The organism is Rugosimonospora africana (assembly GCF_016862975.1).
GTDB lineage: Bacteria > Actinomycetota > Actinomycetes > Mycobacteriales > Micromonosporaceae > Rugosimonospora > Rugosimonospora africana.
Genome location: NZ_BONZ01000027.1, coordinates 1 through 230686, shown reverse-complemented (window position 1 = coordinate 230686; position 230686 = coordinate 1). Strand labels below are relative to the sequence as shown.

190 protein-coding genes and 4 pseudogenes (1 of these 194 cut by a window edge) are annotated in these 230686 nt (G+C 71.3%); 92 read left to right on the top strand and 102 right to left on the bottom strand.

Annotated elements, in window-relative coordinates; all coding sequences use genetic code 11:
- The 6 genes from Raf01_RS14565 to Raf01_RS14540 all read left to right on the top strand — a co-directional run.
- Positions 1-1092 carry the 3' portion of a cellulose binding domain-containing protein gene (locus Raf01_RS14565; protein WP_203918374.1) on the top strand. 1038 nt of this gene lie to the left of the window's left edge, so only the last 1092 of its 2130 coding nucleotides appear in the window; its start codon lies beyond the left edge, outside the window; its stop codon occupies positions 1090-1092.
- A 318-nt stretch (positions 1093-1410) separates the two neighbouring features.
- On the top strand, positions 1411-3327 hold the full coding sequence (locus tag Raf01_RS14560) for a pectate lyase-like domain-containing protein (protein WP_239133608.1): 1917 nt from the start codon (positions 1411-1413) through the stop codon (positions 3325-3327).
- A 184-nt stretch (positions 3328-3511) separates the two neighbouring features.
- A complete protein-coding gene (locus tag Raf01_RS14555; RefSeq protein ID WP_203918373.1) occupies positions 3512-4915 on the top strand; it encodes an MBOAT family O-acyltransferase in 1404 nt (467 codons plus the stop codon).
- A 70-nt stretch (positions 4916-4985) separates the two neighbouring features.
- A complete protein-coding gene (locus Raf01_RS14550) occupies positions 4986-6233 on the top strand; it encodes an alginate O-acetyltransferase AlgX-related protein (RefSeq protein WP_203918372.1) in 1248 nt (415 codons plus the stop codon).
- Between the two features lie 36 nt (positions 6234-6269).
- Positions 6270-8240 (top strand): hypothetical protein, encoded by a 1971-nt coding sequence (locus Raf01_RS14545; protein ID WP_203918371.1) that lies wholly within the window; start codon positions 6270-6272, stop codon positions 8238-8240.
- A gap of 61 nt (positions 8241-8301) precedes the next feature.
- Positions 8302-9345: an alpha/beta hydrolase gene (locus Raf01_RS14540; RefSeq protein ID WP_203918370.1), complete on the top strand. Its 1044-nt coding sequence runs from the start codon at positions 8302-8304 to the stop codon at positions 9343-9345.
- 115 nt (positions 9346-9460) lie between these two features.
- On the opposite strand, the gene Raf01_RS14535 is transcribed toward Raf01_RS14540, so the two are convergent.
- Both Raf01_RS14535 and Raf01_RS14530 read right to left on the bottom strand, forming a co-directional pair.
- Entirely contained in the window at positions 9461-10285 is an 825-nt protein-coding gene (locus Raf01_RS14535) for a class I SAM-dependent methyltransferase (RefSeq protein WP_203918369.1), read from the bottom strand.
- A gap of 18 nt (positions 10286-10303) precedes the next feature.
- Positions 10304-11350: an ABC transporter substrate-binding protein gene (locus Raf01_RS14530; RefSeq protein ID WP_203918368.1), complete on the bottom strand. Its 1047-nt coding sequence runs from the start codon at positions 11348-11350 to the stop codon at positions 10304-10306.
- 337 nt (positions 11351-11687) lie between these two features.
- On the opposite strand from Raf01_RS14530, the gene Raf01_RS14525 reads away from it, so the two are divergent.
- Together Raf01_RS14525 and Raf01_RS14520 are read left to right on the top strand one after the other, a co-directional pair.
- Entirely contained in the window at positions 11688-13268 is a 1581-nt protein-coding gene (locus tag Raf01_RS14525; protein ID WP_203918367.1) for a UbiD family decarboxylase, read from the top strand.
- Positions 13269-13314: 46 nt separating this feature from the next.
- Positions 13315-14100 carry an ABC transporter permease gene (locus Raf01_RS14520; RefSeq protein WP_203918366.1) on the top strand — a complete coding sequence of 262 codons (786 nt, stop codon included), beginning with the start codon at positions 13315-13317 and terminating at the stop codon, positions 14098-14100.
- 77 nt (positions 14101-14177) lie between these two features.
- Here Raf01_RS14520 and Raf01_RS14515 read toward each other — a convergent pair whose 3' ends face one another.
- Together Raf01_RS14515 and Raf01_RS14510 are read right to left on the bottom strand one after the other, a co-directional pair.
- Entirely contained in the window at positions 14178-16217 is a 2040-nt protein-coding gene (locus tag Raf01_RS14515) for a S9 family peptidase (RefSeq protein ID WP_203918365.1), read from the bottom strand.
- A gap of 93 nt (positions 16218-16310) precedes the next feature.
- Positions 16311-17177: a DUF1028 domain-containing protein gene (locus Raf01_RS14510; RefSeq protein ID WP_203918364.1), complete on the bottom strand. Its 867-nt coding sequence runs from the start codon at positions 17175-17177 to the stop codon at positions 16311-16313.
- Between the two features lie 214 nt (positions 17178-17391).
- Here Raf01_RS14510 and Raf01_RS14505 point away from each other — a divergent pair, with 214 nt between their 5' ends.
- Positions 17392-19026, top strand: coding sequence for an alpha/beta hydrolase (locus Raf01_RS14505; protein ID WP_239133607.1), 1635 nt, complete (start codon positions 17392-17394; stop codon positions 19024-19026).
- 72 nt (positions 19027-19098) lie between these two features.
- Here Raf01_RS14505 and Raf01_RS14500 read toward each other — a convergent pair whose 3' ends face one another.
- Genes Raf01_RS14500 through Raf01_RS14490 form a run of 3 tightly spaced genes read right to left on the bottom strand, consistent with a single transcriptional unit; the run spans position 19099 to position 23005 of the window.
- The gene (locus Raf01_RS14500; RefSeq protein WP_203918363.1) at positions 19099-21684 is read right to left on the bottom strand and encodes an FtsX-like permease family protein; all 2586 of its coding nucleotides are present in this window, start codon (positions 21682-21684) and stop codon (positions 19099-19101) included.
- Positions 21681-22403, bottom strand: a complete 723-nt coding sequence (locus tag Raf01_RS14495) for an ABC transporter ATP-binding protein (protein ID WP_203918466.1) — start codon at positions 22401-22403, stop codon at positions 21681-21683. The genes Raf01_RS14500 and Raf01_RS14495 overlap by 4 nt, the downstream gene beginning before the upstream one ends.
- An 8-nt stretch (positions 22404-22411) precedes the next feature.
- Positions 22412-23005, bottom strand: coding sequence for a PadR family transcriptional regulator (locus tag Raf01_RS14490; protein ID WP_203918362.1), 594 nt, complete (start codon positions 23003-23005; stop codon positions 22412-22414).
- 265 nt (positions 23006-23270) lie between these two features.
- Here Raf01_RS14490 and Raf01_RS14485 point away from each other — a divergent pair, with 265 nt between their 5' ends.
- Positions 23271-25325, top strand: a complete 2055-nt coding sequence (locus Raf01_RS14485; RefSeq protein WP_203918361.1) for an AfsR/SARP family transcriptional regulator — start codon at positions 23271-23273, stop codon at positions 25323-25325.
- Between the two features lie 75 nt (positions 25326-25400).
- Here Raf01_RS14485 and Raf01_RS14480 read toward each other — a convergent pair whose 3' ends face one another.
- The 3 genes from Raf01_RS14480 to Raf01_RS14470 all read right to left on the bottom strand — a co-directional run bounded on the left by Raf01_RS14480 (position 25401) and on the right by Raf01_RS14470 (position 28917).
- Positions 25401-27110 carry an ABC transporter family substrate-binding protein gene (locus tag Raf01_RS14480; protein ID WP_203918360.1) on the bottom strand — a complete coding sequence of 570 codons (1710 nt, stop codon included), beginning with the start codon at positions 27108-27110 and terminating at the stop codon, positions 25401-25403.
- Positions 27111-27367: 257 nt separating this feature from the next.
- Complete coding sequence (locus Raf01_RS14475; RefSeq protein WP_203918359.1) at positions 27368-28315, bottom strand: methyltransferase; 948 nt, start codon at positions 28313-28315, stop codon at positions 27368-27370.
- Positions 28316-28503: 188 nt separating this feature from the next.
- A complete protein-coding gene (locus tag Raf01_RS14470) occupies positions 28504-28917 on the bottom strand; it encodes a PPOX class F420-dependent oxidoreductase (protein WP_239133606.1) in 414 nt (137 codons plus the stop codon).
- 102 nt (positions 28918-29019) lie between these two features.
- Here Raf01_RS14470 and Raf01_RS14465 point away from each other — a divergent pair, with 102 nt between their 5' ends.
- On the top strand, positions 29020-29847 hold the full coding sequence (locus Raf01_RS14465) for an SAM-dependent methyltransferase (protein ID WP_239133605.1): 828 nt from the start codon (positions 29020-29022) through the stop codon (positions 29845-29847).
- A gap of 50 nt (positions 29848-29897) precedes the next feature.
- On the opposite strand, the gene Raf01_RS14460 is transcribed toward Raf01_RS14465, so the two are convergent.
- Positions 29898-30491: a maleylpyruvate isomerase N-terminal domain-containing protein gene (locus Raf01_RS14460; protein ID WP_203918356.1), complete on the bottom strand. Its 594-nt coding sequence runs from the start codon at positions 30489-30491 to the stop codon at positions 29898-29900.
- A gap of 155 nt (positions 30492-30646) precedes the next feature.
- On the opposite strand from Raf01_RS14460, the gene Raf01_RS14455 reads away from it, so the two are divergent.
- From Raf01_RS14455 to Raf01_RS14440, 4 genes are all read left to right on the top strand, one after another.
- Entirely contained in the window at positions 30647-31363 is a 717-nt protein-coding gene (locus Raf01_RS14455) for a class I SAM-dependent methyltransferase (RefSeq protein ID WP_203918355.1), read from the top strand.
- A 434-nt stretch (positions 31364-31797) separates the two neighbouring features.
- Positions 31798-32748 carry a hypothetical protein gene (locus Raf01_RS14450; RefSeq protein ID WP_203918354.1) on the top strand — a complete coding sequence of 317 codons (951 nt, stop codon included), beginning with the start codon at positions 31798-31800 and terminating at the stop codon, positions 32746-32748.
- Between the two features lie 625 nt (positions 32749-33373).
- On the top strand, positions 33374-34624 hold the full coding sequence (locus tag Raf01_RS14445) for a low temperature requirement protein A (RefSeq protein WP_308442650.1): 1251 nt from the start codon (positions 33374-33376) through the stop codon (positions 34622-34624).
- Between the two features lie 2051 nt (positions 34625-36675).
- Positions 36676-37320: a hypothetical protein gene (locus tag Raf01_RS14440; protein WP_203918352.1), complete on the top strand. Its 645-nt coding sequence runs from the start codon at positions 36676-36678 to the stop codon at positions 37318-37320.
- 158 nt (positions 37321-37478) lie between these two features.
- Here the strand turns inward: Raf01_RS14440 and Raf01_RS14435 are convergent, their stop codons facing one another.
- Complete coding sequence (locus tag Raf01_RS14435) at positions 37479-37877, bottom strand: hypothetical protein (protein ID WP_203918351.1); 399 nt, start codon at positions 37875-37877, stop codon at positions 37479-37481.
- A 650-nt stretch (positions 37878-38527) separates the two neighbouring features.
- Here Raf01_RS14435 and Raf01_RS14430 point away from each other — a divergent pair.
- Positions 38528-38917: a hypothetical protein gene (locus tag Raf01_RS14430; RefSeq protein WP_203918350.1), complete on the top strand. Its 390-nt coding sequence runs from the start codon at positions 38528-38530 to the stop codon at positions 38915-38917.
- Between the two features lie 264 nt (positions 38918-39181).
- On the opposite strand, the gene Raf01_RS14425 is transcribed toward Raf01_RS14430, so the two are convergent.
- Both Raf01_RS14425 and Raf01_RS14420 read right to left on the bottom strand, forming a co-directional pair.
- Positions 39182-39901, bottom strand: a complete 720-nt coding sequence (locus Raf01_RS14425) for a creatininase family protein (RefSeq protein WP_203918349.1) — start codon at positions 39899-39901, stop codon at positions 39182-39184.
- Between the two features lie 11 nt (positions 39902-39912).
- Entirely contained in the window at positions 39913-41103 is a 1191-nt protein-coding gene (locus Raf01_RS14420; RefSeq protein ID WP_203918348.1) for a helix-turn-helix domain-containing protein, read from the bottom strand.
- A 214-nt stretch (positions 41104-41317) separates the two neighbouring features.
- On the opposite strand from Raf01_RS14420, the gene Raf01_RS14415 reads away from it, so the two are divergent.
- The 15 genes from Raf01_RS14415 to Raf01_RS14350 all read left to right on the top strand — a co-directional run bounded on the left by Raf01_RS14415 (position 41318) and on the right by Raf01_RS14350 (position 51572).
- Entirely contained in the window at positions 41318-41647 is a 330-nt protein-coding gene (locus tag Raf01_RS14415; protein WP_203918347.1) for a hypothetical protein, read from the top strand.
- Between the two features lie 251 nt (positions 41648-41898).
- Positions 41899-42855: a hypothetical protein gene (locus tag Raf01_RS14410; RefSeq protein WP_203918346.1), complete on the top strand. Its 957-nt coding sequence runs from the start codon at positions 41899-41901 to the stop codon at positions 42853-42855.
- 163 nt (positions 42856-43018) lie between these two features.
- Positions 43019-43819 (top strand): FtsK/SpoIIIE domain-containing protein, encoded by an 801-nt coding sequence (locus Raf01_RS14405; RefSeq protein ID WP_203918465.1) that lies wholly within the window; start codon positions 43019-43021, stop codon positions 43817-43819.
- A gap of 98 nt (positions 43820-43917) precedes the next feature.
- Positions 43918-44337: a DUF6197 family protein gene (locus Raf01_RS14400; protein WP_203918345.1), complete on the top strand. Its 420-nt coding sequence runs from the start codon at positions 43918-43920 to the stop codon at positions 44335-44337.
- Positions 44334-44825: a DUF6197 family protein gene (locus Raf01_RS14395; RefSeq protein ID WP_203918344.1), complete on the top strand. Its 492-nt coding sequence runs from the start codon at positions 44334-44336 to the stop codon at positions 44823-44825. The genes Raf01_RS14400 and Raf01_RS14395 overlap by 4 nt, the downstream gene beginning before the upstream one ends.
- Positions 44822-45121 (top strand): hypothetical protein, encoded by a 300-nt coding sequence (locus Raf01_RS14390; protein ID WP_203918343.1) that lies wholly within the window; start codon positions 44822-44824, stop codon positions 45119-45121. The genes Raf01_RS14395 and Raf01_RS14390 overlap by 4 nt, the downstream gene beginning before the upstream one ends.
- A 226-nt stretch (positions 45122-45347) precedes the next feature.
- Positions 45348-45755: an RRQRL motif-containing zinc-binding protein gene (locus tag Raf01_RS14385; RefSeq protein ID WP_203918342.1), complete on the top strand. Its 408-nt coding sequence runs from the start codon at positions 45348-45350 to the stop codon at positions 45753-45755.
- Positions 45752-46159, top strand: a complete 408-nt coding sequence (locus tag Raf01_RS14380; RefSeq protein ID WP_203918341.1) for a hypothetical protein — start codon at positions 45752-45754, stop codon at positions 46157-46159. Before Raf01_RS14385 ends, Raf01_RS14380 begins: the two co-directional genes overlap by 4 nt.
- On the top strand, positions 46156-46677 hold the full coding sequence (locus Raf01_RS14375) for a hypothetical protein (protein ID WP_203918340.1): 522 nt from the start codon (positions 46156-46158) through the stop codon (positions 46675-46677). The genes Raf01_RS14380 and Raf01_RS14375 overlap by 4 nt, the downstream gene beginning before the upstream one ends.
- Positions 46668-46964 (top strand): hypothetical protein, encoded by a 297-nt coding sequence (locus tag Raf01_RS14370; RefSeq protein ID WP_203918339.1) that lies wholly within the window; start codon positions 46668-46670, stop codon positions 46962-46964. The genes Raf01_RS14375 and Raf01_RS14370 overlap by 10 nt, the downstream gene beginning before the upstream one ends.
- Positions 46965-47166: 202 nt before the next feature.
- Positions 47167-47991, top strand: coding sequence for a hypothetical protein (locus Raf01_RS14365; RefSeq protein WP_203918338.1), 825 nt, complete (start codon positions 47167-47169; stop codon positions 47989-47991).
- Positions 47988-48281: a hypothetical protein gene (locus Raf01_RS49540; protein ID WP_239133604.1), complete on the top strand. Its 294-nt coding sequence runs from the start codon at positions 47988-47990 to the stop codon at positions 48279-48281. Before Raf01_RS14365 ends, Raf01_RS49540 begins: the two co-directional genes overlap by 4 nt.
- Complete coding sequence (locus tag Raf01_RS14360) at positions 48278-50095, top strand: replication initiator (protein WP_203918337.1); 1818 nt, start codon at positions 48278-48280, stop codon at positions 50093-50095. Before Raf01_RS49540 ends, Raf01_RS14360 begins: the two co-directional genes overlap by 4 nt.
- Positions 50096-50113: 18 nt before the next feature.
- Positions 50114-50329 (top strand): helix-turn-helix domain-containing protein, encoded by a 216-nt coding sequence (locus Raf01_RS14355; protein ID WP_203918336.1) that lies wholly within the window; start codon positions 50114-50116, stop codon positions 50327-50329.
- A 16-nt stretch (positions 50330-50345) separates the two neighbouring features.
- Positions 50346-51572, top strand: a complete 1227-nt coding sequence (locus Raf01_RS14350) for a tyrosine-type recombinase/integrase (RefSeq protein ID WP_203918335.1) — start codon at positions 50346-50348, stop codon at positions 51570-51572.
- Between the two features lie 38 nt (positions 51573-51610).
- On the opposite strand, the gene metH is transcribed toward Raf01_RS14350, so the two are convergent.
- Positions 51611-55219 carry a methionine synthase gene (gene metH / locus Raf01_RS14345; RefSeq protein WP_203918334.1) on the bottom strand — a complete coding sequence of 1203 codons (3609 nt, stop codon included), beginning with the start codon at positions 55217-55219 and terminating at the stop codon, positions 51611-51613.
- A 451-nt stretch (positions 55220-55670) separates the two neighbouring features.
- Here metH and Raf01_RS14340 point away from each other — a divergent pair, with 451 nt between their 5' ends.
- Positions 55671-56543 (top strand): PAC2 family protein, encoded by an 873-nt coding sequence (locus Raf01_RS14340; RefSeq protein ID WP_203918333.1) that lies wholly within the window; start codon positions 55671-55673, stop codon positions 56541-56543.
- A 191-nt stretch (positions 56544-56734) separates the two neighbouring features.
- The gene (locus Raf01_RS14335) at positions 56735-57529 is read left to right on the top strand and encodes a GntR family transcriptional regulator (RefSeq protein ID WP_203918332.1); all 795 of its coding nucleotides are present in this window, start codon (positions 56735-56737) and stop codon (positions 57527-57529) included.
- A 170-nt stretch (positions 57530-57699) separates the two neighbouring features.
- On the opposite strand, the gene Raf01_RS14330 is transcribed toward Raf01_RS14335, so the two are convergent.
- The 7 genes from Raf01_RS14330 to Raf01_RS14300 form a co-directional block, all read right to left on the bottom strand.
- The gene (locus tag Raf01_RS14330; protein ID WP_203918331.1) at positions 57700-58881 is read right to left on the bottom strand and encodes a hypothetical protein; all 1182 of its coding nucleotides are present in this window, start codon (positions 58879-58881) and stop codon (positions 57700-57702) included.
- 204 nt (positions 58882-59085) lie between these two features.
- Complete coding sequence (gene mshC / locus Raf01_RS14325) at positions 59086-60342, bottom strand: cysteine--1-D-myo-inosityl 2-amino-2-deoxy-alpha-D-glucopyranoside ligase (protein WP_203918464.1); 1257 nt, start codon at positions 60340-60342, stop codon at positions 59086-59088.
- A 183-nt stretch (positions 60343-60525) separates the two neighbouring features.
- Positions 60526-61329 carry an SCO1664 family protein gene (locus Raf01_RS14320; RefSeq protein ID WP_203918330.1) on the bottom strand — a complete coding sequence of 268 codons (804 nt, stop codon included), beginning with the start codon at positions 61327-61329 and terminating at the stop codon, positions 60526-60528.
- Positions 61330-61340: 11 nt separating this feature from the next.
- Entirely contained in the window at positions 61341-61889 is a 549-nt protein-coding gene (locus Raf01_RS14315) for a DUF3090 domain-containing protein (protein ID WP_203918329.1), read from the bottom strand.
- A gap of 52 nt (positions 61890-61941) precedes the next feature.
- Positions 61942-62646, bottom strand: a complete 705-nt coding sequence (locus Raf01_RS14310; protein WP_203918328.1) for an MSMEG_4193 family putative phosphomutase — start codon at positions 62644-62646, stop codon at positions 61942-61944.
- A gap of 66 nt (positions 62647-62712) precedes the next feature.
- The gene (locus Raf01_RS14305) at positions 62713-63540 is read right to left on the bottom strand and encodes an undecaprenyl-diphosphate phosphatase (RefSeq protein ID WP_203918327.1); all 828 of its coding nucleotides are present in this window, start codon (positions 63538-63540) and stop codon (positions 62713-62715) included.
- A complete protein-coding gene (locus Raf01_RS14300; protein WP_203918326.1) occupies positions 63540-64592 on the bottom strand; it encodes an LLM class F420-dependent oxidoreductase in 1053 nt (350 codons plus the stop codon). The genes Raf01_RS14305 and Raf01_RS14300 overlap by 1 nt, the downstream gene beginning before the upstream one ends.
- Positions 64593-64873: 281 nt before the next feature.
- Here Raf01_RS14300 and Raf01_RS14295 point away from each other — a divergent pair, with 281 nt between their 5' ends.
- Complete coding sequence (locus tag Raf01_RS14295) at positions 64874-65845, top strand: aldo/keto reductase (protein ID WP_203918325.1); 972 nt, start codon at positions 64874-64876, stop codon at positions 65843-65845.
- 33 nt (positions 65846-65878) lie between these two features.
- Positions 65879-66070, top strand: a complete 192-nt coding sequence (locus Raf01_RS14290) for a DUF5703 family protein (protein ID WP_203918324.1) — start codon at positions 65879-65881, stop codon at positions 66068-66070.
- A 99-nt stretch (positions 66071-66169) separates the two neighbouring features.
- Here the strand turns inward: Raf01_RS14290 and Raf01_RS14285 are convergent, their stop codons facing one another.
- Entirely contained in the window at positions 66170-66835 is a 666-nt protein-coding gene (locus Raf01_RS14285; RefSeq protein ID WP_203918323.1) for a hypothetical protein, read from the bottom strand.
- 32 nt (positions 66836-66867) lie between these two features.
- Entirely contained in the window at positions 66868-68202 is a 1335-nt protein-coding gene (locus Raf01_RS14280) for a M20/M25/M40 family metallo-hydrolase (RefSeq protein ID WP_203918322.1), read from the bottom strand.
- Between the two features lie 185 nt (positions 68203-68387).
- Between Raf01_RS14280 and Raf01_RS14275 the strand changes: the two genes are divergently transcribed.
- Both Raf01_RS14275 and Raf01_RS14270 read left to right on the top strand, forming a co-directional pair.
- A complete protein-coding gene (locus Raf01_RS14275) occupies positions 68388-68996 on the top strand; it encodes a hemerythrin domain-containing protein (RefSeq protein ID WP_203918321.1) in 609 nt (202 codons plus the stop codon).
- Between the two features lie 178 nt (positions 68997-69174).
- Positions 69175-69585 (top strand): annotated as a pseudogene (locus Raf01_RS14270) (ChaB family protein); the annotation flags it as partial.
- 267 nt (positions 69586-69852) lie between these two features.
- On the opposite strand, the gene Raf01_RS14265 reads toward Raf01_RS14270, so the two are convergent.
- The 3 genes from Raf01_RS14265 to xylA all read right to left on the bottom strand — a co-directional run bounded on the left by Raf01_RS14265 (position 69853) and on the right by xylA (position 73710).
- Positions 69853-70662: a SigB/SigF/SigG family RNA polymerase sigma factor gene (locus Raf01_RS14265; protein ID WP_239133622.1), complete on the bottom strand. Its 810-nt coding sequence runs from the start codon at positions 70660-70662 to the stop codon at positions 69853-69855.
- Between the two features lie 446 nt (positions 70663-71108).
- A complete protein-coding gene (gene xylB / locus Raf01_RS14260; protein WP_239133603.1) occupies positions 71109-72518 on the bottom strand; it encodes a xylulokinase in 1410 nt (469 codons plus the stop codon).
- A 7-nt stretch (positions 72519-72525) separates the two neighbouring features.
- The gene (xylA, locus tag Raf01_RS14255) at positions 72526-73710 is read right to left on the bottom strand and encodes a xylose isomerase (protein ID WP_203918319.1); all 1185 of its coding nucleotides are present in this window, start codon (positions 73708-73710) and stop codon (positions 72526-72528) included.
- Between the two features lie 64 nt (positions 73711-73774).
- On the opposite strand from xylA, the gene Raf01_RS14250 reads away from it, so the two are divergent.
- The gene (locus Raf01_RS14250) at positions 73775-74962 is read left to right on the top strand and encodes an ROK family transcriptional regulator (RefSeq protein WP_203918318.1); all 1188 of its coding nucleotides are present in this window, start codon (positions 73775-73777) and stop codon (positions 74960-74962) included.
- Between the two features lie 3 nt (positions 74963-74965).
- Here the strand turns inward: Raf01_RS14250 and Raf01_RS14245 are convergent, their stop codons facing one another.
- Positions 74966-76600 (bottom strand): RecQ family ATP-dependent DNA helicase, encoded by a 1635-nt coding sequence (locus Raf01_RS14245; protein ID WP_275412984.1) that lies wholly within the window; start codon positions 76598-76600, stop codon positions 74966-74968.
- 92 nt (positions 76601-76692) lie between these two features.
- Here Raf01_RS14245 and Raf01_RS14240 point away from each other — a divergent pair, with 92 nt between their 5' ends.
- The gene (locus Raf01_RS14240; RefSeq protein WP_203918317.1) at positions 76693-77565 is read left to right on the top strand and encodes an LLM class F420-dependent oxidoreductase; all 873 of its coding nucleotides are present in this window, start codon (positions 76693-76695) and stop codon (positions 77563-77565) included.
- Between the two features lie 77 nt (positions 77566-77642).
- Here Raf01_RS14240 and fabG read toward each other — a convergent pair whose 3' ends face one another.
- The 3 genes from fabG to Raf01_RS14225 form a co-directional block, all read right to left on the bottom strand.
- On the bottom strand, positions 77643-78395 hold the full coding sequence (gene fabG / locus Raf01_RS14235) for a 3-oxoacyl-ACP reductase FabG (RefSeq protein WP_203918460.1): 753 nt from the start codon (positions 78393-78395) through the stop codon (positions 77643-77645).
- Between the two features lie 99 nt (positions 78396-78494).
- Positions 78495-79295 (bottom strand): SDR family oxidoreductase, encoded by an 801-nt coding sequence (locus tag Raf01_RS14230; protein ID WP_203918316.1) that lies wholly within the window; start codon positions 79293-79295, stop codon positions 78495-78497.
- A gap of 25 nt (positions 79296-79320) precedes the next feature.
- On the bottom strand, positions 79321-80322 hold the full coding sequence (locus tag Raf01_RS14225; RefSeq protein WP_203918315.1) for a Gfo/Idh/MocA family protein: 1002 nt from the start codon (positions 80320-80322) through the stop codon (positions 79321-79323).
- 329 nt (positions 80323-80651) lie between these two features.
- Here Raf01_RS14225 and Raf01_RS14220 point away from each other — a divergent pair, with 329 nt between their 5' ends.
- Positions 80652-82109, top strand: a complete 1458-nt coding sequence (locus Raf01_RS14220) for an outer membrane protein assembly factor BamB family protein (RefSeq protein WP_203918314.1) — start codon at positions 80652-80654, stop codon at positions 82107-82109.
- A 67-nt stretch (positions 82110-82176) separates the two neighbouring features.
- On the opposite strand, the gene Raf01_RS14215 is transcribed toward Raf01_RS14220, so the two are convergent.
- On the bottom strand, positions 82177-83331 hold the full coding sequence (locus Raf01_RS14215) for an NAD-dependent epimerase/dehydratase family protein (RefSeq protein WP_203918313.1): 1155 nt from the start codon (positions 83329-83331) through the stop codon (positions 82177-82179).
- A gap of 196 nt (positions 83332-83527) precedes the next feature.
- Here Raf01_RS14215 and Raf01_RS14210 point away from each other — a divergent pair, with 196 nt between their 5' ends.
- On the top strand, positions 83528-83989 hold the full coding sequence (locus Raf01_RS14210; protein ID WP_203918312.1) for a GtrA family protein: 462 nt from the start codon (positions 83528-83530) through the stop codon (positions 83987-83989).
- Here Raf01_RS14210 and Raf01_RS14205 read toward each other — a convergent pair.
- From Raf01_RS14205 to Raf01_RS14145, 13 genes are all read right to left on the bottom strand, one after another.
- The gene (locus Raf01_RS14205; RefSeq protein ID WP_203918311.1) at positions 83899-86115 is read right to left on the bottom strand and encodes a glycosyltransferase family 2 protein; all 2217 of its coding nucleotides are present in this window, start codon (positions 86113-86115) and stop codon (positions 83899-83901) included. The genes Raf01_RS14210 and Raf01_RS14205 overlap by 91 nt on opposite strands.
- Positions 86112-87044: an NAD-dependent epimerase/dehydratase family protein gene (locus Raf01_RS14200; protein WP_239133602.1), complete on the bottom strand. Its 933-nt coding sequence runs from the start codon at positions 87042-87044 to the stop codon at positions 86112-86114. Before Raf01_RS14200 ends, Raf01_RS14205 begins: the two co-directional genes overlap by 4 nt.
- A gap of 213 nt (positions 87045-87257) precedes the next feature.
- Positions 87258-88100 carry an IclR family transcriptional regulator gene (locus Raf01_RS14195; protein WP_203918310.1) on the bottom strand — a complete coding sequence of 281 codons (843 nt, stop codon included), beginning with the start codon at positions 88098-88100 and terminating at the stop codon, positions 87258-87260.
- Entirely contained in the window at positions 88093-89613 is a 1521-nt protein-coding gene (locus Raf01_RS14190; RefSeq protein WP_239133601.1) for an aldehyde dehydrogenase (NADP(+)), read from the bottom strand. Before Raf01_RS14190 ends, Raf01_RS14195 begins: the two co-directional genes overlap by 8 nt.
- 43 nt (positions 89614-89656) lie before the next feature.
- Entirely contained in the window at positions 89657-90835 is a 1179-nt protein-coding gene (locus tag Raf01_RS14185) for a hypothetical protein (protein ID WP_203918309.1), read from the bottom strand.
- Positions 90835-92118 carry a glucarate dehydratase family protein gene (locus tag Raf01_RS14180; RefSeq protein WP_203918308.1) on the bottom strand — a complete coding sequence of 428 codons (1284 nt, stop codon included), beginning with the start codon at positions 92116-92118 and terminating at the stop codon, positions 90835-90837. The genes Raf01_RS14185 and Raf01_RS14180 overlap by 1 nt, the downstream gene beginning before the upstream one ends.
- Positions 92118-93062, bottom strand: a complete 945-nt coding sequence (locus Raf01_RS14175) for a 5-dehydro-4-deoxyglucarate dehydratase (protein ID WP_203918307.1) — start codon at positions 93060-93062, stop codon at positions 92118-92120. The genes Raf01_RS14180 and Raf01_RS14175 overlap by 1 nt, the downstream gene beginning before the upstream one ends.
- 10 nt (positions 93063-93072) lie before the next feature.
- On the bottom strand, positions 93073-93963 hold the full coding sequence (locus tag Raf01_RS14170; protein ID WP_239133600.1) for a carbohydrate ABC transporter permease: 891 nt from the start codon (positions 93961-93963) through the stop codon (positions 93073-93075).
- The gene (locus Raf01_RS14165; protein ID WP_239133599.1) at positions 93960-94901 is read right to left on the bottom strand and encodes a carbohydrate ABC transporter permease; all 942 of its coding nucleotides are present in this window, start codon (positions 94899-94901) and stop codon (positions 93960-93962) included. The genes Raf01_RS14170 and Raf01_RS14165 overlap by 4 nt, the downstream gene beginning before the upstream one ends.
- Positions 94902-94989: 88 nt before the next feature.
- Entirely contained in the window at positions 94990-96324 is a 1335-nt protein-coding gene (locus Raf01_RS14160; RefSeq protein WP_203918305.1) for a sugar ABC transporter substrate-binding protein, read from the bottom strand.
- 210 nt (positions 96325-96534) lie between these two features.
- Positions 96535-97344 carry a GNAT family N-acetyltransferase gene (locus Raf01_RS14155; RefSeq protein WP_203918304.1) on the bottom strand — a complete coding sequence of 270 codons (810 nt, stop codon included), beginning with the start codon at positions 97342-97344 and terminating at the stop codon, positions 96535-96537.
- A 253-nt stretch (positions 97345-97597) separates the two neighbouring features.
- Positions 97598-100351, bottom strand: coding sequence for an ATP-binding protein (locus tag Raf01_RS14150; protein ID WP_239133598.1), 2754 nt, complete (start codon positions 100349-100351; stop codon positions 97598-97600).
- Complete coding sequence (locus tag Raf01_RS14145; protein ID WP_239133597.1) at positions 100318-100575, bottom strand: hypothetical protein; 258 nt, start codon at positions 100573-100575, stop codon at positions 100318-100320. The genes Raf01_RS14150 and Raf01_RS14145 overlap by 34 nt, the downstream gene beginning before the upstream one ends.
- Before the next feature lie 213 nt (positions 100576-100788).
- Between Raf01_RS14145 and Raf01_RS14140 the strand changes: the two genes are divergently transcribed.
- The gene (locus Raf01_RS14140; RefSeq protein WP_203918303.1) at positions 100789-102117 is read left to right on the top strand and encodes an MFS transporter; all 1329 of its coding nucleotides are present in this window, start codon (positions 100789-100791) and stop codon (positions 102115-102117) included.
- Positions 102118-102190: 73 nt separating this feature from the next.
- Here Raf01_RS14140 and Raf01_RS14135 read toward each other — a convergent pair whose 3' ends face one another.
- Positions 102191-103150 (bottom strand): anti-sigma factor RsbA family regulatory protein, encoded by a 960-nt coding sequence (locus Raf01_RS14135; protein WP_203918302.1) that lies wholly within the window; start codon positions 103148-103150, stop codon positions 102191-102193.
- A 118-nt stretch (positions 103151-103268) separates the two neighbouring features.
- The gene (locus Raf01_RS14130; RefSeq protein ID WP_203918301.1) at positions 103269-105389 is read right to left on the bottom strand and encodes a GAF and ANTAR domain-containing protein; all 2121 of its coding nucleotides are present in this window, start codon (positions 105387-105389) and stop codon (positions 103269-103271) included.
- Between the two features lie 236 nt (positions 105390-105625).
- Between Raf01_RS14130 and Raf01_RS14125 the strand changes: the two genes are divergently transcribed.
- Positions 105626-108988 carry a penicillin acylase family protein gene (locus tag Raf01_RS14125; protein ID WP_239133596.1) on the top strand — a complete coding sequence of 1121 codons (3363 nt, stop codon included), beginning with the start codon at positions 105626-105628 and terminating at the stop codon, positions 108986-108988.
- An 87-nt stretch (positions 108989-109075) separates the two neighbouring features.
- On the opposite strand, the gene Raf01_RS14120 is transcribed toward Raf01_RS14125, so the two are convergent.
- Both Raf01_RS14120 and Raf01_RS14115 read right to left on the bottom strand, forming a co-directional pair.
- Complete coding sequence (locus tag Raf01_RS14120; RefSeq protein ID WP_203918300.1) at positions 109076-110194, bottom strand: SPFH domain-containing protein; 1119 nt, start codon at positions 110192-110194, stop codon at positions 109076-109078.
- Positions 110195-110205: 11 nt separating this feature from the next.
- Positions 110206-110418, bottom strand: coding sequence for an NfeD C-terminal domain-containing protein (locus Raf01_RS14115; RefSeq protein WP_203918299.1), 213 nt, complete (start codon positions 110416-110418; stop codon positions 110206-110208).
- A 161-nt stretch (positions 110419-110579) separates the two neighbouring features.
- Between Raf01_RS14115 and Raf01_RS14110 the strand changes: the two genes are divergently transcribed.
- Positions 110580-111152, top strand: coding sequence for a TIGR03086 family metal-binding protein (locus Raf01_RS14110; RefSeq protein ID WP_203918298.1), 573 nt, complete (start codon positions 110580-110582; stop codon positions 111150-111152).
- Between the two features lie 462 nt (positions 111153-111614).
- Here Raf01_RS14110 and Raf01_RS14105 read toward each other — a convergent pair whose 3' ends face one another.
- Complete coding sequence (locus tag Raf01_RS14105; RefSeq protein ID WP_203918297.1) at positions 111615-112436, bottom strand: RNA methyltransferase; 822 nt, start codon at positions 112434-112436, stop codon at positions 111615-111617.
- Positions 112437-112651: 215 nt separating this feature from the next.
- Here Raf01_RS14105 and Raf01_RS14100 point away from each other — a divergent pair, with 215 nt between their 5' ends.
- The 5 genes from Raf01_RS14100 (at position 112652) to Raf01_RS14080 (ending at position 120665) form a co-directional block, all read left to right on the top strand.
- Positions 112652-113503 carry a DUF4397 domain-containing protein gene (locus tag Raf01_RS14100; protein WP_239133595.1) on the top strand — a complete coding sequence of 284 codons (852 nt, stop codon included), beginning with the start codon at positions 112652-112654 and terminating at the stop codon, positions 113501-113503.
- A gap of 5 nt (positions 113504-113508) precedes the next feature.
- Positions 113509-114360, top strand: coding sequence for a class F sortase (locus tag Raf01_RS14095; protein ID WP_239133594.1), 852 nt, complete (start codon positions 113509-113511; stop codon positions 114358-114360).
- 20 nt (positions 114361-114380) lie between these two features.
- Positions 114381-116171 carry a serine/threonine-protein kinase gene (locus Raf01_RS49535; RefSeq protein WP_239133593.1) on the top strand — a complete coding sequence of 597 codons (1791 nt, stop codon included), beginning with the start codon at positions 114381-114383 and terminating at the stop codon, positions 116169-116171.
- 97 nt (positions 116172-116268) lie between these two features.
- Positions 116269-116724 (top strand): MarR family winged helix-turn-helix transcriptional regulator, encoded by a 456-nt coding sequence (locus Raf01_RS14085; RefSeq protein ID WP_203918295.1) that lies wholly within the window; start codon positions 116269-116271, stop codon positions 116722-116724.
- A gap of 122 nt (positions 116725-116846) precedes the next feature.
- Positions 116847-120665, top strand: coding sequence for an ABC transporter ATP-binding protein (locus Raf01_RS14080; protein WP_203918294.1), 3819 nt, complete (start codon positions 116847-116849; stop codon positions 120663-120665).
- 103 nt (positions 120666-120768) lie between these two features.
- Here Raf01_RS14080 and Raf01_RS14075 read toward each other — a convergent pair whose 3' ends face one another.
- From Raf01_RS14075 to Raf01_RS14065, 3 genes are all read right to left on the bottom strand, one after another.
- Positions 120769-121149 carry a PIN domain-containing protein gene (locus Raf01_RS14075; RefSeq protein WP_203918293.1) on the bottom strand — a complete coding sequence of 127 codons (381 nt, stop codon included), beginning with the start codon at positions 121147-121149 and terminating at the stop codon, positions 120769-120771.
- Between the two features lie 168 nt (positions 121150-121317).
- The gene (locus Raf01_RS14070) at positions 121318-123117 is read right to left on the bottom strand and encodes a glycoside hydrolase family 15 protein (RefSeq protein WP_203918292.1); all 1800 of its coding nucleotides are present in this window, start codon (positions 123115-123117) and stop codon (positions 121318-121320) included.
- Positions 123114-124175, bottom strand: coding sequence for a glucose 1-dehydrogenase (locus tag Raf01_RS14065; protein WP_203918291.1), 1062 nt, complete (start codon positions 124173-124175; stop codon positions 123114-123116). Before Raf01_RS14065 ends, Raf01_RS14070 begins: the two co-directional genes overlap by 4 nt.
- 135 nt (positions 124176-124310) lie before the next feature.
- Here Raf01_RS14065 and Raf01_RS14060 point away from each other — a divergent pair, with 135 nt between their 5' ends.
- The 5 genes and pseudogenes from Raf01_RS14060 to Raf01_RS14040 form a co-directional block, all read left to right on the top strand.
- Positions 124311-125165 (top strand): NAD(+)/NADH kinase, encoded by an 855-nt coding sequence (locus Raf01_RS14060; protein WP_239133621.1) that lies wholly within the window; start codon positions 124311-124313, stop codon positions 125163-125165.
- A 120-nt stretch (positions 125166-125285) separates the two neighbouring features.
- Positions 125286-126155: an MEDS and STAS domain-containing protein gene (locus Raf01_RS14055; RefSeq protein ID WP_203918290.1), complete on the top strand. Its 870-nt coding sequence runs from the start codon at positions 125286-125288 to the stop codon at positions 126153-126155.
- Entirely contained in the window at positions 126145-126585 is a 441-nt protein-coding gene (locus Raf01_RS14050) for an ATP-binding protein (RefSeq protein WP_203918289.1), read from the top strand. Before Raf01_RS14055 ends, Raf01_RS14050 begins: the two co-directional genes overlap by 11 nt.
- Before the next feature lie 131 nt (positions 126586-126716).
- Complete coding sequence (locus tag Raf01_RS14045) at positions 126717-126842, top strand: Clp protease N-terminal domain-containing protein (RefSeq protein ID WP_239133592.1); 126 nt, start codon at positions 126717-126719, stop codon at positions 126840-126842.
- 64 nt (positions 126843-126906) lie between these two features.
- Positions 126907-127791 (top strand): annotated as a pseudogene (locus Raf01_RS14040) (proteasome assembly chaperone family protein); the annotation flags it as partial.
- 318 nt (positions 127792-128109) lie between these two features.
- On the opposite strand, the gene Raf01_RS14035 reads toward Raf01_RS14040, so the two are convergent.
- Genes Raf01_RS14035 through Raf01_RS14025 form a run of 3 tightly spaced genes read right to left on the bottom strand, consistent with a single transcriptional unit; the run spans position 128110 to position 130732 of the window.
- Positions 128110-129000: a metal ABC transporter permease gene (locus tag Raf01_RS14035; RefSeq protein WP_239133620.1), complete on the bottom strand. Its 891-nt coding sequence runs from the start codon at positions 128998-129000 to the stop codon at positions 128110-128112.
- 5 nt (positions 129001-129005) lie between these two features.
- Entirely contained in the window at positions 129006-129887 is an 882-nt protein-coding gene (locus Raf01_RS14030; protein ID WP_203918286.1) for a metal ABC transporter permease, read from the bottom strand.
- Positions 129884-130732 (bottom strand): metal ABC transporter ATP-binding protein, encoded by an 849-nt coding sequence (locus Raf01_RS14025; RefSeq protein ID WP_239133591.1) that lies wholly within the window; start codon positions 130730-130732, stop codon positions 129884-129886. The genes Raf01_RS14030 and Raf01_RS14025 overlap by 4 nt, the downstream gene beginning before the upstream one ends.
- 404 nt (positions 130733-131136) lie before the next feature.
- Here Raf01_RS14025 and Raf01_RS14020 point away from each other — a divergent pair, with 404 nt between their 5' ends.
- The gene (locus Raf01_RS14020; protein ID WP_203918284.1) at positions 131137-131970 is read left to right on the top strand and encodes an alpha/beta fold hydrolase; all 834 of its coding nucleotides are present in this window, start codon (positions 131137-131139) and stop codon (positions 131968-131970) included.
- 130 nt (positions 131971-132100) lie between these two features.
- On the opposite strand, the gene Raf01_RS14015 is transcribed toward Raf01_RS14020, so the two are convergent.
- Positions 132101-134965 carry a cellulose binding domain-containing protein gene (locus Raf01_RS14015; RefSeq protein WP_275412983.1) on the bottom strand — a complete coding sequence of 955 codons (2865 nt, stop codon included), beginning with the start codon at positions 134963-134965 and terminating at the stop codon, positions 132101-132103.
- Between the two features lie 275 nt (positions 134966-135240).
- On the opposite strand from Raf01_RS14015, the gene polX reads away from it, so the two are divergent.
- Complete coding sequence (polX, locus tag Raf01_RS14010) at positions 135241-136968, top strand: DNA polymerase/3'-5' exonuclease PolX (RefSeq protein WP_203918283.1); 1728 nt, start codon at positions 135241-135243, stop codon at positions 136966-136968.
- 56 nt (positions 136969-137024) lie between these two features.
- Here the strand turns inward: polX and Raf01_RS14005 are convergent, their stop codons facing one another.
- On the bottom strand, positions 137025-137432 hold the full coding sequence (locus Raf01_RS14005; protein WP_203918282.1) for a Fur family transcriptional regulator: 408 nt from the start codon (positions 137430-137432) through the stop codon (positions 137025-137027).
- A 148-nt stretch (positions 137433-137580) separates the two neighbouring features.
- On the opposite strand from Raf01_RS14005, the gene Raf01_RS14000 reads away from it, so the two are divergent.
- The 4 genes from Raf01_RS14000 (at position 137581) to Raf01_RS13985 (ending at position 141614) form a co-directional block, all read left to right on the top strand.
- The gene (locus Raf01_RS14000) at positions 137581-139146 is read left to right on the top strand and encodes an MFS transporter (RefSeq protein WP_203918281.1); all 1566 of its coding nucleotides are present in this window, start codon (positions 137581-137583) and stop codon (positions 139144-139146) included.
- Positions 139136-139780 (top strand): acyl-CoA-like ligand-binding transcription factor, encoded by a 645-nt coding sequence (locus tag Raf01_RS13995; protein WP_239133590.1) that lies wholly within the window; start codon positions 139136-139138, stop codon positions 139778-139780. The genes Raf01_RS14000 and Raf01_RS13995 overlap by 11 nt, the downstream gene beginning before the upstream one ends.
- Before the next feature lie 95 nt (positions 139781-139875).
- Positions 139876-140157 carry a hypothetical protein gene (locus Raf01_RS13990; protein ID WP_203918280.1) on the top strand — a complete coding sequence of 94 codons (282 nt, stop codon included), beginning with the start codon at positions 139876-139878 and terminating at the stop codon, positions 140155-140157.
- Positions 140158-140270: 113 nt separating this feature from the next.
- Positions 140271-141614, top strand: a complete 1344-nt coding sequence (locus Raf01_RS13985; RefSeq protein ID WP_373319528.1) for a cupin domain-containing protein — start codon at positions 140271-140273, stop codon at positions 141612-141614.
- Here the strand turns inward: Raf01_RS13985 and Raf01_RS50525 are convergent.
- Positions 141606-144905 carry an ATP-binding protein gene (locus Raf01_RS50525; RefSeq protein ID WP_203918279.1) on the bottom strand — a complete coding sequence of 1100 codons (3300 nt, stop codon included), beginning with the start codon at positions 144903-144905 and terminating at the stop codon, positions 141606-141608. The genes Raf01_RS13985 and Raf01_RS50525 overlap by 9 nt on opposite strands.
- A 23-nt stretch (positions 144906-144928) precedes the next feature.
- Here Raf01_RS50525 and Raf01_RS13975 point away from each other — a divergent pair, with 23 nt between their 5' ends.
- A complete protein-coding gene (locus tag Raf01_RS13975) occupies positions 144929-145090 on the top strand; it encodes a hypothetical protein (RefSeq protein ID WP_203918278.1) in 162 nt (53 codons plus the stop codon).
- 151 nt (positions 145091-145241) lie between these two features.
- Here Raf01_RS13975 and Raf01_RS13970 read toward each other — a convergent pair whose 3' ends face one another.
- Together Raf01_RS13970 and Raf01_RS13965 are read right to left on the bottom strand one after the other, a co-directional pair.
- Complete coding sequence (locus Raf01_RS13970; RefSeq protein ID WP_203918277.1) at positions 145242-145457, bottom strand: DUF397 domain-containing protein; 216 nt, start codon at positions 145455-145457, stop codon at positions 145242-145244.
- Between the two features lie 35 nt (positions 145458-145492).
- The gene (locus Raf01_RS13965) at positions 145493-146386 is read right to left on the bottom strand and encodes a helix-turn-helix domain-containing protein (RefSeq protein WP_203918276.1); all 894 of its coding nucleotides are present in this window, start codon (positions 146384-146386) and stop codon (positions 145493-145495) included.
- A 392-nt stretch (positions 146387-146778) separates the two neighbouring features.
- Here Raf01_RS13965 and Raf01_RS13960 point away from each other — a divergent pair, with 392 nt between their 5' ends.
- Both Raf01_RS13960 and Raf01_RS13955 read left to right on the top strand, forming a co-directional pair.
- Positions 146779-147243 carry a DUF6232 family protein gene (locus tag Raf01_RS13960; RefSeq protein ID WP_203918275.1) on the top strand — a complete coding sequence of 155 codons (465 nt, stop codon included), beginning with the start codon at positions 146779-146781 and terminating at the stop codon, positions 147241-147243.
- Positions 147244-147300: 57 nt separating this feature from the next.
- Positions 147301-147963 (top strand): GNAT family N-acetyltransferase, encoded by a 663-nt coding sequence (locus Raf01_RS13955; protein WP_203918274.1) that lies wholly within the window; start codon positions 147301-147303, stop codon positions 147961-147963.
- A 54-nt stretch (positions 147964-148017) separates the two neighbouring features.
- Here the strand turns inward: Raf01_RS13955 and Raf01_RS13950 are convergent, their stop codons facing one another.
- The 9 genes and pseudogenes from Raf01_RS13950 to hpnC all read right to left on the bottom strand — a co-directional run bounded on the left by Raf01_RS13950 (position 148018) and on the right by hpnC (position 158431).
- On the bottom strand, positions 148018-149877 hold the full coding sequence (locus tag Raf01_RS13950; protein WP_203918273.1) for a 1-deoxy-D-xylulose-5-phosphate synthase: 1860 nt from the start codon (positions 149875-149877) through the stop codon (positions 148018-148020).
- A 4-nt stretch (positions 149878-149881) separates the two neighbouring features.
- Entirely contained in the window at positions 149882-150880 is a 999-nt protein-coding gene (gene hpnH / locus Raf01_RS13945) for an adenosyl-hopene transferase HpnH (RefSeq protein ID WP_275412987.1), read from the bottom strand.
- Positions 150881-150889: 9 nt separating this feature from the next.
- Positions 150890-151840, bottom strand: a complete 951-nt coding sequence (gene ispH, locus Raf01_RS51240; RefSeq protein WP_444544546.1) for a 4-hydroxy-3-methylbut-2-enyl diphosphate reductase — start codon at positions 151838-151840, stop codon at positions 150890-150892.
- 87 nt (positions 151841-151927) lie between these two features.
- Positions 151928-152374 (bottom strand): annotated as a pseudogene (locus Raf01_RS51235) (phosphorylase family protein); the annotation flags it as partial.
- Positions 152371-154287, bottom strand: a complete 1917-nt coding sequence (gene shc / locus Raf01_RS13935; protein WP_203918270.1) for a squalene--hopene cyclase — start codon at positions 154285-154287, stop codon at positions 152371-152373. The pseudogene Raf01_RS51235 and the gene shc, both read right to left, overlap by 4 nt.
- A gap of 10 nt (positions 154288-154297) precedes the next feature.
- Entirely contained in the window at positions 154298-155299 is a 1002-nt protein-coding gene (locus Raf01_RS13930) for a polyprenyl synthetase family protein (RefSeq protein ID WP_203918269.1), read from the bottom strand.
- Positions 155296-156696: a hydroxysqualene dehydroxylase HpnE gene (hpnE, locus tag Raf01_RS13925; RefSeq protein ID WP_203918268.1), complete on the bottom strand. Its 1401-nt coding sequence runs from the start codon at positions 156694-156696 to the stop codon at positions 155296-155298. The genes Raf01_RS13930 and hpnE overlap by 4 nt, the downstream gene beginning before the upstream one ends.
- Positions 156693-157553, bottom strand: a complete 861-nt coding sequence (hpnD, locus tag Raf01_RS13920) for a presqualene diphosphate synthase HpnD (protein WP_203918267.1) — start codon at positions 157551-157553, stop codon at positions 156693-156695. The genes hpnE and hpnD overlap by 4 nt, the downstream gene beginning before the upstream one ends.
- Complete coding sequence (hpnC, locus tag Raf01_RS13915) at positions 157550-158431, bottom strand: squalene synthase HpnC (RefSeq protein ID WP_203918266.1); 882 nt, start codon at positions 158429-158431, stop codon at positions 157550-157552. Before hpnC ends, hpnD begins: the two co-directional genes overlap by 4 nt.
- A gap of 179 nt (positions 158432-158610) precedes the next feature.
- Here hpnC and Raf01_RS13910 point away from each other — a divergent pair, with 179 nt between their 5' ends.
- Positions 158611-159861, top strand: a complete 1251-nt coding sequence (locus tag Raf01_RS13910) for a PucR family transcriptional regulator (protein ID WP_203918265.1) — start codon at positions 158611-158613, stop codon at positions 159859-159861.
- Between the two features lie 30 nt (positions 159862-159891).
- Here the strand turns inward: Raf01_RS13910 and Raf01_RS13905 are convergent, their stop codons facing one another.
- The 4 genes from Raf01_RS13905 to Raf01_RS13890 form a co-directional block, all read right to left on the bottom strand.
- The gene (locus Raf01_RS13905) at positions 159892-161982 is read right to left on the bottom strand and encodes a bifunctional phosphatase PAP2/O-acyltransferase family protein (RefSeq protein WP_203918264.1); all 2091 of its coding nucleotides are present in this window, start codon (positions 161980-161982) and stop codon (positions 159892-159894) included.
- A 136-nt stretch (positions 161983-162118) separates the two neighbouring features.
- Positions 162119-162817 (bottom strand): DUF3159 domain-containing protein, encoded by a 699-nt coding sequence (locus Raf01_RS13900; RefSeq protein ID WP_203918263.1) that lies wholly within the window; start codon positions 162815-162817, stop codon positions 162119-162121.
- A gap of 31 nt (positions 162818-162848) precedes the next feature.
- A complete protein-coding gene (locus Raf01_RS13895; protein WP_203918262.1) occupies positions 162849-163850 on the bottom strand; it encodes a DMT family transporter in 1002 nt (333 codons plus the stop codon).
- A gap of 44 nt (positions 163851-163894) precedes the next feature.
- Positions 163895-164653, bottom strand: coding sequence for an SDR family NAD(P)-dependent oxidoreductase (locus Raf01_RS13890; RefSeq protein WP_203918261.1), 759 nt, complete (start codon positions 164651-164653; stop codon positions 163895-163897).
- A gap of 438 nt (positions 164654-165091) precedes the next feature.
- Here Raf01_RS13890 and Raf01_RS13885 point away from each other — a divergent pair, with 438 nt between their 5' ends.
- Both Raf01_RS13885 and Raf01_RS13880 read left to right on the top strand, forming a co-directional pair.
- The gene (locus Raf01_RS13885) at positions 165092-166045 is read left to right on the top strand and encodes a PrsW family glutamic-type intramembrane protease (protein ID WP_203918260.1); all 954 of its coding nucleotides are present in this window, start codon (positions 165092-165094) and stop codon (positions 166043-166045) included.
- A gap of 31 nt (positions 166046-166076) precedes the next feature.
- Positions 166077-166604 carry a GNAT family N-acetyltransferase gene (locus Raf01_RS13880; RefSeq protein WP_203918259.1) on the top strand — a complete coding sequence of 176 codons (528 nt, stop codon included), beginning with the start codon at positions 166077-166079 and terminating at the stop codon, positions 166602-166604.
- Here Raf01_RS13880 and Raf01_RS13875 read toward each other — a convergent pair.
- The 4 genes from Raf01_RS13875 to Raf01_RS13860 form a co-directional block, all read right to left on the bottom strand.
- A complete protein-coding gene (locus Raf01_RS13875) occupies positions 166594-166806 on the bottom strand; it encodes a hypothetical protein (RefSeq protein ID WP_203918258.1) in 213 nt (70 codons plus the stop codon). The two genes, Raf01_RS13880 and Raf01_RS13875, sit on opposite strands and share 11 nt — an antisense overlap.
- A gap of 70 nt (positions 166807-166876) precedes the next feature.
- Positions 166877-169537 (bottom strand): ATP-dependent Clp protease ATP-binding subunit, encoded by a 2661-nt coding sequence (locus Raf01_RS13870; protein ID WP_203918257.1) that lies wholly within the window; start codon positions 169535-169537, stop codon positions 166877-166879.
- Positions 169538-169789: 252 nt separating this feature from the next.
- Positions 169790-170692 carry an LLM class F420-dependent oxidoreductase gene (locus tag Raf01_RS13865; RefSeq protein ID WP_239133587.1) on the bottom strand — a complete coding sequence of 301 codons (903 nt, stop codon included), beginning with the start codon at positions 170690-170692 and terminating at the stop codon, positions 169790-169792.
- Between the two features lie 207 nt (positions 170693-170899).
- On the bottom strand, positions 170900-171931 hold the full coding sequence (locus Raf01_RS13860) for an ROK family protein (protein WP_203918256.1): 1032 nt from the start codon (positions 171929-171931) through the stop codon (positions 170900-170902).
- Positions 171932-172049: 118 nt separating this feature from the next.
- On the opposite strand from Raf01_RS13860, the gene Raf01_RS13855 reads away from it, so the two are divergent.
- Positions 172050-173453 carry an acyl-CoA synthetase gene (locus Raf01_RS13855; protein ID WP_203918255.1) on the top strand — a complete coding sequence of 468 codons (1404 nt, stop codon included), beginning with the start codon at positions 172050-172052 and terminating at the stop codon, positions 173451-173453.
- Between the two features lie 81 nt (positions 173454-173534).
- Here the strand turns inward: Raf01_RS13855 and Raf01_RS13850 are convergent, their stop codons facing one another.
- The 4 genes from Raf01_RS13850 to Raf01_RS13835 all read right to left on the bottom strand — a co-directional run bounded on the left by Raf01_RS13850 (position 173535) and on the right by Raf01_RS13835 (position 178354).
- Complete coding sequence (locus Raf01_RS13850; RefSeq protein WP_203918254.1) at positions 173535-175373, bottom strand: glycoside hydrolase family 6 protein; 1839 nt, start codon at positions 175371-175373, stop codon at positions 173535-173537.
- Between the two features lie 363 nt (positions 175374-175736).
- A complete protein-coding gene (locus Raf01_RS13845) occupies positions 175737-176924 on the bottom strand; it encodes a WD40/YVTN/BNR-like repeat-containing protein (protein WP_203918253.1) in 1188 nt (395 codons plus the stop codon).
- Positions 176917-177438 carry a sigma-70 family RNA polymerase sigma factor gene (locus tag Raf01_RS13840; RefSeq protein ID WP_203918252.1) on the bottom strand — a complete coding sequence of 174 codons (522 nt, stop codon included), beginning with the start codon at positions 177436-177438 and terminating at the stop codon, positions 176917-176919. Before Raf01_RS13840 ends, Raf01_RS13845 begins: the two co-directional genes overlap by 8 nt.
- Before the next feature lie 46 nt (positions 177439-177484).
- Positions 177485-178354, bottom strand: a complete 870-nt coding sequence (locus Raf01_RS13835) for a metallophosphoesterase family protein (protein WP_203918251.1) — start codon at positions 178352-178354, stop codon at positions 177485-177487.
- 294 nt (positions 178355-178648) lie between these two features.
- Between Raf01_RS13835 and Raf01_RS13830 the strand changes: the two genes are divergently transcribed.
- The 3 genes from Raf01_RS13830 to Raf01_RS13820 all read left to right on the top strand — a co-directional run bounded on the left by Raf01_RS13830 (position 178649) and on the right by Raf01_RS13820 (position 182228).
- Complete coding sequence (locus Raf01_RS13830; RefSeq protein ID WP_203918250.1) at positions 178649-180739, top strand: hypothetical protein; 2091 nt, start codon at positions 178649-178651, stop codon at positions 180737-180739.
- A 326-nt stretch (positions 180740-181065) separates the two neighbouring features.
- On the top strand, positions 181066-181833 hold the full coding sequence (locus Raf01_RS13825) for an alpha/beta fold hydrolase (RefSeq protein WP_203918249.1): 768 nt from the start codon (positions 181066-181068) through the stop codon (positions 181831-181833).
- The gene (locus Raf01_RS13820) at positions 181830-182228 is read left to right on the top strand and encodes a GntR family transcriptional regulator (RefSeq protein WP_203918248.1); all 399 of its coding nucleotides are present in this window, start codon (positions 181830-181832) and stop codon (positions 182226-182228) included. Before Raf01_RS13825 ends, Raf01_RS13820 begins: the two co-directional genes overlap by 4 nt.
- Here the strand turns inward: Raf01_RS13820 and Raf01_RS13815 are convergent.
- The 3 genes from Raf01_RS13815 to Raf01_RS13805 form a co-directional block, all read right to left on the bottom strand.
- Positions 182221-183693: a DUF8189 domain-containing protein gene (locus tag Raf01_RS13815; protein ID WP_203918247.1), complete on the bottom strand. Its 1473-nt coding sequence runs from the start codon at positions 183691-183693 to the stop codon at positions 182221-182223. The genes Raf01_RS13820 and Raf01_RS13815 overlap by 8 nt on opposite strands.
- Before the next feature lie 310 nt (positions 183694-184003).
- Positions 184004-185344: a hypothetical protein gene (locus tag Raf01_RS13810; protein WP_203918246.1), complete on the bottom strand. Its 1341-nt coding sequence runs from the start codon at positions 185342-185344 to the stop codon at positions 184004-184006.
- Positions 185328-185825 carry a SigE family RNA polymerase sigma factor gene (locus tag Raf01_RS13805; protein ID WP_203918245.1) on the bottom strand — a complete coding sequence of 166 codons (498 nt, stop codon included), beginning with the start codon at positions 185823-185825 and terminating at the stop codon, positions 185328-185330. Before Raf01_RS13805 ends, Raf01_RS13810 begins: the two co-directional genes overlap by 17 nt.
- A gap of 77 nt (positions 185826-185902) precedes the next feature.
- Here Raf01_RS13805 and Raf01_RS13800 point away from each other — a divergent pair, with 77 nt between their 5' ends.
- Positions 185903-186865, top strand: coding sequence for a quinone oxidoreductase family protein (locus Raf01_RS13800; protein WP_203918244.1), 963 nt, complete (start codon positions 185903-185905; stop codon positions 186863-186865).
- A 23-nt stretch (positions 186866-186888) separates the two neighbouring features.
- On the opposite strand, the gene Raf01_RS13795 is transcribed toward Raf01_RS13800, so the two are convergent.
- The gene (locus tag Raf01_RS13795) at positions 186889-187686 is read right to left on the bottom strand and encodes an IclR family transcriptional regulator (protein ID WP_203918243.1); all 798 of its coding nucleotides are present in this window, start codon (positions 187684-187686) and stop codon (positions 186889-186891) included.
- Between the two features lie 293 nt (positions 187687-187979).
- Between Raf01_RS13795 and Raf01_RS13790 the strand changes: the two genes are divergently transcribed.
- The 14 genes from Raf01_RS13790 (at position 187980) to Raf01_RS13725 (ending at position 203540) form a co-directional block, all read left to right on the top strand.
- Positions 187980-189440 carry a benzaldehyde dehydrogenase gene (locus Raf01_RS13790; protein ID WP_203918242.1) on the top strand — a complete coding sequence of 487 codons (1461 nt, stop codon included), beginning with the start codon at positions 187980-187982 and terminating at the stop codon, positions 189438-189440.
- Between the two features lie 35 nt (positions 189441-189475).
- Positions 189476-190789: an ABC transporter substrate-binding protein gene (locus tag Raf01_RS13785; RefSeq protein ID WP_203918241.1), complete on the top strand. Its 1314-nt coding sequence runs from the start codon at positions 189476-189478 to the stop codon at positions 190787-190789.
- A 5-nt stretch (positions 190790-190794) separates the two neighbouring features.
- Positions 190795-191607 carry an ABC transporter ATP-binding protein gene (locus tag Raf01_RS13780; protein ID WP_203918240.1) on the top strand — a complete coding sequence of 271 codons (813 nt, stop codon included), beginning with the start codon at positions 190795-190797 and terminating at the stop codon, positions 191605-191607.
- Positions 191604-192545, top strand: coding sequence for an ABC transporter ATP-binding protein (locus Raf01_RS13775; protein ID WP_203918239.1), 942 nt, complete (start codon positions 191604-191606; stop codon positions 192543-192545). The genes Raf01_RS13780 and Raf01_RS13775 overlap by 4 nt, the downstream gene beginning before the upstream one ends.
- The gene (locus Raf01_RS13770; RefSeq protein ID WP_203918238.1) at positions 192546-193412 is read left to right on the top strand and encodes a branched-chain amino acid ABC transporter permease; all 867 of its coding nucleotides are present in this window, start codon (positions 192546-192548) and stop codon (positions 193410-193412) included.
- Entirely contained in the window at positions 193412-194461 is a 1050-nt protein-coding gene (locus Raf01_RS13765) for a branched-chain amino acid ABC transporter permease (protein ID WP_203918237.1), read from the top strand. The genes Raf01_RS13770 and Raf01_RS13765 overlap by 1 nt, the downstream gene beginning before the upstream one ends.
- Before the next feature lie 3 nt (positions 194462-194464).
- Complete coding sequence (locus tag Raf01_RS13760; protein WP_203918236.1) at positions 194465-195670, top strand: 4-hydroxybenzoate 3-monooxygenase; 1206 nt, start codon at positions 194465-194467, stop codon at positions 195668-195670.
- Positions 195671-195832: 162 nt separating this feature from the next.
- Positions 195833-197329 (top strand): alkaline phosphatase family protein, encoded by a 1497-nt coding sequence (locus tag Raf01_RS13755; RefSeq protein WP_203918235.1) that lies wholly within the window; start codon positions 195833-195835, stop codon positions 197327-197329.
- Positions 197330-197413: 84 nt separating this feature from the next.
- On the top strand, positions 197414-197866 hold the full coding sequence (locus Raf01_RS13750) for a MaoC family dehydratase (RefSeq protein WP_203918234.1): 453 nt from the start codon (positions 197414-197416) through the stop codon (positions 197864-197866).
- A gap of 350 nt (positions 197867-198216) precedes the next feature.
- A complete protein-coding gene (locus Raf01_RS13745) occupies positions 198217-199386 on the top strand; it encodes a glycoside hydrolase family 12 protein (RefSeq protein ID WP_203918233.1) in 1170 nt (389 codons plus the stop codon).
- Between the two features lie 259 nt (positions 199387-199645).
- Positions 199646-200506 (top strand): sterol desaturase family protein, encoded by an 861-nt coding sequence (locus tag Raf01_RS13740; RefSeq protein ID WP_203918232.1) that lies wholly within the window; start codon positions 199646-199648, stop codon positions 200504-200506.
- Between the two features lie 24 nt (positions 200507-200530).
- Entirely contained in the window at positions 200531-201412 is an 882-nt protein-coding gene (locus tag Raf01_RS13735; protein WP_203918231.1) for an LLM class flavin-dependent oxidoreductase, read from the top strand.
- 130 nt (positions 201413-201542) lie between these two features.
- Entirely contained in the window at positions 201543-201692 is a 150-nt protein-coding gene (locus Raf01_RS13730) for a hypothetical protein (protein ID WP_203918230.1), read from the top strand.
- Between the two features lie 243 nt (positions 201693-201935).
- Positions 201936-203540: a flavin monoamine oxidase family protein gene (locus tag Raf01_RS13725; protein WP_203918229.1), complete on the top strand. Its 1605-nt coding sequence runs from the start codon at positions 201936-201938 to the stop codon at positions 203538-203540.
- 15 nt (positions 203541-203555) lie between these two features.
- Here Raf01_RS13725 and Raf01_RS13720 read toward each other — a convergent pair whose 3' ends face one another.
- From Raf01_RS13720 to Raf01_RS13705, 4 genes are read right to left on the bottom strand one after another with little or no spacing between them, the layout of a single operon-like run.
- A complete protein-coding gene (locus Raf01_RS13720; protein ID WP_203918228.1) occupies positions 203556-203813 on the bottom strand; it encodes a UBP-type zinc finger domain-containing protein in 258 nt (85 codons plus the stop codon).
- Positions 203810-205390 carry a Na+/H+ antiporter gene (locus tag Raf01_RS13715; RefSeq protein ID WP_203918227.1) on the bottom strand — a complete coding sequence of 527 codons (1581 nt, stop codon included), beginning with the start codon at positions 205388-205390 and terminating at the stop codon, positions 203810-203812. The genes Raf01_RS13720 and Raf01_RS13715 overlap by 4 nt, the downstream gene beginning before the upstream one ends.
- Before the next feature lie 47 nt (positions 205391-205437).
- A complete protein-coding gene (locus Raf01_RS13710) occupies positions 205438-206874 on the bottom strand; it encodes an ATP-binding protein (protein ID WP_203918226.1) in 1437 nt (478 codons plus the stop codon).
- A gap of 30 nt (positions 206875-206904) precedes the next feature.
- A complete protein-coding gene (locus Raf01_RS13705; RefSeq protein ID WP_203918225.1) occupies positions 206905-208563 on the bottom strand; it encodes an NAD(P)/FAD-dependent oxidoreductase in 1659 nt (552 codons plus the stop codon).
- Between the two features lie 305 nt (positions 208564-208868).
- Between Raf01_RS13705 and Raf01_RS13700 the strand changes: the two genes are divergently transcribed.
- The 4 genes from Raf01_RS13700 (at position 208869) to Raf01_RS13685 (ending at position 212944) form a co-directional block, all read left to right on the top strand.
- Entirely contained in the window at positions 208869-209666 is a 798-nt protein-coding gene (locus Raf01_RS13700; RefSeq protein WP_203918224.1) for a 3-hydroxybutyrate dehydrogenase, read from the top strand.
- Positions 209667-209824: 158 nt separating this feature from the next.
- Positions 209825-211726 (top strand): helix-turn-helix domain-containing protein, encoded by a 1902-nt coding sequence (locus Raf01_RS13695; RefSeq protein WP_203918447.1) that lies wholly within the window; start codon positions 209825-209827, stop codon positions 211724-211726.
- 24 nt (positions 211727-211750) lie between these two features.
- Positions 211751-212497, top strand: coding sequence for a leucine-rich repeat domain-containing protein (locus tag Raf01_RS13690; protein ID WP_203918223.1), 747 nt, complete (start codon positions 211751-211753; stop codon positions 212495-212497).
- A 48-nt stretch (positions 212498-212545) separates the two neighbouring features.
- Positions 212546-212944 carry a PPOX class F420-dependent oxidoreductase gene (locus Raf01_RS13685; RefSeq protein ID WP_203918222.1) on the top strand — a complete coding sequence of 133 codons (399 nt, stop codon included), beginning with the start codon at positions 212546-212548 and terminating at the stop codon, positions 212942-212944.
- A 12-nt stretch (positions 212945-212956) separates the two neighbouring features.
- Here Raf01_RS13685 and Raf01_RS13680 read toward each other — a convergent pair whose 3' ends face one another.
- The 6 genes from Raf01_RS13680 to Raf01_RS13655 form a co-directional block, all read right to left on the bottom strand.
- On the bottom strand, positions 212957-214141 hold the full coding sequence (locus Raf01_RS13680; RefSeq protein WP_373319526.1) for a branched-chain amino acid ABC transporter permease: 1185 nt from the start codon (positions 214139-214141) through the stop codon (positions 212957-212959).
- Entirely contained in the window at positions 214138-215013 is an 876-nt protein-coding gene (locus Raf01_RS13675) for a branched-chain amino acid ABC transporter permease (RefSeq protein WP_203918221.1), read from the bottom strand. Before Raf01_RS13675 ends, Raf01_RS13680 begins: the two co-directional genes overlap by 4 nt.
- Positions 215013-215762 carry an ABC transporter ATP-binding protein gene (locus tag Raf01_RS13670; protein WP_203918220.1) on the bottom strand — a complete coding sequence of 250 codons (750 nt, stop codon included), beginning with the start codon at positions 215760-215762 and terminating at the stop codon, positions 215013-215015. The genes Raf01_RS13675 and Raf01_RS13670 overlap by 1 nt, the downstream gene beginning before the upstream one ends.
- The gene (locus Raf01_RS13665) at positions 215762-216502 is read right to left on the bottom strand and encodes an ABC transporter ATP-binding protein (protein WP_203918445.1); all 741 of its coding nucleotides are present in this window, start codon (positions 216500-216502) and stop codon (positions 215762-215764) included. Before Raf01_RS13665 ends, Raf01_RS13670 begins: the two co-directional genes overlap by 1 nt.
- A 69-nt stretch (positions 216503-216571) precedes the next feature.
- Entirely contained in the window at positions 216572-217792 is a 1221-nt protein-coding gene (locus tag Raf01_RS13660) for a substrate-binding domain-containing protein (protein WP_203918219.1), read from the bottom strand.
- A gap of 111 nt (positions 217793-217903) precedes the next feature.
- Positions 217904-218764: an alpha/beta hydrolase gene (locus Raf01_RS13655; RefSeq protein WP_239133586.1), complete on the bottom strand. Its 861-nt coding sequence runs from the start codon at positions 218762-218764 to the stop codon at positions 217904-217906.
- A gap of 288 nt (positions 218765-219052) precedes the next feature.
- Between Raf01_RS13655 and Raf01_RS13650 the strand changes: the two genes are divergently transcribed.
- Positions 219053-220312: an extracellular catalytic domain type 1 short-chain-length polyhydroxyalkanoate depolymerase gene (locus Raf01_RS13650; protein WP_203918218.1), complete on the top strand. Its 1260-nt coding sequence runs from the start codon at positions 219053-219055 to the stop codon at positions 220310-220312.
- Between the two features lie 167 nt (positions 220313-220479).
- On the opposite strand, the gene Raf01_RS13645 is transcribed toward Raf01_RS13650, so the two are convergent.
- The 6 genes and pseudogenes from Raf01_RS13645 to Raf01_RS13625 all read right to left on the bottom strand — a co-directional run bounded on the left by Raf01_RS13645 (position 220480) and on the right by Raf01_RS13625 (position 228921).
- Complete coding sequence (locus Raf01_RS13645; protein ID WP_239133585.1) at positions 220480-222834, bottom strand: heavy metal translocating P-type ATPase; 2355 nt, start codon at positions 222832-222834, stop codon at positions 220480-220482.
- Between the two features lie 224 nt (positions 222835-223058).
- The gene (locus tag Raf01_RS49520) at positions 223059-223637 is read right to left on the bottom strand and encodes a dienelactone hydrolase family protein (protein WP_373319527.1); all 579 of its coding nucleotides are present in this window, start codon (positions 223635-223637) and stop codon (positions 223059-223061) included.
- Positions 223638-223760: 123 nt separating this feature from the next.
- A pseudogene (locus tag Raf01_RS49515) lies at positions 223761-224381 on the bottom strand (phosphoribosyltransferase); the annotation flags it as partial.
- A gap of 40 nt (positions 224382-224421) precedes the next feature.
- Positions 224422-224766, bottom strand: a complete 345-nt coding sequence (locus Raf01_RS13635) for a PASTA domain-containing protein (protein ID WP_203918216.1) — start codon at positions 224764-224766, stop codon at positions 224422-224424.
- Positions 224767-224995: 229 nt separating this feature from the next.
- Positions 224996-226024 (bottom strand): extracellular catalytic domain type 2 short-chain-length polyhydroxyalkanoate depolymerase, encoded by a 1029-nt coding sequence (locus Raf01_RS13630; protein WP_203918215.1) that lies wholly within the window; start codon positions 226022-226024, stop codon positions 224996-224998.
- Positions 226025-226230: 206 nt separating this feature from the next.
- Positions 226231-228921 carry an NEW3 domain-containing protein gene (locus tag Raf01_RS13625; RefSeq protein WP_203918214.1) on the bottom strand — a complete coding sequence of 897 codons (2691 nt, stop codon included), beginning with the start codon at positions 228919-228921 and terminating at the stop codon, positions 226231-226233.
- Between the two features lie 358 nt (positions 228922-229279).
- On the opposite strand from Raf01_RS13625, the gene Raf01_RS13620 reads away from it, so the two are divergent.
- Together Raf01_RS13620 and Raf01_RS13615 are read left to right on the top strand one after the other, a co-directional pair.
- Positions 229280-229717: an SCP2 sterol-binding domain-containing protein gene (locus Raf01_RS13620; RefSeq protein WP_203918213.1), complete on the top strand. Its 438-nt coding sequence runs from the start codon at positions 229280-229282 to the stop codon at positions 229715-229717.
- The coding region (locus Raf01_RS13615) for a glycogen debranching N-terminal domain-containing protein (RefSeq protein ID WP_275412982.1) at positions 229714-230686 on the top strand (973 nt) is incomplete at its 3' end. The genes Raf01_RS13620 and Raf01_RS13615, both read left to right, overlap by 4 nt.

Genomic DNA, 230686 nt, shown 5'->3' with positions numbered 1-230686 from the left:
TGGTGGGATGTGCACAACGGGATCGGCAATGTGTCCACTGTGGAGGGACAGACCGACTACGGCGACTTCGGCCTGCTGTCGAGCGCGACGTGTGCGGCCGACGGGACGACCTGTGAGCCGCCGATGAACACGCCGTTCGCGCCGTACTATGCGCTGTCGATGCTCGGTACCTTCGCACATCCGGGCGACCAGCTGATCCGGGCCGGTACCGACCAGCCTCTGGTGAGCGCGCACGCGGCCCGCCGCCGCAACGGCGACCTGGCGGTGCTGCTGGTGAACAAGGATCCGGCCAACTCGTACCCGGTGGCCATCGACTACGCCGGCTACACGCCATCGGGCGCCGCCCCGACCGTCTACTCGTTCACCAACGGAGCCACCGCGATCGCGAGCGCCCAGACCGGCACCGCGACCGCGCAGACCCTGCCGCCGTACTCGCTGACCCTGCTCGTTCTGCACCCCTCGGCGGTGCGCGCCGGCGCACCGGGCGCGCCCGGCATCCCGGTGGCCGGTGCGGTCAGCGACCGGACCGCCACCATCACCTGGCCGGCCGCCACGGCCGGCGGCCACCCGATCGCCAAGTACGAGGTGTACCGCCAGAACGGCACCACCAGCGAGGAGTTGGGCGAGACGTCCGGTACGTCGCTGACGGTGTACAACCTCAACCCGGGCACCCGGTACACCGTCAACGTGCTGACCCGGGACACCTCCGGCGCGGTGTCATGGGCGTCGCCGCCGCTGACCTTCGCCACCGGTACCCCGGCCACCAGCACCTGTGCGGTGCACTACGTCGACACCGGCGACTGGGGAAGCGGCTACGTGGCCAGCGTCGACATCACGAACACGGGAACCATCCCGATCAACGGCTGGACGCTCACCTTCTCCTGGCCGACCAGCCTGCAGAGCATGAACGGCGGCTGGAACGGGACGTGGACGCAGACCGGCACCACGGTCACCGTGACCAGTGCCGGTGGGACACCGAACCTGGCGGCCGGCGGCGGCACCACGAACGTGGGCTTCGTGGCCGGGTACACCGGGCCGAACGTGCCGCCCGGCGTGTTCACGCTCAACGGGACGGTCTGCACCAGCAGCTGACCCGCACCGACGACCGAGCCAGCCCGACGCGGGCGCCCGCCGAGGTGGGCGCCCGCGCCTGCACGCCCACAGGGGTCGGCCGACGGGGATGGGCGAGATCGGCCAGACGGGGGTAGGCCCTGTCCTGCCGATCATCTGCCGGCCTGCGGCGGGCCCAGGCGTCGACCAGATCGACAGGACAGGGCCTAGCGCGAAGCGGGGTCGACGGGGTACAAACACATCGACCCCTTCCTTTACGGCTTGACACAAGTCGGCGCCACGGAGAGAGCGCTCTCCGTGGCGCGGACGTCTCGCCACCGTCCCCGATAGGTAGGTCGCATGAGAACGCTCCACGACAGAGACGACGCGGGCAACGACGACACAGACAGAGACGGCACAGCCAGTGCGGGCACAGCCAGCGCGGGCACCGGCCACGGCGTCAGCCGGCGGCGCCTGATCGCGTTCGCCGCCTCCGCGGCCTCCGTGACCGCGGCGGGGCTCGCGGCCGTGCCCGGCATCGCCAACGCCGCACCCGGCACCGCACGAGCCGTCCCCGACCATTCCGGCCCCGGGCACTCCGGCTCGAACCACAGCCACGAGCCGGACTTCGGGCCGAACGTCTTCGTGTACGACCCGACCACCCCTTCCGCGCAGATCCAGGCGAAGTTCGACGAGCTGTTCGCGCAGCAGGCGGGCAACGAGATGGGTACCGCACGGTACGCGGTGCTGTTCAAGCCCGGCACATACACGGTCAACGCGAACCTCGGCTACTACACCACGGTCGCCGGGCTGGGCCAGTCACCGGACGACGTCGACATCCACGGCGCGGTACGGGTCGTCGGCCAGCCCGACCCGACCTCGGCGGCCGGCATCTCGGCACTCATCAACTTCTGGCGCTCGGCGGAGAACCTGTCCGTGACCCCGGACGGCGGCCTGGACCAGTGGGCCGTGTCGCAGGCGTCGCCGCTGCGCCGGGTACACATCCGCGGGATCCTGCTGCTGGAGCCCGGCAACGGCGGCTTCTCCAGCGGCGGGTACATCGCCGACTCGAAAGTCGACGGGCTGGTCATCAACGGCTCCCAGCAGCAGTGGCTCACGCGGGACAGCGAGTTCGGCGGCGGGTGGAGCAACGGCGTCTGGAACCAGGTGTTCTCCGGCGTGACCGGCGCACCGGGCGAAAGCTTCCCGAACCCCACCTACACCACATTGCCCACCAGCCCGGTCACCCGGGAGAAGCCCTTCCTGTACCTCGACTCCGCCGGCCGGTACCGGGTGTTCCTGCCCGAGCTGCGCCACGACAGCGCGGGTACCACGTGGTCCGCCGGGCCGGCACGGGGCTCCTCGCTGTCCATCGACGACTTCTACATCGCCAAGCCGACCGACAGCGCACTGAAGATCAACTTGGCTCTCGCGCTCGGCAGGCACCTGCTGCTCACCCCGGGCGTGTACCACTTGGAGGCGCCGCTGCTGGTGACCCACAAGAACACCGTCGTACTGGGCCTCGGCATGCCCAGCCTCACCCCCGACCGGGGCACCGCCGCGCTGCGGGTCGCGGACGTCGACGGGGTACGCGTCGCCGGTGTGCTCATCGACGCCGGGGCGCGCGTCTCCGACACACTCGTGGAGATCGGTACCGGCCCCGGCCACCGGCGACACTCGCACAACCCAATTTCGGTGCAGGACGTGTTCTTCCGCATCGGCGGCCCGTGGCTCGGCCGGGCGAAGACGAGCCTCGCCGTCAACAGCGACGACACGATCATCGACAACATCTGGGTCTGGCGCGCCGACCACGGCAACGGAGTCGGCTGGACCCAGAACACCTCGGACACCGGTGCCGTCATCAACGGCGACAACGTCACCGCGTACGGCCTGTTCGTCGAGCACCACCAGAAGTACCAGACCGTCTGGAACGGCGAGCACGGCCGGACCATCTTCTACCAGAGTGAGATGCCCTACGACCCGCCGAGCCAGCAGGCGTGGACCAGCCCGACCGGCAACGGGTGGGCGTCCTACAAGGTGGGTTCGAAGGTGAAGACCCACGAGGCGTGGGGCCTGGGTGTGTATTGCTTCTTCAACCAGGGCGTCGACATCCGGGCCGATCGGGCGATCGAGGTACCGACGCGCTCCGGTGTCCGCTTCCACAACCTGATCTCGGTGTTCCTCAGCGGCAGCGGTGGCATCGAGCGCACCATCGACGACGCGGGTACCGCGACCGTCGGCTCGTTCGGTACGAGCACCGTGGTCAGCTACCCCTGATCCGCGACAGGCTCACCGGCCCCGGGATGTCCAGAACCGGCTGTGTCCAGAATGGACGAGTCCAGAATGGACATCCCGGGCCTTCCGCGCCGCCGCCACGCCGCGAACGCGAGCCGGCCACGCGACCGGCGCCGCCCCGAACACGCGCCCGTGTCTTCGCCCTGGGCTGGTCCGTTGAGTCGTTGTGTCGTTCGCCTCGCCGACCTTCCTCTGGTTCTTCCTTCCGGCGGTCCTCGGCCTCTACTGGCTGCTGCCCGGGCGCTGCCGTAACGGGCTGATCGCGTCGGCGAGCCTCGTCTTCTACATCTGGGGTGCCGGGTCGTTCGTCCTGCTGCTCGCCGCCTCGATCCTGTGCAACTACCTCGCCGGACTGGCACTCGCGCGTGACCGCCGGCGCAGGACCGTGCTGGTCGCCGCGATCGTGGCGCAGTTGGCCGTCCTCGCGGTGTGGAAGTACGTCGCGTTCGCGAGCGCGCAGTTGCACCACGTCTTCGCGCAGGTACCGGCGCTGCGCATCGCGCTGCCGATCGGCATCTCGTTCTTCACCTTCCACGGGCTGAGCTACCTCATCGACGTGTACCGGGGCAGCCGCGCCCCGCAGCGCAGTCCGGTGGCGTTCGCCATGTACATCGCGATGTTCCCGCAACTCATCTCCGGCCCGATCGTCCGGTACCACGAGATAGCCGACCAGCTCGCGCAGACCTCACGCAACAAGGTGGACGACCTGGCGGCCGGGTTTCCGCGCTTCGCGCTGGGGCTGGCGAAGAAGGTACTCATCGCCGACTCCATCGCGCCGATCGCCGACGCCGTCTTCGGCGCCGACCCGGCAACCCTGGACTGGCGTACCGCGTGGATCGGCGCGCTGGCGTACACGGTGCAGATCTACTTCGACTTCTCCGGGTACTCGGACATGGCCATCGGTCTGGGGCGCATGCTCGGCCTCCAGTTGCCGGAGAACTTCGACCGGCCGTACTCCGCGGTGTCCATCACCGACTTCTGGCGGCGGTGGCACATGTCGCTGTCCCGGTGGTTCCGGGACTACCTCTACATCCCGCTCGGCGGCAACCAGGGGTCGGCCGGGCGCACGTACCGCAACCTGGTCATCGTGTTCGTGCTGTGCGGGATCTGGCACGGCGCCAACTGGACGTTCCTCGCCTGGGGGCTGTACCACGGCGTCCTGCTCATCGTCGAACGGGTCACCGGACTGGCCCGGCTGGCCCCGGACCGGTACGTGGTGGCCCGCCGGGCCGGGGCGCTGCTGTTCGTCGTCGTCGGTTGGGTGTTCTTCCGGGCCGGCACGGTCGGCCAGGCCGTCGGCATGCTGCACGCGATGGCCGTACCGCGGCTGACCGCCACCTCCACCCTGCTGGTCGACGCCGACATCGGCCGTCAGGCGGCCGTCATGCTGTGCGCCGGGCTCGCGGTCGTGCTGCTGCCCCGGCACTTCGCGATGGGGCGCCTGCTCAGCTCCGGTACCGGCCGGCTCGCCCTGACCGCCAGGTACGCGTGCAGCGTGCTGGCTATCGGCTACGTGTCGGTACTGGTCGCCGCCGGCACCTTCAGCCCCTTCCTCTACTACCAGTTCTAGCGAATACCACCAGTTCCAGCGACCACCAGTCCCCAGCGGCGCCCACCCGATTCGAAGGGTTCATCGACACATGACGGTGACGGAGAAGACCCACCAGCCGCGGCAGGCGCAGCGTGCCGGACCGTCCGGGCGCCACCCGGCCCGGCGCCAGATCCTGCGCCACCGCCGCCGGGTTCGGCCCAGTGCGGTGCTCGCCGCCGCGCTGGCCGTGCTGTTCTTCTTCGGCCCCGCCTTCGCCCGGCTCGCCGGGGTGCAGCCGACCCGGATCGAGAACCGGCCGCTGCGGCCCTTTCCGTCCGCCGCGAAGGGCTGGCAGTTCCTGCCCGGGCTGGACGGCTGGGCGGTGGACCACCTGCCGTTGCGCGACGTCGCGGTACGCGCGAACGGCTGGGTCTCCGAACACGTGTTCCGCGAACTGTCCACCCGGGACTCCGGCTCCCAGGCCGTGCTCGCCGGTCGCGACGGGTGGCTGTTCTACCGGGAGGACATGGAGCGCAGGTGCGCGCCGGCCCAGCCGCTGCAGGCCACCCTCGGGCAGCTGGACCGGCTGGGCCGGCTGATCACCGGCCTGGGTCGCGAGTTCGTGGTGACCGTACCGCCGGACAAGAGCACCATCGAGACGGCGATGCTGCCCCGGGATTACCCGTCGCGGGCGTGCGCCGAGGCGGCTGGACGGGCGTTCTGGGACCAGATCGGCGCCGCTCCCCCGGCCGGGTACCTCGACCTGAACGCCCCGATCGCGTCGGTCGCGAAGCAGCAGGGGCACGCGTACTACACCACCGACACCCACTGGGCCCCGGCCGCCACGGCGGCCTACGCCCGCACCCTGATGTCCCGCCTCGACCCGGCCGTGCTCGACTCGACGACGTTCACCACGAGCGGCTCGCAGATCAAGACCACCGATCTGACCAAGATGATCGGGATGCCGAAGACCGAGCGGGCGCCCGCCGTGCAGGTCCGCCGCGACGGCGTCACCGTGCATCGGGTGAGCCAGCCCCGGCAGGGGTACCCGGCGGGGCACAGCACCGCCACCACGACCGGTGCGCCACTGGACCGGACGCCGACGCTGATCCTCGGCGACTCCTTCACCGAGGAGTCGATGGCCGTGCTGGCGCCGTTCTTCACCGACCTGACGTTCGTGCACTGGGACCTGGCGCTGGCCGATCCGGCCGCGACCGCGCGGCTGATCCTCGGCGCGCGGACCGTCGTCGTGGAAGCCGTCCAGCGCGAGTTCGAGGGCGGCGCCGTGCCGCTCCTGGTCGCTCCGATGCTCGACGCGCTCGCCGCCCACCTGCCCGCGCCGACGGCGCATCCCTGATCGCAGTAGAAAGCACCGCACCGAGAGGCACCGCCCGTGACCAGCACCGTGACCTCCCAGAAGACCCAGCGGCTGACCGTGACCCGGTCGCCCACCTCCCGCCACCGCCGGTCCGAGCGCCGCTTGCGGCCCGAAGTGCTGCTCGCGCTCGTCGCCGGCGGGTGGGCGGTGGCCACCGCGGCGCACCTGCTCGGCGCCGACCTCCTGCTTCCCCCGCTCGTCCTGATCGTCACGGCGAGCCTGCTGCGTGCCGGGCGCACCCTGCTCGACCGGCTGATGCTGGCGCTGTTCCTGTTGCTGGGGACCGCCTGCGGGGCCGGACTGCTGCTGTCGGTCTGGCCGTGGGGGCTGGCGCCGGTGCCGGTCGCCGGTGTGGCGCTGACCGTGCTCGCCGTGCTCGGCACGGTGTCAGGCCGGCGGCCGGCACTGCCCCGCCCGGCGATCGCCGACGTCGTCACCGTGGCCGCGACCGCCGCCGTCGCGGCCTACCTGGCCATGCCGTACCTGCGGGCCAACCTCGCCGGCCGGATCGCGCTGGCGATGGCCGGTGAGGACCTGACCCGGCACGTCACCGTGTTCGACGGCATCCGTCAGGTCGGCGGGTACCTGTTCCTGCACGACGGGCAGGCCCGCCGGTACGTGTACTCCGGCATGATCCGGTACCCGCAGGGTTTCCACTTCGTCAGCGCCCTGCTCGACGGGTACCTGCCGCATCACGACTCGTCCGGGGTCACCGCGTTCAATCACCTGATCGGCTTCCACGTCGCCGGGTACGCCCTGATGACGCTGTCGATCCTGTGGGGTGCCCGGTGGATCGGCGGCCGGCTGCTGGCGACCGCGTGGCGTTGGCTTCCGGTTGTCGTGCTGCTGTCGGCGCTGTGCGTGAAGGGTGAGCTGACGGCCGACTTCGTCGACGGGTACCCGAGCGAGATCGCCGGTCTGGCGTTGGTGGCCGGGCTGATCGCGGTGCTGGCCCGGCCGGTCGCCGGGAGACGTACCCAGTTGCTGCTGGTGGGCAGCCTGCTGGTCGCGCTCGGGTTCACGTACTACCTGTTCCTGCCCGGCATGGGGCTGGCCGCCGTGGTGTGGCTGGTGCTGCGCCGGCGCCGTCTGCCGCATCCCGCCTTCACCGCGGCCGTCGCCCTCTCGACCGGCGTGCTCGCCCTGCTGCCGCTGAGCCTCGGCGTGCTGGGCGGCGGCCAGACCGAGTCGTTGAAGACCGCGGCCGCGTTCCACAACAGCCGGGCGGCGCTCATCGCGCTGGCCCTGCTGGTCGCCGCGGGGGTGTTCGGCCCGACCGGGCGCTGCCCGGTGGTGTGGCGCCTGTACCGCTGGTCGGCCGTGAGCCTGCTGGGTTACGTGCTCCTGCTCGGCGCCTACCAGAAGGTGACCACCGGCCACACCGGGTACTACTTCGAGAAGTCGTTGCACGGCGCACAGGTGGTGCTGTTGGTCGGCCTCGGTTCGCTCGTCACGCTGCTGCCCGCGCCGGTGCGTCGCGCCCACCGGTCCCGGCTCGCCATGGCCCTGCCCTCCCTGCTGGTGGCCGCCGCGATCGGGGCCGGGCTCGGGCTGGTTCGCGGCGACTCGCCGTACCGGCCGATAGCCGGCAGCGCCGACGGCAACTGGGGCACGGCGTGGCAGTCCCACCGGCTGGCGCCGACCCGCCTGGGGGTGATGGCCGCCGACCTCGTCGCGAGGTACCGGGAGCACCCGGGCTCCGGAGTCACCCTGCTGCTGGGCGACGACGCGTACGCCAACTACTCGGTGTCGCTGTTCGCCGCCGCGCTGGAACGCAACGCCGGCACCCCGATCTCCCGCGGGTTCTACATCGGCCACCTGCCCGGAGCGTCGAACGAGGCGGTACGCGCGATGATCCTGCGCATCGGCGTACCCATCGTTGCCGTGGTCACCAGCCCCCGGATCGCCACGCTGATCCGGGACCTGCAGCGCACCAACCCGCGACAGCACATCGAGCTGATCGACCTGTCCGGCGCCAAGGCGTGACCCGGCGGGCCGCTGGCATCTCCGCTCTCGACATCTCCACTGCTGGCATATAGTCGGCCGCATGGTCGAGGAACCGCCCGGGGAGCCGGCGCCGCCCGGGTATCCGCCGGAGCTGGCCGCGCTGACCGCGACCGGACCGGACGCCTACCTGACCGTCCACTATGGACCTGATCCGAACCAGTTCGGCGAACTGTGGCCGGCCGCGCGCGACGGCGACTGGTCTGGGTCGCGGCGCGGTGCCAGACGCGCCGAGCCAGACCGGTCGAATCACCCGGCACCGGTGGTGGTGCTCGTCCACGGTGGATACTGGCGCGACCGGTACCGGCTTGACCTGATGCACGCGATGGCCGCCGACCTCGCCTCGCGCGGGTTCGCGGTGTGGAACGTCGAATACCGGCGGGTCGGTTCGCCGGGCGGCGGCTGGCCCGGCACGTTCCTCGACGTGGCAGCGGCGTTCGACGCGCTGGCCGACCTGGCCGGACGGCACCGGCTGGACCTGAGCCGGATCGCCGCCGTGGGGCACTCGGCCGGCGGGCACCTCGCGCTCTGGGCCTGCGGCCGGCACCGGCTGGCGGGCAGCGCCGCTCTCAACGGCACCGCTCTCAACGGCATTGCTCCCGACGGCACCGCTCTCAACGGCATTGCTCTCAACGGCACCGCTATCGACAGCACCGCTCTCGACGCGGACGCCCGATCCACAACGAAAGCACTGCCCGCAACGGAAACACCGCCCGCAATGGGAGCACCGCCCCGCGTCGCGCCGGTTCTGGCCGTGTCGCTCGCCGGCGTCGCCGACCTGTGCCTGGCGGCCGAGTTGGGGTTGAGCGACGGCGCCGTACGGGGACTGCTCGGCGGCGGGCCCGAGGAGATCCCGGCCGTGTACGACGTCGCCTGCCCGGTACACCTGTTGCCGTTGGGAGTACCGCAGGTGGTGCTGCACGGTACCGGCGACCTCGACGTACCGCTGGAATTGAGCACCCGGTACGCGCAACGGGCCGGCGCCGAATGCGACCTGGTCGTGCTGCCCGGCGCGGACCACATCGCGCTCATCGATCCGACCAGCACCGCCTGGCCCAGCGTGCTGAACGCGCTCGCGCGCCTGTAGCACTGCTGTCCGGGCTGCTGTTGCGGCTGGAGGGTGCCCGCCTGCCGCAACGGCCGGCGCCGGCCGGCCGACCGCGTGGTCGACCGGCCGGCGAGGCCCTACAACGAACCCGGCTTCAGCGGACGGGCTTGGTGCCGCCGGTGGAATACAACAGGTGGCTGGAGAGCACGAGTCGCGGGTCATCCAGCAGCGCGATGATTCCCTGCAACTCATCCTCCGACGCCCCGGCGGCCAGCAGCACCGAGTAGGTCTGCCAGACGCTCGCCGCGACCATCCGGCCGCCGGCGCCACCGCCGATCCAGGACTGCCCGGACATGACGGTGTGGACGTCGGTGAGACCCTCGGCCACCATCCTTCCGTGAACCCGTCGGGCCCACGTCCGGTCGGTGCCGCGGCCGGCGAACACTTCCCGGCCCATGAAGTCCTGGAACCGGTTGAAGCGGTCCCTGTCCTCCGGGGTCGGCGCGTCCATCACCACGTCGGTGCGGGACGCGTCCCAGTCCTCGACCAGCAGCACGCCACCGGGCTTGAGGACCTCGTCGGAGACCAGCCAGTGCAACACGGCCTCGCGCTGCGGGATGTGCTGCAGCGTCAGCCGGGTGTGCACGAAGTCGGCCGGTCCCTGTGGTACGGGTTCGAACTGAGTGACGTCACGTTGCAACGACGTCAGGCGGTCGTGCTGGGGAATGCGTTCCGGACGAAGGTCGATGGCGATGACCTGGCCCTGAGGCCCCACCTGGTCGGCCAGCCACAGCGCGAAACTGCCGTGGCCGGCCCCCACCTCCAGACACGTCTTTCCTTCCAGGCTCCCACCGAGCAGCTCCAGCGTTCGGCTCCTGCTGCCCGGGTCGAGCAGGGCGGCAAGAGACTCGTGGTGCTGGTTCGCGTATTCGCCGAGGTTGTTCAGCGCGTAGCGCGAGTTTTCAGTCGTGGCCCGCATCGACGGCGAGTTCCCTTCTCAGCCCTGGGCGGTACTGGCCTTGGGAACGAGATCGAACGCGACCATCTTGCTCGGGTCGAAGGTGTTGGCGAACAGACCGGCGCCCTGCAGGATGGCGATGCCACGAGCGACCTTCGTCTCGTCCATCGTGCCGATCTCGTCGCCGGTGCCGCAGTACGGCTTCGACAACCTGACCTCGGCCGCCGCCGCCGCGGCAGGCTGCGGCGCCTGCACGGCCTTCTGCAGCACGGCGGCGGTGCCGTCCGGGTCGTCGAGCGACGCGGCGAGGCTCTTGTTGTACGCCCGGTTGAACCGCTTGATCAGGTCGGGGTTCGAGCTGACCAGCTTGTTCGAGGCGACCAGCACGTTGCCGTACAGGTCACCGAGGTACTTGCTGTACGGCAGCACGTTCACCTTGTCGGAGCTGCCCAGCGCGGTCTGAACGGCGGGCTGACCGACCACGAACTGGCCGATGCCGACCGTCGCCTTGCTCGCCAGGAGGCCCGGCAGCAGCTGCGGGTTCTGCGCGGGGACGAACTGCACCTGCTTGATCTGGGCGTCGGTCAGGCCGGCCAGCCGCGCGTACGCCGGGAACAGCGTCTGCGGCACCGCGCCGGCCTGCACACCGACCTTTTTGCCGATCAGGTCGGCCGGGCCGCTGACGTTGCTGCTCTGCCGGGTCATGATGGCCACGGTGGTGCGCTGGTTGATGGCATCGACAATCTTGAAATTCGTGTCGGTGTTCTTGCCGTAGTCGACGATCGCGCCCGAGTAGTCGATGGCGGCGAACTGCGCCCTGCCGCTCTCGATGAGCGCGAGGTTCGCGGCACCGGCCTTGCCCGGCTCGACCGTCAGGTCGATGCCCTCGGCCTTGAAGAAGCCCTTGTCCACGCCGTACCACGCGTAGGCTTCACGACCGAACGAACCGAGTCCGGTGACGTAGGTGACTTTGTCGAGGCCCTTCTTCCCACCGCCAGCGGCATCATCCGACTTCGATGAGCTGCTGCAGCCGGCTATCAACCCAAGGACCAGGAATCCTGTTGCGATTGTGCGCAGACGTCTCACGACGTGTTGTCCCTTCAGGGGAGGGGTCTGGGGTTTTTCGGAGCACAGTGTAGGGTGATGGCATTCGCCGCTCAACACGCTGGGTGCCCGCTTCTCTACAGATGTCCGGACCCGCATAGGCGTACGGCTGATGACCTGGCATAAAGCGATTCCACTTCATCGTATGGACCGTCACGAGTGTCCCAGCGTGACCGCGAGCGATACAAAGCGATGTGTGCGGTGGCCGAACGCTTTGCTGAAAGGCATGCCCACAGAGGGGACCCGCGCGATCGCGCGGTGTCACGGATGGCAAGATCCGGATAGCCTTGTGCGGTCCTGACGCGAACCGGGAGTGAAGATGGACGTCATCGACGAACAGCAAACACGGCCACAACACAACCTCGACCTCGACCGATTCCGTCTTCGCGCCTTCATCGAAGGTCTGATCGGTACCGATGAGCTGCAGGTTCTCGACGAACGCATCGACCTCGCTGACGTTGCCGAGGTGTTCGAGGGCAACCCGAAGGCGGTCCTGCTGCGGCAGGTCGGCCCCGAGGGCGCCGAGTTGGTCGGTGGCGCCGCCGGCAGCCGGGCGCGACTGGCCCGCGCGTTCGGGGTCACCCCGGGCGGGTTGCTGCCGGACGTGTTGCGGCGGCTGCGTAACACGCCGGAAATCGTTGAGGTGAGCCGCGACGAGGCACCGGTGCAGCAGACCGTACTGACCGGCGACGACGTCGACGTCACCGCGTTGCCGGTGCATCTGCAGCATGGCATGGACGGTGCGCCGTACATCTCGGCCTCGGTGGACTACGTGGTCGACCCGAAGTCCGGCTGGACCAACGTGGGCATGCGCCGGCTGATGCTGCGCGGCCGCCAGGAGACCGGTGTCGACCTGGTCTCCCCCAGCGACCTGCGCGCCATCTACCAGGCCAGCGTCGCCGAGGGTAAGCCGCTGCCGGTCGCGTTCGTCGTCGGCTCGCACCCGATCGACCAGGTCGCCGCGACGATGCGCCTGCCGGTCAACGAACTCGGCCTGGTCGCCGCGCTGCGCGACGCTCCGCTGCCGGTCGTCAAGTGCGTCACCAACGACATCCGGGTCCCGGCCGACGCCGAGTTCGTGCTGGAGGGGTACCTCGACGAGAACGGCTACGCCGAATCCGAGGGGCCGTACGGTGAATTCCTCGGGTACTACGGCGAAGTCAAGCGCAACCCGGTGTTCCACCTGACCGCCATCACGCACCGCCGCGACGCCCTGTTCCAGACCGCGACGATCAGCGGGCGGAGCATGGAATACACCGACAGCGCGGCACTGTGCGCGCTACGCACCGAGGTCATGGTGTGGCGGGCGCTGGAGACCGCGGTGCGCGAGCCGCTCGCGATCTGCGCCACGGCATCCAGCGGCGGCATGTTCAACGTACGCATCGCGCTGCGCCAACGGGTGCCCGGGGAGGCGCGCAACGCCATCATGGCCGCGTTCGGCTGCCTGGCCAACGTCAAGAACGTGTTCGTCGTCGACCCCGACATCGACGTGTTCTCCGACCAGCAGATGGACTGGGCGATGGCCACCCGGTTCCAGGCCGACCGCGACCTCATCGTCGACTCCCAGCTGCGCGCGCTGCCGCTGGACCCGTCGCTGGCCCCGGGCACCCGGATCGGCGCCAAGGCCGGCTACGACCTGACCTGGCCGTTCGGTTCCGACCAGCGGCTGGAGACGACGGTGCCCGAGCCGCCCCGGTACGAGGGTGCGCGCTTCGCGTCGGTGCGCGACGCGCTGGCCGACGGTCCGAAGTACTTCGCCGAACTGATGGCGGCGATGGGCAGCCGGGACGGTCGCGAGATCGTCCGCGAGCTGGACGCGCTGCGCGCCGAACCCGGTCTGGTCAGGGACGGAGCGGGCCGGCACGCTCTCGCCCCCACGAGCGCGGCCGAACCGCAGTAGCCTATCGCCGCATACCGTCGTCGCATCGGGAGATGTACCCATGCTCATGAAGACCAACGCAGTCCAGCGGGAGCGCGGTCTCCTCTACAAGGTGGGGCTTCCGGTCATCGGGCCGGTGGTCTTCATCGCGCTGTGGTGGCTGCTCATCATCGTCTTCCATATCCGGGCGTTCTTCCTGCCCGCGCCGCCGAACATCGTCTCGGCGTTCCTCGACAACGTGTCGATGCTGATGTCGGCGACCTGGGTCACGCTGGAGGAGACGCTCGCCGGTTTCCTCATCGCGACCGTGGCCGGGCTGCTGGTGGCGCTCGCCCTGACCACGTCGGAGGTGACCCGGCGGGCGGCCATGCCGGTGCTGGTCGTCATCAACGCCGTGCCGAAGGTGGCGGTGGCGCCGCTGCTGGTCATCTGGATGGGGTTCGACAAGACGCCGAAGATCGTCATGGCGACCCTCATCTGCTTCTTCCCCATCATCCTGTCCTCGATGGCCGGACTCACCGCGGTCCCGGCCGACCTGAGCGAGCTGGCCCGGTCGCTGTCCGCGGGCCACTGGAAGACCTTCGCCAAGGTGCGCTTCCCCGGCGCGCTGCCGCAGGTGTTCGTGGGGTTGAAGATCGCCGCGCCGCTCGCGGTCATCGGCACCGTGGTCGCCGAGATCGCGAACTCGACCGAGGGGCTGGGGTACGTCATGGTCAGCGAGGCGCCGCAGGGCGAGACGTCGGTGGAGTTCGCCGCCGTCGCCCTGCTGACGATCCTGACCCTGGCGCTGTACTACGCGCTCGTCGGCCTGGAGCGGGCGCTGCTGCCGTGGGCGCGGGAGACCAAATCCTAGGACCAGTCGCCATCGACGGGGGCCTGCACCACTTCGGTGGTACAGGCCCCCGTCGTTCCCGGTGCTTGCCGGCGCGGTCAGCCGCGGACGTGCCGGTCGACGAAATCGAGCACGGTCTCGTACCAGATCTGGGCGTTGCCCGGCGACAGGATCCAGTGGTTCTCGTCGGTGAACTGGAGGAACCGGTGCGGCAACTCGTCCGGCTCGCCGTCGAACCGGCTGACCAGGTCCCACCACAGCCGCAGCGCCTCGCTCACCGGTACCCGGTAGTCGCGGTTGCCGTGCACGACGAGCATCGGCGTACGGATCGAGTCGACGAAGTTGTTCGGCGAGTTCTCCGCGTACCAGTCCGGGTGCTCGGCCGGCGTACCGAACAGTCCGCTCTTCCAGTCCGCCGCGTCGGTCGTGGTGTGTTGCTGGTCCAGCGCCCACAGCCCGGCGTGGGTGACGATGGCACCGAAGCGGTCCGTGTGCCCGGCCACCCAGTTCGTCATGTACCCGCCGAACGAGCCGCCCAGGCACGCGGTGCGGTCCGCGTCCAGCTCCGGTCGCTTGAGCACGTCGTCGAGCAGCGCCTCGATGTCCGACCACACCAGGCCCGCCCGGTGCGGCCAGGCGCGGGCCAGCCACTGCGGCCCGTACCCGGTGGACAGCGCCGGGTCGGGCATCAGCACCGCGTACCCGCGGGCCACCGCCGTCCACGGGCACCACCGCCAGCTCCACGAGTTCGTCGACGCGAACGGACCGCCGTGGATCCACACCTGCACGGGTGCGGCCGACTCCGCCGAGACACCGTGCGGTACGCACAGCCAGCCGCGCACCGTCTGGCCGTCCGGAGCCACGGCCGTGACGTCCGTCAGCGTGCCGGGCAACGCGGGCGCGGCGTCCGGGGCCGGCAGCTCGACCGGGGTTCCGTCGCCGCGCAGCCGGACCGGGTGCGGCGGCCGGTCGATGGTGGTGCGCAGCGCGTACACGGTCTCGCCGGTGCGGTCCACGCAGACGCTGAGGTATGCGGCGTCGTCGGCGAGAGTGCGTACCTTCCAGCCGTCCACCGTCACGGCGAGCACCGCACCCCGCCCGTGCAGGTCGCCGGAGACGACCAGCGTGCTGCCGTCGCCCGACCAGGCCAGCTCGGCGGGGTACACGTCGCCGACCGGTACCTCGACCGGAGCGGCGGCCGAATCGACCTCGTGCACGACCAGCGCGTACGTCATCGGGGTGTCGAAGTCGCCGATGCTCTCCTTCACCGAGGCGACCAGGCGGCCGTCCGGCGAGATGGTCGGCGCGGAGTACAGGTACCCCTCGTCCGCGGCGAGCGTCCGCACCGCGCCCGAATCCACATCGATCAGCGCCAGCTGCCGATCCCGCTGGGCGCCGCGGATGCGCACCCGCCAGGTGACGGCGGCGAGGCGCCCGTCGGCGCTCAGCGAGACGCCGGCCTCGACCAGCTCCTTGCGGGCGCCACCGGCGAGCGCGCGCAGCCCGTCGCTGTCCCGGCCGCCGTCTCCGTCGCTTTCCCCGCCGACGGCGGGCCCGCTTGGAGCAACCGACTCGTCGAGGGCGAACAGGCACGGCCAGGCATCGCCCAGCTCGTGGTCCCAGAACCGGATGGGGTACCCGTCGTGCAGGATGTGGTTCAGCTTGCGGTCGGCGCGGTCCCGGCGCGCCTCGCGGTCGGCCTCCGTGTCCGTCACGCCGGCCAGCCGGCTGCCGCGCAGCAGCACGGTGCCCGACTCGCGCGCGACCAGCGGGGAGGACACGCCGCCCGGCGCCCGCGCCACGACCCTCGCCTCGCCGAAGGTGGGCAGCTCCCACAGTGCGGGCTCGTCGTCCTCGCCGTCGGAGTCCGGGCGTCCGGACACGAACAGCAACGACCCGTCCGGGCGGAACGCGGGCTGGTTCTCGCCCTTCTCGGACCAGGTGAGCCGGGTCGGCTCGCGTTGACCGTCGGGGTCGATCTGCCACAGCGCAGGCACATATCGCGCACCCTTCGCATCCGGCTCCTGACGCACGGCGATCAGACGTGAGCCGTCGGGGCTGAGTGCGAGGGAGGTGAGGCGGCCGAGGGCGGTGAACCGGGCGGGACTGAACTGGGCGGGATCGAATACGTCTGTCACGTGGATCAACTTACCGGCGCCGCCAAGCGGTCGATCTTGACCGGATTCGTCGGGTTCAGCCGCCGATGGTCGCCCCCTCGCTCAGCCCGGGGCTCACTCGTTGCCTCGCAGCTGCCGCAGGACGAGCGGGTCGATTCTGCCCGGTACCAGGCGCTCCTCCAGGTTCTCGACCCCGGCCCAGGCGCGCAGGGCGGCGTCCAGGTGCGGCTGCGTGGACAGGTCCGGCCGCGAGGACAGGTCGGGCTGCGCGTACCCGAGCCCGGCCAGCCGGTCGGCCACCTCGACCGCCAGCGGTCCGGCCAACTCCAGCAGCGTGTCCGGGTCCGGCCGGCCGAAGTACAGCCGGTGCAGCTCCCGCAGGCGGGACAGCTCCACGACCGGGTCGGTGTGGTCGTCCACGCGCAGGTCGACCGCGACGTCACCGGTACCGCCGTACCCCCGGTCGCGCTCGACCACCAGCAGCGCCGCGCTCTGCCGCCCGCGCCGGTCCCCACCGGTCCGGTCGCCGGCCAGCAGGGCGGCCAGCAGCCGGTCCGCCAGCTCGGCGTCCGGGTCGCCGGCGAGCCAGGCGCGTTCCATCTCCGCCACCACCTGCTCGCCGGCCAGGATGTTGCCCTGGATCGCGTACCCGTCGCCGGCCCGGCCACCGGCCCAGTCCATGCACTCCGCGCCGGTGAAGGTCGCTCCGGCACCGTCGCGGCCGACGACGCCCAGTTGCCGCTGCGTGCGTCCCGGGTCGGCCGCGGTCAGGCCGGCCACCACGCCGGCCGCGTCCACCCCGGTACGCAGCAGCGCCAGGCCCTGCGGCCGGTAGGCGAGGTTGGCGTACGACTGCGTGGCGAGCGCCCCGACGTCGGCCTCGGCCGCCGGTACCGCGCTGCCAACCCCAAGGAACTTGCTGGCCACGGCGACTCCGTGCGCCCGTCCGTCCGCCGAGCGCGCCACGATCGAGAAAGTCATGCGGCCGCCAGCGGCGTCGAGGCACGAGACGTCGCGGTCAAGCGGACCGCTGTCAAGGAAGTCATGCGCAGCAGGGTACGGCAGCCACCCTCCCATGATCGGCCGGAAACCCTTGACCTTGTGCCCGTTGTCCCGCGAAGCGCCTGACCAGGCCCGATACGCATGTCAATGTGTATCCCTATCAGTCCCATCGCGTCGTCGAAGCGGAGGTCACGTGAAGGGAAGACTGATCGTCGTGGCCGGTACGGTCACGGTCACGCTCATCGCGATGGCACCCGCCGCCTGGGCCGGCGCTACCTCGGCCGGCACTGCCGGACCGCGCCCGTCGGCGGCCGGATCCCACCAACTCACCCCGCAGATCGCCTGGGGCACCTGTGCCAGCGCCAGCCTGCGTGACGCCGGGGCGCAGTGCGGGTACGTGGCGGTGCCACTGGACTACGGGCACCCGAACGGTACGACCATCAAGCTGGCTGTCTCGCGCATCCCGCACAAGACACCGGACGCGCAATACCAGGGCCTCATGCTGGTCAACCCGGGTGGCCCCGGAGCATCCGGGTTGGGCCTGTCGCGGCTCGGCCAGTTCGTGCCCGGGCAGGCCGGCGACGCCTACGACTGGATCGGCTTCGACCCGCGCGGCGTCGGCTCCAGCATCCCGTCCCTCTCCTGCGACCCGGACTACTTCAGCCCCGACCGGCCGGACTACGCGCCGACCAACCAGACTCTGGAGAAGACCTGGCTGGCCCGCTCGAAGTCGTACGCGACCGCGTGCGGCAGGAACGCGGGTGCGCTGCTGGCGCACATGACCACGGTCGACTGGGCGAAGGACATGGACAACATCCGTGCCGCCCTCGGTCAACAGCAGATCAACTACTACGGATTCTCGTACGGCACCTATCTCGGACAGGTCTACGCGACCCTCTTTCCCCAACGGGTACGCCGGATGGTGCTGGACAGCAACGTCGACCCGCGCGACGTCTGGTACCAGGCCAACCTGAACCAGGACGTGGCGTTCCAGAAGAACATCGAGATCTGGTTCGGCTGGCTGGCCAGGTACGACAGCGTCTATCACCTGGGTTCGACCGAGGCCGCGGTGGAGAAGCTGTGGTACAGCGAGAAGAACCAGTTGCGCGCCCACCCGGCCGCCGGCACCGTCGGGCCCGACGAGTGGACCGACATCTTCCTGCTCGCCGGCTACTACCAGTCCACCTGGCTGGACCTCGCCGACGCGTTCGCCGGCTGGGTGCACGACGCCGACTCGGCCACGCTCGTCGACTGGTACAACGACGCCGACGGGCCGGGCGACGACAACACGTTCGCCGTCTACAACGCGGTGCAGTGCACCGATGTGCAGTGGCCGCGCAGCTGGAACCAGTGGCGCCGGGACAACTGGGCCACGTACCGGGTCGCTCCGTTCGAGACCTGGGGCAACGCCTGGTTCAACGCACCCTGCCTGTACTGGCCGGCCAAGGCGGACAAGCCGGTGAAGGTGGACGGCCGGAAGGTCGGGGGCATCCTGCTCATCGACGAGACGCTGGACGCGGCGACGCCATACGAGGGCAGCCTCGAGGTGCGGCGGCTGTTCCCGCACGCCAGCCTGATCGCCGAGCCGGGCGGTACCAGCCACGCGAACACGCTCGCCGGCAACGCCTGCGTCGACGACCAGATCGCGGCGTACCTGGCCAGCGGTACCCTGCCCGGCCGCAGACACGGCGACGGGCCGGACACGCTGTGCGCGCCGTTGCCCGAGCCGGTACCCGCCGCGGCGGCGGCGAGGGCCGCGCCATCCACTGCCGCGCCGCAGATCGGTCCCTCGGCGCTGCACCAGGTGCTTCCGGCGGTACGCCGCTGAGTGTGCCCGGGCCACCTCCGCTGGCGACGGCGGAGGTGGCCGTGGGGGTGTCCGGCCAGCACGCGGGACCCGTCACACCAGGCGACGGACCAGCACGACCTTCGAGTGAGTCAGCGCGCCGGTGACCAGCACCGCCAGCACCGGAGCGCCGAGCACGGTCGCGGCCAGCGGCCACCACGGCAGGTGCCAGGTCAGGTCCGGGCGGAACGCGACGAGTCCGGCCGCGGGCACGATCCCTCCGGCGAGCCCGAGCACCGCGCCGGTCCCGACGATCAGCCCGGCCTGGGCCGCGGCCGTGCCGCGACGCAGCCGTGGGCCCGCCCCGACCGCCGCGAGGGTCGACAGGTCGTCGCGCATCTCCGCGGTGGCCAGCCCCACCGCCACTCCGCCCGATGCGAGGGTGACCAGGCCGCTGACGATGGCGAGCAGGTACACCACCGGATCGGTCGCGCGGTGTCGCTCCGGGTCGACGCCCACCAGCGGCACGACCGGCGTGGTGGGTGCGCGCGGTCCGGCACGCAGTTGGACGGCACGCAGTTGGGCTCCGAGCACCGTGGTGGTGGCGGCCGCGAGTTCGGCGCGGGTCGGCGGGCGTACCGTGTCGAACACCACCCCACCGGCGCGTACCGGCAGGCCCAGCCGCGCCGCGGTCGGCGCCGAGATGACCACGCCGGGCAGGTCACCGTACGAGTCCGGTACCGGCGCGAGCACCGCCGGCACGGTGAGCGTCTTCCCGTCCGGGGTGGACAGGACGACCGTGCCGCGGTCGACGAACTCGGGATAGAACACGACCGCGCCACCGCCGCCGATCGTGTCCACAATGGACTGACCTGGTTCCCGGCCGGTGACCGCGCGGATCAGCGTGGCGCCGCCGATCGCGACGGTGGCCGGCCGGTCCGGCGGCGGTCGGTCCGGTGCGGCGGCGGCCAGCGTCGCCGGCGTGAGCCGCGCGGTGGCGGCGGCGGTGTCAACGGGTACCACCGAACGGGTCGGCAACTGCCGCGCGAGGCCGCGCAGTTCGTCTGGAGCCAGCGCAGCGGCGGCGACTTCGGGTAGCACGACCTGCCCGACCCGGGCGACCGGACGGCTCGCGGTCAGGTCGCTGCCCGCCGAGTAGTACAGGGTCAGCGCGACGCTGCCCGCGACACCGGCGGTCACCGCCGCGACCGCCGCCGCCGTACGCAGCCGGTGCCGGGCGGCGTGGCGCAGCGCCAGGCGGCCGGCCAGCGGCAGGACGGCGGCGACGCGGCCGGTGGCCCCGACCGCGGCCGGTGCCACCGCGGCGAGGCCGAACAGCACCAGGCCGGCCCCGACCGTGGCCACCCGGACGTCGTCGACGGTCGGTCCGGACGCGTACGCCGCGATCCCCACGCCGGCGCCGACACTGACCACTCCGAACAGCAGCCAGCGCCGGCTGCCCCGGGCGGCTGCGACTTCGCGGCTGGCCAGCCCGGCCCGGATCGGCCGGCGCGCCACGCTCCGGGCCGGCCCCCACGCGGCGGCCAGCCCGAGCAGCACCGCGAGCGCGAGGATCCCCGCCAGCCGCGCCACGGGCACGCCGGCCCCGGTCTCGGTGCCGACATCGACCCTGGCTCCCGCATGGACACCGGCCCCGGCCAACGGATGGTCGACGATGCGCTCCACCAGACCCCGGCTCGACCAGAACGCGAGGAGCCCCGACCCGGTACCGAGAATGCCGGCGCACGCCCCGAGCAGCACGCCGTTGGCCAGCACGACGCGGGCCAGCTGCCGCCGGCTCGCGCCCACCGCCCCGACCATGGCCAGCTCCCGCCGCTGCCGCGTCGCACCGACCGCGAACGCCGCACCGACGAGCAGCCCCATCTCGGCGGCGGCGAACCCGACGACGAGACTCACGCCCGCCGTGCGGACGGCTCGCTCCGACCCGGTGGGCACCGGACGGGCCTGGTATCCGAGACCGTTCACCTCGGGCGGCTCCCAGTGCGCCACGGACGGCGGCAGGTCGACCAACAGGCTGCGCCGCGCGCCCGGCGACAGCGGGTACCCGGTCGGCACGATCAGCAGCCGTTGCCCGAGCCGCTGCGCGCTGTCGACGAGCCCGACCACGGTGAGCGCGCGCCCCGGCATGCCGGCCGACATCCGGTCGCCGACGCGCACACCCTCGGCGGCCGCGAGCGAGCGGCTCACGGCCACCTCACCGCCACCGCGCGGCGCGCGCCCGGCACGGATCACGTACGCGCCCGCCAGCACCGGATCGCTCACATCGACCGCGTCGTACCGCTGGCTCTCATAGCCGCCCGTGGCAGTGCGCACGATGGTGTCGCCGTCCAGCCGCGGTACCGTCCGGCTGCCCGCCGGCAGCGCCGCCACTGCCTGTGTCAGCCCGTCCCCTTGAAGGACGAGGTCGGCGCGCCCCATGACCCAGCTCGCCTCCCGTTCGGGCGAGGCGTACGTGGCGGCCCAGACCAGAGTGAGTACCGAGCCGGCGAACACCGGAACCATCAACAGCAACACGATCAGCGCGCTGCGTACCCGGTGCCGCACGGCGCTACGGCGAGCCAGGCGCAGCGCCACCCGCCACGAGCCGACCGTCTCCCGTGCCGCCACCGGGGCCCGTGCGGTCACCAGAGCCCGCGCCGTCGCCAGAGCCCGCGCCGTCACAGTCTCCCGCGCCGTCACCGGGGCTCCCCGAGCAGTTGCTCGGGACGCGGCCGTGCGCCCGTCGAGTCCCTGATCCGGCCGTCTCGCAGGAACACGATCCGGTCGGCCCACCCCGCGTACCGGCTCTCGTGCGTGACCAGGATGCCGGCCGCGCCCGCGTCCACCCGGGCGCGCAGCACCTCCAGTACCGTCTGCCCGGTCGCCGAGTCCAGCGCGCCGGTCGGCTCGTCCGCCAGCACCAGCCGCCGCCTCCCGATCAGCGCCCGGGCGACCGCGACCCGCTGCTGCTGCCCGCCGGACAGCTGATCGGGGAACCGGCCCGCCTCGCCGGACAGCCCGACCTCAGCCAGTGCGGCCAGCGCCTCCCGCCGAGCCGTACGCACTCCGGCGCCGGCCAGCTCGCGCGGCAGCGCCACATTCTCCGCCGCGGTCAGCCCGGAGACGAGGTTGAAGTCCTGGAACACATACCCGATGTGGTCCCGGCGCAGCCTGGCCAGGCCGGTCGCGGACAGGCCGTCGAGCGCGTGGCCTTCGACCCACACCCGTCCGGTGGTCGGGGCGTCGAGCCCGCCGGCGATGGCCAACAGGGTCGACTTGCCGGAACCCGAGGGCCCCATCACCGCCACCAGTTCGCCCGGGCCCACCTCCAGCGTCACGCCGTCCAGCGCCCGTACCGTGGTCGTCCCCGACCGGTACGTCCGGCCGACCCCGTCGAACCGCAGCACCGTCCCGGTCACCGCCGCAGTCACCGGGCCGGCCCTGCCGCATCCCGGGCCGCCCCGGCCCTGGGCCGGCGTCGCAGTACCGCCGGCGGCAACGCCTTGCCGCCGCGACGCAGCACCGTCGTTTCCACGTGGTCCAGCCAGCGCAGCTCGCCCTCCAGCGCGAAGATGACGTTGTCGAGCAGCAGCATCCCGGCCATGTCGTCGGCCGCGTCGGCGTCCCGCCGCAGACCGGTGCAGTCCCGCAGCAGCCGCATCGACTCGGTCCGCTGGCGCTGCACCACGTCGGGCACGTCCACGCCCTCGGTGGTCGCGGCCATCAGCAGCTTGATGGCCAGCTCGTTGCGCGGCCGGTCGATCTCGGCGACCGGCGTGTCGAACCAGGCGGTCAGGGCGGCGCGACCGGCCTCGGTCATCGCATAGACCGTGCGTCCCTCGTCGTTGGCCCCGGCCCCGGCGACGAGGCCGTCGCGCTCCAGCCGCTCCAACGTCGTGTAGACCTGGCCGACGTTCAGCGGCCAGGTGCCGCCGGTACGCGCCTCGAATTCGGTGCGCAGCTGATAGCCGTACTTCGGCCCGTCGGCGAACAACGCCAGCAACCCCAGCCGAACCGACATCCGATCCTCCGCCTCCCCGTGGTACTTACCCAGTAAGTAGTTACGGAGTATGTAGGTCGGCCGCCGGCCCGTCAACCATGCCGGCGGTCGTGTCGGCGGTGGTGCCGCCGGTCGTGCCGGCGGTCGTGCCGGCGGTCGTGCCGGCGACCCCCACCGGGCGTGCCGGCAATCACGAAACGAACACGGGTGCAGCTTGGCGCCGACGCCGGAGGTCTGTCTGGGTGGATACGGATGGTTCTATGCGGGGAACGGGTGCGGGAAAAGGATGCGGAAAGCGCTGGTGGTGGACGGCAACGGGTTACGGGTGGGCATCCTCGGGCCGCTGGAGGTGAGCCGGGACGGTGAGCCCGTCGTCCTGGCCGGGGAGAAGCTCGCCGTGGTCCTCGCCGTCCTCGCCTCGGCCGCCGGCCGGCCGGTCGGCGGGGGTGCGCTGGCCGACCGCGTCTGGCCCGATCGGCTGCCCGAACGGGTACGGGGCAGCCTCCAGACACTCATCATGCGGCTGCGCCGGGCGCTCGGGCCGGGAGCGATCGCGACCGTCGGCGACGGGTACCGGCTCGACGTCGAACCGGACCACGTCGACCTGCTGCGGTTCCGCCGCCTGGTCGGCGAGGCGGTCGCGGCCGACCATCCCGGTACCGCCCGCGAACTGCTCGGCGAGGCACTGGGACTGTGGCGGGGCGACCCGCTGACCGGCGTCCGCTCGCCGAGCCTCGACCGCGACGAGATCCCGGGGCTGATCGAAGAGCGGCTGGCCGCCCTGCACCGCAGGGTCGAACTCGACCTGGCAGCCGGTCGGCACGACGCCGTCACCGCGGAACTGCGCGAGCTGACCGGCCGGTACCCGCTGCGGGAGTCGCTGTGGCGGCAGCTCATCGTCGCGCTGATCGCGGCCGGCCGGCCCGCGGAGGCGATCCAGGCGTACCACGCGGTCCGCACCCGGTTGGCTGACGAGCTGGGCATCGACCCATCGGCCGCCCTGCAGAGCCTGTACCGCGGCCTGCTGCACGGCGATGACGACAGCGCGGGCCCCGGCAGCCCGGCTAGGGCTGACGCGCCCAGCCCCGACCGTTCCGGCGCCGACGTTGCCTGCATCGACACTGACGGCGCTGACATTGGTGGCACTGACGCGTCCGGCGCTGACATGGGAAGTACCGACGCTTCCGCCCGTGCCGGCGCCGACTCGCGGCGGCTGCTCGGGCGCCACCGGGAGGTCGACGCCCTGGATCGCTGGCTGGCCAGTGCCACCGCCGACGGTTCGATGCCCACCGTCGCCGCGCTCGTCGGGCCGGCCGGGATCGGCAAGACCGCGCTCGCGCTGTGCTGGGCCGACCGGCAACACGACCGGTTTCCCGACGGCCGGTTGCACCTCGACCTGCGCGGCTACGGGCCGCACGCGCCGCTCGCCCCGGAGCGGGCGCTGGAAAGCCTGCTACACGAACTGCGGGTACCGGCCGAAGACATCCCGCCCGGGCTCGACGAGCGGGCCAGCCTGCTGCGTACCGCCATCGGTGCGCGCCGGATGGTGGTACTGCTGGACAACGCGCGCGACGCCGCACAGGTACGCCCGCTGTTGCCCGGCCCCGGTTGCCTGGTCGTGGTGACCAGTCGCAGCCAGCTGCGCGGCCTGGTCGCCTACGACGGCGCGTACCGGGTCGCCCTCGGCCGCATCCGCGTCCCGGACGCCCGCGCCCTGCTCGACGCGACCGCCGAGGCGGGCCCGCACCGGTACGACAACGACGACATCGCGAAGGTCGTGGACCGGTGCGCCGGACTGCCTCTGGCGCTGCGGATCGTCGCGGAACGCCTGGCGCGCAACGGATGCGACCTGAGTGCCATCGTCGCCGAACTGGACGGCCCGGACGGCCGGCTCGACGCGTTGCGCACCGGCGACGACGACCTGACCGACATGCGAACCGTACTGTCCTGGTCGTACCGCGCGCTCGATCCGGACGCCGCCCGGGCCTTCCGGCTGGCCGGCGCGCAGCCGGGAGCCGACCTCGACCCGGCCGCCGCGGCGATCCTGCTGGGCCTCACGCGTCCGGAAACCGGTGCGATCCTCGACCGTCTGGTCGGCGCGCACCTGCTCGAACGCCAGCCCACCGGCCGGTACCGGATGCCCGGGCTCCTGCGCGCGTACGCCGCCGAGCTGTCCCGGGCGGTGGACGAGGACCGAATGGCGATCCGGGCCTTGCTCGACTGGTACGTGGGCGATCCGGCGGGTACCCGCCCGCGCGCGCATCCGGCCGGGGCGCCGGCGTCGTACGCGCTGCCGGCCGGCCGCCTGCCCGGGGGGCGCGAGGCCGCCCGTTACCCGTGAGGCCGTCGGTACGCACGCGTGGCGCCAACCGTCCAGCTGACGGTTGGCGCCACGGTTCCGTGCCTGCCGACTGGGTCAGGACACGCGCTCTCCCCACTCCTGTACGTTGTACGGCGGCCCGACGCTGGTGGCGTTGTCCCGGATGTTCGCCATGTTCGAGTACACCGCGAGGAACGTGGGCTTCTCGAACAGCGGCAGGACGTACGCGTCGTTGGACATGATCTGATCGGCCTGGTTGAGGTCTTCGGTCGCCTTCTTCGGATCGGTCTGGCTGGCCGCGTCCTTGAGCAGGGCGTCGCTCTGCGCGTTCGTCCAGTGACCGTAGTTGCTGTCACTGGTGCTGCCCCACAGTTGCCAGGCGCCGGAGAAGTTGAACGGGGTACCGATCCAGGCGAACAGCAACAGGTCGTAGTCGCCCGAGTGCAGGGTGCCGGACAGGTCGCCGAGCTGCGTCGGCGTGACCTTGATGCCCAGTGCGCCGAGTTCGCTCTGGATCAGTTCGCAGGTCTGCTGGCGCAGCGTGTTCCCCTGCGTGAACGAGCACCGCAGCGCCACGTCCTTGCCCGTCGGCGTCTTCAGCGCGGTACCCACACCGGTGTAGCCGGCGCCGGTCAGGTATGCCTTGGCCTTGGCCAGGTCGCCGCTGCCCTGTCCGGTCGAGCTGACCACGTCCTGGTACCCCGGCTGGCCCGGCACGAAGTTGTGACTGTTCAACGGTTCGGCGTTCGGTACGAACTGGCCGATCGTCTTGGCGATGACGTCCTTGCGGTTCACCGCGGTGAAGATGGCCTGGCGCAACTTGAGGTCCCCGAGCAGCGGGTTCTGCAGGTTCAGGTCCAGGTGCTCCCAGGTCAGCCCCTTGCCCAGGTAGCTCTGCACGCCACTGATCTGCCTGACCTGCTGGACGATGTCGGCGGTGGGCTGCGGGTAGATGCCCTGCACCTCGTTGTTCTGCAGGGCCGGGACTTCCTGGTTCTGGTCGGTGATGATGCGGAACACCAGCTTGTCCAGGCTCGGCTTGGTCTGGCCGTACCACTTCGGGTTGGGCGTTTCGGTGATCGAGACGTCCTTCGCGTACCCGGTGATGACGTACGGGCCGGCCGAGTAGTTCGGCGTGTTCTGGCCGAACCACTCGTACGAGGCGGCCAGGTCGCCGTGCTGTGCCGCGATGTGCGCCGGGTACAGGTTGGAGAACAGCGCCTTCCAGTCCGCGTACGGCGTCGAGAACACCACGGTCGCGGTCTTGCCCCCGTCGGACGGGGTGATCGACTTGATCTGGTCGAACCCGCTCGAGTTCGCCGTCGAGCACGCCTTGCAGTGCACGCCGTCCGACGTCTGCCACTGGTAGATGAAATCGTCGGCGGTGACCGGCTGGCCGTCGTTCCACACCGCATCCGGCTTAATCTTGTAGACGATTGTCTGTGGTTTGTCGCTGGTCTGCTCCGCCGAGACCATCAGGTCGGTGTTCAGCGTGACCGAGTAGTCCGGGCTGACGTTCCACACGTTGGGCAGCACGCCGTCGAGCACCTCGACGAAGTCGAAGGAGTTGCCCTCCGAACTGTTCACGTTCCAGTTGCTGATCGTCTTCTCGATCGTGTACGTGAAGATGCCGCCCGGCTTGGTCTTCCCACTGTTGCAGGTGGTCGGCTTGCTCGCGCAGTCCGCGAGACTTCCCTGGTTTCCGCCGCCGCTGACGGGCGCGCCCGATCCGCCGCACGCCGTCAGTACGAGCAACGCACCCGCGACCAGTGGTATCAGGCCGGTCGAGGCCCTGGGGATTCGCATCGTCTCCTCCACCCCGCCGTCGCGAGGAAATCACATCGGTGGAAGTCACATCGGTGGCCGTGTCGTGCCACTTCGGCCCGGCGCTCCGCGTCCCGCCCGCAGGTGCGGGCGTCTGGCCATCGTGCGCCGCGGCACTGTCACGGCTCTGCCCGCGCTCTGCTCCCGCCCTGCTACCGCGCTGTCGGCACGCTGCCAGCCCGTTGCGCGGGCGACGACCGGGTCGAGGTCACCCTGCGCACCGGCGACGGCCGGAGAACCTATCGCTGCCGGCGGCCGACCACGATCCAGGCGTGCAGATCGTCGTCGTTCTCCACGGCGGCGGCGAGACCGGTTCCGGTGAGCGCGCCCACCGCCGCGTCCGCCTGGTCCTCGCCAATCTCCATCAGCACCTGTCCGCCGGGAACGAGCCAGTCGCCGGCCCGTTGCGCCACCCGGCGCAGCACGTCCAGGCCATCGAACCCGCCGTCCAGAGTCACCCGCGGCTCGTGATCCCGAGCCTCGCGCGGCATCAGACCCACCGCGTCCGTGGGCACGTACGGCACGTTGGCCACCACCACGTCGACGTGGCCGCGCAGGCGATCCGGCAGGGGAGCGTACAGGTCGCCCTCGTACACCTGCCCGCCGATCGGAGTGAGGTTGCGCCGCGCGCACCGTACGGCGGCCGGCTCGATGTCCACCGCGTACAACGCCGCGTTCGGCACCAGCGCGGCGACCGCCATGCCGACGGCACCCGATCCGCACGCCAGATCCACCACCACTGGTCGCGCCGCCGCGGTTGGATCCGCCGCCGCTGGTCCCGCCGCTGGTCCCGCCGCCGCTGGCCCCGTCACCGACCCCGGCGCCGAGGCGGCTTGGGCCGCGGCCCGGCGCACGAGCAGTCCGGTTCGCTGGCGCGGCACGAAAACCCCCGGATCGACGGCGACACGCAGCCCGCAGAACTCGACCCAGCCGACAATGTGTTCGAGTGGCAGCCCGGCGACCCGTTGGGCGACCATGTCCCGCAGCGCCGCCGGCGTATCCGCCGCCTCAATGAGCAACCGCGCCTCGTCCTCGGCGAACACGCATCCGGCCGCGCGCAGCGTGCCGACGACGGCCCCCCAGTCAGCCGCCGGAGCCGAGCCGGACGCCGGGCTGGGCCCGGAGGCCGGGACGGAACCGGACTCGGGGGTGGAACTGGACTCGGGAATCGAGCTGTACTGCGACATGGACAACCCTTCGGAGCGCGGTGAGCGCCCGCGGTTGCCGTGGCCCGGTGGGGATCAGGAGATCCGCCGACCCGTGCGGTGGGAACGCTCGCCATCGATGGCAATGACGCCGAAAATCGGTCCCACCTCCTTCCGGGCAGCGACGGCCAGACCGAAACGGTACCGCATCGTCCGGGTGCCGGTGATGCTCAGCCGGTCGGGCTGACCTTGTCCACCTCGATCGTGAGCAGCAGGCGCTTCTTGTCCCGGCCGCCGTACCACGGGTAGGGCCGACCCAGGTACCGCTGGGACAGTTCCTCGATGTGCTCCGTCGCCCCGTCAGCGGTCACGTCGACGACTCGGCCCCGTACCCAGTAATAGCGGGACGGATTGGCCGGGTCCGAGACGGTCAGCGCCACCCGCGGGTCCCGCTCGACGTTCTTGATCTTCTGGAAGCCCTCGACGCTGTTGATCAGGACGTGCTTGCCGTCCGTATCCACCCAGGTCTGTGTGACCTGGGGCGAGCCGTCGGCCATCAGCGTGGCCAGGTGACATGGGCTCGGCTGGCGCAGCAGGGCAAGCAGTCCCTCGGGCAGGTCCACGGTCGAGTCGTCTCCCGTCACACGAGCGTCGTGATGATCGTGGGCCATGCTAGGGCAGTCGACTGCGGGTCCACTACGATTTTCGTGGATGCGGCCGTATCGGTCACGACGAGGAGGACCCCCGTGGTCAGCGACATCCCCGCCCCGCCCGGTGTCGACATCACCCGACCCAGCGTCGCCCGCGTCTATGACTACATGCTCGGCGGCAAAGACAACTTCGCCGTCGACCGGCAGGCGGCCGAGGCGGCCCTGCGGATAACACCCGACGGGCCCGAGGCCGCCCGCGCCAATCGTGCCTTCCTCGGCCGCGTCGTCCACCACCTGGTGGCCGAAGCCGGGATCCGCCAGTTCCTCGACATCGGATCCGGCTTGCCGACACAGGGAAACGTGCACCAGATCGCCCAGAGGGTCGCCGCCGACGCCCACGTCGTCTACGTGGACAGCGATCCGATGGTGCTGGCGCACGGCCGAGCGCTGCTCGCGGACAACCGCACGACCGCCGTCGCGAACGCCGACGTACGGCAGCCCCGGAGCATTCTCGACCACCCCGACGTCCACGGGCTCATCGACTTCGACCAGCCGGTCGGGCTTCTGCTGCTGGGCATCCTGCACCACCTGGCCGACGACGAGAAGCCGGGCGACATCGCCGCGAGCCTGTACGCCGGGCTCGCCCCCGGCAGCTACGTCGCGATCTCGCACTTCCACGATCCGGGAGAGGCGCATCCGGAGGAGTCGCGGAGTGCGCGCGAGGTCGAACGGATTTTCAATCAGACCATGGGTACCGGACGGTGGCGTACCCACGACGAAATCCTGGCATACTTCGCCGGCCTGGAGCTGGTCGAGCCCGGCATCGTGCCGATGGCCGAGTGGCGGCCGGAGCCGGGCACGGCGCCCGGCCCGAGGAACAGCATCCACCACACGCTGATCGGCGGCCTGGCCCGCAAGCCGTAGCGGCCCGGGCCGGTCGTCAATCGCCCGGCCCCTTCACTCCCCCGACGTCTTCACTCACCCAGCGGCGCGGCATACCACCGCCAGCGCTCACGCCGAGGACGGCCGGGCAGCTCGGTCCGGCCCGTCGCCCACCGCAGCGCCTCCCACGGATCGGTGGTCGCCAGAGCCGCCGCCTCGTCCGGGAACAGCCGGGCGAGCACCCGGCCGCACAACTCCCGCGGCGCGTCCAACGTCAGGCCCAAGCCCTCCGCGATGTCCTCGCCGTGCAGCAACGTTTCCACGCACCCCATCGCGGCGAAGCCTTCCGCGTCCGCCATGCCCATCGGGTGCCATGCCCGCACGTCCGGCGGCGTCGTGCGGACCACCGTGGCGAGGATCCGGACGGTCGCGCCGACGAACTCCAGTACCTCCGCGGCCGAGGCGCCCTTCTCGCCGCTGGTCGCGAACCGCACGTACCGCCCATCGGGCCGGGCCACCAGCTGCATCGTGTACGACATCAGAACGTCCGCGACGTGCTCACCCGTGTGCCAGCAGTCCCACTCCAGCGTGCCCGCCGGCACGGACCAGTCCCGATCGGTGGCCGGCTCCAGCGTGGCGACGACGCTGGCCAGCGCCGAGTCGAGGTCGTCGGCGGTGACGGTCATGCTCTCCCCCATGGTGTCCGTACCGACTGTGTCCGTGCCGACTGTGTCGGTGTCGCATCGCACGCGTGCTGCGTTGTCGGTAGGGTCGGTGTCGGCAGGTGACAATACCAGCGGACGGCCTCACCTGCCGTTTCTCGTCAACCGGAAGGCCACGGGTGTCCCAGTATTCCGATTTCGCCCGAGCGCCCAACATAGCCAACAACCCGGACACGTACGAGAAGGAAAACCAGGCCATCGACCCGTCCGGGGAACTCTGGCACGCGTTGCGTGACACAGCCGACTGGAGCGGCCGGACGGTGCTCGACCTGGGCTGCGGTACCGGATTCTGGCTGCCCCGCTACGCCGAACTCGCGGCCGAGGTCATCGGCGTCGAGCCCGATGACGCTCTCCGGGCTCTCGCGTCGGAGCGCATGGCGGGTTCGCCGGTACGGGTACTGGCCGGGTCGGCCGAGCACCTCCCGATGCCCGACGCCTCGGTCGACGTCATCCACGCCCGGTTCGCGTACTTCTTCCCGCCGGAGTGCGAAGCCGGCCTGGCCGAAGCCCTTCGCGTCCTGCGTCCCGGAGGCGCACTCGTCGTCATCGACAACGACCTGCGGCACGGCGAGATCGCCGAACTGCTCCGGCGGTCGGCCTGGGCCGAACCTCAGGGCACGGCCGGCGTGACCGACGAGTGGTGGCAGCGCCGCGGCGCCCGACGCCGGGAGGTGATGTCGGCGTGGGCGTGCCCCGAACCCGCCGAACTGGAACAGATCCTGCGGATCGAATTTCCGGCTGACATCGTCGACGACTGGCTCGGCAAGCATCCCGACCAGTCCTCGCTGAGTTACGGGTATGTACTGTTCGCGATCGGCCAGCACCTGGGATCGTGAGGCCGCGTCGTCGTCGGGCTTCCGGGGCGCGGGCCGGATTCGCGCGCAGTCGCCCGGTCAGCTCGCCGCCAGGACCCGTTCCAGCGTGGCGTAGCCTGCCGGTTCCCAGGTCGGCTTGCCTCCGGCAGACCGAGCCTGCCGTTCACCGGCATGCGCGGGCACGCGAGCACCGGCGAACGTAGCAAACCGAAGGTGCGCCACGGCGGATCGCGCTCACCCGGTGGTCGTGTACCTGACACCCACCCCCCGGGGCCCCTTCGCCACACCCCGCTTGAGCTGCGGTTCCCCGCAGGCTCTCGATCGAATCCGACCTCCCTCGACGATCTTCGAAGATTTTCTCGCGATTTCCGTGAAACACCACGGCGCCCTCGTGGGTGTCTTCTCCGTGACCGCCGAAGCGGTCGCGCTCACACCTACGGGGAGAGGAAATTCCTATGCGAGCGTTGCGAACGGGTCGACGTCTGCGCCAGGCGGCGGTCATCGTCGCCGCCGCGACCGGGATGGTCGTGGCGGGTGCCGGAGCCGCGCATGCGGCGACCGCACAGCTGGACAGGCACGTGGTCCCGGTCAACAACGACCACCTCTCGGTCACGTCCGGGCCGCTGGTTCTGTCGTACGACGGCACCCACTACTTCGGTGACATGCGGCTCTCGGTGACCAACGACAACCCCACCGCGGTGTCCGACGCCAACCTCAGCATCAACGTACCGGCCGGTCTGGTCGTCACCACCCTGTCCGGTGCCTCCGGGTGTGTCGGAAGCGCTCCGGTGAGCTGCGGTGTGGACACCCTGCAGCCCGGCACCACGACCGTGACCGTCAGCTTCGGCTCGTTCGCGGCACCGGCGGGCCGGGCCCGCGTCACGGCCGACGGCTCGGCGACCGTGACCCGGCTGGCGAACACCGCGCACCCGTCGGCGCGGGAGAAGACGAGGTTCCACGGCGTGCTGGCCTCGACGTCGGGTTCGGTGAGCCACCCGGTGGCCTACCAGCCGGCCGCGGTCAACGACCTGGGGTTGTCGGCCGGCACCGCGTCGGTCACCCGTCAGGACGACGGCTCCTACACGGTGCGGGTACCGGTGACCGCGCTGGACAAGAACGACGCCGCCAACCAGACGGCGTGGATTGAGCCGAGCACCACCCTGCCGAACGCGACTTTCACGGGCACCGACCCCGCCGCGCCGTGCACCATCGTCTGCTCAGTGCCGGGGTCGCCGAGTTGGATGTCGTCCGGCGAGTCCCGGTCCGTAGCCGTCCTGTACACCGTGCCCGCCGGTACAGCACCGGGTGTGTACGAGGTGACGGTCTACGGCGTCTTCAACTTCGACGAGGATGACGCGACGCCCGCGGACAACACCGTCACGGTGAGCGTGACGATTCCCGAGTGATCGAGCGATGTCGCGGGGCCGGGCGGTTACCGCCCGGCCCCGCTTGCGCTCTGCTCCCGGCCGAGGCACTGAGTTCAGGCGGACCGCTGCGGTCGCCCAGAGTCTGGTTCCGTGTCGTCGGCCGCTGTACTGCCCTGCTGTACGGCTGGTACGGAAGGAGCCGCCTTCGGCGGGCGTAACCTTCGCATGATCCACACCTTGACTCTCGTCCAGCCGTGCAGCTCCACCCAGAAGTTGACGAGCACGCAAGTCGGGATCCACCAGATAAGGCCGGACGCCCAGGTGTCGTTATTCAAGAAGTGGAGCGAGGCCGCCATGAAGACGCCAGCGAGAACGCTGCGGACAAGCAACTTCACACGACCAGCGCGCCGCATACCCGCCTCCTTCGTAGCGTCTGACCAGGAATGTACACAGCGACCGCCAACCGTCAGGCAGCGCAAACGGGGAGCGCGATCGACATGCGTTCCGCAGCACTCTGCCAAGTGTGGGTGAAGTCGACCCTGACAGAGCGGCGGTCTCTGGCGGCGTTGGAAATTCAGGCAGGTGTGTCGGTGGCTGAGGGGCGCCGAACGGTTCGACGTCTCCCCGCAGGCCGTGCGTCGCTCGGTGCGCTGCTGGCATCGGGATGGTTAAGGGCCTGAATCCCGATGAGCTGGGATGTTGGGCGAAGAAAATAGGGCCTATGAGGCACATCTTCCGACCCAGGCCGCCGGTGCCGACCAAGCCAACCCACCGAGCCACCCCGTACGAGGTGTTCTTCGACCTCGTGTTCGTGTTCGCCTTCATTCGGGTGGGGACGCTCATGGCACAGGCGCCGACGCCGCGCGGGCTGGCGCACGGCCTGGTGCTGCTGTTGCTGCTGTGGTGGCCGTTCACCAACTACGCCTGGCTGGCCAACCAGGTCCGCGCGGACGTTGGCTTGGTCCGGGCCGGAAACGCCGCTGTGATGGCCGCAATTTTTGTGGCGGCAATTGTCCTGCCTGGCGCGTGGCGGCACGGCACCCAGTCACTGACTGCCGCACTGACCCTGGCCCTCGTCTACATTCTGGTCCGGGCCATATATCTGGCCCTCCTCTGGCACATATCGGCCGATAATCCACAGCTACGCGCTTCGATGCGCTTGCGGGTCATACCGGTCTCGATGGGCTGGCCTGCGCTGCTACTGGGCGCGGTGCTCGGAGGCGAAACGCAGACGCTGTTGTGGGTCGCAGCGTTCCTCATCGACGGCGTCGGCGGCCTGCTCATCGCGGTGTTCGCCGGACACGCGCGGTTGCCCAGCACGAGCCATTTCGCCGAGCGGCACGGCCTGATCGTAATCATTGCGCTGGGTGAGTCGCTGGTCTCGGTCGGCGTCGGCGCCGGATCAGCGATCACCCACTGGCCGGTCCTGATCGCTGCGCTGCTCGCCCTCACCGCGGCCCTGGCAATGTGGTGGCTGTACTTCGAAAACGCCGCCGCCCCCGCCGGACAAGCCCTGGCCCGGATCCCCGTTGCGGACCGGACCCGAACCGGCGCCATCGCCTACAGCGTGGCTCATTTCCCGCTCATCGCCGGGATCATCTACCTAGCCCTCGGCATCGAGGTGGTCCTCCGCCACCTGGCCCACCACACCGCCGGAGCCCCGCTGGACTGGACCTCGACCGCAGCTCTGTTCGGCGGTCCGGCCCTCTATCTCATCGGCCGGGCACTGTTCCTTCGACTCACCGTTCGGCACACCCCACCCGCGCAGATCCTTGCGGCCGGCATCATCCTCGCGCTGCTGCCCGCCGCCCGACACCTTCCCGCCATCGCCGCCCTCGCCCTCATCGCCACCATGTTGATCGCCCTCGTCTGCTACGAACGGATGACGTGGCAGCCAACCGCCGCGGCAAGATGACCACCCCCGCTTTGCCGACCTGGCTCCGCGGGTCGAGCAGATTCTGCGGCTGGCCGAGGGGCAGGCCACTGCCATTCGCTCGGAGGCGCAGCGCGAGGCAGGGCGGATCGTGGCCGACGCCCGGGCTGGGGCGCAAGCGATCATCGAGAAGGCCCGGGAGCAGGCGCCATAGACCCCCGGGCCCGGATTACCCGATCGGCAGTTCGCGCCACTCTCCGCCCCGGCACATCCCCCGCTACTTGGCGTTGCACTGGTTCCAGCTAGATCACGAGTCGGAAGAATGCCTCGATCCTGGTCGCCACCAGGGGATATCGACAGTGGTTGGTGGTGGCTGCTGGTGGTCATCGGTCGACGTTTGACGGCCTGTGGACGGCCTGATCATGATGATGCTGTAGCTGTGATCGATGGACTAGCGGCAACGCGGTCGCTGCCTGTCGGATGCGAAATCCATTGGTTAGTAGCAACGGCTGAAGGTCCGCCACGGCCCATGGGGTTGCTGCAGTTTGCTGTTGGCACAGCATTCGTCGACGGACCGGCTCACAACAGGGTAGCGACGCCCGCGACCGCGCTAACGAGGGCCGCCAGCAGCATGAGCCCGTCGTACAAAGGTCGTCCCGGTGGCGTAGGTTGGGTCGCTGGCGACGTCTGCTGCGCTCGGGAACTAGCCGCGCGGACCCGTGGTCCACGGTTTCCAATCGCCGGGGCTTCGCGTCGAACCAGTCCGCCACTCAGCGCCGCGAACACCCGCCGTAATCGCTGCCAAAGATGGTCTGAACAGCCGATAAGCCAACCCCATCGCGACTTCGTGCAAGCGGTCCGCCTGGTGGTGATCTCACGGCAACGAAAGGGAAAGACGAAGATTAGATATGGAACGCCCAAGCTGAAGATGGTGAACAAGCCGGCCCGCAATCGATGCGCGGCAAAGAAGACAGCCGCGACGACCAGGAGGATGACGGCACCGGCAAGTCGATCCCGGCTTGTGATCTTGTCGGTAGACACGACAGCCCCTATCCCGCCGTTACCCAACGTGATGGCGTTTCGCGTTTCGGTAGTCACCGTAGCGGCGGCCATCAGTTGCGCTCGGTCTCGTGTCGGTAACTTGACGGTCTTGATTGCACGTCAGACGGGGTTGCTGGGGTCGATCGCGGTGCGATTCGAGGATTCCGGTAGCTGCGCCCGGATGCCGTACACCTATACGAAATCGGTCGCAATCCGCACGCGATACATCTATCGGTCAGCGACTCGGTCGCGTTGGTCTGCGATCCTGCGATGTATGGCCTTCATTTCGAGTCCTAGCCTCGCAGCAACCGCTGGTTCTTCCTCATGGCTGACCCCCGGTCTCTCGATCTCGATCTGCGCGTTGCTTTTCACCGTTGCATCGTTCTGGTGGATGAACGTCCGACGCGGCAAGCTGCGAAGCGCAAGGCCGCATTCCTTTGCCGCCTCATTTACGCAGCATGGTCTCCTAATCAACGTGCCGTTAGTGCTACACAATGATGGAGCCCCGCCGATCGTTATCCAGGATCTTCGTATGCGGCTCGATAAGAGGTTTGAAGTATCCCGACAATACCTGGAAGGGCAACCCGCTGCTGCCGACTCAGAGAGCGTCCAACCACCGGCTCCGGAGAGTCCGGAAGTATTGCCGATACAACTTTCGTGGCGTGCAACACGTCCTGCCGTGCAGCCCGAGCCAGGATCGCGGCCCCTGGCCGCACTCTTTCCTGTTTCGGGACGTACTGCTGTGCTTACATTTATTGAGTTCGGTCGGGACAGCCCGAAATCTTTGCCCCGGGGAGGCCCTTACATTGCGACGATTGAAGTGAAGCTGGCACACAAGCGATCCTGGTCGTCCCTCCTAACGTTCGATCTACACACCGAACTCGTCCATACACCGACTCACTACATTGCTTATAGCAACGATCCCGGCTGGCAACCGTGACCGCCGTGTCACGCGCTCGTCGTTGGTCCCGCATCGCCTCAACACTTCCCCTGGAGACTCCGTGACGCGTTGGTGGGAGATCACAATACCTGTAGCGGGAACGCTATCGGGGGTGTTGATCACGTCTTGGGTGCAGACGCGAAGCAGTGACCGACAACGGCGATATGACCGTGCGCTGCGGTTCTACGAAGACAAAAAAGATGTTTACGTGCGCTACCCGGTACTTGTGTCTGAGATTCGGAATATAGTGGCGCCCATCTTGCGCCGGACAAATGAAATAAATGCAAGGCAGACCGAGCTGCTTGCTGTCGAAAACCGGCGTCTAGCTATTATGGAGACAAATATCGCCGCTCTTGAGCGCATAAATGAAGACATAGCAATTCAGACCGATAAACTGCGAGACCAGTTGGGCCATTTGCCGGATGAGGCTTCCATTACGGTTGATGCGGCTGCGTGGCAGGTCCTTGACGAGACCAACGCTGCATTGAACGATGGTCGGTCGGAACTCGCCACCTTAAGCGACGAAGTCGGCGATGGTCTGGATGAAATTTGGTCTCAATGGCTCAGTGCAGCGCCGCTGTTCGCTGAACTCGATCGTGCGAATAATGTGATCGCCTTGTACTCGTCTCCTGAGGTAGTAGCAGCGGCCGACAAATTACGGTCAACTATGGGAAGCGCTCCAATCGCTGACTATATGCAGGCGGTAGAGGCATTTCGTGTAGCGGCACGAAGGGATTTGCAAACAGGAACATGGTGATTGGTCGTGGGACTTCTTAGTCAGTTAGGTCGAGCCATTCTCGGCACCTGCCTCTTTGTCATCCGCGCTGGTTATCACGAGGGTGGTCGTTGGTCCGAAATGGCCGCCCTTCGGTTGCAAGGCAAGATCGTCTCCAAAACGTCTCCAAGAGGCGCCCTTCACCAGGGAAACAGGCCACCGGGTGCAAAACGAATGGTGAACACAAAGAACCAGATAGCGAGCACAAGTAGGATGGCAAGCAGAAAGAAATTGTTGATTGCCCCGCGAACGCGAATCTTCTCTACGGCCGGAATAAGTAGAGGAACAACCCCTATCATGGTCCCAGTATCTGCGACCCAGGTTGCCGTGTGGTCAAGAGATCTACCATATACCACACTCATGAGCGTTACGCCCAGGCTTGCGAATGCGCCAATGAGTCCAAGCTGCATGCTTAGAGAATGGTCATTCGCGCTGCGTGTTTCATCGCTTTGGCGGGGCAGCAACTTAGCTTCAACGACGAGAGCGACCAGCAGGGTGGCATCGACTTGCGCAACAGTCGCGGCAGCGTCAGGGGTCACGAGGGTAGGGTATGGCCCCGCCGCCACTGTCAAACATGCCGCTGTCAATCGATCATTGACAATCAAACGTCTATCGCCGCCCCGTACGCCGTCGACCCGCACCCTGTGGAGCGGGCCGGTTCTGGGGCCGCCACTACCCGCGCACCGTAACCGGTCGTGCCACGCTGGCGGCCCCGGGTTCGGCCTGCTCGGCTCGCCCGGGTCGACGGTGGGCGGGGCGAGCTGCGCAACCACTCACGGACCGCGACGCGCGTACGGGGTTTCCGGCCCCGGTGCCCGAGCGCCCCCGCCGGAGGCACCGCCCTTGACCCGCGAACCGCAACCCGCCCGGCGGCGCGGCGTGGCTGCCACGCCGCGCGCCCAGACCCCGCCCGGCCGGCTGCCGGCGCCCCACATCATCAAAGCTCCGTGCTGTCGACTGGCGGCCCGGGGCTTTCTGCATAACGCGCCAGCCGGCGGGGACGCCCGCGAGCCGTCGGCCGTCGCAGCGACAGCGGAGCGGCCGCGGCTCGCCCCCGCTGGAGGCTGGCGCGAGCGGCCCGTATCGGGCCGCTTTAAAGTCGTACAGAAACTTTGCGCACGATCACGCCGGTGTGCCGGCCGGGCGCCTCCCTGGGGCTGGCGTTGCACCGGGTTGCCACGCTGTCGACGTGGCGGAATTGAAAGGCCCGAGCGGCTTGCGGAAGTTCGCCCGCGACGTCGGCGTGAACGTCCTGGCCAACCTCTGCGCGGCGGCAGTCATCTATCTTGCCGCAGTGGCCGGCGGTTACCTCTCCAGGAACCCAAGAACGGAGTTCGCGGCTGTCGGGGTCCTCTTTGTCGCGGGGGTCATACCTCTCAGCCTGCTGATCTCGAACGTCACCCGCGCTGCGGACCGGCGCTTGGACAAATGGGTTTCGAGGATTCGACCACAGTTGTCAGATTTCGACCGCGCGCAACTGGTTGCGCAACTGGGCGCGTGGGCTGGAGTCGGCCTCGTGGTGGTGCCCTACGCCGCGCTAACGGCGGCGGTGTTAGCGCTTCTTCAGGTGGCCCGATAGAACATGCGTGCTAATCTCAGGCCATGGTCGAACCGGGCGGCCTGGTCCTCTGGCACAACCCGAAGACTGGTCGACAGGAGTGGAAGAACTTGATGCCCGAGCAGTGTCGCAGCGGGCACGCCTTGGTGCGTGACGTGATCCACCTGAGCTGGCGGGGTTGCATGTGCCGGCCGGCTGGGGTTGGTGGCCACACGCTCGTGATCTGCATGACGTGCGGCGACACACAGCTCCTGCCGACGTGCCTCACCCCTCTGTGAGGTCGGCTCAGCCGGCGTCCTGAAGTAAGACATCGAGAGTGTCCTTGAACGAGGCTGCGAAGCTTGCCAACGCCGCCGCCCCCTTGGCTGCCGAGCCGAGTGAGGGCCGTCCGATGACACCTGACGTGGTGTAGGCACTCATTCCGAGGCTGAGCAGGTGCGGACGGTCGTCGGCGAGCCAATCGGCCGTCTCATTACCCGGCCGCACGACATCTGGGCATACATGCAGCAAGATCGACGTCTCCGCTTCTCCTGCGTGCATGTCCTCGTGAACGGTCGTTTCCATGCCCGCGTCTGTCCTGGCCTTGATCCAGTCGGCTGTCTGTGGAAACAGTGCCATCCGTGGGCCGCCCACGGAGGCTTCCTGGACCACATTGGACAGAACATAGTTACCGCCGTGCCCGTTGATGACGACCAGGCGGTCAACGTCGCTGTGCGACAGTGACGCTGCAATATCGTTGATCACGAGGTGCAGCGTCCGGGCGCTGATGCTTACCGTGCCTGGCCATCCTGCGTGTTCGTGCGAGCATGCAATCGTGATCGGTGGTAGCAGCGCTACCGGATACGACTTCGCGATCTCCCGAGCGATTGCGCTCGCGACGAGAGTGTCGGTCGACAACGGCAAGTACTCGCCGTGCTGCTCGTAGCTGCCTACCGGCAGCAGGGCCACACGGGTATCCAGCGAGGCGACTTCGGCTGACGTCGCCACCGAGATCAGGTGGTCCAACGTGTCTCTCCTCACCCTGCGATGAGCTCCCGGATCTGACCGTTCAGATCCGATACTCCCTCATCACGGCGCCACGGCGTCAGTCGGGTTCGTAGCCGAAGAAGTTCATCCACTGACCGACTAGACATCGCGATCTTGACTACGGACACTGCGCGGCGACCGGTCGCACACGCTCGTTCGATGTCGCCGCGACCGACGTAGGCCGTAGTCAGCCGCGCAAGACACAGTCCTTGATCACGCCGAAGCCCATCACTCGGCCAACCAGCCAGGCTCCGCTCGTAGACCGGGATCGCGGCATCGTACATGTCCATAAGGTTCCAGCAGGTCGCTGCTTCCATCTCGATGTAGGAGGGGTTGCAGTAAGACGCCAGGTCGTCATCATCGATGCGCGCACGGTGAATCTCCCGGTCAGATGCCTCGATGCTGCGCATGCAGTCTGACGACTGACGCAGCGTGGCATGCGCACGTGCTCGTTGACTGAGAATCAGAGCACGGATGCGCGCCGGCAGCTTCTCCCCGTGGCGCAACGCCGCCTCCGTCAGGCCGATGGCCCGCTCGGGCCGCCCTTGGTCGATGGCGATATTGGCCTTTCGCATCAAGACGTAAGCTGCCTTGTAGGCGTCGTCCGCTTCGAGGGCGAAATCCATTGCACGATCCGAAAACGACATCGCTTTGTCAGAGTCGCCCGAGTCTTGATAGAGCCACCCAGTGAACTCGTTATACTGACAGGCAAGATGTGTCAACTCTGCTTTGACAGTGTTTCGCGCCGAAGGCAATAGGTGGTCGAGAAGTGTCGCCTGCGCCTTCACGACCTCTACGAGATGATGCGGACCAAGCAGGTTGTCTGCGCGGATATGTTCGGCGAACACGTTGCGGAAGTAGTTGACGGTGTCGGTACTGATGGCGGGGACGACTCGGCGCGTGCCGGTGCGTTGGGCATCCTGTCGGCTGATGAAACCAAGCTCGTCCGGACTCAGGCCGTAGACCTTGCACAGAAGACGCTGGTACATCGCTTCGGCAGGTTGGCCGTTCTCCCAACGAGACAGCATCGTCTTCAAGCTGGCTGCACTCGCGATCGGTGTACCGTCTCGTGCCGCCTGCTGCTGAACCGCTCGAATCACCTGCGCCTGCTTCCACCCTCGGTCAATGCGCGCCGCCTGGAGCGGAGTTGTCGGCGTAATCTCAGAACTTCCGAAGCTCACGTGCTGACTCCCTATACCAATGCAGGAACCGCATTGCCAGTGTGACGCACACGAATGCGGTTGTCACCGGTTAACAGCATCGAGTTGCCTTGAGTTAACCGACGTCGTCTGACGCCTTCTACCTCTGGCGAGGTGTCATGGATATGCGAGTCAAACAGCTCGCGACACCGAGCCAGCGTCCACAAGGGATGCGCTCATCAACAGGAGGAACGTAGTGAAGATCTACGTGGACACCGCAGGTAAGCAGCTCACGGCGTCGAAGGACCCGGAGCCGAAGAACGACCAGCATGGAAAGCAGCGCAACGAGAAGGACACCGGGCGTCCTCTGTGGTCGACCCAGGTCTTCGTGATGGACGAGACCGGCGGCGAGGTGATCGCGGTGACGACGGCGGGAGAGAAGCCGTCCGTTCGCCAGGGTCAGCTCGTGCAGCCCGTTCAGTTGGAGGCCGTGCCGTGGTCGATGGAGCAGAACGGCAAGGCGCGTAGCGGCGTCTCGTTCCGCGCTGCGGAGATCAAAGCGGTTGAGGTTCGTACGGCTAAGTAGTCCCACCCCGGCGTCATCGGGTTGTGTCACCTAGCCACCGTGTCCGTGGCTTCATCTCCTTAGCGGGCAACCTGTTCCGCTACCGGTCAATGTTCGGCTGCGCGCATGCGGTCCTGACCGTTGTTGACCACCGAGACGGGTGGTCGAACCTCCAGGGTATGGCGCGGGGTCGGTACCGATCTGCGAAATCTGCCGACCTCGCCGCCCTACCTGGACCCATCCCATCAATCCCCTTGCCGGGAGGACGAGTCATGCCCAAGTTTAGCGGACGCGGCAACCGACGCGGCTTCAGCCGTTCGGGCGGCACGGTCACCGTGCTGGAAACCCGCGTACACCGCTCCTCGGCCCGCAACGCGCGGGTCGCGTTCATCCTCACCACGATCGTGATCGCCCTGTTGACGATGACGATCGCGTCGGACTACATGAACCCGGTCCTGGCCCTGCTGCTGGCCGCCGGGCTCGGCCCGATCGTGGGCGCCCTGGTCTGGGTCGTCGTTCGGATCTGGCCCGTGCTGCGGGTCCTGTGGTGGTGGACACCGGAAATCACCTCTGCCCTGGCCCTGGTCTACGGCTGGTTGTGGTTCGCTGACGCGACAGACTTGGTCGTACGGCTGATCGTGGTAGCGGCTCTGGGTGGGTCGTTCGCGATCCCACCGGTACGCCGCCGCGTGTGGGCTGTGGTGCTGTGCCTGTTCGTCAGGCATCGGCTGCGGGTGTGCTTCGCCCAGTTCATCATCGCCAACCAGTCCGGCACTCTGCCGTTCATCCTGATGGCCCGTCCCACCCCGGTGGGTGAGCGGGTCTGGATCTACCTTCGGCCCGGCCTGGACCTGACCTACCTCCAGGCCAGCGCCGAGAAGATCGCGGTCGCGTGCAGCGCCGCGCAGACCGTCATCGAACGCGTTAACCCGAGCAATGCCGCGTTCCTGCGGGTGGACATCAAGCGCCGTGAGGTGCTGACCGCCACCGTCAAGCCCGGCCTGACTGACCTGGTGGGCGCCGACGGTACCCCGATCGACGACACCACGGCTGTCATCGCGCCCAGCGCGCTGGACCTGCCCGACGTGGCAGACCCGGCCGTCAAGGCGGCCAAGCCGGCCACCACCCGGACCGTTCCGCCGGCACGCCCGGCACCCGGCCCGGTCTTCCAACCCACCTCGGTCACCTCGGCAGACGGCGAAGACGTCTCCGACCTGATCGACTTCTAACCCGTGGCCGGTGCGGCACCCGCCCTTTCCGGGGTTCCGCACCGTTCACGCCCCCTTCAAGGAGGCGCACACCGTGAAGCGCACCACCACGGCACCACCCGTGGGGGAGGTGCCTACCGCATTCGGCATCTCGACCGCCCCGGACGGGGTTCCGGTCGCGCCGATGCTGTCCATGTTCGACCCGATGTTCATCGGGATCGACGAGTTCGGCCAGGCCGTCACCCTCGACCTGGTCTTCCACAACATCCTCGTGGGCGGCGAACCCGGCGGCGGAAAGTCGGGGCTGCTCAACACCATCACCGCCTACGCGGCCATGGCGGACAACACCCGCCTCGTCCTCTTTGACGGCAAGCTCGTCGAGCTGGGGCCGTGGATGGACATCGCTGACGAGTTCGTCGGCCCCGACCTGGAACACGCCCTGTCGGTACTGCGCCGGCTCCAGGTCGTCATCAACAACCGGTACGCCTGGCTACGCGCCCAACGCCGGCGCAAGCTGGACCGCCAGGACCGCATGTCGGTCATCCTCGTCGTCCTCGACGAGCTGGCGCTGTACTCCGCCACCTACGGCACCAAGGACCAGCGCGAGGAGTTCGACCGGCTGCTACGTGATGTGGTAGCCCGTGGCCGCGCTTGCGGCGTTCCGGTCGTTGCCGCGACTCAGCGGCCGTCGGTCGACATCATCCCGACCAGCCTGCGGGATCTGTTCGGCTACCGGGCGGCGTTTCGCTGCACCACGATCAACTCATCTGACATCGTGCTCGGCCGCGACTGGGCATCCCAGGGCTACTCGGCCAGCGACATCGACCCAGAAAACCGGGGCATGGCGTACCTGTTGGCCGAGACCGGTGTCCCGCGACGGATCAAAGCCGCGTACCTCAACGACGCGGAGATCTACCAGATCGCGGACTACATGGCCTGGATCCGCCGCACCAACACCACCGCTCTGAGCGGCACAGCGGCCTAACCACACCTCACCACGGCAAGAACCCGGGGCCGGCCCATGGCCTGGCAGCTAACAGCCGACCCCGAACCCATCCACCACCCACGAAAGGACGTGGACAAGTGCACCGTACCCAAAAACCGGTTGGCCTGGCTATTGCCGAGCCGACACCCGCTGACATCCTGCGCCGCGCAGCCCGTCTCCTTGGCCTGTATGGCCGGACCTGGGGCCGTGAGACCGCGCAGCAGGATGGATCTATCCCGGCGGCCGCCGTTGTTGACGGCCTCCGAGCTGCGACCGTCGCACTGACCGAACCGCACTCCACCGTCGCTGTCGCCTACGACCGGGTGGTCCGCCAGCTCGCGAACACGATGTGGCGGTCGGGCCTGATCGCCGAGTGCGACTACTACGGAAGCTGGTGCCTGACCAGCAACCAAATCCTCATCAACTGGCTCACCCGCTCCATCCACAGCGTGGACCAGGTCGTCGACCTGTTCACCGCTGCCGCTGCTGAGGCCGACAACGCTGGCGGTGTCCGATGACGGACACCCTTGCAACCCCAGTCGAACCCATCCAGCCGACCCCGGCTGACACCCTCCGGCACGCCGCCCTCTATCTGCGGCGGCACGGCTGGACCCAGGGCGTCTACTACGCCCGACGCAACGTCAATGAGGTGACCGGAGAAGCCTCTCCGAACCCCACCCCATCGGTCTGCGCCCTCGGCGCTATCGCCATGGCCACCTACGGCCGGCCCGTCGATTACCCGTTCAACCCCGGCCACATCGACGCGGACGTGTTCCGCTACACCTCTGAAGTCCTTCGAGACCACCTCGAACTGCACGTGTTCGGCCCGCCGGAGCACTGGTGGGAGGACCGAGCCACTGTCGAGGACTGGAACGACCACCACGCCGTCTCCATCGACGAGATCATCGAGACCCTTGAAGCCGCCGCCCACGAGTGGGACTCCTTCAACGGTATCCCGACCGCCCCCGACACCGCGACCGAGCACACCTCGGGCGGTGCCGAATGAGCAAGAACACTGCCAACCCCAGGTTGACACCTGACCCGCGACGCAGGGTCGTGGAAAACGACGAGTTCGCCGCGTTCGCAAGGCGCATCGTCCTGGCCTACGGCCGGCGCGTCGCCGCCGGCGACATCGAAGCCCTCGCCGACCTCATCCGGCTCGGCGACGCCGTCGAAACCGCCACCCGAGAGGCCGTAATGGGCCTGCGGAAAAAGTGGGGCTACTCCTGGACCGAAATCGCTACCCGGCTGCGCATCAGCCGGCAGGGCGCACAACAGCGCTGGGGCGGTGACGACCAATGACTTTCCCCGATCCCGTTGACGTAGACCGAATTGTTTGGGCAGTCAACACCCTGAGCCGTCGTCGGGTCGACGCCGTGCTCGACGACATCCGGAAAACGTCTGGACACAACGCAGCGCGTCAGGCGCTGGCTGAGGCCACCGTCATCATCATCGGTCGTCCGAACGACTACCGGCCCCGACACCGTCGCTCGAGCAGCCGCACCATCAATCGTGCGGGGGTCACATCATGACCGCCGCCATCCATAACCCCGAGCTGGACAAGCTTATCGCCCGGGGCCTTTACCTGGAGTTCTACGACCCCAACGGGATCCGCTACGGCTTCCCGACCTTTCCCTACCGGTGCGCACCGGACGGGTATGCCACCCGCCGCCAGTTGCGCGCTGCTGGTCTACGCCCGGGTGGGCAACCCGTGGTCGCGCAAATCCTCTGGCGTCACCGCAAAAGCCAGCGGGTCGCCTACCTCTACCCCACCGCGGGCGCCAAACCCAAGCGCACCGCTACCCCCGCCCAACGGGCCGCCATCGAGCGGGCGTTGTTGGCGCGTCGTACCTGCCCGACCTGCCAGCAGGTCAAGGACTACTTCATTCCCCGCCGCTACGGCGAATGCCTCGACTGCATCGGAGGAAACCGATGACCACCAACACCACCAAGGCCGCCCCGAAGACCCGGGCCAGGAAGCCCCGCACCACCGCTACCGCGCCGGTCGTGGTGAGTTTTTCGAACAGTCTGCTGGCCTACCTCGACATCGCGTTGACCGGCCCGCTCGGCCCCGGCGGTGTTGCCCACCGCATCACGCGGTACCTCGTCACCGAGGAAAACAGCCACGGCGCGTACGTCAAGACAAGCGTGATCGGCGCCGCGTGCCAGCCGATCATTGACCGACCGGTCATCGGTACGGACGACGACACCGAGACCGCACCGGTCACCATCTGCCGAGCTGTCAGCGCCGCACTGGCGCAATCCCTCGGCGTCACCCGCTGCACCGACACCGCCTGCTACCCCGTCCAGGCCGACGAGCTGCCCGGCGGTGCCCGATGACCACACGCTACGGCTTCGGCCCCTCCAAGCTCCGTGGTCTTCTCCCGGCAGAAACATCGGCCAGCACATCCGGCGAAGCTGTCTGCCTGCTTACTGTGAAGAACGCAGGATTTCTCGTCATCGGTGAGAACGGTGACACGTGCTACTGCTGCCGTTCCCGCGAATTCCTCAACGTTCGCACCCGTGACGGTGCCCCGATAACCGTTCCTTGCCCGGTCTGCCAGACCGACCAATGGCGGCAACGGCTTGATGCCACGCGGTCGACCAATCGTTGGGCCGCTGCATCGGACCTGGAATACCCCACCATGACGGTGGCGGTACCGGGCCACAACCTGACGCTGATGACGGTCGGCGGTGACTGCCGCGTATGCCGGGCCACCGGCACCGTTCATCTCTGGTTGTCCTGGGACGGCGAGGGCTGCCCCTGGACCGAACGCTTCCCCTGCCCGGCCTGCTGGCCGAACAAGTGGGAAACCGACTGGGCCGAATGGTCCCTCGCCTTGGAGGCGTGGCTGTGATCCTTCCCCGGCTGGCCGGCTGCCCGTACTGCATAGACGGATACCAGCCGGCCGGGGTCGATCTCTACCTCGGCCCCGTCTACATGGCCTGCCAAATCTGCATCGACAACGACGCCATCGACGTGTGCGCGGACTGCGGCTGCGACTCCCTGTTCCCCGCCTTCACCTCCGCGCACCGTCTCGCCGAACACCTCGCCCGATACGGGCTCGCCCCGGTGCTGTGCCTGGGCTGCTTCGGCATCACCGACTTCCGCGCCATCGAAGACCACTCGGGAGGCACCCGATGAACCTGCAACTAGCCCGGGTCCTACCGACCCGGCTACGCCACCAATCCCGCGTCCTGGAAATCCAGTGCCCCGTGTGTGGGCAGTGGCGCAAACCGCGTCACATCCGCATCCCGGCCATGGTCTGCCGGAACTGCGAAACCACCGACAACTTCCAAACCTGGATGGCCTCGCCCCGACGCCAGCTCGTCACCGGAGGCACCCGATGAAGAAGCCCACCACCGGAGAGCCGCGACTGGCCTCCGTCGTGTCCTGGGCGGTCCTGGCCGCCTCCTTCGGCCTGTCCGCCTCAACCTGGATCGCGCTGGCCGTCATGGCCGGCTTCACCACCACACTCCACATCGGCATCCGGGACCTGGCCCTCACCGCGCATCTGGCCTGGCTCTTGCCCGTCGCGGTTGACGGGTACGTCGTGACGGCCCTGGTGCTCTGGATGGCACCGGTACCCGCCACCGTCGCCGAGTTCGCCAAGAAGAACACCTACGCCGCCGCCGGCCTCGGCGTCGTCGTGCAATCCCTCTACCACGCGCTGCACATCGGATCGCAGCCACACAGCCACCTCTGGCAAGCAGTGCTCGCCGCCGTGGTTGGCGCGTTTCCTCCCGCCGTGGCCGGCCTCGCCGTCCACATGCGCGCACTCATCCGCCGCGAAAGCCAGCACACCGCGCCGGCCCACACCAGCGGCACACCGGCACTGGTCGATACCGCAGAGGGTGACTCTGCGTCGACAAACACCAGCTGGCAAACCTCAACCCACAGTGACCCCATCCCGGTCACACCGGTACCCGTCAACCCGGCCGAACCCATCGCGGTGCCGGCCCACCTACTGCCCACGGCCCGGTTCGTGGTCACCAACTACGAATCCAGCACCGGACAGACCATCACCCCTGAAGAACTGTCCGTGCGGATGTCCATCGACCAGGACACCGCCGCGCGCATCCTCGCCACCGTCGACCCCACCCGCCACACACCGGCAACCCGGGTCAACGGCACCCACCCGCACGTCGCCGCGATCGGCGGCGCGCAGTGACTATCTACGCCGTGGCCGTGCATCACCTGATGCACACCTGCCCGGCCGACCCGACACCACACCCCGTGTCGACCACCCGAACCGTGGTCAACGTGGTACCGGGTCGTCCCTGCCAAACACCGGTCACCATCCGGTGCGGCCACACCACCGCCGTCATTCCCTGCGGGCGGCACGAACCCCCCGACCGGCAATGCGGCGCCTGCCGCACCGCCGTGACCACCACGCAGATCACCACCACGGACCTTGACCAGTACGCCCGAAACCGGGCTGGCCGTGGAGCATCCGCGTGACCGCACCACTCTCGACGCTCAGGATCACGCCCCGGGGCACCACCGCCCGGGGCGCGGTCTCGAACGCCGAGCCCACCGGCCTGCAACCCCCCGGCATCGCCGCCAGCCAGGCCCTACAACGGGCGAGTCAGCCAGGTTACTTCCAGTGGCTTGACCATGTCCGGGCCGCGTCCGGGTGCACCCGGCCGATCCGGCTGGTCGGCGACATCTACACCGCCCGCCGCACCGGCCCCGGCACCGCCGAAATCCTCGACATCCGGCACACCGACCAGTTGCCCGACACCACCATCTACAAGGCGTGCGGGAACCGCCGAGCCTCGGTATGCCCCGCCTGCGCCCGCACGTACCAGAACGACGCCTACCAGATCCTGCGGGCGTTCCTCATCGGCGGCAAAGGCGTCCCGGACACCGTCGCCCAACACCCGGCCGTGTTCGCCACCTTCACCGCCCCAGGCTTCGGTCTCGTTCACACCCGCAAGGTCAAGCAGCACACGTGCACCAACCGCAAACGCTGCGACTGCCGAGCCGAACCCTGCCGCGCACGCACCCACGGCGACACCGGCCTATGCCCGCACGGAAACCCCACCGTCTGCTTCACCCGCCACGACCGCGCAGACAAGACACTGGGCAAGCCGTTCTGCCTGGACTGCTACGACCACCCACACCAGGTCGTGTGGAACCTGTTCTCCACCCAACTGTGGCACCGCACCAAAGAGGCGATCGAACGCTACCTCCAGCAGCTCGCCAAACGACGCGGCATCCCCCGCGTCCAGGTCCTCACCTCCACCGGCAAGGTGCGCTCGGTTCCCCCGGTGCGGGTCGCGCACGGCAAAGCCGCCGAATTCCAGACACGCGGCGTCGTCCACTTCCACGCCCTCCTGCGCATCGACGGCGTCGACCCCACCGACTCAGCCGCGGCCGTCCCCCCACCGGCCGGATTCAGCTCCCTGGACCTGGAAGACGCCATCTACCACGCCGTCACCCACATCGACCTGACCACCCCGACCCACCCCGACCAGCCCGAAGGCTGGTACATCCAATGGGGCGACCCGGACAAGGGCATCGACGTCAAACACATCACCCTGGGCGGCACTCTCGACGTCACCGACGGCATGGCCGCCGGCTACCTCGCCAAGTACTCCACCAAATCCACCGAGGCCACCGGACACCGCTCCACCCGACTGACCGCCGAAACCATCAACGAGCGCGCCGACCCCGACGGCGACCACAACGCCCGCCTCATCGACGCGTGCTGGCAACTCGGTCGTCTCACCGACACCCCCGTACCCGTACCCCTGCGGCAGCGGCCCACCCCGCCACGTCGCGCGACCGCCCTCGAAGCGCCCTGGACGTGCCCGAACTGCGGCCGGCATACCCGCCTGCGGGTCTGCCCGACCTGCGAGCCCACACCGCAACCCAAGCTTGACACCAAACCGGCCAACGACGGCGACCCCAACCCCTACCTCCGACTACGCCGTTGGGCGCACATGCTCGGCTTTGGCGGCCACTTCCTCACCAAAGCCCGACGCGGCTGCCCCACCTTCACCCTGCTCCGCACCAACCGCGTCACCCACCGACGCCAACACGACGACGACCAGGCCCCCGGGCTCATCCGCACCGCCGACCACACCGACGAAGAAACCATCCTCATCGTCGGCATCTTCGACTTCGCCGGCGTCGGCTGGCACAACACCGGAGACGCACTCCTCGCCAACACCTCCGCCGCCATGGCGCGCGCCCGACACGACGCCGCCCGCGAAGAACTCACCCACGAAATCGGCTCCACCCCCGCCATCTCATCGCATGCTGCTTGACCAAGGAGGAGAGGCTCGATGAGCGAGCCAATTACTCAACTCGATTCCACACCACCCGACCTGGAAGCCCTGTGGACTGTTACTGATGTGGCCCGATATCTGCGCGTACCCGTCGAGACACTGCGGTACTGGCGCAAATGCCGAACCGGTCCTCCAGCTGTTCGGCTCGGCAAGCACCTTCGTTATGACCCCGCCGCCGTACGCGCCTGGTTCGCCAACCAGGCCGCCGCCTGACTCAGAGAGGAATCCCATGGCCCACATCGAAGACCGCTGGTACCGAACCGTCATCATCGACGACAAGGCGACTCAGGTGCCTAAGCCTGGCTGTGGCAAGGGCATGCGCTACCGGGTGCGCTACCTCGGACCGGAGGGCAAGGAGAAGTCTGAGTCGTTCCCTGACCGGCATAAGCGTCAAGCGCAAGCCTTTCTCAACAGCGTTCAGGCCGACCTGCTCAAGGGAACCTATATCGACCCGGACGCTGGCCGGCTCACCCTCAAGTCCTACGCCGACGAGTACTTCGCCGCCGCTACGTGTGACGAGTCCACCCGCGAACGCCTGGAGCGACAGTTCCGACTGCACGTCTTCCCCACCCTCGGTGGCCTGGCCCTGGCCGCGATTCAACCGGCCACCGGTCGTGCCTGGCAGCACCGCCTACAGGAGTCGGGACTGGCGGCCAGTTACCGCCGCAACCTCTTCAACGACCTGTCCATGGTTCTCAACGCCGCCGTTGATGACCGGAAGATCCTGAGCAACCCACTGGCTGTCAAGACCGTCAAGGCGCCCCGTTATGTCCCGGCCAAGGTCGTCCCTTGGTCGAGCAAACAGCGAACCGCGTTTCGGGCCGCCATTACCCCCCGGTATCGGGTCGCAGTTGACCTAGGTGCCGGCTGCGGCCTGCGGCAAGGTGAGATCTTCGCGGTCAGCCCGAACGACATCGACACCGACCGGCAAATCTTGCATGTGGTTCGGCAGATCAAAATCGTCCGAGGTCGAATGATCTTCGCTCCACCCAAAGGGGGCAAGCTCCGTGAGGTTCCCCTACCGGACTCCGTGAGCACTCGACTCGTCGAGCACGCCAAACAGTACGCACCGGTCCTGGTGACCCTGCCGTGGGCCACTCTCGATGGCGAACCGGTCACGGTGCCGCTCTACCTGTCCACCGGGCACGGTGATCCGGTCGGTCGCAGCGGCTTCAACACCAAGGTTTGGAAGCCCGCGATCCGGGCCGCCGGGATTTCGGATACCAGGCAGAACGGCATGCACGTGCTTCGACACACCTACGCCTCGGTCCTGCTGGATGCCGGAGAGAGCATCAAGGCCCTCTCGCTCTATCTCGGTCACGCCGACCCCGGCTTCACCCTCCGGGTCTACACGCATCTGATGCCGACCAGCGAGGACCGTACCCGTCGCGCCATCGATCGGGCGTTTGACGGCCCAACCAAGGCGGCACGGCCTGTACACGGCCTGGAAGCGTGATCAAAAAGCGTTCTGCCTGGTCAACGGCTCTCTCCGCGCTACTTGGCGTTGAAGTAGTTGGCCTCCGGGTGGTGTACCACCAGAGCGTCCGTCGACTGCTCCGGCTCCAGCTGGTACTCCTCCGACAGCTGTACCCCGATCCGGTCCGCACCCAGGATGTCCACCAGCTTCGCCCGGTCCTCCAGATCCGGGCAGGCCGCGTACCCGAACGCGTACCGGCAGCCCCGGTATCCCGTGCGCAGCAAGCCGTCCAGGTCCGCCGGGTCCTCGTCCACCAGCGCCCGGCCGTCCGGCAGCGTCAGCTCCGAGCGGATCCGTCGGTGCCAGTACTCCGCCAGCGCCTCGGTCAGCTGCACCGACAGGCCATGCACCTCCAGGTAGTCCCGGTACGCGTTGCCGGCGAACAGCTTCGCCGTGAACTCGCTGACCGGCTGCCCCACCGTCACCAACTGGAACGCCACCACATCCAGCCCGGCCGGGTCACCGGCGGCAGACCCGGAACGCGAGGAGACCGGCCGGGAACGGAAGAAGTCCGCCAGGCACAGCCGCCGCTCCTGGCGCTGGCGCGGGAACGTGAACCTGGCCCGTTCGGCGCGCCCGTTCTCGTCCAGTACGACCAGCGTGTTGCCCTCGGAGTAGGCCGGGAAGTACCCGTACACCACCGCGGCCTCCAGCAGTTGGTCCGCCGCCAGCCGGTCCAGCCAGTACCGGAGCCGTGGCCGCCCCTCCGTCTCCACCAGCTCCTCATAGGACGGTCCGGAACCGCCCCGCGAGCCGCGCAGCCCCCACTGCCCGAGGAACGTGGCTCGCTCGTCGAGCAACGCCGCGTACTCGGCCAACGGGATGCCCTTGACCACCCGGGTACCGAAGAACGGCGGCCGGGGAACGTCCACGTCGGCCGCGACGTCCGAGCGCACCGAGTCGTCGGCCAGGTCCGGCAGCGTCGCGTCGACCAGCGCGCGCTGCCGCTCCCGCCGTTGCCGGCGTGCCGCAAGGACCGCCTCCCGCTGCCCGTCGACCGCGACCGCGTCGCCCCGCTTGGTGGCCATGACCCGGTCCATGAGCGACAGCCCCTCGAACGCGTCCCGGGCGTAGTGGACCTGCCCCGGGTACATCGAGCGCAGGTCGTCCTCGACGTACGCCCGGGTCAGCGCCGCACCCCCGAGCAGCACCGGCCATCGCTGCGCCACGCCCCGGCTGCCCATCTCCTCGAGGTTTTCCCTCATCACGACCGTGCTCTTCACCAGCAGGCCGGACATGCCGATGGCGTCGGCGTCGTTGCGCTCGGCGGCGTCGAGGATCGCGGTCAGCGGCTGCTTGATGCCGATGTTCACGACGGTGTAGCCGTTGTTGGACAGGATGATGTCGACCAGGTTCTTGCCGATGTCGTGCACGTCGCCCTTGACCGTCGCCAGCACGATGGTGCCTTTGCCGGCCTCGTCGGTGGAGTCCAGGTGCGGTTCGAGGTACGCGACGGCTTTCTTCATCACCTCCGCGGACTGGAGGACGAAGGGCAACTGCATCTGACCCGAGCCGAACAGCTCGCCGACGGTCTTCATGCCCGCCAGCAGCGTGTCGTTGATGATCGCCAGAGCCGGACGGTCGACCAGCGCGGCGTCCAGGTCTGCCTCCAGGCCGTTCGGTTCGCCGTCGACGACGCGCCGTGCCAGCCGTTCGGCCAGCGGCAGCGCGGCCAGTTCCTCGGCCCGCGACGCGCGCGCCGAAGCGGCGTCGACGCCCTCGAACAGCTCGATGAACCGCTGCAGCGGGTCGTACCCCTCGCGGCGCCGGTCGTAGACCAGGTCCAGGGCCACCTCGCGCTGCTCGTCCGCGATGCGGGACATCGGCAGGATCTTCGAGGCGTGCACGATCGCGCTGGTCAGGCCGGCCTGCCGGCACTCGTGCAGGAACACGGAGTTGAGCACCTGGCGGGCGGCCGGATTGAGGCCGAACGACACGTTGGAGATGCCGAGGGTGAAATTCACCTGGGGGTACCGGCGGGAGATCTCCCGGATCGCCTCGATGGTCTCGATCGCGTCCCGCCGCGTCTCCTCCTGGCCCGTGCTGACCGGAAACGTCAGGCAGTCGACCAGGATGTCGGACAGTTTCATGCCCCACCGGCCGGTCAGGTCCTCGATCAGCCGGCTGGCGACCCGGACCTTCCACTCCGCGGTACGCGCCTGCCCCTCCTCGTCGATCGTCAGCGCGACGACCGCGGCGCCGTGCTCGCGCACGATCGGCATCACCCGCTGGTACCGGGAGCCCGGCCCGTCGCCGTCCTCGAAGTTGACCGAGTTGACGACGCACCGGCCGCCGAGCATGGACAGGCCGGCCTCGATCACCGCCGGCTCGGTGGAGTCCAGCATGATCGGCAGGGTGGATGCCGTGGCGAACCGGCCGGCGATCTCGCGCATGTCGGCGGTACCGTCCCGGCCGACGTAGTCGACGCACAGGTCGAGCAGGTGCGAACCGTCGCGCGCGGCGTCCCGGGCCAGTTCCACGCAGGACTGGAAGTCGCCGGCCAGCATCGCCTCCCGGAACGCCTTGGAACCGTTGGCGTTGGTCCGCTCGCCGATCATCAGCACGCTCGCGTCCTGGGCGAACGAGGTGTGGTGGTACAGGCTGGAGACTCCGGCCTCGGCCTGGGCCGCACGATCCGCCGGGGCGCGATCGGACAGGGCCTCATCGGGTACGGCGCCACCGGGCACGGCGCGATCGGCCGGCACGGCGTCCCTCACGCGCTCGGCCACCGCCCGGATGTGCGCCGGAGTGGTACCGCAGCAGCCGCCGACCAGCACGGCACCATACTCGGTGACGAACCGGTGCAGCGCCTCGGCCAGTTCGTCCGGGGTCAGGGGGTACACCGCGCCGTCCGCGGTCAGCTGGGGTAGGCCGGCGTTGGGCATCACCGACAGCGACACGCCGGAGTTGCGCGACAGGTACCGCAGGTGCTCGGTCATCTCGGCCGGACCGGTCGCGCAGTTGAGCCCGATCAGGTCCAGGCCGAGCGGTTCCAGGGCGGTCAGCGCCGCCCCGATCTCGCTGCCCAGCAGCATGGTGCCGGTGGTCTCGACGGTGACGTGGCCGATCAGCGGCACGGCACGGCCCTCGGCGGCCATCGCCCGGCGCGCGCCCAGCAGCGCGGCCTTGGCCTGGAGCAGGTCCTGACAGGTCTCCACGATGATCGCGTCGGCACCACCGGCGAGCAGGCCGGCGGCATTCTCCTGGTACGTGTCGCGCAGCACGGCGTACGGAACATGACCGAGTGTCGGCAGCTTCGTGCCGGGTCCGACCGAACCGAGTACGAAACGCGGCCGCTCCGGCGTGGACCATTCGTCCGCCGCCTGCCGGGCCAGGGCCGCACCGGCCTCGGAGAGTTCCCTGATGCGCTCCACGATGCCGTACTCGCCCAGATTTCCGAGATTGGCGCCGAACGTGTTGGTCTCTACGCAGTCCGCCCCGGCCTCCAGGTACGCGTGGTGGACGCCACGCACCACGTCCGGCCGGGTCAGGTTGAGCAGTTCGTTGCAACCCTCGTAGCCCGCGAAATCGTCAAGAGTGAGATCGGCGGCCTGGAGCATGGTGCCCATCGCGCCGTCGGCGACGAGCACCCTGCCCGCGAGCGCCGCGAGTAGGGAATCGGCCATCAATCCAGGGTAGTGGGTGGCCCCGGCCCGAGACGGTACAGGCGAACCCACGGGGCAGGTCGCGCCGCTGCTCGCGGCCTGCTCACAGCCCTGATCGCCGACCCACCGCGGCCGTGGTCACGGGTTCCGGTCACGGCGTGCCCACGCGTGCGGGCAGCGGCCCTGCGGGCGGAGCGGCGGCCGGCCCGGCGGCAAAACGACGGCAGTACGGCGGCGGCCGGGCGGCAATCCGGCGACCGTTCGGCGACGGTCCGGCGGACGCCGGGATCCTGGGCGCCGGACTTGCCGGCCAGTGGGGCAGGACACGCGGGGCCATCGGCGGACCGGCGCGGCCTTTACTGCCGACCATCCAGGTTGCCCGTAGGCTGGGAGGCGTGAACTACCGCTGTGAGCGACCCAGATGGGCCAGCATCGTCGGCCAGACCGGCGGCGGGCCCGGCGAGGAGCCGGAATGACCGAGTTCGACGGGTTGCCCGTCCTGCGAGACCCGGTGGCGATCGCCGCGTTCGAGGGCTGGAATGACGCAGCGGACTCCTCCACCGCGGCGGTCGAGCACCTGGAGCAGGTCTGGAAGGCGAAACCAGTGACCGCGCTGGACCCTGAGGAGTTCTACGACTTCCAGGTCAACCGGCCGATCGTGTCGCTCACCGACGGGGAGACCCGCAGCATCGAGTGGCCGACCACCCGATTCTCCGTGGCCAACCCGCCCGGGACGGAGCGGGACGTGCTGCTGATCCGCGGCATCGAACCGAGCATGCGCTGGCGCACCTTCTGCAACGAGATCCTCGAGTTGTGCCACAGCCTGGAGGTCAACCGGGTGGTGCTGCTCGGCGCGTTGCTGGCCGACGTGCCATACACCCGGCCGCTGCCGATCAGCGGCAGTGCCGCCAACCGTGAGATCGCCGAGCGGTTCAGCCTCACCCCCACCCGGTACGACGGACCCACCGGCATCGTCGGGGTCCTGCACGAGGCGTGCGTACGCGCCGAACTGGACGCCCTGTCCTTCTGGGTACATGTGCCGCATTACGCGAACAATCCCCCGTGCCCGAAGGCGACGCTCGCCCTGCTGCACCGGGTCGAGGATGTGCTCGACCTGCCGGTGCCGATGGCGGACCTGGCCGAGGAGTCGGCGGAGTGGGAGGAGCGCCTGCGCGCCGCTGCCGAGCAGGACGCGGAGTTGGCCGAGTACGTCCGCGAACTGGAGGAGCGGGTCGGCGACGAGGGGCTCCAGCCGCTGTCCGGTGACGAGATCGCTCAGGAGTTCGAGAAGTACCTGCGTCGCCGCGGCGGTTCATCGGGTCCGGCGGCCAGCGGAGGCTGGTAACCGGCTGGTCTGACTCGGCGCGGTCTGACTCCGCCAGAGGCGGCCAACGCTGGCCCACAGCCGCTCACCGGGCTCAACCGAAGCACCCCGGTCCAACCAACCCGGTCGTGGATGACCCGTGCCCGATTCCGGACGGCGTGTCGCACCTCATCGCCCCTATCCCGTCCTAGGAGGCTAGGTACACTCCCTCGATGGAGATCAATCCCGGTGCCGCCGAGCACCCCCACCGGCAGATCGCCGCACAGCTGCGGGCCCGGATCCGGCGCGGCGACTGGGCCGCCGGAGAGCGCCTGCCCTCCATCCCGGCCATCGCCCAGATGTACGGCGTGGCCAAGCAGACCGTGCAGCGCACCATCGACCAGCTGCGCATCGAGGGCCTGCTGATCACCAAGCCCGGCTCCGGCACCTACGTCCGCGGCACCCGGCGCCGGCTCAACCGGCTGTCCCGTGGCCGGTACGGCATCCAGCGCGGGTACCACGCCGACCTCGCCGCCCGGTACCGGCAGCAGCTCGTCGAGGTCGGCCGCTCCCCCGCGCCGGCCGAGATCGCCGACGCCTTCGGCGTGTCGGAGGGCACCGAGCTGGTGGCGCGTCGACACCTGGTACGCACGCAGGACGCCCCGGTCGAGACGGGCGCCTCCTGGCTGCTGCCCCGGGACACCGCGGGTACCGACCTGGAGCGGATGCAGGCGTTCGGCCGGCCGCTGTACCAGGAGGTCGAAGAGGTCACCGGCCGCCGGTACGCCACAGCGACCGACCAGGTCACCGCGCGCCTGCCCAGCCGCGAGGAGGCCGAGATCCTGCAGATCCGACCGGACACGCCGGTCCTGCACCTGCTGCACATCGCCTACGACCCGGAACACCGGCCGATCGAGGTGGCGGTCGCGACGTGGCCCGGACCGATGACCGCGCTCAGCGAGGAGTACCGGATCCCGGCCGCGCGGCCCGATGCCCTGGACGACGAGCCGGGCCTGACGCTGGGCTGAGGCTAGACCGGAACCGAGGCGGGACCGGAACCGAGGCCAGCCGACGCTGAGGCCAGACCGGGGCCGAGGCCACGCCGGCGCCGAGGTCCGGCCGAGGCTGGACGCCGAGACCCGACGCCGGGTGGGCGGCGAGAGGCCGCCCCACCCTGGCCGAGCGGAACAACCGCCCGTCAGAACGCCGAGTTGTCGCTGATCAGGAACGGCGAGTCGACCGGCGTACCCGCCACCGTGTAGCACGCGACCGTCTTCACCACGGTGTCCGCGCCACTGACCACCCACGGCTGAGTCAGCGCGCAGAACGTCGCCCGGCCGGCGAGCGCCGTGACCTGCACGTTGTCCGGCCGCTGCGCCAGGTACGGGAAGGTCACCAGCCACTGGCCGACGACCAGGGGCGTGACCGTGTTCGACGCGGTACCGGTGACCGAGTTGAAGTCCGTCGGCCCGGCGACCGGTCCGATGGACAGCAGGTTGCCGACGTAGCCGAAGTACTTCGGCGGGTACGCGCCGCCGTACAGCGACGCCTGGTACTGGTAGCTGAGCGTGAACTCGGTGTCGAGAGGTGAGCCTCCCCGGTCGATGCAGGACACCTTGACCTGCTGGTCGGAGGCGGTCGAGGCCCAGTTGGCGACCGCGCAGTAGGCGGGGACGCTGGCGTTGACGGCGGTGGCCTGAAGACTGCCGGCGCGAGGCGCGGGGGTGCCCAGCCCGGGCAGCTTGACCAGCCACGCCCCGGTCGCGGTGTGCGACACGCCGTTGGCCAGGCCCGAGGAGTTGTACTGGCTGTTGATCAGGCCGGAGGCCTGCGCGTCGACGTACCCGTACCGGTTGGGCACCGGCCCGGGCGACGGCGGGAGCGGGCCGGTGGAACTGGTGAACAGAACGCTGAAGCCGGAGGCATCGGGCGTTCCACCCGCCTTGTAGCAGGCGACGTACACGATCTCGTCGGCACCGGACGTGGTCCACTTTTCCGCCTGGCACCAGTGCGGGGTGTCGTTGACCGCGGTCACGTGGACCACGCCGCCCCGTGCCGCCTGGCCCGGGAAGCGCACGGCATAGTGCCCGGGCGCGACGGCGGCGACCGAGGTACCGGCCGGCCAGACGTCGGGCAGCGTCACGCTGACCGGCGTGAACAACGCGAATCCGAGGGTGTCGGGCACCGCCGCGTGCGCGGCCGGCGCCGCGACGACAACGGGCGCGGCCACGACAGCGGCGCAGACGGCGGAGACGGAGACGGCGGAGACGACGCGGGCGATGACAGCGCGGACGACGACAGCGCGGACGACGACAGCGCGGCCCGCGGTGAGACCGGCGAGCAGGCGCGATGTCCAGCGCCTTGGACGTTCATCGGGCATGGTGCCCTCCGGGTTGAGTCGGGACAGTAATCGAAGCATGTATATATATCGCTTCGATCGCTGTCGGCATCCGGTCTCAACCCGGGAACCGACCACCGACGGCTGGCGAGCACCGACCAACGAGGGCCCGTCAACAGGCGCCGGCCAACGAACGCCGGCCAACCAGGGCCGGCCAACGGGTGCCGCCGGCGACCCCGCCCGGGGTCAGACCTGCGGCTCTCCCACCAGCGGTACCCCCAGCAGAGCGTCGACCGTCGCGGCCACCAGCGCCGGCGCTTCCGGATCGTCACCGCCGCCGGCCAGCGTGGCATCGGCCCAGGCGTCCACGACAGCCAGCGCGCCCGGCGCGTCGAGGTCGTCGGCCAACCGCTCCCGTACCCCCGCGAGCACGTCGGCTCCCGACGGGCCGGACGGTGCGGCGGCGGCCTCCCGCCACCGGGCCAGCCGCTGTTCGGACACCTTGAGCAGGTCGTCGGTCCACTGCCGGTCGGCGCGGTAGTGGTCGGCGAGTAGAGCGAGCCGGACAGCCATCGGGTCCACGTGGTCGGCCCGCAGCCGCGAGACGAAGACCAGGTTTCCCTTGCTCTTGCTCATCTTCTCGCCGTCCAGCCCGATCATGCCGGCGTGCGCGTAGTGGCTGGCGAAGGGCGCGTGGCCGCTCATCGTCTCGGCGTGCGCCGCGGACATCTCGTGGTGCGGGAAGAGCAGGTCGTTGCCGCCGCCCTGGACGTCGAGCCGGTCGCCGATGAGGTTCAGCGCGATCACCGCGCACTCGATGTGCCAGCCCGGCCGGCCGGGACCCAGCGGCCCGCCGTCCCAGGACGGCTCTCCCTCCCGGGCGCCGCGCCACAGCAGCGGGTCGAGCCGGTCGCGCTTGCCGGCCCGGTCGGGGTCACCGCCCCGCTCCGCGAACAGCGTCAGCATCTCGTCCCGGGACAGGTTCGACTCGTACCCGAACCGGGGCGAGTGGGTCAGGTCGAAATACACGTCGCCGGTACCGTCGTCGAGCCGGTACGCCACGCCCTCGTCGGCCAGTTCGTTGATCCGGGCCACGATGGCCGGGATGGACTCGACCGCGCCCACGTAGTGCGCCGGCGGGATGATCCGCAGCGCCTCCATGTCCTCGCGGAACAGCGCGGTCTCCCGCATCGCCAGGACGACCCAGTCCTCGTGGTCCCGCGCGGCGCGCTCCAGGAGCGGATCGTCGACATCGGTGACGTTCTGGACGTAGGTGACCGGATGTCCGGCGTCCCGCCACATCCGGTTGATCACGTCGAACGTGATCATGGTGGCGGCGTGGCCGAGGTGGGTGGCGTCGTACGGGGTGATCCCGCACACGTACAGCCGGGCCGGCCCGGTCGGCTCGGTGGGGTGCACCCCACGACGGGCCGAATCGAATAACGAAAGCGGCCGCCCCACTCCGGGCAGCCGCGGTACCTCGGGCGCGATCCAGGACTCCATGCCCACCAGCCTACGATCTTCCATTTCGCCTGCTACGGGGAGCCGGCCAGCACGGCCCTCTCACCGGCCCGTTCGAGAGGCGGCTCACACCGGAAGCGGCCCACACCGGAGCCGGCTCACACCGGAAGCGGCCCACACCGGAGCCGGCTCACACCGGCGGCCACGGTACCCGCCGGCCAGGCTCTACACCGGCGGCCACGGTACGGCCGGCCAGTCCTCGCTCGGCGCCGGGAAACGGCCGGACGTCAGCAGGGCGTCGATGCGCGCCCCGACCTGGTCGACCTCGGTCACCGTCAGGTGCTCGGCCAAGGCGTTGCCCAGCGCGCCGAGCAGTTCCGCGCGCAGCTTGCTCAGCACCTCCACCGTGTCGTTCGGCAGCGGCTCGTCGATCCAGCCCCACAGGATCGTCCGCAGCTTGGGCTCCACATTGAAGCAGACCCCGTGGTCGACTCCGCGCACCCCTCCGTCCACTGTGGACAGAATGTGGCCGCCCTTGCGGTCGGCGTTGTTCACCACCGCGTCGAACACCGCCAACCGGGACAGGCGCGGATCGTCGGCGTGAGCCAGCACGTACGGCGTGCCGTCCTCGTCGTGCGCCCGCATGATGCGGTGCCACCCGCTCGGCAGTTCGTCGGGGGGTACGAAGCCGAGCAGCGGCTCACCGTCGGTCGGCTCGTCGATCCAGAGCTGGCACGCGCCGGGGCCTAGTGGTCCCCGCTCCCGCAGCACGGTCGGCGGTACGCAACTCCATCCGGTCGCCTGCGCCACCAGGTACGCGCTGACCTCGCGCCCGGCGAGGGTACCGTCCGGGAAGTCCCAGAGCGGACGCTCGCCGCGTATCGGCTTGTAGACGCACCGGGCGGAGACGCCGTCCAACTCGAGAATCGCCCGCAGTGTCGTGTTGGACGCCTCGGCCAGCCGACCCTCGATCTCCATCCGGCCGTTGCGTAGCAGATCCAGCGCGTCGGACTCCGACAGCGCAGTCATCGCCGGACCATCTAGCGGTGGTAGCCGTTGTTGCGCGGGCAGAGGTGCCCGTTCGGGTCGAGCGGCTGGCCGCACAGCGGGCACGGTGGCCGGCCGGCGGAGATCACGCGTCGGGCCCGATCGATGAACTCGCGGGCCGCGGCCGGCGTGAGCCGCACCCGCAGCCGATCGAGATCGGAGGACTCCTCCTCGGCTTCCTCCTCGTCCTCGTCGTTCTCGCCGGCCGCGATCGCCTCGATCACCACGGTGCTGCTGTCGACGTCGAAAGCCAGCCCGAGGGTACCGACCCGGAACTCCTCGTCGACCGGGTTGTCCAGCGGCTCGTTGTCCAGCGGCCCGACCTCAGTCTCGGGCAGGATCACGCCGAACCTGCGGTGGGCCTCCCCCAGCAGTTCGTCGAGCTTCTCGGCGAGCAGCGACACCTGGACCTTCTCGAGCCCCACGCTCACGAGCCGCCCGTCGCCCCGGGCCTGGAGGTAGAACGTCCGCTCGCCCGGCGGGCCCACGGTCCCCGCCACGAACCGCTCCGGCGGCTCGAACGCATACACCTGACGGGTCATACCTGCGACCCTATCCGGTCGCTACCGGCGCTGCCGAGCGGAGGCGTGCCGCTCACCCACCGGCGGGCCCGGCTCCCCCACCGACCACGGCGTCTGAGCTGGTCGCCCGGCGGGGACGGCGACGCTTGGGCGGGCGCAACCCGGACAGGTCGCCACCGGTGTCGTTCGCCCTGAGCAGAAAGGGGCGCAGAGGGGTGTACCGGAGGACGGTCACCGAGGCCGGATCGACCGAGATCCGCTGGAAAAGATCCAGGTGCATGCCCAGCGCGTCGGCGACTATTGCCTTGATCACATCGCCGTGGCTGCATGCGAGCCACACCGCGTCCGGTCCGCGTTCCGCCGTCACCCTTGTGTCCCAGTCCCGGATCGAGGCCACCGCCCGGGCGGACATGGCGGCCATCGACTCCCCGTTCGGGAAGGTGGCCGCGCTCGGGTGCGCCTGTACCGTACGCCACAGTGGCTGCTTGGCCAGAGTCTTGAGCTGCTGGCCCTCCCAGTCGCCGTACCGGCACTCGACCAGCCGCTCGTCGACGGCCGGCTCGACGCCCGGCAGGGCCAGTTCCAGGGTCTGCCGGCACCGGATCAGCGGGCTGGTGACCACGGCGGCCAACGGCAGGCCGGCCGCGGCCAGCCGCTGGCTCACCGCCAGGGCCTGTGCCCGGCCGGCCTCGTCCAACTCGGTCGGCTGGTGGCCGGCGAGCACGCCCCCGGCGTTGGAGGAGGTCCGGCCGTGCCGGAGCAAGATGACGGTCGCCACCGGGCAAGATTACGTGGCCGAGTCGACTTTCCACCGCACCGAGGCCGGCCCGCGGCTTGCGGTCGGTCAGGTGGCGGCCAGGACGCCGGTGCCGAGCGCCACGACCAGCGCCGCGCCCAGCAGGACCCGGTACCAGACGAACGCGACCAGCGAGTGCTTGCCGACGAAGCGCAGCAACCAGGCGATCGACGCGTACCCGACGATGAAGCTCACGATCGTGCCCACGGCCAGCGCCGGTACCCCGACCGAGGGGCCGGTCAGCGCGTCCTTGAGTTCGAAGACCCCGCCGCCGAGCAGCGCCGGGATGCCCAGGAAGAAGGACAGCCGGGTGGCCGTCACCCGGTCCAGGTCGCGCAGCAACCCGAACGAGATCGTGGCACCGGAGCGGGACACGCCCGGAAACAGCGCGGCGCTCTGCGCGATACCGATGATCAACGCGTCGCTGAACTTCGTCGACCGCTCGCCCCGGGTCTGCCGGCCGGCCCGCTCGGCGTACACCATCACCGCGCTCCACAGGATCAGCGCCAAGGCGACCACCCAGAGATTGCGCAGCGGACCGGTGATGGCGTCCTGGGCGACCAGACCGACGATCGCGATGGGCAGCGAGCCGACGATCACGTACCAGCCGAACCGGTAGTCGAAGCCGCGGTGGCGCTTGGAGAACAGGCCGAGGACGAAGCCCTTGACGATGCGGACGATGTCCTTGAAGAAGTAGATGATCGCCGCCACGATCGCGCCGACCTGGATCACCGCCGTGTAGCCGGTGACGGAGGCGTCATCGACCGGCAGGCTCAGCAGCTTCTCGGCGACCGTCAGGTGCCCGGTCGAGGAGACCGGAAGGAACTCGGTGAGCCCCTCCACCACGCCCAGCACGACGGATTTCCACAGCTCCACTAGTCTCCTACTCCCGATGCGTCGAATGCCTCGGCGATCTGCCGCAGGGTCTGCACCCCGGACTCGCGGTCGGCGACGAACAGCGACACGGACAGCGTGGTGACCCCAGAGGCGGCGAAATCACGCATCCGCTCGGCGACCCGGTCGACCGGTCCGAGCAGACTGGTCCGGTCGATGAACTCCAGCGGAACCGCGGCCGCGGCGTCCCGGTGCCGCTTGGCCAGGTAGAGGTCCTGCACCTCGCGCGCCGCGTCAGCGAAGCCCATCCGGCCGGCCAGCTGGTTGTAGAAGTTCTGCTTCCGGCTGCCCATGCCGCCCACGTACAGGGCCGCGTACCAGCGGACCAGCTCGGCGCAGGACGCCACGTCGTCGCCGATCACCACGGGTACCGTCGGGACCACGTCGAAGCCGTCCATCGTCGTGCCGGCCTTCGCCCGACCGGCGCCGACCGACGCCAGGTGCTCGGCGGCGAACTCCGGGGAGTAGAACACAGCCAGCCAGCCGTCGGCGATCTCGCCGGCCAGCTCCAGGTTCTTCGGACCGACCGCGGCCAGGTAGGTGGGGATCCGGTCGCGGAGCGGGTGGAAGCCCAACCGCAACGCCTTGCCCGGGCCGTCGGGCAGCGGGAGCTGGTAGAACTCACCGTCGTAGGAGACGTCGGTACGGGAGATCGCCATCCGCACGATGTCGACGTACTCGCGGGTGCGGGCGAGCGGGCGGCCGAACCGTACACCGTGCCAGCCTTCGGACACCTGCGGCCCGGACACGCCGAGGCCGAGCCGGAACCGGCCGCCGGACAGGGTGTCGATCGTGGCGGCGGTCATCGCGGTCATCGCCGGGGTGCGGGCCGGGATCTGCATCACCGCGGCGCCCACGTCGATCCGCTCGGTCTGGCCGGCGATCCAGGCGAGCATGCTCACCGAGTCCGAGCCGTACGCCTCGGCAGCCCACACGCAGGAGAAGCCCAGCCGGTCGGCCTCCTGGGCCAACGCGAGGTGATCGGCCGGCGTGGTCCACGCCGTCTGGTACCCGAGGCTCAGTGAGAGCCGCATGACTACCTCCCTCTCTCCCCCCGCTCCGACTCCGCCCCGCCGTCCGACGGGCCCACCGTTCGACGGGCCTGCCATCCGACGGGCCTGCCGCACCGCCCGGACGGAGTCCGGATGGCGACAAGTCGCGCCGCAGCGGACACGCCGGGCGGGTCGCACCAGGGTAGCCGGCCCAACCGGGCCCGCCGGCCGCGGCGTGCCCGGTACCGTTCCGGCACGACAAGTCGCCTGATCACGGCCGCGCTCCCGCGCTGCCGCTGGCGATCCATGTAGTTTCACATCTCATGCAGCAACGTCCGCTCGGCCGCGCCGGACTCCTGGTGTCCCGGCTCGCCCTCGGCACCATGACCTGGGGCCGGGACACCGAGGCTGATGACGCGGCGGCCCAGCTCAAGACGTTCGTCGATGCCGGCGGCAACCTGATCGACACGGCCGACGTGTACGGCGAGGGCGACGCCGAGTCGGTCATCGGGAACCTGCTGACCGGCGTGGTGAACCGCGACGACGTGCTGCTGGCCACGAAGTCCGGCCTGCGCCCGAGCCGGGAACGGCGCCGGGACACCTCCCGTGGCCACCTGCTGCGCAGCCTGGACGCGTCGCTGTCCCGGCTCGGCGTGGAATACGTCGACCTCTGGCAGGTCCACGGGTACGACCCGGAGACCCCGCTCGACGAGACGATGTCCGCCCTGGATCACGCGGTCACCACCGGCCGGGCCCGGTACGTGGGCATCTCCAACTTCTCCGGCTGGCAGACGGCCCAGGCCGCGACCTGGCAGACCGCCTGGCCCGGGCGGGCGCCGCTGGTGGCCGCCCAGGTGGAGTACTCGCTGCTGGAACGCGGCATCGAACGCGAGGTGCTGCCCGCCTGCCAGACGCTGGGGCTGGGGGTACTGCCCTGGTCCCCGCTCGGGCGCGGCGTGCTGACCGGCAAGTACCGGCACGGCCGCCCGGCCGACTCGCGGGCCGCCTCCCCGCACTTCGAACTGTTCGTCTCCCTGTACCTGGACCCGCGCTGCTCGGCGATCGTCGAGTCGGTGGTGACCGCGGCGTCGGGGCTCGGCGTCTCGCCGCTGGAGGTGGCGCTGGCCTGGGTCCGGGACCGGCCCGGGGTGGTCGCGCCGGTGCTCGGCGCCCGGTCGGTCGGGCAGTTGCTGGGAGCCCTGCAGGTGGAAGAGATCACTCTCCCGGGCGAGATCAGCCGGGCATTGGACGACGTTTCGGCGATTACCGTCGGCTACCCGGAGCGCCAGGGTTGATGCCGCCACCGCGGGCGGGGCAGTATCCAGGACATGGACTACGAATACGCGCCGCTGCGGTTACCACCGAATGTCGACCGGTTGACCGCCACGGCGCAGTTGGCGATCCAGGCGGAGTTCGCGGGCTGGGAACTGGCCCGCGTCCAGCTGTTCCGGGACGGCACGCGCAAGGTGCTGTTGCGGCGCAGGGTGAGCGCGGCGCCGCAGCCCGGGATCTCCTACTGATCCCGGGCCGGACGCCTCCGCCACAAACCGACTCCCGCGCGCTCAGGCGGAAACCTCGAGCCTGTGCTCGCCTCCGCCACAACCCGGCTCCGGCTGCGCTCAGGCGGTTTCGACGCCGTTGAGGTCGCTGTACGGGTGCTCGTCGAGCCGGCCCACCAGCCGGTCGCCCGCGTTCAGCCGGTACGGGCCGTCCCCGTCGGTCTCCTCGTAGGCGTCGAGATCCAGGGGCGCCTCGACCTCGGTCACCGTCACGATGCCGTCGAGCGGTTCCAGCTCCGGGATGTCCAGGGCGGCCAGCGACCCGTCCCCGGCCTGCAGCAACTCCAGCACCGCCTCGCTGACCGACTCCACCGGCTCCTCCGGCTCGCCGTCCGCGTGCGCGGCCGACTGCCGGGACGTCTCGGCCACCCGGATCAGGGCGGCCACGCTCGGTACCTGGTAGTCGCGGCGCTGCCGGATCGAGAGCACGTGCGGGTGCGGGTCGTCCGCGGTGTCCGCGTCCTCCTCGTCCAGCCCGGCGCCGAAGTGCCGGTCGGCCTCGTCCGGGTCGATCGCGTCCACGTCCCACGGCGTGACCTCACCGAACGCGTCGAGCAACCGCTCGTCGTACTCGTAGGAGGCGTTGTTCAGCTCGACGTAGGCACGCCAGACGCCGTCGTCGTCGATCCGGCCGTCGGCTGCCTTGACCGCCTCCAAGTGAGCCCGGGCAGCGGCGAAGACCGCCTCCAGGGCAACGGTCAGCTCGGCGTACTGGTCATCGGTCATGATCTATACCCCAAAGTCAGATGTGGGACGCGTCAGGCTTGCCGTAGGAACCGGTCGAGAACTCGCACGCCGAACTGTAGTCCCTCGATCGGCACGCGTTCGTCAATGCCATGGAACAGCGCGGCGAAGTCGAGGTCGGCGGGCAGCCGCAGTGGGCTGAAGCCGAAGCAGCGCACGCCCAACTCGACGAACGCCTTGGCGTCGGTACCCCCGGAAAGCATGTACGGCACCGGACGCGCACCCGCGTCCTCGGCCCGCAGCGCCGCGGCCATCGCGTCGACCAGCGCACCGTCGTACGTGGTCTCCAGCGGCTCCTGGTTCTGGATGAACTCGATGTCGATGTCGGAGCCGACCACTTCGCGCAGCTGACCCAGGAACTCGTCGGCGCTGCCCGGCAGCGTGCGGCAGTCGACGGTCGCGGTGGCCCGGCCCGGGATGACGTTGGCCTTGTACCCGGCCAGCAGCTGGGTGGGGTTGGCCGTGTTGCGGATGGTCGCGCCGATCAGCGTCGCGAGCGGCCCCAGCTTGCCGATCGCCGCCTCGGGGTCGTTCGGGTCCAGGGCGATGCCGAGCACCTCGGAGATCTCCTCGAGGAACGCCCGGACGGTCGGCGTCACCACGATCGGGAAGCGGTGCCGGCCGAGCCGGGCCACCGCCTCGCAGAGCGCCGTCACCGCGTTGTCGTCGTTGAGCATCGAACCGTGGCCCGGCCGACCCTTGGTGATCAGTCGCAGCCAGTTGATGCCCTTCTCCGCGGTCTGGATCAGGTACAGCCGCAGGTCGTCACTGACGCTGTAGGAGAACCCGCCGACCTCGCCGATCGCCTCGGTGCACCCGTCCAGCAGCTCGGGATGGTTGCGTACCAGGTGCCGGGCGCCGTAGTCGCTGCCGGCCTCCTCGTCGGCGGTGAAGCACAGCACCAGGTCACGGGACGGCGTCACCCCCCGGCGCCGCCAGTCGCGGGCGACCGCGAGCACCATGGCGTCGAAGTCCTTCATGTCGACCGCGCCGCGACCCCACAGGTACCCGTCGCGCACCTCGCCGGAGAACGGCCCCACCGACCACTCGCTGGCATCGGCCGGCACCACGTCCAGGTGCCCGTGCACCAGCAGGGCGCCACGGCTGGGGTCGGAGCCGGCGAACCGGGCCACCACGCTGGCCCTTCCCGGCGCCGCCTCGCGGATCTCCGGCTCCAGGCCGACTTCGGCCAGCTTCTCCGCCACGTACTCCGCGGCGACCCGCTCACCGGCGCTGGTGGCCAGGTCTCCGGTGTTGGTCGTGTCGATCCGGATCAGGTCCCGGCACAGGTCGACGACCTCGTCGACGGCCGCGACCTCTGGCCGTGGCGGGGTGGCGGCATCAGTCATAGGCCCTTCATACCAGCCGGTGGCGGCCCTGGGCCCGGCGGGCGGCACCCATGATCAGGTAATTTACCGGGCACACCGGGCGTACCGACCGATGCCGGAACCGTGCCGCCCAGCCACAGCCGCGGTCCGACCGGTCGCGACCAGCCAGAGTTTGGCGTTCGTACCGGTCGGGTAGTCACCGCGCCATGAACTCGCCACTGCCCCCGCTGCCGCCGGTCCCCGGGGTCGACGAGTCCGACGCCCTCCCCGGCGGGCGCGGCATGCTGGAGACCCTGACCGACGAGCACCGTGCCATCGAAGACCTGTACGCCCGCCTCGCCGCCGCGGTCGACGAGCGCGACATGGCGTCACTGACCAGCGTGCTGACCGCCACGCTCACCCGTCACCTGTCCGCCGAGGAGCAGTACCTGTTCCCGGCCGTCGCCGCCGCCCTGACCGACGGCGCGCACCGGGCCGAGGCCGAGGTCGAGGCGGACGTCGCCCTGTTGCACGCGCTGCGCGAGCTGGAGTCCGGCCCGGCCTCCGACCGCGGCGGCATCGACCAGGTCGGCGAATCGCTGCGCGGGCACGTCCGGCGCTGCGAAGGCGAGCTGTTCCCCGGGCTGCGGGCGACGCTGAGCGACGCCGACCTGATCCGGCTGGGCAACCGCGTGGAGATCGCCGAGGACGCGGCGCCGACCCGGCCGCATCCGGCGACGCCGACGACCCCGCCCTGGAACAAGGTGGTCGAACCGGCCGTGGGCGTCGTGGACAAGGTGCGCGACGTGTTCACCGGGCGGCATACCCGGGCCTGATCCCGGCGCACATTTGCCCGGCAGGCAGACGGCCGGCCGTCCGCGGGCTTCCATCCACCCGCGGGCGGCCGGTCGTCTGCTCGCCTCCTGCCGTCTCCCGCCGGGCGGCCGTTTGCTTCCCCGGTGGCCGGGGCAAGCCCGGAAGAGTAAGGACATCCGAGCCACGGAGGTGGGTACCGTGCCGGCACGCCAGGATCTCCCGAGCACGCTGCGTCGCTCCTCGCCGAAGGCGCAGGACACGTGGATCAAAACGCACGATTCCGCTGTCGGCGAGTACGGCGAGGGCCAGCGCGCCCATCGGGTCGCGTTCGCCGCGCTCAAGCACTCCTTCGAGAAGGTCGGGGACCACTGGGAGGAGAAGGGCCGCAAGGGCCCGAGCGACCCGCAGGCAGCCCGGTCGATTCGCGACAAGCCGGTACCCACGGCCGGTGGCGTGGACGCGAACGCCACCAAGGAACATCTGCTGGAGGTCGCCCGCCGGCTGGACATCAAGGGCCGGTCGAGCATGACGAAGGACAAGCTGGTCCAGGCGATCAAAAAGTCCAACACGCGGAAGACAGCGACCACGAGGAGCACAGCCAACGCACGGAGCACAACCAACGCGCGGAGCACAGCCAAGGCACGGAAGACAACCAACGCACGGACGACAGCGAACGCGCGGAAGACAGCCAGTACACGGAAGGCAACGAACGCGCGCACGCCCCGCGGCCGGTAGGCGCGGGTACGCGACCGCGCGGGATTGAGCGACCGCAGCGGGATCCGCCGCGGCCGATGCCACCGGCAAAGACGCGGTGGCATCGGCTCCGGCGGGTCATTCACCGGTAGCGGGCCGACGCCGGGGTCAGCCCCCAGCGATTCACTCGGCGGACAGCTCGCCGCGCAGCACCTGAAGCGACTTGGCCAACATCCGGGACACGTGCATCTGGGAGATGCCGACCCGCTCCGCGATCTGGGTCTGCGTGAGGTTGCCGAAGAACCGCAGGATGACGATCTTCTGCTCCCGCGGGCTCAGCGCCTCCAGCGCCGGACCCAGCGACGCGCGGTGCTCGGCCAGCACGAGGTCGTGGTCCTCGACGCCGAACAGGTCGCCCAGTTCGGTGCCGTCCTCGCCGTTGCCGACGAGCGTCTGCAGGGACACCGCGCTGTACGCGCGGGCACCCTCCAACCCCTCGAGAACCGCGTCCTCACCGAGGTCCAGGTACTCGGCGATGTCGGCCACACTCGGCGACCGGCCGAGCCGCTGCGACAGGGTACTGGTCGCCTCGTTGATGTCGAGCTTCAACTCCTGCAGCCGGCGGGGTACCCGGACGTCCCAGGTACGGTCCCGGAAGTGCCGCTTGATCTCGCCGACGACCGTGGGTACCGCGTACGCGGCGAAGTCGTTGCCGTACTCCGGGTTGAACCGGTCGATCGCCTTGATGAGCCCGACGGTCGCGATCTGCACCAGGTCGTCCAGCGGTTCGCCGCGACCGTTGAAGCGTTGGGCCAGATGCCTGGCCAGCGGCAGCCACGCCTGGATCGCCTGGTCACGCACTCCGGCTCGGTCCGGGCTGTCCTCGGGCGCACGCGCGAGGGTCTTGAGCAGCTCCACCGCTCGATCGTCCACAGTGGACGTCGACGTACCGTGGTCTATCTTCTCTTCGCTGCGACGGACATCGTTCGACATGACAGTCATCGCGGTCATGGTGTTTCCTTCCACACCGTCCCGCGTCGATTCCACCCCGATCGGGAAGTCCACCAGACAGGGAAGTCACCGGACAGAAACCCAAAACGACGGATGGACACGACACAGAGGTCGTCTACACGTCGGGGGCGCCCACTCCTAGAGCACCGCCGTGGCCCTTTTCGGACCGCCCGATCCGACCGGAGGAAGATCCCCATCTCGCCGTGATCAGCACAGGCAACTCGACCATACCGCCGATGCCTAGCGATCCGAAGACCGGGGCGGCGATTTTTGCGGCGATTGTGCCCGATCGGGAAATTCTCACTGACGCGTCGGAGAATTCCAGGTCGCCTTGGTGGCGCCTCGTCCCGATATGCCCGGCCGGCGAGCCGCAGTGACGTGCGACTCGCCGGCCGGGATCAGGCCAGCGGCGACGGGACCGGACCGTCTCAGGGCCGGTCGAGGACGCGCCCGGCCGCCTCGGCGTACCGCTGCCGGATCGCCGGTACCGCGTCGCCCTCGTAGACCTCCGTCGTACCCGTGGACCAGGTCGGCGGCTCGGCCGCCCCGGACAGCACCCAGGCGGCCTGCCGGGCCGCCCCGTCGGCCACGTACTCGCCCGGCTCGGGTACCAGCACCGAGACGCCGAAGACCGTCGGAGCGATCGCCCGTACCGCTGCCGACCGCGCCCCACCGCCGACGAGGATCACCCGGCGGCACTCGACGCCCTCCGCGGTCAGCGCGTCCAGCCCGTCGGCCAGCGCGCACAGCATCCCCTCCACGGCGGCGCGGGCCAGGTGGGCGGGGTTCATCGTGTCGTGCCGCAGCCCGTGCAGCGAGCCGGTGGACAGCGGCAGGTTGGGCGTGCGCTCGCCCTCCAGGTACGGCACCAGGACCAGGCCGCCGGCGCCGGCCGGCGCGCTCAACGCCAGGTTGGCGAACGTGTCGAGGTCGACGCCCAGCAGCCGGGCCGCGCTGTCCATCACCCGGCTGGCGTTGAGCGTGCACACCAGCGGCAGGAACCGGCCGGTCGCGTCGGCGAAGCCGGCCACGATCCCGGACGGGTCCGCCGACGGCTGGCCCGCCGGGGTGAACACGGTGCCGGAGGTGCCGATGGACACCACCACGTCGCCGGGCAGTGCACCGATGCCCAGCGACGCGGCGGCGTTGTCCCCCGTACCGGGGCCGAGCGCCGCGCCGCCACGCGTGCGCCCCGCCTCCTCGGCGGGTCCCAGTACCGGCGGCACCCCGGCGTCCCGCCCCAGCGCCGCCCGCAGCAGATCCGGCCGGTACCGGCCGGTGGCCGGCGACCAGTACCCGGTGCCGCTGGCGTCCCCGCGGTCGGTGCGTACCGCGGAGGGGTCTCCGCCGCCGCCCAGCCGCCAGGTGAGCCAGTCGTGCGGGAGGCACACGGTGTGCACGCGGGCGGCCGAGGACGGCTCGTGCTCGGCCAGCCAGCGCAGCTTGGTGATGGTGAACGAGGCGACCGGGACACTGCCCACGGCCTGCGCCCAGAAGTCCGGGCCGCCGAACTCGGCGACCAGTTCCCGGCCGGCCGCCGCGGAACGGGTGTCGTTCCACAGCAGGGCCGGCCGGATCACCTGGCCCGACTCGTCGAGGCAGACCATGCCGTGCTGCTGGGCGCCGACCGCGATCGCCGCGACGTCGTCCAGCCCGCCGGCACGCTGCGCCGCCTCGGTCAGCGCGCTCCACCAGGCGTCCGGGTGCACCTCGGTACCGTCGGGATGGGCGGCCCGGCCCTCGCGGACCAGGGCGCCCGTCTCGGCGTCCCGGATCACCACCTTGCACGACTGGGTCGACGAGTCGACCCCGGCGACCAGCCGCCCCGATCCACTCACCACTACCTCACCGCGCGCCGAGCAGGTGTTCGACGGCCAGCTGGTTGAGCCGCACCGCACCCAGCCCGCGGGACGCCGCCGCGTCGACGTCGAACTCCTCGAACGCCGACCGGTCGGCGAGCAGCTCGGCGTAGGACTCGCCCGGGCTCAGGGTGGGCGTGTTCAGGTCGGCGACCCGGGTCGTGGCCAGCGCCTCGGCCACCTCGGGGTCGGCCCGGAACGCCGCGGCCCGCTCCTTGAGCAGCAGGTAGGTGCTCATGTTCGCGGCCGCCGAGGCCCACACGCCCTCCATGTCCTCGGTGCGCGCCGGCTTGTAGTCGAAGTGCCGGGGGCCGTCGTAGGCCGGTACGCCGCTCGCGCCGCCCTCCAGCAGGTCGACCAGGAAGAACGCATTGAGCAGGTCACCGTGGCCGAACACCAGGTCCTGGTCGAACTTGATGCCACGCTGGCCGTTGAGGTCGATGTGGAACAGCTTGCCGTGCCACAGCGCCTGGGCGATGCCGGCGGCGAAGTTCAGCCCGGCCATCTGCTCGTGCCCGACCTCAGGGTTGAGGCCGACCATCTCGTGGTGCTCCAGGCCGGAGATGAACGCCAGGGCGTGCCCGAGAGTGGGCAGCAGGATGTCGCCGCGCGGCTCGTTGGGCTTGGGCTCGATGGCGAAGCGGATGCCGTACCCGCGGTCGATCACGTACTGGGCGAGCAGGTCGATGCCCTCCCGGTAGCGGTCCAGCGCGGCCCGGACGTCCTTGGCCGCGTCGGACTCCGAGCCCTCGCGACCGCCCCAGAACACGTAGGTCTTGGCGCCCAGGGAGGCGGCCAGGTCCAGGTTGCGCATGACCTTGCGCAGCGCGAAGCGCCGGATGTCCCGGTCGTTGCTGGTGAAGGCGCCGTCCTTGAACACCGGGTGGTTGAACAGGTTGGTGGTCGCCGTGGTGACCTGCATGCCGGTCTCGGCCAGCGCGTCCCGGAACCGCGCGATGATCTTCTCGCGGGTAGGCTCGTCGCTGCCGAACGGGATCAGGTCGTCATCGTGGAAATTGAGCCCGTAGGCGCCGAGCTCGGTCAGCCGGTGCACGGCCTCGACCGGGTCCAGCGGCGGGCGGGTCGCGTCGCCGAACGGGTCGCGGGCCGGCCAGCCCACGGTCCACAGGCCGAACGCGAAACGGTCTTCCTTGGTCGGCTTGGGTGCCATGGTTCCTCCCGACGATTTGTTTACTGGTTGAACTTATTGCGCCCAGCCGGCTAGTGTCAAGACCATGGACGGGCCGGTACGACAGCGCAGCCTCTGGCAGCACAACCTCGCCCTGGTGCTGGGCGAGGTCGGCCGTGCCGAGCCGACCTCCCGTGCCCGGATCGCGCAGGCTACCGGCCTCACCCGGGCCACCGTGTCGGCCCTCGTCGAGGTGCTGGTCCGGGGGCGGCTGGTGGACGAGGTGGGCCCGGCACCCCGAGGTGGGGCGGGCCGGCCGGCGACCGGGCTCGTGCTCTCCCCCGCCGGCCCGGCCGGGCTCGGGTTGGAGATCAACGTCGACTACCTGGCCGCCGCCGTGGTCGACCTGACCGGAGCGGTACGGCACCTGGAGGTCCGCCAGGCCGACCAGCGCGGCAGGGCACCGGACGAGGTCCTGGCCGACGTCGCCGAGCTGGCCGCCCGCGCCCGCGACGCGGTGGACCTGCCGCTGGCCGGGGCCCGGCTGGCCGTCCCGGGTCTGGTCGACGCTCGGGGGCTGGTCCGGCTGGCGCCCAACCTCGGTTGGCGCGATCTGGACGTACTGGGTCCGCTGACCTCCGCCCCACATTGGCCGGGCCTGCCGACGGAGATCGACAACGAAGCCAACCTCGCCGCCCTGGGCGAGTTGTCCACCACCGACCGGGAACGCAGTTTCCTCTACGTGTCGGGCGAGGTGGGCATCGGCGCCGGGATCGTGCTGGACGGCGGTCTGCTGCGCGGTACCCACGGGTGGAGCGGCGAGATCGGCCACGTCACCATCGCGGCCGACGGGCCGACCTGCCGGTGCGGTGCGCGCGGTTGCCTGGAGCAGTACGCCGGGCAGGAGGCGATCCTGCGCACCGCCGGGGTACCGGCCGGCGAACCGCTGCCCGCCGACCTCGCGGTACGGCGGCTCGTCGAGCTGGCCGGCGCGGCCGACCCGGCCACGGTCAGCGCGCTGGCCGCCGCCGGTACCGCGCTGGGCATCGCCGCCGCCGGCGTGGTGAACCTGCTCGACCTTGACGCCGTGGTGCTGGGCGGCAGCTTCGCACCGCTGGCCGGCTGGCTGTGCGCCGCGGTCGAGCGGGAGCTGGCCACCCGGGTACTGACAGCGGCCTGGTCGCCGGTGCCGGTCCGGGCCTGTGCCCTGGGCACCCGCGCGGCGGTGGTCGGCGCGGCCGGCGCGGTGGTCCGCGAGGTGCAGGCCGCCCCGGCGAGCTGGGTCGACGGGTAGTGCTCAGGCCGGCGCGAGCAGGCCCTGCTCCCGCACCACCGGCACGGACAGGGTCTTGTACCCGACGTCGTCGAAGAGCACGACCATCCGGTCGCCGTCGTAGCTGAGCACCATGCCCGAACCCCACTCCGGGTGGCGTACCGCGCTGTGCACCGGGTACGGCCCGGTCACCTGCGGGGCCGACGCCGCGGCGGTACCGGCCAGGCAGTTGTCGCAGTGCCCGCACGAGCCGCGCTGGTGCTCACCGAAGTACGCCAGCAGCACCCGGGTACGGCACGACGTGGTCTCGGCGAGGTGGCGCATCATGTCGGTCCGGGACCGTGCCACCCCCTGGTGGCGCTCCGCCTCGTCGCGTGCGAGTCGGGCCAGCTCCGCGGGCTCCGGCGCGTACCGTGGCGCCGCCCAGCGCCCGCGCGACCCGCGCACCGCCCCACCCACCTGTTCCAGCAGCGACAGTAGCTGAGCCAGCTTGCGCGGGCCGAGACCGGTGCGCCGCGCCGCGTCGGCCTTGGTCGCCGGCTCCTCGCGCAGCGCGGCGGCCAGCCGGCACAGGTCATCGACGTCCGGCGCGCCGCCGGTGAAGTAGCGCTGGAGCGCGACGTCCTCGCCGCGGTGCAGGAGTACTGCCTGGGCCGGCTGCCCGTCGCGTCCGGCCCGGCCGACCTCCTGCAGGTAACTGTCCGGCGAGTCGGGCAGCGCCGCGTGGATGACGAACCGGATGTTGGGCTTGTCGATCCCCATGCCGAACGCCGACGTGGCGACCATGACCGGTACCCGGTCGGCCAGGAAGTCCTCGTGCCGCCGGGTACGCTCGCCGGCCGCCATCCCGCCGTGGTACTCCCGCGCGTCGACGCCGGCACCGCGCAGCCGCTCGGTCAACTCCTCGGCGCCCCGCCGCGTCGGCACGTACACGATGCCGGGCACCGGTACCTGCTCCAGTACGCTGCACAGCCGCTGCCACCGGACCTCCTCGCTCGCGCAGTGCAGCGCGGAGAGCGTGAGGTTGGGCCGGTCCAGTCCGGCCACCACCTCGACCGGATCTCGCAGCCCGAGGCGGGCCACGATGTCCTCGCGTACCGGCGGCGACGCGGTCGCCGTCAGCGCCACCACGGGCGGCCGGCCCAGCTCCCGGATCAGGTGGCCGAGCTGAAGGTAGTCCGGCCGGAAGTCGTGTCCCCAGGCCGAGACGCAGTGCGCCTCGTCGACCGCGACCAGGGTCGGCTTGAGTGCGGCCACCTCGGCCAGCCGGTCGGGCCGGCACAGCTGCTCGGGCGTGATGAACAGGAACCGGGCCCGGCCGGTGCGTACCTCCTCCAACGCCGCCGCCTGCTGCGCCACGGTCTGCGCCGAGGCGACTCGTACCCCGTGCAGGCGGGGATCCGCACGGCTGGCCAGCGAGGCGATCTGGTCCTGCTGGAGGGCGAGCAACGGGGAGATGACCACGGTCGGGCCGGTCAGGATGGTCGTGGGCACCTGGTACACGGCCGACTTGCCGTGCCCGGTGGGCAGGACGACCAGGGCGTCGTGGCGGCGCAGCACCGCGCGCATCGCGGTCAGCTGGCCGGTACGCAGGCGGCGCCAGCCGAAGTGCCGGCGGGCGGCGCGACGCAGCCGGAGGGAGTGGGCGCGAGGCAACACGAGCAAGATCTTCCCCCGCGCGACCGCCGGCAAACGGAGACCCTGAAAGAATCGGGTGAGCGAATCCACGAGACGCAAAGGGAACCCCCGACATGCAGATCGGCCTTCAAATTCCGGACTTCACCACGCCCAACGGACCCTCGGCTCTCGGCGCCGACCTGGCCACCGTGGCGCGCGCCGCCGACGAGCAGGGCTTCGACTACATCGCCGTGATGGATCACTTCTTCCAGATCAGCGGTGTCGGCCCCGCGGACCACGAGATGCTGGAGGCGTACGCCACGTTGGGGTACCTCGCCGCGCACACCAACCGGGCACAGTTGCTCACCTTAATGACCGGCGTCCACTACCGACACCCCGGCATCCTGGCGAAGATCGTCACCACCCTCGATGTGCTCTCCGGCGGCCGGGCCTGGCTCGGCATCGGCGCGGGCTGGAACGAAGAGGAGTCGCGCGGGCTGGGCGTGCCGTTCCCGCCGACGGCGGTGCGGTTCGAGCAACTCGAGGAGGCCCTGCAGATCTGCCTCCAGATGTGGCGCGGCGACGAGTCGCCGTACCGGGGCAAGAACTTCTCGCTGGACCGGCCGTTGAACTCGCCGCAGTCGCTTCGCCGGCCGCACCCGCCCGTCATGGTCGGCGGCGGGGGCGAGAAGAAGACGCTGCGCATGGTCGCCCAGTACGGCGACGCGTGCAACCTGTTCGCCACGCCGGACGTGGAACACAAGCTCGACGTGCTGCGCGGGCACTGCGAGCGGCTCGGCCGCCCGTACGACGAGATCCTGAAGACCGTGTACTACCCGTTCAACGTCGGCCCGAACGGGGAGCGCGTCGACGAGACGCTGGCCGAGCTGCGCCGGTTGGCGGATCTGGGTTTCCAGGTGGCGATCGGCGCGGTCGCCGACGTGTGGCAGGTGACGCCCCTGGAGATCATCGGCGAGCGGATCATCCCGGCCGTCGCGACCTGGTGACCGTCGCGGTCGCGGTGACCGTCACGTGACCGGAGGTGCGGGTGCGTCTGCCGGCGCACCCGCACCTCCCGCCCGGATCAGGCCCGCGGGCCGCCGGCCACGTAGATGACCTGGCCGGACACGAACGAGGCGTCGTCGCTCACCAGGAAGGACACGGTGTTCGCGACGTCCTCGGGACGGCCGACGCGCCGCACCGGGATCTCCTCGCTCGCCCGCTTCTGCATCTCATCGAAGTCGATCCGCATGCGCGCGGCCGTCGCCGCCGTCATGTCGGTGACGATGAACCCGGGCGCCACCGCGTTCACGGTCACCCCGAACGGACCCAGCTCGATCGCGAGCGTCTTCGTGAAGCCCTGCATGCCGGCCTTCGCGGCGGCGTAGTTGGCCTGTCCCCGGTTGCCGAGCGCGGACGTGCTCGACAGGTTGACGATCCGGCCGAACTGCGCCTTCGTCATGTGCGCCTGGGCCGCCCGGCTGCACAGGAACGCGCCCCGCAGGTGGACGCTCAGCACCGTGTCCCAGTCCTCGTCGGTCATCTTGAACAGCAGGTTGTCGCGCAGGACCCCGGCGTTGTTGACCAGGACCGTCGGCGGCCCCAGTTCGTCGGCCACCCGGGCGACGGCGCCGGCCACCTGCTCGGCGTCGGAGACGTCCGCGCCCACCGCGATCGCCCGGCCTCCGGCGCCGGTGATGGCGGCCACCGTGTCGGCGCAGGAATCCTCGACGAGGTCGACGACGGCTACCGCGAGTCCGTCGCGGGCCAGCCGGGCGGCGGTGGCGGCACCGATCCCCCGGGCGGCTCCGGTGACGATCGCGACGTGCTGGGACATGGCGTTTCCTTCCTTGGGGTTGGACAGTGCCTCGGGGTAAGCCAGTGCCTCGGGGCTGGAACGGTCCTCGGGGCTGGACATTGTCGTGGGGATCGGCGCTCAGGCGGACGCCGGGGACGCGCCCCGGGCCCGGGCGCGCAACCGGCGCATCCCGGACAGCCAGCGGTCCCGGTCGGCGGCGCGGTGCTGTTCGTACGCCTGGACCTCGGGGTGCGGCAGGATGAGGAAACGGTCCGTCGCCAGGGCCTCCACCACCGCGTCGCAGACCTGCTCCGGTTCGATGACCGCCCCGGCCGCGAGCGTCGTCGACACGTTCGTGGCCCCCGCGATCATCGGTGTGTTCACCCCCTGCGGGCACAGGCAGGAGACGGTGACGCCCTGGTCGCCGTGCTGGATCGCGAGCCACTCGGCGAGCGCGACGCTGCCGTGTTTGGTCACCGAGTATGCCGCGAGATCCGCCTCGGCCAGCAGGCCGGCGGCCGACGCGGTGACCAGGAGGTGGCCGCTGCCGCGCGCCACCATCGCAGGTACCACGTGACGGGCCGCGTACAGGTGGGCCAGCACGTGTACCTGCCATGCACGCTGCCAGTCGGCGTCGGTGCCCAGGCCGGGCGACCCGATCAATCCGGCGTTGGAGCAGTACACATCGATCGGCCCGATCTCTTCGGCCACCCGCCCGGCCAGCGCGGCGACCTGGGCCTCATCGGCGACGTCGAGCCCGACACCGAGCCGGACCGGGCACTCCAACTCCTGAGCGACGGCCGCCGCACCGGCGGCGTCCAGGTCGGCGACGACCACTGCCCGAGCGCCCTCGGCGGCGAACCGGCGGGCGAGTGCCGCACCGATCCCGCTGGCTCCGCCGGTGACCACGACCACCGCATCCGACAACGTGACCGGCATCGTCGCCCCTTCCGCCATGTACTTGTCAGTAACATACCCCCTGCGGTACGCCGCCACCGTCCGCGGATTTCTGTGCGGCGGCCAGGATCGCCACCGCGTCACGGCCGGACCGCACGTCCAGCGGATCGTCGGGTACGCCCCGGGCCACGTTGCCCACCAACCGGGCCACCGCGGTCCGGAACGCGTCCACCGACGCGACCTCGGGTACCGGCAGGCTCACCGTGCCGGACTCTCCGAAGAACGTCGTGCCCTGAACGGACACGGCCGGCGGCGCGTTGACCGTGAGCGACATCGTGCTCACCGCGCCGCCGCCGCTCGCCGCGCCACCGCCGCTTGCGCCATCGCTGCCCGCTTTGCCGCTGCCCGCAGCGGCGTTGTCCGTAGCGGCGTCGCCCGGACCGGTGTGGCGCAGGATCGCGTGCACCGTGTCGTGCGGCGCGTGCACGGCGGTCACCTCGACGACCGGCCCCAGTACCGGCAGCAGGATCGACAGCGCGTGCGGCCCCACGTCCCACAGCCCGCCCCACCGGCGGCGCCACGACGAGCCGGCGTACCGGCCGCCCGGCGTGAAGATCGAGCCGAGCAGAGTGACCTGGGCGCCGGACCAGCCGCCGGTGGCCACCGTAGCGTCCAGGAACATCTCGATCTCGGGCCGGTACCGGTTGGTGACGAACACCAGCGACGCGACACCGGCCCGCCGGACGGCGTCGGCCAGACGGTCGGCCGAGGGCAGGTCGAGCGCGACGGGCTTGTCGAGGAGCAGGTGCCGCCCGGACTCGGCCGCGCGGATGGCCAGCGGGGCTTGGATGTCGGGCGGCAGGGCGACGGCGATCGCGTCGACGGCAGCGATGAGGTCGTCCGCGTCGGCGTACGGGCGCACCCGGTAGCGGCGGGCCAACGCCTCGGTCTTGGCGGGGTCGCGCCCCCACACCCCGACGAACTCGGCGTCCGGGTGGCCGTCCAGCCCGGCGCCCTGCGTCTCGGCGGCCCAATACCCGGTGCCGAACAGGCCGAAGCGAAGCGTCACCGCCCGATGATAGGAGAACGGCGCCGCCCGCCGCCCGCTGGTCGGCGCCCACGAGGGGCTGCCCCCGAGCCGCTGTCCGCGAGGCGGGGTCCGCGAGGCGCTGGTCGCCAGGCGCTGATCGCTAGGGCGCTGATCGCCAGGCGCTGCCCGGCGAGCCGCTGTCCCCCGGGCCGGGGAGGGTCGGCGTGGACGCTTTGCTCTGCTTACCCATAGGCAACACTCGAACGCCGTTTGTGTTGCGTACAGGTAAGCAGAGCAAAGGACGCCGGAGCGATCCCCTCGGGACGTGGGGCACGGACCGCGCCCGGAACGTGGTTGGATCGACGGTTATGACGACCGGCAGGGGCACAACCAGCACAGGCACGGGCACGACCAGCACGGGCACAATCGGGCGGCGCCGAGCGACCCCGGCCACGGCGATGGCCGCGGCCGTCGCGCTGGTGGCGGCCGCGGCCGGTTGCGGTAGCGAGCCGGCCGCCGGGCCGACACCGTCCGAGCAGACGATCACGACTCCGAGCGGTACCACCGCGGCCAGCCCCGGTCCGGTGGGGGACGCCGACTGGCCCACGTACCACCACGACAACGCCCGTACCGGAGTCGCACCCGGATTTCCCACCCTCGGTACGGCCAGCGTGGCCTGGACCTCCCGGCTGGACGGCGCCGTCTACGGGCAGCCGATCGTGGTCGGCGGCATGGTCTACGCGGCCACCGAGAACGACACGGTCTACGCCCTGGACCCGGCCACCGGCAAGGCGAAGTGGTCCCGGCACCTGGCGACGCCGGTCCCGCAGCACGACCTGCCCTGCGGCAACATCGATCCGCTCGGCATCACCAGCACGATGGTCTATGACCCGGCGACCGGCCTGGTCTTCGCGCTCGCCGAGAGCACCGGCGGCCACCACACCCTGTACGGCGTCGACGCGGCCACCGGCACGGTGCGGGTCGTCCGCGCCGCCGAGCCGCCGAAGGGCGACCCGATCGCGCACCAGCAGCGCAGCGCGCTGACCCTGTTGGACGGGAAGGTCTACGTCGCGTACGGCGGCCTCGCCGGCGACTGCGCGCACTACATCGGCTCGGTGGTCGCGGTGCCCACCGTCGGCAACGGGCCCGTGGCCAGCTACGCGGTGCCGACCACGCGGGAAGCGGGCATCTGGGCGCCGGGCGGTGCGGCGGTGCTGGATGGACATCTGCTGTACGCCGTCGGCAACGGCGAGTCGACCTCCGGCTACGACGGCAGCGACTCGGTGCTGGAGTTGGATCCCCAGCTCAAGCTGACCGACCGCTTCTCGCCGTCCACCTGGGCCGACGACAATGCGCACGACCTGGACCTGGGCTCCATGAGCCCGGCGGTGGTCGGCACTCATGTCCTGATCGCGGGCAAGCGAGGCACCGGTTACGTGCTGGACGGCAAGCACTTCGGAGGGATCGGCGGCGAGGTCGCGAAGACGGAGATCTGCAAGGCGTTCGGCGGCTCGGCCGTGAACGGCGACACCGTGTACGTGCCGTGCACGGACGGTACCCGGGCGGTGCGGGTGGACTCGGCCGGAAAGCCCCAGGTCCTGTGGCACACCACGGTCCCCGCACGGGGCGCACCGGTACTGGGCGGCGGCGCGGTCTGGGTGGTCGACTACGAGGACGGCCTGCTGTACCTGCTCGATCCGGCCAGCGGGGCGGTTCGGCAGAAGCTGTCCATCGGGACCGCTCCGCACTTCGCCTCGCCGACGCTGGCCGGTGAGCAGGCGTACGTGGGCACGTTGACCGGGGTGGTCGCGGTGCGCCCCAGCTGACGATCAGCCCGGGCGACGATCAACCCGGGCCACGATCAGCCCGGGTGACGGTCAGCCCGGGCGACGGTCAGTGCTCGGCGGCCGCGCGCCACCGCACGGACGGCCTCAGCGCGGCCGGGTCGGCCCGGTGCTTGTACTTGTCGGCGATGCCGTACAGCGACGTGAGCAGCGTGTCCGACAGCAGGTGCGGCTGGAGCCCGAGTTCCACCAGGCCGGTGTGGGTCACCTTGTAGTAGTGCGACTCCGCCTCGACCCGCGGGTTGACCAGGTGCTCGACGTCGACCGAGTTCGGGTGCAGGTCGGCCACGAGCTTGGCGATCTCCAGCACCGACATGGTCTCGGTCATCTGGTTGAAGACCCGGAACTCGCCCCGCTCCGCCGGGTTCTCCGCGGCGATCCGGATGCACTCCACGGTGTCCCGGATGTCGAGCAGGCCGCGGGTCTGGCCACCGTCGCCGTACACGGTCAGCGGCTGGCCGAGCGCGGCAAGGATGACGAACCGGTTGAGCACGGTACCGAACACCGCGTCGTAGTCGAACCGGGTGGCCAGCCGCTCGTCCCGGATGGTCTCGTCGGTCTGCTGGCCGTAGACGATGCCCTGGTTGAGGTCGGTGGCGCGCAGCCCCCAGATCCGGCACGCGAACTCGATGTTGTGGCTGTCGTGCACCTTCGAGAGGTGGTAGAACGAGCCGGGCCGCTTCGGGTACAGCATCCGGTCGGTACGACCGTTGTGCGTGATCTCCAGCCAGCCCTCTTCGATGTCGATGTTGGGGTAGCCGTACTCCCCCATCGTGCCGAGCTTGATCAGGTGGATGTCCGGGTTCGTCTCGGCGATCGCGTAGAGCAGGTTCAGGTTGCCGACCACGTTGTTGGTCTGCGTGTAGACGGCGTGCGCCCGGTCGATCATCGAGTACGGCGCGGCGCGCTGCTCCGCGAAGTGCACCACCGCGTCCGGGCGGAACTCGCGGATCATGCGGTAGGTGAACTCGGCGTCGGTCAGGTCGCCGACGTAGGTCTCCACGTGCTTCCCGGACGCTTCCTGCCAGGCCCGTACCCGGATCGACAGCGGCTCGATCGGTACCAGGCTCTGCACGCCGAGCTCGTGGTCGTAGGTACGCCGCACGAAGTTGTCGGCGACTCCTACCTCATGACCGCACTCGGACAGGTGCAGCGCAGTTGGCCAGCCCAGGTAGCCGTCACCACCGAGGACGAGTATCCGCATCCTCCACTCCTTCCGCCGACCACACCCCAAGGAAACCCCGGTCCAGACGGCAATTGATTTCTACCCATGATCGTACGTTTACAACCTCAACGGTTCATTGGAGTCACGTTGATGATCCCAGGGAACACCCCAGCGGGCGACGGAGGGGGGAGGGGGCCTGGCTAGGCTGAACCCGCGTCACCCGAAAGGAGATCACGTGCAGCTGGTAGCGGTTAGTCCCAGGTTGCGCCGTTTCATCCGGTTTGCCCTGGGCTCGGCGCTGGCCACGCTGGTCAGTGCGGTCGCCTTCTGGGTGATGTTTCACACCCTGCACGCCCCGCCCGAGGTGGCCAGCGTGACGGCCTTCGCTTCCGGCGCCATCGTCAACTTCGTCTCCAACCGGTACTGGGCCTGGGACCGCCGCAGCCGCAGCGGGCTGAGCCGCGACCTCGGCTCGTACGCGGTGCTCGCGATCGCCACCGCCCTGGCCGCGGCCGGGGCCACCCGGGCAACCAAGTCCTACGCTCCGCATGTCGATGCCTTCGCCGCTCATCTCGCCGTCGTCGTCGAAGCCAGCTACTTCGCCACCTACGCGGCGATGTTCCTGGTCAAGTTCGCCGTCCTCGACCGGGTCATCTTCCGTTCCCGCAGCCAGGTGGAGAAGACCACTCGGGCGTAGCGACTGCCGTACACGAGGTTGTTGCCCTTCTTCGAGCTCCCCTGGTTGCGGGGGTGCATGGTCATCGGCTGCTCCCGCACGCGGTATCCCAGGCACAACGCGCCGACCAACAACTCCGAGGACTGGTACTGGGGCTGGGTCAGCCGGACCTGACCGGTCAGCTCAGCGCGCATCGCCCGGAACCCGAACGAGGTATCCGTAATCCGCTGCCGGGTGAGCACCGAGACGATTCCGGCGAACACCTTGGTGCCCAGCCGCCGTACCTGATCCGCCGACTCGTTGCTGCCCAGTTGCCGGGAACCGGTGACGAAGTCCGCTTCGTCGGCGAGCAGGGGCTTGAGCAGCAGCGGCAGCTCGGCTATCTCGTACTGGCCGTCCGCGTCCGTGGTGACGATGAACTCGGCCCCTCCGGTTCTGGCCAGGTGGTAGCCCAGCCGCAGCGCCGCGCCCTGGCCCCGGTTGACCGGTACGTCACACACGTACGCGCCGTGTTCCCGGGCCACCGCGGCGGTCCCGTCCTTGCACCCGTCGACCACGACCAGCGGAGCGATGGACAGCCCGCAGCTCTGTTTCGGTATCGAGTCGAGCACCGCGCCGATGCCCTTCTCCTCGTTGTAGGCGGCGATCAGCATGACCACCGACGGGAACACCCGCTCCCCGTACTCCGCGGTGAAGGCCCGCTCCGCGTCGACGTCGGCCGGCTCCGGGAACTCCGGTCGCGGCGGCTCGTAGAACAGCGCGACCAGGCCGAGCACCGCGGCGATCGGGAACAGGATGTAGCCGGGCAACTGATAGCGCCAGGAGAACTGGAACAGGTCGGAGAACAGCAGCAGGACCACGCCGGTGATCAGGAACAGTGCGGCCGGCCCCCGGGTCGGCGCCCGGCGGGCCCGCCCCAGGCCGAGGGCCGCCGCGAGCGCGATCAGGATCGAGACCAGGACCACCGGCCCGGGCGTGAAGCCCACGCTCAGCTGGTACCCGCGCAGGAACCCGGCGATCGGCTTGTTGACCGTGGGCGGCCCGTCGCCGTACCGGTGCGACAGCTGGGTGATCTCCGGGATGCTGACCAGCGGCAGGAACGTCGGGAACGTCGTCTGGAACCGCCACCGCTCGGTGGTGGCGTCCGGGTTGGTGTTGGCCGGGCGGCCCCAGCCGAACAGGTTCACCGAGTCGCGCAGCACCGCACCGGCGAAGTCCAGCGGCTGGTGCTTGAGGATCCGCTTGTCGAAGTCGCGCAGGAACTCGTCCTCGGTCATCCCTGCCGGCGGCTTGACCGTGTTGGACGGCGACGCCGGGTCGTGGGCCCAGTAGTCCGGGCCGTGGCCGGGTGGCCGGGGTACCGGCGGGCACAGCGCCCGCTCGTCGTCGGGCATGCTCACGCCGGTGCAGTCGGCGAACGTGGCCACCCGCCCGTACATCGAGCCGCCGCCGACCCTGGACAGGCCGTAGACCCCGGTGCTGTGGTGGTACAGGACGGCGTACCCGGCGATCGGCAGGGCGAAGCAGCCGACCAGGATCGCGGTCAGCGCCACTCGCCAGCGCCACGCCCGCGCCGCCAGCAGCACGTAGACCACCCCGGCGATGATCAGCGGCTCCCCGGCCTGCCGCACCGGCACCGCGATCCCGAGCAGCAGGCCGGCGGCCAGCACGTGGCGCCAGTCCGGCCGGCGCGGCCAGGCGAGTACCGTCAGCGCGGCGGTCAGCAGCGCCTCGAACAGCGGGTCGGACATGATGTTGTGCTCGATCTGCACCTGGTACGCGTCGAGCAGCACCGGCGCCATGGCCAGCGCGGCGAGCCAGCGCCACGCGCCCTTGTGCACGAGCAGGGCGTAGCCGGTGATCGCGATGCCCAGCCCCATCAGGTGCTGGAGCGCGACGACCGTGGTCAGGTTGGCCACGGCCAGCACCGGCTTGAGGATCAGGATGTCGTACCCGATCGGGTCCTGCCCGGTCACGGCCAGTTGCGGCAGCGGCAGCAGGTACGAGGCGACCGAGTCGATGTAGAAGATCGCCGGCCGGACCGCGATCATGGCGAGTACCCGCAGCGCCAGCCCGAGTACCAGCAGGACCGCCAGCACCCGGTGCCGGCGGAACAACCCCGGCACCCGTGCCGCGAACCGGCTCACCGAAATTCGTCCCAGACCGTGACGAGGCCGTCCTCCAGCGACATCGCCGGGGAGTACCCGAGCGCCGCGGCCCGGTCGGTGCGCACGACGACCGCGGGCATCTCCCCCGGCTTCGCCGGGACGTGCTCGGTCCGGATCGGAGTGCCGGTCGCCTTGGCCACCGCGTCGATGATGTCCAGTACCGACACCGACCGGCCGGTACCGATGATCAGTGGGCCGACGTGAGCGCTGCGCCAGGCCACCATCAGCCCGGCCACCACGTCGCTCACGTGCACCAGGTCCCGGCGCTGCTCGCCGGTGCCGTACACCTGGATCACGCCGTCGTCGCGCACCGCCCGCATCAGCCGCGGGATCAGGCTGTCCTTGTGCGCCATGCCCGGCCCGTACACGTTGGTCAGCCGGAGCGCGCAGGTCGTCATCCCGTACCCGCCGGCGTAGCCGGACAGCAGCATCTCGCCGGCCGCCTTGGTCGCCCCGTACGGGGTCAGCGGCCGGATCGGCAACTCCTCGTGGATCGGCGTGTCGCCGACGTCGCCGGTGACCGCGTTCGTCGAGGCCAGCACGAATCGCGGCACCCCGCGCAGCCGGGCGAGCTCCAGCAGTCCGGCGGTGGCCTCCACATTCACCCGGTGGACCGCCGCCGGGTCGCGCAGCGAACCGAGCACCGAGGTGAAGGCGGCGAGGTGGACGATGCCGGTCAGGTCCGGCGTGACGGCGGCGTCGCGCACTGCGGGGTCACACAGGTCGCCGACGATCGATTCCCCGCCGGACGCGGTGGACGGGAGGAGATCGACGATGCTGACCTTGGCTCCCGCTGCGGCGAGGCCGGCGACGACGCTTCGTCCGATGAATCCGGCTCCTCCGGTGACGAGCACGTGCTCGCCGGTCAGGTCCAGATCGGGCATGGCTGTGGATGACGGTTCCGGCACGTTGTTACCGTACGCGATCGAGTTCCACGCCACCTCGGTGCCCGACTGGTCCGGGTCGCCGCGCGGCGCAGACGCGCCGAGCCGGACTGGTCGCCCGCTGGGCTATAGACAATCGGGCCGTTCGCGGCGGAATCGGGCGGTCGGCGACCGGTCTGGTCGCGGCGCGGCGTCAGACGCGTCGAGCCAGACTGGTCGAAAACGTGATCATGAACCCTACCGCAGGATCCGCTCCAGCCGGTCGCGCGCGGCGAGCAGGGCCCCCGCGATCTGCTCCTGCCGGCCCTCGGTCAACCGGGCCACCGGCACCGAGCAGCTGATCGCGTCCCGTGCCGGCCGCTGGTATCGCAGCGCGACACCGAAGCAACGCAGGCCGAGCACGTTCTCCTCGCGATCCACCGAGTACCCGCGCTCCCGCGTCGCGCGCAGGTCGGCGGCCAGCGCGTCGTGGTCGACCAGGGTGTGCGGGGTCAACGCGCTCAGCGTGACGGGCAGCATCGCGCGCACCTCGGCATCGGTGCGCTCGGCCAGCAACGCCTTGCCCAGCGACGTGGTGTGCGCCGGCAGCCTGCGCCCGACCCGGGAGATCGGGCGCAGGTAGTGCTGCGACTCGCGGGTGGCCAGGTAGACCACGTCGGTGCCGTCCAGCCGGGCCAGGTGCACGGTCTCGGTCGTGGTCTCGGCCAGCCAGTCGAGGGTGTCCTTGGCGGCGGTCAGGATGTGGTCGCCGTCGAGGTACGAGGTGCCGACCAGCAGTGCCCGCAGTCCGATGCCGTACAGGGTGCCGGTCGGGTCGGTCTCCACCCAGCCCAGATCGGTCAGCGTGCGCAGCAGCATGTACAGGCTGCTCTTCGGGTAGCCGAGGCTCTGCTGAAGTTCGGCCAGGCTGTGCAGACCCCGGTGACCGGCGAAGAACTCCAGCAGCTCGACGGTGCGCAGCGCGGACTTGACCGGCCCGGCCCCGTTGACCTCGGCCGCGATGGGCGCGGCGGTCGGGACGGGGCCGGTGGCCGGAGCAGGCTCGGCGACCGGGACGGGCGCGACGGCCGGTTCAGCCATGAAGCTGGTACCGTCCGTCGACCCGGCGCGGCAGCCCGAGCGGGTTGTCCTCGCGCAGTTCGGCGGGCAGCAGCGCGTCCGGCGCGTCCTGGTAGGCCACGGGGCGCAGGAAGCGGCGGATCGCGGTGGTGCCGACCGAGGTGTGGTGCGGGAAAGTGGTCGCCGGCCAGGGGCCGCCGTGCTGCTGTGCCCAGGTGACGGCGACACCGGTCGGGTACCCGTTGAACAGGATCCGCCCGGCGATCCCGGTGAGCCGCTGCGCGACCCGGTCGGCGAAGCTGCCCGACGCACCCTCAGAGTCTCCACTGTGGACGGTCGCGGTCAGGCTGCCCGGCACCCGGTCCAGGGCCGCGAACAGCTCGCCCTCGTCGCCGTACTCGACGACCACCACCAGCGGGCCGAAGCACTCCTCCAGCAGCACGTCGTCGAGCGCGGACGCGGACGCGACCAGGACGTGCGGCGAGATCTGGCCGGACGCGGAGAGCACCGCGCGCACACCGGGCAGCGCGACCCGTTCCGCGGCACCAGTCAGGAAGCCCTCCCGGATGCTCGGGGTGAGCATCGGTCCACCGGCGATCTGGCCGGCCGCCTCGGCCAGCGCGTCGATCAGCCGCTGCCCGTCCGCACCCGCCGGTACGAACACCAGGCCCGGCTTCGTGCAGAACTGCCCGATCCCGAGAGTGAACGAGCCGGCCAGGCCGGAAGCGATGGACTCGGCGCGCTGCGCCGCGGCCTCCGGCGTCACCACGAACGGGTTGATGCTGCCCAGCTCGCCGTAGAACGGGATGGGCTGCGGCCGGCTGGTCGCCAGGTCGTACAGCGCCCGGCCGCCGCCCACCGAACCGGTGAAACCGACCGCCTGGATCGCCGGGTGCACCACCAGCCGGGTGCCGGCCTTCCGGCCGTGCACGAGCTGCACCACGTCCTCGGGTACGGCCACCGACGCGGCCGCCCGGCGCAGCGCGGTGGCGGACAGCTCCGAGGTGTACGGGTGCCCCGAGTGCGCCTTGACCACGACCGGGCAGCCGGCCGCGATCGCGCTGGCCGTGTCGCCGCCCGGAACGCTGAACGCCAGCGGGAAGTTGCTCGCCGAGAACACGCCCACCGGGCCGACCGGTACCAGCATCCGGCGCAGGTCCGGCCGGGGCGCCGGGACCGCGTTCGGGTCCGGGTGGTCGATGGTCAGTTCGAGGTACCCGCCGTCCTCCAGCACCTCGCCGAACAGGCGCAGCTGGTACGCCGAGCGGGCCAGCTCGCCGCGCAGCCGGACCTGCCCGAGGGCGCTCTCCCGGTCGGCGGCCGCGACGATCGCGTCGCCGTCCTTCTCGATCTCGTCGGCCATCGCGCGCAGGAGCCGGGCACGCCCGGCCAGCCCGGCCGCGACCAGTGACGGCGCCACCTCGGCCGCCCGGCTCGCCGAGGCGTCCACCTCGGCGTCCGTCGCCGTGGATGCCACCGCCTCGACCTTTTCGCCGGTACGGGCGTCGATGCTCCAGACGTCCAACTCGCTCACGCCGTCACCTCGCTATCGCTTCGGTCAGTCACGTCATTCTCCCTCAGTCACGGTCAAGCGCCCGGTCCCCGGTCAGTTCCCGGATCGCGGCCAGGTCGGCGGCCCCGGCCAGCCCGGCGTGGTACAGGCGCACGCCGTGCGCGCCGGCCCGTTGCGCCGCGGCCACCTGCGCCGGCAGCTCGTCCGGCCGGCCACCCATCCCGCGCACGGCCAGCAGGCTCGCGTATACCCGACCGCCGCCGTCCAGGCTGGGCCGCACCGCCTGCGGGCCGCCCCAGCAGTTGACCACGAGACCGTCGGCCACGGTGGCCGCCCGCGCCGGGTCCAGGCCGGTGAACGCGACCGAGCGGTGCGGCTGCGGGCTGGCGTGCAGCAGCACGTCCAACTCCGGGCGCTCGGCGCGGATCCGCCCGATCACCGCGGCGCGCAGCCGGTCGGCGACGTGCTGGCGCACGTCGGCCACCGCCGCGGCGAGGCCGGCGCCGAGCAGCCCGCCGATCTGCCCGACCTCGTCGACACCGGGAGCGGCCGGCTCGGCGGCTTCCGAGAACACCGCGTCGAGCGCGGTGCGCACGTGCCCGCGCAGCGCCTCGGGGTCGATGCCGCCGGCCCGGTACGCGGCGGCACAGGCGGCGCAGAAACACAGCGACAGCAGGTACTGCGCCGCCCCGGACAGCGGCACCCCGCCCACCTTGTCGTGCGCGCTGAGGTGGTCGTAGCCGTACCACCCGCACGCCTCCAGCTCGACGCCGTCGATGCCGGGCAGCGCCGCCGCGTCGGCGGCCAGGCCGAGCAGGTACTCCCCGACGTCGTCCCGGGCCGGGCACAGCGCCCACGGGTACCGGTCGCCGTACGCGTTGACCACGTTCTGCTCGACCGGACGGGGCAGGTCGACGTGATTGCACACCACCCAGGCGTGCACCGGCACCCCGGCCGCGCGCAACGCGACCGTCGCCTCGCCGAACGGGTCGGCCGCCGCCAGCCAGTCCGCCTGCGCGGGGCGCAGCGCCGCGCCCTGCCAGTGCGCGTCGCCGACCGGGTAGTAGGCGGCGGACTGGTGAGCCACCACGACCCGGTGACGCGGGTGGCGCGGGGTCAGCGCCCGGGTGCCGTGGTAGACGGCGGCCAGTACGACGTGGTCCAGGCCCAGCCCGGCCACCAGATCGGCGGCTGCCGGGTCGCCGACCAGGTCCCAGGGGTAGAGGTACGCCGCGGTCTGCATCAGAATCGGGGCCTCGCTCCTGTCCAGTCCGGGTGGACCGCGCGCATCGGCGTGATGTCGTCCCGGCGGCGGATACCACAGCGTAGATACTGCTCGTGCAGCCGAGCCAGGCTGTCCTCGTCAAGCGTGACGCCGAGGCCGGGACCGGGCGGCACCCGCACCGCGCCGTCGCGAACCGCGATCGCGCCCGGCTCGATGACCTCCTCGACCTGCCACACCGAGTGGGTGTCGCAGGCGTACGTCAGGTTCGACGTGGCCGCGGCCAGATGGGTCATCGCAGCCAGGCTCACCCCGAGGTGCGTGTTGGAGTGCATCGACAGGCCCAGCCCGAAGGTCTCGCAGATGCCGGCCAGCTTCTGCGACGCGCGCAGGCCGCCCCAGAAGTGGTGGTCGGACAGCACGATCCGCACCGCGCCGGCGGCCACCGCGGGTGGGATGTCGTCGAACGTCGTCACGCACATGTTGGTGGCCAGCGGCAGGTCGGTACGCGCCGCGACCTGCGCCATGCCGTCGATCCCGCCGGCCGGGTCCTCCAGGTACTCCAGCACCCCGGACAGCTGCTCGGCCACCCGGTGGCTGGTCTCGACCGTCCAGTTCGCGTTCGGGTCCAGCCGCAGCGGGTGCCCGGGGAACGCGTCGCGCAGCGCCCGGATCGCCGCGATCTCCTCCTCCGGCGGGAACACGCCGCCCTTGAGCTTCAGCGAACCGAACCCGTACCGGTCGACCAGCCTGCGGGCCTGCGCCACGATCCCGTCCGGGTCCAGTGCCTCGCCGAAGGAGTCCGGCTCCGCACCCGGGTGCCCGGCCCACTTGTAGAACAGGTATGCGGAGAACGGCACCTCCTCGCGCACCGCGCCGCCCAGCAGGTCGCACACCCGCAGCCCGGTCGCCTTGCCCTGCAGGTCATACAGCGCGACCTCGAACGCGGACACGGTGGACGCGATGGCCTTCGCCACGCTCGGCGCACCGGCAAGCTCCGTCGGACTGTCCGGGGCCACCTCGCCGAGCGCCACGGCGACCCGCCGGTTCAGGCCGTTGAGGTCCCAGATGGACAGCCCGGCCAACGCCGCCGAGGCGCGGTTCAGCCGGTCCAGGGTGGGGTCGTCGCCGTACGCCTCGGACAGGCCGACCAGCCCGGCGTCCGTGCGAACCTGGAGGATCGCCCGCAGCGCGTACGACTGGTGCACACCGACCGAGTTGAGCAGCGGCGGATCCTGCACGGCGATCGGCGTGACGGTGATGTCGGTGATGGTGGCGTCGGTTCTGGTGGTGGGCGTACTCATCAGATCAGCTCCCGTCCGGCGGCGATCAGCTCGGCCAGCCGGCTCACGTGTTCGGGTTCGGGCTCGGATAGCGGTGGCCGGACCGGCCCGACGTCCACTCCCTCCAGCCGCACCCCCGCCTTGACCAGCGACACCGCGTACCCCTGCCCGGCCTGGCGCAGCTGGACGTACGGCCGCCAGAAGCCGTCCAGCAGCCGGTTCACGGTCGCTTCGTCGCCACCCCGGTACGCCCGGTAGTACGCCATCGCCAGGTCGGGCGCGAAGCAGTACACCGCCGAGGAGTACGCCGGCACGCCGACCGCCCGGTACGCCTGGGAGGTCATCTCGGCCGTCGGCATGCCGTTGAAGTACAGCAGCGCGTCCTCGCCGTGCCGCTGGCGCACCGCGCCGACGATCCGGCGCATCAGGTCCAGGTCGCCGCGGCCGTCCTTGAACCCGACAATTCGCGAGTGCGCGGCCAGGTCGGCGACCGTATCGGGGGTGAAGACCGCGTTGTCCCGCTGGTAAATGATCATGTCCAGCTCGGACGCGTCGGCCAGCCGCCGGTAGTGCTCACGCAGCCCGGCCTGGCCGCCCTCGACCAGGTACGGCGGCATGACCAGCAACCCGTCCGCTCCGGCCGCAACGGCCGCCCGGACGAACTGGGTGGCCAGGGCCGCCCCGTACCCGACCCCGGCCACCACAGGCACCCGTCCGGCCGCCTCCTCGACCGCGACCCGCACGCACTCCGCGTACTCCTCGACTCCCAGGGAGAAGAACTCCCCGGTGCCGCAGCACGCGAAGACCGCGCCCAGTGCGTCGTCGCGGGCCGACAGCCGGCTGGCCAGATGCCGCCGGTACGCGTCGAGGTCGACCCCACCGTCCGGGCCGAACGCGGTGACGGGGAAGAACAGCAGCCCGTCCAGCCGCCCGGCGAGCCGGGACGCCGAGTCGTTTATCGTCATGTTTATCCCTTCAGCCTTTCAATGAACCGCTCAGCAGGCCCCGCTCGAAGAGCCGCTGCAACCCGAGGTAGACCAGAACGCTCGGAACCATCAACACCACCGCCGCCGCCAACCGCACACCCTCCCCCTGCTCCTGACTCGCCTGAAGGCTGGTCACGATGAGCGTCAGCGTGCTCATCTTCGGCGACTGGGCGACGAGCAGTGGAAGCAGGTACTGGTCCCAGATCATCAGGAACCCGAACACCGCACAGGTACCCAGGGCGGGCAGGCACAGCGGCAAGATCACCTGGAAGAAGATGCGCAGGTCACCGGCCCCGTCGACCCGGGCGGCCTCCTCCAGCTCCACCGGGATGCGCTTCATGAACCCGGTCAGCACGTAGACCGGCAACGCCCAGCCGACCAGCGGCAGGGCCAGGCCGCCGTAGTTGTCCAGCAGGCTGATCTTGCCGAGTACCAGGTACAGCGGGATCGCGATGATCTCCTCCGGCATCATCATGGTCGCCAGGATCGCGAGCATGACCAGGCCGGCGCCGCGGAACCGCTTGCGCGCCAACGCGTACGCGGCGAACGCGCTGACCGTGACCTGCAGGGTCAGCCCGATCGCCTCGACCACGATCGAGTTGACCAGTCCCCGGCCGAGGCCGAACCGCCAGGCCGTGGTGAGGTTTCCGGCCGAGAGGCCGTGCGGCCAGAGGAACACCTGGCCCAGCTTCGGGGCGCCGCCGCTGAACGCGGTCACGATCATCGACCACAGCGGTACCACGAAGATCCCGATCACCACGAGGAACAGCACGGCTCGGACAAGCAGCCGTCCGCCCCGGTGCGAGGTCAGCCGACGCGGGGCACGCAGCCCGAGGGCGGTGGCACCGCCGGTGGCGCTGCCGGCGACGCTGCTGGTCACGATGCCTCCAGACGGTTGCGCCACCACAGCGTCAGGCTGGTCAGCAGGATCGTCGCGATCAGCAGGAGCGTCGAGATCGCCGACGCGTATCCGGTGTCGTTGGCGACCGTCGCGGCCTTGAAGGTGGTCGTCACGATCGTCTCCGTGGAGCCGCCGGGCCCGCCGCCGGTGAGCACGTTGATCTCGGTGAAGACGCGGAGCCCGCGGATGATGCCCAGGGTCAGCACGATCGTGGTGATCGGGCGCAGCGACGGGATCGTGATGTGGCGCAGCCGCTGCCAGGCACCCGCGCCGTCGATGTTCGCCGACTCGTACAACTGGCGGTCGATGCCGACCAGGCCGGCGATGAAGATCACCATGTCGTACGGGGCAGCTTTCCAGATCTGGATGAGCATCACCGTCCACAGCGACGAGTGAGGGCTGGCCAGGAACGGCTGCGCGCCGAGGCCCAGCGCGCCGAGGAAGCTGTTCACCGCCCCGTACCGGCCGGGAAACAGCAGCGCCCCCCACAGCTCGGCGATGGCCACCATCGCGGTGACCGCGGGCAGGAACACCGCGGTCCGCAGGATCCGCACGTGCCGGGCCGGACTCTCCAGCAGCAACGCCAGGGCGAAGCCCACCAGCATCGAACCGGCGACGGAGACGACCGCGTCGAGCACGGTGTGCCCGACGGCGGCGCGCAGATCGGGATCCTGGAACGCCCGGCTGAAGTTGGCCCAGCCGAGCCACTCGTTGCCCAGGTACGGCCGGACGTGGAAGAAGCTGAGGTACACGCCCCAGATCACCGGCCAGAACTTGAACACCGCGAAGAACGCGAGCGCCGGGGCGAGGAACAGCCAGGGCGAGAACCGGGAGCGGACCCGGCGGACCCGGCGCGCGGCCGGGGGTCCGCCCCGGTCGCGCGGCACCGACGCGACCGGGGCGGAGGGCGTGCTCACGCTCATCTCGCCGGCCCTGCCTCGACAGGCACACGGCTCATCCCGCGAACAGCCTCGGCGGGCGTGAGCCGGGCTTCGCCTGGGCGGCTCATCCCGCGGCCACCCCCTGGGTCTTCAGGATCGAGTTGAGCTTGTCGTTGAGCGTGTGCAGGGCCGTGGCGGGATCGCCGCACTTGGCCACGAGCGCGTTGAGCCCGTCCGAGGTCGCCTGCCGCAGCGCGGTCCAGTTGGGCATGTTGATGTCTTCGTAGTGCCCGTCGGACTGGTACACCTGCTGGGCCAGCTTCCACCGGTCGTCGCCCTGGTGCTCGGTGGCCGCGTCGACCGTCTTGTTCACCGGCAACCGGACGATGGTCGCGGTGGGCACCGCCGTCATCCCGAGCCGCTGCGCCTCCGGAGTGATCATGAACTCCGCGAGTTTCTTCGCCTCGCTCGTCTTGCCGCCGGCCATCAGGTAGATGTCCGTACCCTCGGCCAGGGTCTGCCCGTTCGCCGGACCGGCCGGCGGGGCGACCGCCACGTACTTGCCCTTGATCGCGGTGGCGTCCATCGTCGCGTACGCGTACGGACCGGTGAAGTACATCCCGGTCACGCCGGTCTGGAACGCCTTGTTGGCCTCGGTCGTGGTGTCGTTGAGCGCACTGGGCTGGACGACCTTGTTCGTGCAGAACTGGTCCTCGAACCACTGCACCGACTGTGTCGCCTGCGGTGTATCCAGGTTGGCGGCGAACTTGCCGTTGCCCGCCGGCTTGAAGTAGCTGCCGCCGGCCTCCCAGAGCAGGGACGACCAGTACCAGGAGATGTACCCGCGGGTCGTCGACCCGGGCACGTCCAGCCCGTACGTGTCGGCCTTGCCGTCACCGTCCGGGTCCTGCGTGGTGAACGCCTTGGCCACGGTCGCCACGTCCTGCCAGGTCTTCGGCGGCTGGAGCTTCAGCTTGGCCAGCCAGTCGCTGCGTACGAGCAGGATGTTGGCCTGGGCGGAGAACGGGACCGCGTAGTACTTGCCGGTCAGGTCCTTGGCCGAGTCCCAGGCCCGGTCGGTGAGCTGGTCCTGGCCGGCCACCGCACTCTTGTCGACCGGCTGGATGATCCCCTGGGTCTCGAAGTTGCCCAGTTGGGCGGCATCGTCGACGACGACGTCGGGCAGCTTGTGCGAGGTGGCCGCCGCGGACAGCTTGGTCTCGAAGTCGGTCAGCGTCATGAACGGTTTGATCTGAATGCCGGTCTTCGCGGTGAACGCGTCGAAGACCTTCTGGTACGCCTTGATCGAATCGTTGGCACCCCGGACCCAGACGTTGAGCGGACCGGTTGCCTCGGCTTTGGACTTGTCACTCGATCCGCAGCCGGAGATCGCCAGTACCGCGCACATGCCGGCCGCCGAGGCCACCAGCACGCGGTCGCGCCACGGTACTCTCACCATCGTTCCTCCGTTCAGATTTGTGAACGTAAAACATGCAAGTGAACGCCGTGACGCGAAACGTATGCCCCTGTCCGCTCAGTGGTCAAGAGTGGTCAAGAGCCCGAAACACTCCCGTTATCCGATCCGCCCGCCGATTTCGTTCACCATACTGTCCGCCGTTCCCCTATGTGAACGCGGCCGGCCGGCCCGCCCGGCCCGGCCGGCCCGCCCTCAGCGCAGCGACAGCCAGATCTTCTCGGCCGCGTCGACGAACCCGGCAGCGCGGTAGATCCGCTCCTCGCGCGGCTCGGCCTCCAGCCACACCAGCCGGACGCCGCGCCGGTGGCTCTCCTGAGCCAGATACACCGCCATGGCCCCAGCGATGCCTCGCCGCCGGTACGGTTCCCGGACGCCGACCGCCGCCAGTTCGTCGACCCCGCCGACCGGTCCGTTGCACAGGCCGCTGCCCACGGCCTCGCCGGTCGCCGCGTCCCGGGCGACGACCACCAGGCCGCCCCGCCGGACCGTCGCCCGGAGCCGGGACAGGTCGCCCTCGCCCGGGGGCTCCGGCTCGCCGTACGCGTCGTGCTGCACGCGCGCGGCGTCCAGCAGTTCGGCGTCGCGTGCGGCGAGCGTGAGGGTGACGCCCTCGGGGGCGGGCCGGTCGGGCAGGGATCCGGGCCGGCTCACCAGCACCGGTACCCGACCCTCGACCGTGAAGCCGGCGGTACGCAGGGCGGCCTCCACCCGTGGAGCGGACTGCGGCACGTACTCCAACCGCGGAATCCGTCCACGGTGGACAAACGTGTCGACCAGGGCCGCCACGTCGTCCGGCAGCGGCCGGGCGCCGTCGTCGGGTACCGCGTAGTTGCGCCCAGGGTTCGCGCTGTAGCGATCGAAGCTTGCCAGGAACGGGCCGATCCGCTCGTTCGAACGGCGGCCGAACGACGCCCGGATGTAGCCGGCCACCAGATCGGAGGCCGGCCCGGCGGCCGGCTCGGAGACCGGCCGAGCGGCCGGCAGGGACGTGAAATTGTCCATTGTAGACAGACACCTTCGTGAGAGAGGTAAAAGAGGAGCTGGGCAGCCGCCAACCACCGTGGTCGGTGGGGATCGGGCGACCGCCGGGGCGGCTCGCCTGACTGCGGGGTGGCCTCAGCCCTCTCGAAGGTGTCGTGATGCCGGTGCGACAGTTCGTCATGCAGGCGCGGCAGTGTCGTCACACCGGTGCGACAGCCAGGCTGCCGGACGCGGCACTGGCGGGCAACCGCTTTTCACTCGGCCCCGGACCAACTCAGCGCCGGACCGCGCCCTCCACCTCGGTGCGCGAGGACACGCCGAGCTTGCGCAGGATGTTGGAGACGTGCACGGCTGCGGTCTTCGGCGAGATGTAGAGCCTGCGGGCCAGCTCCGCGTTGGTGAGCCCGTCGGCGATCAGCAGCGCCACCTCGCGCTCGCGCGGCGTCAGCGCGCCGGTGCCGGTCACCGTACGCTGGCCGTCCGCCGGCTCGAGGCCGAGCCGGGCGCGCAGTGCGTCCAGTTGCTCGACCCGCCAGCCGCTCCAGTGGGCCAGCAGGGCACCCGCGTTCGTCACGTGCTCGCCGGCCGGCCCGGGCCGGTCGAGCGCGAGCAGGCAGCTGGCCGCTCCCAACTCGGCGGTCCCGCGTACCGACGGCGGCGGCACCGGCGACCCGGCCACCCGGAGGTAGCCGGCCAGCGCGGCCTCGTGCTCGCCCCGTGCCTCGGCCAGCTGGGCGTCGACCAGGATCCGGTAGTCGTCCCAGATGTCCGGGCCGAGCAGGTTGTGCGCGATCTCGGCGATCCGGGAGAGCGGCAGGCCCACGTGCAGTCCGGCGGAGACCAGGTCGTGTGCCTGCGACTGGCTGCGCCACGGTGAGTCGTTCATCGCCGCGATCAGCTCGTCGACCAGCCCGTCGGCGGTGGCCAGGTCACCACGCCGGGCGGCGAGGTGCAGCGCGATGCCCGGGACCACCAGCCCGGCGCTGCGGTCGCCGCGCGCCGCCGCGGCACGCAGCTCGGCCACGATCTCCTCGACCCGGTTCAGCTCACCGGCCTCCAGGCTCAGTCCGGCGAGGAACACCGCGTGGAACCCGCTGCGCTGGCCCCATCGCAGATATCCCCGGTCCCGCGCCTGCCCCTGCTCCAGCGCGGCCATCGCCGCGTCGAGCCGGCCCTCGCGGACCGCCAGCCGGGCACGGCCCTGGAAGTAGGCCGCCACGGCCAGCGACTCGAACCCGGCCCGCTCGGCGTCGACGCGCATCCGCTCGAGCAACTCGGCGTGCTCGGTGGACTCGGCGGTCGGTACCCCCTGGACGAGGTTGTTCAGCGCCCGCGCGGCCAGTACCCACTCGCCCAGCTTCTCCGCCTCGTCGACCAGCCCGGTCAGCATCGCCCGGCCCTCTTCCGCGGTCTCCAGGCAGTCGACGAGCACCGAGCCCTTCTCCACCAGCGCGGCCAGCCGCATGTTCGGCAGGTCCAGCCGCTCGGCCAGCTCCAGCGCGCGTTGCGACCAGGCCAGGCTCTCGTCCGGCTCACCGCGCAGCATGGTCGACTGGGCTACCGCGGTCATCGCCAGCGCCTGCTTCGGGCCGGGCGGAAGCTCGGTGATCAGCTGCTGCATCTCGTCGGTCAGCGCCCGCATCTCGTCGAGGTCGTCGGTCTCCCAGGCCAGCCGGATCATCAGGTACAGCGCGTCGGCGCGCTCGTCCGTGGTCGGCGCGCGGTCGCGCCACCGGCGGGCGTACCCGACGGCGTCGTCCAGCAGGCCGACCAGCCAGGCCGCCCGGGCCGCCGCACCCAGCAGCTCGGCGTCCTCGCCGACCTCCTCCAGCCCCATCTCGGCCAGCTGGAGCGCCTGGTACGCCGAGCCGATGGCCAGGTACAGCGCGCTGCCGCGGCGGGCCGCGACCACCATGTCGTCGTACCGGCCGGCCCGCCGGGCGTGGTACGCGACCATTGCCGGGTCGGATCCGCCGGCCGCCAGCAGTGCCTCCAGCGCCGACTCGTGCAGCCGGCGGCGCTGCCGGCCCAGCATCTGCTCGGCCAGGGCTTCCCGGACCAGCGCGTGCCGGAAGCTGAACTCGTCCTCGCCGGACTCCACCAGGACACCCCGGGTGACCAGCTCGCGCAGGACGCCGATCAGCTCGTCCTCGCCGGCTGAGGTCACGGCGGCGAGCAGGTCGAACGGCACCCGGTAGCCGAGGATGGCGGCTGCCTCGACGATCCGGCGGCTGTCCGGCCCGAGGTCGTCGACCTGCCGGCGCAGCACCTCGGCCAGGCTCCAGGGCAGCGGCCGCTCGCAGAGCGTCTCCAGGTCCTCCCCGGCATATCCGCGCAGCAGCTCCTCGAGGAAGAACGGGTTTCCGCCGGTGCGCTGGTGCAGCGCGGCGACCGTCCGGTACGGCGCCGGACGCCCGGTCGCGGCGGCCAGCAGCGCCGCGGTCTGTGCCTCGGTCAACCGCCCGAGCCGCACGTTCACCACCGCGTGCCGGCGCTCCAACCGGCCCAGCAGCGCGGCGATCGGTTGACGGTTGGTGACCTCGTCGGGCCGGTACGTGCCGATCAGCAACCGCTGGCCGGGCTGGTCGGCGAGCCGCTCGAACAGCGCGGCGCTCTCCGAGTCGGCCCAGTGCAGGTCTTCGAAGACGATCACCGCCGGCGCGTCGCCGACCAGGCCGGCGAGGATCAGCAGCCCGGCGTGCAGCCGCTCGACCGGGCTGCGGGCCGGATCGGTCAGCGCCGCCAGCGCGATGCTGTCGACCCGGTCCTCGTCGGCCGCGTCGATCGCGTCCAGCAGCACCTCATAGGGGCGGGCGAGCGAGCCGGGCTCGGCCTGCCCGGTCAGCACCACGGCTTCCGGCGGGAGGGTCGCCAGCAGCTCCTGGATGAGCCGGGTCTTACCGATGCCCGCCTCGCCCGCCACGATCGCGACGTGCGGACGGGGCGTCGTCACGAGCCGCGTCAACTGGCGCAGTTCGTGATCTCGCCCGATCATCATCGGGCTGACGCCGCCGCGTGTGGTCCGCACGGAGCAAGGTTACCGGCTGGTCGGCCGCGTACCACGGGCGTGATACCCGCGTCACTGGCGCCGCGGCGCGCCCGCCGCGAACGGCGGGCGGCGGCCAGCAGCCGGTACTCGGCGGCCTGCGTGATCAGGTCGCGCTGATGCTGCTTCTGCTGAGCGAGCAGCAGGTCCGGGTGGGTGAACATTTCGGTCTCCTTCGTCGTGCCGGTCGCTTCCGGCTTCCTCACGCCGATCTGTTTCCGGCGTGGTTCCATACTCGCGTGGTAAGGGACCGCAGCCATCGGGACCGATTACCTATCTTCGGCGGCGCGCAGTACCTAGCCGGCTCGGCCAGAGGCCAGGGGCGGACTAGGTATGCCTAGGGCCGGTCCTGGGCGAACTCGCGGACTCGGATACGCCGAGACAGGTTTAAGATTTTTGATCTCTGGAGACACGAGATCATGTCTGCTGTCGCCGCCCCTCGCGATCGGCTCGACGCCGACCAGCGCAACGCGTTTTTCGCGGCCCTGCTGGGTTGGTCGATGGACGCGTTCGACTACTTCATCGTCGTGCTGGTCTATGCCGACATCGCCAAGGACTTCGGCGTACCGCTGACCCGGATGGCGTTCCTGACCACGGCCACGCTGCTCATGCGGCCGGTGGGCGCCCTGCTGTTCGGGCTGTGGGCGGACCGGGTCGGGCGGCGCAGGCCGCTGATGGTCGACGTGACGTTCTACTCGATCGTCGGCTTCGCGTGCGCGTTCGCGCCGAACTTCACCGTGCTTCTGATCCTGCGGCTGCTCTACGGCGTGGGCATGGGCGGCGAATGGGGCCTGGGCGCTGCCCTTGCCATGGAGAAGATCCCGGCGAACCGGCGGGGGCTGTTCTCCGGGATCCTGCAGGAGGGGTACTCGATCGGGTACCTGCTCGCCTCGGTGGCGTTCCTGCTGGTGCACTCGGTCGGCGGCCTGTCCTGGCGCTGGCTGTTCGGGCTCTCCATCATCCCGGCGCTGATCAGCCTGTACGTGCGCAGCCGGGTACGCGAGTCGGAGGTGTGGGAGGCGGCCCGGCAGCGGCAGGAACGCACCCGCACCGGCATGCGGCAGGTGCTGCTCAACCCGGTGATCCTCCGCCGCTTCGTGTTCCTCGTCCTGCTGATGACGGCGTTCAACTGGATGAGTCACGGCACTCAGGACGTGTACCCGACGTTCCTCAAGGAGGGCATCGGCCTGTCCGCGACGACGGCCACCTGGATCGCGGTCATCTACAACGTTGGCGCGATCATCGGCGGTACCACCGTCGGCGCCCTGTCTCAGCGGTTCGGCCGCCGGCGCATGATCGTCATCTGTGCCGTGCTCGGGTTGCCGATCCTGCCGATCTTCGCGTACTCGACCAGCGCCGGCATGCTGTGCCTCGGCTCGTTCCTGATGCAGATCATGGTGCAGGGCGCGTGGGGCGTCATCCCGGCGCACCTGACCGAGTTGAGCCCGGACGAGATCCGGGGCTTCTATCCCGGCGTGACGTACCAACTGGGCAACTGCCTGGCCGCGTTCAACCTGCCGATCCAGCAGTCCCTGGCGGCCAGCCACGGGTACCCGTTCGCGCTGGCGGCCACCGTGATCCCGGTACTGGTCGCGGTCGCGGTACTCACCGCGCTCGGCGGCGAAGCCCGGGGCATACGGTTCGGTACCGCGCGGACCAGCGGCGTCGAACTGGCCGGCGCCGGAGGCCCGGCAGTCCCCGCGCAGCGGCCGGCGGCGCCCGCGGACGTGGACGAGACGACGGCTTGACCCGGCGCCATACGCGCGTCCGGCGCCGACGCAGGCGCCATGAAGCGCAGCCGGCGTCAGAAGGAATCCGGCGTCAGAAGCGCATGTAGAGCCTGATCGCGGTGCCGTCCGGCTGGGTGTGGATGCGGACCAGGTCGCTGACGTAGTTCACCAGCACCAGCCCCCGGCCGCGGACGCTGCCCGGGCCCGGCGGCACCCGACCGGCCAGCGGCACCACCGCCCGGCCCCGGTCGCGCACCTCGCAGGCCACGGCTCCGGCCACCGTCCAGATCCACAGCGTGCCGCCACCGGCTCCGTGCAGCACCGCGTTGCTGACCAGTTCGTTCACCGCGAGTTGGAAGTCGACCACCCGACGCTCGATCATCCCCGCGCGCCGCGCGTGGTCGGCGACCAGGTCGCGCAGGCCGGCCAGCCCGGTGCCGTCGAAGTCCACCGCGTCGGCGCTGGACGGCACGTCAGGCAGCGGCTGGTTGTACGCGCCGACCACGGTCTCCGGCCGGTAGTCGGGGCTGGACCAGCGCCGGCCCTCGCCGAGCATCACCGGGTGCGTGCGCTTCGCATCGGTCAGGACGTGCGGGGCCAGACCCGACACGTCGTACAGGCAGACGATGGCCGCCGCGCAGCCGGCGAGCGTCACGTTGACCAGCGCCTCGTGCTGCGCGCACGCCGGGTACTCCTCGTCGGTGCGGCCCGCCCAGACCGGCTCGCCGACGATCCGGACCCGCCGTCCGGCGTGCTCCTGGATGAACGCGTGCAGTATCCAGGGGATGATCCGGCCCGGGTTGCGGCCGGCCTCGGCCATGTCGACCAGGCGGAGCCCGTCCGCCGCGTCGCCCAGGGCCGCGGCCAGCAGGTCCAGGTTGGGCCCGGGCATGGCGACGAGCACGGGTTCACCGGCCGCCAGGGCGTCCCGGACAACCGGCACGATCGCGGCGACGAGTTCGTCGGTACCGCGATAGAGCAGCGCCTCGTGGGCCAGGCCCACGGGCGTGCCGACCTGGTGGTCCTCATCCCGTACGGTGTCCGCGCTCATCCCCCGGCGTCCGTCCCCCTCCGCGTCACGGTGACGATACGCCCGGCCGGCGCCGCCAACCGCGCGACCGGCCGTCACCGGTACCCTCTCCAGCCCGCCGGCCAGCCGTCCGGGCGCCTCAGGCGCCTGGGCGACCGCCCCGGTGCACCCGCCGCATGGCCGCGGCGTGCTGGTCCCGGCGGGCGGTATCGGCCCGCAGCGCGAGCTCGGTCACGTCCTGCGCGACCGCGTGCACCACGGTCAGCTCGCCGCCCGCGTCGTAGCTGGGCCGGATGAGCACCCGCAGGGTCTTGGGGCCGGTCCGGGTGCCGATCCGGAACCGGATCTCCCCCGGTTCCCGCCCGGCGACCAGCGCGCGGAGCTCCCGCTCCAGCTCCGGAAGGTCCTCCGGAACCACGTGCGCGGGGACCTCGTCCAGCGACAGCGGCCCCCGCGACGGGCTCCGGTCGAAGATCCGGTACAGGCCGGCCGACCAGCGCAGCTGCCCGGTACCCAGGTCCCACTCGCCGTACCCGAGCCTGCCCAACTCCTCGACGACGGCCACGCGGGCCAGTTCCGCCTCGGCGTCGTGCACCTGCCAGCTGGCCAGCAGTCCGTCGCCGAGCCGGGCGGCGGAGTGGCTGATCAGCACCTGCCGGGGCCGGCCGCGTACCAGGATCGTCTCGGTCTGCGCGGCCCGCTGCCACGGCGTACCGGTCAGCAACACCTGCCGGAACGCGTCGAAGACGCCGGCCATGGCCAGGGTGGGGCGCACGTCCAGGAGCCGGGCGCCGACCAGATCGGCCGGCTCCTGGTCGTAGGGCTGCCCGGACTGGGACGACGCGAAGTCGATGGTGAAGTCGGTGACCGTCCCGCTGTCGTCGCGAACCGGCGACAGCAGCAGGGTCGGGGCCGCGATGGCGTCCACCGCGGACTGCAACCAGTGGCCGGGGGCGGCCAACACATCGGCGGCCAGCCGGTCGAGCTGCCAGATCCGCTTGGCGACCGCGGCGGCCAGAGCCTCCAGGTAGGCTCGATCGGCCGGGGAGAACTCGCGCGGCTGCGCCCAGATCGGTTCCAGGCAGCCGAACGTGCGCCCGGCGTTGCGCAGCGGCAGGGCGGCCCGGGCGGCGCCGTCGCCGACCAGCAGGTACCCGTGCCTGTCCCGGGCGGTGAACCAGAGCGGCGCTCCGGTGGAGATCGCCTCGCCGAGCACGGTGGGTACCGCCGACGGGATCCGCTGCCAGTCGCTGGCCACCTGGGCCGGCAGCCCGGCGCAGCTGGCCATCCGCAGCGCCCCGTCCGGTTCGGCGACGTAGATGAGCACCGCGTCCGCCTCAAGCGACGCGACGCCCTCGGAGAGCAGCCGCTCGGCCAGCTCGCTGACGGTCTGGGCGGATTGCACGGCGGTGGACACGATCTGCAGCCGGACCCGGGCCTCGGCGGACAGGCCCGACCCGCCGACCGACGCCGCGGCGGCCGGATCGTCGGATTCCGGGGCGGCGTTGACGTACACGGTCGGCTCGAACGCGGTCGCCTCGCCCGCCGGTTCCGGCTCGGGATCGTCGAGGCCGGCGGGGACGGCGGTACCCATGATCCGGGCCGCCACCTCGACCAGCCGGCGGTTCTCGTGCTGGGACAGCCGGGAGAGGTGCTCGAACGCGGCGTCCGGCGTGCAGTCGAGGGTACCGGCGAGCAGCCCCTTGGCCTGCTCGATCAGCGCCCGGCCGCGCATCGCCCGGCGCAGTCCGGCCAACTCGGCCTCCAGCCGCTGCACCCGTGCGGCCCAGCTCAGCGCGGCGTCGCCCTCGACCGCCGACGCGGTCTCGCCCGGCGTGCCCCGACCGGCCGGGGCATTCCTGCCGGTCTGGGCGTTCCTGGCTGTCTGTGCGGTCCTGGCGGTCTGGGCGGGTCTGGCGGTCTGGGCTGGTCTGGCGGGCTGGGCGGCCCCGGCAGCCGGCCCTCTCCGGCCGCCCGCGCCGCTCTTGGCCGCCGCGCCCCTGACCGTCCCGGCGCTCTGGGCAGCCGGGGCGCTCTTCTCAGCCGCGCCGCTCTTCTCAGCCGGGGCGCTCTCGGCAGCCGAAGCGCTCCGGGCAGCCGGAGCGGCCTTGCCGGCCGGGGTGTTCTTCGCGGCCTGTGCGCCCTTCCCGGCGGGCGCGCCCGTGCCCGCCGGCATGCCACCGGCCTGCGACGCGGCGCCGGCCGCGGCCGGCGCACCGGTGTCCGCATTGTCGAGTTCGAGATCGGCTGCGCTCTCCACCGCACGACAATCGCACTTCCGGGTTTGCCGGCGCCAGTCACCTAGGTCGCGAAATGTCGGGGTCGCCCGGTGGCCGTCGACAGCTCGTCCCGTTTGCCGTCATCTGCACCATGTGAATCAAACCTCGACATTCGGCACCGTCGATCCGTGAGAACTTACCATCCGGTATGCGAACCCCATTCACATCCTGGTCGGGCGCGGCGCACGCCCCGGCCCGCCTGAAGGGAACCGCAGCCATGCCGCGTCGTCACGTCGTGCGCGCGATGAGCCTGGCGCTCTCGGCGCCCCACCGGTTCACCCGCCGCTTGCTACCAACCCGCCTGCTGGGCGCTCGCCCGGTAGGCACCCACAAACCGAGCGCCCACCCGTTGAGCGCCCACCCGTTACGCAGCCGACTGTTACGCGCCGCCGTCGCCGGGATCGCCACCGGCGCGGTGGTCCTGACCGCGCCGTTCCTGTCCGCCCGGCCGGCCTCGGCCAGCGTGCTGGTCGCGAACGACTACTGCCTGGACCAGTGCAACGACATCCTGCCGCCCGGCGAGAACGGCAACGCCACGCTCGCCGACATCCTCGCGCACCAGGCGCTGGGTACCCGGCCGGCGCACTCCGCCGACCAGCTCGACGCGTACGCCAACCTGCTGAACAGCTACACCGGCCTGACCGACGAGCAGATCGGCCAGTTCTACAACGACAGCTCGTTCGGCGTACCGGCCGGCCAGGTCGAGTCGACCGAGTCCCCGCGCTCGGACGTGACCATCGTGCGAGACAAGGCCACCGGCGTACCGCACGTCACCGGCACCACCCGGGCGGGCACCATGTACGGCGCCGGATACGCCGGTGCCGAGGACCGGCTGTTCGTCATGGACCTGCTGCGCCACGTCGGCCGCGGCACGCTGACCTCGTTCGCCGGGGGCTCACCGGGCAACCAGGCGCTGGAGCAGAGCGTCTGGCGCAACTCGCCGTACACCGAGGCGGACCTGGCGGCCCAGGTGGACACCCTGCGCGCCGAGGGCGCCCGGGGCGCCCAGCTCTACACCGACATGACCGACTACCTGGCCGGCATCAACGGGTACATCGCGCACTGCATGTCGGCCCGGCCGGTCAACTGCCCCGGCGAGTACGTGCTGACCGGTCACCTGGACGCGATCACCAACGCGGGCGGCCCGCAGCCGTTCACGCCGACCGACCTGATCGCGATCGCCGGGGTGGTCGGCGGCCTGTTCGGCGGCGGGGGCGGTGCCGAGATGCAGTCCGCGCTGGTACGGGTGGAGGCCCGGGCGAAGTACGGACCTGCGCTCGGCGACCAGGTGTGGCAGGCGTTCCGCGAGCAGAACGACCCCGAGACGGTACTCACACTCCACAATGGACAGAGTTTCCCGTACGGACAGGCGCCGGCCGGCGCGACCGGCGTCGTGCTGCCGGACCGGGGCAGCGCCTCACCGGTGCCGGTGGTGACCGACCCGTCCGGCTCGGCCGGAGGCGGGACGTCCTCGGCGTCGAACGGGACCGCGCCGGCGCCGGCGGGCGGTGTCCTGCCCGGCCTGACCATCGGCCAGACCCACCAGGGCATGTCCAACGCGGTGGTCATCTCCGCGGCCGATTCGGCGACCGGCCACCCGATCGCCGTGTTCGGTCCGCAGACCGGGTACTTCTCCCCGCAGTTGCTGATGCTGGAGGAGTTGCAGGGCCCCGGGATCAGCGCACGCGGCGCGGCGTTCGCCGGGCTGAACCTCTACGTACAGCTCGGCCGCGGGCAGGACTACGCGTGGAGCGCCACGTCGGCGGAGCAGGACATGACCGACACGTACGCGGTGCCGCTGTGCGACCCGTCCGGCGCGGCGACCCTGAACTCGAACTACTACCTCTACCACGGCCAGTGCCTGGCGATGGACCGGCTGGCGCAGTCCGACTCGTGGAAGCCGACCCTGGCCGACGAGACCCCGTCCGGCTCCTACACGCTGGTGACCTACCGGACGAAGTACGGGCTGGTGTCGTGGCGCGGGACGGTGAACGGGGTACCGACGGTGTTCGCCTCGCTGCGCTCGACCTACCGGCACGAGGCCGACTCGGCGATCGGCTTCCAGATGTTCGACGACCCGTCGGCGATGAGCGACGCCGCCGGCTTCCAGGCGGCCGCCGCCAACGTCGGGTACGCGTTCAACTGGTTCTACGTCAACTCGACCCAGAACGCCTACTACGACTCAGGACTCAACCCGGTGCGGGCGGGAAGCACCGACCCGAACCTCCCGGTCGTGGCGGACGCGGCGCACGAGTGGGCCGGCTGGAACGCGGACAGCAACACCGCCACCTACCTGCCCGCCTCGGCCCATCCCCAGTCGGTGAACCAGGACTACTACGTCAGCTGGAACAACAAGCAGGCCAAGGACTACAGCGCGGCCGACGGCAACTTCAGCTTCGGACCGGTGCAGCGCGCGAAGCTGCTCGACGACGGGGTCAAGGCGGCGCTGGCCGGCGGCCACAAGCTGAGCCGGTCGGACGCGGTCAAGGTGATGGAGGACGCGGCGAACGTCGACCTGCGGGCCAAGGAGGACCTCGGCCTGCTGCTGCGGGTACTGACCAGCCAGCCGACCAGCGATCCCGCGGTGGCCGCGCTCCAGCAGTGGTACGCGGCCGGGGCGCACCGGATCGAATCCTCGCCGGGCAGCCACACCTACCAGTACGCCGACGCGATCCGCATCTTCGACGCGTGGTGGCCGCTGCTGGTGTCCGGTGAGTTCCGGTCCGGGCTCGGCGATCCGCTCTACGGCTCGTTGGTGAACGCGATGCAGGTCAACGAGTCGCCGTCGGGCGGCCAGCAGGGCACCGCGTCCGGCGTACCGGCGTCGGCCAACGAATCCCAGCCGCACAAGGGATCCTCGTTCCAGTACGGCTGGTGGGGTTACGTGAGCAAGGACCTCCGCTCGGTACTCGGCCAGGCGGTCGCCGGCCCGCTCACCCAGACGTACTGCGGCGGCGGGAACCTCGCCACCTGCCGGGCCACCCTGCTGTCCACTGTGGACCAGGCGGCGGCGCAGCCGGCCAGCCAGGTGTACCCGGGCGACGACATCTGCTCCGCGGGCGACCAGTGGTGCGCGGACAGCATTGTCCAGTCCCCGCTGGGCGGGATCACCGACTCCCCGATCGGCTGGCAGAACCGCCCGACGTACCAGCAGGTGGTGTCGTTCCCGGCACACCGCGGCAACGCCATCGCCAACCTGGCCGCCGGGCGCCCGGCCAGCGCGTCGAGTACCCAGTTGCTGACCGGCTACACGCCGGGCAAGGCCACCGACGGCGACCCGACCAGCCGATGGTCCAGCAACTGGAGCGACAACCAGTGGATCAGCGTGGACCTGGGGTCGGCGCAGTCGGTCGGCCGGGTGATCCTGCGCTGGGAGAACGCCTATGCCACGGGATACCGCGTCGAGGTGTCCAGCGACGGCAGCACCTGGCGGACGGTCTGGTCCACGACCACCGGCAACGGCGGTACCGACAACGACACGTTCGCGGCGACCACCGCACGGTACGTCCGGATGACCGGAACCGCCCGAGGCAGCTCCTACGGCTACTCGCTGTACGAGTTCGAGGCGTACCCGCGCTGACCACGCCCTCCTGAACGGAGCGGCCCGGCGCCCGGGAACTCGGGCGCCGGGCCGCTCCGGCTGGTCGCGGTTACTTCTCCCGCACGGTTACTTCTCGACCGCCTCGCGGGGCTCGCGCGGCACGTCGGCCGGCGCGATGCCCTTCTTGACCGAGTCGAGGATCGCCATGCCCTGGCCGACCAGACCGGCCGCCATCTCGCCCAGCCCGTCGGCGCCGTTGAGGATGTTGACGTTCGCGCCGGACAGGCCGCGCGCCGCCTCCTTGACGATCTGCGGCAGCTGGTCGATGAGCATGCGGTCCAGGGCGACCCGGTTGTTCGACGCGGCCGCCTCGGCCTGGACCTTCATCTTCTCGGCGTCCGCCTGGGCCAGCACCCGGACCCGCTCGGCCTCGGCCTCGGCCGGCTTGATGACCTCGGCGACCAGTTGCTGCTGGCGCAACTGAGCCTCGCGCTGGGCCAGCTCGGTCTGCGCGTCGATGACCTCGCGCTGCGCCTGCGCCTCGGCGAGCGGACCGGCCTGCGCCGCCACCGCCTGCGCCCGGTCGACCTCGGCCTTGTACTGCGCCTGCACGATCGACGTCTGCCGGGTGTACTCGGCCTGCTTGCGCTTCGACTCCTGCTCCGCCTCGGCCGCCACCTGGTTGGCCTGCGCCTGGGCGATCTGCGCCTGGCGCTGGATGGCGGCGTTGTGCGGTGCCGCCATGGCGGCGATGTAGCCGAGCTTCATGTCGTCGATCGACTGGATCTGCAGCGAGTCGACGCTCAACCCAATCTTGGCCATCTCTTCCTTGGAGCCGTCGAGCACCTCGGTGGCCAGCTTCTGCCGCTCGGTGACGATCTCCTCGACCGTCATCGAGCCCACGATCGATCGCAGGTGGCCGGCGAAGATGCGCCCGGTGAGGATCGACATCTGGTCCTGGTCGGACAGGAAGCGCTGGGCCGCGTTGACGATGCTCTCGTCGTCGTTGCCGACCTTGAACGCGATGACCGCCCGCACGTTCAACGCGATGCCCTGCTTGGTCACGCACGCCTCGGCGACCTCGGCCTCGCACATGGCCAGGGTCAGGAAGCGGACCTTGCGGAAGACCGGCATGACGAACTTGCCATGACCGGTCACCACCCGGAACGGGGTGTTGGGGTTCCTGGACTTGCCGCCAGAGATGAGCATCGCCTGGTCGGGTGCGGGCACCCGATAACCGAACACGTTGGTTTCTCCTACTCGAGAACGTCGGAGGGAGGGGTGCCGGAGCCGGACCAGGGGACGACGCCCAGCGACCGCGCACCGCGAGATTCGACGACGAGCACCGAAGCGCCCTTGGGGATCGGCGTGGGCGACCACGCCAGGAAGGTTTCCGAGCCGCCCCGGATCTTGACCAGCACCTCGCCCGGACCGGCCGGTCCACGGGTGGCGACCGTCAGCACCCCCACGCAGCCAACGGCTGAGGCAACCCCATCCACCGGATTTGACCTCCCTCGTCGCGCCGTCGCCGATCAAGGTACTCGGGGGCCGCAATACCAGTTACGCGCCGGTAGGCCCAGCGGCTCCGCGAACCCCGGACACCCCCGGCGGCCGGAGTTACCGTGACCCCATGGACCTGGCCGCGCTCTACCAACGCAGCATCGACGGCTTCGAGGCCCGGGTCGCGCAGGTCCGGCCGGACCAGTGGGCGTCGCCCACGCCCTGCCCCGGCTGGGACGTACGGGCGCTGGTCAACCACGTGATCGGCGAGGAGCGCTGGGCGGTCCCACTGTTCGGCGGCGCCACGATCGAGGAACTCGGCGACCGGTTCTCCGGAGACCTGCTCGGCGACGACCCGCGGGCCAGCGCCGCGGACGCGGCCCGGCAGGCGCGGGCGGTGGTCACCCGTCCCGGGGTGATGCGACGCACGGTGCACCTGTCGTTCGGCGACGCCCCGGCCGAGGAGTACCTGCGCCAACTGCTCGCCGACCACGTCGTGCACTCCTGGGACCTGGCCGTGGCGATCGGAGCGGACCGGCACCTGGACCCGGACGCGGTGCACGCGGTCGCCGAGTGGTTCGCCGAACACGAGGACATGTACCGCCAGGGCGGCGCGATCGGCCCCCGGGCCGAGGTGCCGGGAAGCGCCAACGAGCAGGATCAACTGATCGGCGCGTACGGCCGCGATCCGGCGCACCACTGATGCGGTGATTTGGTGATTTGTGGCCCGGCCGGCCGGCTGCCGGGCCGGCGCCGATGTCGCCGACAGCCGCCCCGGGCCGAAGCCCGCGGTCCCGACGCGGCTTCCGTCCCTGGGCCGCGGCGGGACCGCGGGGGTCTTCGGCCGGCCCGTCATACGGTAGCCGGAGCCTGAGCGGTCCGGGGAATCCTATCCGCCAAACGGAAGGACGCGGGAGCCGGCGCGGTGGTTCGGCCGACCTATTTATTGAACACGATCACTGTGCCGAAGTACACAGAGGGGGCTAGCCGACGGCCCGTTCTTGCGGCTATGCTTCCCCTCGCTGGGCCGACGTCTTCCCCCGTGGACGCCGGCCCGCCTTAATTTTGGGCCGGCGCGCTCCGCCGGGCCGCCGGAGCGCTCGCGGCGTCCCTGCCGGGCCACCCCGGAGCCCTCGCGGCATCGCTGCCGGGCCACCCCGGAGCGCTAGCGGCGCCGCTGCCGGGCCGCCTCGTACAGCGCGATCGACCCGGCGGTCGCCGCGTTGAGCGAGCTGGCCGCGCCCGACATCGGGATGCTCATCAGGTCGTCGCACGCCTCGCGCCACGCGCCGCTCAGGCCGGTCGTCTCGTTCCCGATCACCAGCACCGTCGGCCCGGTCAGGTCCAGGTCGGCGATCGGCGTCTCGCCCCGCTCGTCCGCCCCGACCAGCCGGAGCGGCGTGCCGCTGGCGCGCATCGCCTGGGCCCAGTCCAGCACCGGGCGGTGGCTGGGCAGCCGTACGACCGGCAACGCGAACAGCGACCCGGTGCTGGCCCGGACGGCCTTCGGGTCGTACGGGTCGGTCGCGTGCCCGGTGACGATCACCGCGGACGCGCCGAACGCGTCGGCGGACCGGATCAGGGTGCCGATGTTGCCCGGGCTGCCCGGCCGGTCGAAGACCACCGCGAGCAGGTCCGGCCGCGCCGGTATCCGGGCCGGATCGTCCGGCGGGAGGCCGACGACCGCGATCAGCTCGGGCGCCCCCTCGGCCTTGTCGCCCAGCTCGGCGAGCAGCTCGGAGCGCACAGCGAACCGCTGCGCGTCGACCCGGTCGAGCAGGTCGGTGGCCCAGGCGGACAGGCCGGACCGGTCGTCGTACAGCAACGCGCGCACCGGCCAGCCGTACCGCACCGCGAGGCTGATCGGCCGTACCCCCTGGACCAGGAACTCGCCCGCCCGCTGCCGCTTGGTGCGGTTGCCGAGCAGCGCCTGCCATTGCTGGAAGCGGGCGTTGCGGGTGCCCACCCGCACGACGGTCGCGACCATGACCGCCATGATGGCACGCCGACTCCGGCGGGTCCGACGGCGCTACCCTCCGACCACCTATAGTGACGTCGGCCGATTTCGAGCCCGCCTGAGCTGCGCAAAGTTGTCAGGGACCCTCCCTGACAGAGTCGGACATTTGACCCATTCCAGGAGTGATCATGGCTAGAGTCGGCGACGCACCGCCGGCCCCGCCCCAGCCCGTGAGGAGACCGTCTTTGTCAGCATCCGTGTGGCGTCGCCGGTTAGGCATCCTTGCCCTGACGTCGTCTCTCGTGTTCGGCCTCGCCTTCGGCGCGACCCCGTCCGGCGCCGCGGGTGCCGTGGGCTACGTCCGGCTGGCGCACCTCTCGCCGGACACCCCCGACGTCGACGTGTACCTGAGCTCGGTGTCGGGCGGGTCGCCACAGGTCTTCCCCGGCGTCGGGTACGGCACGGTGTCCACGTACCTGACCGTGCCGACCGGCACGTACGCGGTGGCCATGCGCGCCGCCGGCGCCCCGGCCACCGATCCGCCGGTGCTGACCACCAACGTGACCGTGGCCGACGGCCGGGCGTACACGGTCGCCGGGGTCGGCACGCACGCGGCACTGGGCCTGAAAGTCATCGACGACGACCTGAGCCTGCCGCCGGCCGGGAAGTCGAAGGTACGCATCATCCAGGCATCGCTGCGCGCGCCCGTGCTCAACGTCTGGGAATCCGGCGGCCAGAACATCGCCGGCGACATCGCGTTCGCCACCACCACCGACTACCGCGAGGTCGCGCCGGGCGGGTGGACGATCGAGGCCCAGGGCACCGGTGGCGGTCCGGCGTGCACCCTGCACGCCCGGCTCGGTGCCGGCAACGTGTACTCGCTGATCGTGCTGGACGGCAAGAGCGGCGGCCTGACCTCGCAGCTGCGCGCCGACGCCCTGGGCGGCGGCCGGGTGCCCACCGGCGGCGTGGCCACCGGCGGAGGCGGTACCCAGCGGCACGACCCGCCGTTCCCGGCGGTCGGCCTGGCCGTGAGCGCGCTGGTCGCGGCCGGCGGTTTCGCGGTCGCCGCCCGGCGCCGTCTCGTGCGGGGTTGAGGCGCGTGGACCGGCGGGCCACCGACCGGCGGGCGAGCCGGCTCCGGGACCACCCGGTCAGCGCGGCCCTGGTCGCGGCCCTCGGCATCGCCCTGCTGGTCAGCCTGCCCGCCGGTCCGCAGACCACCGGCGCGGCGCCGGCCACCGGCCCGGACGATCGCGGGCAGTGCCCGCCCGGCGCGCGATCGAGCTCCGCCTGCGCTCCCCCGGCGCCGCACGGCGGGTGCGCGTTCCCGTCCCGCCCCGGCTCCGGCTGCGCCGCTCGCGACACCCTGCCCCGCGCGGCTGGCCCGGACGGCGCCGACCCGGCGAGCGGGCCGTCGGGCGCGCCACCGGACGACGGACCCGCCGGGCCACCGCCGACCGGCGGGGCCCGGCCCGGCGTGCTGCCGACCGCGGTCGCGGCCGGCCTGCCGGCGACCTCCGCACCGGAGCGGCTCCGCATCCCGGGCATCGGCGTCGACGCGCCGCTGGAGACGCTGCACCTGCTGCCGGACGGGTCGCTGGCCGCGCCGCGGGCGTGGGGGGACGCCGGCTGGTACGCCGACGGGACCCGGCCGGGGGACATCGGACCGGCCGTGATCGCCGGACACATCGACTCCACTCGGGGTCCGGCGGTGTTCTTTCGGCTCGACGACCTGCGCGTCGGGGCGCTGATCGAGGTCGAACGGGCAGGTCAGTGGCTATCCTTCCGGGCAGTGTCGGTCGCCGAATATCCGAAAAACGCCTTCCCGAGTGCCAAGGTGTACGGTCCGACGCCCGACGCACAGCTACGGTTGATTACCTGCGGTGGGGGGTTTGATCGAAGGCGCGGGTCCTACCGGGACAACATCGTGGTGTTCGCCGTTGGGGCGTGACTGGCGTGGGTTGGTAAGCGATGGCATCTGCGCACACCCTGGTGGCCGGTCGCTACCGCCTGCATCAGCAGCTGGGCGCCGGCGGGATGGGCATGGTCTGGCTGGCGCGCGACGAGGTGCTCGGCCGCGACGTGGCCATCAAGGAGGTCGTCCCGCCCGCCGGACTGTCCGATCTGGACCGTGCCGAACTGCGCTTCCGTACCCTGCGGGAGGCCCGTACCGCGGCCCGGCTCAACCACCCGAACGTCGTGAAGATCTACGACGTGGTGCACACCGAGGAGTGGCCGTGGATCGTGATGGAGTACGTCCCGTCCCGCTCGCTGCACGAGGTCATCGCGAGCGGTGGTCCGCTGTCCCCGACACAGGTGGCCGGCATCGGGCTGTCCGTACTGGCGGCGCTGACCGCCGCGCACCAGGCGGGCGTACTGCACCGTGACGTGAAGCCGGGCAACGTGCTGATCGGCGACGACGGGCGGGTCGTACTCACCGACTTCGGGCTGGCCACCTTCGACGACACCGAGAGCGCGGTGACCCTGCCCGGGCTGGTGCTCGGCTCGGCGCAGTACGTGGCCCCGGAGCGGGCCCGCGACGGCACCTCGACCCCGCAGTCCGACCTGTGGTCGCTGGGCGCCACGCTGTACGCCGCGGTCGAGGGCCGCTCGCCGTACGCCCGGTCCAGCACGATGGCCACGCTCACCGCCCTGGCCACCGCGCTACCCGACCCGCCGCAACGGGCCGGCACGCTCAAGCCGGTGCTGACCGGACTGCTGCGCCGCAACCCGAAGGACCGGCTGAGCCCGGCGGCGGCCCAACGCGCACTGCTGCGCGTCATGTCCCAGCCCGCTTCCGGACGGCGGCGCATCCCGGGCCAGCGCCGGGGGCGGGGGGCCGCCACGGCACCGGTCCCGTCGGGACGGCTGGACCCGGACCACACCTCGACCGGGCCGGCGGGGCCCAGATCGGCGGGGCTCGGGTCGGCGGGGATCAGATCGGCGAGGCTCGGGTCGGCGGGCATCGGATCGGCGGGACCCGCCTGGGCTGACGCGTCCGCCCTGGGCCCGGCCGGCACCGCCGGTGGGCCAACCGGCGCGCTGGTGCGCCGGCCGCCGCGGTGGGCCTGGCGGCCGGCCCACCGCCGGGGCGGGTGGCTGAGCGTCTCCGCCCTGGTGGTGGCGCTGGTCGCGCTCCTCGGCGCGCTGCTGGTCTACCGGTACGGCGACCGGTCGGCCGACCCGTCGAAGCCGCCAGTGGCCGCCCGGGCGGGCACCCCGCCGGCCGATCCGGTACTGGGTACGGCGGCCTGCGCGGCGGCCGGTTCGGGGACGCCGCTGTCCTCGACGCCCCCGCGGCCGGGCTGGGACGCGCTGCTGCCCGGTTTCGTGTGGTACCTGGACCCGAGCGGCTTCCGGATCTCGGTGCCGGTCGGCTGGTCCAGGACGTCCGGGCCGGCCGGTGTCTGCTTCCGGGAGCCGGGCAACACCCGGGTGCTGGCGGTCGAGCCGTTCACCGCCGACGGCGACCCGGTGGCGCACTGGCGGCGGGCGGAGACCGCGCTGCTGGCCTCCGGCAGGCCGGCCGGTTACACGAACCTGGGCATCACTCCGGTCCCGTACTACTTCGACGGCGCGGCCCAGTGGGAGTACACCTACCGGGGCGCCGACGGCACCACGCAGCACGGCCTGTCCCGCTGCGTGATCGTCTCCGCCGGGCACGCCTACGTCCTCGCCTGGCGGACCCGGCAGTTCGACTGGCAGCCCAACCAGGACCCGTACCGGGCGATCATCGCCAGCTTCACGCCTGCCACGGTCTGACCGCCGGCACCCCTGAACAGCACCGCGGCCCTGACGCGGAGTGATCTGGATCTCCGCGACCCGATAGTTAGACCACCTAACCGTTAGAATTTCTAACATGACTCCATCGACGCAACCGTCGCTGCGGGCCGTCCGGGTGCTCGCCCGCCTCCAGCGGATGCTGGAGTTCGCGGACGCCGGGCTGACCATCCCGCAGTACCGGATGTTGGTCGTGCTCAGCGAGGGTGGCGAGCGCTCGGCCCGGCTGGCCCAGCGGCTCGCGGTGCGCAAGCCGACGCTGACCGCGCTGGCCGACGGGTTGATCGCCGCCGGATACGCGGAACGCGCCAGCGAGCCCGGCGACCGGCGGATCGTGCGGCTCCAGCTCACCGACGCCGGCCGGGCCGCGCTCGCCCGCGCGGACGAGTCGTACCTGGCCGCACTCGCGCCGCTGCTGTCCCGGATGGCCGACCCGGACCGCCTGGTCGACGGCCTGATCGATGCCGGCGACGCGCTGGACGCCTGCCTGCCCGCCCGGGTACCGGCCCAGTCACCGGTGGAGTCCGCCCGATGACCAATGGGAATCGGCCGCTTGACCGCGACACCTCCTCCGTCGGCGCCGCTGGCGGCCACCCTGTGAACGGACAGCGGCCGCTTGACCGCGACACCTCCTCCGTCGGCGCCGCTGGCGGCCGCGTGGCAAACGGGGCCAGCTGGCTGCGCCGGCTGCTGCGGTACTGCCTGCGGTTCCGGCTGCGGGTGCTGCTGGCGTTCGGTTCGTCGGTGCTGGGCATGGCGCTGACCGCCCTGGTACCGCTGCTGCAGCGCTCTATCGTCGACAACGCGATCCTGACCCGGCGCGACGCCCTGCTTCCCCTGGCCGCGGCCCTGATCCTCGCCGCCCTGGTCAACTACGGCGCGTCCTACATCCGCCGGTACGAGGGCGGCCGGCTGTCCCTGGACGTCCAGCACGACCTGCGCAACGACATGTTCGCGGCGCTGTCCCGGCTGGACGGCGCCCGGCAGGACGAGTTGCAGACCGGCCAGCTCATCGGCCGCGCCACCTCGGACATCACGATGGTCCAGGGGCTACTCGGGATGCTACCCATCCTGCTCGGCAACCTGCTGCTGTTCGTGATCTCCCTGGTCGTCATGCTCGTCCTGTCTCCGCTGCTCACGCTCGTCGCCCTGGCGGTCGGTCCCGGGCTGTGGTGGATCGCGGTGCTGTCCCGGCGCAAGCTGTTCCCGGCCACCTGGGAGGCCCAGCAGCAGGCCGCCGAGGTGGCCGCCGTGGTCGACGACGCGGTGACCGGGGTACGGGTCGTGAAGGGCTTCGGCCAGGAGGAGCAGGAGCTGAACAAGCTGGCCGGGACCGCCCGGCGGCTGTTCGCGCTGCGGATCCGGGCCAACCGGTTCAACAGCCACTACACCCCGGCGCTGCAGGCCATCCCGGCGCTGGGCCAGGTCGGTGTCCTGGCGCTCGGCGGATACCTGGCGGTCCACGGCCAGATCACCCTCGGTACGTTCCTGGCCTTCTCCACCTACCTGGCACAGTTGGTCGCGCCCGTACGCATGCTGTCCGGCCTGCTCACCATCGGGCAGCAGGCGCGGGCCAGCGTGATCCGGGTCTTCGAGATCATCGACTCGCGGCCGGTGGTGACCGAGGCGCCGGACGCGGTCGAGCTGTCCCCCACCGAGGCGCCCGGCGTGACGTTCGACGACGTGACCTTCGGGTACGTCGCGTCACAGCCGGTGCTGCGGAACTTCACGCTGTCGGTACGCCCGGGCGAGACCGTGGCGCTGATCGGGACCGCCGGCTCCGGCAAGTCCACGGTGTCCCTGCTGCTCCAGCGCTTCTACGACGTGCAGGGCGGAGCGCTGCGGGTCGGCGACCGGGACGTCCGGTCGTTGCGGCTGGACTCGCTGCGCTCGGCCGTCGGGCTGGTGATGGAGGACAGCTTCCTGTTCTCCGAGAGCGTGCGGGCCAACGTCGGGTACGGCCGGCCGGACGCGACCACCGAGCAGATCGAGGCCGCGGCCCGGGCGGCCGAGGCGGACGGGTTCATCCGGGCGCTGCCGCACGGGTACGACACGGTCGTCGGAGAGCAGGGCCTGACCCTGTCCGGCGGCCAGCGGCAGCGGGTCTCGCTGGCCCGTGCCCTGATCACGGATCCGCGCATCCTCGTGCTCGACGACGCCACCTCGGCGGTGGACGCCCGGGTCGAGGCGGAGATCCACGCGACCCTGCACCGGGTCATGCGCGACCGCACCACCCTGCTCATCGCGCACCGCCGCTCCACTTTGGCGCTGGCCGACCGGATCGCGGTGCTCGACGCCGGTCGGGTCGTCGACGTGGGTACCCACGACGAACTGCAGGAACGCTGCCCGCTGTACCGGCTGCTGCTGTCCGGTCCCGGGGAGGACGCCGAGGGCGTGGACGCCGGGGACCTGCCGGCCGAACGTGACCCGGACGCCGGTACCGAGGAGAAGGTCGGCGGGATCACCCCGTCGCTGTGGCCGTACGACGGGGACGACGGGGGCAACGCCGGCCAGCCGGCACGCCGCGGCTCCCCGAACCCGGCCCTGGCGGCCGGACTGCCGCGCGGCGGCGGCGTGGCCCGCGCCGGGATGGGTCGCGGCGCCGGCGCCGGCGGCCCGATGGCGGGGTTCATGGCCAGCGTTCCGCCGACGCCGGAGTTGCTCGCCCAGGTCGCCGCGCTACCGCCGGCCACCGGCGAGCCGCAGGTGGACGAGTCGTCGGTGCGCGCACCCGACCCGGCGTTCGGCCTGGGCCGGCTGCTGCGCCCGGTGCTGCGGCCGCTGCTGCTCGCCCTGCTGCTCGTCGCGCTGGACGCGATAGCGAGCCTGGTGCTGCCGGTACTGACCCGGGACGGTGTGGACCGCGGCGTCCAGCACGGGCACCTCGGCGTGATCTTCACCGTCTCGCTGATCGGCCTGATCGTCGTCGGAGTCGACGTCGTGATCAACACCGGGCAGATCCGGGTCGCCGGGCGCAACGGGGAACGGCTGCTGTACAGCCTGCGCGTCAAGACGTTCAGCCACCTGCAGCGGCTCGGCCTGGACTACTACGAGCACGAGATGTCCGGCCGGATCATGACCAGGATGACCAGCGACATCGACGCGTTCTCCACGTTCCTGCAGACCGGCCTGGCGACCGCGGCGGTCAGCGTGCTGACCTTCCTGGGCATCCTGGTCGCGCTGCTGCTGATCAACCTCGAACTGGGTCTGGTGGTGCTGTCCACCCTGCCCGTGATGCTGGTCGCGACGCTGCTGTTCCGCGCCAAGTCGTCGAAGGCGTACACCGACGCCCGGGAGAAGGTCAGCATCGTCAACGCCGACCTGCAGGAGAACGTCGCCGGCATGCGCACCACCCAGGCGTACCGCCGGGAGCAGCGCAACCAGCAGCGGTTCGCCGGGCGCAGCAACGACTACCGGGTCAGCCGCACCAGGGCACAGCGGTACATCGCCATCTACTTCCCGTTCGTGCAGTTCCTGTCGAGCGTGGCCGGCGCGCTGGCGCTGATCGTGGGCGCTCACCTGGTGCACGCCGGGGCGCTCACGGCCGGCGCACTGATCGCGTACCTGCTGTACATCGACATGTTCTTCTCGCCGGTACAGCAGCTGTCCCAGGTCTTCGACGGGTACCAGCAGGCCGCGGTCGGGCTGCACCGCATCCGGGACCTGCTGCGCACCCCGACCTCGACGCCGCAGGCGGCGCACCCGGTTCCGGCGCCGCCGCGCCTGCGGGGAGCGATCGACATGCGCGACGTGCGGTTCCGGTACGGTCCCGACACCGCCGAGGCGCTGGCCGGCGTCACGCTGTCGGTCACGCCCGGGGAGACCGTGGCGCTGGTCGGCCAGACCGGAGCGGGCAAGTCCACGCTGGTCAAGCTGGTGTCCCGGTTCTACGACGTGACCGGCGGCTCGGTCGAGGTGGACGGCGTGGACGTGCGCGCCTACGACCTGGCCGGGTACCGGCACCGGCTCGGCGTGGTGCCGCAGGAGGCGTACCTGTTCCCCGGCACGGTACGGGACACCATCGCGTACGGGCGGCCGGACGCCACCGACGAACAGATCGAGGCGGCGGCGACCGCGGTCGGTGCGCACCACATGATCGCCCGGCTCTCCGGCGGGTACCTGCACCCGGTCGCGGAGCGCGGCCGCAACCTGTCCGCCGGCCAGCGCCAGTTGCTCGCCCTGGCCCGGGCGGAGCTGGTCGACCCGGACATCCTGCTGATGGACGAGGCGACCGCCGCCCTGGACTTGGCGACCGAGGCGATCGTCACCCAGGCATCCGACCGGCTGGCCCACCGGCGCACCACGCTGGTGGTCGCGCACCGGCTGACCACGGCCGCCCGGGCGGACCGCATCGTGGTGCTCGACCAGGGCAGGGTGGTCGAGGTCGGTACCCACGACGAACTGCTGGAGGCCGACGGCCTGTACGCGGCGCAGTGGCGGGTGTTCACCGGGGCCGCGGAGCCGGCGGTCGGCTGAGCCGGCGGTCGCGGCGGCCTTCGGGAAGACGCCCCCGGAAGCGCCGGACCCGCCTGCGCCGACGGGCGGACGTCGGGCACAGGCGGGTACGGGTGGCGGCGGTCTACGGATATGGCAACGAACGTGGGCCGAGCACCGACGCGCCCAGCTCACCGACCCGGCTGCGCAGCTCACGGTCGGCGGTGACCACCACGCACTTGCGCTCGGGCTCCCGATCCTTCACCAGTTCGACGATCGCCTCGTCCCCCGAGCCGTCGGCGCGGACCACGGTGACCCCGGGCACTTCCGGGGTACGGGCGGCCACGCCCTCGACGACCAGGACGACCTCGACCGGACTCGGTACCTTGCGCAGCCCCCCATTGGCCACCGGTACCAGCGCGTCACGCAGCCTCGCCGCCGCCGCTGGCCGGTCACGCCACCATCCATCCGGTACCGAGCCCACAACGTTCGCGCCGTCCACTACCAGTAATGCTGGTTTCCGCACTTGTCGCTCCCCCCTCACATGTGCTGTCGCTGGTCTAACGCAAGCGTGTAGAGAGCCGCGACGCAGCACATCTTCAGATAATGCGACATAACCGGATCGGCAGATGACGCAAACACCCACGTCAAGCGGCTTGTCCGGGTTATCATCCCGCGCTACGCGACTGCTGCGCTACGGCGATGGCGACGGGACCGGCTGGTCGCTGCGCCGATGCCGGCGGGCGTGCAATTGCAATCCGCTGACGATGACCGGGAAGTGGCTGAACGCCTGCGGCGTGTTGCCAAGCTGCCGGTGTGCCTTGGGGTCCCACTCCTCGCTGAACAGCCCGACGTCGTTGCGCAGGGTCAGCAGGCGCTCGAACAGGTCGACCGCGTCCGGCTCCCGGCCGATCGCGTGCAGCGCGTCGACGAGCCAGAACGAGCAGGCCAGAAAGACGCCCTCGGAGCCGGGCAGCCCGTCGTCGGACGATCCGGTGCGGTACCGCAGCACGAAGCCGTCCTCGGTCAGGTCGCGGCTGATCGCGTCGACCGTGCCGGCCACCCGGGGATCGTTGCCGGGCAGGAAACCGACCCGCGGGATGAGCAGCAGGCTTGCGTCAAGCTCGGTGCTGCCGTACGACTGGACGAACGTGTTGCGCTCCGCGTCGAAGCCCCGCTCGCAGACCTCCGCGTGGATCTCGTCGCGCCGGGCCTCCCACAGGTTCACGTCGCCGGGCAGGCCGAACTCGCGATGGCTGCGCACCATCCGGTCGAAGGCCACCCAGGCCATCACCTTCGAGTGGGTGAAGTGCCGGCGCGGGCCGCGCATCTCCCACAGCCCGTTGTCCGGCTCCCGCCACGCGCCTTCGAGGTAGTCCAGCAACGCGACCTGCATGTCCCAGACGTTGCTGTCGGAGGCGAGGCCGCCCTGGCGGGACAGGTACAGCCCGTCCAGCACCTCGCCCCACACGTCGAGCTGGAGCTGTCCGGCGGCCGCGTTGCCGACCCGTACCGGCGCCGAGCCCTCGTACCCGGACAGCCAGGGCAACTCGTACTCGGGCAGCCGGCGGGTGCCGTCGATGCTGTACATGATCTGCAGCTCTGCCGGGTCCCCGGCGACCGCACGCAGCAGCCAGTCCCGCCATGCCTTCGCCTCGTCCACGTAACCGGCTGCCAGCAGTGCCTGGAGCGTGTACGTCGAGTCGCGCAGCCAGCAGTACCGGTAGTCCCAGTTGCGCGGCCCGCCCAGCTGCTCCGGCAGCGAGGTCGTGGCCGCGGCGACGATGCCTCCGGTGGGCGCGAACGTCAGCGCCTTGAGGGTGATCAGCGAGCGCTGGATGACCGTGCGCCAGCGACCGTGCACCCGCGAACGGGACGACCAGCCCTCCCAGAACGCGATCGTCTCGGCCAGGCAGTCCTCGGCGTTCAGCCGGCCGGGCGCCCGCTTGAAGCTGGGCGACCAGGTCATCACGAACGGAACCCGCTCACCGGCGTGCACGGTGAAGTCGGCGACCGTCGACTTCTCCTGGCCCTCCAGCGGAACCGGGGTGCGCAGCCACACCGCGTCCGGGCCGGCGATCGCCTCGATCCCGTCCGGAACCCGGCGCACCCAGGGCACCACCCGGCCGTAGTCGAACCGCAGGGTCAGCTCGCTGTGCATCCGTACCGTGCCGCTGACGCCCTCGACGATGCGCATCACGTCCGAGGCGGCACCCCGCGGTGGCATGAAATCGATCACCCGGACGTGCCCCTCCGGGGTGTGCCACTCCGTCTCCAGCACCAGCGTGTCGCCCCGGTACCGGCGGCGCCGGGCGGTGCCACCGCCCTCCGGCGCCATCAGCCAGCGGCCGGCACGGGGCTCGTCGAGCAGGGCGGCGAAGCAGGCCGGCGAGTCGAAGTTGGGCAGGCACAGCCAGTCGATCGAGCCGTCCAGGCCGACCAGCGCGGCGGTGTGCAGGTCACCGATCAGCGCGTAGTCCTCGATCCGGCTCACCCGGCGACTCCGGTGCCGTCGATGTCGAGCACCACCTTCACGTCGTCGGGCCGGCGATGGAACCCGTCCGCGAACTGCTCCAGCGGTACCCGCCGGGTGATCAGCCTGGTCAGCCAGGAGCGGTCGGCCGCCGCCAGCGCCGCGACGCCCGCCTCGTAGTGCCGGCGGTTGGCGTTGACCGTGCCGAACACGACATCGTTGCGCAGCACCGCGGCGCGGTTCAGGTTGCCGATGTCCAGCGGGACGGTCGAGCCGGCCGAGGAGACGCCGGTCAGGCACGCCACGCTGTCGGTCGCGCTGTGGCTGATCACGTCGACGATGACCGAGGGGACACCGGTGCACTCGATCAGCACGTCGGCCTCGATCTTGCTGTCCGGCAGCGTGTCGGTGTGGTACGTGGCCCCGAGATCGGCCACCAACTCCGGTTTGAGGCCCTCGGTCACCCGGTCGAACACGTGCACCTGCAGCCCCCGCTGGGCGGCGAGCAGCGCGGCCAGCAGGCCGACCGGCCCAGCGCCGGTGACGACCGCGACCCGCGGCTCCCAGTAGGCCCGCGCGCCGATCCGGTCGATCTGCTCCCATGCCTTGGCCAGGATCGTCGTCGGTTCCAGCAACACGCCCACGTCGGTCAGGCCCGGGTCCAGCCGGACCAGCGCGTCCGGCTCGGCCCGCCACCGCTCGCGGGCGAACCCGTGCAGGCCCTTGATGCCGTGCTCGACGTACTGGCCGTTGCGGCACATGTCCCATTCGCCGGCCGCGCAGGCTCCGCACGGTACCGGATCGGGCCGGCGGACGATCCCGACCACCAGGTCACCGGCGGACAGCCCGGAACCGGCGGGAGCCTCCGCCACCCGACCCAGATTCTCGTGCCCGAGCACCAGCAGTTCCGAGCCGGGCGGTGCCTCGCCGTAGTCGGCGGCCACGATTTCGGCATCGGTACCACACAGGCCCACGCACAGCCCGTCGACCAGCACCTGGCCCTCGGACGGCGACGGCTCCGCGATCTCGCTGAGCGCCAGTGAATCGGCCACCCCCGGTCGCACGGTCAGCGCACGCATCAAACCCCCTGAAAAGATCGCACCAATGGTCACCCTACCCAGCGCGGCAAGCGCGGGCGCCGGGAGCGCAAACCCGGCCGGCCGGGGTACCCGGAGGCGCGCGGCGCCCCGATACCGCAGAATCGGGACGTGGGAATGATTAACGGGGTCGGACTCGTCCTGCACCCCGCCCGGGACTGCACGCCGGCGATCGAGCTGATCTGTTCCTGGGCGGCCGGCCACGGTGCCGCCGTGCTCGGCCTGCCCGGCGAGGGCAGCCGGACCGGCCGGCCGATCACCGAGGTCGCTCCGGAGGAGCTGGGCCAGCGCACCGACCTGATCGTGAGCCTGGGCGGCGACGGGACCATGCTGCGGGCCATGCGGCTGTCCAGCCCGACGCAGACCCCGGTGCTCGGCGTCAACCTGGGCAAGCTCGGGTTCCTCGCCGAGGTCGACCCGCCGGACCTGGCCGACGCGCTGGGCGCGATCGACGCCCAGCGGTTCACCACCGAGCCCCGGTCGGGGCTGTACGCGGGCTCGGCCGGGCGCGACACGCTGGCGTTCAACGACATCGCGATGATGCGGATACCCGGACATCCGGTGTGTCTGGTGCAGGTACACGTCGACGGGCACCCATTCGTGCGGTACGGGGCGGATGCGGTCATCGTGGCCACACCGACCGGTTCCACCGCGTACAGCTTCTCCGCCGGTGGGCCGATCGTCTCGCCCAGCGCCTCGGGGCTGCTGGTCACGCCGGTCGCGCCACACTCGGCGTTCAACCGCGCGTTGTTCCTGTCGACCGGGGAGAAGCTGACCCTGGAGATCCTGCAGGGCAGCGGCGAGATCGGCATGGAGGCGGACGGGCAGCTCATCGGCTACCTGCACCCCGGCGACATCCTGGACATGACGGTCGTGGACAGCGCGGCCCGGGTGGTACGGCTGGGCCGGACCACGTTCTACGAGCGCGCGCAGCGGCGGCTGCGGCTGACCGGTTCGGTCGAGGCCGACTGACCCCGCGGCGGGGCTCGCCCCGGGCCGACCAGCGCCTGAGCCGGCCTTCCCGCTGCGCCGGTGGCCGGATGCGGTTAGCCTTGCGCTGGTCCGGAATGGGCACCGGGAAGGGGGACGGGTGTGGGTGCACCGACATCGGTCGACCGGCTCGGTCCCGGGGACCACGCCTGCCTGACCTTCACGGATGAGGACGAACGCCTCGACATCGTGGCCGCGTTCGTCCGGGACGGGCTGTCCGCCGGCCACCGGGTGGTCTGCTACACCGACTCGTACGCCCCCTCCGCGCTGTCCGGCCGGCTGGCCGACCGGGGGGTCGAGGCGCAGCCGTACGCGGCGAAGGGCCAGCTGACCCTGCAACCGGCACGGATGTGGCTGGCCGACGGTGGGTTCCGGCCGGGCCGGGTCCTCGACGAGCTGTCCGGTGAGATCGACCGGGCGCGCCGGGACGGCTTCGCCGGCCTCCGGGTCACCGCCGACATGGGCTGGGCCGCGCAGCCGGTCGCCGGGGTCGAGCACCTGGTGACGTTCGAACAGAAGGCGAGCGAGTTGTTCGCCGCCGCGCAGGTCACCGCGATCTGCCAGTACGACCGGCAACAGTTCGACGCCGTGACGCTGGCCAGCACGACGGCGGCGCACTCCTGCGCGGTGGCGGCCACGGTGTACCACGAGGATCCGATCCTGCGGATCTGCCGCCAGCACTCCCCCGCCGGGATCCGGGTCGCCGGTGAACTCGACTACACCTCGCTGACCGTCTTCGGGGAGGCTCTCGCCGAGGCCCTCCGGCTGGACCGACATCCGCACGTCAACCTCGCGAAGCTGCGCTTCATCGACGCGGCGGCGGCCGGCGTGCTGGTCCAGGCCGCCGCCACCCTGGCGCCGGGCCGCAGCATGACGGTGCTGTCCCGGGGACTGGTGCGGACCGTGCTGACCCACGTCGGTGGCGAGGATGTCGAGGCGCTGCGTCTGTGGGTGGCGGCCGGTGATTCCTGAGCGCGAAGCTTCCGGCACCGCGGCCGCCGCCGACTCCGGTCCCGCGGAGATCCTGCTGGACCAGGTGTTCGACCGCGCCGGCCTGGTGTCGCTTCGCAGCGCCGTGGCCGCTCACAGCAGCGCGCTCGAGATCCGCCGGGAGACCGTCGAGCACCTGGTCCTAGCCGCGTACGAGCTGGCGAGCAACGCGGTGCGGCACGGCGCAGGGAAGGGCCGGCTGCAGATCTCGGTGGCCGGTGGCGTGCTGCGCTGCACGGTCTCCGACGAAGGCCCCGGCTTCCCGGAGCCGGACCAGGCCGGCCGGGTGCGGCCGGAGCCGACGGCGAGCGGCGGGCGCGGGTTGTGGCTGGTGCGCTGCGTCGCCGACCAGCTGGACATCCACTCGGACGCCAACGGCACGACCGCCGTCGCGGAGTTCCCCCTCGACTGACGGCCCGGCCCGGGACGGAAAGCGATTCGCGTCACATCCCGTTCAGTCCGGGCGCAAGAAGGCGATGGAGCTGTTTCTACGCGAGGCGTTGCGGCTGGGGCACCGGCACGTCGGCGCCGAACACCTGCTGCTTGGCCCTGCTGCTTGGCCTGCTGCGGGACGAAGACTGCCTGGCGGCGCGGATCCTGACCGGGATCGGCGCCACGGCAGCCGACCTGCGGGAACGGGTGCACGCCGCCATGAGCGAGGCGGCGTAGCGGCGGCCGCTCATCCCGGGCGCGTATCGTCGGGGCCGGCGACAACCGACGGAAGGACGCACCCGTGCTCGACCCGGACCAGCTGTACCAGCTGACCGACACCCCGGACCTGGGGCGGCCGGTCCTGATCCAGGCACTGGCCGGATTCGTCGACGCCGGGTCCGCGGTCCGGCTGGCCCGCGAGCACCTGCTCACCACGCTGGAGTCCAGCGTGCTGGCCACGTTCGACGTGGACCAGCTGCTGGACTACCGGTCCCGCCGGCCGCTGATGCAGTTCGTCGAGGACCACTGGGAGCACTACGAAAAGCCCCGGCTGGCGATCCACCTGCTGCGCGACGAGCAGGGCACGCCGTTCCTGCTGCTCGACGGCCCCGAGCCGGACCTGCAGTGGGAACGGTTCATCGCGGCCCTGACCGGCATCGTGGAGCGGCTGGACGTCCGGCTGACCGTGGGGCTCAACGCGATCCCGATGGCGGTGCCGCACACCCGGCCGGCGAGCCTCACCGCACACGCCACCCGGAAGGACCTGATCTCCGGGTACGAGCCGTGGCTCCAGCGGGTACAGGTGCCGTCCAGCGCCGGCCACCTGCTGGAGTACCGGCTGGGTGAGCGCGGTCGCGACGCGATCGGCTTCGCCGTACACGTGCCGCACTACCTGGCCCAGACCGACTACCCGACGGCGACCGAGCTGCTGCTGACCTCGATCTCGAAGTCGACCGGCCTGCTGCTGCCGACCGACGAGCTGCGCGCCGAGGCGGCCCGGGTGCGCACCGCCGTCGATGAGCAGATCGCCGAGTCGGACGAGGCGGGCGCCCTGGTCCGGGCGCTGGAGCAGCAGTACGACGCGTTCGTCCGCGGTCGCGGCAGCAGCAACCTGCTGGCCTCGGTCGGTCCGCTGCCCACGGCCGAGGAACTGGGCGCCGAACTGGAGCGGTTCCTGGCCGAGCAGGGAGGCGGGGGGCCGGTCACGGCGGGCCCGGGCACCGCAGGCCCGGAGAGCGCAGGCCCGGAGAGCGCGGGCCCGCAGAGCGCGGGCCTGGAGAGCGCGGGCCCGGAAAGCGCAGGGCCGCCGGAAAGCGCCGGGGCGGACAACCCCTCCCCCGGCGACGCGGGGTCCGGCAACGCGGGCCCGAGCAGTGCCGGCCCGAGCAACGCAGGCCCGGACGACGGATCGCAGGACAACGCCGGCCGCTGATCGACGCGACGCACGGTCGGCCGGCACCGTCCGCCGGCACCGTCGCGGGACGACGCCGGCCGGCCGGACTCGTCAGCCGACCCCGGCCGGCTTCTCGGCGACCGCCCGCACCGGGGAGCCCCCCGCGCCGTCCGGGCGTACCGGCGCACCGGCCCGCCGGCGCAGCCGGTCGTAGGTCGCGGCGCCCGCGTAGGCCAGCGTCGCGACGGCCAGGATCGTGAAGCTGGGTGGCGCCGGGGACAACGCGTAGCTGGCCCAGATGCCCAGCCAGACGCTGGCCACCGCGATCGCGGCGGACAGCCCCAGCGCTCGCAGCGGCCGGGTGGTCAACCGCGCCGCGGCCCCGGCGGGAGCGGCCAGCAGGCCGAGGATGAGCAGCGCGCCGACCACCTGGGTCGCCTCCGCCGCGGTGACGCCGACCAGGGCCAGGAAACCGAGGCCGAGCAGGCGCACCGGCACTCCCCGGGCCGCCGCGACCGTCTCGTCGAGGCTCGCGAACAGCAGCGGCCGGGCGATCGCCACCACGATCAGGCTGACCGCGACGGCGATGATCGCGGTCACCGCCGCCCGGCCGCCGGACAGGCCGAAGACCGAACCGAACAGAACCGAGACTCCCGCCGAGCCGTTGCCGCCGCTGCGCGTGCTGGTGTAGATCGTCAGGAAGAACACGCCGAGGCCGAGCAGCCAGGCGAACACGCCGCCGATCACCACGTCGTCGGGGCGCCCGCGCCGACCCAGCGCCCCCATGCCGACAGCCACCGCGACGGTGACCACGAACAGCCCCAGCCGGGCGTCCAGGCCGGCGGCCAGGGCGGCGAGGGCACCGGTGAACGCCACGTGCGAGAGCGCGTCGGCGGTGAACACCTGGGCGCGCAGCACCAGGAAGTACCCGACCAGTCCGGCGGCCACGCCGATCGCGGTACCGGCCAGGTAGGCGTGCTGGATGAACGGCTGGGCGAACATCGCGCTCACACCCTCACCGGTACCGGCCGGCGACCCATCCGCCGTGCCGCCAGGGACAGTCCGGCGGTCAGCAGGTACAGGCCGAACGCGACCGTGGTGAGCCAGAACCCGACCGGGTACGGCGAGTAGTACGCGATGAACAGCGCCACCCACACGCTGACCAGCGCCAGCACCACCGACAGCACCAGCCCCCGGGCCGGTCGCGCGGTGATCAGCTGTGCGGTCGCCGGCGGCAGCACCAGCAGCGCGAACACCAGCAGGGAGCCGGTGATCTGACTGACCGCCGCCGCGGTGGCGCCGAGCAGCACGAGGAACACCACGCCCAGCAGCCGGACCGGTACCCCGTTGGCGCGGGCCACGTCCCGGTCGATCGACGCGAACAGCAGCGGCCGCCCGACGACCGCGAGCACGATCAGCACTACCGCGGCGACGGCCGCCAGCAGCAGCACCTGATCGCTCGTGATGCCCAGGAACGTGCCGAACAGCAGCGCGTTGGTGCCGTTGAGGAAGCCCTTGTACAGCGCGACGAACAGCGCCCCGGCACCGAGCGCGAACGCCTGGGTGGTGCCGACCACGGCGGACTCCTCGCCGTACCCGGCCTGGCCCTGAGTCGGCAGCGCCGCGATCACCAGCGCCGCGACCAGGCAGAACCCCAGGTACCCGAAGCCCGCGCCGAACCCGAGCCAGACCGCGGCCGCGGCGCCCGGGAAACCGACCACCGCGAGGGTGTGCCCGGCGAAGCTCTGCTTGCGCACCACCATGAACCAGCCGACCAGGCCGCCCAGCACCGCGACGATGGTGCCCGCCCGGAACGCGCTGACCATGGACTGGAGCGACCACATCTGCCGGATGTCGTCGACCAGGTTCCAGGAGAAGCCGACGTTCACGAGCGGGCGTGCCGGTCGCTGTGGTGGGCCGGCGCCTCCGGTTGACCGACCACGACGAGACGGCCGTCCGAGGCGGTCAGCACCTCGATCGGGGTGCCGTAGAGCCTGGTCAGCGTCTCCGACGTGATCACTTCGTCGGGCGTCCCGCTGATCGCCCCGCCCTGACCGAGGTAGATCACCCGGTCCAGGTATCCCAGGATCGGGTTCACGTCGTGCGCCACCATCACCACGGCGACGCCCTCCTCGCGGCAGATCCGGCTGATCAACCCGGCGACCGCGGCCTGGTTGGGCAGGTCCAGGCTGTCCAGCGGCTCGTCGAGCATGAGCAGGCGCGGCCCCCGGGCCAGCGCCTGGGCGATCAGCAGCCGCTGCTGCTCGCCGCCGGAGAGCTGCCCGACCGGGCGGTGCGCGTAGCCGCCCGCCCCGACCAGGTCCACCAGCCGGTCGACCGTCGCCGCCGCCTGCCGCGACCGCCGGCCCGGTACCGGCAGCCCCCACCGGTCGCCGTCGACCCCGAGCCGCACCACGTCGAGCCCCCGTACCCGCAGGGACGCGTCGAAGCTGCGCCGCTGGGGCAGGTACCCGACCCCGGCGTTCGCCTCACCCGGCGCCCGGCCCAGCAGCCGCACCCTGCCGCTGGCCAGCGGCAGCAGGCCGAGGGACGCCTTGAGCAGGGTGGACTTCCCGACACCGTTGGGGCCGAGGATCGCCACGAACTCCCCCTCGGTGACCGACGCGTTGACCGCCGACCAGACGGCGCACCCGCCGAGCACCACCGACGCGTCGGTGACCTCCAGCAGGGTGGCCGTGCCGGCGGCGCGATCGGCCGGGACGGGGCCGGCCACGGCCGAAACTCGCCCGGAGTCCGGTCCGAACGGATCCCGCCCGGCCGGGACGGTCTCCGACCCGGGTCCGGTCCGGACCGTTGTGGGTTTCACCAGGGGCATTCCAGTTACTTTCTGTTATCGACGAGCGAGGCGGAGCCGGCGGCGCCCGCTGTTCCGGCGGGCCGCCCAGACGCATCGTACTTGCAAACCGTTTTCATACTCAAGTCTCCAGGGCGCCCAAAATCACGGGCCGGGCGAGCGGTGTGAACCCGGTGCCACCAGGGGTTACCCGCCTGATCCTGCCCGGTCGAGCGGCAATGTCGAGCGGGCCGTCCGGAATCTCGTCCGACCCGGGTGAGGAGGTTTCGCCCGATCGCGCCGGAGGCTGTGCGGTGAGGCAGACGCAGAGAGAGGAGACGGCCGTGCCGTACATCACCGTCGGTGAGGAGAACTCGGCCCCGATCGACCTGTACTACGAGGATCACGGCGCCGGTGCCCCGGTCGTGCTGATCCACGGATGGCCGCTGACCAGCGCGTCCTGGGAAAAGCAGAGCATGGCGCTGATGGACGCGGGTTACCGGGTGATCTCGTACGACCGCCGGGGTTTCGGCCGCTCAAGCCGGCCGATGTGGGGCTACGAGTACGACACGCTCGCCCGGGACCTCGACATGTTGATCTCGGCGCTCGACCTGCGCGAGGCCACCCTGGTCGGCTTCTCGATGGGTACCGGTGAGGTGACCCGTTACCTGGCCCGGTACGGGTCGGCACGGGTACGGAAGGCGGCGCTGCTCTCCTGCCTGCCACCGTTCCTGCTCAAGACGGAGGACAACCCGACCGGAGTCGATCAGAGCGTTTTCGACCAGATCATGATGAGCATCTCCCGGGACCGCCTGGCGTTCCTGACGACGTTCATGCACGACTTCTACAACTACGACGTGCTGCACGGCTCCCGGGTCAGCGACGAGGTCGTCCAGTTCGGCTGGAACGCGGCCGCGGACTCGTCGCCGAAGGCAGTCGCGGACTGCGTTCCGGCGTGGTTGACCGACTTCCGCAGCGACGTACCGCAGATCGACGTGCCGACGCTGCTCATCCACGGCGACTCGGACCGGGTCCTGCCCTACGAGTCGACGGCGGTACCGCTGAGCAACATGCTCCAGGACTGCCACCTGGTGACCGTGGAGGGTGGTCCGCACGGGAACATCTGGACCCACGCCGACCAGGTCAACACGGAATTGCTGGACTTCCTCAAGTCCTAGTCTGGACTTCGTCAAGTCCTAGTGCGGGATGCGGCGGGGCCGGTCGACGAACGACGGCCGGCCCCGCCACGTTGCGCGGGCGGGGTGGCCGGAGACGGCCGCCCCGCCGAAACTGCCTGCGACCGCGGGGTCAGCTCACCGTGCAGCTGGCCCCGTTGAGCGTGAACGCGGTCGGCTTCGCGTTCGTGGTGTTGTTCCAGCTCGCCAGGAACCCGACGTCGACCGTCGCGTGCGCGCCGATCGTCGGGTTGTAGCTCACGTTGGTGACGGTCACCGCCGCGCCGCTCTGCGCGAGAGTGCCGTTCCACAGCTGGCTGATCACCTGACCGTTGGCATACGTCCAGCGCAGTGTCCAGCCGTTGATGGCGGCGCTGCCGTTGTTGGTGATCTGCACGTCGCCCTGGAAGCCGCCGGCCCACTGGCCGGTCACCGCGTAGGTCACCGCGCACCCGCCGGACGGCGGGGGTGAGGTGGGCGGTGAGGTCGGCGTCCGCGACGGGGTGGGGCTGGCGCTCGGTGAGGTGGTCCGGCTCGGACTCGGCGACGGGCTGGCCGACCTGCTGGGGCTCGGGGTCGTCGACGGGCCGCCGGTGGGGCCGCCGAGCACGTCGGCGTACAGGATGCCCCGCCCGTTGGTACCCAGGTAGACGCGCCCGTAGATCCGCGGGTCACCGGTGATCGTGGCGCCGATGTTGCCGTACTGGTGCTGGTCGTCGTTGATCCGGATCCAGGTGGCCCCGGAATCATCGGAGCGGTACACCCCGTGGACCCCACCCACAGACGCGATCGCGTACAGCGCCGGGTACGACTTGCCGGCCGCCGCCTTGCCGAAGCCGATGTTGTCCGCGCCGTCCACCGTGGTGACCTTGGTGAACGAGGTGCCGGAGTTCGTCGAGTGCCACAGCCCGCCGGTACCGCCGGCCAGCCAGATGTCGCCCTCGTGCCCGGCGACGGCCTTGAAGTACACGTTGCCCGTCGACGGCAGACCGGTCGCCGCGCTGGCGGCGAAGGTCGCCCCGCCGTTGGTGCTGACGTAGAACTTGCCGCCAGAGAACCCGTAGAACTTCATGGGGTTGACCCGGTCGGACTCGACGACCGCGTTGGCCGGGATTCCGCTGGACTGGCTCCACGAGTTGCCGAAGCCGACCGAGTACGCCACCTGGATGCCCGGGTCGCCGGGCGCCCAGACGAACCGGCTGCCGTCGGCCGCCGCGGCGATCGTGCCGCCGCTGTTGACGCCGCCGGGCTCGGTGCCCTGGAACCAGTTCGCCCCGCCGTCGGTGGAGAACGCGGCGTGCGAGTCGTTCGGCCGGTCGGAGTCGGTGAAGTTGCCCGCCCGGACCATCACGCTCGGGTTGGTCTCCGCGTAGTCCAGGCTCGTCGTGGAGTCGAAGACCGGACCGGTGAACATCATCGGCGGTACCGCGTCGAGGTTCGTGTGCCGGAACCCGCCGATGTCACCCAGCGCGCTGACCAGCGGAGCCCCGGTCGGCGGGCTGATCAGGTCCAGCACCGCGGTCTCCTCGAGACCGGCCACCACCGGCTTGATCGTGATCTGGCCGCCGCTGTCCCAGTTGGTCAGGTTGGTGGTGCCGTACAGCGTCGCTCCGGTGCCGTACAGCAGGTGGTTGGAGTCGAACGGGTCGATCTCCACCGACTCGTTCATCCAGCCCAGCTTCGGGCTCGGTACCGGCGGCGCCGGTTGCGCGCCGAAGGTCAGCCAGGGCTCGGAGCTGACGTCGAGGTTGTAGCGCAGGCTGCGGTCGGGGTAGCTGCTGAAGTCCCAGATCCGCGTCCAGGTCGCGCCGGAGTCGGTGCTGCGGAAGAAGATGGCGTCCGGCCACCAGGAGATCTGGGTGGCCACCATGATGGTCCCCGGGTGTTGCCGGTCGATGGTCAGGCCGCTGTACCCGAAGTAGTCGTCGGAACTGCTGGACGGGATCGGGCTGATCTGCGTCCAGGTACCGCTGGTGGTGCTGTACCGCCAGACGTCGCCCTTGGCGCCGTCGTACGGGCCGCCGGTGTCGCTGGTGGCGATGTACAGATAGTGGTTGACGGCGTCGAGGACGCCCTTGTGCGCGATGTACCCGGTCGGGGTGCCGGCGACGGCCGACCAGGTGGCGCCGCCGTCGGTGCTGCGGTACACGGTGTGGTTCTTGTCCGCGACGCCGACGTAGATGCCCTGCGTCAGGTTGCTGCCGGTGGCCGTCGACGGGTCGAAGGTGACCCAGACGATGCCCTGGTTGTCGCTCTGGTACCCGGACGTGTCGCTCGGGTCGGCGACGTAGTTGCCGGGGTTGGGGAAGTTGGTCACCTTCGCCCAGGTGGCGCCGTAGTCGGTGCTCTTCCACAGTCCGTTGCCGCTGGGTGCGCCGAAGTACAGCACGCTGTCGCGGTGCGGGTCGATGGCCAGCCGCTCCCCCATGCCCCGGCCGGGCATGTTGCCGCCAAGCTTGAACGGCAGCGGGGTGACCTGCCAGGAGTTGCCCTGGTCGGTCGAGCGCAGAATGGCGCCGTTGTTGGGGTCCCAGCTGTTGGTGTACATGCCGGCGGCGACGTACACCCGGTTCGGGTCGACCGCGTCGGTGGCCAGGCTGACCACCCCGTTGTACCCCCAGTTGTCCGACCCGACCCAGTCCAGCAGCGGCACCCACCGGCTGGTGCTCTGGTTCCACCGGTACGCGCCGCCGATGTCGGTGCGCGCGTAGACCAGGTTGCGCTGGGCCTGGTTGAAGATGATGCCGGGGATGAATCCACCGCCGCCGATGTTGACGTTCTTCCAGGAGTACGGCGCGGCGGCGGCCGCACCCGCCGGTGCCGTACCGACCAGGACCTGGCCGGTCGCGACGGTGGCGGCGGCGACGGCGAGCGCGGCCACGGCGCTGACCAGACCTCTGCGGCGCACCCGTGGGCGGGCGGGTCCGGGTGGCCGGTGACGGTCGGCGAGCCTGCGCAGGCTCGATACCTGACTTCGGATGTGCGCGAGAGCGTGCATGGGGACGTTCCCCTTCGTCGAAGCGCTTAACCTGCGGGCAAACCCTGACGACGGCACAGTTTGGGATAAGTGGCGGGATCCGGACTTCTCGACCGCAGTGACCGCACGCGTGGGCGTCAGGTTGTTGCTGACGGGCCTGGGGCTCCCACGCCGGCTCCGCATGGAGATTCACACATCGGACCTCTGATGTCAATGAGCCGATCGGAGGCGTGCAGCCGCAGGCCACGACCGGTCTGGTTCGGCGGCTCCGGGAGGGGACGCCTAGGCTTTCAGCTATGGCCCGGGCCAACGACGCCGTCGCGGAACTCTTCCAGGAGTACGCCGACCTGATCGCGATCACCGGAGGCGAAGCGTTTCGAGCCCGGGTGTACGAAAAGGCGGCGCGCGCGGTCGCCGGCTACCCCGCCGACGTGTCGACGCTGGACCGCAAGGGGCTGGAGGGCATCCCCAACGTCGGCGGGTCCACGGCCGCGAAGATCGCCGAGTATCTCGGTACCGGCCGGATCGAGGCCGTCGAGAAGCTGCGCGGGCGGATCCCGGCCGGGGTACGGGAGCTGACCCGCATCCCCGGGCTCGGTCCGAAGCGTGCCGTGCAGCTGTACGAGCAACTGGGCGTGGGATCGCTCGCCGACCTGGTGACCGCGATCGAGGACGGCCGGGTGGCCGGGCTGCGCGGGTTCGGCGCCCGGGCGGTGACCAACCTCCAGCGCGGCATCGAACTGCTCGCCGCGAGCGGCGGACGCGTGCTGATCTCGGAGGCCGCCGAGGTGGCGGCCGAGATCGTCGGGTTGCTGGCGGCGGTGCCCGGCTGCATGCGCGTGGAGCCCGCCGGTTCGCTGCGCCGGATGCGGGAGACGATCGGGGATGTCGACATCCTGGCCGCGTCGGACGACCCGGAGCCGCTGATGGAGACGTTCGCCGGCCTGCCGCTGGTGGCCGACGTCATCGTGCGCGGCCCGACCAAGACCTCGATCCGCACCGCCGCCGGGCTGCAGGTGGACCTTCGGGTGGTGCCGCCGGCGGCGTGGGGCGCGGCGCTGCAGTACTTCACCGGTTCGCAGGCGCACAACATCCGGGTACGGGAGCGGGCGGTACGCGCCGGGTTGACGCTGTCGGAGTACGGGCTGTTCCGGGCCGACGACGGTGAGCTGATCGCGTCCGGCACCGAGGAGGAGGTGTACCGCCGCCTCGACCTGCCGTGGATCCCGCCGGTATTGCGCGAGGACCGGGGCGAGGTACGGGCCGCCCTGCGTGGAGAGCTGCCCGAGCTGATCCGGGTCGAGGACATCCTCGGCGACCTGCATACGCACACCGACCTGACGGACGGCGTCTCGTCACTGGAGGAGATGCTGGCCGCCGCGCGGGAGCGTGGGTACCGGTACTACGCGGTCACCGATCACGCCAAGGACCTGCCGATGCAGCGGATGACCGACGCGAAGATGCTGGCCCAGCGCGACCGGCTGCGGGAGCTGGCCGGCGACGGCGGGATGGTGTTGCTGCACGGTACCGAGCTCAACATCGGGCCGGACGGCGGCGTCGACTGGGACGCCGGCTTCCTGGCCGGCTTCGACCTGTGCGTCGCGTCGGTGCACTCGCACTTCGGGCAGGACCAGGCGACGATGACCCGGCGGCTGATCCGGGCGTGCGAGAACCCGTACGTGACCGTGATCGGCCACCCGACCACGCGGCTGATCAACCGGCGGCCCGCGATCGACGCGGACTGGGACGCGGTGTTCCAGGCCGCGGCGCAGACGGGTACCGCGATGGAGATCAACGCGTTCCCGGACCGACTCGACCTGGGCGACGAACTGATCATGCGCGCGAAGGCGCGCGGGGTCCGGTTCGCGATCGACACCGACGCGCACTCCACCGTGCACCTCGGGCTGCTGCGCTACGGCGTAGGTACCGCCGGGCGCGGCTGGCTGACCGCACGGGACGTGATCAACGCGTGGCCGCTGGAGGAATTGCGCGCGTTCATCGACGCGAAGCGCCGTGCCGGCTGAGGATCGCGCGCCAGCCGAGGATCGGGCGCCAGTCGAGCATCGGGCGCGGGCCGACGTCAGCCGGCGCAGCAGTTGGCGCAGGTGCCGAAGATTTCCAGGGTGTGGCTCACGTCGGTGAAGCCGTGCTCCCCGGCCAGCCGTTGTGTCCACCGCTCCACCGCGGGGCCCTCGACCTCCACGGTGTGCCCGCAGGACCGGCACACCAGATGGTGGTGGTGCTGGCTGCGACTGCACCGCCGGTAGACCTGCTCGCCGTCGCCCAGCCGCATCTGGTCGACCTCGCCGGCGTCGGCGAGCAGCTGGAGCGTCCGGTACACCGTGGTCAGCCCGACACCGGAGCCCTTGGCGCGCAGCTGCGCATGCAGCTGCTGGGCGCTGCGGAACTCATCGGTGCCCTCCAGCAACGCCAGCACCTCGGCGCGTTGCCTGGTGTTTCGGGTGATGCCTGGGGTGACGTTGGTCAATCTGGTCTCCGGGAACGGTGCGGTAGACGGCGACGTGACGAGTGTACGGCGGAGCGCGACCGTACCCGACCTTCGATGCCACCCCTTGACCTCAATATTATGGGGGTTACTATCAATTGACTGTCGATGTCTTTAGGTGGTGATTCTCATGTCGACTGCGGGTAACCGGCGCTGGTGGGCGCTGGGCGCGATGGCTCTCGCCATGCTGTCCGTCGGGCTGGACGGCACGATCCTGAGCGTCGCGCTGCCGACGCTGGCGGTGCGGCTGCACGCCTCGACCGTCGAACTGCAGTGGTTCGTCGCGGCGTACACCCTGGTCATCGCGGTGGCCGTGCTGCCCGGCGGCCTGCTCGGCGACCGCTTCGGCCGCAAGAAGATGCTCATGACCGGGCTGGCGGTGTTCGGGATCGGCTCGGTGTGGTGCGCGTACTCGTCCACCGCCGGGCAGTTCATCGCCGCCCGGGTGGTCGCCGGGGTGGGCGCGGCGATCTGCATCCCGCTGTCCCTGTCCACTCTCACGGTGCTGTTCAGCGAGCGCGAACGGCCCCGGGCGGTCGGCATCTGGTCGAGCGCGACCTTCCTGGCGTTGCCGGTCGGGCCGATCCTCGGAGGTTGGCTGCTGTCCCGCTACTGGTCGGGCTGGGTCTTCCTGATCAACGTGCCGGTGGTGGTCCTTGGCCTGGTCGCGCTGGCGCTGGCGGTACCCGAGTCTCTGAGCGCCCGGCGGCCGGCGCTGGACCCGGTCGGCGTGCTCGCCTCCTGCGCCGGGCTCGGCCTGCTCACCTTCGGCGTCATCGAGGCCGGCCAGCGCGGCTGGTCCGACGGCGTGGCGCTGTCCGAGATCGCCGGCGGACTGCTGCTCCTGGCCGGGTTCGGGCTCTGGGAGCTCCGGCTCGGGCGCCGTACCGGCGGGCAGCCGCTGATCGACACGGCGCTGTTCCGCGGGCGAGGGTTCACCTGGGGAACCATCCTGGCCGCGATGAGCGGGTTCGCGATGATCGGGGTGTTGTTCACCGTGCCGCAGTTCTTCCAGGCGATCCTCGGGACCGACGCGATGGGCAGCGGCCTGCGCCTGCTTCCAATGATCGGCGGCACGATCATCGGGGCGGGCGGCGCGGACCGGATCGCGGCCCGGATCGGCGTGCGGAGCACCGCCGCGGCCGGGTTCACGCTCCTGGCCGCCGGCCTGTTCCTGGGCGCCGCCACGAGCACGACCAGCGGCTTCGGTTTCGTCGCCGCCTGGATCGCGGTCATCGGCGCCGGACTGGGCCTGACGTTCGCCACGACCACCTCGGCCGCGCTGTCCGAACTGTCGGCCGAGCGCTCCGGCGTAGGCTCCGCAGTCATGCAGAGCGTGCAGAAGGTCGGCGCGCCGCTGGGCTCCGCGGTACTGGGCAGCGTGGTCAATTCCGCGTACCGCGATCACCTGCACCTGGCCGGCCTGCCCGGCGACCTGGCCGGTACCGTCCGGGACAGCGTCTTCGCCGCACAGGGGGTGGCCGGGCGGCTCGGCTCCGCCGGCCTGCTGGCACAGGTCAGGGCGGCGTTCACGCACGGTGTGGACGTCATGCTGGTGGTGTGCGCGGTGGCCATGGCGGTCGCGGTCGTGCTCGCGCTGCTTCTGTTGCCCGGTCGGGGGCGGCACGAGTCCACCGCCCCGGCGGCGGGGCCCGCGGAAGGGCCGGCGGAGAGGAGACCCGAACGTGTCGGTTGACCCCGTGGACCCTGCCGACTCCGCCGCCCGGCCGGCTGCGGCGGCGGCTGGATCCACGAGCCTGCGCGAACGCAAGAAGGCCCGGACGCGTGCCGCGATCCAGCGGCACGCGCTGCGGCTGTTCCAGGAGCAGGGGTACGACCAGACGACAGTGGAGCAGATCGCCGAGGCGGCGGAGGTGTCGCAGAGCACCCTGTTCCGGTACTTCCCCACGAAGGAAGACACCGTGCTGGCCGACGAGTACGACCCGGTCATCGTCGCGGCGTTCCACGCCCAACCGGCGGAGCTGAGCCCCACCACGGCGCTGCGTCAAGCGATCCGGGACGTGTTCGCGTCGATCAGCGACACCGACCGCGAACTGATCCGGCAGCGCCAGCTGCTGGCGCTGCGGGTACCGCAGCTGCGCGCCGCCTCGCTGCTCCACGTCGAGCAGACCATCCAGGTCATCGCGCAGGCGGTGGCCGAGCGCACCGGCCGCGAGGCGGACGACCTGGCGGTGCGCACGTACGCCGGGGCGATGATGGGGGCCTGGATCGCGGCGATGTTCCACTGGGCGGCCCAGCCCGGCTCCGAGGACATCTTCCGGACGATGGACGAGGCCATGGCCCACCTGGAGGACGGCCTCCCCCTCTGACCCGGTGATTCGTGGTTAGGCGCCGGGCGGCGGGGAATCGCCTGGTCAACGATCCGGCCGGTGCCGGGCGACGCACCGTGGGCGAAGGGGGACCCGTGCGACTCAACGACGACGACATGACGACCGCCAGCGACGGCAACGGGCTGGAGGGTCCGAAGGACAGCGGCGCGGGCGAGTTCGGCGTACCGGGTGTCAACGACGGTGGCGCGGACAGCGGCGCGATGGACCCGACCCATGAGGGACCGGCCGACGGCGGAGCCAACCCGGCCGAGCACGACGGGGGCGCCGACGGCGGGGCCGAGGGACCGGCGGACAGCGGGGCGGGCAAGCCGGGACAGCCCGACATGCGCGACGGCGGCGCGGACGACGGCGCGTGACCGCTGCCGGTGCGTCCCTGGTCGAGGCGAGCACAGGCCCCACCCCGGCGCCCGAGCGCAGTCAGAGCCCATCCGCGGCCCGGCCGGGCACGGGCGCCGGTCACCGGCCGGCGCTGCGCCGCTGTGTCGCCGTCGAGCCCGAGGCGTTCGCCGGCACGTACTGGGGGCGCGCACCGCTGCACTGCCGGGCCGCCGACTTCGCCGCGGCCCGATCCGCCGCACCCGGCTCTGCTCCGGCCGGCTCCACTCCGCCCGGTGCTGCTCCGGCCGGCTCCATTCCGGCTGGCTCCACTCCGGCCGGCTCAGCTCCGGCCGGCTCAGCTCCGGCTGCCGCCCGGCCGCCCGGCTTCGGCGACCTGTTCGGTACCGGCGACGCCGACGAGCTGTTGAGCCGCCGGGGCCTGCGTACCCCGTTCCTGCGGGTGGTGCGCGACGGCGAGGTGCTGCCCGCGCACTCGTACGTCGGCCCGGGCGGTGCCGGCGCCGAAGTCGGCGACCAGGTACGGGACGAGCGGATCCTGGCACTGTTCGCGCACGGCGCGACGCTGGTGTTCCAGGGGCTGCACCGGCTCTGGCCGCCACTGATCGACTTCGCCGGCACGCTGGCCGCGGAGCTGTCCGTCCCGGTCGGCGTCAACGCGTACCTCACCCCGGCCGGGTCGCGGGGCTTCGCCAGCCACTACGACACCCACGACGTGTTCGTCCTGCAGGTGGAGGGGCGCAAGCGGTGGATGATCCACGAGCCAGTGCTCGACGACCCGCTGGAGCGCCAGCCGCACGGCGGGCGGCGCGACGAGGTCGCCGCCACCGCGGCCGGGCCTCCGGCGCTGGAGGTCGAGCTGGCCGCCGGGGACACCCTGTATCTGCCGCGCGGCTGGCTGCACTCGGCGACCGCGCTGGGCGGACCCAGCCTGCACCTGACTCTGGGGCTCCGCGCCCTCACCCGGTACGCGCTGGTCGAGGAGCTGCTCGCGCTCGCCGCCGAGGAACCGGCGCTGCGTGCAGGCTTCCCGCTCGGGTTCGACCCGACCGACGAGAACCAGCTCGCCGGCCAGCTGGCCGGTACCGTGGCCGCCCTGCGCGAGGCGCTGCGTGAGCCGGACGTCGCGGCGGTCGCCCGCCGGATGCGCTCCCGGACCTGGCCGACGAGCCGGCCGGCGCCGATCCGGCCGCTCGCTCAGGCCGCCGCGAGCGAAGCCGTCGACCCGGACACGATCGTCACGCCCCGCGCCGGGCTGCGGTGGTTCCTGCGTACCGAGCCGGACGCGGCCATCCTCGAACTGCCCGACCGGACGATCCGCTTTCCCGCCTTCTGCGGGCCGGCGGTCCTCGCCGTGCTGGACGCCGCCGGACCCGTGCGCGTCGGCGACCTGCCCGACCTGGACGGCGAGGACCAGGTGGTACTGGTGCGGCGGCTGCTGCGCGAGGCGGTGGCGGTACCGGCCCGGTCAGCCTAGATTGTCGGCCGGCGGGCGGCTTCGATTGTCGGCGGCGGACCGGCCCGGGTCGTCAGCTGGCGGGCGGTCCAGGTATCCGGTGAGCGCGGCCCGGTCCAGCTGCCGCCCGGCCGCGAAGGCCGCCGCGTACCCGTCGTCCCCCAGCTCGGTACGGGCGCGCTCCAGCACCTGGTCGATCCCCTCCCCCGGTCTCGCCGGGGCCCAGCCGCCGCGCATCGCCTGCACCGCGCCGGCGACCGTGGCCACCCGTACCGGATCCCGCTCGATCGCCGCGAAGCCCTCGGCGATGTGCAGGAAGATCCCCTGGTCGGGGTTGTCCCCGAGGATGGCCAGCGCCTCCCGCAGCAGGTCGCCCGCCCGGCCACGGTCGCCGCCCTCGTCCGTCAGCCGGGCCAGCATGCAGGTGACCATTGCTCGCTGCTGGCGGCCGGACTGGTTCGGTTGCCGGGCCAGGTCGGCGCGCATCGACTCGTACATCGCGGTCGCCGTGTCCAGGTCACCCGCCCGGCGGGCCAGGTCCGCCTCGACCATCAGCAGGTGGGACTCGCTGGCCGCCGTCGAGTCGGCGGGCAGCAGGGAGCGGGCGCGCACCAGGTCGGAACGGGCACCCTCCAGGTCGCCGCTCTGCGCCCGTACGCCGGCCAGCCGGGCGAACATCAGGTGGCCGTCCTCGCCGTGCAGCGCCGGGTTCAACAGCACGCTGGCCTCCTCGATGAGAGCCAGCGCGCGGGTCGAATCGCCGCTGTGGCTGGCGACATCGGCCAGCATGAGCAGCGACTGCGCGAGGCCGCCGTGTTCGCCGATCGCGCGGAAGCCCTCGACCGCCCGTTCCAGGTCAGCGGTCGCCGGCCGGATCCGGCCGGTACCCAGCCGCAGGACCCCCCTCGTCATCAGCGCCGCGCTGCGCAGCCAGGGATCGTCGTCGCGCAGGTCACCGGCGAGCAGGACGATCGCCTCGCGGGTCCGGCCGGCCAGCAGCGTGGCGATGAACCGCGCGAGCCGCAGCAGCGGGTTCAGCGGCCCCTCCGCGGCGGCCTCGCCGAGCATGTCGGCGACGGTGCTGGAGAACGACAGCACCGCGTCCGGCTGCGCCGCCGCGCCCAGTTCGCCGACGCGGGCGACCAGCCAGCAGATCGTGTACTCCCGGCGCAGCCCGGGCGGCGGCCCGTCCGGTACCAGCGCGATGGCCTGGGCCGCCCAGCCGACCCCCTCGGTACGCATGCCGGACGGCAGCCAGTACCCGCACAGTGCCGCGCACATCCGCAACGCGCCGGCGGCGTCGCCGGTGTCGACCAGCCACCGCAGGGCGGCGGCCACGTTGTCGTGCTCCGCACGCAGCCGGACGATCCAGGTCAGCTGGTCGGCCGTCCGCAGCCGAGGCTCGGCCTCCTGCGCCAGGCTCAGAAAGTGGGCGGCATGGGCGTGGCGCAGCGCCTCGACCTCACCGCGTTCGGCGAGCTGCGCCGCGGCGTAGGCCCGGATCGTCTCCAGCATCCGGTACCGGCCGCCGGCCACCTCGACCAGCGACTTGTCCACCAGCGCGGTGATCGCGTCGAGCGTGTCCGCCCGGCACACCGCCTCGATCGACTCCAGTGCCGCGCTGCCGGCGAACACCGACAGCCGGGCCGCGAGGATGCGCTCCGGCTCGTCGAGCAGCTCCCAGCTCCAGTCCACGACCGCGCGCAGCGTCTGGTGCCGGGGCAGGACGGTGCGCGGTCCGGCGGTCAGCAGCCGGAACCGGTCGTCGATCCGGTCGGCGATCTGCCGCGGCTGCATCAGCCGCAGCCGGGCCGCGGCAAGCTCGATGGCCAGCGGGATGCCGTCCAGCCGGCGGCAGATCTGCCCCACCGCGTGGACGTCCTCGTCGGCCAGGCGGAACCCGGGTGCCGCGGCCGTCGCCCGATCGGTGAACAGCTGTACCGCGGCCGTGCGCCTGGCGTCGTCCGGCCCGTCGCGCTCCGCCGGCAGCGCCAGCGGCGGTACCGGGTACAGCGTCTCCCCCGGTACCCCCAGCGGTTCGCGGCTGGTCGCCAGCACCCGTACCCCCGGGCACCCGGCCACGATCGCGGCGACGAGGTCGGCCGCGGCGGCGACCACGTGCTCGCAGTTGTCGAGGATCAGCAGCAGCCGCCGGTCGGCCAGCGCCTCCACCAGCCGGGTGGTCGGGCCGGCCAGCCCCATCGCCCGGCCGGACAGCACCAGGTCCCGCACGCCGAGGACGGCCTGCGCGGTGTGCACGACCTCGTCCGGGTCGCCGACCGAGGCCAGCTCGACCAGCCACGCCTCGTCGACCGGCCACACCTCACCAACCGGCCACGCCTCGCCAACCGGCCGGGCCTCATCAACCGGCCGGGCCTCATCAACCCGCCGGGGCTCGTCGACCCGCCGGGCCTCCTCGGGCGGCCGGGCGGCCGGGCCGGGCCGGCGGGCGGCCGTCTCGATGGCCAGCCGGGTCTTGCCGGCCCCGCCCGGCCCGATCAGCGTGACCAGGCGGTGGGCGCCGACCAGACCGGTCACCGCGGCCATGTCCACGTCCCGGCCGACGAAGCTGGTCAGCTGTGCCGGAAGGTTGCCGACCCGCTCCGGCCGGCCGCGCAGCAGTTGCAGGTGCAGCAGGGCCAGCTCGGCGGACGGGTCGACGCCCAACTCCTCGGCGAGCGCCCGGCGCGTCTTGTCGTACCAGCGCAGCGCGTCGGCCTGCCGGCCGAGCGCGTGCAGCGCGGCGATGTGCCGGGCCTGAAGCCCTTCGCGCAACGGGTACGCGTCGGCCTCTCGCGCGGTGGCGGCCAGCGCCTCGGCCGGGTCGCTGTCGGCCAGGCACGCCGCCGCGTACTCCTCCACCGCCAGCAGCCGGGACTCGTCGAGGCGGGCCGAGGTCGCCGGGTCGTCCAGGTCCACCAGGGCCGGTCCGCGCCACAGTCCCAGCGCCTCCTTGAGCAGCACCCGCGCCACCGCGGGCGCGGCGCCCCGCGCCTCGGCGAGGAGCCGGGCGAAGCGCCGCGCGTCGATCGCGTCGGGTTCGATCGCGAGCCGGTATCCCGCCGGGTCGGCTTCGATCGCGTCCCGGCCGACCGCCCCGCGCAACCGGTACACCAGGGCCTGGAGGGCGTTGGCCGCGTTGGCCGGAGCGGCCTGGCCCCACAACGCGTCGATCAGCCGCTCGGTGGTCACCACCCGGCCGGGCTGCGCGGCCAACGCCGCCAGCAGGGTGCGCAGCCGCTGGCCGTTGACGGGTACCGGGGTCCCGTCGGCGCGGCGGACCTCCAGGCGCCCGAGGATCGACAGTTGCACGTTCTTCCCTCCCCGCCACCATCATGGCCGACCGGAGCGGCGATCCGGAGGCCGGGATCTCCGGCCGGATCGTCGCTGTCCAGGATCATCCGCTGTCCGGGATCATCGGGCTGGGTGGGATCATCCGCTGGGTGGGGTCGTCGGCCGGGCGGGATCGTCCGCTCGGCGGCTCAGGCTGCCGGTGACTGGTCTGGGTCGTGGCGCGGCGCCAGACGCGCCGAGCTAGACCAGTCGGTTACGGGTTCGGGGCGCAAAAACCGGCCGGGGGCGTCGAGCCCTGCCGGCCGTGCTGCTGTGACGGTCCGGGCCCTGGCGTCGGAAGGCCCGGACCAGCGGTTAACCGCGCGGGTGGTCGAAGCTGCCCGCCTGTACGGCGCCGATGAACGCGCGCCAGGACTGCTCGCCGAACCGCAGAATCGGACCGTCCGGGTCCTTGGAATCGCGTACCGCGATCCCGTCGGTTACCTCGGCGACCTCGACGCACGCGCCGTTGCCGGCGCTGCGGCTGCTCTTGCGCCAGGCCAGGCCGCCCCGTTCCAACGCAGGGAACATCCCTGCCACTTCCTTCCTGTTGGTTGATTGATTGATCAGCTCTCACCGCGCGCCGCTGCCGCGATGGCTTCCATGGATTCCACCGGCGTCATCGCCGCGGCGCGAAGCGCCTCGAAGCTGTCCAGATAGCTTCGAAGATCATCCGGTTTGCTCCGGAACACCCCTCCGGTCAGGCCCTCGCTGTAGACGAGCGGCTGGTCGGAGACGCCGGCGCTGGTGCCCGCTCCGGAACCGGCTCCGGAACCGGCGAATTCCAGCACCATGAACGATCCTGCCAGGCCGGGATGAGCCCCGACGCTGAACGGCAAGATCTGGATGGTCACCATCGACTGCTCGCTGGCCTGGATGAGGCGCAGCAACTGGCGGCGCAGCACATCGGGGCCGCCGACCGGCCGGCGCAGGACATCCTCGTCGAGGATCGCCCACAGCTGCGGTGGGGGCTGGCGGGTCAGCACCGCCTGCCGGGCCATCCGGACGGCGACCCGCTGTTCGATGACTTCGGACCGGTCGGACGGGACGAACGCGTGCATGACGGCGCTCGCGTACTCCGCCGTCTGCAGCAGGCCCGGCACGACCTGAGCCTCGTACGTGCGGATGGAGGTCGCTTCCGCCTCGAACCCGATGAACGTCTCGTACGCGTCGGGGAGGGCGTCGCCGTACGCCTCCCACCAGGCCCGCTGGCGCGACTGGGCGGCCAGCGCGCGCAGCCGGGTCCGTTCGGCGTCGTCGACGCCGTATGCGGTGAGCAGGCGGTCCAGGTCGGCGTTGCGGACACCGGTGTTGGCCGTCTCGATGCGGCTGAGCTTCGACTCCGACCAGCCGACCTGGTCGGCGACGCTGGCCACGGTGCGCTGCGCGCGGTCGCGGATGCGCCGCAGCTCCGCGCCGAGCTGCCGGCGAAGCATGGTCGGGCTCGGCTTCGCGGCCACGTGCACTACGGTACGCAATTCTTTCCTGATGGCGCAATAAGCACTCTCGAATCTGCACTTGCATCTGGCAGTCGCAAGCGGGTTAATGGACGTTAAGGCGACAACGGCGTCGATGCATCTCAGCTCGGCAGGGTCGCCCACAGCGTTCCCCCCGCCCCCGCCGAAGCTCGCACCACCCGTCGGCGGCGTCCCACCGGGACCGTGCGTTCGCCGACACCTCCGACAAAGGAAGGCCCGCCACCGCGGGCCCCGGCGAGAGGACGTTGGGCATGAGCTCTATCGCATCCCGCGCCGCCGATCCCCGTCACCGGCGCCGCAGCGGCCTACCCGCGCCGCCAGCGCCGAGTTCGCGCCCGGGTCACCCCCGGACCAACGCCACACAGGAGGGTGCCATGAGTGCCGACCGCATCCCACCCGCCCGCTCCGGCACGCCCCGCCCCCAGGTCGTCTACTTCCGCCGCTCCGGGGTCCTCGTCACGGACCAGCAGGTGGCCGTCGGGCAGTACCGGTACCAGGTGGCCCAGCTGGCCGACCTGATGCAGGCGAGGGGCTCGACGCATCCCGGTGCCGTGGTCGGGATGGTCATCGCGGTCGCCGAGACGCCGCTCGTGGCGCTGCTGCTCGGCGTGGTGCACTCACCGGTGGCCTGGCTGCTCGCCGTACCCGCGCTGCTCATCCCGTGCCTGGTCGGGCTCGTCTGCGTACGGCGCTGGCCGGCCCAGTACGAGCTGCTGGCCCGCTACCGGGGCGGGCAGGTGTCCCTGTTCGCCACTCGCGACGAGCGAGAGTTCGGCCAGGTCGCCCGCGCGGTGAGGCGAGCCATCGAGGCCACGCCGGGCGACGACACGCGGCTGTGAGCCGCACGATTGTGACGCGGGCCGGACGGCGCCACGCCCGGAAGAGATGATGACCTTATGGATCCCCGTATCCGACGGCATCTCGCGCACTGGCTCGGGCAGTGGCCGGCGACCGCGGACCTGTCCGTGGTCGGGTCGACCCGCCGGCAGGTGCCGGGATGGGATGGCGCCGTCTACCCGCTGATCGGCGTCCGGGCCGTGCAGGGCACCGTACTGTCGGTACCGCCCGACCGGCTGGCCGAGGTGCGGCGGGTGGTCGCCGAGGCGACCAGCGGCGAGTCGCTGCTGGCCGGCCTGCCGGCCGCTGTCGGGCAACCGGAGCGGAGGGTCTACACCGGGGTGTTCCGGTGGAGCAACTGCCCGGCCGCGTTGGAGGACGCCGGTACCTGGCTGGACAGCACCGATCCGGTCGTCCCGGACTGGCTGCGGGTGTTCGGCCGGCAGGTGCTGGTGGCCACCGACCCCGACACCGGCGCGTACCTCGCCGGCGTCGGGCTCAAGCGGCACAACCAGTACGGACAGGAGCTGGCGGTCGGCACCGAGCCCGCCGCCCGGGGCCGCGGGCTGGCCCGGCGGCTGGTGGCACAGGCCGCCCGCCGGGTACTCGACGAGGGCGCGGTGCCCACCTACCAGCACGCCACGGACAACGCCGCCTCCGCACGGGTGGCGGACGCCGCCGGGTTCCCCGATCGCGGCTGGACCTCGATGGGCATCGGCTGAGCCTCCGCCACCGCGTGGCGTTGAGCCTCCGTTACAGGGTGCGTTGAGCCTCCGCTACGGGGTCACCGTCAGCGGGGGGATCGTACGACCGGTCCGGCTCGGCGCGTCCGACGCCGCGCCACGACCCAGACCAGTCGTCAGCGCGGGAGCTTCCCGAAGCGGCCGGGTGGTCTTTGGCGAGTCCAGCCCCGCCAGTACCGTCCGCGCGATGCCCGGCCCGTCCAGCCCCTGCGCGGCGAGCATGGCCTTACGCTCCCCCTGGGCGAGGAACCGCTGGTTCAGGGCGAGGGTGCGCAGCTTCACGTCGATCCCGGCGCCGCGCGCCGCGCGGGCGAACGCGTCGCCGAACCCGCCGTGCTCGCCGTTGTCCTCCACCGTGACGACCAGCCGGTACCCGCCGGCCGCCCGGACCAGGCCGGGATCCACCGGCATGATCCAGCGGGGATCGGCGACGGCGGCGAACACGCCGTGCGCGGCCAGCTCGTCGGCCGCGGCCAGTGCCGCGCCGGCCATCGGCCCGACGGCCACGATGAGCACGTCCGGATCGGCGTGGGACCGCAGCAGGTCGGCGTTGCCCAACCGCCCGGTCGCGGGCAGCTCGATCGCCACCTCGGCCTTGGGGAACCGCAGCGCGGTCGGCCCGTCGGCGTGGTCGACCGCCTCGCGCAGCAGCTCTCCCAGCCGCTGACCGTCGCGTGGCGCGGCGATGCGCATGCCCGGCACCATACCGAGCAGCGATAGGTCCCACATGCCGTTGTGGGACGGCCCGTCGCTGCCGGTGATGCCGGCGCGGTCCAGGACGAAGGTGACTCCCAGCCGGTGCAGCGCCACGTCCATCAGCACCTGGTCGAACGCGCGGTTGAGGAACGTGGCGTACACGCACACGACCGGGTGCCGGCCACCCATGGCGAGCCCGGCGGCGGACGTCACAGCGTGCTGCTCGGCGATCCCGACGTCGTAGACCCGGTCGGGGAACCGGTCGGCGAACGGCTTCAGGCCGGTCGGGATCAGCATGGCGGCGGTGACCGCGACGACGTCCGGGCGGCGCGCTCCGATGGCCACCAGTTCGTCGCCGAGGACGTCTGTCCACGTGGGACGGACCGGTGCGCCGGCCGGCTTCGCCGGCGAGATGGTGTGCATCTGGTCCGCCTCGTCGGCCTCGGCCGCCGGGTACCCGTACCCCTTGCGGGTCACGCAGTGCACGACCACGGCGGTACCCAGCGCCCGCGCCTTGCGCAGCGCCGCTTCCAGGGCGGCGGTGTCGTGGCCGTCGACCGGCCCGAGGTAGGCCAGGCCCAGCTGTTCGAACAGCGACCGGTCCAGCCCGCCGCGCAGCGCCGCCAGGTGCGAGCCGACCGCGCCGACCGTGGGCGCGTAGGACCGGCCGTTGTCGTTGAGCACGATGATGACCGGGCGGTCCGGCGCGGACGCGATGTTGTTCAGCGCCTCCCAGCACATCCCGCCGGTCAGCGAGCCGTCGCCGACGACCGCCACCGCCACCCGGTCGGCACTGCCGGAGAGCGCGAACGCCTTGGCCAGACCATCCACATAGGACAGAGACGTGGAGGCGTGTGAATTCTCCACGAGATCGTGCGCGCTCTCCGTCCGGCTCGGGTACCCGGACAGCCCACCCGGCTGGCGCAGCCCGGGCAGCCCGTCGTGCCGGCCGGTGAGCATCTTGTGCACGTACGCCTGGTGTCCGGTATCCCAGACGATCGCGTCCCGCGGCGAGCAGAACACCCGGTGCAGCGCGATGGTCAGTTCGACCACGCCGAGGTTGGGCCCGAGGTGGCCGCCGGTGCGGCTGACCGAATCGATCAGCCGCTGCCGGATCTCGGCGGCCAGCCCGGGCAGATCGGACTCGGGCAGCTCACGAAGCTGCCCGGGTCCGGCCAGACCATCCAGAGTGGACATGGGCTCACGCACCGACGGCGGCGCGCAACGACTCCTTCAGCGAACCCATCGTGGCGATGACCGCGGTCGGTTCGTACCCGCAGTGCGCCATGCAGTTGGCGCAGCGCGGGTCCTTGCCCCGGCCGAACGAATCCCAGTCGGTCTCCTCGATGAGCTCCTTGTACGTCTTGGCGTACCCGTCGTCCAGCAGGTAGCAGGGCTTCTGCCAGCCGAGCAGGGAGTAGGACGGGATGCCCCACGGGGTGCAGCCCAGATCCTTCTTGCCCTCCAGGAAGTCCAGGAACACCGGCGAGTGGTTCAGCCGCCACTTCTTGCGCCGGCCGTCGCCGAACGCCTTCTGGAACAGCTCACGGGTCTCCTGCACGCCCAGCCAGTGCTCCTGGTCGGGTGCCTTCTCGTACGCGTACCCCGGGGAGATCTGCATGTTGTCCACGTGCAGGTCGTCGTTGAGGTAGTCGAGGACGCCGATGACGTCCTGCGGCGTATCGGTGTTGAAGAAGGTGGTGTTGGTCATCACCCGGAAGCCGGCCGCCTTGGCCTGCTTGATGGCGTCGACCGCACCGTCGAAGCCGCCCTCCTTGTTCACCGACTCGTCGTGCCGCTCCTTCAACCCGTCGATGTGCACCATCCAGGAGAAGTTGCGGTGCGGCTTGAACTTGTGCAGGTGCTTGGGCAGCAGCAGTGCGTTCGTGCACAGGAACACAATCTTGTTGCGAGCCAGCAACTGGCGGACGATCTCGTCGATCTGCGGGTGCATCAACGGCTCGCCGCCGGCGATGGACACCATCGGCGCGCCGCTCTCCTCGATCGCTCCGACCGCCTGCTCCACCGGCATGCGCTGCTTGAGCAGCGACGCCGGCTGTGCGATCTTGCCACAGCCCGCGCACTTCAGGTTGCACGCGAACAGCGGCTCCAGCTCGACCAACAATGGGAACTTGTCTCGGCGCAGCAGCTTCTGCTTCATCAGATAACTGCCAAGTCGAATGGTCTGACGCAACGGCATCGCCATTGGTCAGCTCACCTCCCTGGGCAATGTGAAGTGAATATTCTCTGGTTCAGCTTGTGACTCGCGCACCGTGACCGGCCCGAGACCGGACAGGCAGTGCACGAGTTCGTCCACGAGATGCGGCGGGGCGGAGGCCCCTGCCGTGATGCCGATTCGACGCACCCCCTTCAGCGCGCGCAGGTCCACCTGGCCGGCGTCGTCGACCAGCAGCGCCTCGACTCCCTCCCGTTGCGCGACCTCCACCAGCCGTACCGAGTTGGAGGAGTTCGCCGAACCGACGACCAGCACCAGGTCGCATTCCCGGGCGATGGCGCGCACCGCCTGCTGGCGGTTGGTGGTGGCGTAGCAGATGTCGTCCCGGCGCGGCCCCTGCAGCGTCGGGAAGCGCTCGCGCAGCACGCCCGCGATCTGCTCGGCCTCGTCGATGGCCAGCGTCGTCTGCATCGCGTACGCGACCCGTCCCGGATCCCGCGGCGCCACCCGGGCCGCGGCCGCCACGTCCTCGACAACGATCACGTTGCCGGGAGCCTCGCCGACCGTACCCTCGACCTCTTCGTGGTCGCCGTGCCCGATCAGGAACACGGTGTCGCCCCGGCCGGTGTACCGGCGCACCTCGCTGTGCACCTTGCTCACCAGCGGGCAGGTGGCGTCGATGACGGACAGCCCCCGGGCGTCCGCCTCCGCGCGCACCGCGGGAGTCACGCCGTGCGCGGCGAACACCAATACCTGCCCGGGCGGCACCTCGTCCACCTCGGTCACGAACACCGCGCCGCGCTGTTCCAACTCCCGTACCACGTGGGCGTTGTGCACGATCTGGCGCCGTACGTAGACCGGCGCCCCGTACCGGTCGATGGCCCGCGCCACGACGTCGATGGCCCGATCCACCCCGGCACAGAACGAGCGCGGGCTGGCCAGCAGCACCTCCCGCTCGCCCAGCGCGTCGGACCACGCGTCGATGGCCGGTACCGCCCGGCGCAGCGCGCGCAGCGCCCGGATCCCCCGGGGCACCGCGCCGGCGCTCCACAGTGGATTGGCATCGGTGTCCACAATGGACCGGATCGCGGCGAACGGTGCGCCGGCCGGGGCCAGCCAGGCCGACTCGGTGTCCACCGCGAGCACACCGGTGCCGGACAGCGCCCGCCGGGCCGCGCCGTCGACCACCCGCTCACTGGACACGATCGGTCCGATGTGGACATTCAGGCCGAGGCGGCGCAGCGCGCCGGCCAGCAGCGGCGCGGACGGGCTCGGTATGGGTCGCCCGTCCGGCCCGCGCACCTCGCTGGCCACCACGACGTCGCCCGGCCGGACCCCGTCGTCGAGCCCGCCGCCCAGCCCGGCGACCAGCACCGGTGAGCCGGACAGCCGCGCCACGCTGCGCACCGAGCGCCGCGGGCCCATGCCGCTGCGCACCACGGACACGCCCGCGCCGCGCAGCGCCGCCCGCTCCACCCGCAGGGGAGCGCAGACCACCGGCGTGGTCGCCGCGGTCATCCGGTCACCCGCACGTACCGGCCCAGCGCGGAGACCGGGAACACGATCCGGTACAGGTGGTAGTTGATGTAGAAGTCGCCGGGGAAGCCGGTGCCGGTGAACTGCGGCTCGTCCCAGCCGCCGTCCGGCCGCTGGGTGTCCACCAGGAACCCGACGCCCCGCTCGACCGACTCGCCACGCTCCCCCGCGGCCAGCAGCGCCAGCAGCGCCCAGGCGGTCTGCGACGCGGTCGAGGTACCCTTGCCGGCCCACGAACGGTCCACGTACGAGCGCAGGTCCTCGCCCCAGCCGCCGTCCGGGTTCTGGTGCTCCATCAGCCAGGCGACGGCGCGCCGGATCGGCGGAGACGCCGGATCCGTACCGGACACGACCAGGGCCGGCACGACCGCGCCGGTGCCGTACACGTAGTTGGCGCCCCACCGGCCGAACCACGAGCCGTCCGGCTCCTGGTTGTCCAGCAGCCACCGGATGCCGCGCTGGGTGGACTCGTGCGCGCTGAGCCCCTCGGCGGCCAGCGCCTCCACGATGTGCGCGGTGACGTCCGCGGACGGCGGATCGATCACCTCGCCGAAATCGCAGAACGGCAGCTTGTTGGGCAGCGTGCTGGTGTTGTCCGCGTCGAACGCGCCCCAGCCGCCGTCCTTGGACTGCATGCCGATCGTCCAGGCCATCCCCCGGTCGATCGCCGCCCGCACGCGGGCGGGTTCGGGGTGGCCGACCCGGCGCAGGGCGAGCACGATCTCGGCGGTGTCGTCGGTGTCCGGGTACCCGTCGTTGGCGAACTCGAAGGCCCAGCCGCCCGGCGCCAGCTCCGGCCGCTGTACGGACCAGTCCCCCGGTACCCGGATCTCCTCGCCCAGCAGCCAGTCGGTGGCCCGCAGCACCGCCTCGTCGTCGCCCGGCACGCCCGCGTCGAGCAGCGCGGTCAAGGCGAGCCCGGTGTCCCACACCGGCGACTGGCACGCCTCCAGCCGGCGCACCCGGCCCTCCGGCGTGTCCTCGCGGACCAGGAAGCCCTCCAGCCCCTCGATGCCGACCCGTATCGCCGGATGGTCCAGCGCGTACCCGAGCAGGTGCAGCGCCATCAGCGAGTAGACCCACGGCGGCTGGATGCCGCCCCAGCCGCCGTCGGACTCCTGCCGGGCCAGGATCCACTCGGCTGCGCGCCGCTGGGCCAGCCGGCGCAGCGGCCGCACCGGGTGGCGGGCGTAGAAGTGCAGGATCCGGTCCAGCCGCTGGAACGCGCCGGACCAGGTCCACAGTGGAGCCTTGCGTCGCGGATCCGCGCCGGTGCGCAGTTCGTCGACGCCGAACGGCAGCGACCGCACCGGGCGCAGGCTGCCCACGATGGTCAGCGGCACCACGGTCTGGCGGGCCCAGCACCCGAAGTCGTACACGTTGAGCGGGAACCAGCGGGGCAGGAAGATGAGTTCCGGCGGCAGCTCCGGCAGCTTGTCCCAGGGCCACAGGCCGAACAGCGCCAGCCAGATCCGGGTGAACACCCGGGTGTTCTCCAGGCCGCCGCCCGCGACGATGAACTCGTTGGCCCGCATCATGTGCGGCGCATCCACTGGGTCGCCGGCGAGCCGCAGCGCGACCCACGCCTCCACCGTGGTGGACAGCTCGCCCGGGCCGCCCTCGAACGTGGCCCAGGTGCCGTCCTCGCGCTGCTGCGAACGGATCCACCGGGCGGCCTCCTCGGTCTCCTCCGCCCGGCGGATCCCGAGGAACTCACGCAGCAGCAGGTCCTCGGCGTCCATCGTCACATTCGTCGCCAGCTCGCCCTTCCACCAGCCGGCCGGGTCTTGGACCGAGCGCAGATGGTCCACCGCGGCGCGAAGCGCGTCCGCGGCACTGCGCGGCGCCACTGGCCCGTCCTCACGCCCCGCGGTTGCGGCCACGGTCTGCGTCATGCCGCCTCCCTCACGAATCCCGGTCGACCACGAAGTTGCCGAGCGCGATGAGCTCCTCCCGTGGCTGGCTGGGAATGTCCACAGCGGACAGTGCGTCCTCAGCGAGTGCCATGCGGCGCCGCGCCTCGGCCAGCGCCCACTCCCGGCCGCCACCCGCCTCGACCAGTTCGGCACCGCGACGCAGCTGCGCGTCGTCCGGCTCACCCGGCATCGCGAGCCAGGTGGCGAGCTCGGGACAGTTCGCGACCGAGTAGGTGACCGGCAGCGACTTCTTGCGCGAGCGCAGGTCGGAGAAGACCGGCTTGCCGGTGACCGCGGGGTCGCCCCAGATGCCCAGAACGTCGTCGACCAGTTGGAAGGCGAGGCCGACCTGCGCGCCGAAGACGCTCAGCGCGCCGACAGTGGCCTCCGGCGCACCGGCCAGGACCGCGCCGATCGCGGCGCTGGCCGACAGCAGGCTGCCGGTCTTCCCGCCGGCCATGTCCAGGCACTCGTCCAGCGTCACGTCGCCGCGCTGCTCGAACGCGAGATCCTGGACCTGGCCGCGGATCAGCTCGCGGGTGGTCGAGGCGAGCAGGCGCGCCGCCTGCGCCGCGTGCGGTGAGTCGGACTCCAGGAGTACCTCCTGGGCCAAGGCGAGCAGCGCGTCACCGGCCAGGATCGCGGCCGGGGCACCCCAGATCGCCCAGACCGTGCGCCGGTGCCGGCGCTCCACGTCGCCGTCCATCAGGTCGTCGTGCAGCAGCGAGAAGTTGTGCACCAGTTCGACCGCGACCGCTCCGGGCAGGCCGGTCTCGGTCGACGCGCCGGCCGCCTCGGCGGACAGCAGCGCGAGGGCCGGCCGGACCGCCTTGCCGCCACCGCCGGCCGACGGGGCGCCGTCGGCGTCGATCCAGCCGAGGTGGTACGAGGCTTGTGCGCGGGAGGCCGGATCCAGCCGCTGCACCGCGTCGCGCATCGCCGGCGTCACCGCGTCCCGGCTGCGGTGCAGGCTGGTCAGCATGGCGGTCATGCCGGCACACCCTCGGACATGCGGTGCGCCAGGGCCGCGGTGGCCGCGGCTTCGCCGCTGCGTACCGCGCTCTCCATGGTCGCCGGCCAGCCGGTGTCGGTCCACGCACCGGCGAGGAACAGGCCGGGCGAGGCGGTGACGGCGCCGGGGCGCAGCGCCCCGCTGCCCGGTGCCGGCCGGAACGTGGCGTGCCGCTCCCGGCTGACGAAGAAGTCCAGCACCTTCGCCGACCGTACCTCCGGCAACAGCGCCTCGAGCTGCGGCATGAGCTTCTCGCGCAGCGCCGCGACCGGCATGTCGATCATGTCATCCGCCGCCGACAACGAGACGGCCAGATACTGGCCGTCCGGGTTCGTGGCGCCGCTGCCCTCCGCGCGCAGCCGGTCCGCCATACCGGAATGTTCGGTCCGGTCGAACACCCACTGGATCGGGGTGGAAACGCCCGCCACGAACGGTCCGCTCATCACGCGGCGATCGAGCACCACGTGCACGTTGATGATCGGCGAACTACCCAACCGCGCCGACCAGCCCGCCGGCAGTGGAACGCTGCCCGACGGCAGCAGCCGCTCGGCGACCCGCGGTTCAACCGCGAGGACGACCTGATCGGCCATGTGCTCCTCCCCTCCTGTACCGATGAGCCAGCGGTCCCCCCGAGGCTCGATCGAGTCGATCTTCGTGCCGGTGCGCACGTCGGCACCGGCCTCGGCCAGCCGGTGGCGCGCGGGCTCACCGTGCAGTTGCCGCAGCGGCACCAGCGACCAGCCGATGTCCGCCGCCCCCGCGTCGGTCAGCAGACCGACCTGGAACACCATCGCCGCCAGGGCCAGCGACGCCTGATCGGCGGTGGCGTTGAGCGTCGCCACACCGACCAGGTCCCACAGCGCGCTCACGGTGAGCGCATCCTGTCCCTTTTCCCGAAGCCAGCCACCGAAACTCTGCTCGTCCACGGCCGGGGCGGTCCGGTCCACCCGGCGCAGCGCCAGCGCGGCCCGGATGAACCGCAGCCGCTGCGCGGGGCTCAACATCGAGTACCGCATGAGCGCCCCGCCCAGGTGCAGCGGCGCCGGCAGCCCGTTGCGGCGCAGCCGGGCCGGCTCCGCACGCAGCGGTGAGCGGATCGGGATGTCCAGCCGGGGCTGCAGGTGTACCTTGTCGGACACCCCGAGCCGGTCCAGGAACGCCCGGTAGGCGGTGCAGCAGCGCAGGAAGACATGCTGGCCGTTGTCCACGTCCAACTCGCCCCGCTTGAACGAATGGGTCAGACCGCCCAACCAGGGACGAGCCTCGAACAACGTGACGTTACGTCCAGCATCGGCACAGCGCAGCGCGGCGGTGATCCCAGCCAGGCCACCGCCTATGACGGCCACCGACCCGGGTGACCCACCACTCCCGCTCACGCCGCCATCCCCGCGAGCGCGCGGACCGCGACGCCGGCCTTCTGCCAGCCGGACAGCGACAGGCGGCGGTCGTACACCGCCGACGGCTGTGCGGCGATCCGATCCAGGAGCCGGCGGTAGATACCGGACATCGCGGTACAGCACGCCGCACTGCGCCGGTCCAGCAGCGGTACCAGGCGCAGGCCGTCGGCGTACCACTCGCGGGCCCGGGCGGAACTGGACTCGATCAGCGCGGCGAGCCCGCCGTCCTTGTCGACCAGGGCACCGTGCTCGTCGAGAGCCAGCTCGACACCGAACCGGTCCAGGTCGGCCTGGGGCAGGTAGACGCGGCCGTTGCCGAAATCCTCCCGGATGTCCCGGAGGATGTTGGTCTGCTGCAGCGCGATGCCCAGCGCGTCCGCGTACTGCGCCGACTGCGGGTGCTGCCGGCTGCCAAACACGCCGAGGCAGAGCCGGCCGACCGAGCCGGCCACGCAGCGGCAGTACAGGGCCAGATCCTCGAACGTGTCGTAGGTGCGGCCGGTGATGTCCATCTCCACGCCGTCGACCAGTTCGTCGAAGGCGCCGAGCGGGATCGGGAACCGGCGGGCGGAGTCGGCCACGGCGACGAGCACGGGATCCGAGCTCGACCCGATGTCGGCAAGCGACGCGCGCAGCTGCGCCAGCGCGCTGACCTTCTCCTGTTGCGGCAGGTCACCGTCGCCGATGTCGTCGATCCGCCTGGCCAGCGCGTATACCGCGCAGAGCACGCCGCGCTTCTCGGCGGGCAGGAGCCTGATGCCGTAGTAGAAGTTGCGAGCCTGTTCCTTGGTGATCGACTCGCACAGGCCGTACGCATCGTCGAGCGTGCTCGTCACGAGGCCACCCTTCTGCGCAACAGCAACGTGGTGAGATGCCGGACGACATCCAGTCGCCGTACCGGCGGAGAACCCGACAAGACGTCCCATTGCGCGCGACGAAGCCCATCGAGCGCGGCTCGGCCACCGGCCACGTAGCCGGTCACCGCGAGCCGGGCCCAACCACGCAACTGCCCGAGCAGGGGCGTGCCGGCGTCGAGCAGGTGGCGGGCGCGCTCCGCCTCGAAGGCCAGCAGCGCCCTGACTTTATCGGACGTCTGTGACTGGTCGAGATCGGATGGCGTGACGCCAAACCGATCGAGGTCTTCCAGCGGCAGGTAGACCCGGCCGGCCCGACGGTCCTCGGCCACGTCCTGCCAGTGCTCGATAAGCTGGAGCGCGGTGCAGATCCGGTCGGACAGCTCGATGCGCTCCGGCGTGCTCACACCGAACAGCTCGAGCACGATGCGCCCCACCGGTTCGGCCGACAGCATGCAGTAACCGAGCAGATCCCGATAGGTCGGGTACTCGCTGACGACCTGGTCCTGCAGGTTGGCCTGGACCAGGTTGTCGAACGTCTGCTGGGACAGCCCGCAGGCCCGCACGGTGGGCGCCAGCCGGCGCAGTACGGGAGCCTTCGGCGTGTCGCCACGCCAGATCGTCGCCAGGTCGGCGCGGAACTCCTCCAGCAGTGCGGTGCGGTCACCGTCGGCCTGGTCGCCCAAGTCGTCGATGACCCGGGCCACGTCGTAGACCGCGCTCAGGTGTACGCGCAGTCGCCCGGGCAGCACACGCAGTGCCACCGGGAAGTTTTCCGCCTGCTCCCGGTCGCGCAGGTAGTCATCCGCCCGTCCCCCCGAACGGGTGGCGCCCTCAGTTGCGCGCGCGTCGGCAGCCATATCCGCCCGCCTTACCCCCATGATTCGATGCTGCTACGTCCGGGCCTCAAGATCTGCGCCAAAATGAGTAATTCTGCTGCGCCATAGTTGTCACGCGCGTATAAAACTGTCGCGCGAGTCCAAGAGCGTCACACGGGTGCGGTAAACCAGTAGGCGTGGAAACACAGGAGCGGGATGTGGTGAGCAACCAGACGGGCGACGGGTCGGCGACGACCGGTGTCGCCGAAAGTGGCCTGGACGGGCTGGTCCCGGCGCTGGTCGACCGGCTGCCACGGCTGCTCGGGGAAGTGCGCGAACTGCTCACCGAGGAGTGGCCCGACTACGCACGGTTCCTCGCCGACGAGCAGGACGAGGTCACGGTCGCGGCCGAGACGTTCATGCACTGGCTGGTGGAGATCGCCGAACAGGGCCTGGCCGAGCCGTCGCACGACGCCGGCCCGGACGCCGGTGCGCAGGTGGCGTTGTTCGAGGAGATCGGGCGGATCCAGTGGCGGGAGGGCCGAGACCTCACCACGCTGCTGTCCGCATACCAGGTCGGTGCGCGGGTCGCGTGGCACCACGTGTCCAACACCGCACTGGAGATCTCGGTCGCACCGGAGGCACTGGCCGCCCTTGCGGAGGCGGTGTTCGTCTTCATCGACCAGCTCTCCTCCGCGTCGGCTCGCGGCTTCGTGCTGGAGCAGTCCGAGGCCGCGGTCACCCGCGAGCGGCTGCGCGACGAGCTGGTCGACCTGCTGCTGTCCGACCGCTCCGACAGCGCCGCGGTGCGCGCCGCCGCCAGCCGGGTGGGCTGGCCGCTGCCCCGCGAGGTCGCGGTGATCCTCATCGACCCGGAGAACCTGGTCGGCCAGTCCGTGCTGTCCCGGCTGGACAGCTCCTGCCTGCTCATCCGCAGGCGCGCGCTGATCGGCGCGATCGTCCCCGACCCGGTCCGGCCAGGCCGGCGCCAGCGGCTGGCCACCGCGCTCCGGGGCGCGGGCGCGGTGATCGGTCACCCGGTTCCGCTGGAGCACCTGCCGTCCAGCGTGCGGATCGCCGAGATCGCCGCGACTCTCCAGCGCTCCGGGATCCTCAGGGACGACCCGGTGTTCGCCGCCGAGCACCTGGACGCGATCATCGTGCACCGCGACCCGAAACTGCTGGAGGCCCTCCGCCGCCAGGTGCTCGCTCCGCTGGCCGACCTGTCCCCGTCGGTGAGCCAGCGGCTGACCGACACGCTGGCGTCCTGGCTGCGGCACCTCGGCGACCGGCAGGCGATCGCGGCCGACCTGCACATCCACCCGCAGACCGTGCGCTACCGGATGGCCCAGCTGCACGATCTGTTCGGGGAGGCGCTCGACGACCCGTCCACCCGGGCCCGGCTGACCCTCGCGCTCGCGTGGTACCCGGAGGCCAAGACCGAGCCGGCGGACCCCACGCCGCGCCGGTAGCCCGGCGTCGCTCAGCCGGCGTGGCGTCGCTCAGCCGGCGTGGCCGGAGGATGTGAGGTGGGCGTCGCCCGCCGCCGATCCGGCCACCGACGCCTCGCTCAGCTCCTCCACGACCGCCTTGATCGCCTCGCCCAGATGGTCGGCGTCGTCGACCAGCGCCGGGTCGGCGCTGATGCCGACGTACAGCATGCCGTCCCAGCCCAGCGCGCCGACCGCGAGCGGGGCGCGGGGCGCGAGCGGCAGGATCGGGTACACCGCTGCCATCGGAGCACCCGCCATCCGGAACGGCTGGTTCGGGCCGGGCATGTTGGACACGATCGCCTGGAAGAAGCGGGAGCCGTAGACCGTACGGGCGAACCACGCGTGTAACGGCGGCGGCATGAGCTGGCCCACGGTACGCATGACGAACCGGGACGCGAGAGCCCGGGTACCGGTGTGCAACCGGCGGCTGCGCCCGGCAATGTCGGCCAGCCGCTCCGGTTCGGCCAGCGGCCCCAGCGGCACGTCCATCATCACCGCCGCGGTGACGTTGCCCTCGCTGGAGCTGCCCGGCTCGCGCACCATCAGCGGTACCGCGACCCGCAGCTTCTCCGCGACCTCGCCGGGGGCCGACCACACCCGGCGCAGTGCCCCGGCGACGCCGGAGAGCAGCACGTCGCTGACCCGGCTGCCGTGCCGGCGGGCGACCGCGCGCACCTCGGTCAGCGGCAGGGCGACGGTGCCGAACCGGCGGCCGGCGCTGCCACCGGTCGGCAGCCGGTGCCGCGAACCCCCGTCGGTCGCCAGTTGGCCGAGCCCGACCGCGACGCCGAGCGCGGAGCGCAGCGCCCCGGGTCGGCCGGTGACGCCGAGTTGCCCGTCCGGCAGCTGCGGTTCGAGCAGGTTCATCGCCTGCGCGACGGTACCGATGCCGTCCGCGACCACGTGGTGGACGACCAGCACGGCCGCCGACTGGTCGGCCTCGACCCCGTCGACGACCATGAACCGCCACAGCGGCCGGTCCCGGGGCAGCGGAGTGGACTCGAACTCGGCGATCAGCGCGTGCAGCCCCTCGATGCCGCCCAGCCGGCCGTCCGGCCCGCTCGCGTCGAACAACGGCACGTGCCAGTCCCAGTCCAGCTCGTCCTGCGTCAGCCAGCGGGCACGGCGCCACCGGGACGGCGCGGACAGGCGCTGCCGGAAGCGCGGCAGCCGGTACAGGTTCGCCTGGATCACCTCGCGCAGCCGGTCGCGGTACTCCGCGGCGCTGGTGGCGGCCGGCCCAACGCCGGCGAGCATCACCAGGCCGCCGACGTGCTGCGCGGCGATCGGCGACTCGACATGGAGGAAGAAGGAGTCGGCGGCCGGTACCCGTACCCCGAGCGAGCTGCCCGGCCGGTCCTGGAACACCCCGAGCAGCGAGAACGACACCCAGACCAGCAGGCTCCCACCGACGGCGTCGAGCAGGTAGTGGTTCGCGGTCGCCATGATGACCAGCGCGGTCAGCAGCACGTGGGCCGCGCTGACGACCTGCACCCAGTGGGCACCGATCACACAGGCCAGTACCACGGTCACCCACAGCGCCCAGGCGATGTGGAGCGACGGCATCGCGGCCAGCTGGTTGGCGTGCCCGACCAGCGACGAACCCCAGGAACCCCAGGTGTGCCCGGTCCGGACCGTGTCCACGAAGCCGAGGTCGGGCAACAGTCGGGGCGGTGCCACCGGAAACGACGCGAAGCAGATCAGCGCGAGCAGGTTGAGGACCACGAACGACGAGCGGGCCCAGCGGTACATGGCCGGCCGGCGCACGTACAGCCAGACGAGCAGCAGCAGCGCGCTGGCGACGTACGTGATGGCGTACTCATAGTTGAACGCGATTCGCAACAGGTGATGCGGGGCCAGCCAGTCGTTGAACGGGCGCTCGATGTCCAGGTGCAGCACGCGTTCCAGGTGAAAGATCTGGCGGCCGTGCCGGTCCGCCGCAGTCGTGCGGCTGTCCCAGTCCAGCCCAGCGACGATGCTGTAGATCCCGAAAATCACCAGGCCGATGAGCAGTTCTCGCCACAGCGGCGGACGGCTGGCGATCGTGCTTTGCTGCGCAGAGTTACCGCGAAGACCGGCGTCGGGTCGACCAGAGGTCATTTAAGTCTTGTAGCACGGAAGATGGCACCCTATGCCACCCGGCGCGCGATTTTTGGTCACTATGTGACGCACGGCTTATTCGGTCGGCTTGTGCGCGGCCGGCCCGGATCAGCTCACGCCGTCGCGAGCGGTGCGGTCACGCCGTCGCGAGTGGGGCCCGGAGGCAGAGCTTGATGCCGGGAAGCCGGTGCAGGCAACGCCAGCCCCAGCCGGCGCAGACCACGATCATGGTGGCGGTGAGCAGGCCACTGAACACGCCACGGGAAAGCAGGCCGGCGTCGAGACTCCAGTGCAGGAAGCCGATGTTCATGCCGGCGTCGATCAGCCGGCCGGCACCCCAGAGGAGAGCCACCTGGGTGAACATCCGGCGCACCCCGGGGTGGTGGAACAGGTGGGCCGGAAGGGCGACGAAGTCGCGGGCCAACCGGATGGTGATCGGCCGGCCGAGGGCGGCGCTGCCGAGGAACAGGGTGGCCATCACGACCGAGCCCGCCACCGGTTGCAGCAGATATACCAGCGCGCTGGAGAGGATCAGCGCCACGCAGGCGCGGGCGCACAGCATGCCGGCGCACAGCACCAGCGTGCCGGGCAGGCGCCGGCCCATCACCCAGCGGACGCTCACGGTCAGCGCGCACCAGGTCAGCACCGCGACGAGCCCGGCCATGAGGCCGACCGTGTGCAGCAGGATGAACAGCAGCAGGGTCGGGATGGCCGCGGTCTCCATGAACATCCGGGCCGCCCGCAGTAACGCCGGCCGCAGCGCGCCCAACTCGATGACCACCTCCGGGTGGGGGGTGGCTGCTGACCTACGACGCACGTTTGGGGCGGATGCCATCACTCGTCCTGGGTAGGGTGGCTGGGCTGAGTTAACAGGAGGATTGCGGCGATGCGGCGGTCACTCCGGGGGTACGCCCAGGATCCCTGGACGCGCCTGGACGGACAATCGGCGAGTGTGCCAATCCCACCGCACCGGCGAAGAGCAGGACTCCTGCTCCGGCCAATCCGGCCACGGCGCCGGGGCTTGTCGGCGGCATGACGTGGAACGCTAGCACCCCCAGCACATAGCTGGCCAGAGGGTTGGTGATCGTCATCGCGGCCACAGCGGCCGGGAGCGAACCGGCCGCGAAAGCGCCCTGTTCAAGAACTAACCCGGTCAAGGTGGACACGGCTAGTGCATACCCAGGCCAGTCCCGAGCAGTCGCCCCGACGCCCCGGTGGATGAGATCGTCCGTGGTGAGCTTCATCAGCACCGCGCTGAACGCGAAACACAGGCCGGCGGCGACCGCGATGACCGTGCCGTGCACGAGCGGGCGGCGTCCGGTCGAAATCAGCATCAGCAGCCCGACGATGATCAGCAGGGAGAACCCGGACACCAGGACCAGCCGGCGGTCGGGCGTGCCCTCCAGCGGAGCCACCCCCCGGACGGCCAGAAACACCGCCAGACCGGCACAGATCGCGCCGGCCGCGGCCCAGTCCCGTTTGTGCGGCCACCTCCGGCACCACGCGGAGGCCATCGGCAGCGAGAAGAGCAACTGGGTCACCAGCAACGGCTGCACGAGCGCCACGGTGCCGAAGTGGAGGGCGGCGGCCTGGACCAGGAAGCCGACCAGGTTGGTCGTCCAGCCGAACAGCCAGAGCTTGCTCCGCAGCAACGAGCGGACCAGCCGGAAGAGCGCCACGAACACGGCCGGACGGCGCCGGTCGCCAGCGGTACGCCCGACGTGCGGGGAATATTCGACCTCGTGCGCCGCGTGTTGCTGCAGCGACGCTGAGCCAGCGAAGAGAAAGGCCGCCAGCAGGCCGAGGCTGACCGCGAGGAGCACGAGAGTCCCTGGTTGTGAGACGACCGGACGGGTCGATCGTCTCACAGGCGCACCGCGGGCGCTCAGAGGCGCCGAGCGCGGCGGCCGGCTCAGGTACCGCCGAACCGGCCGGCGAGGCCGCGGTACACCCCGGGCATGGCGCCACGTACCGCCACCGGAAGCCGGAGCCAGCGGGGCGCGTACACCTCGGAACGCCCGGTCTCGATCGCCCGGACCATCGCCTCGGCAACCGGGCCGGGCGGCAGTGGACGGGGCCGCTCCCGCTGATAGGGCCGGCCACGCCGGTCGAAGAAGCGGGTGTCCACCACGCCGGGTACCAGCACACCCACGGCGACGCCGGTGCCACGCAGCTCGAACCGGAGACTCTCCGCGAACGCGTCCAGGCCGGCCTTCGTCGCCGAGTACACCGCTTCGCCGGCCACACCGGTACGACCGGCGATGGACGTGACGAACGTGAGGTGTCCGGTCGCCCGCTCCCGCATCCCGGGCAGTACCGCCCGGGTCAACCGCATCGGCGCGGCGAGGTTCACCGCGACCAGCCGGTCCACGTCGTCGCCGGACATGTCGCCGAACGGGCCCGCCCAGCCCGCACCGGCATTGTTGATCAGGATGTCCACCCGGCCGTGCGCCCGCAACGCCTCCTCGGCGATCCGGTCGACCTGCTCCGGATCTGCCAGCTCGCCGGGCAGGACGGCGCCGTTCACGCTGTCGGCGAGTTCGGTCAGGGCGCGCTCGTCGCGGCCGTGCAGGATGACCCGGGCGCCCCGCTGTGCCAGCAGGATCGCGGCGGCTCGGCCGATTCCCGAAGAAGCGCCGGTGACCAGGGCGACGCGGTCGTTGATCCGCATGCCGGCACAGTAACCCGCCGTCCCCGGCCCGGCCCGGCCGGCACGCCAGGCACCGGCGTGGCGCGGGCGGTGGGCGTGGCGCGGGCGGTGGGCGCGGCGCGGGCCGGTGGGCGCGGCGCGGGCCGGTGGGCGCGGCGTGGCGCGGCCGGTGGGCGCGGCGCCGGCCGGCGCCCGGGCGTACCTTGCCGCGACGCTTTGCTCTGCTTACCTGGACGCAACGCTGAGCGCGATTTTCGTCGCGTATAGGTAAGCAGAGCAAAGGGCGCACGACGGCATGCCCCGCCGGCGCGCGGTGCCCCGCGCGGCGGGCGGGATCGGCGCGGCGGGCGGGATCGGCGCGGCAGGCGGTACAGACCCCGGGTGTCCGCATGAGCCCCGACCCGCCGGGTACCGGGATCGGGTTGTGCCCATCCGCGCCCGACAGGGAGGCCAGTCACGATGCGGCAGCCCGCGGCGCCCGCCCCGATCCGGTCGACGCTGGACTGGCGTCGGGTTTTCGGCATCGGACTGCTGCTGTGGGTGCTGACGGTCGTGGTGACGCTGCTGACCCGAAATTCGGTGCTGGTACCGACCCTGGTCCTGCTGGGCAGCTTCCTGGTACCGGTCTCGTTCGTCACCTGGGCGCTGCAGCGGTGGCGGGACGAGCACGTGACCACCGAGCTGGTGATCCGCGCGTTCGTGGTCGGTGGGCTGCTCGGCGTGCTGGCCGCCGCGCTGCTGGAGAGCTACCTGCTGCACCCCTCGCCGTGGCTGTTCGGCGGCGTCGGGCTGATCGAGGAGGGCGTCAAGCTCGTCGCGCTGCTCTTCGTCACCCGGCACATGACCCGCCGGCACACCCGGGACGGGGTGGTCCTCGGCGCCACGGTCGGCTTCGGCTTCGCCGCGTTCGAGACCGCCGGGTACGCGTTCAACGCGACGCTGACCGTACGCGGCCTGTCGCTGACCGCCCTGGTGCAGACCGAGCTGCTGCGCAGCATCGTCGCGCCGCTCGGGCACGGGCTGTGGACAGCGATCCTCGGCGGCGTGCTGTTCCACTCGGCCGCCCGGGGCCGGTGGCTGACCGGGCGGCTGGCGCTCGCGTACCTGTGGGTGGCCTTGCTGCACGCGTTCTGGGACGGCTCGCACGACCTGGCGGTGCTGATCACGTTCCTGCTGACCGGCAGCGAGCGGCAGGCCCGGGGGCTGCGCGTCGGGTACCTGCCGTCGCCGACCACGGAGCAGACCGTCCTGTTCACCGTGCTGTCCATCGCCGCGCTGGTGCTCGTGGCACTGGTCGGCCTGGCCACCCTGTCGGCGGTGTGGCGCAGCGGAGGCAACGACGTGGATCAGCCCGACGGGTACCCGTACGCGCAGTACGGTCCGGTCGGCCCGACCTGGCCCCCAACCGCTTGATCCGAGCGCGCCGGTCGGGTAGGAACCGGGCATGCTGCATGGCGAGAGGGTTCTGCTCCGGGCCCGTTACGACAGCGACATACCGATCCTGCACGCCGAGCTTCACGACGACGTGGCCACCCGGATGCGGGCGGACAACCGGCCGTGGCGCCCGGTCCCGCCGTCCAGTCCGTCGCTGCGCGCCGAGCCGGGCGCGGACACCGCGGAGTTTTCCGTGGTGGAGCTGGACAGCGACGAGCTGGCCGGAGACGCCCTGGTGTGGGGCATCGACACCCACAACCGCAGCGCCCACCTGGGCATCTCGCTGCGGCCGGCGTTCCGCGGCCGGGGGCTGGGCACCGATGTCGTCCGGGCGCTGTGCGCCTACGGGTTCCACGTCCGCGGGCTGCACCGCCTCCAGGTCGAGACGCTGGCCGACAACCTCGCGATGATCACCGCCGCGACCCGGGCGGGCTTCACCCACGAAGGCACACTCCGGCGGTCGGCGTGGGTCGGCGGCGACTTCGCCGACGAGGTGATCCTCGGCCGGCTCGCCGATCCGGCCGGACCTACTCCTTGAGGGACTCCGTAGTCGGTACCCCCGAGCGGTCGTGCGGCGCCTTGCGCCGGGAGTCGCTGGCGCTGCGCGCCGTGGACGCCTCGTCGGCCCAGTTGCTCTTGCCGCCCTCCTCGCCGTCGCCGTAGGTCTCGTCCTGGTCCCCCGCCGGCTGCGCCGGGCGGCCCGCCGGCTCCCGCTCGGAATCCCTGCCGTGCTCCCTCATCGCCTCTCCTCTCCCTCCGCGCGCCGCCGCGGGCTCACGCCCACCGCCGGCACGCTGCTGGCTATCGCGATCACCGGTTGGCGCCGGCCGGCTCCCGCTGCTGCGTATCGGACGCTCCGGGCGCCGTCCCGATGTCGAAGCGCAGCGCGTCCCGCGCGACGTCCACAGTGATCTGCTGGCCCGCGCTCAGCCGGCTGTCGAGCATCATGTTGGACAGGTGGTTGTCGATCTCGCGCTGGATCAGGCGGCGCATCGGCCGGGCCCCGAACTCGGGCTGGTACCCGTGCTCCACGAGCCAGTCCACCGCCCCGTCGGTGACGTTGACGGTGATGCCCTGGGAGTGCAGCCGCCGCCGGGTCTGCTCCAGCATCAGGCGGGTGATCTGGCGCAGCTGCTCGGTTTCGAGGCGCTGGAAGATGATCACCTCGTCGATGCGGTTGAGGAACTCGGGCCGGAACTGCTCCTGCAACCGGCGCATCAGCTGGTCGCGTACCGCGGCGTCGGCCGAGCCGTTGTCCTCCTGGACCCCGTCGAAGCCCAGCGGCTGGCGCCGACCGACGATCAGTTCCGAGCCGAGGTTGCTCGTCATGATCACTACCGTGTTGCGGAAGCTGACCGTGCGGCCCTGGCTGTCCGTGAGCCGGCCGTCGTCGAGTACCTGGAGCAGGATGTTGAACACGTCCGGGTGAGCCTTCTCGATCTCGTCGAGCAGCACCACCGAGTACGGGCGGCGGCGTACCAGCTCGGTCAGCTGGCCTGCCTCCTCGTACCCGACGTACCCGGGCGGCGCGCCGACCAGCCGGCTGACCGTGTGCCGCTCCTGGAACTCGCTCATGTCCAGGCGCACCATCCGGTCCTGGTCGCCGAACAGCGCCTCGGCCAGCGCCCGGGCGAGTTCGGTCTTGCCGACACCGGTGGGGCCGAGGAACAGGAAGCTGCCGATCGGCCGTTCCGGATCACCGATGCCGGCGCGGGACCGCCGTACCGCCTCTGAGACCACCTGGACCGCCTCGTCCTGGCCGACCACCCGCTCGTGCAACTGGCTCTCCAGGCGCAGCAGCCGTTCCCGCTCCTCCTCGGTGAGCTGCCGGACCGGGATTCCGGTCTGCCTGGACACCACCTCGGCGATGTCCGTGACGGTCACCTCCGGTACCGCCGGTCCCCCGCCGGTTGCCTCGGCCATCTCCTGCTGGGTCTGGGCCACCTGGTCGCGCAGCGCCGACGCCCGCTCGTACTGCTCGTCGGAGACCGCCTGGTCCTTGTCCCGGTTCAGCTGCTCCAGCCGACGCTCCAGCTCGCGGACGTCCGCGGCCGGCGTCTTGATCCGCAGCCGTACCCGTGCCCCGGACTGGTCGACCAGATCGATCGCCTTGTCCGGCAGGAACCGGTCGGTGACGTACCGGTCGGCCATCTCGGCCGCCGCCTGCAGCGCCTCGTCGCCGTACCGGACCTGGTGGTGCGCCTCGTACCGGTCGCGCAGGCCGTGCAGGATCGCGACGGTGTCGGACACGCTCGGCTCGGGTACCAGGATCGGCTGGAACCGCCGTGCCAGCGCGGCGTCCTTCTCGATGTTGCGCCGGTACTCGTCTAGCGTGGTCGCCCCGATGACGTGCAGCTCACCCCGCGCCAGGGCGGGCTTGAGGATGTTGCTGGCGTCCATGCCTCCCTCGCCGCCACCGCCCGCGCCGACGACCGTGTGCAGCTCGTCGATGAAGACGATCAGGCTGTCGCCGCTGTCCCGGATCTCGTCGATGATCTTCTTGATCCGCTCCTCGAAGTCGCCCCGGTACCGGGTGCCGGCGACCAACCCGACCAGGTCGAGCTGGATGACCCGCTTGCCCTCCAGGGTCTTGGGCACGTCGCCGTCGGCCACCCGCTGCGCGATGCCCTCGACGATCGCGGTCTTGCCGACGCCGGCCTCCCCGATCAGTACCGGATTGTTCTTGGTCCGCCGGGACAGCACCTCGATGGTCTGCTCGATCTCGTCCGCCCGGCCGACCACCGGGTCGATCCGGCCCTCCCGGGCCAGGTTCGTCAGGTCCTGGCCGAACTGCTCGACGGTGGGCGTCTGGCTCGGCGGCGGCGTGGCGGGGGCGGGCGGCGCCTGGGTGCCGTGCTCGGAGGCGTTGAGCATGGCCTGGGGCGCCACGTGTGCGGCCGACAACATCCCGCCGGCGGTCGACTCGGTGTTCAGCGCGAGCGCGGTGAGCAGGTGCTCGGGGCCGATGTAGGACGAGCCGGCCGCCCGGGAGATCTGGTGCGCCTCCAGGAACGCCCGCTTGGTCGCCGGGGTCAGGGACAGCTGCCCGGCCGGCTGACCCCCCGGGTTCGGGGCCGGGATGCGGTCCGGGGCCTGCGCTACCTCGGGCTCCCCGGCCCCCGCCCGGTCCTCCTGGCCGCGGTCGCCGCGCCCGTCCCTGGCCCGGATGCGCTCGTCCAGCTGGCCGAGCAGCTTCTCCGGATCGGCCCCGGCCCGGCGCAGCAGCTCACGCATGGGGTCCCGCTGGAGGGCGGACCAGAGCAGGTGATCGGTGTCCAGGTCCCGGCTTCCGGTCTCCACCGCGTGGCGCGCCGCGTCGATCACCATCTGCCGGGCCGGTCCGCTCATCAGCCGGTTGATGTCCACCCGGTGCACCGGGCGGCGACCGAGACCGCTGCCGAAGAACCTGCTGAAGAACTCGTCCCAGGAGCCGGGGTCGGTGTTGCCCGGGTCCCAAGGTCCACTCGTCATGCGACCGCCCCGCCCGTGTCGCCAGACGGCCGGAGCGCCCGGCGCCCCGTCCGCGTGATTCGCTCGCCCACGTCCGCTTCCTCCTGCCGCCGCACCCACGTCCGGGCCGGTGTCCACCGGGTTACCCCGGCATTCGAGGTCAAACCTCGGGCGGGGCGGCCGGACGGCGCAGACGGGGCATACCGGCGGTCGGATGCGGATCTTGGACGGGCGCGGATCAGGCCGGGGGCACGGATCAGGCCGGGGCGCGGATCAGAGCAGGGAGGCGGCCAGCTCCCGCCAGTGCTCGCGGGCCAGCCGCCCGGTGCGGGTGACCGGGTCGACCTCCGGCGTGATCACCTGGACACAGACGTGGTCGGCTCCCGCGTCGCGATGCTCCCGGACCCGGGCGACGATGCCGTCCGGGCCGTCGACGCCGTGCGCGTAGAGGGCGTCGATCAGCCGGTCGCTGCCGCCGCCGGACAGGTCGTCGTCGGTGAAGCCGAGTCGCCTGAGGTTCTGTACGTAGTTCGGCAGCATCAGGTAGTACGACAGGTGCCGGCGGGCGATCTCGCGGGCGCCGGCCCGGTCGGGTTCCATCACGACCTTCTGTTCCGGGGCCAGCAGCGGACCCGCGCCCAGCGCCCGGCGGGCCAGTTCGGTGTGGGCCGGGTTGGTCAGGTACGGGTGGGCACCCGCGCCACGCCGGGCGGCCAGCTCGAGGGCCTTCGGCCCGAGTGCGGCCAGTACCCGCCCCTCGACCGGTACCGGGTCGGGCGCGGCGTCCAGCCCGTCGAGGTACCGGCCCAGCTCGGCGAGCGGCCGGTGGTACTCGCGGCCGAGCCGCTCGACGGCCGGCGCGTGGCTGGCACCCAGACCGAGCAGCACCCGATCCGGGTACTGCCGCGCCACCCGGTGGAAGCTCGCCGCGACGTCGGTCGCCGGGTACGCCCAGATGTTCACGATGCCGGTCGCCACCACGATCCTGCGCGTGGCCGCCAAGAGATCCTCGACCAGCCCCAGGTCGCCGCCCGCGTTGCCGAGCCACAGCGCCCCGTACCCCAGCTCGTCCAGCTCGACCGCCGCCGCACGCCACTCCTCCGGCTGGTCCGGGCCGGCGCCCGCCCACAGGAACGACGGGCTCCAGATGCCGACCGGCCCCACGTCGAGCGCCACGAACTCCTCCTTCGGAACCCCGCCACGACGGGACGGCGCGGCCACGACATCACGACCCGCCGCTGCCACCACGACGCCGCCGCGACACTCTCAACCTAACGGATCTTCCTACCGGGCTACCCGGCAACCGGGATGGCCGAAACCTCCCACGAACCGCGGTCCGCCGTGGCGCGATCTTTCCGTGGCGCGATCTTTCCGTGGCGCGATCTAGCGCCCGGTCCATTCCGCGGAAGTCTCCAGGGCGGCCAGCGCCGCTCCCCGCGCCCCGGCCATGTCCAGGTCCGGGACCAACGCGAACGACACGACCCGGCGCTGCTCCTCACGCAGCACGGTGTTCGCCCGCACGGTGTCCAGGAACCACTCCCGGAAGTGCGGCGCGGCCTCCACCACGCCGCCGCCGACGAAGTAGGCGCCGGGATCGGTGAAGTTCGCCGCGATGCTGAACAGCCGGCCGAGCGCCATCGCCTGCTGCTCGAAGATCTTCAGCGCGAGCGCGTCGCCCTTCTCGCCGTGGCCGCGGACCAGCTTCGCGGCCTTGCCGCCCGGTACCGTCGTCAGCTCGTGGTCCGGGAACCGGGTCAGCCAGTATGGCAACAGGTTCTTCTCGATGCCGGTCAGCGACGCCACGCTCTCCGCGTCGCCGGACAGCCCGCAGTTGCAGTCCGGCAGCGGCTGGCCGTCCTCCAGCAGGCCGTGCATCGGGATCGTGACGTGGCCCAGCTCGCCGGCCATGCCCGCGGCACCCCGGACGACCTGACCGGATTCGATCACCCCGCCGCCGAGCCCGGTGCCGATGATCGCGGACACCGACGAGTGGTCGGCGGCGGCCGCACCGAAGTAGACGAAATGGGCGTACAGCGCGGCGGCGTTGCCGTCGTTGTTGTACACCACCGGAATGCCCAGCTTCTCCTCCAGCGCGCCGCGGAAGTCGTACCCGCGCCACTCGGGGTGGGCGAAGTTGGTCGAGCCGTTGGACGAGATGACCCCGTCCGCGCTGGCCGGTCCCGGGGTGTCCAGCCCGATCGCGAGGACCCGGTCACGGGCGACGCCGGTCAGCTCCAGGATGTTGTCGGTCGCCCGGACCAGCGCCTCGACGGCCACGGCCGGACCCTCCCGGACCAGGCTGGGTGTCTCCACCAATCCGTCCACCAGGAACGATCCGGACGAATCCAGCACCGTCGCGTTGTTGGCCGTGCCGCCGTTGTCCAGACCGATCACTACCGGCCCCGAAGTCACCATGACATCCCCTCACTCGCGCCGACCATCGTAGGGTGCGGCCGGCATCCGCGGGGAGGCGGTGCCGACCCCCGACGGCCGCGTGACGACGACATCGAACCGAGCCGTCATGATGGCTGCCATGGATCTCTTACCAGCACTGTCAGGCCGGTATCCCGACCGTCACGACGCGATCCGGGTGGGACCGGACGAGACCTCGTGGGAAAGCCTGCTCGGCGCCGCCACCGCGGTGGCCGACCGGATCGCCGGGGCACCGGCCGTCGCGGTGCAGGCGCAGCCGGCGCTGGAGACCGTGATCGCCGTCGTGGCCGGGCTGCTGGCGGGGGTACCGGTGGTGCCGGTACCCCCGGACGCCGGCCCGATGGAACGCGACCACCTGCTGTCCGACTCGGGCGCACCGATGCTGCTGGCCGCCGGCACGCTGCCCGGCCCGGTACCGGTGCCGGTGGTGCCGGTGGACGCGACGGCGCGCTCGGCGACCCGGTACCCCGAGCCGGCCGGTACCGGCACCGCCCTGATCCTCTACACCAGCGGCACCACCGGTGCACCCAAGGGCGTACTGCTCACCCGTGACGCCATCGCCGCCGACCTGGACGCGCTGGCCCAGCTGTGGGACTGGACGGCCGGCGACACGCTGGCACACGGGCTGCCGCTGTACCACGTGCACGGCCTGGTCCTCGGCGTGCTCGGCGCCCTGCGGACGGGTTCCCGCCTGGTCCACACCGGCCGCCCGACCGCCGCCGCGTACGCGCAGGCCGGCGGGAGCCTCTACTTCGGCGTGCCGACCGTGTGGTCGCGGGTCTGCCAGGAACCGCCAGCCGCCCGGCAGTTGGCCGGCGCCCGGCTGCTCGTGTCGGGCAGCGCGGCGCTGCCCGCCCCGGTGTTCGAGCGGCTGACCGAACTGACCGGCCACCGCCCCGTCGAGCGGTACGGGATGACCGAAACGCTGATCACGGTCAGCGCCCGGGCCGGCGGCCCGACCTGGCCCGGCGTGGTCGGCAAGCCGGTACCCGGCATCGAGACCCGGCTCGCCGGTGAGCGCGGCGAACCGGTACCGGCCGACGGGGAGTCCATCGGCGAGCTGCAGGTACGCGGGGCCACGCTGTTCGCGGGCTACCTCAACCTGCCCGAGGCCACCGCGAACGCGTACACCGAGGATGGCTGGTTCCGTACCGGCGACGTGGCGACCATCGACGCCGACGGCGTGCACCGGATCGTCGGCCGGTCGTCCACCGACCTGATCAAGAGCGGCGGGTACCGGATCGGGGCGGGCGAGGTGGAGAACGCGCTGCTGGCCCATCCCGAGGTACGGGAGGCGGCGGTGATCGGCGCACCGCACGACGACCTCGGCCAGGAGATCGTCGCGTACGTGGTGGCCGGCACGGTGTCGGCCGGGGAGCTGATCGATTTCGTCGCGAACCAGCTCGCGGTGCACAAGCGCCCGCGCACGGTACACCTGGTGGAGTCGTTGCCGCGCAACGCGATGGGCAAGGTACAGAAGCGGCGGCTGACCGGAGCCCCGTGAGCCGGAGCCCCATGACAGGGAACGGTCCCTGGTGCGATCGCCACGACCGCACCAGGGACCGCCGCCGAGGACGGCTGTCGATTACGACAACGGCGGGTACGCATTCGCCATGAGCTGCTGGAACTGGGCGGAGAACCAGTGTCCGGACAGCGGCGCGTTGGGCAGCGCCCCACTCATGTTGTTGCCGTTACGGGCGTTGCCGCCGTAGGTCGGGTCGCACATCCGGTCGAAGCCCTTGCCCTCGTCGTTCGAGATCGCCGAGCTGGAACCGTCGGACTCACCCGGCGGCTTGATCCAGACGTACGCGTCGATCCCGGCCGGACCGGGGTTGGCCCTCGGCCGCTCACCCAGGCCGGCACCGCTCTGGTTGCACCAGTTGCCGGCGTGGATGCGCTTGTCGATGCGGGACTGGTTGACGAAGGTGTTCATGTCGGTCGACGTGCTCGCGGCGGTCGGCCGGTTCGGGCCGCCCCACCCGTCGCGGGAGGTGTCGATGAGCATGCCGAGGCCGGAGGAGAAGCCCTCGGACACCAGCTTGGTGCGGAACGCCTGCGCGAACGACAGCTCGTCCACGTAGTTGTTCCAGTCCACCCAGGTCGACTGCCGTACCGACTGGCCGCCCACCGTGGAGTTGATGTTGAAGTACGGCTCCTGGAGCGCCGAGTAGTTCGCGGTGTCCGTGATGAAGCCGTCGACGCTGGCCATGCCGGCCGTGGTGCCGCGCGCGGTGGACGCGAACAGGTCGGCGGCGGGGCCGAAGTTGCTGTCCCAGCCGAGCCACGCGTGGTGTCCGGCGTCGATGTAGTTGTACGCGTTCGAGATGGCGTGCAGCTTGTTCAGGGCGTACTGGATGCCCTTCACGTAGTTGCCGTTCTGCAGCATCGTGTTGCACATGTCGGTGGCGCCGGCCGTGCCGTTGGTGTTGGTCACCAGGTTCGGCAGCGAGTCGATCTCGATGATGTTGATGATGCGCAGGCTGGAGTACTTCGAGTCGGACATGATCGCGGCGATCGGGTCGATGTACTCCGACTCGTACCGGCCGATGTCGTTCGGACCCAGCTCGCCGTTCGAGGCCAGCGCGGCGCAGTCACGGCCGGGCAGGTCGTAGATGACGAACTGGATGTACTCCGGGGTGCTGCCACTGCGCTCGGCGAGCGCCTGGTCGAGGTGCGCCCGCAGGCCCATGGCGCCGTTGGCGCCGGCGATGGCGGCGATGCGGTCAAGCCAGACACCGGTCGGGTTGTTGGACACCCGGCTGCCACCCGACTCCGCGTTGGCCTCGGCCTGCCACTCGGGGTTCACGTACCCCTTGGCGCCGGCGTACGGGTTGTCCACGTGCGCCGGGCAGTTGGTGGTGCACGGCGAGCCGGTGGACGTCGGGGTCGGGGACGTGGTGGTACGCGTCGGGGTCGGCGAGGCCGTCGTGCGCGTCGGGGTCGGCGAGGCCGTGGTACGCGTCGGGGTCGGCGAGGAGCCGACGCTGCCGTTACACGTCACACCGTTGAGCGTGAAGCTCGTCGGGTTCGTGTTGGAGCCGGTCCAGCTGCCGTTGAAGCCGATGCCGGACACCGTGGCCCCGGTGGCGATGTTGCCGTTGTACGACAGGCTGGTGACTGTCTCCGTGCTGCCGCTCTGGCTGAAGTTGCCACTCCAACCCGACTGGACGGTCTGGCCGCTGGGCCAGGTCCACTTCAGCGTCCAGCTGCTGATCGGGTCGCCGAGGTTGGTGATGGCGATGCTGGCCCCGAACCCACCCGGCCACTGGTTGGTGACCTGGTAGTTGACCGAACAGCCGGTCGCCGCGCTGGCCTGGGTGGCCGCGACGACGGCCATCCCGGAGCCCAGCACCAGCGCCGAGGCGACGATCGTCGCTCGGCGCAGGCGCGAGCGGCCGGCCGCGCGTAACGGAACGAATCTCATGCGGATACTCCTTGGGAGGTTTGCCTTCCGGCCGGCGAACGGGCCGGGACGATGCGGCTCGGGCCGGCCGCGCCGGTGCGGCGCGGTCAGCTGGCGGTCACCTGTCCGTTGCCGGACTGCCCTAGGCGACCAGCATTCGGGCCCGACTCCCAGACGCGAATGTGTCCGTCATCATGGCATGGGAACGCTCCCATAGCAAGGTCCAGAGCGACCCGTGCGCAGGCGGCGCCACACGAGCGGGACCGCGCCCGCGCATCGGCGGCACCGCGCGGCCCGCGCACGGATAACACCGCGCGATCCGCACGGAGGACACCACAGACCGCGCCCGGGCGCGCCGCGACGGCGCGCCCGGGCGACCCACGATCAGCCGGAGGGGAACCGGTGCGCGGTCCAGTGGAGCCCGCCGTCGTGGGTGACGTACACCCCGGTGTCCCGCAGGTACACGGCGGTGTCCGCGTCGCGGGCCGCGAACATGTCGGCGACTTCCCCGGGCCGAGCGCCGGTGTTCGCGACCGGGGTCCAGTGCACCGCGTCGGTGGTGCGGTAGATCTCGCCCCCGGGACCGCTGCGCCAGGCGACGGTCGCCGAGATCGGGACGACCCGGGTGGCGTACCCGGCCGGCTCCAGCGGGCCGCGGGACTGCCAGGTACGGCCGCCGTCGGTCGAGGTGACCAACTGCTTGCCCTGCTGTCCGGCCGCGGGCGCGCCGGCGCAGACCACCCAGCGGCTGCCGTCCGGGGCCGCCGTCATCGTGGAGTACGGCGAGCCGGGGTACAGGGTGTCGTGGCACGGGTCGGCCATCGGCGCCCAGTGCGCACCCCGGTCGTTCGTGACGAACCAGGTGGCCGGCGAGTGTCCGGTCAGCACCGCGGCGCTGTCCTCGCCGAACACCGCGATCCCGTGCGAATCCGCGCGGCCGGGCGGCTGGGCCTGCGGCAGGTCCACGTTCGCGCCCCGCTGCGACATCGCGACGGCACCGTTCTGAACGAGCCAGACTGATCCCCCGGTGGTCGCCGCGTACGCGGACGCGGTGGAGTCGCCGCCGAGACTGAGGCTCTGCCAATTGTGACCACCGTCGGAGGCCGCGCTGATCGTCACGTCGTCGACGAGCCACAGCTGGGTGTCGCTGACCGCCAGCAACGTTCCGGCGTAGGAGTCCTGCGGGGATGCCAGCCGGGTCCAGGTTGAGCCGGAGTCGGTGCTGCGCCACACCACGTCGCCGAAACGGTCGTCCGGCCGGGCGCAGCCGAACAGGCACGACGACGAAGCCAGGAACATGGTGCCGGACGGCGAGACCGCCACCGCGGCGACTCCGGGACCGAGCGACACCGGGCTAGCCGACGGTCCCGGGCCGGTGACCGGGGAGCGGACCGGTCGCAGGTACGTGTTGGCGGAGGCCGCGCCGGCGAGCACCAGGACCAGCATGAGGGCCGTACCGACCGCGATCCAGCGGGTACGGCGCCGCCGGCGCGACCGGATCTCGGCGAACGCGGGTGGGCGCAGTTGCTGTTCGAGTTCGTCGCGCAGCCCCGCGAAGTCCAGCTCAGGCATGACGGCTTCCTCCCCCCACCGGCGCTTCGCCGAGCAGCCGGGCCAGTGCGTTGCGGCCGCGGGACAGCCGCGCCTTGACCGTGCCGATCGGCGACCCCACGCGTACCGCCACCGCCTCGACGGGCATGTCGGCCAGGTAGTGCAGGGCGATCGCCTCACGTTGCTCGAAGGGCAGCCGGCGCAGCGCGCCGAGCAACCGCACGCGGTCGTCGACCCGCCCCGAGTCCTCGGTGACCACCTCGTCCGGGGCGGACAGCCGCGCCACGGCCCGGCGCCCGGCAAGCACCCGCCGCCACCGCGACCGCAGCAGGTTGACCGCGACCCGGTAGAGCCACGCCTCCGGGTCCTCGACGACGGCACGCCGGCCGCTCATGCCCAGCGCCCGCACGAAAGCCTCCTGCACGGCTTCCTCGGCCTCGGCCCTGGAACCGGCGAGCGCCGTGAGCAAGGCGACCAGCCGGCTGTAATGGCCGGCGTACACCTCCTCCCAACCGGTGTCCACCCAATCTCCCATCGATCGGCGCCATTGCGGCGCTCGTCCACGTCAGGGAGACGACGCCTCAGCCCGGTGGAAGGTTGCCGCGACTTTCCGGCGACGGCAGGATCTGCCTGAGCCGTCCCGGAGCGCCGGAGCGCGGCCGCCACTCCCGCGGGTAGCCGAGGGAGACTTCCTCGAACGGCACGCCGTCGCGCCAGATCGTGCGCGGGATGTGCAGGTGACCGTAGACGACCGTGACCGCACCGAACCGTACGTGCCAGTCGTCGGTGCGCTCCGTGCCGCACCACTGCGCGAACTCCGGGTACCGCAGCACCCGGGTCGGTTCCCGGATCAGCGGGAAGTGGTTGACCAGCACGGTGGGCAGGGCCGGATCCCGCGCGGCGAGCAGTTGTTCGGTGACCGCGACGCGCTGAGCGCACCACGCCTGCCGGCTCGGGTACGGGTCGGGATGCAGCAGGAACTCGTCGGTGCACACGACGCCGACCTCGTACGCCCGGGCCAGCGCCGCCTCCCGGGTCGGGTACCCGTCCGGCCGGAACGTGTAGTCGTAGAGCAGGAACAGCGGCGCGATGGTCACCGGGCCGCCCTCGCCGCGCCAGACCGGGTACGGATCCTCGGGCGTGAGGACGCCGAGTTCCCGGCACACCTCGACCAGTCGCCGGTACCGGAATTCGCCGCGGAGCTGTACCGGATCCGGTCGCGGCGTCCACAATTCGTGGTTACCGGGTGTCCAGATCACGGTGGCGAACCGTTCACTCAACAGGCGTAGCGCCCATTCGATATCGGCGAATGTCTCGCCCACATCCCCGGCCAGCAACAGCCAGTCCCCAGGCGATTCCGGCGCGAGTTGTTCGACGATCCGTCGATTCTCCGGGTACGCCACGTGGATATCGCTGATAGCGAACACCTTGCCGGACGGGTCGCCCACCACGCATCGATGTTACGGAAAGCCCACCGGCATCCAGCACGCACCCCCGGGTTCGCCGTACAAGCCGTCCGTCAGCGCGTTCACGCCGGCGACATCGACCCACACTCGCGCATGGTGAGCATCCGAGCACGCCAAGCAAGATAGTTACAAAGGCGTGACATTGACGGGCTGACGAGTATTGTCACAGGCCATGTGGACACAGCTAGAGGCATAGACCGGAGTGCATACACACGGTCGCTGAGCCATTACTGGCACGCCTTTTCGCGACCCCGGAGTCTCCCCTGGAAGGGCTGAGAATTGTCTGCCCACGAACGCAACGACGCGGACATCGTCGACTTCGTGTCGAGTCTGAACCCGCAGCGGCGTACCACCCGCCGCAACCGCCAGCGCCGCCGCGTCCCCCCACCACCGGCACCCCGGCGCTGGACCGTTCCGCTCATCGCCGTCGTCGGCGTGCTGTTCGCCACCGGTGGCGGCATCGCTCTCGCGGCCTCGAACACCGAAGACCCACCGGCGGTGGACTGCACCCTGCAGGTGCCGGCCAACCCACTCACCGCGCAGGGTCTGGCCACCCCGTACCGGCTGCTCACCCCGTCCTGCCACCAGTCCGACGACGGCACGTCCGCGTTCGTCCAGGCGGCCGTCATCGACCCGGCCACCGGAGCCATCTCGGTGTACAGCCCGGTCGTGGTCGACGGGAACGACGCGCCGGCCGCGCCGCCGGTCGTACCGAAGCTGCCCGCCGACGCCGTCGTGGGCGTCTGGTTCGGCTTCAACGGCGACAACCTGACCCTGGCCGACAGCGACGGCAGCCTCCAGTCGGGCTCGTGCGTCAACGGGCTCGGTGACTCGATCTTCGGCCAGTACGCCTACTGCAACGCACCGGCGTTCTTCACGGCCGCCAACGCCGCGATCGCGGCGGGCAAGACCACGGTTCCCCCGCTGGGTACCGCGAACGACGGCCTGCCCTGCCCGACGACCCGCGACTTCGGCATCGTCGACATGGACCAGAGCGACAACGTCACCACCAGCTACCTGTTCCTGCCGGACGGCAGCATCGCGCAGAACACCGCGACGAACCAGGCCGCGCTGGCTGCCAAGGGCGCCAAGGTGGAGACGAACGGCAGCGACAACGGGCTGCTGGACAGCTACGTGGCGCCGGTGCTGGGCTGCACGCCGTACACGGCGCCGGATCTCGCCGACCCGGGCAAGTCGGCACCCGCGCTGCCGCTGAACGAGTTGCAGGCCGCGGCGTTCCAGGCCGCTCCGGTGGCCCTGGTGCCGACGAGTGACCCGATGGTGCTGGTGGACGGCAAGACCAGCGTCCGCAAGACCAACCTGTACCGGGCCGGGGTGAACATGGGCCCGATCGACACCGCCACCGAGACACCGAAGGCGTACTGCCAGAACATCATGTCCCTCGGCATCGACCGGACCAACCTGGACCGGAAGTCGACGCTCAAGGCGGCCTCACCGGACGCGGGTGCGGCGAACAACCTGTTCACCTTCCTCGCCCAGCGGCTGAGCGGGAGCTTCGACGAACTCAACTGCGGCGATCTGCTCGGCATCGACAACCCGATCACGGTGACCACGAACGACGACGGTGTGGTGGTCAGCGCGCGGCTGAAGCCGGTGACCATGCCGTCGGCGTCGCCGACCGCATCGGCGGCTCCGACGGCCAGCACCCGGCCGACGCAGAGCCCGAGCGCACCGGCGGGTTCGCCGACCGGCAGCGCTCCGGCGAGCACCGCACCGACCGCGAGCCAGGGACCGACGAAGGCCCCGACCACCGGGCCGACCAAGCCGCCGACAGTGGCTCCGACGACCAACGCACCGACGAAGGCTCCGACCAAGGCTCCGACCACGGCTCCGACGAAGGCCCCGCCCACCACGGCGGCCGCCAAGCCGCCGACGCACGCGGCCGGCGGCGGAACCGGAGGGAGCGGAACCTCGGGCGGTGGAAGCACCGGCGGCGGGAGCACCGGCGGCGGGAGCACGACGGCCCACGGCGGGAGCACCGGCGGTGGGAGCACGGCGACCCACGGCGGGGGCAGCACGGGCGGCGGGAGCAACACCGGCGTCCAGGCGGCACCGGCCGTGGTACCGGCCGGGAACACCAACACCCTCGCCCCGGCCGGCGGGCTGGTCGCCACCGGAGCCCCGCAGGACACCGCCTCGCCGCTGCCGACCCTGACCCTCGGGCCGATGCCGTTGAAGACGAAGGGCATCAAGGCCGCCGGCGCGAGCACCGGTGTCGGGTCGATGCCGCCCGCGCGGCTGGCCGGCACGGTACTGCTGTCCGGCGGCGGGGTCCTGGTGATCGGGATCCTCATCCGTGGCCTGATCAACCGGCGGCGCCGCCGCGACTATCAGTTCTCCGAGTTCTGATCCACCGCACTGGCGGTCTACCGCCCAGTCCACACGTCCGGGCCCGCGCTCCCAGCCAGGGAGCGCGGGCCCGCCCGCGTAACGGGTACGGCCGCGGCTGGCCAGGGTGGCGGCGAGCCAGGACGGCGGCGAGCTGGACTGTCCGGCAAGAGTTGGACTGTCCGGCAAGAGGTAGACCGTCCGCCGAGAGCTTGGACCGCGGCGAGCGGCGCTCCGGCGGGACACCGGCCCGGCCGCCGGGGCAGACTGGAGCCGTGTGGAGCCAGATCACCGCGCACCGCGGGGTGCCCAGGTCCGTGACTCTCCCGTCCGGCCCGATCGCAATCTTGGACGTCGCCCCGGCGGGCACCCCGGCCGGCACCGCGCTGCTGGTGCCGGGCTTCACCGGCGGCAAGGAGGACTTCGCCCCGATCCTGAACCCGCTGTCGGACGCCGGGTTCCGGGTGGTCGCGATGGACCTTCCGGGCCAGTACCAGAGCCCGGGGCCGGAGGACCGTGCCGAATACACGCCGGACCGGCTGGGGGCGGTGGTCAATGAGCTGGCCGACAGCCTGGACGAGGAGCGGCCCCACCTGCTCGGGCACTCGTTCGGCGGGCTGGTCGCCCGGGCCGCGGTGCTGGCCGCCGCCCAGCGGTACCGGTCGCTGGTCCTGCTCGACTCCGGGCCGTCCGCGATCGACGGCGGGAGACGGGAGACGATGGTCCGGTTGACGCCGTACGCCCAGGGTGGCATGGCGGCCGTGTACGCCGCCCGGCTCGCGGTGTACCCACCCGACCCGGACGCGCCCGTCGAGTTGAGCGCGTTCCTGCGCGAGCGTTTCCTGGCCTCCAGCCTGGACGGCCTGTTCGGCATGTCCGACGCCCTGATCAAGGAACCCGACCGGGTCGATGAGCTGCGCGCCACCGGTGTGCCGGTGCTGGTCTGCTACGGCGAAACCGATGACGCGTGGCACCCGGAGCTGCAGCACGAGATGGCCACCCGGCTGGGTGCCGGCGTGGCCGCGATCGCGAGCGCCGGCCACTCGCCGGCGGTCGAGGCGCCCGAGGCGACGGCGGCGATCCTGACCGCGTTCTGGTCCGGTGATCCCCTGTGATCGCCATCGACGCCGGCTCCCCGGTGCCGCCGTACGAACAGGTACGAGCGCAGTTCGCCCGGCAGATCGGCGACCGTACGCTGGCCGTCGGCACCCGGCTGCCCACGGTACGGCAGCTCGCCACCGACCTCGGCCTGGCGGTGAACACGGTGGCCCGCGCGTACCGCGAGCTGGAGGAGGCCGGCCTGATCGCCACCCGCGGCCGGGCCGGCACGTTCGTCGCCGCCGCCGGACACCGTGGCCGGCAGCGGGCGCTGGAGGCGGCACGCGACTACGCCACGCTGGTGCGCGGCCTCGGCATCGACGGCGACGAGGCGCTGGACATCGTGCGCGCCGCTCTGCGCGCCCACCCGGACGCGCCACCGGTCGACTCACCGGAGCGGGAGGTTAGTTGACGATGCTTCCGCCGAGTCCCGACCAGTTGGTGCCGGACAGCTCGCGCTGCAGCGTGTTGTCGGTGCCGCGCACGTAGACCTGGACGTTGCCGATCTCGTCCACCAGCGCGACCGGGTCGCCGGCGATGTCACCCCGCAACGACTCCCAGCCGGCGCCGGCCGGATCCACGTGCCACAGCGCGTTCGCGGCGCGCGTGTAGATCTGCGTGTGCCCGTCCGGGTCGACCACCGCTGTCGGGCTCCCGGCGACCTGGCCACCCATCGAGGACCAACCGGCTCCGGACGGATCCACGTGCTGCAACGAGTTGTCCCGGCCCCGTACGTAGATCTGGAGGTGCCCGGCGGAGTCCAGCACCACCGCCGGGTCGCTGGCGATGCTGCCGCCCATCGACGACCAGCCCGCACCCGACGGATCCACGTGCCACAGCGCGCTGCCCGCCCGCGCGTAGATCTGGATGTTGCCGGCGGAGTCCACGATGGCCGCCGGGTTGCCGGCGATCTGGCCACCCATCGACGACCAGCCCGCACCCGACGGATCCACGTGCTGCAGGGAGCTGTCCGCGCCGCGGACGTAGATCTGCACGTGGCCGGCGCGGTCGAGGACAGCGCACGGATCGCCGGCGATGTTGCCGCCCATCGACGACCAGCCGGCGCCGGCCGGGTCCACGTGCTGGAGCGAGTTGTCGGCACCGCGGACGTAGATCTGCACGTGGCCGGCGGAGTCGATGACCGCGGCCGGCGTGCCTCCGATGTTGCCGCCCATGGGCGACCAGCCGGCGCCGGACGGGTCCACGCTCGACATCGAGTTGTTGGTGTTGTGCACGTACGCGCGGATGTGGCCGTCGCCGGTGCGCACCAGCCAGCGGTCGTACGCGAGGCCGAGCTTGATCGGCAGGAGCCTGCCCCATTGGCCGAAGTCGGCCACCCGTGCCTCGTTGGCGTCGCACTCGGCACCGCCGACGGTGATGCCGTTCTGCACCTGGCGCAGGTGCGCGCGGGTGTCCCAGTGCCCGGAGGACCACGCGTACGTCTGCCAACCCCAGACGATCTTGCCGGCGTTGAACAGCCGCTGGATCACGTGGTACCCGGCGTAGGCGCCACACCGGGACAGGCCCAGCACGGACGCGACCCCGTCGAAGTACGCGTTGATCGCCGGCTGCTGCGCGGCCGAGGCGTCGAAGTCGACGCTGAAGTAGATCGGTCTGGTGGGCGGCATGCCGCAGGCGACCGCCTGGCTCTGCGCCTGCTGCGCGTCGGTCACGCCCTGCGAGAATCCGTTGAGCGCGGCGCTGGCCGCGGCCTCCCAGTTGCACACGACGTGCAGGCCGGCGTTGATGAGTTGATTGGCCTCGTCCGCGGTCAGGTTCTTGGCCGGATTACGGCTGAGGTACCGGCACACGAACGTGTAGCCGGTGGACCGGATCGTGTGGGGACTCGGATGACTGAACGAATAATCGATCCCCAAGCGTGTCATTGGACGAGCAATTCTGACGGCACGTGGATGGAAGCCATCTCCACCTCCGCGGAAATTGGTTCGATGCGCCGATCGTCATCCCGAGCCGGTGTGCCTGTCAATGGTTGTGGCGTGCTTCGACACATGACCGTCACCGCTGGTCAAGGCCGTCTCGTCGGGCTACCATGACCTCCATTGTGGACGCGCGGCGAACCGCCTCAACCAGAATCTCCCTCAATTATCCGAAGACCTGTTCGAGATATTCGCACCTAGCGATGATGTCCGTCAGGCGTGCCGTTCGGGCCGACGCGGAATGGTCGCGTCAGTCGAACCGGTGCGGCTTCCAAGTCCGTCCCGCGTCGGAGGTTAAATAGATTACTGTCGATGATTGATAGGTGAGTGCGATGCCGTGATCCGCGTCCGTGAAGCCGACGTAGGAGAACCCGTCGGGCCCGTCGGGCTTCAGCGCCACCGACCAGGTCTGCCCGCCGTCGCGGCTGACCCGTACCGGCATCTCCTGGCCGGCGAGGAACACCGCGTCCCGCGTCGAGGCCAGTGACGTGACGGAGCCGGCCGGATCCGGAGCACCGGCCATCGGCGTCCAGGTCACGCCGCCGTCGGTCGAGGTGAAGCCCTGCTTGGCGGACTGGGAGCCGTCGGGCGGGCCGGCGCACACCACGGCCAGGCTCAGGTCATCGGCCGCGGCGAGGACGGACCCGGCCTGGTAGCCCTCGGCACACGGCAGGCTGCGCCGGCTGACCGTGCCGTCGTCGACGGCCAGCAGGTCGTTGCCCTCGCCGTACGCGTAGACGTGGTCGCCGTGCAGGACCAGCCCGGTACCGGCCGGCTCCGCCACCTTCGAGAACGAGTCGCTGCCGGTGGCCGCCGACCAGAGGGTGTGCGAGTCGCCGGAATGCGGACCGGTGGCCACCCACACCCGGCCGGATGCCGCCTCGACGGTCGCGGCGGCCGGCACCGAGGTCACCGTGTGCCAGGTGGTGCCGCCGTCGTGCGTCGCGTACAGCACGCCGGACACTCCGCCGGGATCCTCCGCCAACAACGGGGCGCGTGCCACGATCCAACCGTCATGGGAGTTGGCGAACCGGATGTCCCCGGTGAACGCGGCGTCGCCCGGTGCCGGACCGCCGACCCAGGTACGGCCGCCGTCCCTGCTGTGCAGCACCGCCGGGCACTCGCTCCACGGCCGCTCGGACAGGCACGGCGCGTAGCCCAGTACCCAGGAGACGTTCGGGCTGATGAACGTGATGGACTCGACCCGGAATCCGGGCGGGACCGGTCCGCCGGCCGGGCTGCTCGGCGCGGGCGGCGTGACGACGGGTACGGATTCGGCGGCGGTCGGCCCGCGGGTCGGGCCGGCGCCCTGACCCACCCGGTCGGCTGGTGTCGCCGTACTGGTGTGCGCGGCGGTCACGTCCTGGTGGGTGGCCGGCCGGTCCTCCAGCAGGTAACCGCCGGTCGCGCCGAGCACGACGAGTACCGTGGCCGCGGCGGCCGTGACCAGCAGGCGCCGCCGGTGACGGTTGGCGTACGCGCGGCGGGCGGCAAGCGCACCGGCCGGCCGTGCCCGCGACAGCGTCTCGGTCCGCAGAGCCGCGAAGTGCTCGCGCAGCACGGTGTCGTCGCTGTCATCCAACGGATCCACGCCGCACCTCCTCAACAGGGTCGCTCAGGTCCTTGAGCAGCGCCGCGCGCGCCCGGTGCAGCCACGATCGCACCGTGCTCTCCGGCACGCCGCAGTCCTGGGCTATCTCGCCGGTGGTCAGGTCGGCCAGGTAGAACAGCGCCACCGCCCGGCGTTGCTTGACCGGCAGCCGGTCCAGCGCGGCGGTCAGCGCGACCCGGTCGGGGCTCGGCCCGGCCACGGTCTCGACGCGCTGCCGCGCGACGAACCGCAACGCGGTACGGGCCCGCCGCCACCTGCTGATCGCCAGGTTCCAGGCCACCCGGCGTACCCAGGCCGCCGGGTCGTCGTAGCCCGTCAACCGGTCCCACCGCCCCCACGCACGGCAGAACGCCTCCTGTACCACGTCCTGCGCCTCGGCCAGATCACCGGTCCCGGCGTGCAACTGCACGACGAGCGGACCGAAGTGCGCGGCATAGAAGTCATCGAAGCTCCCTGACAAACGCCCTCCCCCGCGAACCGGCCGCCTGGAACACGCGCCAGCGTGCCTGTCCGTTGCGGCGATCTAGAGTGGTTTTCATGAAAGCGATCGAGGTGAACAGCCATGGTGGCGCGGAGGTGCTCGCTCTCGCCGAACTCGCCGACCCCGTTCCGGGCGCCGGCCAGCTGCTGGTCCGGCTGGCGGCGTGTGGCGTCAACTATATCGACACGTACCACCGCCGCGGCTTGTACCCGCGCCCGCTGCCCTTCGTGCCCGGCACCGAGGGCGCCGGTGAGGTGGTCGCCGCCGGTGCCGGGGTTGATCCGGCGATCGTCGGGCGCCGGGTGGCGTCGGCCGATCTGGCCGGCGCGTACGCGGAGTTCAGCCTGGTCAACGCCGACCGCGCCGTACCGCTGCCCGACGATCTCGGCGACGAGTTGGGCGCCGCCGCGATGCTGCAGGGCATGACCGCGCACTATCTGGTGCATGACAGTTACCGGGTGCAGCCGGGCGACAGCGTTCTGGTACACGCGGCGGCCGGCGGAATGGGCCTGCTGCTCACCCAGTACGCCACGGCGCTGGGCGCCCGGGTGATCGCGACCGCGTCGACGCCGGAGAAGGCGGAACTGGCCCGGACGGCCGGGGCGGCGGAGGTGCTCGGGTACGACGGGTTCGCCGACGCGGTACGGGACCTCACCGGCGGCGAGGGCGTCGCGGCGGTGTACGACGGCGTCGGCCGGTCCACCTTCGACGGCAGCCTCGCCAGCCTGCGGCGGCGCGGGATCCTGGTGCTCTACGGGCAGTCCAGCGGTCCGGTTCCGCCGTTCGACCCGGCGCGCCTCGCGGCGGCGGGCTCACTGTCGCTGACCCGGCCGACGCTGACCCACTTCGTGGTGACCGCGGACGAGCTGAACCGGCGGGCGGGCGACGTGCTGCGCCGGGTGGCGGACGGCTCGCTGAGCCTGCGGATCGGGGCACGGTACCCGCTGGCCGAGGCCCGCCGCGCGCACGAGGACCTGGAGAACCGCCGTACCACCGGCAAGCTCCTGCTGATTCCCTGAGCCGAACGCCCGGCCGGGATCAGTCAGGTCCCGGCCGGCGGACCGGCGACGCTGCCCAGGTCATCGCCGATCAGTTTGGCCGTATCGAGCAGCGGCGGCAGCAGGTCCCGGCGGATCTCCTCGACGGTGCGCCGGCTCGCGTGCGCGGAGACGTTGATGGCCGCCACCACCCTGCCCCGCGTGTCCCGGATCGGCGCCGCCACCGAACACAGGCCCTCTTCCAACTCCTGGTCGACCAGCGCCCAACCCTGGCGGCGGATGCGCATCAACTCCGCGCGCAACCGCGCGGGTTCGGCGATGGTGTGCGGCGTCAACGGTCGAAGCTCGGCCGACAGCAGGTACCCGTCGAGCCAGTCGGACGACTGGCCGGCGAGCAGCACCCGGCCCATCGAGGTGGCGAACGCCGGGAACCGGGTGCCCACGCTGATCGCCACGGTCATGATGCGCTTGGTCGCCACCCGGGCGATGTAGACGACCTCGTCGCCGTCGAGCACCGAGACCGACGAGGACTCGTGCACCCGCTCGACCAACTGTTCCAGGTGCGGCATGGCCACCTCGGGCAGGGACTGGCTGGACAGGTACGCGTAGCCCAGCTCGAGGATCTTCGGCCGCAAGGCGAACCGCCGCCCGTCGCTGCGCACGTAGCCGAGGCTGACCAGGGTGTGCAGGAAGCGCCTGGCCGCGGCACGGGTCAGGCCGGTCGTCCGGGCGACGTCGCTGAGGGTCAGCTCCGGGTGATCGGCGTCGAAGGCCCGGATGACCGCGAGTCCCCGGTCCAGCGACCGGACGAATTCCCCCTCGCGAGGCGCATCGTCAGCCATCGGGTTCCTCTCCCGCGCTCCACCGCGGCACCCGCGCATCGCCGCGTTGCTCCACCGTGGCACCCGGCGAATCCGCCGCGTTCGCTAGCCGAACAGGACCACCTGCCGAACAGTAGAGCCGCCGGGCCGGCCAGTCAACACCCGTGCACGCCGATGAATGGCTGTTGCGGTACGGGAATCCGAATCGGTACACGGCAGGCGTTGACGCCTACCGTTGCGTCACCTATGTTCGCCAAGAGAAACACTCGTTCGTACGGCGCACACACCCCCGCTTCTCCGCCCGAGGAGTAGTCGTGACGTTGTTAACTGAGTCGACCTGGCCCGGAAAGATCTTTCTGGATGGATGGCGGCCCGCCACGGGCGGTGACGCGGCGGTTGTCGAACCCGCGACCGGCGAGGAACTGACCCGGATCGGCAGGGCCGGGCCGGACGACGTGGTGCGCGCGGCCCAGATCGCCCGCGAGGCGCAGGCCGGATGGGCGGCGTTGCCGCACACCGAACGCGCGGCGGTGCTGCGCCGGGCCGGCGACCTGTGGGCCCGGCACGCCGACGAGGTGGCCTGCTGGCTCACCCGCGAGGCCGGGTCGGTTCCCGGCAAGGCGCAGTTCGAGGTCGGACTGGTCGTGCAGGAGTGCTACGAAGCCGCGGCGCTGCCCTCCCGCGCGTACGGTGAGCTGCTGCCCAGCACCGAGCCCCGGCTGAGCTGGGCGCAGCGGTCGCCGGTGGGCGTGGTGGGCGTGATCTCGCCGTTCAACTTCCCGATCATCCTCGCGGTGCGGTCGGTCGCTCCCGCGCTCGCCCTGGGCAACGCGGTGATCCTCAAGCCGGATCCGCGCACCGCGGTCAGCGGCGGGGTCACCGTCGCCCGCGTCTTCGAGGAGGCCGGCCTGCCGCCCGGGGTGCTGCAGGTGCTGCCCGGCGGCGTGGACGCCGGCGAGGCGCTGATCGGCGAGCCGCCGGTACGGGTCATCTCGTTCACCGGCTCGACCGCCGCCGGCCGGCGGGTCGGGCAGCTCGCCGCGGCCTCGCTCAAGCGGGTACACCTCGAACTCGGCGGCAACTCCGCGCTGGTGGTGCTCGACGACGCCGACCTCGACCGGGCAGTCTCGGCCGCCGCCTGGGGCTCCTACCTGCACCAGGGCCAGATCTGCATGACGACCGGGCGGCACCTGGTGGCCGAGCGGGTCTATGACGAATACGTCGCCAGGCTGGCCGACAAGGCGACGCACCTGCCGGTCGGCGACCCCGCCACCGGTCAGGTGGCCCTCGGTCCGCTGATCGACGCCGGCCAGCGGGACAAGGTGCACCGGCTCGTCACCGGTACCGTCGAAGCCGGCGCGAAGCTGGCCGCGGGCGGCGAGTACGACCGGCTGTTCTACCGGCCCACGGTGCTGGCCGACGTGACGCCGGACATGCCGGCGTACGCCGAGGAGGTCTTCGGCCCGGTGGCCCCGGTGCTCCGTTTCTCCACATTGGACGATGCCGCGAGGCTCGCCGCGGACAGCGAGTACGGGTTGTCGCTGGGCATCCTCACCCGAGACGTGATGCGCGGACTCGCGCTGGCACAACGGATCCCGACCGGCGTGGTGCACATCAACGATCAGACCGTCAACGACGAAGCCAACGTCCCGTTCGGTGGCCTGGGCGCATCGGGCACCGGGTCCCGGTTCGGCGGTGCCCCGGCCAACGTCGACGCCTTCACCGATACGCGCTGGGTGACGGTGCGCGGAGAAATCGCTCCGTATCCATTCTGAGTTAGTTCGAGGCCCCGCTTCCTCCGGAGAGCCCCATGACCGCATCCGTAACACCCGGCGGCCTCCCCCGCCGTAGCGTGCTCAAAGCCATCGGCGCCGGCGCTGCCGTCACCGGCGGCGCCGGCCTGCTCGCCGCGTGCAGCAAGGGATTGAAGGGCACCGGCAGCACCGGCGACTCGGGCACCCTGAAGATCGGCTACGTCAGCCCGCAGACCGGCCCGCTGGCCAGTTTCGCCGCGTCCGACAACTTCGTCATCAAGCAGGTCACCGACGCGCTGAGCAAAGGCATCACGGCCGGCGGCAAGCACCGCGGCGTGCAGATCGTCGTGAAGGACAGCCAGTCGACCACGACCCGCGCCGCCGACGTCACCAAGGAACTCATCCTCACCGACAAGGTGGACATCGTGCTCGCCTCGGCCACGCCGGACACCGCCAACCCGGTGGCCGACCAGTGCGAGGCCAACGGCGTACCGAACGTCTCCACGATCGTGCCGTGGGAGGCGTGGTTCTTCGGCCGGGGCAAGAAGGAGGGCGAGTCCTTCAAGTACACGACGATGTTCTTCTTCGGGATGAAGGAGTTCACCGACCTGTTCACCCACATGTGGGGCAGCATCGGGGCGACCAACAAGACCGTCGCGTGCCTGTGGCCCAACGACACGGACGCCAACGCGTTCCGCAGCGGGTTCCCGCCGGCGATGGGGCCCAAGGGCTACAAGGTCATCGACCCGGGCGGGTACCAGGACGAGATCAGCGACTTCAGCTCGCAGATCTCCCGGTTCAAGGCGGCCGACGCGGAGCTGTTCACCTGCACCCCGCTGCCGCCGGACTTCCAGACCTTCTGGAAGCAGGCCGCGCAGCAGGGATACCGGCCGAAGCTCGCGACGGTGGCCAAGGTGATGCTGTTCCCGAGCGAGGCCGACTCGCTGGGCCAGCTGACCAACAACATCGCCACCGACGTGTGGTGGAGCCCGAGCCACCCGTACAAGTCGACGTTCGACGGCAAGACCGCACAGCAGCTGGCCGACGACTTCGCCACGCAGACCGGCAAGCAGTGGAGCCAGGCGCTCGGCTCGGTGTACTCGCTGTTCGAGATCGCCGCGAAGGCGCTGTCCGGCGCGAGCGACCCGAAGGACCGCGACGAGGTCGCCCACCAGCTCCAGACCATGAAGATCGAGGGCATGAGCGGGCAACTCGACTTCACCGCCGGCCCGCAACCGGGCATCGCCATCCAGACCCCGGTCGGCGGCCAGTGGCGTAAGGGCAAGAAGTTTCCGTGGGACATGTACCTCGTGGACAACACGTTCAACCCGGACGTTGCCACCACGGGCGACCTGCAGCCCACGTCGTAGCCCGCATGAGTTCCCGAGAGCGGCCGCTTGACCGCACCACTGACGCACCCGGCGCCGAGCTGCTCTCGCTGACCGGCATCAGCAAGCGCTTCGGCAAGGTCCTCGTCGCCGACCGGCTCCAGTTGCGGGTCGGCGACGGGGAGGCGGTCGGCATCGTCGGGCCCAACGGCGCCGGCAAGACGACCCTGTTCTCCATGGTGTCCGGCGACGTCGCCCCGGATGACGGCGAGATCGTGTTCGGCGGTCGTACGGTCACCCGGCTCGGCGCGGCGGCCCGCTGCCGGTTGGGCGTCGGGCGCACGTACCAGGTGCCGCGACCGTTCGAGAACATGACCGTGTTCGAGAACGTGCTCGTGGCCGCGCAGTACGGCGCCGGTGTCCGGGGACGGGCCGCGGCCGACCTGGCGCTGGCCGTCCTCGACCAGACCGGGCTCCTGCCGATCGCCAACCGCCACGCCGGGGCGCTGACCCTGTTGCAGCGCAAGCGACTGGAGCTGGCCCGGGCGCTGGGAGGCCAGCCCCGGCTGCTGCTGCTCGACGAGGTCGCCGGCGGGCTCACCGACCCGGAGGTCGAGGAGCTTGCCGGAATCATCGCTGCGTTGCGCGCGTCCGGGCTGACCATCGTCTGGATCGAGCACGTCGTGCACGTGCTCGTCCGGTCGGTGGATCGGCTGCTGTGCCTGGCGGGCGGCGCGTTCATCGCCGACGGCAGCCCGGAGGAGGTGCTGCGCGACGACACGGTCCGCGAGGTGTACCTCGGCGGTGGGCCGGAACTGACCGCGGTGGACACGGCCGGCCCCGGCGAGGTGGCGCCGTGACCCTCCTGGAGATCAGCGATCTGTACGCGTACCACGGGCAGCTCGCCGCGATCAGCGCGCTGGACCTCACCGTCGAGGAGGGTCAGACACTCGCGGTCATTGGCGCCAACGGTGCCGGGAAGTCCACCCTGCTGCGCACGATCGCGGGAGTCATGCCGGCGGGTGCCGGCAGCATCCGGTTCGACGGGCGGGACATCACCCGCCTGCCGGCGCACCACCGGGTGGCGGCCGGCATCGCGCTGGTACCCGAGGGGCGGCGGCTGTTCCCGTCGCTGTCGGTGGAGGAGAACCTGCTCGTCGGCGGGTACCGGCGCCGCCCCGGGCCGTGGAACGTGGACCGGGTCATGGAGCTGTTTCCGTGGATGGCGCAGCGGCGTCGGCAGTCCGCGGCCGGGCTGTCCGGCGGCGAGCAGCAGGCGGTCGCGATCGGCCGGGCGCTGATCAGCAACCCGCGCCTGCTCCTGCTCGACGAGGTGTCGCTGGGGCTGGCGCCGGTGGTGGTCCGGCGGATCTACCAGGTGCTGCCGGAGATCCTGCGGGCCGGCACCACGGCACTGCTGGTCGAGCAGGACGTCGCCCAGGCGCTGCGGGTCGCCGACCACGTGCACTGCCTCCTCGAAGGGCGCACGGTGCTGCGCGGGCGCCCCGGCGAGTTGGCCCGGGAACAGATCGAACGGGCGTACTTCGGCGTGGACGCGCGCCGGCAACCGGCCGCCGCGCCGGGCGGCAGCGGCTCGGCCGACGCGAGCGACCCGGCCGGCGCGGGCGATCCGGCCGGCGCGAGCGATCCGGCCGGCGCGGGCGATGAGAGCGGCGCGATCCCCCGGCAGGCCGGGCCGAATCCCGCCGGGTCGGGGGCCTCCGAGCCGAGTGCGAGCGAGCCGGGCCCGGCCGGAGCCGGCCCCGCCGGGAAAGCGGACGAGGAGGTGACCGGCTAGATGGCCTGGGTCAACGCCGTGGTGCAGGGAATCCTGCTGGGCGGGCTGTACGCGCTGTTCGCCTGCGGGCTGTCCATCGTCTTCGGGGTCATGCGCATCGTGAACCTCGCGCACGGCGACTTCGCGGTGCTCGCGGCATTCCTCGCATACTCCGTGGCCGACGCGACCGGGCTCGGCCCGTTCTGGGCGGGTGTCATCGTCATTCCCGTGCTCGCCGCGGTCGGCTACCTGCTGCAGCGAGTGCTGCTGCAACGCAGCCTCGGCGTCGGGCCGCTGGCCACACTGCTGGCCACGTTCGGCCTGTCGGTCATCATCCAGAACGTTCTGCTGCAGACGTACTCGGCCGACGCCCGGGCGCTGGACATCGGCCGGCTGGCCTCGGCGTCGCTGCGGATCAGCGGCCAGCTGTCGATCTCGTACCTGGCGCTGATCACCTTCGTCCTCGCCGTCGTGGTCCTGGTCGGCCTGCAGCTGTACCTCTCCCGTACCCGGACCGGCCGGATGCTGCGCGCCTCGTCCGACGATCCGGAGGCGGCCCGCCTGGTCGGCGCGGACAGCCGCCACCTGTACGGCATCGCCACCTCGATCGCGTTCGCCACGGTGGCGCTCGCCGGGGTGATGTTCGCGATGCGCTCCTCGTTCGACCCCAGCATCGGCCCGACCCGGCTGATCTTCGCGTTCGAGGCGGTGGTGATCGGCGGCCTCGGCTCGCTGTGGGGCACGCTGGTCGGCGGCATGGTGCTCGGCCTCGCGCAGACCGTCGCCGGCCAGTTCGACCCCGCGCTGACCCTGCTCGCCGGTCACGTCATCTTCCTGGCCGTCCTGGCCTTCCGGCCGCAGGGCCTGATTCCCGCGAGGAGCACCTGATGGCGATCGGCGACGCGCTGCTCGCGCGGGCCCGGGACATTCCGGTACGCCGGGCCGGCCGCTCCACCCGGTGGACCACGGTCGGGCTCGGCCTGGTCGTGGTGGTGCTGGCCTACCTGCCGTACGTCGCGTACACCACGGTCACCGACCGGCTCGTCGACTTCCTGATGCTGCTGACCATGGCGACCATGTGGAACCTGCTGGCCGGGTACGCCGGCCTGGTCTCGGTGGGCCAGCAGGCGTACGTGGGCCTGGGTGCGTACGCCGTGCTCCAGCTGTCCGACTGGGGCGTGCAGCCGTACCTCGGCGTGCTGCTCGCCGCGGCGGTCTGCACGGTCATCGCGCTGCCCACCTCGCTGCTGGCGTTCCGGCTGCGTGGCGACTACTTCGCGGTCGGCACCTGGGTGATCGCCGAGGTGTACCGGCTGCTGATCGTGCGGGACGGCGACCTGGGCGGCGGCAGCGGGCGGTCGCTGACCACGCTGTCCGGGCTGGACCACACGCTGCGCGAGGCGCTGACCTACTGGGTGGCGCTGGCCGTCGCGGTGCTCGCCCTGCTGGGCTGCTACCTGCTGCTGCGCAGCCGGCTCGGGCTCGCGCTGACCTCGGTGCGCGACAACGAGACCGCCGCGCGCAGCGCCGGGGTGGACGTGCGGCGGGCCAAGCGCGTGGTGTACCTGGTGTCCGCCGCGGGCTGCGGGTCGGCCGGCGGTGTGCTGCTGGTCAGCTCGCTGAACGTGCACCCGGACACGGCGTTCAGCGTGCAGTGGTCGGCGTACATGATCTTCATCGCCGTCATCGGCGGGATAGGGTACCTGGAGGGTGCGATCGTCGGTTCGATCGTGTTCTTCGCGGTACAGGAGATCTTCGCCAACTACGGATCCTGGTACCTGATCCTGCTCGGCGCGCTCGCCGTGATCGGCGCGGTGTGGCTGCCCCGGGGGCTGTGGGGTGAGCTGCGGGCGAGGACCGGCGCCCAGCTCTTCCCGTTGCGGTACCGGGTGGATACGCCGGTGACGGCGGCGACGCCGGTCCCGGTCGAGAGGTAGGCAATGCGCACCCAGGTAGGCATCGTCGGAGCGGGGCCGGCCGGTCTGCTGCTGTCGCAACTGCTGGCGCTGCACGGCATCGACTCGGTCGTGGTCGACGACCGCAGCCAGGAGCACATCGTGGCGCGGGCCAGGGCCGGCGTACTCGAGCACGGCAGCGCCGAGCTGCTGCGCCGCGCCGGCCTCGGCGCCCGGATGGACCGCGAGGGCATCGTGCACGGCGGCATCTACCTGCAGTACGACGGGGTCCGCGAGCACCTGGACTTCCGGGACCTGGCCGGCGGCCGGACGGTGATGGTGTACGCCCAGACCGAGGTGGTCAAGGACCTCGTCGCGGCCCGGCTGGCGGCCGGCGCCAACCTGGTGTTCGAGGTCCGCGACACCGAGGTCGACGAACTGACCTCGGACCACCCGGTGCTGCGCTACACGACGCCGGACGGGGTGCGTCACGACGTGGTGTGCGACGTGATAGCCGGGTGCGACGGGTTCCACGGCGTGTCCCGGCCGAGCATCCCGGACCGGGCGCTGACCATCTTCGACCGCACGTACCCGTACGCCTGGCTGGGCATCCTGGCCCGGGTGCCGCCGTCGACGGACGAGCTCATCTACGCGTACCACCGGGACGGCTTCGCCCTGCACAGCCTGCGCGGCCCGGAGGTCAGCCGCCTCTACCTCCAGGTGGCCCCGGACGAGCAGCTGTCCGCGTGGCCGGACGAGCGGATCTGGACCGAGCTGCGCCGCCGCTTCGCGCTGCCCGGCTGGGAGTTGGCCGACGGTCCGATCTTCGACCGGTCCGTGACGCCGATGCGCAGCTTCGTCGCCTCGCCGATGCGCTACGGCCGGCTGTTCCTGGCCGGCGACGCGGCGCACATCGTGCCGCCGACCGGCGCCAAGGGCCTCAACCTCGCGGTCGCCGATGTCGCCGTGCTGGCCGAGGCGCTGGTCGCGCTGCTGCGCGACGGGAACCCGGATCTCGCCGACGCGTACTCGGACAATTGCCTGCGGCGGGTCTGGCGGGCCACCCACTTCTCCTGGTGGATGACCTCGATGCTGCACCGGGCCCCGGACGGCGACGAGATGCGGGAGCAGCTCCAGCTGTCGCAGCTGCGGTACACCACGTCGTCGCGGGCGGCGGCGACCACGCTGGCGGAGAACTACGTCGGGTACCCGCCGCTGGACCTCGGGGGCCTCGACCTGCCGGCTGATTGAGCCGGCCGGACGACACCGGCCGACCGGAGCCGACCCGACAACACTTCAGCCGAACTTCAGGGCCGATTCACCGCGTCCGCACCATGATCGTCATTCCCGGTTGGTGGGCTCGCCCGGCGGGCCACTGTCCCGCGGATGTCACCGACGCGATAGAGGATCCTGATGAGTAAGTCCCCGGATTCCGCCACGAATTCCGCCCACCTCACCCGACGCCGGCTGCTCGGCGCGACCGCCGCGGGTGGCCTGTCCGCGGCCGCCGCGGCCGTGCTGCCGGCCAACGTCCGCAAGGCGGTCGCCGCTCCGGCACCCGAACGCGGCAAGCTCAAGGACATCGAGCACGTCGTCATGCTGATGCAGGAGAACCGCAGCTTCGACCACTACTTCGGCACCCTGTCCGGGGTCCGGGGCTTCGAGGACAAGCACGCGATGCGCCTGCCCAACGGGCAGCCGGTGTACTACCAGCCCGACCCGTCCAACCCGGACGGGTACCTGCTGCCGTACCGGCTGGACACCCGCACCACCGCCGCGCAGGCCATCCCGTCGATGAGCCACGAGTGGGTGGTGCAGCACCAGGCGTGGAACGGCGGCAAGATGGACAACTGGCTGCCCGCGCACCGCGCCGCCGACGGCGCGAAGAAGGGCCCGTACACGATGGGCTACTTCACGCGCGAGGACATCCCGTTCCAGTACGCGCTCGCCGACGCGTTCACTGTCTGCGACGCGTACCACTGCTCGGTGATGGGGCCGACGCACCCGAACCGGTACATGTGGATGACCGGCACCATCGACCCCAACGGCCTGGCCGGCGGTCCGGCGCTGGACAACAACGCGCCGGCCGGCACGTATTCGTGGACCAGCTACCCCGAGCGGCTCACCGCGGCCGGGGTGAGCTGGAAGTTCTACCACGAGCCGGCGAGCGCAACCGGCCTGCCGCCCATCGCGCACCTGAAGCAGTACACCGAGGCCGGCGCCGATTCGCCGCTGACCGTGAACGGCCTGACCGCGCAGCCGACCGGCCAGTTCGAGTACGACGCGATGAACGACAAGCTCCCGGCGGTCAGCTGGATCCTGCCGCCGACCCAGTACGACGAGCACCCCGCGCGGATGCCCGCGGCCGGTGCGTCGTTCGTGGCCAGCAAGATCGACGCCATCGCCGCGAACCCCGAGGTCTGGGCCAAGACGGTCTTCATCCTGTCGTACGACGAGAACGACGGCATGTTCGACCACGTGGCCCCGGTGACCCCGGCGCCCGGTACCCCGGACGAGTTCGTCACCAAGAACTCGGTCACCGGTGTCGCCGGCGGCGGCCTGCCGGTGGGCCTGGGATTCCGGGTGCCGTGCATTATCGTGTCGCCGTGGACCGCCGGCGGCTGGGTGTGTTCGGAGCTGTTCGACCACACCTCGCAGCTGCGCTTCCTGGAGCGCGTCACCGGTGTCGCGGAGCCGAACATCAGCGCCTGGCGCCGCTCGACCGTCGGCGACCTGACCTCGGCGTTCCGGTTCGGCGACACGACCCGCACGGCGCCGGTGCTGCCGGACACGCAGAGCCGGTACGCGCTGGCCCAGTACGAGACCAGCCAGCTGCCGATGCCGGCCGCGCCCACCAGCGACCAGTCCGTACCCCACCAGGAGCCGGGACACCGCCACCAGGTTCCGTAACGGCCGCACCGGCGGGCCGGGTGCCAGGCGCCCGGCCAGTCGGGCGTGCGGCGGGCCGGGCCGGGCGCCGATAGCATCGGGCGCATGAGAATCTTCGCGAGCCCCGACGAACTGCTCGACGCCGCCGGCACCCACCTCGGCTACAGCCCGTGGCGCACCGTCGAGCAGGAGCGGGTGACCGCGTTCGCTGAGGTCACCGGCGACCTGCAATGGATTCACATCGATCCCGAGCGGGCCGCGGCCGGACCGTACGGCACCACGATCGCGCACGGGTACTTCGTGCTGTCGCTGCTGCCGTCGTTCGCCGCCGAGGTCTACCGGGTGGAGAGTGCCCGGATGGCGGTGAACTACGGGTTGGGCAAGGTACGGTTCCCGGCCCCGGTACCGGTGGGCAGCTCGATCCGCGCCGGCATCGAACTGGTCTCCGCCGGCCAGGCCGGCGACGCCGTGCACACGGTCGCGCTCGTCACGGTGGAGCGCGAGGGTGGCGAGAAGCCTTGCTGCGTGGCCGAGACCATCGCCCGCTTCTACGCCTGAGCGCAGCCGGAGCCGATCTGTGGCGGAGGCGAGCACAGGCCCCCGCAGCTCAGCCTGAGCGCAGCCGGAGCCGAACCGTGGCGGAGGCGAGCACAGGCCCCCGCAGCTCAGCCTGAGCGCAGCCGGAGCCGATCTGTGGCGGAGGCGAGCACAGGCCCCCGCAACGACCCGTGAGCGGAGTCTGACCGCACCACGCGTCCCTGCCCGGGCAGACCCCCGAGCATTCAGGTATTGACATCAATAAAATTAATGTCGAGAATCCCCGGTATTGCTCAATCGTGGGAGCGCTCCCAATTTCGGGCAACCCACCGTCCGCGTACCACACCCCTGGTCCGCACCGAAGGAGGAACATGGCACGTCTGCGCGCGATTCTCGTCGCCGCCGCGGTCGGTGCCGGCGCCGCGCTGGTCGCGGTGAGCGCCGCCACCGTCGCCCACGCCGACACCCAGATCTGCACCCAGTACGGCTCGACGACGATCCAGGGCGGCAAGTATGTCGTCCAGAACAACAACTGGGGTGACACGACGACCCAGTGCATCAACGTCACCGGCACCGGTTTCAGCGTCGCCTCGGCCAGTCACAACAAGGCACAGAACGGTGCCCCCGGCGCGTACCCGTCGGTGTACGCCGGCTGCCACTACGCCAACTGCTCGACCGGCAGCGGGCTGCCCATGGCGGTCAGCAACTCACAGTTCAACTCGATCGCGACCAGCGTGTCGATGACCTACCCGAACAACGGCAGCGTCTACGACGCCTCGTACGACATCTGGTTCGACCCGACCGCGCGCACCGACGGGCAGAACACCGGCGCCGAACTGATGGTGTGGCTCAACCACACCGGCTCGGTCCAACCGGTGGGCTCCCGGGTCGCCACCGTCAGCCTGGCCGGCGGCACCTGGGACGTGTGGTACGGCAACAGCGGCTGGAACGTGATCTCCTACGTCCGCCAGTCCGCGACCAACTCGATCAGCTTCAACGTGTCCAGTTTCTGGAACGACATCGTGAACCGCGGCTACGGGCAAAGGTCGTGGTACATGACCAGCGTTCAGGCCGGCTTCGAACCGTGGGTCAACGGCACCGGCCTGGCCGTCGACAACTTCACCTACAGCGTCGGAGGCGGCGGCGGCAACCCGACGCCCTCGCCCACGCCGACCCGCACCGCCTCGCCGACCCCGACTCCCACGAGCGGTGGCGGCGGAGGCTCGGCCTGCCGGGTCAGCTACGCGGTCCAGCAGTGGCAGGGCGGCTTCACCGCGAACGTCACCGTCGCCAACACCGGCAGCGCGGCCGTGAACGGCTGGCGGCTCGGTTTCACCTTCCCGGGCGACCAGCGCATCACCAACGGGTGGAACGCCACGGTCAGCCAGAGCGGCGCGGCGGTGACGGCGACCAACCTCGCGTACAACGCGGCCATCCCACCGGGTGGCAGCACGTCGTTCGGCATGCAGGGCACCTGGACGGGAAGCGACGCCTCCCCGACCTCGTTCACTCTCAACGGCTCAGCCTGCGCCACCGGCTGAGTCACCGTCCCTTGTGGACGGTGCCGACGCTCCGGGCACATTCCCGTCAGCCCGGAGCTCGACGCTCCGGCGGTCCCGGCACCGGGCCGCCGGAGCGTCCGGCACTCGCCGGGCAGGCCCACCGGCGAACTCAGCCAGCGCACTCAGCCAGCGCACACGGCCGGCGAACACAGAGCCGGCGCCGACGGCAATGCGACAGGTCGGTAAATGGCACCGCCGGCCCGGTGACACTCAGGCTACCGGTCGGTAGCGTGCCGTTATGGTCGACATCACCACCCTCGCCATCCCCGCGTACGTGGTCCTCATGGCCGTCGAGGCGGTCTCCTTCCGGCTGCTTCCCGATGAGGGCGAGCAGGGGTACGCGATGCGCGACACCGCCACCAGCCTCGCCATGGGCCTGGGCAGTGTGCTCGCCGGCCTCGGCTGGGGCGCGCTCACGCTGACCACCTACCTCTTCGCGTACCACCTGACGCCGCTGCGGGTCGCGCCCTCCTGGTGGAGCTGGGCCGCGCTGTTCGTCCTCGCCGACCTCACCTACTACTGGCAGCACCGGGCCGACCACCGGGTCCGGATCCTCTGGGCGAGCCACGTCAACCACCACTCCAGCCGCCGGTACAACCTGTCGACCGCGCTGCGGCAGAGCTGGACCGGTATCGGCACCATGCCGCTGGAGCTGCCGATGGTGCTGCTCGGCTTCCCACCGGCCATGATCTTCGCGAGCATCGGCGCCAACCTGCTGTACCAGTTCTGGATCCACACCGAGCGCATCGACAAGCTCCCCCGGCCCATCGAGTGGGTGCTGAACACGCCGTCACACCACCGGGTGCACCACGCGACCAACCCGCAGTACCTGGACAAGAACTACGCCGGCGTGTTCATCGTGTGGGACCGGCTGTTCCGCACCTTCGAACCCGAGGTCGAACCGGTGGTGTACGGGCTGACGAAGAACATCGACACCTACAACCCGGTCCGGGTGGCGTTCCACGAGTATGCGGCGATCGCCCGGGACCTGCGGGCGGTCCACGGTGTACGGGCCCGGCTGGGCATCCTGTTCCGCACGCCGGCCTGGTCGTCGGCGACCGTGCAGAGCGCCCGGACGGCCCTGGCCCCGGCGGCGTGAGCCGTGGTTGATAGCGTCGGGATCATGCGCGTCGGTATCGTCATCCTGCCCGATCTGCCCTGGTCACAAGCCGCCCGCCGATGGCAGCGCGCGGAGGAGTACGGGTTCGACCACGCCTGGACGTACGACCACCTCGGCTGGCGGAACCTGGTCGACGGGCCGTGGTTCGACGCCGTACCCACGCTGACCGCGGCCGCCACGGTGACCTCCCGGATCCGGCTGGGCACCCTGGTCGCCTCGGCCAACTTCCGCCACCCGGTGCACTTCACCCGCGAGGTGACCGCGCTCGACGACATCAGCGCCGGCCGGGCCGTCCTCGGCCTGGGCGCCGGGGGCGCGGGGTTCGACGCGGGTGTCATCGGGCTCCCGCCGATGACCGACCGGGAGCGGGTCGACCGGTTCGCCGAGTTCGTGGACCTGCTGGACCGGATGCTGACCGGCGACCGGGTGACCTGGGGTGGCCGGTACTACACGGCGGTCGACGCCCGCAGCACCCCGGGCTGCGTCCAGTCGCCCCGGGTGCCGTTCGTGGTGGCCGCCAACGGTCCGCGGTCCATGCGGCTCGCCGCCCGGTTCGGGCAGGGCTGGGTGACCACCGGCGGCGGTGAGGACGACCTCGCCACCTGGTGGCGCGGCGTCGGCGAGCGGGTACGCCGGTTCGATGACGCGTGCGCCGCCGCCGGCCGGGATCCCGCCACCGTCGACCGGTACCTGTCGCTGGACGCGGCACCGGTGTTCTCGCTGTCCAGCGTCGGGGCGTTCACCGACGCGGTGGAGAAGGCCAGGGCGGCCGGCTTCACCGACGTGATCACCCACTGGCCGAGGCCGGAGGGCTGGTACGCCGGCGACGAGGCGGTCCTGGACGCGGTGGCCACCGAGGTGTTGCCCAGCCTCCGGCAGAGCTGACCCGCGGGTCGCGGCCAGGCCGGCGCGGGCGAGCGGCGCGGACACCCAGTGGCGCGCCGGACACCCCTCGGCGCACCGGACATCCACCGGCGCGCCGGTTACCCGCCGTGCCGCCGGGTACAGCCCGGGCATGCTCGGTTGCCTGATCATGCTGCTCGTGCTGTTCGCGGCCATCGCCGTCATCGGCCTGGCCATCAAGGGCGCGATCTGGCTGTTCGTCGTCGGCCTGCTGCTGTTCCTGATCACCGGCGGAGTGACCTGGCTCCGCCGCCGGTTCTAGCAGATCCCGCCGCGCGATAGGGCCCGGCTGGCGCTACGCGTGCCCGGTCCGCGCTGTGCGTGCCCCAGTCCGCGCCATGCGTGCCCAGTCCGCGCTACGCGTGCCCAGCCAAGCGGAGCCGGGCTCCCGCCCGTCGTGCGGACTTGGCAACGCGACCGCAACGATCAACGTCATCGACGTTAATAACCTCCTTTCATGATCGGCATCAACGACGGTCCCCGTTGTCGCCGATCAGGAGGGTCGATGAATCCAGTACCGCCACAGGTCACCCGGCGCAGTTTCCTGAGGTCCGTGGGCGTCACCGGCGGAGCCGGCGCGCTGTTCGCCACGATGGGCGCGCTCGGCCTCGCACCCACCGCCGCCCAGGCGGCACCCGCGTTCCGGGCACCCCGCCCGTCCGACTTCTCGCTGACCGGCCGCAAGCCCCAGAAGGTGGTCATCCTGGGTGGCGGGATCGCCGGCCTGACCACCGCGTACGAACTGGGCAAGGCCGGCTACGACTGCACGATCCTGGAGGCGCGCGGGCGTACCGGTGGGCGCAACTTCACCGTACGGGGCGGCACCGAGCAGACCGACCTGGACGGGCACACCCAGAAGGCGAAGTTCTCCGACGGCGTCTACCTGAATGCCGGGCCGGCCCGGATCGCGCAGTGGATGGTGACCCTGGACTACTGCCGTGAACTCGGCGTGCCGGTCGAGGTGTTCACCAACCAGAACGCCAGCGCCTTCATCTACAACGAGTCGGCCGGCATGACGCCGGGCAACGCGGTCAGGTACCGCACCGGGAAGGCGGACGTCTACGGGTACGTGTCCGAACTGCTGGCCAAGGCTACCGACCAGGGTGCCCTGGACAGCGCACTGAGCGCGGACGACAAGAGCCGGCTGCTGTCGTTCCTGAGCGGCTTCGGCGCGATCGGCGGCAAGGCGTCCGGCTACGCCTACACCGGCACCGAGCACCGCGGGTTCGTCACCGACCCGGGCGCGGGTACCGACGCCGGCACGATCCTCGGGCCGCCTCCGTCGCTGACGGACGTGTTCGCCAGCAACGTCGGCCGGTACTTCTCCTTCGAGTTCGGCTACGACCAGGCGATGCTGATGTTCCAGCCGATCGGCGGGATGGACCAGATCCCGCAGGCGCTGACCCGGGCGATCGGCGCCCACCGCGTCCGGTTGGGCGCGGCGGTCACCGGGATCGTGGACGGCCCCTCCGGAGTGCGGGTGAGCTACACCCAGCAGGGCCGGTCGAAGCAGATCACCGCCGACTACTGCGTCGCGGCGATGCCACCGCACCTGACGGCGCGCATTCCGCACAACCTCGGCGCGGACGTGACCGCGTCGCTGGCCAGCTTCCCCGCGACCCCGGTGGGGAAGATCGGGCTGGAGTACCGCAGCCGCTGGTGGGAGACCGACTACAAGATCTTCGGTGGGATCACCGAGACCGACCTGGACCTCCAGCACATCTGGTACCCGTCCTACGGTCACCTCGGCGAACGCGGCCTGATCGTTGGGTACTACAACACCGGCAGCGCGGCGAACGTCTACAGCGCCCTGTCACCGGCCGACCGCGAGGCCCGGGCGATCGCCCAGGGCGAGAAGATCCATGGCAGCAAGTACCGCACGGAACTGGCCACCTCGTTTTCCATGGCCTGGCACCGCACCCCGTATTTGGAGGGCGGCTGGACGTCGCCGCCGTACACCGGCCCGGGATACCAGCTGCTGCTCCAACCGGCCGGCCGGGTGTACTTCGCCGGTGACTGGCTGTCCCACGCGGTCGCCTGGCAGCACGGCGCGTTCGTGTCCGCCCGGGCCACGGTCAGCGCGCTGCACCAGCGCGTCATGGCCGGCTGAGCCGCCCGGGGCGGATCAGCCGAGCGTCTCGTCGACGTAGCACCACCGCCACGATTCGCCCTTCTCGTACGAGCGCATCACGGGGTGGGTCGTGGCGGTGTAGTGCGCGGTCGCGTGCCGGCGCGGCGACGAATCGCAGCACCCCACGTACCCGCAGGCCAGGCACAGCCGCAGGTGTACCCAGTCGGTACGCCCCTCGGCACGGCAGCCGGCGCACTCCGCGGCGGCCGGCTCCGCCGGCTCGACCGCCTCGCCCAGATGTTGACAGCTCATGGCCTGCGCTCCAGCAACGATTCCTCCAGGTCCATGTCGCGCTGCGCCTCGCGCAGCACCTCCTCGGGTATCTTGCCCTCGTCGCGCGCCTGCCGGAACACTCCCCGCTCCGCTTCCAGCATCGCGGCGCGCAGCCGGGTGTACGCCTCGGTCGGGGTCTCCCTCCGCCGGCTGCCCAGCCGCTCCCAGGCCCGGTTGGCCCGCACGTCGATCTTGTCGCGGAGCCGTTCGACGACGTCGGCGGGCAGCTCGTCCTCCTGCCCGGCGATCTCCTTCTCCAGCCGCTCCCGGGCGGCCCGGCTCGCCGAGGTCTGCACGGCCGCCTCGGCGAGCGCGTCGTCCTTCGGGTCGTCCGGCTCGATGCGCAGCATCCGGGCCACCGCGGGCAGCGTCAGGCCCTGCAGCAGGAGGGTGGCCACGATGGTGGCGAACGCCAGGAAGACGAACAGGCCCCGGGGGTACGCGGCGCCGTGCGCCAGGGTCGCCGGCAGCGCCAGCGCGGTGGCCAGGGTGACCACGCCACGCATGCCGGCCCAGGCCAGCAGGGTCGGCACGTTCGGCCGAGGCGCGACGCCGCGCTCCCGGAGCTTCGGTACCAGCCGGGTCAGGTAGGTGGCCGGGTACATCCAGACGAACCGCGCCACGATCACCGTCAGCACGACGACCACGGCCGCCAGCACGACCGTACCCACCGGGGTGCGCAACTGCTCCAGGGTGCTCCGCAGTTGCAGGCCCACCAGCACGAACACCGCGCCTTCGAGCAGGAAGCTGACCATCCGCCAGAACGCCTCCATCTGGAGGCGGGAGGCGGCCGACATCAGCACCGGGTACCGGTGCCCGAGCGCCAGGCCGGTGACCACGACCGCGACGACGCCGGAGGCGTGGATCGACGTCCCGGTGGCGTACACGACGAACGGCACGATCAGTGAGACCGCGTTGTCCAGCAACGGATCGCTGATCCGCCGGTGCAGTGCGCCGAAGACGACCGCGCCCAGCGCCCCGACCGCCACTCCGCCCAGGGAGGCGAGCAGGGCGTTGCCCGTGATCTCCCCCGCGCTGACCGCGCGACCGGTGGCGGCCGAGGTGGCCACGCCGAAGATGAGCAGCGCGGTCGCGTCATTGATCAGGCTCTCGCCCTCCAGGATCGCGACATGGCGGCGGGGCAGGCGGACCCGCCGGGCGATCGCGCTGGCCGAGACCGCGTCCGGCGGTGCGACCACCGCCCCCAGCGCCACCGTGGCGGCCAGCGGCACCGCCGGCAGTACCAGGTGCAGCGCGTACCCGACGCCCAGCGCGGTGAACACCACCAGCCCGACGGCCAGCAGCAGGATCGGCCGCAGGTTGAACCGGAAGGCGGGTACCGAGGTGTTGACCGCCGCGACGTACAGCAGCGGCGGCAGGATCCAGGTCAGCACGAGGTGCGGATCCAGGTCGACGCGCGGCACGCCGGGTACGAACGACAGCACGATGCCGGTCAGCAGCAGGAGGATCGGCGAGAGCATGCCGAACCGGCGGGCCAGGGCGGACACGGCCACCACGACGGTGACCAGTCCGACGACGGTCAGCAGGTTGGTCACGACCGGGGCCCGCTCACGACTGGGGTCCGCTCACGACTGGGGCCCGCTCACGGCGACGGCTGGGAGCTGGGCTCGATCGGCAGGATCACCCGGAACCGGGTGTCGCCCGGACTCGACTCGACGCGGATGTCGCCGTGGTGCTTTTTGACCACGATCCGGTACGAGATGTCCAGCCCCAGCCCGGTGCCCTCGCCGACCGGCTTGGTGGTGAAGAACGGCTCGAAGATGCGGGGGCGCACCTCGGGCGGGATGCCCGGTCCGGTGTCGCCGATCTCGACGATGATCCGGTCGCCCTCGCAGGTGGTGCGGACGGTCAGCGTGCCGGTGCCGGCCATCGCCGACAGCGCGTTGTCGATGAGGTTGGTCCACACCTGGTTCAGCTCGGCCGCGTACGCCGGGATCTGCGGCAGGTCCGGGTCGTACTCCTTGACCAGCCGCACCCCCTCCGGGATCTTCCCGTGCAGCATGGTGAGCGTCGCGTTGAGCAGGTCGTGCACGTTGACCGTCTGGAACGGCGTGCGGTCCAGTTGGGAGTACTGCTTGGCGGCGGCGACCAGCCCGGAGATGCGGGTGACCGAGTCGTCGATCTCGCCCATCAGCAACTCGGTGTCGATGGTGTAGGTCAACCAGCGCACCGCCGGGTCCAGGTTGTCGTCGCCGACCGCCGAGGCGACCTTGTCCAGCCACTCGGCGTCGATGCCGCCCGCGACGAGCGTCGGGGCGATGTCCCAGCCGCCGGTGATGCCGTGCTCGTCGAGCCAGTCCCCCAGCTCGTCCTCGGCATCGGCGGTGTCCAGCGGCGAGCGGGGCGGCGCGATCGCGGCCCGCTTCACCGCGGCGTCCTGGAACTCGACCAGTTCGTGCAGCCGGCTTCCGTCGAGCCGGCCGTCCGCGATCATCGCGAGCTTGTGCCGCATCCCGGCCACCCGGTCGCGCAGCACCGAGGTGGCGCGCACCGCCGCGGCGGCGGGATTGTTCAGCTCGTGGGTCAGCCCGGCCGACAGCGAGCCCAGGGCCAGCAGGCGCTCCCGCTCCCCGATCACGGTCTGCTGGTTGCGCATGCCGAAGAACAGGCCCTCCAGCAGGTGCAGCGCCATCGGGAACCACTCCCGAACGGCGTGCGCGATGGTCTCGGCCGGCAGCTCGAGCATCTCGACGTCGGTGATGGCGCGCATGCCGTGCGCGTACACCTGGTCGATGCTGGTCATGAACGCCTGGGTGGCGCCGCCGTACACGCCCCGCTGCTCGGTGCGGCTGACCTCGACGTCGTCGCCGTGGATCCGCCGGATCAGCGCGATGGTGCCGTGCAGCAGCACGAAGAAGCAGGTCGCCGGCTCGCCCTCGACGTAGACCGGGGTGCCGGCCGCCCGGTTCACCACCCGTCCCTTGTCCGCGAGCAGGTCGAGCTGCTCGTCGTCCAGGCGCTCGAACAGAAACAGGGTACGCAGCTCATCCGGGGTGAGCCGGTCGCCGTCCTCAGCCATGTCGCTCTCCTGTCTGTCTGTCCGGCTCTCCTACTGTCCGGCCAGGTACCGGTGCACCAGCGCCACCGCCGCGGCGCCCTCGCCGACGGCGGACGCGACCCGCTTGAGGCTGTCCGCCCGGACGTCGCCGGCCGCGAACACGCCCGGCAGGCTGGACTCCAGGTGGTACGGGTCGCGGGGCAGCGTCCAGCCGGTCGGCCGCTGCCCGTCGCGTACGAGGTCGGCGCCGGTGACCACGAAGCCGCGCGAGTCTCGGGCGACCGCGTCGCCGAGCCAGTCCGTGCGCGGCTGGGCGCCGATGAAGATGAACAGCGCGGCGGCGTCCGCCGTCCGGGTCTGGCCGGAACGCCCGTCGCACAGGACCAGCCGTTCCAGGTGCCCGTCCCCCTGCGCGGCCATCACCTCGGTGTGCGGGTGCACCTCGATGGTGTCGATCCCCTCGATCTGGTCGATCAGGTAGCGGGACATCGAGCGGCCCAGGTCGCCGGAGCGGATGAGGATGTGCACCCGGCTCGCGTACCGGGAGAAGTAGACCGCGGCCTGGCCGGCCGAGTTCGCGCCGCCGACGATGTAGACCTCCTCGCCCGCGCAGCTCGGCGCCTCGGTGGACGCCGAGCCGTAGTAGATGCCGCGGCCCGTCAGGTCCGCGATGCCGGGCGCCTCGAGCAGCCGGTACGACACCCCGGTGGCCAGGACCACGGAGTGCGCGGCGATCGACGTGCCGTCGGCGAACTTCAGCAGCCGGGTCGGCCCGGCCGCCTCCAGCCCCACCACCTCGCGGGCGGACAGCAGCTCGGCGCCGAACTTCAACGCCTGCCGGCGGGCGCGCTCGGTCAGCTGCGCCCCCGAGACGCCGTCCGGGAAGCCGAGGTAGTTCTCGATCCGGCTGCTCTGGCCCGCCTGGCCGCCGGTGGCCCGCTGCTCGACCAGCACTGTGCGCAGGCCCTCGGACGCGCCGTACACCGACGCACCCAGCCCGGCCGGACCGGCACCGATCACGACCAGGTCGTAGAAGTCGGAGGTCGGGGTGGTGGTCAGGCCGACCTGCGCGGCCAGCTCGGCCTCGCTCGGCGCGACCAGCGGCTTTCCGTCGGGCAACACGACGACCGGTACGTCGTCCGGGGTCAGGCCGGCCGCCTTGAGCAGGCGCCCACCCTCCGGCTCGTCGGCGAGCAGCCACCGGTACGGCACGAGGTTGCGGGCGAGGAAGTCGCGTACCGCGAACGACGGCGCCGACCAGCGGTGCCCCACCACCCGGGTCTCGGTGATCGACGGGTCCGGGGTGGCGATCCACGCGTCCAGCAGGGTGTCGACCACCGGGTACAGCTTCTCCTCCGGCGGGTCCCACGGCTTGAGCAGGTAGTGGTCGAGGTCGACCAGGTTGATGGCGTCGATGGCGGCGTCAGTGTCCGCGTACGCGGTCAGCAGCACCCGCCGGGCACGCGGGAACAGGTCCATCGCCTCTTCGAGGAACTCGATCCCGTTCATCTGCGGCATCCGGTAGTCGGCCAGCATCACCGCGACCTGTTCGCCGCGCAGCTTGATCTCGCGAAGCGCGTCCAGGGCGTCGGGTCCGGACCCGGCGCGCACCACCCGGTACCGGTCGCCGTAGCGGCGGCGGACGTCACGGGCGACCGCGCGGGACACGGCGGGATCGTCATCGACGGTCAGGATCGCCGGGTTCGTCATGGCGTCGGATCAGCACCTTCCGGGCGGGGCGATACGGGCGACCTCAACATGCCATGTTGATCATGAATTCGGCCAGCACAACAGTAACCTGCCGAGTGGGCGATGAGCCATTCACGCGCGGGACGGGCGCCGTGCACGGCCGCTGTCGCGGGTCGTCCGTGATGCCGCCGCAGCGCCGTCCGGCTCGGCGAAACCAGCGCCCCAGCCCGACAAAACGGGCGACGGGTGGCGAACACATGGGTTCCGGCAAGACTATGTGTCCGACGCCTATGTCCCCGGCCCCGGGAGGCTCGTAGGTTCACCGCATGACGATCACGCCGCCCACGACCGCGACCGATCCGGTCACCGAGGTGGTCCGCCTCGACCTGACCGGCCGGACCGCACTGGTCACCGGCGCCGGCAGCGGCATCGGCCGCGCCTGCGCCGTACGCCTGGCCCACGCCGGAGCCCGGTTGGTGGTGGTGGACGTGGACGCCGTGGCCGCGCGGCAGGTCGCGGACGAGATCGGCGGGACCGCGATCGTGGTCGACCTGTCCGACCCGGACGCGGTGGACGGGCTCGACGGCGGGTGCGACGTCCTGGTCAACAACGCCGGGCTCCAGCACGTGGCCGCCCTGCCCGACTTCCCCGCCGACCGTTTCGCGTACATCCAGCGGGTCATGGTCGAGGCGCCGTTCCGGCTGGTACGCCGCGCCCTTCCGCACATGTACGCGCGGGGCTGGGGCCGGGTGGTGAACATCTCGTCGGTCCACGGGCTGCGCGCGTCCCCGTTCAAGGTCGCGTACGTGGCCGCCAAGCACGGGCTGGAGGGCCTGTCCAAGGTCGTCGCGCTGGAAGGCGCCCCGCACGGGGTGACCGCCAACTGCATCAACCCGGGCTACGTGCGCACCCCGCTGGTCGAGGGACAGATCGCCGACCAGGCCGCGACGCACGGGATCGAGGAGGCCGAGGTGGTGGAGAAGATCCTGCTGACCCGGTCGGCGATGAAGCGGCTGATCGAGCCGGCCGAGGTCGCGGAGCTGGTGGCATACCTTTGCTCCCCGGTCGCCGGATTCATCACCGGCGCGTCCCTCTCGCTGGACGGCGGTTGGACCGCGAGCTGACGATGACATCCCTGGACCGGTCCCCGGACCGGCTCGCCGACCCCGGCGAGTCCGGCCGGCCCGTCGCGCCCGGTCGGCCCGTCGCGGCAGGCCGGCCCGTCGCGGCAGGCGGCCGGGACCGGCCCACCCAGAACCCGGGCGAGGCCGGCCGCCGCATAATGGCGCGCATGTCGACCGGCGTGTTTCTCGAGCTCCTCGCCCGCGAGGCGGCCGCGGTCGAGTTCGAGGGGCCGCTGGTGGCGGCGCGGGCCGCCGGTACGCCGGCCGGTGCCCTCGCCGAACTGGAGGACGTCAAACTCCAGGCTCTGCGGGTACGGGCGCTGCTGGAGCGCCGCCGCCGCCGGGAGGAGGAACTGTCCGGGCTGTACGACACCGCGAGCGACCTGGCCGGCCTGCGGGACCTGGACGCGGTGCTGAACGCGATCGTGCACCGGGCCCGCACGCTGCTGGGTGCCGACGTGGCGTACATGACGCTGACCGACCGGGAGCGCGGCGACACGTACATGCGGGTCACCGACGGTTCCATCTCCGCCCGGTTCCAGCGGCTGCGGCTGGGAATGGGGGTCGGCCTCGGCGGCCTGGTCACCCAGACCGCCACGCCGTACGTGACCGCGAACTACAGCCAGGACGAGCGGTTCCGGCACACCAGTGAGATCGATGCCGGTGTCGGCGAGGAGGGCCTGGTCGCGATCCTCGGCGTACCCCTGCGGCTGGGCTCCCACGTGATCGGCGTGCTGTTCGCGGCGAACCGGTCCGAGCGGCCGTTCGCCCGCGAGGAGGTGTCGCTGCTGATCTCGCTGGCCGCGCACGCCGCGGTCGCCATCGACACTGCCCGGCTACTGGCCGAGACGCAGGTCGCGCTCGACGAACTGTCCGCGGCGAACGCGGTGATCCAGGCGCACAGCGCCTCGGTGGAGCGGGCCGCCGCCGCGCACGACCGGATGACCAGCGTGGTGCTGCGCGGCGGTGGCGTGGAGGACGTCGCCACCGCGGTCACCGAGGTGCTGGACGGCGCCCTGGTGGTCCTCGACGCCGACGAGCGGCGGCTGGCCGTCGCCGGCGGGGACGCCGGGCCGGAGTTGGACCAGGTCGCCGAGGCGGTGGCCGCGTCCCGGGCCGAAGGCCGCAGCGTACGGCGCGGCGACGTGTGGGTCGCCGCCGTGGTGGCGGGCGCGGAGAACCTGGGCGCGCTGATCCTGCGCCCGGAGCACCCGCTGGTCGACGCGGACCAGCAGATCCTGGAACGGGCCGCCCAGGTGACCGCGCTGGTGCTGCTGTTCCGCCGTACCGTCGCGGAAGCCGAGGGCCGGGTCCGCGGCGAACTGCTCGACGACCTGATCAGCCGGCCGATCGGCGATCCCGACGCGCTGCGCTCCCGGGCCCGCCGGTTGGGCGTGGACCTGGACGCCCCGCACGTGGTCGTCGCCGTCGGCGAGGCCGTCAACCCGGCCCACCGTCAGCGCTCCTTCTCCTGGGCGGTGAGCTACGCCGCGGCGCACGGCGGGCTGGCCGCGCTCCAGCGCGGGCGGGTGGTGCTGATGCTGCCCGCTCCGGATGCCGGGCCGGTGGCCCGGGAGGTCGCCCGCGACCTCGGGCGGATCCTCGGCGCCGCGGTCACCGCCGGTGGTGCGGGGCCGGCGGTCGGCCCGGACGGGGTGGCCAGCGCGTTCCGGGACGCCGACCGGGCGGCGACCGCACTGGTCGCCCTGGGCCGGGTGGGCGACGGGGCGAGCACCGCCGAGTTGGGCTTCGTCGGGCTGCTGCTCGGCCAGGACCGGGACGTCGCGGGTTTCATCACCAGTACGGTCGGCGCCGTCGTGGACTACGACACGAGGCGGGGTACCGGGCTGGTCAAGACGCTGGAGGCGTACTTCGGCGCGGGGTGCAGCTCGGCCCGGGCGGCGGAGACGCTGCACGTGCACGTCAACACGGTCACCCAGCGGCTGGACCGGATCGGGGCGTTGCTGGGCAGCGACTGGCAGCGTCCGGAGCGTGCCCTGGAGGTCCAGCTCGCCCTGCGGCTGCACCGGTTGCGCGGACCGGCGGACGAACCGGCCTGACGCGCGTCGCATAGGCTGTGCTCCATGGGGGCGGGCGAGACCACACCGTACGTCGATAGGTGCGAATGCATCGGTCGGTCGCCGCAGACCCAACCGGAGATCGTCTCGTTCCACCCGGACCGTCAGGACACCGGGGCGGCCGGCTGGCGGCACCTGCTGGCGCTGATCGATGAGGCGGCCGACGACGGACGGACGACCTTCGCTCCCTTCCGCGAGCTGAGCGCCGCGGAGTCCCGGTCGATCGTCACGTTGCCGCGCTCCATCGCGAAACTGACCTCGGTCACCCACCTGAGCCTGGGCGTCACGAACCTGGTCCGCATCCCACCCGAGATCGGAGCGATGACCAGCCTCGAAACGTTCGACCTCTACATGTCGTACCGGCTGCACTGGTACCCGTATGAGCTGACCCGGTGTGCCCGGCTCCGCGACAGCAAGGTGAGCACCCGCACCCTGTACGGCAACTACAAGCTGCGGCCGCCGTTCCCGCGGCTGCGGCCGGTTGCCGGCGTCGGGCAGGCCGGCCTGATGGCGCTCGACCCGGGCGGGTGGGGCGCGGACACGGTCCGCACCTGCAGCGTCTGCGACGGGCCGGTGGACCGCGAACCGCACCAGGCATGGATCTCCCGTTACGTGGGGACCGACGTGCTCCCGTTACTGGTGAACGCGTGCTCCGCGGACTGCGTGGCCGCGCTGCCGCAGCCGCGCGCCGGTTACGTCCCCACGCCGCACACGGGCGGCCCGGACATCGCGCAGCCGCCCGCGGACTGGTGAGGCACGCCCAGCATCCCGTCCCGTCAACCACAACGAACGGAGCCGACAGTGACAGTCTTCACCGAGCGGGAAGTGGCCTACCTGCGCGAGCAGCGCCTCGGCAGGCTGGCGACCGTGCAGCCGAACGGCACGGTGCAGAACAACCCGGTCGGCTTCGGCTACAACGAAGAATTGCAGACCATCGACATCGGCGGGCACAACATGGCGGCGAGCCAGAAATTCCGCAACGTCGCGGCCGGCTCCGCGGTCGCCTTCGTCGTCGACGACGTCACCCTCGACCCGTGGACCGTGCGCTGCCTGGAAATCCGTGGCGAGGCCGAGACGGTCGCCGAGCCGACCGACTCCGCGTCCCCGATGGGCGGCCCGATCATCCGGATCCACCCGCGCCGCGTCCTCAGCTTCGGCGTCGACCCGGAGGCCGGGCGGCGCACGGTGACCGCCGGGTAGCACCCGGAGGCGTCACCGCCCCGTCGCGTCCGTCGTGCCGGTGGCGCGGTCCGGCACCGGCCGGCGCCCGAGCGCCCGGGTCAGTGCCGCGCCGCGCCGGCCGAGCCCAGCCAGGCCACCCGGGGCGAAGTACACCGCGAGGATGAACACCGCGCCCAGCACGAACAGCGGCTGGGACAGCGGCGCGCGCAGCACGCCGGGCAGGTGCCGGATCGCGCTGGTACCGCCGAGCGACGTGAGGCGCTGGTCCAGATAGGTGTAGAGGATGCCGCCGATGACCGGACCCCACCGGGTGCCGGGGCCGCCCAGTACCGCCATCACCAGCAGCGACAGCGTCAGGTCGGAGGCGGCCAGTGCCGGCGAGGCACCGCCGACCACGAGGGCGTACACCACCCCGCCGAGCGCGGCGAGCCCACCGGACAGCGTGAACGTGACGAGCTTGAACCGGTACGGCGACAGCCCGAGCACGGCCACCCTCCGTTCGTCGTCGCGCAGGCCGGCCAGTACCCGGCCGTAGGGCCCGCGGTCCACCCGGTGCACGACGAACGCGACCACGGCCAGGAACGCCAGCGCGAGCCAGTACAGGTTGACTGTGTTGGCCACGCCGACCAGGAACCCGGGCAGCCGGGAACCGTCCATCGGCAGGCCCTCCTCGCCGCCGGTCAGCCCGCCCGGATCGCGCTGGGTCAGGATCGAACCGACCTGCGCGAAGGCCAGCGTCACCATGGCGAAGGCGATGCCGGTGGTGCGCAGGGCCACCGAGCCAAGCAGCGCGGCCAGCGCGGCACCGCCCAGGGCGGCCGCCGGCACCGCGGCCCACAGCGGCCAGTGCGCGTGGGTCACCAGGATGTCGACGCCGTACGCCCCGACGGCCAGGTAGAGCGCGTGCCCGAAGGAGAGCAGCCCGGCCCGGCCGAACAACAGGTCGTACCCGGCGGCCAGCCCGCCGAACACCAGGCACAGGGCCAGCAGCTGGAGCGTGCCCGGCGAGTTGAGCGGGCCGTCGAAGACTCCGGGAATGTCCACTGTGGACCACGGGAGCACCGCCGCCACGACGAGGACGACCAGCGGCAGCACGGCCCGGGCCAGCCGGCGCAGCGGCGGGCGGGCCGGGGACGCGTATGGAGTACCGGCGGCGGGCGGTGGGGCGGCCGTCTCGGGAACGGGCGGTGCGGCGGGACTCGAACTCTGGCTCACGTGGCTGCCCTCCCCGCGATGCCGGCGGGACGGACCAGCAGCACGACCGCGAGCAGCGCGACCACGCAGATGTCCCCGGCCCCGGCGGTGCCGTAGTAGTTGACGAACTGCTGAAGCAGCCCGACCGCGACCGCCGCGTAGGCCGACCCGGTCACCGAACCCATCCCGCCGATGACCACCACGATGAACGCGAAGATGAGCAGCGAGGCGCCCTGACCCGGGGACACCGAGCCGAAGTAGACGCCGCCCAGCGCGCCGGCCAGCCCGGCCAGCGCCCCGCCGATCGCGAACACCAGGGTGAACGCGCGGCGGACGTCGATGCCCAGCGCGCTGACCATGGCCCGGTTCTCGACGCCGGCGCGGATCACCAGGCCGTACCGGGTGAACCGGAGGAACGCGAGCAGCCCGGCGAGCACGACGACCGCGACGCCGATCAGCAGCAGCCGGTCGTTGGGTACGTCGGCGCCGAGCACCCGGGTCACCTTCTGTGTCCACTGTGGACTCGGGTACCGGCGCGGATCCGCACCCCATCCCGCCTGGAGCAGGGCGACGCCGGCCAGCGACAGCCCGACGGTGACGAGTACCTGTTCGGTCGGGCGCCGGTACAACGGGCGGATCAGCACCAGCTCGACCAGGCCGCCGACGGCGGCGCCGCAGGCGACGCCGAACAATACCGCGACCGGGAAACCCCACGGCCCGGACAGCCGCCCACCGGCCCACCAGGTGGCGTAGGCGCCGACCGAGAGGAACAACCCGTGCGCGAAGTTGAGCACGTCGGCGAGGCCGAAGACCAGCGAGAGGCCGGACGCGATGAGGAAGTAGAGCGCGCCCAGGCCGAGGCCGGTCAGGGCAAGCAGCACGACGGTACCCATCAGTGGTCCCCTCTGCGACTACTCTGGCTCGGCGCGTCTGATGCCGCGCCGCGACCCAGACCAGTCGACCCAACACCGAGGAGGGAGCGGGTGCGGTCGGCGTCGCCGAGCAGGTCGGCGGCCTCCCCCTGCCAGGCGACCCGGCCGGCGGCCAGCACCACGGCGGTACCGGCCAGCCGCCGCACCACGGCGAGGTTCTGCTCGACGAGCAGGATCGGTACCCGCTGGGCCACCTGGGCCAGCACCGCGGTCACCTCCGCGACCACCTTCGGCGCCAGGCCCTTGGTCGGCTCGTCGATCAGCAGCAGCCGGTTCGGGTTGAGCAGCAGGCGGCCGATCGCCACCATCTGCTGCTGCCCGCCGGACAGCGTGCCGGCCCGCTGCCGGGCCCGGGTGCGCAGTTCGGGAAACAGCGAGTAGACGGTGTCGTAGTCCGGATCCGGTACCCGGCAGGCCAGCCGCAGGTTCTCCGCGACGGACAGGCCGGCGAAGACGCACCGGTCCTCCGGCACGTACCCGAGGCCGGCGCGGACCAGCCGGTGGGTGGGCCGGCCCAGCACCGGCTCTCCGTCGACGGTGACCGAACCGGTGGCCGGCAGCTCGCCGAGGATGGCGCGCAGCGTACTGGTCTTGCCCACGCCGTTGCGGCCGAGCAACGCGGTGACCCCGGTGCCTTCGACCCCGAAGGTGACGCCCTGAAGGATGTGCGAGCCGCCGATCCACGCGGACAGGTCGCGCACGTCGAGCATCACAGCTCCTCCCCCAGGTACGCCTCCTGGACCGTCGGGTCCGCCATCACGGCGGCCGGGGTGTCGCAGATCAGCAGCGCGCCGTGGTGCATCACGGCCACCCGGTCGGCCAGGTCGAGCACGACGTCCATGTGGTGCTCCACCATCAGCACGCTGCGCCCGCGCGTGGCGGTCAGGGACCGGATCACCTCGACGAGGGCCGGCACGTCCGCGGCGGACACGCCGGCCATCGGCTCGTCGAGCAGCAGGACGGTCGGCTCGCCGGCGAGCAGGAGAGCGATTTCCAGCTTGCGTTTCTCGCCGTGGGCCAGCGTGCCCGCCGGGTCACCGCGACGCGCCGCGAGCAGGACCTGGGCGAGGATCTCGTCGGCGACCCCGGCCACAGCACGGTCGGCGGCCGGGCGCGGCCAGGCCCGCATCGAGCCACCCCGGTGTGCCTGTACCGCCAGCCGGACGTTCTCCGCGACGGACAGCGAGCCAAAGACGGACGACGACTGGAAGGTGCGGCCGAGGCCGAGCCTGGCCCGGCGGTGTACCGGCAGCCGGGTGACGTCAGTGCCGCCGAGCCGCACCCGGCCGCCGGTGGCCCGGCGCAGCCCGGACACGAGATTGAACAGCGAGGTCTTGCCGGCGCCGTTGGGCCCGATGACCGCCACGAACTCGCCCCGGGCGACCGACAAGGACACTCCGTCCACGATGGACAGTCCGCCCACCCGCCACGACAGGCCCTCGATGGCCAGTGCGGCGGGAGCGCCGTTCGCGCTCCCGCCCGCACCGCCGGCGGCGGCCACGGCGCCGACCGCCACGACTCAGCCCTTCATCGCCACGGCTGGCGGCGCCGTGTCGTTCGGGTCGATCGCCTTGACCAGGGTCGCGGTCATGCTGGAACCGGAGCCGCTGAGCTTGGCCTGGAACATCGGCTGGAGCAGCGCGTGGTCGTCGGCCCGGACGGTCAGCTTGCCCTTCACCGAGTCGAAGCTGTACCCCTCCAGCGCCTTGACCATCGCGTCAACGTCGTCCCCGCCGGCCTGGACCGCGTGCACGATCATCTGGGCCGCCGAGAATCCGTCCGGGTCGAACAGGTCCACCGTGCCGCCCGGTACCGCCTGCTTGAGCGCCTTCTCCGCGGCGTTGTCCGTGGCCCCGTCGAAGTAGTGCGCCAGGAAGTTGATCTTCGCGCCCGCCGCCCCGAACGTCGGCCACGACGCCCGGATGTCGAGCCCGGTCACCACCGTCGTGCTGGCCAGTACGCCCTGCTGGTCCAGTGCCTGCCACATCGCGCTGGCCGTGGTGCCGGCCCACGCGACGAACAACAGGTCCGGCTTCGCGGACTTGGCCTGGCTGGCGAACGGGGTGAAGTCGGTCGCGTTGGCCGGCACCGCGATGCTGGTGACGGTCGCGCCGGCCTTGCCCATGACCGCCTTGACGGCGTCCACATTGGACTTGCCGAACGCCGAGTCCTGCGCGAACACCAGCACCTTCTTACCGGTGGCGGCGTCGCCGATGAACGACTGCGCGGTCAGCACGTCCTGGTAGGACTGGCGGCCGGAGCGGAACGTGTACTTGTTGACTCCGGTGACCGCGTCGGTGGCGGCCGGCCCGGAGATGAACAGCACCTTGTTCTGTGCCGCCAGCGGGGCCACCTGCAGTGCCACGCCGGAGGCCGTCGAGCCGGCCAGAATCTTGTAGCCCTTGCCGATCAGGTCCTTCGCCGCCGACACCGCCTTCGCCGGGTCCCCGGCGTCGTCGGAGTAGGTCACGTTCAGCGGCCGGTCGCCTATCTTGTTGGTGCCCTGTGTCGCGTATGCCAGGCCGGCCTTGAAGCCGTCCACGTATTCCTGCCCGTAGCTGGCGAGTGCGCCAGTCTGCGAGTAGACGATGCCGATGTTCACCGGGGCGCTCGACCCGGCGGTGGAACCGCCGCTCGCCGCCTGTTTCGGGCTTCCACAGGCGGCTACCGCGAGTACCGCCGCGGCAGCAGCCACCGAGCCGGCGAGCAGCCGGCGCCGGGATGTCCGTACCGCACCCATGAGACGCCTCCCACCTCACACGCCGATGTTGTCCAGCACACGTTAGGGCGGTGGTTGGTCGGCAACCATGTGTGCGACATCCACAAGTGGCGGGTCCGAGGTGGGTGCGGCCTACGGGATGTGTGCCGCGACGGCCTGCGCGCCGGCCGGTTCGAGCAGGATCGTGTAGTGGTTGACGTCGGGTACGTGGTGGACGTCCACCCGGCCGCGATCCACCCCGGTCTCGTCGAGCCGCCGCTCGTCGTACAGGCCCTGGTCCTCGTTGAGCATGCCGCGCTGCGCGTACAGCAGGGTCACCGGGCAGGAGACCTTGTGCACCGCGTCGATCGTGTCGCGGTCCAGCAGGGTGTCCGTCGCGTCCGCGCGGATCGCCGGCAGGACGCACGAGGAGCGCAGCCGGGGCGGCTCGCCGATCAGGTCGCGCAGCAGGTACGGCTCGATGTCGGGACGCCACCACGGGCCGATCGCCGGATGCCGCCGCCAGAAGTCGAGGTAGTCGCCGGTGCTGGCGAAGTCCATGGACAGCCGCCGCAGGGCCGGGCCGATGACCGCGTCGAGGATGGCGTCGATGTCGTCGCCCTCCGGTACCCGCAGCGCCACCCCGCCGTCCACCAGCAGCACACTCTCCACTCGGTCCGGATGGCGCAGCGCGGCGAGCGCGGCCACGAAGCCGCCCATCGAGTGGCCGACCACCGGTGCCCGGTCGACGCCGAGGAAGTCCAGTACCGCGACCAGGTCGTCGGCGTGCGCGGCGAGCCCGTACGGGCCGGGCAGGTCCCGGCTGTCGGCTCGGCCGCGCAGGTCGGGGGCGACCAGCGACACCCGGCCGGCCAGCGTACGCGCGACCTGGCTCCAGGCCAGCGCGTTGGCGGTGATCCCGTGTACCGCGAGCACGGTCCGGCCGGCGCCCGGGAAGCGGCAGGTCGCCAGGTGGCCGCCGGGAACCGGTACCTCAAGTTCCTCGATGTCCATCACATGCCCCTCCGAACGCATGACCGCAGCCGCCATCACACCCTTGGCGAGTGCCCAGGATCCGCCGGCCGTAGGCTATGCCCCCGGTACCGACCGGACCACGGGTACCGCCGCCACATGGCGACGGCGGGATATGGGGTGGGCCCACATTGCCTCCCGACCCGGGGCCGACGACACCGCCGGGCCCCGGGTTGTGTGGCCGGCAACCATTACCCGCCATCGATGCCGTGACTAGCCTGCGACTCACCCATCCGTGGCTGCCACCACGTCCCGTCCCAGGGAGGCACCATGCGCAGACAACACCGCCTGTTCGTCGCGGCCCTGGCGTGCGCCGGCACGCTGGCGGTCGCCGCCACCGTCCCGCTGGTCGCGGCGCCGGCCCAGGCCGCGGCCACACTCACCCAGGTCACCGGGTTCGGGTCGAACCCGGGCGCGCTCGGCATGTACAGCTACGTCCCCACCGGCCTGCCGTCCGGCGCTCCGCTGGTGGTCGCGCTGCACGGCTGCACCCAGAGCGCGTCCGACTACTACACCAACGCCGGCTGGCCGAAATACGCGGACCTGTACCACTTCGCCCTGGTGTTCCCGCAACAGAGTTCGGCGAACAACTCCACGTCCTGCTTCAACTGGTTCCAGACCGGTGACTACAAGCGCGGGCAGGGCGAGGCGCTGTCCATCAAGCAGATGGTGGACTACGCGGTCGCCCACTACGGCTCCGACGCCCACCGGGTGTACGTGACCGGGCTGTCGGCGGGCGGTGCGATGACGGCCGTCATGCTGGCCGACTACCCCGACGTGTTCGCCGGAGGCGCCATCATCGGCGGCATCCCGTACGCCTGCGCCACCGACCTGACCAGCGGCCTGACCTGTGAGTACAGCGCGACGAGCAAGACCCCGGCGCAGTGGGGCGACCTGGTACGCGGGGCGGACCCCGGCTACTCCGGGCCGTGGCCCCGGGTCGCCGTCTGGTACGGCACCTCCGACGCCATCGTGAACCCGGCGAACGCGACCGAGTCGCGGGACCAGTGGACCAATGTCTGGGGCATCTCCCAGACGCCCAGCTCCACCACCACCCTGCCGGGCAGCACCACCCTGCAGAACTACAACGACTCGTCCGGCAAGCCGGCCGTGCAGCTGTACGCCGTGCAGGGCATCGGCCACGGTACGCCGGTGAACCCGGGCAGCGGCGTCGACCAGTGCGGCGCCACCGGCACGTACTACCTCAAGTCGCTCTGCTCGTCGTACTACATCGCCCAGTTCTGGGGACTGGCCGGCGGCTCGTCGAGCCCGACCACGCCCCCGACGAGCGCGAGCCCGACGCCGTCGGCGCCGGCGAGCCCGACCCCGACGCCGACCCAGACGGCGAACGGCCCGTGCTTCACCGACAACAACTACAACCAGACGGCGGCCGGCCGCGCACACCAGTCCGGCGGGTACGTCTACGCCAACGGCTCCAACCAGGCGATGGGGCTGTGGAACGTGTTCACCACCCACACCCTGCGCCAGACCGGATCGAACTACTACGTCCTGGCCGACGGCCAGTGCTGACCCGACGGCCAGTGTTGATGCGACCGACAGTGTTGACGCGACCGACAGTGCCGACCCGACGCGCAGTGCCGACCGGTGACGACCGGCGTGCGGCGGCCCGCTAGGTGACCGCGATCAGGGCAGCGGCGAGCAAGACCGGCACCGCCGCCCTGATCAGCCGGGACCGCCTAATGGACTGCCGATCTAGCCAGCTGGTCCTGGTCCGTCTCGATCGGGTTGCTGGCCGAGGTGAGCGCGAACAGGTTCTCCTCCTCCTCGGCGAAGTGCAGGCGCAGGATGGCGTCCAGGCCGTACAGGGTGGCCAGCAGGTCGGGTACCTGCTCGGCCTCCAGCCGGGAGTCCGACGTCAGGCACAGGTGCCCGTCCACCCGGTCGACCAACCGCCGGATCTCGGTGTGTGCGCGGCTCATCGTCGCGGTCGTCTCCGGCCCCACCTGGCCGGCCAGTTGCGGGTACAACCGCTGCTCCTCGGCCTCGTCGTGGCTGATGATCTGGCGGCTGAGCCGCTGGTACGCGTCGCGCAGCGCGTCCACGCACATCGCCCCGTCGTGCTCCATGGCGACCAGGTCGGCGGTGCTGCGCAACCGGATCAGCGCGTCGCGCAGCTTCTCGTGCTCGACGGTGAACTGGTCGATCAGCTCGTCGGTGCTGGTCGGCAACCGCCGCCGGCGCACTCCCCCGATCAACGCGGCCAGCGCGCCGCCGATGACCAGTACCTCGATGCCCTCCCGCACCAGCGCGCCGGCCACCGGTACCAGCAGCCCGGTCATCGCGATCGCCATGGCGGTGAGCACGAGCACCATCCCGGCCGCCGCGGTACGAAACCCGATCCGCCGGCTGTACCGGGCCAGTTCGACCGCGTCGCCCAGCCGGTCGAGCCGGTCCACGGTCAGCACCGCGTCGGCCGCCTCGGCGGACGCGCTCGCCCCGGTCGCGCCCAGCGCGACACCGACGTGTGCGGCGGACAGGGCCGGCCCGTCCTGTACCCCGTCGCCGACCATCACGGTCACCGCGCGCTGCGACTCGGCCCGTACCCGGTCGACCTTCTGCTCGACGTCGGCGCCCGCGACGACGTCGTCGACGCCGACCATCCGGCCCATCTCACCGGCGACCTGCGGCCGGTCCCCGGTGACCATGACCAGCCGGGTCAGGCCCGACTCCCGCAGCCGGCGCACGTTGCGCCGGGCGTCCGAACGCACCGGATCCTGGATCAGCAGGGCGCCGGAGGGCTTGTCGTCCACGCTCACCCAGACCACCGCCGCGCCGTCCAGCTCGGCGCGGTTGCGCTCCTGCTCCGCCCACGGGGCCAGGTCACCGTCCAACTGCCCGACCCACACCGACCGGCCGTCGACCCGGCCGCTGATGCCGCGGCCGTTGTCCTCGCGGACGTCCTCCGGTGCGGCCAGCTCGAGCCCGCGCCGGGCCGCCTCGGCCACTACAGCCCCGGCGAGCGGGTGGTGGGAGAACTGCTCGACCGAGGCGGCCAGCCGCAGGGTCTCCTCCAGGTCGGCGTCCGGAGCGCTGACCATCTCCGTGGCCTTCGGCCGGCCGAGGCTCAGCGTGCCGCGCTTGTCGATGAATACCGTGCCGGCCCGCCCCAACCGCTCCAGCACGGCGCCGTCGCGCACCACAAGGCCGCGGTGCGCCGACCGGGACAGCCCGCAGACGATGGCGATCGGCGCGGCGAGCAGCAGCGGCCCGGGGGTCGCCACCACGAGTACCGCCACGGCGCGGGTGAACGCGCCGCCGATCGCCCAGGCGAGCCCGGCCAGCAGGAGCGTGAACGGCACGAACACGATGGCGTACCGGTCGGCCAGCCGGACCATCGGCGCGCGCCGGCTGGTCGCCTGCCGGGCCAGCCGCACGATGCTCGCGTAGGTGCTCTGGGCGGCGGTGGACGTGGCCCGCATGCTGAACGCCGGCCCGACGTTGATCGCGCCACTGGCCACCCGCTCCCCGGGAGCCCGTTCGATCGGCTCCCGCTCGCCGGTGACCGCGAACTCGTCGAGTACCGCCGTCTCCTCGGCGAAGCCGTCCACCGGCACGACGTCGCGGTGGTACACGACGAGGCGGTCGTCCGGGCGCACGGCGTCCAGCTCGACCATCTCCTCCTCGCCCTGGCCGTCGTGCCGGCGCGCGAAGCTGGGCGCCTGGTCGACCAGTGCCCGCAGGTCGCGCGACGCCCAGCCGCGCGCGTACGACTCCAGTGCCGCGCCCAGTACCAGCAGCAGCGCGACCAGCGCGCCGGCGCCGTACTGGGCGACGCCCAGCGTGCCGGCCAGCGCCAGTACGGCGATCACGTCGACCCCGATCCTGCGCCGCATCAGCGACACGGCCATCCACGCGATCGCGGGCAGCAGCCCGCCCGCGGTGGCCACGATCCACGCGATGTCGGCCGAGCCGAAGCGGCCGGCGAGCCGGAACCCGGCCCCCGCGATGGTGGCCGCGATGATTCCGGTCAGCAGGGCCCACTCCCACCACAGCCCGTGCCACCGGGACTCATCGGCAATGCTTCGGATCACGCCGCTTCTCATCACGCTGTTTCGCATCACGCCGCTTCTCACCACACCGCTTCCTCGGTTCATGACACCGCCCCCTCGGTTCACGCCTGGCCGCGCCGGCGGCCTGGTGCGCGCGTCGCCGGAGCCCACCGTGCCCCGGCGGCGCGGGCGGTGTGCCCGCCCGGCCGCGCGCCGTCGTCGTTGCCTGTGCTTTGTCGGACTCGCTGGTGCGCCGGTCGCCACGACTACCGGCGCAGGTACTCGGCGAACCAGTCGCGGGCCAGTTCGGCGACCCGCTCCAGCGCACCGGGTTCCTCAAAGAGATGGGTGGCCTCCGGCACCACGTCGAGCCGGTTGGGGCCGCGCAGTTGGGCCTGCGCCTGCCGGTTGAGCTCGATCACCTCGGTGTCCAGCCCGCCGACGATGAGCAGTGTCGGCGCCTGCACCTCGGCCAGGCGCGGGCCGGCCAGGTCGGGCCGGCCGCCCCGGGACACCACCGCCGCGACGCGGGCGCCCGGTCGCGCCGCCGCGGACAGCGCCGCGGCCGCGCCGGTACTCGCGCCGAACAGGCCGATCACCGCGTCGCCGCCGGCCGGTTCGCCGCGCAGCCACTCGATCGCCCCGCCCAGCCGCTCGGCGAGCAGGTCGATGTCGAACACGTTGGCCCGGTCGGCCTCCTCCCCCTCGGTGAGCAGGTCGAGCAGCAGGGTGCCGAGGCCCGCGTCATTCAGCAGCCTCGCCACGAACGTGTTGCGCGGGCTGGCCCGGCTGCTGCCGCTGCCGTGCGCGAACACCACGACGCCGGTGGCACCGGCCGGCACCATCAGGTGCCCGGGCAGCGCCACGGTGCCGGTGGTCACGGTGACCTCGGCGTCCATCGCGGCGCGGGTACCGGTCATCGATCCGGCCGCGGCATCCTTGCCGGCCAGCGCACGATCGTCCCGCCGGCTGAGCAGGTCCGTCACCCGGTCGTCGCCGACCTGCTCGAAGTCGTCGTACCAGGCGCTGATCGCGGCGAACCGGTCGGACGCGGTCACGTACACCACCTCGTCGGCGGCGTGCCGCAGCACCGGCAGGACGTCGGTGGCGACCACCGGTACGGCCAGAACCACCCGCGCCGCGCCGCGGACCCGGGCCACCTGGCACGCCGCCCGGGCGCTGGACCCGGTGGCCACACCGTCGTCGATGACCACAGCGGTACGGCCGGTCAACCGCACTCCCGGCCGCCCCTCGCGCAGCCGCGCCCGCTGCCGGTCGAGTTCGGCCCGTTCGGCCTGCTCCACCTCGGCCAGCTCACCGGCGCTCGGCGCGAGGCGGCTGAGCACGTCGTCCTCCACCACGCGTACGCCGTCCTCGCCGATCGCGCCCATCGCCAGTTCGGGTTGGCCGGGGGCACCTAGCTTGCGTACCACCAGGATGTCCAGCGACGCGTCCAGCGCGTCGGCCACCTTCGCCGCGACCGGCACGCCGCCACGGGTGAGCCCGAGGACCACCACGTCGTGGCCGCGCAGGTCCTCCAGTCGCTGTGCCAGCTGCGCGCCGGCATCCTCCCGATCGGCGAACGTCATCGCCTCACCTCGTTTCACGACTGTGCGACCCGCGGCCGGGTCAGGGATTCTTGACGCAGCCGAGCACGATCTTCGAGCCGTGCTGCCGCATCTGCCCGGCCGGCGGCGTCTGACGCGCCACGGTCCAGTGCTCAGGGATCAGGACCACGATGTGGCCGTCGACGGTATTCAGGTCGATGTTGTGGAACCCCAACCCTCGCAGCGTGTCCAGTGCGGTGGACGCGTTCTGCCCGACCACGTTGGGTATCGCCGTGCGGGTCGGGGTCGGGGACGGCCGCGCGGGCGGGTCGTGCTGCTCTGCCGAGCCGACGCAGCCCGCGACGCCGGCCACGGCCAGGGCGGCCGAGACGACGAGGACGGGCAGTCGCGGCACGAATCGCGGCATGGTGCTTCAACCTTCTGTGTTCCGCGCCGGCCGGTCGCCAGCGCGGGCGACGCCCTCATGATGGCAGTCGGGGCGCCGCCCGCGTCCCGGATCCAGCCGGGAATCCCCTTATCGCGGGCCGTTTCCGCGATGTCCGCCGGCCGAAAGCCGGACACCGCGGGACATGCGGCATGGCCGCACGCGATCGGTCCGGGAAGCGACACGGGAAACGTGGCCGCTCAACCGACGCTCAACCGCCCAGCGACCGCACCTCGTTCATGATGGTCTCGACCTGAGCACCGCCGTGGATCGGGTAGTTGGTCGCGCCGAGGTAGCCCCACCAGTCCCAGCAGCCGTACGGGTTGACAGCGCTCGCGGTCGCCTGCGGGTACAGGACGATCATCGCGTTGGTGTCTGCGTACTGGTTGAGGTTGGCGTCGTCCACGAAGGCGGTGCCGACCGCGTCGTACCCCTGGGAGCAGCCGTGCAGCGCGACCATCAGCTTGCAGGTCGCGCCCGCCGCGCAGGAGGCCGGCACGTAGACGAAACCCTTGCTGCCCATGGACAGCCCGGCCGGATTGCCGCCGACCGCGTAGCCGCTCTGGTTGAACCGGGTCAGGGTACCGGACAGCGCTCCGGTGTTCGGCGCGGTGACCCCGCCGAACAGCTTGCCCAGGAACGCGTTCTCCACGTCTGTACCGCAGTTGTCCAGGTACGGCGAGGCGGTGGCGGTGCAGCCGAGCGGCCCGTACGGGGTGACCCAGGAGTGGCCGGCCGGCCCGGTCACGTACTGCACGCTCGCGCCGAAGTGCCGGTAGAAGCTGGCCAGGTCGCTGGTGAGGCTGCCGGCGACGGTGGAGTCGGCGGTGCCGTGGTACACGTACACCGGCTGGCCGGACAGGTTCCCGATCGGGTCGATCCACCGGTACCCGGACCACAGCGAGGCGTCGGCCTCCAGCGTGGGCAGGTAGTCCGGCCAGAGGTTCTGCCCGCAGCCGTAGACCGCCTGGCTGGCATTGTTCTGCGCGCAGTAGTACGGGCCGGCGGCGAAGATGGCCGCACCGCGGATCCGGCTGGAGTACGCCACCTGGAGCTGGGTGGCCATGTACCCGCCGGAGGAGACTCCGCTGACGTACACCCCGGAGATGTGGTAAGCCCGCAGCGTTCCGTCCACGGGTGGGACGGCCGACGGACCGGCGGCCGGGGCCGGTGCGGCCAGGCCGAGCAGGACGAGCAGCGCCGTGACGGTGGCGGCGCCGATGCGTGGGAGTGGCTTCATGTGCGCCACGCTAGGGACGGCCGCCCGCGCCGGGCGACGGCCGGCCACCACACCTTTGCATGCGTCGATATGGCGGCCGGCCCCACGCGCCCGTCCCGGCCCGGCTGGGCGGCGCCACCCAGCCGGGCGTGCGGCCGGCAATCCCACGCAGCCGGGCGTGCGGCCGGCAATCCCGCCGAGCCGGGTCGTGCCGCCGGCGTTCCGGCTCAGCCGGGCGTGTCGGCGACCACGATGCGGTCGATATCCGGCCCGTAGGCGCCCGGATTGGCGAACTCGATAGTGTTGGTGCCGGCCGAGAGTGGCAGCGACACCGTCATCGTGCCCAGCGTGTTGAAGTCGCCGGTGGTGGTGTCGGTCAGCGTCTGCGGCGTCCCGCCGTCCGCGCTGACCATCACCTGGCGCGGCGGAGTCGAGCCGTCGAGGTACGCGATCGTCACCCGGTACTCGCCGGCCACCGGCACGGTCACGCCGGTAAAGGTCAGCGTGCCGCCGTTGCCGATGAAGCCGACCTTCTGGCCGCCCGAGCAGGCGGTGCAGTTGCTCACCTTGGCACCGCCGGCCAGGGTGTTGGTGGCCGCCTCGGCCTCGTACGAGACCGGCCCGGGACCGTCCGCCGTGTCCTTGACGGTGAACGTGTGGAACACCGCCTGGGCCGGGTTGCCGGTGGCGTGCGCGGTGACGAACATGCCGGCGTCCTGGGTGTCCGCCTGGCCCGGCACGGTCGCGGTGCCCACCGTGGCCCAGGTGCTGCCGTCCGTCGAGTAGTACCCGGTGTAGGCCGCCCCGTCGCGGACCAGCTTGAGCCACACCGGCACCCGGTCGGCGATGGTGCCGTTGGGCGGCGTCACCGCGTTGATGTGCGTACCGCCGTTGTTGTTCCACTCCAGCTGGATGCCGCCGGACGGGGACTCGAACAGGATCACGCCCTCCGGGCCGGTTCCGGACGCGGTCATGTCGTCGCGCACCAGGATGCCGGCCTTGCCGTACCCGCTGAGGTTCTGCTGCGAGGCCACCTGGGTCTCGACGGTGGCCGTGGTGCCCACCGCGCCGGCCAGGTACGTGGTGCTGTAGCTGTCGCTGCTGGAGTACAGGTCGGCGCCGGCGCCGGAGATGCCGAACTGGTCGCCGCCCTGGGCGAACGAGGCCGGCGCGTCGGTCGCCGAGGAGAACGTGCGGTACGGCGCCGACACCGAGGATCCGGTGGTGACCGTCGCGGTCGCGCTGACCTTCTGCGGGATCAGCAGGTGCCACCGGTAGTCGGCGGTACCGGTGACCGTGTCGGTCTGGAACAACGTGGCCGGCGGCGGCGCGACCAGCTCGAACGTCGCCTGTACCGTGGCCCCGGCCGCCACGCTGCCAAACGACGTGGCCGAGGTCGGCCTGACCGTCCACCCGGCCGGCGCGGCCAGGCCCAGCTTCGCCAGCTGCACCGGCTGGACACCGCCGTTCGTGAACGACTCGGTCGCGGTCACCGGCTGCCCGGCGACGGCGCTGGACAGCCCGCCGACGACGAGCGTGGTGGCCGGCGGCGCGAGGAACGTCAGCTTGCTGGGTGCGACGCGCAGCAGCACGACGCCGTGCGCCGGCACGTCGGCGGAGATGGTCGGGCCGCTCTCCGTCACCTGGTGCGACCACAGGTCGGTCCGCAGGTACCCGGGGGCGGACGGCAGCCCGACCGCGGTCGCCGTGGTGGACACCACCTGCGTGGCGTTGCCGGTGTTGAAGAGTCCGACGACGACCCGGCCGTCCCGCTCGGTCTTGGCGAACACCTGCTGGGTCGAGCTGTTCACGACCCGGGACGCGTCGATGCCGTCCTGGTCGACGGCGAGCACGTCGCGGTTCTTCAGCAACGACAGGTCGGTCGGGTCGAGGTCGGTCAGGTCGGTGCCCAGGATCAGCGGCGAGGCGGCCAGCGACCACAGGCTCATCTGGGTCCTGCGCTCGTCGAGGGTCAACCCGTCGCCGGCGCCGTTGCCGATCTCCAGGGAGTCGTAGTCGTTGTACCCGCCCGGGCCGCCGTACGGTTGCCAGCTGGCCACCTGGTTGAACCGGGAGCTGACGCTGCTCCAGCTGGTCAGCGGGTAGCTGCTGCCACCGGACTCGCAGCTGTAACACTCGATGTCGCCGCCGGTGCGCCAACCGTTGGCGTACTGCTTCCAGGTCGCGGCGCCGGAGATGGCCAGGCTGTTGGACAACTCGAGGTGGATCGGGCGGCCGGTCTGCCGCAGCGCCGCCGACCACGCCTGGATGTCGGGGACATCGCTGGTGCCGACTCCGTCAATCTTGACGTAGTCCACGCCCCACGAGGCGAACTGATTGGCCCACGAGTTCACGAACTCCTGCGCGCCGGGCTTGGTGTAGTCGATGCCGACCATGCCCTTGCAGTTGTAGTTCTTCTCCGCCGCCGTGGTGGCGATGTCACCGGCGTGGTAACTCGTGCCCTCGATCGCGGTGTTCTGCGCGACCGCCTGGGCGGAGATGCCGGGGGTCACGTAGATGCCGAACCTGAGGCCATCGGCGTGCACGTGGTCGGCGACGACCTTGATGCCATCGGTCGATCCGCTGGGCGGGAACTTGGTCGCGTCGATGACCCAGCGGCCGTACTGGTCGACGTTCGGCCCCTGGCTGCCCGGGCACTGGTACCAGAAGTCATCGACGTTGACGTACTGGAAGCCCACCTTCGCCAGGCCGCTGTCGCGCATCGCGTCGGCCTGCGCCTCGATGTTCGCCGCGGTCGGGTTGTGCCGGATGAAGCTCCAACTGCTCCAGCCGAGCACCGGGGTCGACCCGACCCCGTTGTCCTGCGCGCTCGCGACCGGCGCGGTCGCGACGATGGCCAGGACGGCGACCGGGACCGCGAGCACCGCCGCGGCCAGGCCCCGCGCCAACCTTCTCATGGGGTGACCCTCCGTTCCGCATGGCGGCGCGACCCGGCGTTCGATATTGGACGAAAAAGCGGGAGGCGCCGCCGGATCCGCCCTTTGGCGGAGGCGAGCACTCCCCTTCACACTCGGCCGGCCGCGGACCGCACAGGATTGTTGAGAAACGCTGAGAGATGTGCGGATCTGTTGATGTCCTGCAACGTAACGTGCAGGCTGCCTGACAATCAAGAAATCAAACAGGGTATTCCGCCACGCGGAGAAGGGGCCGGGCTTCGACCCGTCGCGGTGGCCTCACCCGTTCTGGGTGATGCTCGATGACCCCTCGGCAAGGCAGGCTGCGGAAAGGCGCGCGTGCACGGGAGGGGGCGCCAGCATGCCGGATCCGATCGACGATTTCTTCGCCGCGCTCGGCCGGTCCGGTCATGTCCCCCTGCTCGCCCGCTTCACCGGCTCCATGCGCTTCGAACTGCGGGCGAACGGCGAGACACAGCGGTGGCGTGTGGGCATCGACAACGGGAACATCCGGGTGACCCGGGACGGCGAGGGTTCGGTCGACGCCGTCATCAGCGGCGAGCGCGCGCTGCTCGTTCCGATCGTCCGGGGCCGGATGCGCCCTCTCTGCGCGTTCCTGCGTAACGAGATCGCGGTCACCGGCGAGTTCCGGATGCTGCTCGTCCTGGAGCGGCTGCTGCCCGGGCCGTCCGGGCGGGATCCACGCGATCTGGTCGCGGGGCGGCGGGAACGGGAGTCCTCCTCTCCGGACGGCGGCGAAGGGCGCGACCGTGCCGCGGTGAGCGGGCGGCGCCCGTGAGCGAACTGGTCCGCGTCCTCGACGGCAATACGTTCGTGGTCAGCGACGCCAACGGCGACATCATCGCGTCCGGCTCCACCCCGACCGGGATGTTCTCGTACGACACCCGGTTCCTGTCCACCTGGTTGCTGACCGTCGACGGCCAGCGGCTGCAGGCGTTGTCGCTCGACGACCTCCAGTACTACGAGACCCGCTTCTTTCTGGTACCGGGCGCGCCGACGCACTACGTCGACTCGACCATCTCCATCATCCGGGAGCGGACCATCACCGCGAACCTCGACGAGAAGCTGACCGTCTTCAACCACGACCGCAAGCCGGCGCGGGTCACCGTCCGGCTCGATGTCGACTGCGACTTCGCCGACCTGTTCGAGGTCAAGGGCGGATCGGTGCGACCCCGGGACCGCGAGATCGAGGTGCTGGACGGGAAGCTGCACTTCGACTACCGCCGCGAGCGGCTGCACCGGGCGGTCACCATCGCCTCGTCGGTACCGGCCGACATCGACGACCACGGACTGTGCTGGGAGGTGGAGATCGGCCCGCAGGAGGGCTGGACCACCGAACTGCGGGTCTGCCCGGTCGTGTACGGCGGCGACGGGCGCGACATCCGGGACAGCCTGCGCACCGGCCCGCCCCGCGACAAGGCCGAGCTGCAACTGGACCTGGAAGAGTGGCTGGACAAGGCGCCGCGGCTGGACAGCGACTGGGAGTTGCTGGTGTCGACGTACCGGCGCAGCCTGATCGACCTGGCGGCGCTGCGGTTCACGCCGCTGGCCGGGCCGAACCGGTACATGCCCGCCGCCGGCCTGCCCTGGTTCATGAGCATCTTCGGCAGGGACAGCATCATCACCAGCCTCCAGTCGCTGCCGTACACGCCGGAGCTGGCCCGCACCACGATCAGCGTGCTGGCCTGGGGCCAGGGGGTGGCGCTGGACGACTTCCGGGAGGAGGAGCCGGGCAAGATCCTGCGGG

What these genes read in the sequence shown, in the direction of transcription:
- Raf01_RS13840 (WP_203918252.1), bottom strand. Translation starts at nt 177,438, where the DNA reads ATGGGAGATTGGGTGGACACCGGTTGGGAGGAGGTGTACGCCGGCCAT.
- Raf01_RS14085 (WP_203918295.1), top strand. Translation starts at nt 116,269, where the DNA reads ATGACTCCATCGACGCAACCGTCGCTGCGGGCCGTCCGGGTGCTCGCC.
- Raf01_RS13930 (WP_203918269.1), bottom strand. Translation starts at nt 155,299, where the DNA reads ATGACCGCCATGCTGACCAGCCTGCACCGCAGCCGGGACGCGGTGACG.
- Raf01_RS14395 (WP_203918344.1), top strand. Translation starts at nt 44,334, where the DNA reads ATGACGGACACCCTTGCAACCCCAGTCGAACCCATCCAGCCGACCCCG.
- Raf01_RS13755 (WP_203918235.1), top strand. Translation starts at nt 195,833, where the DNA reads ATGAGTAAGTCCCCGGATTCCGCCACGAATTCCGCCCACCTCACCCGA.
- Raf01_RS13650 (WP_203918218.1), top strand. Translation starts at nt 219,053, where the DNA reads ATGCGCAGACAACACCGCCTGTTCGTCGCGGCCCTGGCGTGCGCCGGC.
- Raf01_RS14180 (WP_203918308.1), bottom strand. Translation starts at nt 92,118, where the DNA reads ATGAGTACGCCCACCACCAGAACCGACGCCACCATCACCGACATCACC.
- Raf01_RS14335 (WP_203918332.1), top strand. Translation starts at nt 56,735, where the DNA reads ATGGAGATCAATCCCGGTGCCGCCGAGCACCCCCACCGGCAGATCGCC.
- Raf01_RS13960 (WP_203918275.1), top strand. Translation starts at nt 146,779, where the DNA reads ATGAGTGCCGACCGCATCCCACCCGCCCGCTCCGGCACGCCCCGCCCC.
- Raf01_RS14135 (WP_203918302.1), bottom strand. Translation starts at nt 103,150, where the DNA reads ATGAGCGCGGACACCGTACGGGATGAGGACCACCAGGTCGGCACGCCC.
- Raf01_RS14485 (WP_203918361.1), top strand. Translation starts at nt 23,271, where the DNA reads ATGCGGAAAGCGCTGGTGGTGGACGGCAACGGGTTACGGGTGGGCATC.
- Raf01_RS14230 (WP_203918316.1), bottom strand. Translation starts at nt 79,295, where the DNA reads ATGCCGGTCACGTTGTCGGATGCGGTGGTCGTGGTCACCGGCGGAGCC.
- Raf01_RS13780 (WP_203918240.1), top strand. Translation starts at nt 190,795, where the DNA reads ATGAGTTCCCGAGAGCGGCCGCTTGACCGCACCACTGACGCACCCGGC.
- Raf01_RS14295 (WP_203918325.1), top strand. Translation starts at nt 64,874, where the DNA reads ATGCAGCAACGTCCGCTCGGCCGCGCCGGACTCCTGGTGTCCCGGCTC.
- Raf01_RS13700 (WP_203918224.1), top strand. Translation starts at nt 208,869, where the DNA reads ATGACGATCACGCCGCCCACGACCGCGACCGATCCGGTCACCGAGGTG.
- Raf01_RS14125 (WP_239133596.1), top strand. Translation starts at nt 105,626, where the DNA reads ATGCCGCGTCGTCACGTCGTGCGCGCGATGAGCCTGGCGCTCTCGGCG.
- Raf01_RS14520 (WP_203918366.1), top strand. Translation starts at nt 13,315, where the DNA reads ATGAAGACCAACGCAGTCCAGCGGGAGCGCGGTCTCCTCTACAAGGTG.
- Raf01_RS14510 (WP_203918364.1), bottom strand. Translation starts at nt 17,177, where the DNA reads ATGACTTTCTCGATCGTGGCGCGCTCGGCGGACGGACGGGCGCACGGA.
- Raf01_RS14330 (WP_203918331.1), bottom strand. Translation starts at nt 58,881, where the DNA reads ATGCCCGATGAACGTCCAAGGCGCTGGACATCGCGCCTGCTCGCCGGT.
- Raf01_RS14215 (WP_203918313.1), bottom strand. Translation starts at nt 83,331, where the DNA reads ATGCGGATACTCGTCCTCGGTGGTGACGGCTACCTGGGCTGGCCAACT.
- hpnC (WP_203918266.1), bottom strand. Translation starts at nt 158,431, where the DNA reads ATGGCTGCCGACGCGCGCGCAACTGAGGGCGCCACCCGTTCGGGGGGA.
- Raf01_RS13625 (WP_203918214.1), bottom strand. Translation starts at nt 228,921, where the DNA reads ATGAGAAGGTTGGCGCGGGGCCTGGCCGCGGCGGTGCTCGCGGTCCCG.
- Raf01_RS14160 (WP_203918305.1), bottom strand. Translation starts at nt 96,324, where the DNA reads ATGGTGAGAGTACCGTGGCGCGACCGCGTGCTGGTGGCCTCGGCGGCC.
- Raf01_RS13900 (WP_203918263.1), bottom strand. Translation starts at nt 162,817, where the DNA reads ATGGCATCCGCCCCAAACGTGCGTCGTAGGTCAGCAGCCACCCCCCAC.
- Raf01_RS13725 (WP_203918229.1), top strand. Translation starts at nt 201,936, where the DNA reads ATGAATCCAGTACCGCCACAGGTCACCCGGCGCAGTTTCCTGAGGTCC.
- metH (WP_203918334.1), bottom strand. Translation starts at nt 55,219, where the DNA reads ATGGCCGATTCCCTACTCGCGGCGCTCGCGGGCAGGGTGCTCGTCGCC.
- Raf01_RS14250 (WP_203918318.1), top strand. Translation starts at nt 73,775, where the DNA reads ATGGACGGGCCGGTACGACAGCGCAGCCTCTGGCAGCACAACCTCGCC.
- Raf01_RS14560 (WP_239133608.1), top strand. Translation starts at nt 1,411, where the DNA reads ATGAGAACGCTCCACGACAGAGACGACGCGGGCAACGACGACACAGAC.
- Raf01_RS14015 (WP_275412983.1), bottom strand. Translation starts at nt 134,965, where the DNA reads ATGCACGCTCTCGCGCACATCCGAAGTCAGGTATCGAGCCTGCGCAGG.
- Raf01_RS13875 (WP_203918258.1), bottom strand. Translation starts at nt 166,806, where the DNA reads ATGAGGGAGCACGGCAGGGATTCCGAGCGGGAGCCGGCGGGCCGCCCG.
- Raf01_RS13690 (WP_203918223.1), top strand. Translation starts at nt 211,751, where the DNA reads ATGGGGGCGGGCGAGACCACACCGTACGTCGATAGGTGCGAATGCATC.
- Raf01_RS13730 (WP_203918230.1), top strand. Translation starts at nt 201,543, where the DNA reads ATGCTCGGTTGCCTGATCATGCTGCTCGTGCTGTTCGCGGCCATCGCC.
- Raf01_RS14065 (WP_203918291.1), bottom strand. Translation starts at nt 124,175, where the DNA reads ATGCGTGCGCTGACCGTGCGACCGGGGGTGGCCGATTCACTGGCGCTC.
- Raf01_RS13905 (WP_203918264.1), bottom strand. Translation starts at nt 161,982, where the DNA reads ATGACCTCTGGTCGACCCGACGCCGGTCTTCGCGGTAACTCTGCGCAG.
- Raf01_RS49520 (WP_373319527.1), bottom strand. Translation starts at nt 223,637, where the DNA reads ATGGTGCCGGCCGGTGCCACCGGCGTCGTGGTGTTCGCGCACGGCAGC.
- Raf01_RS14275 (WP_203918321.1), top strand. Translation starts at nt 68,388, where the DNA reads ATGAACTCGCCACTGCCCCCGCTGCCGCCGGTCCCCGGGGTCGACGAG.
- hpnH (WP_275412987.1), bottom strand. Translation starts at nt 150,880, where the DNA reads ATGCCGTTGCGTCAGACCATTCGACTTGGCAGTTATCTGATGAAGCAG.
- Raf01_RS13750 (WP_203918234.1), top strand. Translation starts at nt 197,414, where the DNA reads ATGAGAATCTTCGCGAGCCCCGACGAACTGCTCGACGCCGCCGGCACC.
- Raf01_RS14175 (WP_203918307.1), bottom strand. Translation starts at nt 93,062, where the DNA reads ATGACGATAAACGACTCGGCGTCCCGGCTCGCCGGGCGGCTGGACGGG.
- Raf01_RS14410 (WP_203918346.1), top strand. Translation starts at nt 41,899, where the DNA reads ATGCCCAAGTTTAGCGGACGCGGCAACCGACGCGGCTTCAGCCGTTCG.
- Raf01_RS13705 (WP_203918225.1), bottom strand. Translation starts at nt 208,563, where the DNA reads ATGACGAACCCGGCGATCCTGACCGTCGATGACGATCCCGCCGTGTCC.
- Raf01_RS14155 (WP_203918304.1), bottom strand. Translation starts at nt 97,344, where the DNA reads ATGGACAATTTCACGTCCCTGCCGGCCGCTCGGCCGGTCTCCGAGCCG.
- Raf01_RS14195 (WP_203918310.1), bottom strand. Translation starts at nt 88,100, where the DNA reads ATGGCTGAACCGGCCGTCGCGCCCGTCCCGGTCGCCGAGCCTGCTCCG.
- Raf01_RS13735 (WP_203918231.1), top strand. Translation starts at nt 200,531, where the DNA reads ATGCGCGTCGGTATCGTCATCCTGCCCGATCTGCCCTGGTCACAAGCC.
- Raf01_RS13655 (WP_239133586.1), bottom strand. Translation starts at nt 218,764, where the DNA reads ATGGACATCGAGGAACTTGAGGTACCGGTTCCCGGCGGCCACCTGGCG.
- Raf01_RS13620 (WP_203918213.1), top strand. Translation starts at nt 229,280, where the DNA reads ATGCCGGATCCGATCGACGATTTCTTCGCCGCGCTCGGCCGGTCCGGT.
- Raf01_RS13890 (WP_203918261.1), bottom strand. Translation starts at nt 164,653, where the DNA reads ATGCGGATCAACGACCGCGTCGCCCTGGTCACCGGCGCTTCTTCGGGA.
- Raf01_RS14185 (WP_203918309.1), bottom strand. Translation starts at nt 90,835, where the DNA reads ATGCAGACCGCGGCGTACCTCTACCCCTGGGACCTGGTCGGCGACCCG.
- xylA (WP_203918319.1), bottom strand. Translation starts at nt 73,710, where the DNA reads ATGGCACCCAAGCCGACCAAGGAAGACCGTTTCGCGTTCGGCCTGTGG.
- Raf01_RS14000 (WP_203918281.1), top strand. Translation starts at nt 137,581, where the DNA reads ATGTCGACTGCGGGTAACCGGCGCTGGTGGGCGCTGGGCGCGATGGCT.
- Raf01_RS14060 (WP_239133621.1), top strand. Translation starts at nt 124,311, where the DNA reads ATGATTAACGGGGTCGGACTCGTCCTGCACCCCGCCCGGGACTGCACG.
- Raf01_RS14450 (WP_203918354.1), top strand. Translation starts at nt 31,798, where the DNA reads ATGCGAGCGTTGCGAACGGGTCGACGTCTGCGCCAGGCGGCGGTCATC.
- Raf01_RS13975 (WP_203918278.1), top strand. Translation starts at nt 144,929, where the DNA reads ATGGCCGACCGGAGCGGCGATCCGGAGGCCGGGATCTCCGGCCGGATC.
- Raf01_RS13675 (WP_203918221.1), bottom strand. Translation starts at nt 215,013, where the DNA reads ATGGGTACCGTCGTGCTGCTTGCCCTGACCGGCCTCGGCCTGGGCGCG.
- Raf01_RS14525 (WP_203918367.1), top strand. Translation starts at nt 11,688, where the DNA reads ATGGACGTCATCGACGAACAGCAAACACGGCCACAACACAACCTCGAC.
- Raf01_RS14285 (WP_203918323.1), bottom strand. Translation starts at nt 66,835, where the DNA reads ATGACCGATGACCAGTACGCCGAGCTGACCGTTGCCCTGGAGGCGGTC.
- Raf01_RS13955 (WP_203918274.1), top strand. Translation starts at nt 147,301, where the DNA reads ATGGATCCCCGTATCCGACGGCATCTCGCGCACTGGCTCGGGCAGTGG.
- mshC (WP_203918464.1), bottom strand. Translation starts at nt 60,342, where the DNA reads ATGGAGTCCTGGATCGCGCCCGAGGTACCGCGGCTGCCCGGAGTGGGG.
- Raf01_RS14405 (WP_203918465.1), top strand. Translation starts at nt 43,019, where the DNA reads ATGCTGTCCATGTTCGACCCGATGTTCATCGGGATCGACGAGTTCGGC.
- Raf01_RS13800 (WP_203918244.1), top strand. Translation starts at nt 185,903, where the DNA reads ATGAAAGCGATCGAGGTGAACAGCCATGGTGGCGCGGAGGTGCTCGCT.
- Raf01_RS49535 (WP_239133593.1), top strand. Translation starts at nt 114,381, where the DNA reads ATGGCATCTGCGCACACCCTGGTGGCCGGTCGCTACCGCCTGCATCAG.
- Raf01_RS14365 (WP_203918338.1), top strand. Translation starts at nt 47,167, where the DNA reads ATGAAGAAGCCCACCACCGGAGAGCCGCGACTGGCCTCCGTCGTGTCC.
- Raf01_RS13670 (WP_203918220.1), bottom strand. Translation starts at nt 215,762, where the DNA reads ATGCTCGACGTGCGCGACCTGTCCGCGTGGATCGGCGGCTCGCACATC.
- Raf01_RS13660 (WP_203918219.1), bottom strand. Translation starts at nt 217,792, where the DNA reads ATGGGTGCGGTACGGACATCCCGGCGCCGGCTGCTCGCCGGCTCGGTG.
- Raf01_RS13870 (WP_203918257.1), bottom strand. Translation starts at nt 169,537, where the DNA reads ATGACGAGTGGACCTTGGGACCCGGGCAACACCGACCCCGGCTCCTGG.
- Raf01_RS13745 (WP_203918233.1), top strand. Translation starts at nt 198,217, where the DNA reads ATGGCACGTCTGCGCGCGATTCTCGTCGCCGCCGCGGTCGGTGCCGGC.
- Raf01_RS14375 (WP_203918340.1), top strand. Translation starts at nt 46,156, where the DNA reads ATGACCACACGCTACGGCTTCGGCCCCTCCAAGCTCCGTGGTCTTCTC.
- Raf01_RS13785 (WP_203918241.1), top strand. Translation starts at nt 189,476, where the DNA reads ATGACCGCATCCGTAACACCCGGCGGCCTCCCCCGCCGTAGCGTGCTC.
- Raf01_RS13855 (WP_203918255.1), top strand. Translation starts at nt 172,050, where the DNA reads ATGGATCTCTTACCAGCACTGTCAGGCCGGTATCCCGACCGTCACGAC.
- Raf01_RS13695 (WP_203918447.1), top strand. Translation starts at nt 209,825, where the DNA reads ATGGCGCGCATGTCGACCGGCGTGTTTCTCGAGCTCCTCGCCCGCGAG.
- Raf01_RS13710 (WP_203918226.1), bottom strand. Translation starts at nt 206,874, where the DNA reads ATGGCTGAGGACGGCGACCGGCTCACCCCGGATGAGCTGCGTACCCTG.
- Raf01_RS14385 (WP_203918342.1), top strand. Translation starts at nt 45,348, where the DNA reads ATGACCGCCGCCATCCATAACCCCGAGCTGGACAAGCTTATCGCCCGG.
- Raf01_RS14490 (WP_203918362.1), bottom strand. Translation starts at nt 23,005, where the DNA reads ATGTCGGTTCGGCTGGGGTTGCTGGCGTTGTTCGCCGACGGGCCGAAG.
- Raf01_RS13950 (WP_203918273.1), bottom strand. Translation starts at nt 149,877, where the DNA reads ATGTCCACTCTGGATGGTCTGGCCGGACCCGGGCAGCTTCGTGAGCTG.
- Raf01_RS13880 (WP_203918259.1), top strand. Translation starts at nt 166,077, where the DNA reads ATGCTGCATGGCGAGAGGGTTCTGCTCCGGGCCCGTTACGACAGCGAC.
- Raf01_RS14110 (WP_203918298.1), top strand. Translation starts at nt 110,580, where the DNA reads ATGGACCTGGCCGCGCTCTACCAACGCAGCATCGACGGCTTCGAGGCC.
- Raf01_RS14445 (WP_308442650.1), top strand. Translation starts at nt 33,374, where the DNA reads ATGGTTAAGGGCCTGAATCCCGATGAGCTGGGATGTTGGGCGAAGAAA.
- Raf01_RS13860 (WP_203918256.1), bottom strand. Translation starts at nt 171,931, where the DNA reads ATGGTGACTTCGGGGCCGGTAGTGATCGGTCTGGACAACGGCGGCACG.
- Raf01_RS14140 (WP_203918303.1), top strand. Translation starts at nt 100,789, where the DNA reads ATGTCTGCTGTCGCCGCCCCTCGCGATCGGCTCGACGCCGACCAGCGC.
- Raf01_RS13845 (WP_203918253.1), bottom strand. Translation starts at nt 176,924, where the DNA reads ATGCCTGAGCTGGACTTCGCGGGGCTGCGCGACGAACTCGAACAGCAA.
- Raf01_RS14460 (WP_203918356.1), bottom strand. Translation starts at nt 30,491, where the DNA reads ATGACCGTCACCGCCGACGACCTCGACTCGGCGCTGGCCAGCGTCGTC.
- Raf01_RS14290 (WP_203918324.1), top strand. Translation starts at nt 65,879, where the DNA reads ATGGACTACGAATACGCGCCGCTGCGGTTACCACCGAATGTCGACCGG.
- Raf01_RS13850 (WP_203918254.1), bottom strand. Translation starts at nt 175,373, where the DNA reads ATGAGATTCGTTCCGTTACGCGCGGCCGGCCGCTCGCGCCTGCGCCGA.
- Raf01_RS14220 (WP_203918314.1), top strand. Translation starts at nt 80,652, where the DNA reads ATGACGACCGGCAGGGGCACAACCAGCACAGGCACGGGCACGACCAGC.
- Raf01_RS14035 (WP_239133620.1), bottom strand. Translation starts at nt 129,000, where the DNA reads ATGTTCGCCCAGCCGTTCATCCAGCACGCCTACCTGGCCGGTACCGCG.
- Raf01_RS13635 (WP_203918216.1), bottom strand. Translation starts at nt 224,766, where the DNA reads ATGCCGCGATTCGTGCCGCGACTGCCCGTCCTCGTCGTCTCGGCCGCC.
- polX (WP_203918283.1), top strand. Translation starts at nt 135,241, where the DNA reads ATGGCCCGGGCCAACGACGCCGTCGCGGAACTCTTCCAGGAGTACGCC.
- Raf01_RS14380 (WP_203918341.1), top strand. Translation starts at nt 45,752, where the DNA reads ATGACCACCAACACCACCAAGGCCGCCCCGAAGACCCGGGCCAGGAAG.
- Raf01_RS14350 (WP_203918335.1), top strand. Translation starts at nt 50,346, where the DNA reads ATGGCCCACATCGAAGACCGCTGGTACCGAACCGTCATCATCGACGAC.
- Raf01_RS14280 (WP_203918322.1), bottom strand. Translation starts at nt 68,202, where the DNA reads ATGACTGATGCCGCCACCCCGCCACGGCCAGAGGTCGCGGCCGTCGAC.
- shc (WP_203918270.1), bottom strand. Translation starts at nt 154,287, where the DNA reads ATGACGCAGACCGTGGCCGCAACCGCGGGGCGTGAGGACGGGCCAGTG.
- Raf01_RS14480 (WP_203918360.1), bottom strand. Translation starts at nt 27,110, where the DNA reads ATGCGAATCCCCAGGGCCTCGACCGGCCTGATACCACTGGTCGCGGGT.
- Raf01_RS14105 (WP_203918297.1), bottom strand. Translation starts at nt 112,436, where the DNA reads ATGGTCGCGACCGTCGTGCGGGTGGGCACCCGCAACGCCCGCTTCCAG.
- Raf01_RS13795 (WP_203918243.1), bottom strand. Translation starts at nt 187,686, where the DNA reads ATGGCTGACGATGCGCCTCGCGAGGGGGAATTCGTCCGGTCGCTGGAC.
- Raf01_RS13760 (WP_203918236.1), top strand. Translation starts at nt 194,465, where the DNA reads ATGCGCACCCAGGTAGGCATCGTCGGAGCGGGGCCGGCCGGTCTGCTG.
- Raf01_RS14355 (WP_203918336.1), top strand. Translation starts at nt 50,114, where the DNA reads ATGAGCGAGCCAATTACTCAACTCGATTCCACACCACCCGACCTGGAA.
- Raf01_RS14265 (WP_239133622.1), bottom strand. Translation starts at nt 70,662, where the DNA reads ATGTCGAACGATGTCCGTCGCAGCGAAGAGAAGATAGACCACGGTACG.
- Raf01_RS13630 (WP_203918215.1), bottom strand. Translation starts at nt 226,024, where the DNA reads ATGAAGCCACTCCCACGCATCGGCGCCGCCACCGTCACGGCGCTGCTC.
- Raf01_RS14320 (WP_203918330.1), bottom strand. Translation starts at nt 61,329, where the DNA reads ATGACTGCGCTGTCGGAGTCCGACGCGCTGGATCTGCTACGCAACGGC.
- Raf01_RS14550 (WP_203918372.1), top strand. Translation starts at nt 4,986, where the DNA reads ATGACGGTGACGGAGAAGACCCACCAGCCGCGGCAGGCGCAGCGTGCC.
- Raf01_RS14540 (WP_203918370.1), top strand. Translation starts at nt 8,302, where the DNA reads ATGGTCGAGGAACCGCCCGGGGAGCCGGCGCCGCCCGGGTATCCGCCG.
- Raf01_RS14390 (WP_203918343.1), top strand. Translation starts at nt 44,822, where the DNA reads ATGAGCAAGAACACTGCCAACCCCAGGTTGACACCTGACCCGCGACGC.
- Raf01_RS13970 (WP_203918277.1), bottom strand. Translation starts at nt 145,457, where the DNA reads ATGTTCCCTGCGTTGGAACGGGGCGGCCTGGCCTGGCGCAAGAGCAGC.
- Raf01_RS13765 (WP_203918237.1), top strand. Translation starts at nt 193,412, where the DNA reads ATGGCGATCGGCGACGCGCTGCTCGCGCGGGCCCGGGACATTCCGGTA.
- Raf01_RS14340 (WP_203918333.1), top strand. Translation starts at nt 55,671, where the DNA reads ATGACCGAGTTCGACGGGTTGCCCGTCCTGCGAGACCCGGTGGCGATC.
- Raf01_RS13770 (WP_203918238.1), top strand. Translation starts at nt 192,546, where the DNA reads ATGGCCTGGGTCAACGCCGTGGTGCAGGGAATCCTGCTGGGCGGGCTG.
- Raf01_RS13720 (WP_203918228.1), bottom strand. Translation starts at nt 203,813, where the DNA reads ATGAGCTGTCAACATCTGGGCGAGGCGGTCGAGCCGGCGGAGCCGGCC.
- Raf01_RS14315 (WP_203918329.1), bottom strand. Translation starts at nt 61,889, where the DNA reads ATGACCCGTCAGGTGTATGCGTTCGAGCCGCCGGAGCGGTTCGTGGCG.
- Raf01_RS13885 (WP_203918260.1), top strand. Translation starts at nt 165,092, where the DNA reads ATGCGGCAGCCCGCGGCGCCCGCCCCGATCCGGTCGACGCTGGACTGG.
- Raf01_RS14535 (WP_203918369.1), bottom strand. Translation starts at nt 10,285, where the DNA reads ATGCGGGCCACGACTGAAAACTCGCGCTACGCGCTGAACAACCTCGGC.
- Raf01_RS14240 (WP_203918317.1), top strand. Translation starts at nt 76,693, where the DNA reads ATGCAGATCGGCCTTCAAATTCCGGACTTCACCACGCCCAACGGACCC.
- fabG (WP_203918460.1), bottom strand. Translation starts at nt 78,395, where the DNA reads ATGTCCCAGCACGTCGCGATCGTCACCGGAGCCGCCCGGGGGATCGGT.
- Raf01_RS14300 (WP_203918326.1), bottom strand. Translation starts at nt 64,592, where the DNA reads ATGCGGCTCTCACTGAGCCTCGGGTACCAGACGGCGTGGACCACGCCG.
- Raf01_RS13740 (WP_203918232.1), top strand. Translation starts at nt 199,646, where the DNA reads ATGGTCGACATCACCACCCTCGCCATCCCCGCGTACGTGGTCCTCATG.
- Raf01_RS14475 (WP_203918359.1), bottom strand. Translation starts at nt 28,315, where the DNA reads ATGTCGCAGTACAGCTCGATTCCCGAGTCCAGTTCCACCCCCGAGTCC.